The sequence below is a fragment of the Pseudomonas sp. 10B238 genome (assembly GCF_000970615.1).
GTDB lineage: Bacteria > Pseudomonadota > Gammaproteobacteria > Pseudomonadales > Pseudomonadaceae > Stutzerimonas.
The window spans coordinates 343,873-547,635 of the sequence record NZ_KQ033927.1 but is presented as its reverse complement, the minus strand read 5'-3'; the positions used below and the strand labels follow the sequence as shown (position 1 = coordinate 547,635).

Below are 203,763 nucleotides of genomic sequence, written 5' to 3'. Positions count from 1 at the left end.
AGGTTCGCTACGACTATGACTTTGCTGCTGCTGGCATCCCCGGGCTGAGCCTGATGACCCGCTACGTGTCCGGTGACAACGTCAACCTGGCCGGCGGCGGCGAAGGTGAAGAGTGGGAACGTGACACCGATATCGCCTATGTGGTCCAGAACGGACCGTTGAAGAACCTCGCCATGAAAGTGCGTAACGCCACGGTACGCAGCAATTTTGGCAGCGACATCAACGAAACTCGCGTGATCCTTAGCTACACCCTGGCGCTCTGGTAAGCGTCCTGAGCAGCACCGCAATACCTCCTCGTTGATCCTTTACCGGGCCCTTGCGGCCCGGCTTTTTTCAGCAGTCTCCATGCGTACGGCAATGCCGCACAAGCCGCATCGCTACCCGCTTTTTACTCAAGCGAGCGTTTGAAAACGATGCTTGCAACAGCTTGCAAACGGTTGTTATCGTTTACGTAAAGGTCATCCATAGACCTGCGCCATAACCAACAACAATAATCAAGGTTAGAGGGCATCCCATGGCACCTGAGTTCGTGCTGGAAACGCGCGGTCTGACCAAGGAATTCCGCGGCTTCACCGCAGTGGATTCCGTCGATTTGCGTGTGCAGAAGGGACACATCCACGCACTGATCGGCCCCAACGGTGCCGGCAAGACCACAGTGTTCAACCTCCTCACCAAGTTTCTGACGCCCACACGCGGCGAGATCCTCTATCGCGGCAAAGCGATCACGTCGATGAAGGCCAACCAGATTGCCCGCCTCGGGCTGGTTCGCTCGTTCCAGATCTCGGCGGTGTTCGGTCACATGAGCGTGTTGGAAAACGTCCGTGTCGCCCTGCAGCAAAAGCTCGGCACGTCCTATCACTTCTGGAAGTCCGAACGGTCACTGCGCGAGCTCGATGAGCGAGTCATGCAGTTGCTCGCCGAAGTGGACCTGGAGTCCTACGCCCAGACGCTCGCCATCGAGCTGCCCTATGGCCGGAAGCGCGCTCTGGAACTGGCGACCACGCTGGCGCTGGACCCGGTCGTGCTGCTGCTCGACGAACCCACGCAAGGCATGGGCGGTGAAGACGTCGACATGGTCGTAGCTCTGGTCCGCCGAGCTGCGGTGAACCGCACGGTGCTGATGGTCGAGCACAACCTGAGCGTCGTCAGCCGGCTCTGTGACCGCATCACTGTACTGGCACGGGGTTCGGTTCTGGCCGAAGGCGACTACGAAAGCGTTTCAGCAAATCCCGAGGTGCGCGAGGCCTACATGGGCAGCGAAGCCGACGCAGAGGAGGCTCACGCATGACGCCCAAAGCTGACCGCGACCAGCTGCGGGTCGACGACCTGCATGCGTTCTACGGTGAATCGCACATCCTGCATGGGGTCGACCTGGTGGTCGGGCGCGGCGAACTCGTCACCCTGCTGGGGCGCAACGGCTCAGGCCGTAGCACCACGCTGCGCGCCATCATGAACATGGTGGGACGGCGGACCGGCTCCATCATCGTCAATGGCAACGAAACCATCGGCATACCCGCCCACCAGATACCCAGGCTCGGCGTGGGCTATTGCCCCGAAGAGCGTGGGATCTTTTCCAGCCTCAATGTCGAAGAAAACCTGTTGCTACCGCCCACCGTGCGCAGTGGCGGCATGGGATTGGACGAGCTTTACGACATGTTCCCCAACCTCTACGAGCGCCGTTTCAGCCAAGGCACCCGGTTGTCCGGCGGCGAGCAGCAGATGCTGGCTATGGCGCGAATCCTGCGCACCGGTGCCAATCTGCTACTGCTTGATGAGATCACCGAAGGGCTGGCCCCAGTGATCGTGCAGAAGCTCGCGGAGGTCCTGATCAAGCTGAAGAAACGCGGCCTGACCATCGTGCTGGTTGAGCAGAACTTCCGCTTCGCCGCGCCACTGGCCGACCGTCATTACGTGATGGAGCACGGGCAAATCATCGAAGAGATCAGCGCCGCCGACCTGGATTCGAAAAAGGAGTTTTTGAATAGCTGTCTGGGGGTGTGACCGCCCTCGTCATGGAAGCCAGCCGGTCCGCAGTACATGCCGGTCATCAATAGCCACAACAAAAACAATCACAGTGGGTGAATATGAAAATGCTCAAGAAAACCGCAGCCGCCGTCCTCGTCTCCAGCATGATCGCCAGTGCTGCCCAGGCCGAAATCAGCAACGACGAAATCCGCATCGGCTATCTCGCTGACATGTCCGGCACCTACCGCGATCTGTCCGGTCCCGGTGGTCTCGAAGCGCTGAACATGGCCATCGAAGATTTCGGCGGCACGGTCGATGGCAAGAAAATCGTAACCTTCAACGCCGATGACCTGAACAAGCCGGATGTTGGCGCCAACACCGTGCGGCAGTGGATCGATGAACGTAACGTCGACATGGTCACTGGACTGGTGGCCAGCTCCGTGGTGCTGGCGGCAGCCAAGGTGGTGGAGCAGGGCGGCAAACTTGCACTGATTTCCGGCGCCGCCGCATCGAGCATTACCAATGAGTTCTGTTCGCCCAATCATATTCACTGGACGTACGACACCTTCGCCCTGGCCAACGGTACGGCCAACGCGGTCCTCAAGGATGGCGGCAAAAGCTGGTTCATCCTGACCGCCGACTACGCGTTCGGCCACGCAATGGAGGCCGATATCAAGAAGGTCGTCGAAGCCGAAGGCGGCAGCGTGGTCGGCACGGTCCGCCACCCGTTCCCGAGCAGCGACTTCTCGTCCTATATCCTTCAGGCGCAGGGTTCCGGTGCTGATGTTATCGCCCTGGCCAACGCCGGCGCAGACACCGTCAATTCATTGAAGACCGCGAGCGAATTCGGCGTGACGCAGTCCGGACAGCGTCTTGCTGGCATGGTCGTGTTCCTTAACGACATTCACGCCATGGGGCTGGACGTCACGCAAGGCCTGATGCTGACCACCGGCTGGTATTGGGACATGGACGAAGAAGCCCGCGCTTGGGCCAAGCGCTACGAAGAGCGTGTAGGCAGTATGCCGACCATGGTCCATGCCGGCATCTATTCAGCCGCCACTCACTATTTGAACGCGGTGAAGGAAACCGGTAGCGACGACACCGCAACCGTGCGCGCGCAAATGGCCAAGACTCCGGTCAACGATATGTTTGCCAAGAACGGCAAGATTCGCGAAGACGGCCGCATGGTGCATGACATGTACCTGGTGCAGGTCAAGACGCCCGCGGAGTCGAAAGGTGAATGGGACCTTTACAAGGTCATCAGAACCATCCCAGGCGATGAAGCCTTCCGCCCACTCTCAGAAAGTCAGTGCAAGCTGGTCACCCAGAACTGAGCGGCCTGCCCCAAGCCATTCCCCGGCCGCTTGGCCGGGGCGTCACGGACTTTTCTGGGTAGTGAATCATGACTCTCGTTTTCGGCGTTCCCCTGAGCGTACTGTTCGGGCAGCTGCTGCTCGGTCTGATCAACGGGTCGTTCTATGCGCTGTTGAGCCTTGGTCTGGCGATCATTTTCGGTTTGCTACGGATCATCAATTTTGCCCACGGTGCGCAATACATGCTCGGCGCTTTCGCGGCGTTCCTCGGGCTGAACTATCTGGGCATCAACTACTGGGCCGCATTGTTGCTCTCGCCTCTGCTGATCGGATTGCTGGGCATTGGAATCGAGCGCGGTCTGCTGCGTCGCATTGCCGGCGAGGATCACCTGTATGGTCTGCTGCTGACCTTCGGCCTGGCGCTGATCGTCGAAGGTAGCTTCGTCAAGCTGTTCGGCGTGTCCGGCTCGTCCTACCCGATGCCGGAATTGCTCAAAGGCGGGCACAACCTCGGGTTCATGTTCCTGCCAACCTATCGTGCCTGGGTCATCGTCGCTGCGCTGACGGTGTGCTTTGCGACTTGGTACATGATCGAGCGGACGCGGCTTGGCTCCTATCTGCGCGCCGGGACGGAGAACCCCAAGTTGATGCAGGCATTCGGCATCAACGTCCCGCTGCTGGTCACCCTCACGTATGGCTATGGCGTTGCGTTGGCCGCATTCGCCGGCGTGCTTGCCGCGCCCATCTACGCTGTCACGCCGGGAATGGGCTCCAATTTATTGATCGTGGTGTTCGCGGTCGTCGTGATTGGCGGGATGGGCTCGATCATGGGCGCGATCGTCACAGGGCTTGCGATGGGTCTGATCGAAGGGCTCACCAAGGTGTTCTATCCGGAGGCGGCCAACACGGTGATCTTCGTGATCATGGTGCTGGTCCTGCTGATGCGGCCGGCCGGTTTGTTTGGAAAGGAGGCATGAACATGTCGACTCAGGAAAGTGTTCAAGCCTCTGGCTTGCAGGCGACCTCCACCCAGGTCAGAGCCAATGCCGAGCGCGAACGTCGCCGTGCAGCTCGGCGGCGCATGTCCATTTTCTACGGCGTCTTGCTAGCCGTGGCGATGGTGGCACCGCTGATGGTCTATCCGGTGTTCCTCATGAAGCTGCTGTGCTTCGCACTGTTTGCCTGCGCCTTCAATTTGCTGCTTGGATACGCCGGGCTGCTGTCGTTCGGTCACGCAGCATTCTTCGCCTGTGGCGGCTACATCACCGGTTACATGCTCAGCACTTACAGTGGGTTGAGTACTGAACTGGGCATTCTGGTCGGTACGCTGGCCTCCACCGTGCTGGGGTTGGTCTTCGGTTTGCTGGCGATCCGCAGGCAGGGCATCTACTTCGCGATGATTACGCTGGCACTGGCACAGATGGCGTTTTTCGTCTTCGTTCAGGCGCCTTTCACAGGCGGCGAGAATGGTATGCAGGGCGTGCCGCGTGGCTATCTGCTGGGCCTGTTCGACATGCAGAACAACATGGCCTTGTATTACTTCGTGTTGTCGGTGTTCGTGATCGGGTTTGCCATCATCCAGCGCACCATTCATTCCCCCTACGGGCAAGTGCTCAAAGCGATTCGAGAAAACGAGCCGCGGGCAATTTCACTGGGCTACAACGTTGACGGTCACAAACTGCTGGCCTTTGTGATCTCCGCGGCGCTGACCGGGCTGGCTGGCTCAACCAAGACGGTGGTGTTCCAGCTCGCCTCGCTGACCGACGCACACTGGCACATGTCGGGTGAAGTGATTTTGATGACGCTACTGGGCGGTGTCGGCACCATTCTTGGGCCGATCGTGGGCGCAACCGTGGTGGTCACGCTGCAGAGCTCGCTGTCCAACGGGCCGTTGGGCGAGTGGGTGCACGTGATTCTCGGGGTGATCTTCGTGCTCTGCGTGCTGCTGTTCCGCTCGGGGATCGTGGGATGGGTGGAGCGGCTGATCAAGCGCAATTTCAAGTAGTACGCTGGCTATGACGTGGAGGGTGATGGTCTCCGGCCCCGCTTGAGCGGGGCCGGTTTCGGTCTCAGGCGTTCTGCCACGTGGCGCTGCGTTTTTCCAGGAAGGCATTGACCCCTTCTTTCTGGTCCTGCGTGTCGAACAACTCGGCGAACAGCTCGCGCTCAGCTGCCCAGCCGGCGGCTTGCGGTGCCTGCCGCGCATTCATCACCAAGCGCTTGCAGCGACTGACGGAGGAGGGGCTTTGCTGATCCACCAGGGCCGCCAGTTTGAGCGCCGCCTCGAGTGACTCGCCGCGACCGACCACCTCTTCAACCAGGCCGATCTTCTCGGCTTTCTGTGCGCTGATGCGCTCGCCACAGAGAATCATCCGCTTGGCCCAACCTTCGCCTACCAGCCATGGCAGATTCTGCGTACCGCCTGCGCAGGGCAACAGCCCAACCTTGGCTTCCGGAAGTGCCATTTGTGCCTGCTCTTCGGCGATGCGTATGTCGCAGGCCAACGCGCATTCGAGTCCGCCACCCATGGCGTAGCCATTGATGGCGGCAATCGACACACCGCGGAAATGACTCAAGGCTTCAAAGGCACGCCCGAACAACGCAGCGATTTCCTGCGCATTTTGCTTGTTGCCATCGGCAAACTGCTTCAGGTCGGCGCCGGCGGAAAAGAATTTTTCGCCTTCGCCGGTGATCACCAACGCATACACGTCAGGATTGTCGTTGAGCTGGCCGATGGTTTGTTCCAACGCAGCCAGCGACTCGCGATCCCATGTGTTGACTGGTGGATTGGCGATGGTCAGCAGTGCCGTGTGGTCGCGCATTTCGAGCTGGATCTTTTGGCTCATGTCGGTTCCTTGTGCTTGGAATGATGCGGATGTCGTGAGGCGAAACGGAGTTCGATAGACGAGCCTAGCAGCGTAAAAATAGTAAACCCATGGTGCGAAATGCAGAGGTATTCTGTGTTTTTGCACAGCGTGCCGCGGACAGCACGCGTCAATTTGATGGATCTGGAGTCTGCAGTGGACTGGGACAACCTGCGTTTTTTTCTCGAACTCTCGCGTGCGGGCAAGTTGACGGTCGCCGCGAGGCGATTGGCTGTAGACCACACCACCGTGGCCCGACGGGTGCAGGCGCTGGAAAAAAGCCTGGATCGACAGCTCTTCATCCGCGCCAAGGCGGGGTATCGGTTGTCCGAAGCGGGCCGCGAATTGCTGGCCCAAGCCGAGGCGATGGAAAGCGCCATCGCTTCCATCGAACAGCCGAGCCTGACCGCCGATAAGCTGTCCGGCCAGGTTCGCATTGGCGCCACCGAGGGGTACGGCACCGTGATGCTGGCGGGTCAGCTGGCCAACCTGACCCGTGATTACCCGCATCTCGGCGTGGATCTGCTGGCGGTGCCACGCTCGGTCAGGCTGGCGCGACATGAGGCGGACATCGTCATCACTCTGGAGCGTCCCGAGCGCGGCCCCTACGTGATCACCAAACTCACCGACTACGTGCTGCGGCTCTACGCGTCAGAAACCTACCTGGCGTCACACCCGCCTATCCGCAGCCGCGAAGACCTCAGCGGCCATGTGTTCGTCAGCTACATCGAGGACCTGCTGTACAGCAAGGAGCTGTTCTACCTCGACGAGATCGTTCGCCCCCGTCAGCACTCGCTGCGCAGCACTAGCATCCTCGCCCAGCAGGAAGCCGTCGCCGCTGGAGCAGGGCTGGCGATCCTGCCGGCGTTCCTGGCGGCCAGGGAGCCGTTGCTCAAGGAGGTTCTGGTCGGCGAGGTCGAATTTACTCGAACCTTCTGGATGTTGATGCCGGTGGAAAACAAGGACCTGGCGCGGATGCGTGTGTGTTGGGACTTCCTGCGGGACGTGGCTGCCAACAGTCATGACGTGATGATGGGGCGCGCATGAACCGCGACGGCAAAAACACCATTTCCATCCGGCTGGTGGAGGAGGCGCTGCAGGGTTTCACCTCGTCTTCGCAATCAGCCGAAGAGCTGCTGCGCCAGCTTGGGCTCGGCGATATTGACCTGGCCGACAACGATGCGCGTGTCGATGTGGCTGATTTCAGCAAACTCTGGCGGCGCCTGGCGCGGCAGTTCGACGATGAGTTTTTCGGTATGGATGCGCGGCGTATGCGCACCGGCAGTTTCGCCTTCGTCTGCCGCGCGGCCATGGCCCAGTCGACACTCGATACAGCGCTTCGTGTGGCGCTGGATTTCTTCAGGCTGACCTTCGAAGGCTTCCGCGGCGAGCTGTTTCGCAGCGAAAGCCTGGCGGAGATCACGCTGTCGGAGCCGGAAGATGCGCCGCCGCTCAGGGCCTTCAGCTACTTCACTTTCTGGATGCTGCTGCACGGTCTGGCCTGTTGGCTGGTAGGACGGCGTATCCCGCTGCTAGCCGTCGAGCTGCGTTGCGAAGAGCCGGCCTATACCGATGACTACCGGGTGATGTTCTCGCGCAACCTGCGTTTCGCACGGCCCAGCACGCGGGTCATCTTCGCTGCCGAGGTGCTCGGCCTGCCAGTGCGCCGCAGCGAGCAGGAGCTGCACGGGTTCCTGGCCCATGCGCCGTCCAACATCCTGGTCAAATACCGCGACACCACGAGCCTCGCCAGCCGCATCAAGGCGCAGCTGCGTGAACTGCCCGCCGAACAGTGGCCGACCAGTGAAGCGCTGGCGCGGACGTTGTGCGTATCAGCCTCAACTCTGCGCCGCCGATTGGCCGAGGCAGGGCAGACCTACCAGGCCATAAAGGACCAGGTGCGCCAGGAAATGGCCACCCTGTGGCTGGCGGACGCCTCGATCACCTACGCCGAAATTGCCGAGCGCCTGGGTTTCGCCGACGTCAGTTCGTTCTACAAGGCATTTCGCAAATGGTCCGGGACCAACCCGGGGCAGTACCGCAGCCTGATCTTGCGTGGCGATGAAGGGCCATAGCCCATTTGTAGATGCTAGCGGGGCCTAGTCCTTGCTGGTGATCCGGTCTATTGGTTGGGCCTTGGATCGCCATCAAGCTGGGCTCCTACAGGACTGGCAGGACGAGTACAAACGTCGGCCCGCTCGCCGTCGCGCTTTTCGTAGGAGCGAGCTCGCTCGCGATCAGGCGCTAGCTCAGTTGCGCGGGATGGCGAAGCACGGATCGCCAGTAAGCTGGCTCCTACAGGGCTGGCAGGGCGACTACAGACGTCAGCCACTCGCCGTCGCGCTTTTCGTAGGAGCGAGCTCGCTCGCGATCAGGCGTTAACTCAATTCACGCGGGACGGTGAAGCACGGATCGCCAGCAACCTGGCTCCTACAGGACTGGCAGGACGAGTACAGACGTCAGCCGCTCGCCGTCGCGCTTTTCGAAGGAGCGAGCTCGCTCGCGATCAGGCGCTAGCTCAGTTTGCGCGGGATGGCGAAGCACGGATCGCCAGCAAGCTGGCTCCTCCAGGGCTGGCAGGGCGACTACAGACGTCCGCCACTCGCCGTCGCGCTTTTTGTAGGAGCGAGCTCGCTCGCGATCAGGTGTTAACTCAGTTCACGAGGGGCGGTGAAAGCACGGATCGCCAGCAAGCTGGCTGCTACAAAGTCAATCATGGACCCGCACGGCCCATAGCGTGCACCCGTGCCAGCTGCCTTGGCCAAACCAGTCACCGCGATTGCCCGTAACGACCATTGTCCGTATCCCTCGGTCTGAAGAAGATGAACTCAGATGGACCCGGCAGCTCGCCTGCCGCGATACCTAACATCTTCTCGAGGTCGTGCTGTGGATATTCAAGGCAAAGTCTTCCTGATTACAGGCGGTGCGTCCGGCCTGGGCGCTGCGGCTGCCGAAGCGCTGGTCGCAGCCGGTGCCAAGGTGGTACTGGCGGACATCAATCAAGCATTGCTGAACGAACGCAGTGAAGCGCTGGGGGCGAACGCCATCGGCGTGGTGACCAACGTGTGTGATGAGACCGCCGCTCAGGCTGTCGTGAACGCAGCGGTCGAGCATTTCGGTGGTCTGCACGGGCTGGTCAACTGCGCCGGCGTTGCCAGTGGCGAAAAGATCCTGGGTCGCCAGGGACCGCACGGACTGGACAGCTTCAGCAAGGTCATCGGTCTCAACCTGATCGGCAGCTTCAACATGTTGCGTCTGGCGGCAGAAGCCATTGCCAGGGGTGAGCCGGACGAGCAGGGCAATCGCGGCGTGATCATCAACACAGCCTCCGTTGCGGCTTATGACGGCCAGATTGGCCAGGCCGCCTATGCGGCCTCCAAGGGCGGCGTGGTCGCGATGACGCTACCAGCGGCCCGCGAACTGGCGCGTCACGGTATTCGCGTGATGACCATTGCCCCGGGCGTGTTCGAAACGCCGATGATGGCCGGTATGCCGCAGGAAGTCCGCGACTCGTTGGCGGCTGGCGTGCCATTCCCACCGCGTCTTGGGCGCGCCAGTGAATACGCAGCGCTGGTACGCCATATCATCGAAAACGACATGCTCAACGGCGAAGTGATCCGCCTCGACGGCGCGCTGCGCATGGCCGCGAAATAATCGGAGACAGCAATGCACAACGATCCAATCGTGATTCTGGGCTCGGCCCGCACGCCCATGGGCGGTTTCCAGGGCGATCTCAAAAGCCTCAGCGCGCCGGAACTGGGCGCGGCAGCGATTCGCGCAGCGGTAGAGCGCAGCGGTGTCTCGGCTGAACAGGTTCAGGAAGTGCTGATGGGCTGCGTCCTGCCAGCCGGTCTCGGTCAGGCACCGGCGCGCCAGGCCGCGCTCGGCGCGGGGCTGGGCAAGGCAACCGCTTCCACCACCCTGAACAAGATGTGTGGCTCAGGCATGCAGGCGGCCATTCTGGCGCACGACGCGTTGCGCGCGGGCAGCGTCGATTTGATCGTCGCGGGCGGCATGGAGAGCATGTCCAACGCGCCTTATCTGCTAGAAAAGGCCCGTAGCGGCTACCGCATGGGGCACGGCAAGGTGCTCGACCACATGTTCCTCGATGGCCTTGAAGATGCCTATGACAAGGGCCGCCTGATGGGCACCTTTGCCGAGGACTGCGCGCAGAACCACGGCTTCACCCGCGAAGAACAGGACGCCTACGCCCTGACATCGCTGCAGCGTGCGCGCGACGCTATCAGCGCCGGCCGCTTCGCCAGCGAGATCGTCCCGCTGGACGTCACCCAAGGGCGCGAGCAACGGACCATTCGCGACGACGAACAGCCGCCCAAGGCGATGCCGGAAAAGATCCCGTCCCTCAAGCCGGCGTTCCGCGAAGGCGGCACCGTTACCGCCGCGAACTCCAGCTCCATCTCCGATGGCGCCGCTGCTCTGGTACTAACACGGCGTTCCCAGGCAGAGCAGCTCGGCCTGAAGCCGCAAGCGGTGGTTCATGGCCATGCGGTGTTCGCCGATGCGCCCAACCTGTTCCCGACCGCGCCCATCGGTGCCATCCACAAGTTGCTTGAGCGCACCGGCTGGAGCCTCGACGAGGTGGATCTGTTCGAGATCAACGAAGCCTTCGCCGTGGTCAGCATGGTCACCATGCGCGAGCTCGGGCTGGACCACGCCAAGGTCAACGTTAACGGCGGCGCCTGCGCCCTGGGCCACCCGATCGGTGCGTCAGGTGCTCGAATCCTGGTGACACTGATCGCGGCTCTGCGCGACCGCGGCCTGCGCAAGGGCATCGCGGCCATCTGCATCGGCGGTGGCGAAGCGACTGCCATGGCCATCGAACTGCTCGACTGAGGACTGCTCATGCTGCTCAATGATGACCACACCAGCATCCGTGACATGGCCCGGCAGTTCGCCCAGGAGCGGCTGAAACCCTTCGCTGCGGAATGGGACCGCGAGCATCGCTATCCGGCCGAAGCGATTGCCGAAATGGCCGAACTCGGCTTCTTCGGCATGCTGTGCCCGGAGCAATGGGGCGGCAGCGACACCGGCTACATTGCCTACGCATTGGCGCTGGAAGAGATTGCCGCCGGCGATGGCGCCTGCTCGACCATCATGAGCGTGCATAACTCGGTGGGCTGCGTGCCGATTTTGCGGTTCGGCACCGATGAGCAGAAGCAGCGCTACCTGACGCCGCTGGCCAGCGGCGAGCAGATCGGCGCCTTTGCCCTGACCGAACCGCATGCCGGTTCCGACGCCAGCAGCCTGCGTACCCGCGCCCGACGTGACGGCGATAGCTACGTGCTCAAAGGCGCTAAGCAGTTCATAACGTCCGGTCAGCATGCCGGCACGGTGATCGTGTTTGCCGTGACCGATCCGGACGCCGGCAAGCGCGGCATCAGCGCGTTTATCGTGCCGACCGACACACCGGGCTATCAGGTGGTACGGGTCGAGGACAAGCTCGGCCAGCACGCCTCGGATACCTGCCAACTGGCGTTCGAAGACATGCGTGTGCACGAGTCGCAACGATTGGGCGAGGAGGGCGAGGGGTATCGCATCGCCCTGGCGAACCTGGAAGGTGGCCGCATCGGCATCGCCGCTCAGGCGGTCGGCATGGCGCGCGCAGCCTTCGAGGCTGCACGCGATTACGCTCGCGAGCGTGAAGCGTTCGGTAAGGCCATTAGCGAACACCAGGCCGTCGCCTTTCGCCTCGCCGACATGGCCACTCAGATCGCCGTTGCCCGTCAGATGGTCCTTCACGCCGCCGCATTGCGCGAAGCTGGCCAGCCCGCTTTGGTTGAAGCCTCCATGGCCAAGCTGTTCGCCTCGGAAATGGCGGAGAAGGTCTGCTCGGCATCGATCCAGACACTGGGCGGCTACGGTTACCTCAAGGACTTCCCTGTCGAGCGCATCTACCGTGATGTGCGGGTGTGCCAGATCTATGAGGGCACCAGTGATATCCAACGCTTGGTGATCGCGCGCAATCTTGGGGAATGAGGCATGCGCTTCGCCCGTGGCTGGTCGTAGGGTGGATCGCGCTTCACCGATCCACCTGTGAGATCGCATCGCCGCTTTGGTGGATGGATAAAGCGCCATCCACCCTACGGGGTCGGAGAGTCAAACGAGCCCCATCGTTTGATGTCACTCACGGGACTGGCCGCCAGGAGCATCACGGCGAATTCAACATCACCTAAGGGGGATGCAGTATCCCCTTGCCCCTTGAGGCGAAGCCTTGCCGATTCGAAATAGGGGCCTTTGATTTCCCCCTGGCTAGCTACAACCACAGCGGCATCGTCGGTCACGGCCGCCGCGTATCCACTCCAACCACTGCTGGAAGATTCAGTGGTCTGGTGACTGCTCATCAACGGTAGCCCGACGGTAACGAATACGGTTGAGATAAGACCTTCGCCAAGATCGCGCGCCTATAGCAGGCACGGTGCGCCTATACAGGCTTCCGCTGATACCGTTGGGGTTACAAATAGGGCCGTGAGAAAGGCAGCGAGCAGGTAAGTAGGATGCTTGGCGATGACAGACATGATCGATCCTTGATTGTCTGGTGAGTGTTAAGCGTCGCGCATTGAATCCTATACCGGGGAAGAGATAGCGGGCCTGTTTCACAAGGATGATCGTTGAAAAGCGTTGCCAGGGCGCTTGGATGGAAAGCGCTCCACCGAACCGCCCGGTCGCTTTGTCTGCTGTGCGAATCCTTCATCTCGCGCCTGATCAGTCCCAGCCACCTGCATCTTCCGACACTCTGATCGACCCCGGCGTCCGTGAAAAGCGTGGCGCGGGGGCGGCGTGCAGGGCGCCGTCGATGTTGCGATAGACGCCACGTTGTTGCATGTGTGAGTGCTGCGCGGCTTCTTCCAGGGTGAGCACTGGGGCAACGCAGGCGTCGGTCTCTTCGAGTACGGCGCACCAGTCTGCCCGGCTGCGGCTGGCGAACAGCGCGGCGAGTTGTTCGCTTAGCTCCGGCCATTGCGCCGGGTCATTGCAGCCTTCGCGCAAGGATTCGGGCGCATCGATGTGCTGCATCAGTTCGGTCAGGAACTGAGGTTCCAGCGGCCCGATGGCGATGTCGCGGCCGTCGGCACAGGTGTAGCAGCGGTAATGCGGTGCGGCGCCCGACAGCAGATTGCGGTCGCGTTCAAGGGAGATGGCGCCGCTGGGCAGGAGCCCTGCGAAGAAGCTCATCATCGAGGACACGCCATCAACGATCGCGGCGTCGACCACCTGACCCTGGCCTGACCTTTCCCGTTCCCATAATGCGGCCATGATCCCGAACGCCAGATACAGCGAGCCGCCGCCGAAGTCGCCAACCAGGTTGAGTGGTGGAATCGCTGGGCCTTCGCGATTGCCGATCGCAGCCAGTGCGCCGGTGATCGCCAGATAGTTGATATCGTGGCCGGCACGCTTGGCTAGCGGTCCGGTCTGGCCCCAACCGGTCATGCGGCCATAAACCAAACGCGGGTTGCGCCCGCGAACCTGTTCCGGTCCGAGCCCCAAGCGTTCCATCACGCCGGGCCGAAAGCCTTCGATCAGCACATCTGCGCCTTCGGCCAGCGCCAGGCAGCGTTCGCGTCCGGCGTCGGTGCGGATGTCCAGCGTGAGGCGCTTGCGGCCGCGATCAACCACCGGATTGGGCCAGCCATTGCCGCCCTCGCGCTCGATGCACATCACCTCGGCGCCAAGGTCAGCCAGTAGCATCGCGCAGTGTGGACCGGGCCCGATGCTGGCGAACTCCAGCACGCGCAGGCCGAGCAGCGGGCCTTGGCGGGGTGTGGCGGTGGCGGTCGACATAAGGCGCGTTCCTGTTGGTGATGGGATCCATCGCGCCCGTACGTGCAGGTGGACTGAAACCCACCCTAGGGGTCGCCAGGTGGCTCGCCGGAGATGACTGGGTGAAACCGCAAAACGGCGCGGCCCGCTACGTTCGCTCGGCTGGGTGAAATCGGTGGGCTGAAGCCCACCCTACGGTAGCCACGGTCCCGTCCCCCAGGTTCTGCCGCGCTAAAGGCTCGCCGCGTCAGCTGCGTTTTCCTCCAGCTCTATCAAGTGGTCGCGGTAGCGGTCGCGCAGGGTTTTCTTGTCGATCTTGCCGGTCGCGGTCAGCGGGACGGTGTCGATGATGACGGCGTCGGGCATCCACCATTTGACGATTTGCGGCTCCAGGTAGGCGAGTACGGTGTCGATGCAGATGTCGGCCTCGTCGTGGGGTTCGATGATGAGGATCGGGCGTTCTTCCCATTTCTCGTGGGCCACACCGACCACCGCTGCGATGCGCACACCGGGGCAGGCCACAGCGATGTTCTCGATGTCGATAGAGCTGATCCACTCACCGCCGGACTTGATCACGTCCTTGCTACGGTCGGTGATGCGCATGTAGCCATTGGGGTCGAGGGTGGCGATGTCGCCGGTGTCGAACCAGCCATCGGCGTCCAGTGCGCTGGTTTCGCTGCGGAAATAGCGCTCGACCGTCCAAGGACCGCGCACTAGCAGGGCGCCAGACGTGACGCCGTCATGCGGCAATTCGTTGCCCGCCTCATCGACGATCTTCAGTTCGATGCCGAATTGCAGGCGCCCCTGGCGGGTCCAGATCGCTTCGTTGGTGGCTGCTTCGCCCATGGCCGCGAGCTTGGGCGTCGGGGTGGCGACCACGCCGAGGGGGCTGGTTTCAGTCATGCCCCATAGCTGGCGGACGCTGACGCCATAACGCGTCTCGAACTTCTCGGCCAGCGCACGGGGGACGGCCGAACCGGCGATCACCAGGCATTTGAGCTGGCCGGTGTCTTCGCCCGTGCGCTCTAGATGATTGAGGTACATGGTCCAGATGGTCGGCACGCCGCCGGAGAATGTCACGCCCTCGTTCTGAATCAGCTCCTGCAGGCTGGCTCCGTCCATCTTGTCGCACGGCAGCACGAACTTGCAGCCGTTGATGGCGGCCGTGAAGGGCACGCCCCAGGCGGTGGCGTGGTAGAGAGACGAGCAAGGCATGATGCAGTCGAATGCGGAGAAGCCGAAGGCGCCGGTGAGGCCAGCCGCCATGGCGTGCAGGACGACGGAGCGGTGGCTGTAGACCACGCCTTTCGGGTTGCCGGTGGTGCCGGAGGTGTAGCAGAGCATCGCGCCGGCGTTTTCGTCGAACTGCGGCCAGTCGGTGACCGGCTGTTCCTGCGCGATCAGCGTTTCGTAACTCAGCGCGCCGACCTCGCCTGGTTCGGTGCGCTGGGCATCGGACAACATGATGAAGGTGTGTGCTTTTTCCAGGTGCGGGCGCACACGCTCGACCAAGGCCAGGAAGCTGCGGTCGAACAGCAGCACGCCACTGCCGGCGTGGTTCAGAGTGTAGATGATCTGTTCGTCCGACAGCCGTGGATTGGCCGTGTGCAGCACCGCGCCAATGCCGGGCACGGCGAAGAACAGCTCGAAGTGGCGATGGGTATTCCAGGCCAGCGATGACACCAGGTCGCCGGGCTTCACCCCCAGCTTGCGTAACATGCTGGCGGCTTGGCCGGCGCGTTTGGCGAGCCCGGCGTAGTCGTAGCGCCAGATGGGTTCATCCACCAGCCGAGAGACGATCTCGCGGTCGCCGTGGGCGAGGGCTGCATGGGTCAGGATGCCGCTGATCATCAGCGGGGTCTGCTGCATCGTACCTTTGAGCATCGTCGTATCCTTTTTATTGTTGTCTGGATAGCGGTCGCGCTTACCGCCATCTCGCTCGGGATTACTGCCTCGGGGTGTTTCGTTCTTCAGCTTCTCTGATAGTCGGGCCTTTGATCGCCAGCAAGCTGGCTCCAACAAGAGCAGGTGATACCGAAGACAATCAGGCGGGTCATGAATTGCCGTCCGCGGAAACTTCCAGGGATCATCTGATCCCTGGCAAAACCTGATGCTGCCTTCACGCTTATAGGGGTTGATCACAACCCGTAGTTATTCAACTCCCTCGCAATCAACAGTCGCTGAATTTCGCTCGAGCCTTCATATATCTGGGTTATGCGCGCATCGCGGTAATAACGCTCGACGGGGTAGTCCTCCAGGTAGCCGTAGCCGCCGTGGATCTGCATGGCTTTGGAGCAGACGTATTCGGCGACTTCCGAGGCGAACAGCTTGGCCTGGGAGGCTTCGGACAGGCAGGGCAGGTTGGCGCTGCGCAGGCGTGCGGCATGCAGGATCAGCAGGCGCGCGGCATTCAACCGGGTGTGCATGTCCGCCAGCATGTTGGCCACGCTCTGGTGCTCGATGATCGGCTTGTCGAACTGGATGCGCTCACGGGCATAACCCAGCGCTGCTTCGAACGCCGCGCGGGCGATGCCCAGGGCCTGGGCACCAATGCCGATGCGGCCGCCTTCGAGGTTGGAAAGGGCGATTGCCAGACCCTTGCCTCGCGGGCCGAGCAAGTTGGCTTCTGGAATGCGGCAGTCGCGCAAGGTGACGCCGCAGGTGTCCGAGGCGCGGATGCCCATCTTCTTTTCCATGCGATCGACAACGAAGCCGGGGTTGTCGGTGGGGACCAGAAACGCGGACAGGCCTTTTTTACCGAGATCCGGATCGGTGACCGCGAAGACGATGGCGATCTTGGCGCGCTTGCCGTTGCTGACGAATTGTTTGGCGCCATTGATCACCCACTCGCCGTTTTCCAGCACGGCGCGGGTGCGCAGGTTGTGTGCCTCGGAGCCGGCCTGAGGTTCGGTGAGGGCAAAGCAACCGATGGCGCGACCTGCCGCCAGATCCGGTAGCCATTCGTCCTGCTGTTCGGGCGTGCCGTATTTGAGGATCGGACCGCAGCCGACCGAGCTGTGAATGCTCATCAACGCCCCAATGGCGCCGTCACCTGCCGAAATTTCCTCGACCGCCAGGGCGTAGGCGACATAGTCGATATAGGTGCCGCCCCATTGCTCGGGCACGATCATACCCAGCAGCCCCAGCTCGCCCAGCTGGGTCACGGTTTCGTCTCCGATCCAACCGGCCTGTTCCCACGCTTGCGCCTTCGGCGCGATCTCGGCGCGGGCGAAGTCGCGCGCCATGTCGCGGATCATCCGTTGCTCTTCGCTCAGTTCGATGTCTTGCATAAAATCAGTTCCTAGTCGGCGAAGAAGGCCGCCACGCGTGCTGGCGTCACTTCCTCCAGCGTAGGCGGGTTCCAGCGCGGGTTCTTATCCTTGTCGACGATCAGCGCCCGGACGCCTTCGATGATGTCGCCCTGATCGAACCACTGTCGGTCCAGATGCAGCTCCATGGCGAAGCAGTCGGCCAGCGACAGGGTGCGGCCGCGGCGGAGCATCTCTAGCGTGACGCTGACCGAAAGCGGCGAACGGCTGTCGATCACCTTCAAGGTCTCGGCCGCCCAGTCGCGGTACTCGGGGTGCTCTTCGGCGGCCAGCGACTGGCGAATCGCAGCGACGCTGTCATGGGCGAAATGCTTTTCGATAGCCGGGAATAACGCTTTGAACGGTGCATCCGGCAGTTCGGTGCAGCCCATCGAAACCAGAAGGTTGGTCAGCGCTTGCAGCGGCGGCATCGACCAGTCCTGCTGGTCGAGGCATCGTTCGAGTTCCGCGAATTGCTCGTGCGGCACGCTGTAATCGGCGAGACCGGCATACAGCGCATCAGCAGCATTCACATGGTTGCCGGTCAGGCCCATGTAAATGCCAAGGTTGTTCGGCAGGCGCGACAAGAAGTAGCTGCCGCCGACATCAGGGAAATAGCCGATACCGACTTCCGGCATGCCCATGCGCGTACGTTCGGAGATCACCCGCAGCGAGGCGCCTTGAACCAGCCCCATGCCGCCGCCTAGGACGAAGCCATTCATCAGCGCCATCAGGGGTTTGATATACGCATGAATGTACTGATCGAGCGCGTATTCCTCCTCGAAAAACTCGCGGTGCAGGCTGTCGCCGCTTTTGTAGCTGTCGTACAGCGAGCGGATGTCACCACCGGCGCAGAAGGCTTTCTCGCCTGCGCCGCGCAACACCACGGCCACCACGTCTTGGTCGTCAGCCCACTGCTGCAACTGGCAGTGCAGCATCCTCACCATCTCCAGGGTGACGGCATTCAGCCCGGCGGGGCGGTTCAGCGTGAGATAGCCGACGCGATTGCGTACCTCGATCAGTACCGGCGCTTCTGCCTGGGTCATGTCTAGTCCTCTTGGCGGTAAAGTTTGATGATCGCGGAGAAGTCCAGCCCACCGTGACCTTGCATGCTGAAGGCCTGGTACAGCTGCTGCGCGAGACCACCGAGGATAACCGGCTGGCGCACTTGTTTGGCCGCTTCGCTGGCCAGCCCGAGGTCCTTGAGCATCAGGTCGGTGCCAAACCCGCCGCTGTAGCCGCGCGAGGCCGGGCCGTTCTCCAGTACACCAGGGAAGGGGTTGTTGATCTCCGATGCCCAGCATCTGCCGCTGGATGAGTTGATGATTCCGGCCAGAACCTTGGCGTCCATCCCCAGCGCGACGCCAAGGGACATGGCTTCGGCCACGCCGATCATCGAGATGCCCAGCAACATGTTGTTGGCGACCTTGGCCACCTGCCCGTTGCCGGTGTCGCCACAGTGCACGATGTTCTTGCCCATTGCGGCGAGGATCGGCTGCGCTTTCTGGAAATCCGCCTCGCTGCCGCCGACCATAAACGTCAGGGTGCCGGCTGCGGCGCCGACCGTGCCGCCGGATACCGGGGCATCGAGCATGGGGTTGCCATTCCGCGCGGCTGCCGCTGCGACTTCCCGTGCGGACATCGGGTCGATGGTGGAGGAGTCGATCAGCACTACGCCGGACGGTACATGCGCGAGCAGCCCGTCCTCACCGAGGTAGACCTGCTTCACATGGGCAGCCGCAGGCAGCATGGTGATGATGGTTTCGACACCTGCCTGGGCGATTGCAGCCGGCGATGTGGCCTCTTTGGCACCCGCTTCGACCAGCCCGGAGACCGCCGTTGCGGAAAGATCGAAGACAGTGACCTCATGCCCGGCTTTGAGCAGGTTGCGGGCCATGGGCCCGCCCATGTTGCCGAGTCCGAGAAATCCGATATGCATGGCCGTTTCCTTCTTGTTATTGGCGGCTGATTCGACGCCCTGCGCGCAGGCAGGGCGTCGTAGCGGTTACTTGAGGTTGATGGTGGTGTTCACCGGGCCGCCGACTTCGTTCTCGTCGAACCAGCGCTGGGTGACGGTCTTGGTCTGAGTGTAGAACTGAACCACCTGCTTGCCGTACGGGCCGAGGTCGCCGAGCTTGGAGGCACGCGAACCGGTGAAAGAGAACATCGGCACCGGTACTGGGATCGGCACGTTGATGCCTACCTGGCCGACGTCGATCTCTTCCTGGAAATGCCGGGCTGCCGCGCCGGAGCGGGTGAAGAGGGCGGTGCCGTTGCCGTTGGGGTTGGCGTTGATCAGTTCGATGGCTTCATCGAGCGTGTCGGCCTGCATCACGCAGAGCACCGGCCCGAAGATCTCTTCGCGGTAGATGCTCATTTCAGGCTTCACGCCGGAGAAAATGGTTGGCCCGACGAAGTTGCCTTTCTCAAAGCCAGCCACCTGAGGGTTGCGGCCGTCCAATACCAGTTCGGCGCCTTCCGACACGCCGCGCTCGATCAGCGAACTGATGCGATCCAGCGCCGCACAGGACACCACCGGGCCAACATCGGTGCCGCTTTCAGCGCCTGCGTTGATCTTCAATGTCTTGGCTTTGGCGATCAGATCCGGCAGCCAGCTCTGCGCCTCACCCACGAGGATCAGCACTGACAGCGCCATGCAGCGCTGACCGGCCGCGCCGAACGCAGCGCCCGTGAGGTTGTTGAGGGTCTGCTCCTTGTGGGCATCCGGCAGGATGATGCCGTGGTTCTTCGCGCCCATCATGCACTGCACGCGCTTGCCGGCCTGACTGGCGCGGTTGTAGACGTGGGTGCCGACCTTGGTCGAGCCGACGAAGGAAACGGCCTTGATATCCGGGTGGTCGCAGATCAGGTTCACCGCATCGGCGCCGCCATGGATGACGTTGAGCACGCCCGGCGGTACGCCCGCTTCCATCGCTAGTTCGGCGAGACGCATGGTCACCATCGGGTCCTGCTCGGATGGCTTGAGGACGAAGGTATTACCGGTAGCAATCGCCATCGGGAACATCCACAGCGGGATCATCGCCGGGAAGTTGAACGGGGTAATCCCGGCACAGACGCCCAACGGCTGCAGCAAGGTGTAAGTGTCCACACCCGTTGCGACGTTGTTGGCCAGCTCGCCCAGCTGCAGATTGCCGATCCCGGCGGCGTGCTCGACGACTTCTAGCCCCCGGAACACATCGCCCTCGGCATCGGGCAGCGTCTTGCCCTGTTCCGCCGTGAGGATCGCGGCCAGCTCCTTCATGTTTTCACGGATCAGCTGCTGGTACTTGAGGAAGATTCGCGAGCGTACGCCGATGGGGGTCTTGCGCCAGGTCTTGAAGGCTTCCTTGGCACTGGCAACGGCGGCATTCATTTCCGCTTCGGTAGCGAAAGGCACGCGGGCCAGGACCTCCTGAGTCGCCGGGTTGATGATGTCGCGCCACTCGCTGGTGGACGACTCCATCAGCTCACCGCCGATCAGGAGTTTGACTGTGGGGATGGCACTTGACTGGGTCATGGCGTGTCCTAGCGATTGTTGTTATTCGGATAGGCAAGTCGATGGAGCTGTCCTGATCCTAGAGTGCATATTTGTCAACATCAATGCGGCTCGATGCATAGCTGGTCTGCATAAATGCACAGGCTATGCTTCCAGCGAATGTGGCGGGCTGCTGAAGCTCGCCGCCTCGCTTGGTTCAGTAAACTCTGCTAGCGGGACACCCATCGACCGGCCGTGAAAGGTGCTAATGCAGATTGCAAATATCTCCGGCGCGAACCCGGCAACCGATTCTCTTGCGGATTCGCTGCCGTTCGATGATCCCGTACTCGACGTCATGCCCATGGGCGTGTGCGTGCTCGACGCCAACGGCGCTGTGCAGCGCTACAACCGGATGGCCGATCAGCTGTGCGGCGGGGTGCTAGCCAGTCACGGACGCCTGCGGATGGTGCGAAACGATGGTGAGCTGATGCCGCTTGCCGATACCCCGCTGGCTTACGCGATTCGCACCGGTCGCTCCGCTCAGGACGTCGTGCTGCTGATCGAGCGGCCCGATGGCATTTCAGCCGCTGTGTTGGCCAATATCGAAGCGCTGCGCAACGGCACCGGACAGATCACCGGCGCAGTTGTGTGCTTTCAGGCTATTACGCCTGCGCGGCAGTCAAGCGCCGATCGGCGGCGTGATGTCGACTGGTTGAGCGCGATGGTGAACCACACGCCCGAATGCGTGAAGGTGGTTGATCGCGACGGGACGCTGGTACAAATGAACCCGGCTGGCCTGCAAATGCTGGCAGCGAACGCGCCGGAGGACGTGGAGGGTGCCTGCGTTTTTGAGCTGATCGCGCCTGAGCATCGAGCCTCATGGCAGGAGCAGCACCTCCGGGTTTGCGATGGCGAAAAACTCAGTTGGGAATTCGACATCATCAATTTCGCCGGGAACCGGCGGCACATGGAAACCCATGCAGTGCCCATGACGCTGCCAAATGACAGAAGCGGATCAAGGGGTGGTTTCGTACAACTGGCAATCACTCGCGACATTACCGAACGTAAGCAACTGGAGGCAGCGAATCGTGAGGCCGACCAGCGCTTGCGCGACCTTCTGGAGGCCTTGCCTTCGGCCGTTTACACCACCGATGCGAATGGCAAAGTCAGCTACTTCAACCAGGCTTGTGTCGAGCTGACCGGGCGTGTGCCCATCATTGGTAGCGATGAGTGGTGCGTATCCTGGCGGTTGTACTGGCCAGACGGCACACCGATGCGTCACGAGGACTGCCCGATGGCCGTGGCAGTGAGCGAAAACAGCGCTATCCAGGGTGCCGAGGCGTTGGCTGAGCGCCCGGACGGGACCCGTGTGCCGTTTCTCGCGTACCCCGCTCCGCTGCGTAACAGCGCCGGCGAGCTGATTGGCGCGGTCAATATGCTGGTCGACATCAGCGAGCGAAAGGTCGCCGACGATCATCGCCAATTGTTGCTCAATGAGCTTAACCATCGGGTCAAGAACACACTCGCGACGGTCCAGTCGATTGCTGCGCAGAGCTTTCGCCGCGATGCCAGCAACCAAGGCTACCAGTGGTTCGAAGGGCGCTTGATCGCGCTATCCAAGGCGCACGACGTGCTGTCGCGGGAGAACTGGCAAGCCGCTGACCTGCGTGATGTTATTGAGCAGGCCGTCGCGCCGTTCCGGGTCGATGGCCAGCAACGTTTCGTCAGCGAGGGGCCGGCGCAGCGGTTGCGGCCCAAGCAAGCGTTGGCGCTGGCTATGGCACTGCATGAACTGTGCACCAACGCGGCCAAATATGGAGCGTTGTCCAGCGACTCAGGCCAGGTGCGCATCGCCTGGGAGGTGTCACTGTCGGAGCAGGCACCCACTCTCCAGTTGCACTGGGAGGAGGTCGGTGGCCCGGTCGTTACCCCACCCGTACGCAAAGGGTTCGGGTCGAGGTTGCTTGAGCGCGGATTGGGTGGTGAGTTGGATGCCGAGGTATGTTTGGCCTATCTCGCCGGCGGCGTTGTTTGCGATATAGAGGTGCCGTTGCAATGAGTGGTCTGTGTTCGAAGGTACTGGTCATCGAGGATGAAGCGCTGATCGGCATGCTGCTGGAAGACATGCTGCAGGACATCGGCTGCGAACATGTGGAACTGGTGCCACGCTTTGCGGAGGGCATGCAGGCAGCCGAGAGCGGTGATTTCGATCTGGCAGTGCTGGACGTCAACCTAGACGGGGTCAATAGCTTTCCGATTGCGGATCGCCTGATCGACCGCCACATCCCGTTGGTGTTCGCGACCGGCTATGGCTCGGTCGGCATGGACCCGCGCTACGCGCACATTCCGACGCTGCAAAAGCCATTTTTCTTCAGTGACCTCGAGCGAGTCGTGCGCCAGGCCTTGGCAATTGACTGAGAGGGCAGGCCACGTTCTGAATGGCCTGCCACTGCACGTATGCTGCTGCGAGTGGGCGAAGCTGCAGCTGGCCGGTAGGGTGTTACGGCCCCTGTGTAACGAACGCCGAATTGCCTGTACCGTTCTGCATGATGGCCGCGTCGTACTGCTGCACGTTGTCCCATGCACCCGTTTGCACGAGCGACGCGTAATTCTCCGTGCCCACCTGCTCAATGGTGCCGCTGCTGTAGTAGCCCATCTGAACCACGTCTATCTCGTTGGCCGTTCCGTTCTGGTCAATGACAAGGCTGCTGCCGTCGAAATCCTGCTCGATATCGACCCGGTTGGAATTACCGGTGGAGCGCCCAACGACTGACGTCGAGCGTCCGCCTTGCTCTGCAGTCAGCACGTTGCCGATGCCGTCCTGGGTATAGGAGAACGATGAGAAGCCACCAGATTCCACCACATCTGCGACGTTGTCCGTGCCGATCTGAACCAACGCCACATCTCCTGAGGAATAACGGCCGCCTGAGCGCTGGTCGAGCGTCGCCTCGTTCCCGGTGCCGTTCTGGCTAATGGACGCATAGGCGCCATAAGGGAAACCGTCTTGAGTGAGTTTGATGACGTTGGCTGTGCCGGTCTGCTCGGTATCGGCAGAGGCACTGCCAGACTGTTCGATGTAGGCGGTATTGCCGTCACCGTTCTGGACGCCGGTGTAGCGTTTGCTCAGGCGCCCGACCTGGAAAACCTCGGTGGCATTGCGCTGTCCGCTCTGGCTGATCGTCGCGGCGTTCCCGGCGCCGTCCAGCTGTTCGATGTATGCAAGGTTGCTGATCCCTGCCTGCGAAATGGCGGCCGACTGGCCTACGCCCACCGAAGATTGAAGGATGGTCGCCAGGTTGTATTGACCGTCTTGACTGATCGCCACGCTGCCGTTGGAACCACTCTGATCGGTAACAGAGATATTGCCGCTGCCGACCTGATCGCTCTCGGTCGTCAATCCGACACCGCGTTGCTCGGTGAAGACAACGTTGGCCGTGCCGTTCTGACGCTGGGTGACGCTGCTGGAATCGCTTTGCTGAACCACATCGGCGACGTTATCAGTACCCGTCTGGTCCTGAACCGACTCGCTTGCGGCATAGGCGTGGTTAGCAATCAGCAGTGAAATGGCGGCTGCCAGGATTGTTCTTTTTGTTTGCATATCAGTATCCCTCCGCTGCAGGAGCCTGAGTTCTATTCGTCAGGTTTGCAGTTGTGTATCCACCGGAAAGACGACCTGGCATGGGCGGAGAATTAATACCTCCAGCACAACGCGGCATTAAACGAAGGCCTTGATGTAGGGGCCCGATTTGCCAGCATTCTGCTTTGTATTGTTTGGAAATAACGAGATGACGAGCGGGTGCGAAGGGGACTATGCCGGTTCTGGCGGGCGGCAGTCGGCGAGCAGCTGCTTGGTGAAGAACGTCTGTTGCGACTTGAGGTTGAACAGTTCAGGCGAGAACAGCCAGCTGTGGGTAATGCCCATAAGGCTTGCATAGACAAATAGCGCGCGGCTGTGTGGCTTGGCTGTGCCAGGGTCGATGCTTGGGCTTGCGGCTTCGATGAGCGTTTCCAGCAGCGTAACGATGTCGCGTGTCAGTTTGCGCTCACGCGCGAGGGTATCGGCCATCTGCTCGGTGAATTCGGTCTTGTTCAACAAGATCTCGAATGATTGCCGGTGCCAGCGATCCTCCAGCAACAGGCGAAACCATTCGCTGATGAAGTGCTCGAGAGCCTCGAGCGGCCGCTCGGCCATGCTCTGGCTCTGGGCAATCAGTTTTTCCAACGGCTGCTGGGAAAAGCCCAGAACCGCCTGGTACAACTCATCCTTGTTCTTGAAGTGCCAGTAGATCGGTCCGCGGCTGAAGCCTGCTTCATCGGCGATCATCGCCAGGGTCGTGTTGGAATAACCGTTTTTGCTGAACAGCTCCAGCGCGGCGGCGATGATCTTCAGCCGGGTTTGTTCGGCGTCTTCTTTGGTACGGCGCATGAGCTTGATCGTTGAGAGAGTGGGGAGAGCGAACGCGAGCTGCCAGCTTCAGGTAGAAGCTGGCAGCCGGCACTTTTACAACTTCCCGTCTGCCGCCATCTGCATGTAGGTGGTATCGAAGCGCAGTTTGACGTTGGCATCGGAGCCGAGCAACTTGTCGCCCGGCATGGCGATGCCGACGAAATCTACCGAGTCGGCGCCGTCGCCTAGCAAGCCGTGATCGAAGGAGAACTGGCGAACGCTGTCCATGGCTTGGTAGGCCTCGTCGCTTTCGATGAAGGCCAGCGAATCGGCCGGCTTCCAGAACATCTTCATGCCCTTGAGCTGGCTTTCGTAACCGGCTTGATCGGTGCCCGATGCTTGTCCCAGGGCTGCTCGTGCCTTGGCGCCTTCCTCGGTATCGCTTTCGAGGATGCCCATCACCTCATACCAGGCGCCTACTAGCGCTTTGCCGAAGTTCGGGTTGTCCGCCAGGGTTTCGCTGTTGACGATGGTCAGGTCCTTGATATGGCCCGGGATCTGGCTGGAATCGAAGGCCTTGTGCGCGCCGGGCATGGCAGCGACTTCATCGAGCAGCGGGTTCCAAGTGACGACGTTGCGCACGTCGTCGGTGCTGAACGCCGCGACCAGATCGGCATCCGAGGTATTCACAACCTGCACGTCGCGCTCGCTCATGCCGACGCTGTCCAGTGCCTGGGCCAGCAGGTAATGCGAGACCGACAGCTCGACCAGATGAATCGGCTGGCCTTCGAGCGATTTCAGATCGGCACTGTCCTTCATCACCAGGCCGTCGTTGCCGTTGGAGTAGTCACCGACGATCAGGGCCGTGGTGTCTACGCCGCCGGCAGCCGGGATCGAGAGCGCATCCATGCTGGTGGCGACAACGCCGTCGAACTGGCCCGCCGTGTACTGGTTGATTGATTCGACGTAGTCGTTGATCTGGGTGATGTTCACCTTGATCCCGTATTTGTCGGCCCATTTCTTCATGATTCCCGACTCGTCGGCGTACTGCCACGGCATCCAGCCGGCGTAGATCGTCCAGGCGATGTCGAAGGTTTTCTTTTCCTCGGCCTGCACGGCAAAAGGCGAAAGGGCTGCAAAGATCACGGCGCCGGCACAGAGTGCCCGCTTGAACGTATTGGCTTGCATGGTGAATCTCCTTTTCATCGAGTCAGAAGAATTTCAGGTAGCGCTGGATTTCCCAGTCGGAAACATGGGTGTGGTAGGCATTCCATTCGTCGCGCTTGTAGTCGACGAAGGCCTGGTACATGGCGTCGCCGAAGACCTGACGGGACAGCGGGTCGGCCTCGAAGGCGTCGATGGCTTCGGACAACGTACGCGGCAGGGTCTCGATGCCCATGTCCGCGACGTCCTTTTCGCTGTAGTCGTACATGTTCTCGCGGTGCGGTTGGCCCGGCTCAAGCTTTTCACGTACCCCTTCGAGACCAGCGGCAAGGATCATCGCGGCGCCGAGATAAGGGTTGCAGCCGATATCGGCGGCGCGACATTCCACTCGCGCGCCTTGGGACGGAATACGCAGCATGTTGGTGCGATTGTTGTTGCCGTAGCAGACGAACACTGGTGCCCAGGTCGAACCGGACATGGCGCCCTTGCGAATCAGCCGCTTGTAGCTGTTCACGGTGGGCGCGATCACTGCGCAAATGGCCTTGGCGTGTTTCAGGACACCAGCGATGAAGTGGTAGGCGAGCGGGGTGACACCACAGCCGTGCGGGTCCTCACCGTCCACCTCAAAGAGATTCTTGCCAGACGCCAGATCCGCCAGCGACATGTTGTAGTGCGCGCCGCTACCGGTGCGCTGCGCCGAGGGCTTGGGCATGAAGGTGGCGAACGCGCCATGCTTGCGGGCGATCTCATTGGCCATCATGCGGAAGAACACGAAGCGGTCCGCCATGGTGAGTGCGTCCGAGTACTTGAAGTCGGTTTCGAACTGGCCGTTGGCGTCCTCGTGGTCGAAGGAGTAGACGCCCCAGCCCATCTCGTTCATGGCCTCCACCAGTTCGTCGATCACCGGCAGGTTGTCCATCAGCAGTCGCGGGTCGTAGCAGGGTTTGGCTGCGGTATCGCGATCGCTGAGCGGGGCGAAGCCGCCGTCCGGAGTGTCCTTATAGAGGAAGAATTCGGTCTCGATGCCCAGATTGAAGCTGTAGCCCATCTCGGCTGCAGCCTCAGTCTGGCGCTTGAGAATACCGCGCGAGCAGGCGTCGAACGGCTTGCCGTCTAGGTACAGATCACTGGCGAACCAGGCCAGGCTGCGGTTCCAGCTGCACTGGGTGGCGCTGGCCGGGTCCGGCATGGCGGCGACTTCGTTGTCGCTGATCTGCTGCGGGACGCCGTCCAGCGCCGCCCCGGTATACAGCTCCGAGCCACGCAGCATCTGGCCGAGATGCGCCAGTGGCACAAATTTGCCTTTGATCACGCCGTGCATGTCCACGTAGCTGGCCATGGCGTACTTGACGCCTTTGTCCTGCAGGCTCTGTTTGAGTTCGTCGATCTGGGAAAGCGGAAAGGTCGTCATGGTGGGAAATCCCTTGCTGAATTCTGGCCAGCGTTACGCGCTGTGGCACGAATCCTTCATCCAATATACATGCCAGCGTGTATAGAAAAGCTGCTGCAAGACCTGCCGGGACACCCGCCAATGCTGCTCAGAGGAACTGCAAGTGCTTGAGATAAAAAGGGAAAAAAGATTCATCGAGCTGGGCGATCTAGCGCTTGAAAGGGGCCAGACTTTGCAGAAAGCGCGGCTCTGCTATCAGGTCGTCGGCTCGCCGAATGCACAGCGAGACAACATCGTGCTGATTCCCAGCTACTACGGTGGATCGCATTGGGGCAGTCTGCCCCTGCTTGGTGCAGGCAGCCCCCTGGCCAGTGGTGACTGCTGTGTGGTGTTGACCAATCTGTTCGGTGCCGGTTGGTCCAGCTCTCCGAGCAATGCCACCGCAGGGCAGGGCGGTGCGGATTTTCCGCACATCACGCTGGCGGATAACGTGCGGGCGCAACGCATGTTGCTCGACCAGCTGTTTGGCCCAACATGGCAATTGCACTTAGTCACTGGCTGGTCCATGGGCGGAATGCAGGCGCTTTACTGGGCATTGTTGTTCCCTGAAAAGGTGCAACGCATCCTGCCGTTTTGCTGTACGGCGCGCTGCTGGCCGCACAATTTCGTCTTCCTTGAAGGTGTGAAGGCAGCTCTGCAGGCCGATTCGGCCTGGCTGGGCGGGCGTTATATCAAAGCACCCGAACGCGGCCTGCGAGCCTTCGGCCGCGCCTATGCCGGTTGGGCTTACTCGCAGGCGTTCTTTCGCGCCGAGCAATGGCGTGAGCTGGGTTTCACCAGTCTCGATGCCTTGCTCGACTATTGGGAACAGGACCACCTGGAGCAGGACGCCAACGATCTGCTTTGCGTGCTCGATACCTGGCAGTCAGCCGATCCGTCCGCGCTGCCCGGGTTTGGCAGCCTGGACGAGGCGCTGTCCCACCTTTCTGCTCGGGCGATCATCATGCCCAGCAGCAGTGATCTCTATTTCACCGTTGAAGACGCGCGACACGAAGCCTCGTTGATGCCCAACGCCGAGCTGCGGGTGCTGCAGTCGGACTGGGGCCACTGCGCTGGCGGGCCAGGGCGCAGTCCGCAGGCTATGGCGCAGGTCTTCGCCGCCATGCATGACCTGCTGGCGTCCTGATGTGAGCCCTAGGACGGCTGGCACGGTTCTGGCTAATAGCTAAAAGCCAGCGCCGCCAGGTGCTGTGCTTTCCACCGCCTCTGCGGACACCTGCCATGGGATGCGTATGCCGAAAGACTCGATCGATATTCTCTGGGTCGTGCTGTGCGCCGGTCTGGTCTTCAACATGCAGATTGGGTTTTTGTGCCTGGAAGCCGGCCTGACGCGAAGCAAGAACGCCATCAACGTCGCGACCAAGAACATGGCTGACCTGTGCATCGCCTTGCTGCTCTATTGGTCATTCGGTTTCGCGCTTATGTTCGGCACCAGTCAGGACGGGGTGATGGGCACGGGTCTGTTCATGCTTGAACTTGCGGTCGACGACAGTTGGCCGCTGGCTTTTTTCCTGTTCCAGGCAATGTTCTGTACGACCGCCGCCACCATCGTTTCGGGCGCGGCCGCCGAACGTATGCGCTTCAACGCCTACCTGATCGTCGCCGCGCTGTCGGCTGGTCTGATCTACCCCTTGTTCGGCCATTGGGCATGGGGCGGCGCCTTGCGTGAAGGTCAGGGTTGGCTCGCGCAGCAAGGATTTGTCGACTTTGCGGGCTCGACCGTGGTGCACGGCGTAGGCGGGTGGATCGCGCTGGCAACGGTGATGGTCATCGGCCCGCGCGCGGGCCGCTTCGATAGCAAATGGCTGCGGCAGAACATGCCGGGCTCGAACCTGCCACTGGCGATGCTCGGCGGCTTGCTGCTGCTGTTCGGCTGGTTCGGCTTCAACGGCGGCAGCACCTTGAGTTTCGATGGCCGCGTGCCGGGAATCGTCGTCAATACCGTTGTTGCAGGCATGGCTGGCATGGCATTGGCGATGCTGCTATCGCAATGGCGGCACGGCTACGTCGAGCCCGTTGCGTTGCTCAACGGTATGCTGGCCGGGTTAGTGGCGATCACCGCGAGTGCTCATGCGGTCAGCATTGCCGACTCCCTGCTGATCGGGGCAGGCGGCGGCCTGGCGATGTGGCTGGCAGACCGGCTGTTGGTGCGCTGCGCCATCGATGATGCGGTCGGCGCGGTTCCGGTTCACTTGGCGGCTGGCTTGTGGGGCACTGTGGCGGTAGCGCTGTGTGCTGACCCGCTGCTGCTCGGCACCGGTCTGAGTCGTTTCGATCAACTGATGGTTCAGTTGCAGGGCGTGTTGGTATGCGCGGTCTGGGCCTTCGGCGTGACCTATCTGCTGTTGCGGCTGATCAATCGGTACTACCCGATGCGGGTAAATCCCGATGATGAGCGCGTGGGATTGAACGTCAGCGAACATGGCGCACGCACTGAACTGATCGAGCTGCTCGACGCCATGGCTGAACACCAGCGCCAGGGCCATTTCCAGCGCGAAGTGGAGGTCGAGCCGTTCACCGAAGTCGGGCAGATCGCCGAGCAATACAACAAGGTGATCCGTGCCCTGCAACACGCAGTGGCGAAGACGCAGAGCATCGTGCGGGACATCCGTGACGGCATTGTTACCTATGGGCCCGACGGCATCCTGACCAGCTGCAATCCCGGCGCCGAACGACTGTTTGGTTTGCCGGCCGAGCAGATCGTCGGGCAACCCTTTCAACGTTTCGTCGTGGGCAGCAGTGGTTCGCTGTTGCCGGAAGCCGGCGGCGAGTTAAAAACCGAACTGATGCTCCACGGCAAAGACGGCGAGTTGTTTGCCGCAGAGCTGACCGCCAGCCAGGGAAATCGCCCGCAGGACGCCTTCGTTTGCATGGTGCGAGACATCACCGAACGCCGACAGATCGAGGAGCAGCTGTTCGCGGAGAAGATGCTCGCCCAGGTCACGCTCGCTTCCATCGGCGATGGCGTGATCACCACCGACCGGGCTGGGCGCGTGCGCTATCTCAACCCCAGCGCCGAGCGGCTGATCGGCTGGAGCCAGGCCGCCGCGCAGGGGCTGGTGCTTGACGAGGTCTACCAGCTATTCGACGAGGCCACCGGTGCGCGGCTGCTCAATGCCGCCAGCCTCGGTCTTCGGCGCAGAAGTGACCGTCAGGATCGTACAGAGCGTGCGCCGGGCATCCTTCATCGACCTGATGGCACGCAATTGGCTGTACAGGATGCGGTTGCGCCCATCCGCGACGCCGAGGGTGCCGTCATCGGTACTGTGCTGACCTTTCGCGATGTCACGGTCACCCGCCAGCTGGCTCACAAGCTGACGTTCCAGGCCAATCACGACAACCTGACCGGGCTGGTCAATCGCTCCGCGTTCGAGCGCCAGATCGAGTCGCTGCTGCGCGAATATACCGGTGGCGAGCATGTTCTCTGCTACATGGACCTGGACCAGTTCAAGGTGGTGAACGACACCTGCGGCCATGCCGCCGGTGACGAATTGCTGCGCCAACTGGGTCAACTACTGAGAGGCCGTGTGCGGGGCAGTGATCTGCTGGCGCGCCTGGGCGGCGATGAGTTCGGCATCCTGTTCAATGAGTGTTCGTTGAAACAGGCGGTGCGGGTTGCCGAAGACATACGCCACGCGGTTGACGAGTTTCGCTTCAGTTGGGAGGGCAAGAGTTTCGCGGTTGGCGCCAGCATCGGTCTGGTGGCCATCGACGAGCACGCGAAAACGCTCGGCCCTTTGCTTGGTGCTGCCGATAGTGCCTGTTATGCGGCCAAGGACGGCGGTCGCAACCGCGTGCATGTGTATCAGGCGGACGACCAGCAACTGATGGAACGCCGCGGCGAGATGCAATGGACGCACCGGCTACGGCAAGCACTGGATGGCGACCTGCTGCGTTTGTTCGTGCAGCCTATCGTGCGTGCCGCAGGCGACGACGGTTCGCAGCGCTATGAAGTGCTGGTACGCATGCAGGGCGAGGATGGCAGCATCATTCCCCCCGGCGCCTTCATGCCCGCGGCTGAACGTTACGATCTGGCACCAGCGGTGGATCGCTGGGTGGTCGGCAATTTCCTGGCATGGGTTGGCGATCTACGTCGTCGTCCCGGTGCGTCGCTGGGGCATTATTCGATCAACCTGTCGGCAACCTCGCTGGGTGAGGAAAGCTTTCTCGAATTCGTCCTGTCGGCCATCGAGCGCCACCAAATCCCCGCCAATTGCCTGTGTTTTGAAATCACCGAAACTGCGGCGATCGCCAACCTCAGCCGTGCCATGACCTTCATGAACAGCCTCAAGGCTGTGGGTTGCAGCTTCGCACTGGACGACTTTGGCTCGGGCCTGTCGTCGTTCGGGTACCTCAAAACCCTGCCGGTGGATTATCTGAAGATCGACGGCAGTTTCGTTCGGGACATTGATCGCGACCCCATCGCGCGGGCAATGGTGGCGTCGATCAACAACATCGGCCATGAAATGGGGCTAAGTACCGTGGCGGAGTTCGTTGAGTCAGCGGCCATCCTCGAGTGCCTGCAGGACATCGGCGTCGACTACGTGCAGGGTTACCACCTGGGCCGGCCGGGACCGCTCGCCGAGCTATCCGGCGTGCGGATGATGCCGCGCTGAACGACGATGCGATCTGGACCGGTAGGGTGGGCCGGGCAGCGTTCCGCTTTAGCCCACCGCGGGCTGCTCAGCGGGTACTGAAGGGGACAGCTGCACAACCCGCTCGACAGTAGGGTGGGCTTCAGCCCACCGTGGATGCTAACCAGCGATCGCTGTCAGTTTCTGGAGCTGGTCGAGATCGGTCTCGACCTCAATCCCAAGATATCGAACGGTGCTCTCCAGCTTCGTATGGCCGAGCAGGAGTTGAACCGCCCGCAGGTTCTTCGTTCTGCGATAGATCAGTGATGCCTTCGTACGTCTCATTGTTTGAGTGCCATACATGGCAGGATCAAGGCCTATGGCTTTCACCCAGCCTTTTACTATACGAGCGTATTGACGAGTGGATCGATGGACCTGTTTCACCCAAACGCTTGGTTCATCGCATCGGGCGTTTGATATTTCAAAGATAGGTGCGGACGCTCGCGCGTTGTAGATCGCTACCGACTCGCTCACCATCTTCTTCGCCTGGGTTAAATCCTGTGGTCTCTGGAGCAAAAGCTCGGTCTTCAATATCCCATTGACCCGCTCTGCAATTGCGTTTTGATAACAGTCATAGCCGTCCGTCATCGAGCACCTGATACGGTGCGAAAGCGACGCCGTTATCGTAGAAGTACGCAATCATGGCGGCCCTCTACTTCCGCCGCAGTCATTGAAGGAAATTTTTAATCCCTTGGTTCAACTTTCAGAAAACGAACGGAACGAAGGCCGACCGTCGAATAGCCTGGGCCTTGGTATGTTCATTGCGCGTGAAATCACTGTGGCACACGGCGGAACCATAACGGCAGAGTCGAACCAAAATTACGGTACCGTACTTACCGTCAATCAAGAACCTGGGCGGTCCAAGAACCGAACGCTGGTAGCGGTACACCTAATTGCCGGCGGTGGTCAGACTGGCGATCCCGAGTGAACGCGCGGTTTGAAGTTTAGTTGGGCGAAAAGCGGGTTAAGGGATTAAGGAGTCGGTGTATCGTGAAACGGCATCAGGAATGACTAGCGAATTGCACGTGCTGATGGTTGACGACGAGTTCGATTTGCTCGAGATCGTCGCATCGCTGCTCGAAACTGAAGGCTTCCAAGTTTCAGTGTATGACGACCCTCGGTCAGCCGTGGCAGCCGTATGTGATGGGTTAACTCCTGATTTGGTAATGCTCGACTTTCGCATGCCGTGGTTGAACGGCTCGGAGACTCTCAAGCAGATGCGAGGATGCGGGCTGACGGCGCCTGCCGTGCTGGTATCGGCCATGGCGAGCCTGGCGGCTGAATCGGCCGCAGCTGGCTTCGACGATGCGCTGTCGAAGCCCTTTGAGATCGACGAGCTGGCCCGCCTGCTGCGACGCCTGCCGTCAGTAACGCGCGCACCGGGTCCAGGAATGGCCTGATGATCTTTCTGTCCAATATCAGGCATCCCGATGTAGACCAGGTCCGCGCCGCTTGGGAACGCTACGTGCGGCACGAAGAGCTGGCGCCCGACACGCTGCGGCCGTACGTGCTGAGAGCGTGGAACCGCGCACGCGCCAGCGGGTGCAATCCTCGCCTCGGCCGCGCCGACCTGCTGGGAGAAAGCGAAACACAGCAGCTGCTCGCACAGCGTCACGAGTTCATCACGGCAACAGCGCCCTTTCTCGGGGCCTTATCCAGAGCGGCAGGGGCCAATCGGCATGCGGCGATGCTGGCGGACACCGACGGCCGCCTGCTGCGTCTGGTCGGCGACCCTGAGACAATGGCCGATGAGAATTTCCCGCGACCGGGCTCCCTGCTTGATGAGGCTCATGCGGGCGCCAACGGCGTCGGCACCTCGATCGTGGAGAACGGTTATGTGGAACTGGTAGGCCCCGAACATTTCATCGAGGGCTTTCAGGCTTTCACGTGCCAGGGTGTACCGATCACCGGGCCGCAGGGTCCGGTGGGCGTGCTGAGCATGTCGGTACGGACCCTGGCCACGGCTGACCGTGTGCGTGACATCCTGTTCTGCGCCACGGAGGCGATGGAATGCGATTTGCTGGCCAAATGGCTATCTAGCACCAGCGGTGAGGAGATGGTGCACATCCTGGAACGTCTGCGGCAAGACATGCTGCAACGCCTTACCACCGCCCGCTTACGCATGGAGGTCGCTGCGCGCCGGATTGCCGCCGGTGCCGACGTAAGTACCATGGTGCAGACATCTTGGGCTATGAGCGGGCAGTTCGCTCGCCAGGCCCAAACCTGGCGCGTGCTGGCGCTTGAGCGCACCGGCCCCGCCCAGCTTGAGCCGCTGGAGCTTGCAGACATCGTGCAGGACCTGGTGGATTTGCTTGCCACCGAGGCGCGGGTGATAGGCCTGCAGTTCGAGTGGGCTGTTGCCGAACGCGTGAGGGTGCTGGACGATCGTCAGGTGCTGACTCGACGCCTGCTCGGGGGCTTTCTGTCGGCCCTGCAGCGGGCAGCGTCCGGGTCGACCCTGGTCATCGAAGTCCGGGCTGTTGCGGGGCTCGGGCGCACGGCGCTCAAGGAGCGCCTCACCGACGGCCGGGTGTGTCAAGGACCAATATTTGAATCCTTACGGGAGTTGTAAGTCGCCCCGAGTTCATCGCGCGCGGTGCGGGTGCAGAGGAGCTCTTCGCTGAGTTCGAAGCACCGATGAGAGATGGCAACGGACAAAACCTCATAACCATTTACTCGTCATCGCCAGTTGCTGAGCACTCCGAGACCATAAGGTTGATCCGCGAGTGAATCGTTCCAAGTTTCGTGGACGCCTCCAAACCTCAAAATCGAGCCTAGATGAACATCCGCTCTTGGCCGGTGGCAGCCATTCTCGGATGCCGCGTTAAGCATCAGGTCAAACGGGCCGCGCAGGTGGAGCTCGCGCGGCCAGTCGATGAATTACCCGGCAATGGCCGTGAGTTTGGCCAATTGATCGAGATCGGTCTGCATGCCTGACGTCTCCCTGATGCGCGTCAGGATCTCGCGTTTCAGGGCGGTGAATTCGGGCGACAGCTTCATGTCTTGGTTGCGCTGCGCTGGCAGCGGCACCTCATAGATGGAATCGATTCGCCCTGGCCGTGGCGCCATCAGCACCACGCGGCCGCCGAGGTAGATGGCTTCTTCGACGTCGTGGGTGACGAACAGAATCGTGGTTTTCTCGAGCTTGTGCACGTGGCGGATCAGGTCGTGCATCACCTCACGCGTCTGGGCGTCCAGCGCGCCGAAGGGTTCGTCCATCAACAATGTCGCTGGCTTGGGCATCAACGCTCGGGCGATGGCCACGCGCTGCTGCATACCGCCGGACAGCTGGCTTGGAAAGGCATCGGCAAAGTTAGTCAGGCCCATCAGGCTGAGCAGGGCGTCGGCTCGCCCGCTAGCGGTTTCAACGTCACCATCGCCACGCACTGTGTCCGAAATCACTTTGAGTTGGCGGCAGAACTTGATGTTTTTCATGACCGTAAGCCATGGGTAGAGGCTGTAGTGCTGAAAGACCATCGCGCGGTCGACGCCGGGGCCGTCCACGGGGTTGCCATCGAGCAGGATTTCGCCGCGACTCAGGGTTTCCAGGCCGGCAATGATGCGCAGCAGGGTGGATTTGCCACAGCCCGAGGCGCCGACGAAGGTGATGAATTCGTTGGGGCGCACATCCAGGCTGACCGATTGCAGCGCCTCGACCTCGCGCGTGTCGCTAATAAAGGTTTTGCCTACCTGCTGAATACGGATCTTGGCGTTGGTCATGCTTGTGTCCTCCACGGGAAGGCGCGGCGGGAAAGCCAGCGGAAGGCCTGGTCGGTAAGCAAGCCGATCAGACCGATCAGCAGGATGCCGGCGAAAATCTTGTCGGTGTGCATGTAGCGCTGAGCCTTGAGAATGGCGTAGCCGAGGCCCGAATTGGCGGCGACCAGCTCGGCAACCACCAGGTAGGTCCAGGCCCAGCCGCAGGTGATGCGCAGGGTGTCGAGGATTGCCGGTCGCGCAGACGGCAGGATCACCAGCTTGACGATTTCGCTGCGATTGGCGCCCATGGTCTGGGCGGCCTCGATCTGGGTCATCGGCACGCGGCGGACGTCTTCGGCGACCATCAACACCATCTGGAAGAAGGTGCCGATAAAAATGATCAGCACCTTCGAGCCTTCGTCGATGCCCACCCACAGCATCACCAGCGGTATGAAGGCCACCGCCGGCATGTAGCGGATGAAGTCGGTCAGAGGTTCGAGGAACGCCTGCACCGGGCGATAGGTGCCGATATACAGCCCCAGCGGCAACGCCAGTAAAGCCGAGGCGCCGAACCCGGCCATGACCCGCCAGACGCTGATGCCAATGTCGGTGAGCAGCCCTTCGCTCGACCACCAGCGGCCTAATCGCTCCAGCACGGCGCCCGGGCTGGGCATGAACATCGGATCGGCCAGCCCTAGCGCGGTATAGGCCCACCAGAGAATGAACGGTGAAATCAGGCCCGCTGCCGCCAGTGTCCAAACAGTGGTTTTCGGCAGATCGCCACGAATGCGCCACCAGCGGGCGCGGCGCGTTTTGGCAACGGGCGCGGGTTCTGCGCTGATCGGTTGCGCTGCGACCGCCGCGCACGGCTCCAGATTCGTGTTCGCGCTAAGGGACAAATGCGCCGTCATGCGACTACCTCCTGAACGAGAGCTGAAATCGGATTCGCCACGCTGACCCAGCCGAGCGTTGGTGGGAATTGGCCAATACGGGCCAGGTCCCCTTCGGGAATACCGGCGGGTTGGCTGAAATTCCAGTAGCTCGGCAGCAGGTTGTCGCCGACACGCCCCGGCAAGGTCGAGTGGCTGATCATCCAGGGTGTAGCGCCGTTGCGTTGGCGGCCGAAGGATATTTCACAGGCGAGCAGCTTGAGGCGTTTTGCCGGAGCGGCGCGGGCAAGTTGGTCGCGTAGTTGCCCACCCTCGGGGTTCAACGGCGCAGGCCTGTCGGCAACGAACATGAAGTAATCCCCGGCAACCAGCAGGCAGGCCTGGCGCTCCGGCTCATCGGCTGACCGCAGCCACAGTCCCCAGTTGGTGCCGCTGGATTCGGGTACACGCTGCCAGACTTCGTGATAGCGGCCGTCCAGGCCATCTTCGAGCAACCGATCGGGCCCCTCGAAGCGCATGCGGCCGATGTCGGGTGAGCCGCTGGGCGGCTGGTAGTCGATCAGCCGATGCCATTGGCAAATGTCGCCTTCCACCCTGGTCAAGCCGGCAAAGCCGGCCTGTTCGCACAGGGCCAGCTGTTGTGCATGCGTGCACGTGGCAAGCGAGGCAGCGGTGGTTGGGGGATGGGGGATGCGCACGTCGGCGTGCAAATGGGCCGTCTGCAGCCAGTACACATCGCTGGTTTCGTCGCGGCATCCGTCGGTGGTGGTCAACAGGCGACGGCGCCATACGCCCAGGTAGGTCTCGGGAACGCTGTTCATGCGTGGTACTCCGGGAATCGTTTGAGGGTTCGCCAGAAGGCCATGTCGTGGTTCGGCCACAACTCGGCTTCGGTTTCGGCGGCCAATCCCTTGAGCTTGCGGATGCTGTCCAGCGCCATGTCTTCGCGGTCCTGCCAGCAGAGACCGGGCGCTATTTCATCGGTGAGGTTTTCTTCCAGATCCGCCGCGTCTCCCGTCAGGATGACGGGCTTGCCATGCGGCAGTTCGATCAGCAGAGACATGTGCCCAGCGGTGTGGCCGGGCGTGTTGATTGCCTGCACGCCGGGCACCAGTTGGTATTCCTCGCGCTGGAGACTCCAGCGGTTCTGGTCAACGAAGGGGCCAGTGAAATCGTCGGCGAAGTAGGCATCGTCGGCCTCGGCGAGAGCCGCTGCCAGTTCGGCCTCGTGCACATGCACGTCGCAGCCGCACAGCTCGCAAAGCCCGCCGGCGTGGTCGAAATGCAAGTGACTGAGAAACACCAGGTCGATGTCGGCCGGCGTCAGGCCGTGCCGGGCCAGGTGGGCCGGCAGACGCTGGTCGTCATGCATGTCCGGTGGCCCCATCGGGAACTCCAGCGGATCGAACCAGCGCGTTTTGAGTGCCGGGTTGTTGATCTTGGCGTAGTCGCAGCCGACATCGAAGAGGATGCGGCCCTGCCGGGTCTCGATCAGGAACGCCAGGATTGGCGCCTCGATCAGGGTGCCGTGGCCACGATTGCGGGTGGAAATCGACTTGTCGTAGCGATGGGTGGCGGTCAGCAGCGGCCAGAGCTTGAGCACGTCGGTCATGCGGGCATCTCCAGCAAGGCGATCAGCGCATCGCTGGTGATGACTTCGCCGAACAGTCCGCCTTCGACGCCGATCATCGACAGTGCCGCGGCATGCAGCGCCGGGTAGGCAGAGCCGCAAGCGTCAGCGACCGTGAGGCAGGAGTAGCCGAGATCCACCGCCTGGCGCAGCGTTGAGGAAACGCAGACCTCGGTGGTTACACCAGTCAGGATCAACTGACCGATCCCGCGGTTTTGCAGCAGCAGTTGCAGATCGGTATGAGCGAAGGCGCTATAGCCGGGCTTGTCGATCACCGGCTCGCCCGGTTCGGGCATGAGCTCGTCGATCAGCGCGTTGCCAGGTTCGCCTCGCACCAGAAGACGGCCCAACGGACCGGGGCTGCCGATTGGCGCGCCGCTGGCCTCGGCACGCCGGCGCTTGGTATTGGGGAGGTCGCTGAGGTCGGCGCGATGGCCTTCGCGGGTGTGCACGACCAACAGCCCGCATCGTCGCGCCGCCACCAGCAGCTGGCGGATAGGCTCGATGGGCGCGCGCAGGCGCTCGATGTCCAGCCCAGCCTGATCGGCATAGCCGCCCGGCGCGCAGAAGTCGCGCTGCATGTCGATCACCAGCAGCGCGGTATGCGCCAGTGCGAGGTTCACTGCAGGTTCCCCAGGTCGAACTCATGGCAGACCGCCGCAGCGATACCGCTGACAATGTCGTCGGCCATGCGCAGTCCCTTGTCCGCTGTCGACCCCTTGGCCGAAGACAGCACGCCTGAAGGTGGCACCCATTCGGTGCGGGGCGGATACATGTCGTACGGTGGAAAATCTGCGCAGGCTTCCTCCGGGATACGCTCCAGCGCCACCAGGTTGGGGTAGTAATGCAGCATCAGTGAGGTTTCGATGACGGCCGCGTGCTCAAGGGCAAAGCCTGGAAAGCCGTCCGGAAACACGTCAGCCAGGGTCTGCTCACGGCAGAAGTCCCAATGTTCCAGGCGCATGACCTCGAGACCTGCATCCGGGCCCAGTTCGCGCAGCGCCAACTGGATGCCTTCGCCGACGAACCACTGGTTCTCGTAATGCCCGACCACCAACACCAGCCGCCTGACGCCGTGTCGGTGAAATTCACGCACCGCGTCGCGGACCAGTGCGCTCAGCGTGGCGCCATCCAGGCTGGTGGTGCCGCAAAAGTGCTGGCCGCCGCCACATTTGGGCTGTGATTTGTAGCCGTAGGACAGGGCGGGTGCGACCAGCCCGCCGACGCGTTGCGCCACATCGGCGCAGATGGCGCTGGCGAGCAGCGCGTCGGTGCCCAGCGGCAGATGCGGCCCGTGCTGTTCGGTGGCACCGCAGGGCAGGAAGAGCACAGCGCCATCACGCACGCGGCGTTCGTACTCGACCCAACTGAGTTGATCCATGTGCACGCTGTTCATAGCGAAGGGCTCCGAATTACGATCAGGGCCGGGCGTTCCGGCCAGCTGGCGATCAGTGCGGCAAAGGTCACAAGCGCCGCGCCTAGCCATTCATGTGTGGTGATGGCCTGGCTACCAAACCAGGCGGAGGAGAGCACCGCAGCCACCAGCTCGAAGACGACCAGCACTGCCGCACGGCCGGCTTCGATATGGCTGACGCCGTACTGCACCGCAGCCATGCTCAACAGCCAGCCGAGGGCCATCAACCCGATCTGCCAGCTCAGCGTGAGGCTCAGCGGTGGCGGGTAATCGCCCAGCAATGGGCAGAGCACGGCGGCAATCAGAGCGCTACCGACGAAAGGCGCCAAGGTCTTGCTGGCCAGCGGCACCTGGTCGGCGGCGCGGGTAGCGAGATTGTTCAGACTGAAACCGAGGCCGGCCGCCAATGCGAGCCAGTCGTTGCCACTCAGCGGGCGGATCAGCTCGCGGCTGACGCCAAGGGTCAGGGCGATGCCGAGCATGGCCACCAACAGCGCGCCGATTCGTAGCGCTGTCAGGCGTTCGCCCAACAACAGCCAGCCACCCAGCACGCCTCAGACCGGCGCCAGGTAGAACAACAGCATCACGCGAACCACGTCACCGGTAGCCAGCGCCGTGACCAGCGCGGCGGTCGCACCGCCACCGCAGATGGCGATGGCCAGCAGACCGTTGCGCTGCGCTGCCCAGGCATGACGCTCGCGCCAGAGCACCGGCAAGGCGATCAGGCTGAGCAGTCCGTAGACCAGCAACACCAGCGGCATGCCGACCAGGCCAACGCTGGCGAAGTGGTGCAAGGGCAGCCAGCCGAGGCCCCAAGCGACGGCACCCGTGACCAGCAAGACCTGTGGCAACAGGGTCATCATGCGCCCATCCAGGAACCGCCGTTGGGCCCAAGTATTTGCCCGGTGAAATAGCTGGCCTGTGGCGAGAGCAGGAAAACGATGGCTGCCGCCACTTCATCAGGCGTGCCGAGTCGGGCCATGGGAATGTCCAGTTCCTTGGCCATCCATTCGGCGCTCATGTTTTCTGCTGAGACCATCGCCGTGGCGATGGGGCCTGGCGCGACGGCATTTATCCGTATGCCGCTGGCGGCGAATTCACGCGCCAGCGAGCGGGTCAGGCCGATCACGCCGGCCTTGGCGGTGCAGTAGGCGGCGTAGTCGCTGCGGCCGAGAAAGCCGAGGTCTGAAGCTACATTGACGATGGCGCCGCAACCACGCGGCTGCATATGCCGCAGCGCCTGCTGTGTGCATCGATAGACACCGTGAAGATCGACATCCAGTACCCGTGCCCAGTCTTGCTCTGTGGTGTCGAGAAAGGGTTGTTCCAGAATGATGCCGGCGTTGTTCACCAGCAGGTCCAGCGGCCCTTGGGCGAGGATTTGCTCGAACATCCCGGCCACGGCCGCCGCTGACGCGACGTCCGCTTCTACGCAACGTGCTCGGCCGCCAAGCGCATCGACCGCCGCGCAGAGCTGCTCTGCCAATTCCAGTTGGCCTAGGTGGTTGATCCAGACGCTCGCGCCCACTTGCGCCAGGCCCAGCACGGTGGCCCGACCAATCCCGGTTGCCGCGCCGGTGACCAGCGCCACTTTGCCTTCCAGTGGCTGGCGATTCATCAATGCATCACCTCGCCATGGCTGACCGACAACGCCTGCCCGGTGAGCGCCGCCGCCAGCGGCGAGCCGAGAAACAAGAAGGTTCCGGACAGGTCCGCCGGGGTCAGCAGCTCCGGAATCGCCTGGGCCGCCAGCACCGCGACCAGCTCTTCGGCTTCGCTGCGCCCGTTTTCCGCCGCCATGATGCGCAACGAACGCATCGCTGCATCGGTGCCGATCCAGCCTGGGCAGACGGCATTGACGCGGATGCGCCGCGGTCCCAATTCCCAGGCCAGTGAGCGGGTCAGGCCTATCACCGCATGCTTGCTGGCCGCATAGGCTGAAAAGCCCGGTACGCCTTTCAGCCCCCAGATCGAGGCCTGGTTGATCACACTGGCACCGGCACGAAGACGAGGCAGCAGCGCACGGGTCAGTCGCTGCATGGACGACACATTGTTGTCGAGCAAATGCGTCCAGCAGGCGTCAGCCTTGGCGCCAGGGTCGGTAATCGGCGTCTGGTATTCGATACCGGCATTGTTGACCAGCACTTCGACCGAGCGGTTACGGCAGGCCAGATCGTCAGCGAAGTGCTGCACGGCGTGCCAGTCTCCGAGTTCCAAGGTGGTGGCGTGCAGCGGCCCATCCGGTTGCAGACTTTCGGCCAGTTCGGCCAGTGCATCGGGGTCGCGATCGACCAGCTCCAGCGTGGCGCCGGCCTCGGCGTAGGTCTTTGCCAGCTGCCGGCCTATACCGCCAGCAGCACCAGTGAGGACGACGCAACGTCCGCGATAATCGAGCGCTTTATGCATTTCACACCGCCGTGAGGAAAGACACGCCAACTGCACCGTAGAAGCCGTCGGCCTTCTGCGGCCCTTCACCGACCGAGCCATAGTCGTCATCCAGCACACGACGCAGGCGATAGCGGTGGAAGCTGCCGAGCAGATCGCGCATCGGAATGACCTGGTTGTAGGCGCTGCCGTACAGCTCGGCATGCAGCGCGGGCAGGCGATACCAGGGCGCGACCGGTTTCTCGTGATGGGCGTTGTGGTAGGGGAAGTTGAGCAGCAGCAGATTCAGCGATGGCCAGCGTGCGGACACCACATTGCTGAAGGTATTGACTTGCTCGTAGGCGCGGTCGCGTTGCTTGTTTTCCGGCACCTGGCCGTCCTCGAGCACAGCGAAGGCGTCGTAGGTGTGCTGGTAGGCGTCGGCGAAGCGAAGCACCGTGACCATCAGCATCCAGGCCACGGCATACAGCACCAGAGCTTTCAACGAGAACCAGCCAAGCAGCCCGAACAGCAGCGCGCGGATAAGCATGATCTGGGCGACCTTGTCGCGGCGCGCGCGGTGCTTTTCGTTGCGCGTGACGAAGGGCAGCACGATCACGTAGCCGTGCATGATCAATTCGACTGCCGGCACGTAGGCCCACTCCAGCGCTACAACCAGCTTCTGGAACCACAGGGGACGGGCCTTGAGAAAGGCCTTGCTGTCGAAGGTGATCACGTCGGCACGGTCGACGTGGTGACGCATGTGTTTCTTACGCAGGTCCTGAAAGTCGGCATAGCAGCTGCCGGCCAGCCAGCTGCACGCATTGCCCGCCCACTGATTGTGCTTGGGCACGCTGAAAATGGTGCCGTGAGCAAACTCATGAATCAGGTAGGCGGCAATGATCATTGCGTGACCAAGCAGTAGCGTACCCAACGCATTCAACCAGCCATTGGCCGGGAACAGCAGCGCCAGCCCGGCGATGTAGCCGAGCAGGGCATAGGTCATGGCCAGGGTGTTTGGCACTCGACCATCTGCATAACGGAAAAGCGGCTTGCGGGTTTTCATACGGGTCTCCTGCCGGGGCGAGCGCGGCTCGCCCCGGCGCGCATTACTTGGCGAGTGCTTCGGTGAACTGCGCGTCGTAGGTGTCGCTGAAATCCGGGGCGGAGGGAATCTGGCCGTTATCCACCAGCAGCTTGGCAATGATCGCGCCGCTGCCATGGAAGGAATGGGTGTCGTCGCTGGGCGCGAAGCTCTTGCTCATTTCCGCGAGCGGGATGTTGTAGGCACCGGACATCTGTTCGGTGGCTTCTTCGGCGCTGACGCCCAGCACCTCGCCAATGATGTCTGCCGACTCCTCGGGATGCGCCTGCATGTAGGCGAGCCCGTCGAGGTAGCCCTGGATCATCGCCTTGATGGCGGCAGGCTTCTTGGCGATCACCGCTTCGTCGAAGACCAGCACGTCGGTGATCAGGCCGGGCGCATCCTTGGAGGAATACACGACCTTGAACTTGTCGCCGCTGCCCATCGAGAGGATCTGCGACACGTTGGGCTCGTAGGTCACACCAACCGGCAGGTTGTCTGAGGCCATGGCACCGGGAATGCCTTCGGGCGTCATGTTGACCGGCTGGATATCCTTCTCGGTCATACCGTTCTGTTGCAGCGCGTAGGCGAGCAGAAAATCGGACGGCGAGAGCGGGTTGTAGCCAACTTTCTTGCCTTTGAAATCGGCCACAGAGTTGATCGACGCATCCGCGACGATGGCGTCACCACCGTTGGAGAAATCGATGGGCATCACCACGCGGTGCTTGAGGCCTTTGGCGACGGAGGCAACGACCTGGTCATAGGTCAGCATGCCGCCATCGAGTGCGCGGCTGAGCATGGCGGTGGGAATCAGGGCCGGGTCGTTGAAGAACTGCAACTCCACGTCCAGGCCGTGAGGTTTGAACAGGTCTTTCTTGTCGGCCACGTAGAACGGCCCATAACCGGCCCAGACGACGGTGCCGATCTTCAGTTTTTCCGCCGCCTGAACCACCAGCGGCGCGAATACGGTCGCGACGGCCAGGGTGGCGCCGAGCAGGGTCTTGTGCAGCGAAGGAAACAGCGGACCTGTCATGGTGAAACTCCTACACAGTGGAAGAACCGGCACGGGATGACATCGCGTCCTCCCGGGCTTTTATCCCGCCGTGTAGTCCCAATCCTTGGGACCGGAGAACTCTCGGACCAGCGCTCATCTGCATGAGCCGGAACCCTAGTTCGCCTGTTGTGTAGCTCCTGTGTGCCGAGCGATGTGAGCGCTGTCGCGACTCATCCCGTTCTGTTCTGAGTAGAGCAGGTTGCGTGCCAGTTCGCCTTTCAAACCAATACGGCTTTTGTATCAATCAGTTGAAGGCATTAACTAGAAATCTTCTAGGCCTGGGGCGGCCTGCAATCTGCGCTCAAATGGTGAGGTGTGCGCCGGGATGGTGCTGTCGGTTCCGGTTATCAGCGTTGTGATCAGTCTCACGGCGAGCAACGCGTGCAGCGTGGGTTCGGGGTAGCCCAACCGGCTATGATCCGTGCGCTTTGGAAACGGATGTCCCTAAATGAAAAGGTTTCCCCTGTTCGGGCTGTTGGTGCTTGCCTTCCTCTCGATCGGCGTTGGCGCGATCAAGATGATGACTTGGTCTAGATCCAGAGGCTTGTATCACCTGACAGCGGCGGACTGGCAAAGCGTGCTGGCGTGTGCTGACAGCGTTTCGTCCAGATGCACATATTCGGAGTCAGTCGAAGCACTGCTTCGAGTCGATATTTTTTCGATGGGGCAGGGCGCGGTGGCAGGGCTCGCCATCCTTACGGCAATCGTCGTCTGTCACCTTGCCAAGGCCTCGACACGATCCTACATCCTGCTGCTCGTTGTGCTTCTTGCGTTTGCCCTCGCGACTCAATTCGCGCACCTACAGTCCGCTGAGTTGGCAGATCACTTCGTCCGCTCTGGCTTGGCCTCTGTTAAGCAAGACTGTTCGAACGGCCGGGCTACGGAGACCTGCGGCGACTACATGGCGCGCATGCAGGGGATACGATACGGTGCCATGATCCTCTCGAAGGTGGGGTTCGCGCTGCTCGCGGCAGCGGCGGTTGCGCTAAGCGCGGTACTCGCGCTCGCTCTGGGCGCCGAAAACACGCGAATCTCCATGTGACTGAGGACGATGGCGGCGATGATGCTCAGGCCATGCCTGCGCATCATCGCGGGTGACAAGCTGAATTAGCCCGGCACCGGCACGTCTTCAGGCAGCAGCTGCTTGTCCTTTAGCGCCCGCCAGAATTCGGCCGGTATGTCGGCCTCGAACTGTTGCACGTACTGTGCAGGACGCTTCGGGTTGCTGGTGCCCGGAATGGCTGACAGGACGGCGGGATGCGCGAGGCAGAACTGCAGCGCTGCAGCCCGGATATCTACTTCGAACTCCTGACAAACCGCTTCGATCTGCCCGGTTTTCTGGCGGATATCATCAGGCGCGGCCGCATAGTCGTAGTGCTCGCCACCGGCCAGTACACCGGAGTTGAACGGCCCGCCTACAACGATCCCGACGCCACGCTCCACGCATTTAGGAAATAGCGTATCCAGCGCTTCGCGGTGGTCGAGTAGAGAATAGCGGCCGGCCAGCAGAAACACGTCCGGGTCGGATTGCTCAAGGGCCATGCGGCAGGGTTCGACCAGGTTCACGCCAAGCCCCCAACCGCGAATCAGGCCTTCCTCACGCATCTGCGTCAGCGCTTTCGCCGCGCCTTGCATGGCCTGTTGGAAGTACTCGGTCCACTGTGGGCCCCACTGGTCTTCGGACACGTCATGGATGAAAGCGACATCGATACGATTCACGCCCATACGCTCCAGGCTGTCTTCGATGGAGCGTCGTGCGCCGTCAGCGGAGTAGTCCACGACGCGCTTGTTCGGCAGCTCATCGACAAAGGGCGGGGCGTTTTCCGGCCTGCTGGTCGGCTGCAGCAAGCGGCCAACCTTGGTACTCAGGACGAATTCATCACGGGGCTTTTTGCTGAGTAAGCGCCCAAAGCGTTGCTCGGCCAGGCCGGCGCCATAGTGCGGTGACGTGTCGTAATAACGGATGCCGGCATCCCAGGCGGCCTTGAGGGTCGCGTCGGCGGTGGTTTCGTCGAGCGGGGCGAACATGTTGCCTAACGGCGCGCCGCCAAAACCGAGACGTGGAAGGGGGATGCGCATGAAACCTCCTCTGATGCAAATAGAGCCGAAGATTCGGCGTCGCTTTGCATCGGAGGACGTCTGAGAGGGGATGTTCCGGACGTTACGGCAGGACTTACCCGTACCGAAACACAGCGTTTGGCGACCCCGCTCAGCTACGGCTCTTCATATAGACTCGCCAGCCACCGTACTCGCTGATATCGACGGCACCCTGCAAACCGTAAGGTTCGCAGATGAAGCCGGTCTCCCAGCTGCCGTCGGCCAGTTGTACCTTGCCCAGCCCGAGGGGGGCAGGGATGCCAGTGAGGAATGAGCCCAGTTCACTGCTCGGAATTTCCCAGATTTCCACCTCAATGGCGACGCCTTCATCGGCAACACGCACCATGCCCGGGCGGAACGGTGGGCCGCCGGCCAACGCGTACAGTTTGTAGTGCGCTGCGCTGCGGGTTGCTTCGAGCAGTCGACCGCCGCGCTGTCTGAGCTGCCCGTTCAGGGGCAAGCCATCCAGATGCGCGCCACAGACCACGACACGGGCGCGGTCGCTGCGTGCCGCATTCTGTGGGGCAGGCGAGGTGATCGACTGCCCACCGATCAATGCGATGCCATGTTGCCGTTGCAGCATGTCGGCCAGGCTCAGTAGGTACTGATCGGTGAATACTCGCCCGAACAAGGTCACGCCCCAGGGCAGGCCGTTCTGCATCACGCCCGCTGGCACCGCCACGGCGGCGTAGTCCAGCATGTTCATGAAATTGGTGTAGTAGCCCAGGTCTGAATTGCGCTTGACCGGTTCGGCGTGCAGTTCGTCCAGCGTGACCGGGCGCGGGTAGGCCGGGGTCAGTACGCAATCCACCTTGGCCATGATCCGGTCGCAGACGGCCTTGAGCTGTTGCAGCCGGTACTCGGCCTGGAATAGCTGCACGGCAGTGGTGCCGGGTGCCTTTTCCAGCACCGCCTTGATCACCGGCAGCACGGCGTCGGGCTGTTGCTCGATCAACGCGCCGGCAACGCTGTAGCGTTCAGCGACCCAGGGGCCTTCATAGAGCAGCCGCGCGGCTTCTAGGAAAGGCGCGAAATCGATCTCCACCGGCTCGCCGCCGATGGCTTTCAGGTGCTCAATGGTAGCGGCGAACAGCGCTGGGCTTTCCGAGCAGCCGAGAAATTCCGGTTGTTTGGGCACACCGAAACGGAAGGATTTGACCTGGCCAAACGCCGAACTGTCGTTCCACAGCGGATTGGCGCGGCTGTATTCGTCGCGCGGGTCGAGTTCGGCGGTCAGGGCCAGCAGCTGGCTGGCTTCGGCCGCGGTGGCGGTGAAGAAGGTGACGCAATCCAGCGTACGGCACGCGGGGACTACGCCCGCAGTGGAGATCAAGCCCTTGCTCGCCTTGAGGCCGATCAGGTTGTTCAACGCGGCCGGCACCCGACCGGAACCGGCGGTGTCCGTGCCCAATGCGAAGCTCGCCAGGCCGAGTGCGACGGCTAGGGACGAACCGGCGCTGGAGCCCCCCGACGGATAGGCCGGGTGCACGCTGTTGCGGCACTCGCCGTAAGGCGAACGGGTGCCGTTGAGGCCGGTGGCGAACTGGTCGAGGTTGGTCTTGCCAAGCGGGATGGCACCGAGGGCGATCAGTTGTTCGACGATGGTCGCGCTGGTTTCCGGTGTATAGGCAAAGGCGGGGCAGGCTGCCGTGGTCGGGATGCCGGCCAGATCGATATTGTCCTTGATGGCGAAGGGGATGCCGTAGAGCGGCAGCTCGGCCGGGGATTTGCTGTCCAGCGCTGCGAGGTAGGGCTCGAGTTCATCCTTCGTTAGCAGATGAATGAAGAGGTTGAATTCGGCCTGGAGGTTGGTGGCTTGGTCGTGCACTGCAGCGATGAGTGCGCGCGGTGACAGCTTGGCGCTGGAGTAAGCCGCGCGCAGTGTGTCGAGGCGTAGGTCAAAGTCGATTGTCATGTCGTATTCCTCGTAGGGTGGAAAACGGCAACGCCTTTTCCACGCGTAATGTCTGAGATGGCCCGGTGGCCGGTGGGCTGGTTGGTGGATCGGTGAGGCGTGATCCACCCTACGGTCATCTGTTGGGCAGGGAGCCTTACGCGCCCTCGATCACCACCACCCGTTGGCCGGCACGCACGGGCGAGCCAGGCTGCACACGGATGTCCTTCACCACACCGGAAACAGGTGCGGTGAGCGGAATTTCCATCTTCATGCTCTCGAGGATCACCAGCACGTCGCCGGCTTCTACCCGAGCGCCCTCGGTCACGGATACCTGCCAGAGATTCCCGGCAATGTGGCTTTCGATGCCATGCTCGCCGGCGCCCAGCGGGGCGTCTTCACCGAGCTCAGCGGCGACTTCCTCGCTCTCGAAGTGCGCCTGGCCGGACGCGATCCAGCGTTGGCGTTCGGCGTCGAAAGCAGCGCGCTGCTGGCTGCGGAAGGCGTCGATACCCGCGGCTTCCTTAGCCAGAAATTCCTGATAGTCGGACAGGCGTAGCTCGGTCTCTTCGATCGTCAACGGGTAGCGGCCCAACGGGAAATCGCGGCGGATCTTCAAAAGCTCTTCGGCCGATACCGGGTAGAAGCGGATCTGGTCGAAGAAGCGCAGCAGCCAGGGCTGACCGCCGAACGCCTCGACCGCGCGGTAGCGGTTCCACATCTGCAACGTGCGACCGACGAACTGATAACCGCCCGGGCCCTCCATGCCGTAGACGCACATGTAGGCGCCACCGATGCCGACCGAGTTTTCCGCGGTCCAGGTGCGCGCCGGGTTGTATTTGGTGGTGACTAGGCGATGCCGCGGGTCCAGGGGGGTTGCTACTGGCGCGCCGAGGTAGACGTCGCCCAGGCCCATCACCAGATAGCTGGCTTCGAACACTGTGCGATGCACCTCGTCGAGGTTCGGCAGATCGTTGATGCGACGGATGAATTCCAAATTGCTCGGGCACCAGGGTGCGTCCTTGCGCACCGTGGTCATGTACTTGTCGATTGCCAGCTGACAGGCCGGGTCGTCCCAGGAAAGTGGCAGATGCACGATGCGCGACGGGACTCGGAGATCTTGCGCCGAGCACACCGCGTCCCAGAGGCCGGCGACGGTATCGAGCAGGCTCCGAAGCGGCAGGGTCTCCGGCTGGTAATGGACCTGCAGGGAGCGGATGCCAGGGGTGAGGTCGATCACGCCGTCGAGGTTCTTCGCCTCCAGCGCCTGCATCAATGCGTGGCCACGGAAGCGCAGGACAAGGTCCAGTTCGGGCGCGCCAATTTCCAGCAGCAAATGGGTGTCGCCGGAGAGTCGGGCGACCAGGCGGGTGTCGTCGTTACCCAGATCGAGAACGATGGGCGAGGTGAGGGCATGGGCTGTTGTAGGAGCCAGCTTGCTGGCGATCCTTTCGCATGGCTGATCGCGAGCAAGCTCACTCCTACAAAGGTTGGCGCACTCAAGATTTTGGGTCTTAGCCAACTCACGTGCCATGGCCACATCCACCGGTACGAAGCGCACCCGGTCACCGGCCTTGAGCTGGCCGATCTGCCAGAGGTCTGCCTCGATGATAGTCACTGGACAGACAAAGCCGCCGAGGCTCGGGCCGTCCGGGCCGAGGATGACCGGCATGTCGCCGGTGAAGTCCACGGCGCCGATGGCGTAAGGGTTGTCGTGGATGTTCGAGGGGTGAAGGCCGGCCTCGCCGCCGCTGTCACGCACCCACTCGGGCTTCGGTCCTATGAGACGAACGCCGGTGCGGCTGGAGTTGAAATGCACCTCCCAGTCGGTGGCGAAGAAGCGCTCGATATAGCCTTCCGTGAAGTATTCCGGCGCGCCGTGCGGGCCGTAGATCACACGGATCTCGCGTACCGATGGCAGCGGCGGGCAGAGTTCGACAGGCAGGCTGGCGCCGGCGCTGCGGTCAACGAGTTCAGGAATATGCAGTACATCACCGGCGCGTAATGCGCGTCCGGCATGGCCACCAAACTGGCCAAGGGTAAAGGTGCTCTTGCTGCCCAGATAATCGGGCACCTGCAGCCCGCCGCGTACGCATAGGTAGCTGCGCGCACCGGCGCCGGCGATGGTGCCGAGCGCAAGCGTGCTGCCAGCCTTGACCACAATCGTAGTGCACATCGGTTGCTCGACGTCGTCGAGCTTCACCGGAATGTCGGCGCCCGTTACCGCGACCACCGCATCGGTGTTGAAGCGCAGGATCGGCCCGCTCATGGTGATTTCCAGGCCCGCTGCATCGGTCGGATTACCCAGCAGCGCATTGCCCAGGCGCAGCGCACGGCTGTCCATCGGCCCGGACGGAGGCACGCCGACAGCCCAGTAACCGAGCCGGCCGGGAAAGTCCTCAACGGTGGTCTGGGTGCCAGCGGTGAGCACCTCGAAAGTGGTCGCCTGGTAAGTCAGGCCGTCCAGGCAACGGGTCCAGGGATTGCCTTCGGCAAACGGCGCATACACGAGAATCTGGCGCAGGTAGTCGCGGTTGGTCTCGACGCCATACAGCAGGCTGTCGGCTAAGGCCTGATCGAGCGCAGCCTTGGCTGCCTCACGAGTCGGCGCGTAGGTGATGAGCTTGGCTATCATCGGGTCGAAGTAGGGCGGAATTTCGCAACCTGCTTCGACCCAGGTATCGATGCGCAGTGCTTTGCCGTCGGCAGCTGGAAACTGGACCGCGGTCAGCAGGCCAGGGCTCGGCTGAAAATCGCGCCCCGGGTCCTCAGCATAGAGCCGCGCCTGGATGGCGTGGCCCTCGGGCTTCAAGCTCTTGGCCAGCTCGGTCAGCGGAGGCAGATCACCGGCCGCCAGTTCGATCATCCAGCGCACCAGATCGACGCCCCAAACCTGCTCGGTGACGCCATGCTCGACCTGCAGCCGGGTATTCACTTCGAGGAAGTAGAACTGCTCGGCCTCGCTGTCATAGACGAACTCGACCGTGCCGGCGCTGCGATAGCTAACCGCCTTGGCCAGCTTGATCGCCGCCTCGCACAGGGCATCGGCCATGCCGGCGGGTAGGTTCGGCGCCGGGGTTTCCTCCAACACTTTCTGGTTGCGCCGCTGTACAGAGCAGTCGCGCACGCCGAGGGCGATCACATCGCCTTCACCATCACCAAAGACCTGCACTTCCAGATGACGGGCGCGCTGGATGTATTTCTCGATGAATACGCCGGCGTCGCTGAAATTGTTTTGCCCCAACCGTTTGACTGCGTCGAAGGCATCCGCCAGTTCAGCCGCGTCACGGCAAACCCGCATGCCGATGCCGCCGCCGCCAGCAGTGCTCTTGAGCATGACCGGATAGCCGACCTGGTCGGCTGCGCTTAGCGCATCGGTGAGGCTGTCGAGTAGCTCGGTGCCTTCGAGCATCGGCACGCCGTGCTGCTTGGCCAGCGCGCGGGCGGTGTGCTTGAGGCCAAATACCCGGAGCTGCTCTGGCGTCGGCCCGACGAAGGCGATACCGGCCGCCTCGCAGGCTTCGGCGAACGCGGCGTTTTCGGAGAGGAAGCCATAGCCGGGGTGGATCGCTTTCGCACCGGTACGATGCGCAATGGCGAGGATCTTGTCGACCGCCAGGTAGGTATTCGAGGCAGCGCCTTCGCCGAGGCTATGGGCTTCACTGGCCTGTTGGATATGCAAGCTGGCGGCATCGGCCTCCGAGTAGACGGCAACGCCTTTCACGTCCAAGGCACGCAGCGTACGCAGGATGCGGCAGGCAATGGCGCCGCGGTTGGCGATCAGGAGTGTGTCGAACATCTTCAGTCCCTCTGGGGGAGGCGGGCCGTCCCGCTTATATTCATTCATCGCCCCCGGCCGTCCGGGGGTTCATCCATTGGTAGGGTGGGCTTCAGCCCACCATGTGGACGTACTGCTAACGGTGGGCTGAAGCCCACCCTACGACGCTCAAACAGGGCGCCGCGCGGCCCATCCCTCTGTGCTACTGGGCCGCGCGATGTTCATCCTTCCCCCGCGCATCCGGCTTGGGTTTGGTGGGCCGCTGCCCGGCACGTGCTTGCATCAACGGCAGCACGTAGCGGCGCAACCAGCGCATCAGTTCCATACCAGCACCTCGGCCGGCGTGGGGTTCCAGCCGTTGCACGGGTTGTTGAGTTGCGGGCAATTGGAGATCAGTACGATCACGTCCTGCTCGGCCTTCAGCTCGACATATTTGCCAGGGGCGGAGATGCCATCCGCGAAGGTCAGGCCGCCGTCGGGCGTGACCGGGACGTTCATGAAGAAGTTGATGTTGGCGCCGATGTCGCGTTTCTCCAGGCGACCGTCGTGCAGGCTGGCGCGCAAGAAGTTATCGCGGCAGCTGTGCATGTAGCGCTTGTCCAGGGCGTAACGCACCACGTTGCTTTCCTGTGCACAGGCCCCGCCGAGCGTGTCGTGACGGCCACAGGTGTCGGCGACGATGGTCAGCAGCGGGTTGCCAAGGTTCGAGTACAGCACCGTGCCCGTGGTGAGATAGACCTTGTTCTGCCGGCGCAGGGTGCGCTGCGGATCGAAACGCTCACGCGGATTCATGGCGCTGAAAAACAGGGTGTCGACAGCCTGATTGCCTTCCAGATCGAGCAGGCGCAGGGTCTGGCCGGCCTTCACTTGGAACAGATAGGGCTCGCCAGCCGGAATCACATGCCGGAAAGTGGCGGCCTCGGGGTGCAGGTTGCTTTCGTGGATGGTCATTTGGGCACCCCTCCTCAGATGTAGAGTCGTTCGGTGTTGTGAAAGCCGCGGGTATTTTCCGGGCGCGAGGTACGGCAGAGAACGCTGATGCCATCGCTGTCGACGCGGTGCCAGCTGAGCTGGACGGGTTTCGGTGCGTACTCGGGGGTCGGATCCATTGGGTGTGGCAATGCGGTCAGTACCACCAGCGTGTCCATTGGCGCGTACAGCTCCACTGCGTCGCCGGCCCTGCTGTTGCCGGCCTCGAAGGCGAAGCCGCCGTCGGCGTCCACGGTGACCTTGCTGAACAGATTGAGTGTCATCAGCAGGTCCTGCAGATTCAGGTTCCACTTGCCCATTTCCACCAGCAGGTTGTCCGTGCCGTTGCGGAAGAAGCCGTTGCGCAGTTCCTGATAGCGACCCTGGCCGTATTTCTCGGCGACTTCGTCAGCGTTCAGTACGCCACCGAAACTGTCATGCCAGCCGCAGGTATCGGCTGTGATGCAGGCCAGCACCCGACCCATGTCCGAATACAGGCAATGGCCAGTGGTGAGCTTGGCGGTGTGCTGGCACTTGAGGGTGTCCGGCAGGTTGAGACGCTCGCTTTTTTCATGCGCGTTGAACATCAGCAAACTGACGTTGGCGCCGCCTTCGAGGTCGGTCAGGCGCAACAGCTGACCACGCTTGAGCACGAAGGAGGTGTGGCCGCCGCCGGGTAGGGTTTCTTCATAAAGCATGGGGCGGATAGCGAGTGAAGCGCTCATGTCAGACTCCTTGATTGACGGTATGCAGGTGGCCTAGCTGCGGTGGCAGGTCGCCAGCGGCGGCGCGCGCGACCCGGCGATCGCTGTTCAGCGGGATGTCATAGGTGACGCGTGCGCCGTAGGCGCCAGGGGCGTGAGGGTCGAGGCGGGTCTTGTCGAACACCAGAATGCGCGTTCCGAGGGTGAAGCCTTCGGATAGGTCGTGGGTGACCATGAACACCGTCAGTTGGGTCTCCCGCCAGAGTTGCAGAAGCAGCTCATGCATGTCCTTGCGAATGCCGGGATCGAGTGCGCCGAAGGGCTCGTCGAGCAATAACACACGGGGCTTCATGACGAGTGCCTGGGCGATAGCCAGACGCTGCTGCATGCCGCCAGAGAGCTGTGCTGGGTACTTATCCAGCGAGTGACCAAGGCCCACTTTGCGCAGGATCACTTCGGCCTGCTCGCGTGCTTCGCGCTTGCTGCGGCCGAACAAGCGGCCCAGTAGCGGGGATCTGGGCAACTCCAGGCCGAGGGCGACGTTGTCCAGTACCGACAGGTGTGGAAAGACCGAATAACGCTGGAAGACCACGCCGCGGCTGGCGTCGGGCTCGCCGGCGATGGGTGCGCCATCGAGCAGGATGTCGCCGCGGCTAGGCTGTTCCTGGCCGAGCAAGAGGCGCAGAAAGGTGGATTTTCCGCAGCCGGACGCGCCGACCAGGGTGCAAAATTCACCTTCATTGACGCTCAGGTTCAGCCGTTCCAGCACCACCTGATCGCCATATTCCTGCCAGACGTTGTTGACCTGAATGAAAGGGTTGGTTGGCCGTTCGCCAGCCGGGCGGATGACATGACTCATGCCTTGGCTCCTTCGTACCAGGGGAAGGCCAGCTGGGTGAGCTTGCGTAGACCGAAATCCATGCTCCAGGCGAGCAGGGTGATCCAGGCCACGTACGGCAGGATCACGTCCATCGCCAGATAGCGGCGGACCAGAAAGATGCGGTAGCCCAGCCCGTCGGTGGAAGCGATGGCCTCGGCGGCGATGAGAAACAGCCAGGCTGAACCGAGCACCAGGCGCAGTGCGATCAACAGGCGCGGCAGTAATTGCGGTAGCACCACCCGCAGGATCAGCGTCCAGGTGTTGGCGCCCAGCGTCTGCGCTTTGATGAGCAATTCCGGCGGCAACTCCCGGGCGCGCTGTTCCAGATCGCGTGCCAGCACCGGGGTCACGCCAATGACGATCAACATCACCTTGGACAGCTCGCCGAGACCGAAGACGATGAACAGAATCGGCAGGATCGCCAGCGGCGGGACCATCGACAGCACCGTCAGCAAAGGCGACAGGGGCGCGCTGAATAGCGGCAGCGTCCCAGCAGCAACACCGAGGCACAGCCCGGCAACCGCGGCGATGCCGAGGCCGACGCCGAGGCGCTTGAGGCTGGACGCGGTGTCCTGCCAGAACAGGTAGTCGCCACTGCGTTTGTCCGGCGTGAAGGCAAGGCGCTCCACAGCGCTGGACATCTGCGTGAAGCTAGGCAGGAGCTTGTCGTTGGGGTTGGTCTCGAGCCGTTGTGCAGAACTGACCAGATAGGCGAACAGCAGAATTGCGAAGGGCAGCATCACCAGCAGCGTCCAGCCGGTGCGGCTCGGAACACGATTGATCAGGCGCATGGGGAGGTCCCCCTTTCGATCGGGGGGTGTTGCCGCGGGTCGGTCGTGTTGTCGAATCCGAGCAGGGGCATAAAAGGCCTCCAGTGAGTGGACATGGCAATAGGAGCTGCGTGTCGAACGCCGTCTCCCGGGCTTTTATCCCGCCGTGTAACCTCACTGGAGGTCGCCAACTCTCGGACCAGCCACTCGCAACCGCGAGCCGGAACCCTAGTCAGCTATTTCTGAATTTTCTCGTCCTTGAGCCGCAGCTTCCTGGCAATAGGGATTTTGCAAGAGCAGTGCCAACCACAGACCCTGCATGTTTCGGCGCTTGCAGCGGGGTTAAGCAGCGCTGGCGCGCTTTAATAGTGCAGGACGAGCGTTCCATGCCCCATTTCGGGACGCCAGCTGGTAGATCCAGATCTGCGTAGCCGAGGGGTGCATCAAAACCTGTCTGGCAGCGAAGCCGCTGAGACTTTTGCTGGCAAGGCGGAAACCGCGCATATGCGGCGCTGAGCGCTAATGAGAGGTCGCTAAGGGATCTTCTAGGGTGCTACCGCACATCAAGATCAACCGGCGCGAGGGCGTCAGACGATTGATCGCCCGTAGAATAGCCGGCAGCCATCTGGTGCTGTCGTGCCAGTCTGCTTGTCTTGATCAGGGTTTCTGTTGCGCAAGTGCAGGTGAGCTTGAAAGCCTACCGACTCAGGCGAATGTCACGAACGCGCGGTATGGAAGCTTTCGCCTTGCGGCTATAGGGCAGGTGGAATCAGGCGGGGACAAAACAGGAGAGGGGGAGGGTCCGAGCAGGCGCTGCGTCCGTGAGGACGTCAGCGGCCCGGTTTCCTGGGATGCAGTGACTTAGTTCACTGCGTCCTTCAGCGACTTGCCTGGCTTGAAGCCTGGCAGCTTTGCTGCGGAGATCTTGATCGTTGCGCCAGTCTGCGGATTGCGGCCATCACGGGCTGCACGCTCTTTGACGGCAAAGGTGCCGAAGCCGACCAGCGTCACGCTGTCGCCGTTCTGCAGGGTGTTGGTCACGCTTTCGGTGAAGGCATCCAACACGCGGGTGGCGGTGCTCTTCGGTACATCGGCGGAGGCGGCGATCGCTTCAATCAACTCGGCTTTATTCACGGGTGTGGCTCCAGATTGGAATGGGTGGTCAGTATAAGCAGCGTCTCGCTCTGCCGCCTGCGGCAAATTTCCTCTTTTGCAAAAATATCCGGTGCGGGGCGACAAATCGTTTGTTTGCCTAATCCAGACGCTTTTGTCTGGACAGCGGGATTTTGGCTCCGGTTCATTGCCCTCCCGACCATTGGTAGGGTTGCCGTCGGCAGGATGCATCAAAAGCGATCCATGCGCGGCTAACCAGGTCGCGCCAAGCGCAAAACGCCCATGAGCCGGCCGCTCGACGGGCTGATTGGCTCGCGTTCGACTTTAGTAGTGGATGTCGACATCGATCTCACTGGGCTTGTCGCCTGGTACTTCGAACCGGCTCTCCTCGAATGCTGGCGGACCCATGACCTTGGGGTTATTGGACAATCCATAACCTTCGGTAGGAAACATGCCAAATCGGAGGTCCAGCTCGCCGTTAGCGTTTTCGTCGTGGTAGGCCATCACTGCGTACTGACCGGCTGGTACGTCATCGAACACCATCGTGACCGTTCCGGTCTTGGCTGGCGATTCGCTCGAGGCAAATGCCTGGTCCGCTTTACGGAACGTCTTTGGGTCCGAAAACAGAGCCACGCGAACTGTGCCCCGGTCGTGTTCGATGTTGTTCAGTTTGACCGTCAGCGGCTGGCCGTCGGCGAAAGCCGCTTGACCTACCGCCATTGCTACCAAAGTTAGCGCTACGCGCAGTGTCATCGATTCGCTCCTGGTTGGCGTGCATCTCGTTTGGATTGGATGGCGTGGGCATTTCAAGCGTGCCCGGAACAGTATGGCGATAGTGCCGCGCTTCTAGCGGATCGACCAGCCTATACGGTTGATTGGTCAGCCTTACCTCAGCACACGCTGGGGCCAAAATCGATTTAGAAGGACGCCGTGGCCCCAGGAACGCCGCAATGCGATGCTAGGCGCCAAACGCCTTACTGACCGAGCCCGCATGAACAAGACCCATCTTCAGACGCTGATCATCGACAAGCTGCAGGCCGACCTGGCTGTTGCAAAGGATGCACTGAAGGCCTCTCACGAGGCGGCGACGCACGCCGAAAGCAAAGCGGAGAACAAGTACGACACCCGTGGCCTGGAAGCGGCTTACCTGGCTGATGGTCAACGGCGACGCGTTCATGAAATAGAAACAGCGCTCTCGAGCTATCGAAACCTGCCGGTGCGATCACATCGCAATGCAGCGATTACCCTGGGCGCTTTGGTTTCGTTGGAGTCCGCTGACAATTGCCGCTGGGTGTTCCTCGGGCCGGATGCCGCTGGGCTGAATGTGACGATTGAAGGTGAAGAAGTGCTGGTGATCTCTCCGCGCTCACCGCTGGGCAGAGCGCTGCTGGGCTGCGAGGAAGGTGATGAGGCCGAGATTCGTGTCGAAGGACAATCCATCCGCTACAGCGTAATCAGCGTCAGCTGATCTGCTTTCACCGCCCGAAACAGAAAGGGCATCTCAGCGAATTTATAATAACTAAAGTTATTGATATATCAATACGTTATGAATCGTAGCTGATGTTGATTGTACGGTTTGCGATGCTGCTTTACATCGGTGGATGTAAGGCGCAAGGTCACTTGATAAGTTATATCAATAAACGTCTCTATCCTTCTGATCTTAAAAGACAAAAGGTTAGATTTTGGCTCATTCTTCGCCGCTACCTTTAGCTCTCGCACCCAACCGCTCTACCGCACCGTTTCTACTTGGCTGCTGGCGTGTCAGCGTCGCTTGGTGCCGGCAAAATGCCACCCCTCACTCCGTCCAGAAACAATTTGACGCATCCAGTCGAGCTGACTATCGTGCCGCATGCAGATGATAAGCAATCTCATTAGTATTTGCGGAGGTGGTGGTGAACGCATTGACTCGCGTCGCCTACGACGGGCCTGAGGCAGGGTACAAATTCCCGCCGTCGTACCGATTCTATTCACCGGCTGGGGGTATTGAAGCCAGCGGTTGTTTCAAAGTGATAGACACGCCGGCGGAGGGTGCCGGGCCGGGCCTTGAAAGGGACGTCCAGCGCGGTTTCGCCGAAGCCCAGGCAGCCGGGCTGCGCAATCCAGTGCTGGTTGGCGTAATTCCTTTCGATAAGCAGCAACCTTCAAATCTATTCATTCCACGACACGTCAGTCATCTCCCTCCGACGGCACCGCCTACCTCAATTTGTGGATTTGCCTGTGGTAACGCACACCAGTGCATCGAGCAGCCCAACCAGGCTGGCTTCCAGCAGGCGGTGAACCGAGCGCTTGGCGCGCTGCGTAATGGACGTCTCGACAAAGCGGTGTTGTCTCGTTTGTTGCAGCTCGAATTCGATGAGCCGCCATGCGCCGCGACGATCTTCCAGGGACTGCGTCAGCAGAATCCCGAGGCCTACCACTTCTTCACCGACCTGCCTGACGGCGGCGTCCTGATCGGCGCCAGCCCCGAGCTTCTACTTCGCAAAACCGGCCAGCGTCTGGAAACCAACCCGCTGGCCGGCTCAGCCCGGCGTCATGCCGATCGAATCGAAGACGAGTACTCGGCGCAGTGCCTGCTCGATTCCGCCAAGGACCAGCACGAGCACCGCCTGGTGATCCGCGATATGGAACGCCAGCTTCGCCCCTTGTGCCGAGAGCTGCACATCCCAGGCGCACCGTCTCTGATGAGCACGGCAAAGCTGTGGCACCTGTCGACGCGGATCGAAGGCGAGCTCGCCGAGCCCGTATCGGCGCTCAAGCTGGCGTGCCAGCTGCACCCGACTCCCGCGCTCTGCGGTTTCCCTACCGCCGCGGCCAAGCAACTGATTGCAGAACTCGAACCCTTCGATCGAGGTGTCTTTGGCGGCATTGTCGGCTGGTGCGACGCGGCAGGTAATGGTGAATGGGCTGTGGTTATTCGCTGTGGAGTGATCGATGACCGCAGTGTTCGGTTGTTCGCCGGGGCTGGGCTGGTATCGGAATCGTGCCCGGAGTCGGAGTGGCGCGAGACCGGCACCAAGCTCGGCACCATGCTCGCGGCGTTCGGTCTCGATCGGGAGGCGGTATGAGCCTGGTTCCGTTTACGCACTGGCCCGATGAATTCGCCGAGCGCTATCGCCGGGCTGGCCACTGGCGTGGCGAACCGCTGAGCCAGATGCTCGCCGAGCAGGCCAGCATCCAGCCGGACGCCGTTGCGGTAGTCGATGGTAGCGGAGCATTGAGCTATGCCGACCTGGACCGGGCCTCGACCAACCTGGCGCAGCGGCTGGCGAACCGCGGCCTGGGGCAGGGCGACCGCGCGCTCGTGCAGCTGGGCAATCAGGCTGAGCTGTATGTTGTGTTCTTCGCTCTGATCAAGGCGGGAATCGCGCCGGTAAACGCACTGTTCAGTCACAACCGTCTGGAGCTGGTGGCCTATGCCGCGCAGGTCCGACCTCGACTGCTGATTGCCAGCCGGGCCCATTCGCTGTTCACAGGGGATGCGTTTGTCGAAGAACTGACCGAACTCATTCCCGAGCTGGATACCGTCTTGCTGCACGACGATCCCCACCCTGAGCTGCGTCTGCAGAGCTGGTGCGTGCAAGCGAAGGCACTGCGATCCTTCAGCCCGACGCCAGCCGGCGAAGTGGCCTTCTTTCAGCTCTCCGGTGGCAGTACCGGGACGCCAAAGCTGATCCCGCGCACCCATGACGACTATCTCTACAGCGTCCGTCGCAGCGTCGAGATCTGTCAGTTCGACCGCGAAACCCGTTACCTCTGCGCACTACCGGCAGCGCACAACTTTCCGTTGAGCTCCCCCGGCGCGTTGGGTGTGTTTCTCGCTGGCGGTCGTGTCGTACTGAGTCCAGACCCCGGTCCCGCCAGTTGCTTCCCTTTGGTTGCACAGCAGCAGGTCAACGTTACCGCGCTGGTGCCGTCTGCCCTGGCCATGTGGTTACAGGCCGCGCCCGGCCATCACCATGAACTCGCATCGCTGCAGTGGGTACAGGTGGGGGGCGCCAAGCTGCCGGAATCCCAGGCCAGGCGGGTGCCCCAGGTGTTGGGATGCCGGCTGCAACAGGTCTTTGGCATGGCTGAAGGGCTGGTCAACTACACCCGACTGGATGACAGCGACGAGCATGTCTACCTGACCCAGGGCCAGCCGATGAGCCCCGATGACGAGATCAAGGTCGTCGACCGCGAGGGGCATCCAGTGGCCGCTGGCGAAATCGGGGCACTGATGACGCGCGGGCCGTACACGATCCGCGGCTACTTCCAGAGCCCCGAGCACAACGCCGCCGCATTCGATGCCGAGGGTTTTTACCGCTCCGGTGACCTGGTCCGCCAGCGAGACGACGGCTACCTCGTCGTCGTCGGCCGGATCAAGGATCAGATCAATCGTGGCGGCGAAAAGATCGCCGCCGAAGAGGTGGAAAACCTGCTGATGGCGCATCCCGCCGTAGCGCAGGCGGCGCTGGTTTCAGTGCCCGATGAGGCCATGGGCGAGAAGAGCTGCGCCTACATCGTCAGCCCCGACCCCACGCTCAAGGGGATCGTGCTGCGCAGGTTTCTGCGCGGGCTCGGCTTGGCCGACTACAAGCTTCCTGACCGATTCGTACACATCGACGCGCTGCCAGTGACCGCTGTTGGCAAGGTGGACAAGAATCGCCTGCGCCGTCGCGTCGCTGAACAACTGACCGTTACCGAATAAGGATTCGTTTCATGGCAATTCCCACCCTGACGCCATACCGCCTGCCCAGCGAATGGACCGCGAACAAAGTGCAGTGGTCGCTCGAACCGGATCGCGCGGTCCTGCTGATTCACGACATGCAAGCGTACTTCTGTGATTTCTGGGGCCAGGACAGCGCCTTTATCGATGAACTGGTCTCGCGTCTGGCACAGGTTCGTCAGCGCTGCAAAGCACTGGGGATTCCTGTCATCTACACAGCCCAGCCTGGTGAGCAAGCTGATGCGGACAGGGCGCTGCTGACCGACATGTGGGGACCGGGCATCACGCAATATCCCGAGCGCCAAGTGATCGTCCCGGGCCTGGCGCCTGCTGACGACGACACGGTCCTGGTGAAGTGGCGCTACAGCGCGTTCCAGCGTTCACCGCTGGAACACATGATGAGCGAGCTCGGTCGCGACCAGCTGATCATCGGTGGCATATACGGTCATATCGGCTGCCTCATGACGGCGTGCGATGCGTTCATGCGGGACATCCAGCCCTTCGTGCTGGCCGACGGCATCGCAGACTTCGGCGCGACCGAGCACGAGATGGCGTTGAACTACGTGGCGACGCGGTGCGGCAAGGTCGTGACATGCCGCGAAGTGCTCGAACTGGGCGCTGCCAAGCGGTCATTGCCGAGTTGGGAAGAGCTTGAAACCCGGTTGCTGTCGATGCTCGACGAGATGGATGAACCCTTCGACCCCGACGAAAACCTGCTCGACTACGGCCTGGATTCGATTCAGATCATGACCCTGCTGAGCGAATGGCGGGAGCAGGGGCTGGAACTGAGTTTCACCGATCTGGCCAAGACCCCGACGTTGAATGGGTGGTGGGCTCTGCTCAACGCGCACGGAGGTGTCCGATGAGGTCGCTCGGGACTGCCCAGCAAGGGCTCTGGTCCGGCTACTTGCTCAACGAAGATCGCGCCATGTTCAATACCGCAGAATGCATCGCGTTCGCCGGCAAGATTCACGCGGCGACGATGATCGCCTCGGTGCAACAGGCGGCGCGGGAGTGCGAGGCCCTATCCGGAGTGTTCGTGGCCGATGAAGACGCGGTGTTCTTCAAACCCCGCGAACTGCCAGTGGTCGTTCAACAGGTGCAGGTTCCGGCTGGGGCGGATGCGGAAGGCTGGGTCCGTGACTGGGCCATGCGCGACATTCGTATCGCGATCGATCTCCAACGCGAGTTGCCGTGCCGTTTCGTGTTGCTGCAGGCCGAAGGGCGCGACTTTCTATACAGCTGTGTGCATCACATCGCCCTGGATGGCTACGGCACCAACCTGCTGTACCAGCGAATCGCCGAGCTCTACGGCGCTGCGATAAGTGGTGACTCGGTGCCAGCCAGTGAGTTTGGCCGATATGAAGATGTGCTCAAGGAAGACGCCGAGCGGGACGCTCAGGGCCGTACCGCCGCTGCACGCGGTTACTGGCTGGAAACATTGTCACGCATGCCGGAGCCAGCCAGCTTCAGTGAGCGCAGTGCGCCGATAGCGGCCACGTTCATCCGTCACGGCGCCCCGTTCACAGAGCCTCTGTGGCAGGCACTGAATAAGGTTGCCGAAGCTCATGGCATCGGCTGGCCGGACCTGCTGCTGGCTGGTGTCTCGGCTCACCTCCGGCAGGTAAGCGGTGTCCGCTCCCAGGTACTGGGTTTGATGGTGATGAATCGCATCGGCTCGGCCTCGTGCAATGTGCCGTGCATGCAGATGAACATCGCGCCGTTGTGCCTGGATCTGCCGGACGATGCCGATCTGATCGCCTGCGCCAAGGCCATCGGCAAGCTACGTCGTAGCAGCCGCAAGCATCAGCACTACCGCTACGAATCCCTGCGCCGAGACCTGGGTCGTGTTGGCGGAGAACAGCGTCTGTTCGGCCCGCTGATCAATATCATGCCGTTCGACCGTCCGCTGACTTACGGCAACTGCCCGGCGCGAACGCTGAACCTGAGCGCAGGTCCGGTGGAGGACCTGACGCTGGAAGTCCAGATTGGCGCCGACGGCATGCCGGTACTCGACTACGATGCCAACCCGGCCTGCTACAGCCTCGACCAGGTGCGCAGCCTCCAAGAAGAACTGTTCGATCTGCTCGAATGCTGGCTGGCCGAGCCGCAGCAGCCACGGGCCGTGCTGCTCGAAGAGCTGTTTGCAGTTCGCCGAGCCTGGCAAGTCCTCAAGACCCCTGGTCGCGCCTCCCACGTGCAACCGAGCAATGTGCTGGAGGCGATACGCCTACAGGCACAGAGCAGGCCTGAGCACATCGCGCTGGTTCAGCATGAGCAGGCGCTGAGTTACGGCGAACTGCAGGCTCGGGCCGAGATGGTCGCTGCCGCGCTTGTCGAACTGGGGATTCAGCCGGGCCAGCGCGTCGGCGTGATGCTGAGCCGTTCGCCACAAGCAATCCTTGCCCAGTTGGGGGTACTGCTCGCTGGTGCGGTCTACGTACCGCTGGACCCGGAGCAGCCCGCCGATAGGCAACGGCTGATCTGCGGGACGGCCGAGCTGGCGCTGGTCATTACGGAGGCGGCCTATCGGCATCGGTTGGCGGACATCCATTCTGGTGCGATCCAGTTGATTGGGTTGCTGACCTCGGCCAACCGAACCTACACCCCACGCGACAACGATGCGGCCTGCTACCTGATGTTCACCTCCGGTTCGACGGGTGCGCCGAAGGGCGTCGAAGTCAGCCATCGCGCACTGGCGCATTTCGCTGAGGCGGCTCGGCAGCGCTACGGCATTGGTTCAGCCGATCGCGTCCTGCAATTCGCACCGTTCAACTTCGATGCGAGCATCGAGGAGGTCTTCGTCAGTTTGTCGGCCGGGGCGGCATTGGTGCTGCGGACCGACCCGATGTTGCAGTCGATGTCCTCGTTTGTAGAGGGACTCGAGCGACTGGCGATCAGCGTGGTCGACCTGCCCACAGCGTTCTGGAACGAGTGGGTCGTGGCGTTGCGCAGCGGCCAGGTGCGGATCCCGGCATCGCTTAAGGCGGTGATCATCGGTGGCGAAGCGGTATATCCCGAGCAACTACAGGCCTGGCAACGCGTTGGGCGGCCCGACGTTCGTTTGATCAACACCTACGGCCCGACCGAGACAACGGTGGTCGCGAGCAGCTGCGATCTGCAGAACGTCGACCCCAACTGCGAACGGCTGCCTATCGGTCGACCACTGACAGGTGTCGAGGCGCTGGTTCTGGAGCGTGGCAATCGCCCTGGATCGGAAGGTGAGCTGGTGCTGTTTGGCCCACAGCTGGCCAACGGTTACCTCAACAGTGACTCGCCGGCCTTTGCCCATCTACGTATTGGCGAGGAGACGATGCGGGTCTACCGCACCGGTGACCGGGTGCGGCTGGTCGATGGTCAGCTGGTGTACCTCGGTCGGCTGGACAACGAGTTCAAGATCAGCGGCTATCGCATCCAGCCGGGGGAGGTAGAAGCACGATTGCTGGCACTGCCGGGTATCGACGAGGCCTGCGTGCTAGGCCTGGAACTTGATGCCGGAGTGCGCCGGCTGGTGGCGTTTTTCGCTGGCCCGCGGAACGACGTTCGAGCGATCAAGCGTGAGCTGAGCGCCGTGCTGCCAGCAGCAATGGTGCCTACCGATTACCGTCATTTCGCCGTCTTGCCCCGTACCAGTAGCAACAAGATGGACCGTAAACGCTTGCAGCAGGCCTATCTGCAAGGCTCGACCGAGCGCGTGCTGAACGACGAGACGCAGCGGCGCGTCAGCGCTATTTGGCAGCAGATCCTCGGTGTCAGCGGCATTCAGCCGGAAGACAACTTCTTCGAGCTCGGTGGGCAGTCGCTGCAAACCATCCAGATCGTCAATCGCCTGGGCGCCGAATTCGGCACCGCCGTGAAGGTTTCCGATGTCTTCGATCACCCACAACTGGCGGACTTCTGCAGTTTTTTGGACAGCCGACTGCAACAGCGCGAAGAACTCGTGGAAATGGTTTGGTGAAGGGGCGGGCAAATGAACGATCAGATGAGTTTCAGCGGGAAAAGTGTTTGGGTGACCGGCGCCGGGCAGGGGATCGGCCGCGCCGTGGCCGAAGGCTTCGCACGGCTGGGTGCGCAGGTCGTCGGTTTCGACCGCGCCTTTTCCGAAGGTGATTACGGCTTCACGACCTACCTGCTTGATGTCGGTGATGCGGACGCGGTGCGCCATGCGTGCAACGAGCTGCTGGGTGGACAACAGCGGGTTGATGTCTTCGCCAGTGTTGCCGGCATCTTGCGGCTCGGGGCTATTGAGGAGCTGAGTTCGGCTGACTGGGACGAGTCGATACGGGTCAACGTGTCCGGTGCCTTTTATCTGCTGCGCGAACTGATCCCGCGTTTCAAGGCGCAGGGCAGCGGAGCGGTAGTGGCGGTGAGCAGCAATGCGACCCACGTTCCACGCATGCAGATGGCCGCGTACAGCGCATCCAAAGCTGCGCTTACCAGCCTGATCCGAACAGCGGGCCTGGAGCTGGCTGAGCACGGCGTGCGCTGCAATCTGGTCTCGCCGGGCTCCACCGATACCGCCATGCAGCGTGGCATGTGGCACAGCGAGGACGCGCGAGAACGGACGATTGCTGGCTTTCCGGAGCAGTACAAGCTGGGCATTCCGCTGCGCAAGATCGCCACGCCAGAAGAGGTCGCCCGTACCGTGCTGTTCCTCGCATCGGACCTGGCGAGCCACATCACCCTGCAGGACATCGTCGTCGACGGCGGCGCCACCCTGGCGGCCTGAGACTCCGAGAGGTAGCAGATGCAAAAAAACATAATCGGCCTGCTGAAGCACTTGGCTCAGCAGGGCGTGCAGCTTGCGCTCAACGATCAGCAGCAGCTGGTTTCGCAGTCGAGCAAAGAGGCCGTGACCCCCGCGCTCGGGCAGCAGATACGTGACAATCGCGACGCCATCATCGAATGTCTGAGGGCTCAACGCGCGTTCGACGCACCTATCGCGCCACAACACCTCAGCGTCGGTCCGCTGTCGTCATCGCAGAGCGGGCTTTGGTTCATCGAGCAGTACGAACAGGATTCGCACCTCTACAACATGCCCGTCTTCTTCCGCCTGACTGGCGAGCTGGACGTGCCGGCGCTGGAGTTCGCCTTCGATGCGCTGGTCGCCCGTCACGCCAGTTTGCGCACGCGCTTCCAGCGTAGCGCCGAGGGCCGAGGAGAGCAGGAGATAGTGCCGCACACAGGGTTCCGTCTGGCGCGGGAAGATCTTAGCCATCTCGAACCGCAGGCACGTAAGGATCTGGTTGCGCAGCGAGTGCGGGAAGAGATTGAACGCCCATTCGATATCACCAGCGGGCAGCTGACGCGCGTCACCGTGCTAAAGCTGGGCGAGCGCGAGCACGTGCTAATGATCAACCAGCACCACATCATCTCCGATGGCTGGTCGGTGAAGAACATATTCGCCGACCTGAAGACTGCGTTTCTGGCTTACCAGAATCGTGAGGGCCTGATTTGGGACGAGCCCGCGCTGACCTACATCGACTACGCACGCTGGTTCAATTCGCGCTTATTCCGGGACTATCACGAGCAGTTCAAACCCTTCTGGGTCGAACGCCTGGCGGGTATCCCCGAGGTGCACAGCCTGCCGTTGGACAAGCCACGGCCTGCCCAACCGGCCAGCGGCGGCGAAGTGGTGTTCTCGACTATCGACAATGCGCTCTGGGATCGTTTCAAAGGGCTGTGTCAGCAACACAACACTTCGCCCTTCATCGGCCTACATGCGCTGTTCGCGCTGCTGCTGGCACGTCATTCCGGTGAGCGCGATATTGTCGTTGGCACCCCCTTGGCCTACCGCGAGCGGGCGGATGTCGAGCCTTTGGTAGGTTTCTTCGTCAATACGCTGGTGTTGCGTACGCAGCTTCCCGAACAGCAAAGCTTTGTCGAGTATTTGCGCCAGTGCCGTACTGACGATCTTCAGGCGTTCGATCATCAGCTCTATCGGTTCGAGGCCCTGAGCGAAGCGCTAGGCATGGACCGCCATACCGCGATCAACCCGATCTTTCAGATCATGCTGGTCTACCAGGCGCGGGTCGACTTCAACGACCTGATCCCCGGCTGTGACGCGGTGGAGGAGACCTCTCCGGTATTGCCTGCCAAGACCGACATTTCGGTCAAGGTCACCGAGCTGGTGGATTCGGTACGGGTCGATTGGCTTTACGCAACGGCGCTGTTCGAACGCAGCAGTATCGAAGGCTATGCGAGCCGACTGCTGAACATGCTGAAAGCCGTGGTCGATGCGCCAGAGCAGGACATCTGGCAGTTGCCCATGCACGATCCTTCGTTGCTGGACCAGACCGCTGAGCGCCTGTCGGCGTTGCCCGCGCTCTATCCCGACGGACTGACCGCGCTTTCGCTGTTCAGCGACATGGCTCAGCTACATCCGAATCGACCCGCGCTGCGGCAGGGGGAAGGCTACGTCAGCAATGCGGAGCTAGACGCCCGTGCCAGTCGGCTTGCCAATTGGTTGCAGGCCCAGGGCTGTGCGCCAGGCGACCTGATCGGTATTCTTGCGCGGCGAGAAAACGCGTTTGCGGTCGCGTTGCTCGCGTGCTGGAAAGTCGGCGCGGCCTATGTCCCGCTGGACCCGAACTATCCCCAGCAGCGCCTCAGCCACATCATGCGGGACGCCAATTTGCAGCTGGTCATCGGTCAGGGCGTGGCGCCATTCGGGCTGGAGCCAGGTGCGCGTTGGGTCGATCTAGATAGCCATGAAACCCAGGCGCAGCTAGATGCCCAGTCGCCATGCGCGCCGCCGCTCCTGCATGACCCGCAACGACTCGCCCAGGTGATCTACACCTCTGGATCGACCGGCGTGCCAAAGGGCGTGATGATCGAACAGGGATCACTGGTCAACCTTCTACTCGACCACGGTCGCCGGCTCGGTGTCGCGCCGGGTGACCGAATGCTGGACTGCATGTCCTTGTCGTTCGACGCCGGCAACATGTGTGCGCTGGTGCCGTTGGTTCACGGTGCATGTCTGCTCTGGGCCGATCCCGGTGAGGGTCTGCTGGATGAGATCGAGCGCACTGAAACCACACAGATGATTTTTGCCACGGCCTTGCTCGCGACGCTGCCGGAGCGGCCATTGCCGGCGATGAAAGCGGTGGGCTTCGGCGGCGAAGCCTGCCCACCTACGATCCCACAGCGTTGGGCATCCCAGTTCCGTCTGATTGATATGTATGGTCCGACCGAAGCCACCGTTACGGCGCTGACCAAGACGCTCGCGGCAGGCACTCGCCTGACCATCGGCCAAGCTATCGATGGCATGCAGGCGGTGATCCTGGATCGGCACGGCGCGGTGTGCCCGGTTGGTGTTCCGGGTGAGCTCTGTCTGGCGGGGCTAGGGTTGGCCCGCGGCTACCTCAACCAGCCGGAGCGTACAGCTGAGGCCTTTCGTGAGCATGATTTCGCCGGGGTGAAGGTACGGATGTATCACACCGGAGACCGCGCACGGCTGCTGGCCAACGGTGAATACGAGTACCTGGGCCGTCTGGATGCGCAAATCAAACTGCGCGGTTATCGCATCGAGCCGGGGGAGATCGAAGCTCAACTGCACGCCAGCTGCTCAAGCCTGCAGGAAATAAAGGTCTTGGTCGTCAGCCAGGGCACACGTCAGGCGCTGGTGGCCTACGCCACGGTAACCGCGGGCGAAGCGACACCCGAGCCAGACGCAGTATTGCAGGCCGCAGCCCATCGACTGCCTGAATACATGGTGCCTCAGCGTCTGATCATCCTCGACAAGATGCCGCTTACGGCCAACGGCAAACTGGATCAGCGACAGCTGCCCACGGTTGAGCTGGCCGAAGCTGAACAGCTAGTGCCGCCCGCTGGCGATCTGGAGCGACACGTGCTGGAGATCTGGCAGGGTGTGCTGGAGCAGCCGCTGGGCGTAGATAGCGATTTCTTCCGGTTGGGCGGTGATTCGATACTGAGCATCCAGCTGGCGACACGTCTGCGCGATGCCGGCTACCCCTGTAGCGTCAAAGAGGTGTTCGAGGCAAAGACCGTGCGCCGACTGTGCCGCGTGCTCGAAGGACCACGCGAGAACCAGGCGATCCGCGCCGAGCAAGGTCTGCTGACCGGCGATTTCCCTCTGCAGCCAATCCAGCAATGGTTCTTTGAGCAGCCCTTCGCTCAACCCCAGCATTGGAACCAGGGCGTTGTGCTTGGGCTGCCGGCCGAGGTGAGTCAGCTCCAGCTGATGGATTACATGCGCCAATTGTTGGCGCAGCACGATGCGCTGCGGCTGATCGTCATTCCGTCTGGCCAGTGTTATCGAAATTTCCTGCCCTTACCCGAGCCTGCCCAACTGGATGCCGCGGAGCTGGGCGAGTCGGGGTTACAGCATGCGCTAACCGAGCTGCAATCCCACCTCGATCCGGCCAGCGCTCGGACGCTCGCGTGGGCCGTCATCGAGAACTTGCCGAACGGCCAGCGAGGGCTGTTTATTGCGTTTCACCATCTGGTCATCGATGCGGTGTCGTGGCGCATTCTGGTGGAAGACCTGCAGCGACTGGCCCGCGGCGATGGGTTGCCCGACAAGACCAGCAGCTACCGGCAGTGGGGTGAGGGTCTCGCGGCCTATGCGCAGCGTGCTGAAGCGCAGCTGCCGTACTGGCGTGAGCAGGTCGGTGCGATGGGCCAGGCATTTACTAATCAAACCTTTCCCCAAGAATGGTCGTCCAGCGAGCACTCCGAACCGCAACTGTTACAGCTGGATGAAGTCACCACTCGGCAACTGATCCAGATGACGACCAGACGATTGCAGGTCGACGTCCGCGAGTTGCTGGTGGCTGCGCTGACCCGGTCGCTGATGGAGCTGGGGCTCGGCGAGCAGCAGTTGATCATGCTGGAAGGTCACGGCCGCGAACCGATTGATGCCGGGTTGGACGTCAGCCGCACGGTTGGCTGGTTCACCAGCATGTTCCCGGTCAGGGTGCATAACCAGGCGGACTGGCCGGCGCTGGTTCAGCACGCTGCCGAGCAGTTGCGCCAGGTGCCGGACAAGGGTGTTGGCTATCTGCCGCTGCGCAGCAATCCGGCGCATCGTGACAGTCTTCCGCTGCCCGCCGTCGCGCTGAATTACCTCGGCAATTACCAGAGCGGAGCAGGGGACTGGCAGCCATTGCCGTTGCCGCCGGGCAACCCGAGCGGTGCTAGCAACCTGTCTGCAGAACTGATCAGCCTGCATGGCGGCGTGTTTGACGGCCTGCTGACCTTGCGGCAGATCGGCAGCCTGCGCTCGGACCTCGGTGCGCGCTTTTTGCAGTCGTTACGAACTCACCTGCAAAACCTGGCTGCGCTGGAGGGAGAGCTGCAATGACGTCATTGAACCTACAGCTCGCCCACGTTTTCGCCCGTCACGCCGAGCGCCCAGCGCTAGGGTGCCTCGGCGCCAGCTTCAGTTACGCCGAATTGCAGGCACGCGTCGCGGCCATCGTGTTGCAACTGCGCGCAGACGGGTTGACTGCAGGTGATCGCGTCGGGCTGCATCTCTCCCGTGGGCCGGATCTGATCGCGGCGCTGCTCGCTTGCCTGCAGGAAGGGCTTTGTTTCGTACCACTCGAGCCGGAGTTTCCGCTTGACCGGCTGCAGGGCATCGCCGACGACGCATGCCTGCACCGCATCATTCAGGATGAGCAGCCGTCGCGGTCGCTGGCACCTTCGCTGCGCCTGAGACCCGGGCTGGCAGCGATGCCCGAGCCGCTGGTGCTCGATGACCAGCTGCCTGCGTACATGATGTTCACTTCCGGCTCTACAGGAAAACCCAAGGGCGTCGTGATTGGCCGGGCTGCCTTAAGCAACTTCCTCGACGCCGCGGCCCGGCGTGTCGGGATCGGGCCGGACACACGTTGGCTGTTCACCACCACGCCGGCCTTCGATATCTCTCTGCTGGAGATGCTCGGGCCACTGTGGGTAGGCGGCTATGTCGAAGTGGTCTGCGCACCAGCCCACAAGGACCCGGTGGCGCTGCTGCAGTTGCTCGACAGCCGGCCGGACCTGAACACCCTGCAGGCCACGCCTGCATTCTGGCGAATGCTGCTCAAAGCGGGATGGCAAGGGCGTGAAGGTCTGACCGCGCTCTGTGGTGGTGAAGCTCTGGACGCTACGCTGGCGGCACGGCTCAGCGAGTCGGTGGGGCAGCTGTGGAACTGCTATGGCCCCACCGAGGCGACCGTTTGGTCGATGATGGCGCCGGTCGAACAGCCATTGGCGGACCATGGTGTGCGGCTCAAGCAGTCGCTCGACGGCTACCGACACTGGGTTCTCGACGAGAACGGCAATGACATCGGGCCGGGCGGCGAGGGTGAACTGTGCATCGAAGGGGTATCGCTGGCACAGGGTTACTGGCAGCGCAGCGACCTGAATGAGCAGGCCTTCATCAGCTGGCAAGGGCGGCGTCTGTACCGTACCGGGGATCGGGTTCGCCGCATTGGCGACGAGGAATTGCAATACCTTGGACGTCGCGACGATCAAATCAAGTTGCGCGGTTTTCGAATCGAACTGGGCGAAATCGAAGCCAACCTGCGGCGCATCGAGGGGGTTCAGGATGCTGCGGTACGGTTGCTGGGTAAAGGCGACGAGGCCTGCCTGGTCGGCTATGTGGAGACACGAGGCGAAGGTGCGCCCGGTCGGGTTCAGATTCGACGAGCACTGCATCTGAGCCTGCCGCACTATATGGTTCCGAGTCGCATCGTGCTGCTGGACTCGCTGCCGAAAACTCCGAGTGGAAAGATCGACCGCAAGCGGCTGCCCGAGCCGGTCTGATCGAGTGCGCTAGCCCGTGGCCAGGGCGGCCACGGGGCAATCTGCGTTAGTTTTTCGCGACCGGATCAGCGTCTGTTTTGCCGACGATGGATTCCACATCTTCGATTACCTGCAGAGCAGCCATCGGCCCACCCAGCGAGGTCCATAGCGATCCATCGACGGCGGCGAAACGCTTGGCCTGAATAGACGAGAGCTGGCGGAACGCCGGTGTTTCTTCAGCCTGGCTAAGCGCCTCGACGGCTTCGCCGCTGGTGGCCAGAGTCCCGATCACCAGCCAGTCCGCATCCAGCAGTTCAAGGGATTCAAGGCTCAGTGCCATGGAATGAGTGTGGCCTGGGTCCTGCTGGTGAGCCGGGCGGACCAGGCCGACGTCTTCCACCACAGTGCTGGAGAACGCGTCCTTGAACATGTAGGACGGGCCCTTCGGGTTCCAGCGAACGATACTGAACGTCTCGCCTTGATGGTCCTTCAAACGCTCACGCGCCTCGGCTGCACGTGCTTCGTAGCGGTCCAGAAAAGCCTTGGCTTCAGCATCCTTGTTCAGCACATGAGCGGTTCGCTGCATGCTGGACTGCCAAGGTTCGGCCCATTTAAAGGTCGTGACCGTCGGCGCGATCTCGTTGAGTATCGCCAGCTGCTCCGGCTTGACCGGACCGGTGAGGATCAGATCCGGTTCCAGCTCAAGCAGCGTTTCCAGGTTGGGGTTGTCCAGATCGCCGACGACCTTGATGCCTGACGGCACCTTGCCTTCCAGGTAACGCGGCGGTGCCGCCTGGCCGCGACCGTTGACGGTGCCGATCGGCGTCACCCCCAGTGTCAGCGCCGTATCCAGATCGATTTCGTTGAGCGTGACAACACGCTCAGGCTCGGCCGGAACGGTGACGGTGTTGCCGAACGCATCTTCCACCTGACGGGTGGCGGCGTGCGCACTGAGGGTCATCAACCCCGCTATAAGTGCGATGGTGAGGTGCCAGGGGGTTCGTTTGATCATTGGGTCGTGTCCTTTTGAGCGGGTTCGGGCACCGCTGGGGTGCGGGTGGCTAATGGCGCAGAGGCGGGAAGCGCAGACTCGGCGAGCGAACGGCGACGCGGGACGATCACCGGAGCGCCGTCACCGGGTGCCGGCAGGATGTCCACCTCGGTCTGGTAAAGGCGGTCCACCAGCGCTTTGGTCATCACGTCGCGTGCACGCCCCATGGCCTGAATCTGCCCATCGGCGAGGGCAATCAGTTCATCGCAATAGCGCGCGGCGATGCCCAGGTCATGGATGACGATCAGCACCGTGCGGCCTTCGGCTGCGATCCGGTGAACCGCCTCCATGACTTCGGCCTGATGTCCGATATCCAGTGCGCTGGTGGGTTCGTCGAGCAGGATCAGATCGGTGTTCTGCGCCAGGATCATGCCGAGCCACGCGCGCTGCGCCTGCCCGCCAGAGAGCGAAGAGGCCTGGCGATGCCAGATAGCGTCGAGCTGCATGGCCGCGCGAGCGCGGGCGACCTGACGCGCATCCTCGTCGCTCCACTGGTTGAACCAGCCCTGATGCGGATGCCGACCGTATTGCACCAGCTGTTCGACGCGAATCCCCTCGGCTATTACGGGGCGCTGGGGAAGAAACGCCAACTGACGGGCCAGACTTTTCATCGAGTAACGAGACAGCGACTGCCCATGGACGTGGATTTCGCCACGTTGCAGGGGCAACTGACGCGCCAACAGCTTGAGCAAGGTCGATTTGCCGCTGCCGTTGGGCCCGACGATGCCAATCAGCCGGCCTTTGGGCAGCGAGAAGGTAAGGTCGTCCAGAACCACCTTGTCCTGATAGGCGAAATGAAGGTTTTCGACGCTCAGTACCGTCATCAGTCAGCCCCTCGTCTGTCCTTGAGCAGCAACGCAAGCAGCAGAATGCCGCCGAGTAGCCTTGTCATGATGCCGGTGGGAATCTCTTCCGGCTGCGCCAGCACCCGCACCAGCGTGTCGCTGCCCAGTAGCAGCACTGCTCCGCAAAGGGCCGATAGCCAAAGCGGGGCCAGGTTATCGCGCGCCAGCCAGGACGCCAGGATCGGTGCGGCCATGGCGATGAATACGACCGGCCCGCCAATCGCTGTGCCCAGCGAGGCCACCAGAATGGCCAGGCCCAGCACGCCGAGTTGCACCAGCGGCACGCGGATGCCCAGGTTCTGCGCAGTGGCATCGCCAAAGCGCAACAAGGCCAGGGGGCGGTTGACCAAGGCCATCAGCGGACATAGCGCCAGCAGGACCAGGGCGATCGGGTTGACGGTCTGGTAGCTGACCCCGGCGAAGTGACCCATCGTCCAGAGATAGAGACTGCCCAGGTGCACCAACGGCTGCGTCGACATGGCGAAGTCGCCGATCGCGCCGAGCAGCTCCGACAGCGCAATCCCGATTACGATGAACAGATAGCCTTGCTCTCCGGGGCGGCGGCAGAGGCTGAACAGCGCCACAGCAGCCAATACCGCGCCCAGGGGAGAGGCCCACCAGGGCCAGCTGCCAAGCGTCAGGTATAGGGAAAAACCGACAACCGCCAGCGAGGCGCCTTCATTCACACCGATCATGTCTGGCGTCGCCAGGCGGTTGCGCACCAGGGTCTGGATCAGGCAGCCGGCCATGCCCATGGCAAAGCCGGCAACGATGGCCGCAGCGACCCGCGGCATTCGGATTTTGAAGACCATGATCTCGTGCAGCTTGCTGCCATTGCCGAGCAGAGTGGCGAGCACGTCTCGCATGCCCATCTGGCCGGAGCCCAGGCTGATCGCCAGGGTGGCCAATACGGCAAGCAGCAGCGTGAGCAGGCCGCACATCAGCCAGTTGCGTCGATGCAGCAGCAGACTCAGGCTGCCCATGCGCAGCGTCCACACGCCGCTGGGAGTGGTGGATGCCATGCTTACCTCACCGCCAGCAGAGATCGGAAGCCACCGCGCAAGACGATCACAATCAGCGCCGGCGCGCCGAGTGCGGCCAGCAAGGTTCCGACCGGCAGCTCGAAGGGTTGCAACAGCCAGCGCGCCAGCACATCAGCCGCCAAGAGGAACACCATGCCGAACAGCGTCGAGAACAGCAGCTGTCGGAGCAGTGCCACCGGTTCGATCAATCGAGCGCAGTAGGCTGCTAGAAAGCCCACGAAACCGACGGGCCCGGCAAGAGATATCGCGCAGGCCGTCAGCAATGTCGAGGCGACCAGGACCCCCAGTCGCACCCAGGTGGTGTGGATGCCCAGCGCCCGCGCCTGGCTGTCACCCATTTGCATCAGCGTCAGTTGTCGGCAGAGCAGGCCGGCGAGTGCCAGGCCCAGCAGCGCAACAGGCGTGACGGTGCCCACCGCGTCGAGCCGGGTGGCGGAAAGGGAGCCCAGGTTCCAGAACCGAAATTGCTCCAAGGCCACACGTGTCGACAGCAACATGAAATTCGACAGACCGCCGAATATTGCAGCCAGCGCGACGCCGGCGAGAATGAGTTTCAGTGGGCTGGCCTGGCCCAGCATCAAGCCGATGCCGAGCACCACAAGGTTGCCCAGCAGGGCGCCGGCACCGGACCAGAGCAGATAGCCCCGTGTGGATTCGACGCCGTAGAAAATGAGACCGATGACCAGCCCCAGCACTGCGCCGGCATTAACGCCGAGCAAGCCGGGTTCGGCCAGCGGATTACGTGTTGCGCTTTGCAGCAGCGAGGCGGCGATGGCAAGACTTCCGCCAACAACGAGCGCTGCCAGCGTACGCGGCAAACGCAGTGTCTCTACCACCATGGCCAGTTTTTCATCCGCCACGGCGAGTTGGTTTCCGAGAAGATAGTGCAGCACTTCGACCGCGCCGTAGACGCCTGCGCCGGTGCTCATCGAGAGCGCCAGCAAGCCCAGCAGAAGCGCGCCGCCAGCGATGAGGACCGCTTGCTGGTAGCCGGGGAAGGTCGAATCAATTCGTGTCATTGGTTTCGAGCAAGCTCCTGAAACCCGGCAGCTAGGCTGCCGGGTAATGGCGGGTATCAGATGTCGTAGCTGAAGCCAACGAACACTGTACGGCCCATGAGGATGTTATCGACTGACTGGGCGACATCGTCGCGCTTCTCGTTGGTCAGGTTGTTCATACCCGCTTTCAGCGACAACTCGCGGGTGGCTTGATACTTCGCACCGAGATTCAGTTGATGGAACGCACCGCTCTCAACATTTGGCTGCGCTGCCGAGACGTAGAGGAGTTGGCTGCCGGTGTACTGGTAGTCCAGATTCAGCCCCAGATCGGGCATGGCCTGCCAGTCGAAACCGATATTGGCGACGTGCTGCGGGGTGTTGCGCAGTTGTTCATCGGTATCGCGGTCTTCGGCATCCGAATAGGTGTAGTTCGCGCGCACTCCCATGGTGTCGCTCAGGTTGTAACGACCTTGCAATTCGTAGCCTTGCACGCGCGCCTTGCTGACGTTGCTATAGGTCATCACGGCAGGTCGATATCCGACTCGCCATGTATCGGTGATGATCATGTCGTCGATATCGTTGTTGAACAACATGACGCCTGCTTCGAGACGCTCGTTCTGGTAGAGCGTACCGATCTCGTAGCTGGTCGCGGTTTCGGGCTTGAGGTTCGGGTTGCCGACCAGCGTACACATGCCGCGGCAGGCCAATACGCCATAGGTGTCGTCAGACTGATAGATGCTTGGTGCCTTGAACGAGCGCCCAACGCCACCTTTGATCACCCAGTTGTCGGTGAGGTTGTACACGCCGTAGGCCCGCGGACTGAATTCGCTGCCGAAGCTGTCGTGGTCATCCAGGCGTCCACCCAGGGTCACGTCCAGATCACCGATAGAAAACTCGTCTTGCAGGTAGACGGCCTTCTGGTCCACCTCGGTTTCGCTGCCGAGGTTCTGGTTGTGTGTCAGCTCGGTACGACGCAACTCACTGCCAAGGGTAAGGAGGTGGCTGCCGAGAAACGCGGTCACCTGGCCGTCGACGGTGTGGTTTTTTTGCTCGATGTCGCCCTTCATACCGCGCAGCGTCGTCATGATCTGCGAATCGTCCATCAACTCGACGTTTTCGTAGTAATAACGCACCCGCGTGTTGAAGTCGTCCCAGTTGCCGGTATGGCCGAGTCCAAAGCTCCAGCGCTCCATCTCCTGCACGTTCAGGACCACCGCACCGAAGTTGTTCCACTCGGCCTCGCGATCATCCTTGCGGTGGGTGATGTCAAGGTCGATGGTCTGACGTTCGTCCAGGAACCAGCTGAGGGAACCGTAGGCGCTGCTGGCCTGACGCTGCTCGGCGGCATCGGTATTCGGATTGACCGTTTGCTCGCTGAGCCAGGCGGCCTGGTCAGTGGTTTCCAGAATCAGATTGCCGAGCAGCTTGTTCTCGATCAGCGAACCACTGACGTAGCCGCTGGCCTTATGGCCGTCACCCGAATCACCCTCGGTGGGGTGCTCGTAGGTGTAGGCGATACCGGCTTTCGTCTCTTCGGTGGGCTGGCGCAGGATCACGTTGACCACACCGCCCAGTGCATCTGCACCGTACAGCGACGACATCGGGCCGCGTATCACTTCGATGCGCTCGATGGCCGCCATCGGGATCGAGGACAGATCGAAGTCGTTGGCATAGTTGGAGGACAGCGCATCGCGCGAGTTGATCCGGCGGCCGTTGACCAGCAACAGCGTGTAATCCGAGTCCATTCCGCGCAGCTTGATTTCCTGCCGGCCGTACGTGGACGACGGGTTGAGGTGCACACCGGGCAGGTACTTCACTGCATCGGCCAGGTTGTAAACCGGTCTCTGCTCAAGCTCCTCACGGGTCACCACCGACACGCTGGCCGGCGCGCTGAGCTCGCTGTGTGCCGTCTGGGTGGCGGTGATGACTTGTTGCTCCAGAGCAACAGGCTCGGCCGCGAGTGCGGCAAGCGGCATAAGGCTGGCCAGGATGGTCAGGGATAGGTGACGGGGACGGCTGATACCCCGGTTTAGTGCGATTGACATAGCATGCTCCGTTGCGGCTCGAGGGTCGAAAGGACTGATCACGTATCCGCGACGGGTTAGCCCGCCTGTTGTTTGGTTGAGGTGAGGCACATGTCGCGCTGTCTGATGCCATGAAGCAGATAAAGCACGCCGAGACCCGCCACGACGCCCGCTACGGCATAGAAGGCGGCTAGGTGTTCGAAGCCGATCACTTGGTGTTGAGGGCCTTCGCTCAGATAGCGCGCTGAAAACAAACTGCCGAGTCCGGCTGCGACATTCGAAACCGTTCCTTGAAACGCCATGAATGCTGCGCGTTGGTGAGCATGGGGAACGCCGGCGGCAATGGTCATGGTGCTGTTGGTACGCACGGCACTCAGCGCCATGAACAGCGTGAAGATGACGTAGAGGGAGATGCCCACCGGTGCGGCGAACCCAAGCAAGGTCACCAGCGAGAGGCAGCCGCTGCTGACAAGCACCACTGTTACCGCGCTGCCGCGATCGATCCAGGCGCCGCCGATCCGCATGGCCGCAAGGCTGGCAACGCCGCCAAGCAGATACAGCAGACCCAGATGCGGGCGCGGAAAGTCCAGGTTGAATTCAAAGTAAGTGGCGAAGTGGGGCACCAGTAGAAAGTGCCCAAACATCTGCAATGACGTGATGCCAAGTGCGACCAGGCAGAGGCGCGAACCCAACAGCGATCGGACCGAGGCTTTTGGCCGTTCCACGACTGCAGGCTTGGGCAGCAACAACTGGCACAGCAGCGCCAGCAGCAGCCCCGTCCCGCCCAACAGGAAAAAAGGTGTCGTCCAGTTCCAGCGAATCGAACATTCCAAGGCCAGCGGAATGATCAGAATCGCGGCGAGTGAAAAGCCCATCCCGACATAGGCAAGCTGACGCCCACGCTCCGCCGGCGGTATCAGGTCGAGCATGGTGGCCATCAGAATCGCGCCCATCGGACCCGCCACCAGGCCGGACAGCACGAAGATTGCAATCAGCTGGTTGGGGCCGGTCGCCCAGGCACAGCTCAGCAGCAGGGCAAATCGGAGGACGAGGAGGGTGATCAGCGCGCGCTTGCGGTCGAAACGATCCAGCCAGGGTGCACTGACGAACCCACTTAGCGCAGCAGCCAAGGTTGCGCCGCCGCTGATGTAGCCAACGTGGCTGGCCTCCATGCCGAGCTCGCGCACGAGGTCCGGCCCAAGCGGCATGACCATCATCAGGCTGCCAATGGACAGCATGTTGATCAACATCGCTAGGTGAACAGAGATCCTCGTCTGGTCGGCAACTTTCATTGGTGCGGCACGCTCGATTTGTCAGGCGGCTGCATCCTAAGTCAAGCTGAAAGCTATATCAAACACAAATCGTTCGCATTACCATAATCAGGTGGTCGCAGCTGATGTTCTGAAGTCGGCAGGACAGTGCACGTTGAAATCAGACGATCCAACAGCGTGCGAAAACCGGCGGGGTCGTTACAGTCGATAAACTGTGTTGGTCAGCCGATGGTCATCAGGCTCGCATTGCCGCCCGCCGCAGCGGTATTGATGCTCAACGCGCGCTCGATCAACAGCCGCTCCAAAGGAATGTCGGTATCGCCGCTGGCCATTCCCTGCACACCGACAATCGGACCGCTGCGTTGCGATAGCCGCTGGCTGACGTCGAGCAGCTGGTCGGGTTCGCCGTGGTAGAGCACGACATCGAAACGCGTAGCGTCGCTGGTCCAGTCCGAGGTCAAGGTGATCCTGGCTTGGACCGCCTGAGGGAGCGAGGCGTGAAGCGCTTGTGCCGGCGAGACATCCGGTAGCACGGCCTCGCTGCCAACGGCCAATACCGCCGCCAGTTGGATCATCAGGTCACCTTCATCGTCTGCCAGACACAGCACATGCTCGCGTGGCAGCAGGCTGTAGCTGTTGCGCTCACCGGTTGGGCCGTTGAGCAAGCGAGTGGTGCCGCTCTGGGATTGGTTGGCGTAGCGCTCACAGAGGGCGGCAATTGCTTCCCGGCCGGTTTGCCGAGCCCAGTCCTGGAACTGTCGGGCGGCGTCGGCCTGGGCGGGGGCGCGACGCACCTCGGGTAGCGTCTGCGTACCGCCGAAGTTAAGTGCGCGCAACAGCGCGTCGTGTGGCCGCTCCGATAGTAGGCGATACAGATACAGCGGGCCGCCAGCCTTGGGTCCGGTACCGGACAGGCCTTCACCGCCGAACGGCTGCACCCCTACTACTGCGCCAACAATGTTGCGATTGACGTAGAGGTTGCCGACCTTGGCACGGTCGATCACCTTGGCGATGGTTTCATCAATGCGGGTATGCACCCCCAAGGTTAATCCGTAGCCCGCCGCGTTGATCTGGTCCAGAAGTTGGTCCATATCTGTGCGGCGATAGCGCAACACGTGCAGCACCGGGCCGAAGACTTCCTGCTGCAGCTCGTCAAGACGTTCGAGTTCGATCAGCGTGGGCGTCACGAAGGTGCCATGGGCGCATTCCTTCTCGTCGACGCGGGCCAACTGATGCACGCGTCGGCCTTTGTCGCGCATGGCCTGCAAGTGGCGTTCGATGGTGTCGCGCGCTTCACTATCGATGACCGGGCCTACATCCACTGACAGGCGCTGCGGATTACCCATGCGTGCTTCGGCCATGGCGCCCTTGAGCATGCCGATGACTCGTTCCGCGACATCTTCCTGTATGCAAAACACCCGCAGGGCGGAGCAGCGTTGACCGGCACTGTCGAAGGCCGACGCCATCACATCCATGACGACTTGTTCAGCCAACGCCGAGGAGTCAACGATCATTGCGTTCTGACCGCCGGTTTCGGCGATCAACGGAATGCTACGTCCACGTTCGTCCAGGCGTCCGGCGATGCTGCGTTGCAAGATCGAGGCAACAGCTGTGGAACCGGTGAACATCACGCCGCGGATACGTTCGTCAGCGACGAGCTGGGCACCGACGGTTTCGCCGCGCCCTGGCAGCAGTTGCAAGGCGCCCTTGGGAATGCCAGCTTCATGCAAGATCTGCACGCCCAGCATGGCAATCAAGGGTGTTTGCTCCGCCGGCTTGGCCAGTACGGTATTGCCGGCGCCCAGCGCGGCGCAGATCTGTCCAGTGAAGATCGCAAGCGGGAAATTCCACGGGCTGATGCAGACCACCGGGCCAAGTGGTACATGGGTGTCGTTGTGGAAGTTGTCGCGCACTTCGGCGCCGTAGAAACGCAGAAAATCGACGGCTTCGCGCACTTCGGCAATGGCGTTGGCGTACGACTTACCCGCTTCGCGGATAAGTACGCCCAGCAGCTGTTGCATGCGCTGTTCCATCAGATCCGCGGCCTTTGCTAATGCAGCTGCGCGCCCTGCGGGCGGGGTGCTCCTCCAGGCGCTGGCGCTGTCGAGGGCGCAGCGCAGGGCATTGTCGACATCCGCTTCGCTGGATTCCTGCACGTGACCGACCGTATCCCGATGATCAGCTGGGTTGAGCAAGGGCGCGGCGGGATTCGTCGAAACGGCGTCACAGCCGAGTAGTGGAGCAGCAGTCAGGCGTTGGCGTGCCCCGGCAAGCAAGGCGGACGAAAGCGAGGCCAGCCGTTGCTCGTTGGACAGATCAAGCCCGCAGGCGTTGAGCCGACCGGGCCCATACAGGTGCTGGGGCAGCGGAATCCGGGGGTGCGGCAGGCCGAGTGTGCCTTCCGAGGCGAACATCTGTTCAACCGTCGTCACCGGGTCTGCGACAAGCTCTTCGAGCGAGATGCTCTTGTCTGCGATGCGGTTGACGAAGGAGGTATTGGCGCCGTTTTCCAGCAGCCGGCGGACCAGATAGGCCAACAGGGTTTCGTGGCTGCCAACGGGAGCATAGATGCGGCAGGGCCGGTTGAGACGTCCGTCCTCCTTGCCCACGACCTGCTCGTAAAGCGGCTCGCCCATGCCGTGCAGGCACTGGAATTCATATTGACCGGGGTAGTAGTTATGCCCGGCCAGGTGATAAACCGCGGCCAGGGTATGCGCATTGTGTGTGGCGAATTGCGGATAGATGGCTTCGGGCGCGGCAAGCAGCTTGCGCGCGCAAGCAATGAACGACACGTCGGTATAGGCCTTGCGCGTATAGACCGGATAGCCCTCAAGGCCATTGAGCTGCGCCAGCTTGATCTCGCTGTCCCAGTAAGCGCCCTTGACCAGGCGGATCATCAACCGATGGTGGCTGCGCTTGGCCAGATCGATCAGGAAATCCACGGTATAGGGGCAGCGCTTCTGGTAAGCCTGGATGACGAAACCGATGCCGTTCCAGTCGGCCAATGACGGCTCGAAGCAAAGCCGTTCGAGTAGTTCCAGGGACAACTCGAGGCGATCCGCTTCCTCGGCATCGATGTTGATGCCAATGTCATAGCGCCGCGCCAGTTCAGTCAGTGACACCAGCACAGGGTAGAGTTCATCCATCACCCGGTCGTACTGCGCACGGCTGTAGCGCGGGTGTAGAGCCGACAGTTTGATCGAGATGCCTGGGCCCTCGTAAATGCCACGACCGCGCGAAGCCATGCCGATGGAATGGATCGCCTGTTCGTACGAGGCCAGATAGCGCCGCGCATCTGCGGCGGTGAGCGCAGCTTCGCCAAGCATGTCGTAGGAATACCTGAAGCCTTTGGCTTCCATGGTTTGGGCATTGGTCAGCGCTTCGTTGATGGTTTCGCCGGTGACGAACTGCTCGCCCATCAACCGCATCGCCATGTCCACGCCCTTGCGGATGAGCGGCTCGCCACCTTTGCCGATCAGGCGGTTCAGTGATGATGAAAGGCTGGTTTCGTTATGCGTGGCCACCAGCCGGCCGGTGAGCATCAAGCCCCAGGTGGCGGCGTTCACGAACACCGACTGGCTGTTGCCCAGGTGCGGTTGCCAGTTGCCGGTACTGATCTTGTCGCGAATCAACGCATCCCGAGTGCCCCTGTCCGGCACTCTCAGCAAGGCCTCAGCCAGGCACATCAAGGCGACGCCTTCCTGGGATGACAATGAGAATTCCTGTAGCAACCCCTGCACCAGGCCTTGCCGCCCACCGGCGCTTTTCTGGTTGCGCAGCTTCTCGGCGATGCGTAGCGCAAGTCGGTGGGTCGCTTCGGCCTTTTCCGGCGACAGCCGCGCCTGCTCCAATAGCATCGGCAACGCCTCCGGCTCAGGGCGGCGATAGGCAGCGGTGATGGCTGCGCGGAGCACCGACTGCGGCAGAATGCTCTGTGCAAACTCGATAAACGGCTGGCTGTCAGGTGCGAAATTGACCGTTCTGTCCTCGCCGATGTGGGACACCGCCTCAGTCTCGGGGTGACTCGTGTCGCGTTCGACCTCCTCGAGGTAGCGGAGCAGTGCCTCTTCGATCACCCACTGTGGCGGGCGCTCGATCCGTCTGGCTGCGTCCTCGAGCCGATCGCGAGTTGCCTCGTCGAGCGTGATGCCGAGTGTGCTGGTGACCATGTGGCTGTCCTCCGTGGTGCGGTAGGCGGGATACCTCGGCGGCTGCGCAGCAAGCTGCGATCTGTCATCTCCACTAATAGACAAGCCCGTGTGGCTTATCCATCTGTATCTCCTCAGCGTAGACCCTCGCTGTGCATTGATCCGGCGCATCCGGCAGATGACGCCTCGCCAACGATTGCTGGCGCTGAACTCTCACGAAACAATGCGTCTGGCGACGCATTTCAATTGGGTCTACGAGATCTGAAAGCGCTCGATCGTGCCTCCACAGATGCCGGATCGGGCTCCGGGGCGCTGCTCGAAGCCAGCACACGCGTCGCTGGGTTCAGTGTTTTTCCGGCTCCGGCACGTCGGACTCGCTGACCCCTTCTTTGCGGATCTTTTCCTCCGCCTCATCTTCATCTTCTGCGTCGCCCTGCAGACTCTGTTGTTCGGGCGCCGGGTCATATTGCAATTCGACCAGTACAGGAAAATGGTCGGAACCGAACTCGGGCAGGCGTTGGATGCGTACCAGCTGGAAGTGATGGCTATGAAACAAGTGATCCAGCGGCCAGCGGAGAAACCAGTGCTGAGCGTGGAAGCTGTTGACCATACCGCGACCGACGCGTGGGTCCAGCAGGCCGCTGATCTTGCGAAACAGTCGTGTGTTGGGTGACCAGGCTACATCGTTGAGGTCGCCGGTGACGATGACCGGAATGTCTTCCAGATCGTCCCGAACGCTCTCGGCTACCACCAGCAGTTCGACGTCGCGCTCGGTTGATTCGTCGTTTTCCGTGGGGCTAGGCGGGGCGGGGTGCAGGAAGTGCATGCGGATCGCCAACTGATCATTCAGACGGACCTTGGCGTGCATCGACGGCACATCGTCTTCGACCAGGAAACGGGTTTCCGCATTTTCCAACGGCAAACGGGACCAGACATGCATGCCGTAAAGGTTGTCCAGCGGGCACCGGCAGGAGTAGGGGTATTCGTTGCTCAGTTCCTCGAGCTGATCCTCCCACCATTGATCGGTTTCCAGCGTCACCAAGATATCGGGCCGGTGCTCGCGGACCAGCGCTTTGAGCTTGTCGGTCTGGCGGTTCGGCGTCAGGACGTTGGCCGCCATAACGCGTATGCGGGGTTTTTCGCTGTCAGGAACGGCTGTTTTCACCTCGGGACGCCACAAGCGGGTGTACGGGATGATCCACCAGGCCTGGTAGGCAAGGCAGAGGATCGACAGAGCACTGATCAGAACTTGAAGCGGTTTGGCGTAAGACAGCAATAGCGCCTGGGCCAATAGCAATGCAAAGGCGAGTACGCACAGTTGCAAGCGTGGGAAATCGAGCCCGCGTACCCACCAGACGGGGTTCTTCCAGAGTGGTAGAAACGTCAGCACGACCAGCAGACCAGTCGCTGCCAACAGGATTTCTTCCGTCATGACCGATCCTCGGTGCTATTCGGCGCGACGTCATATCGGCCGTTCGGGTAGCTGTAAGCAGGCATAACGAATTCGTCCCGTCTACGCGTTGATTGGTTCCGCTTGTTTTGTGATGAACAGATGGGGAGAGGGTGTAGGCCTCCTGCGGGCCCGCTGAGTAAGGAGAGCCAACAAAAAAGGCCTGACACGCAAAACGTGTCAGGCCTTCGCTAGAGTAGCGGCCGCTTGAGGTTACAGCGGTTCGCCAATGGCTGCGCAGCTGTTCGGAGTCGCGGCATGCTTTCTCAGCACCGCTAGCTGCGGCTGCTCCGCGCCGCCCGCTACGTCGAGTGCAAGGATGTAGTTGCCCCACCATGGACCACCGGCCCAGTAGGTCAGCGGAACGCAGTTCTCGCGCAGATAGCCGAGCAGGTTATCCATCGCGAGGATCGCATCGGGCGCATAGTTTGGCACGCCCATCTCGCCGATGAACCCGCGCAGGTTGTTGGTCCTCAGCCAGTCCACGAAGGGTTTGGCGCGATTGATGCCGAGCTCCGGTGCGAAGGTTTCGGTCTTGTCCACATACATCCCCGACGTATCCCGGTCGAGGTACATGTGGGCTTCGAAGATCAGGTTATTGTTCGGGTCGCGCATCCAGGGATCGGCGATGAGCTGGGTGTTTGATTGCGGCCAGTGCCAGGCGCTGGAGAACCGGTCTCCGGCAACGTAGATCCAGTTAGTGCGGTCGACCTTGCGGATTTCCTTGGCGGCCGCCAGCGCAGCTTGCGGCCAGAGCCCTTTGGTGTTCGGCTCGTTCATCAGACCGTAGCCGCTGAGTGCCGGATGTTTGCCGACTTTCAGCGCGATACGCTTCCAGGTATTGGCGAACGACTGGATCGATACCGTTTCGGAGCCTATCGGCTGGCGGTAGTAACGATAGTAGTTATGCATGTCCAACACGACCTTCACGCCATGCTTGTGGGCAAAGTCGAGCGATTGGGTGAGCAGTGCCAGTTGCGCAGTGTCGAGCTCGGTGTCCAGCTTCGGCTGTATGCGCTCCCAGAGAAAAGGCAGACGCACCAGCTTCAAACCCTGCTCGGCGTATTTCTTGTAGTAGGACTCGGCTGGATAGATGTAATTGGTCCCGTGTTTACCCGGCAAGACCGAAGGACCGAAGGCGGCGCCAGACAGCGCAACACCGACAAGGCGTACCGGCTCGATTGCCGGCAGCGTGACCTCCGCAATCGGCGCCGAAGGCGCGGCGGGCAGGATGAGCGGAGCCGCTACCAGGCTGAGTTTGTTCGGATAACCAATGCGATTGCCATCGAGCACGGGACCATCCATGAACACCGTAAGGGCGCCGCTGGCGGGCTTTACCGAGGTAATGGTGCGCACCTGACCGTCGGCCGTGCGTACCGATGCGCCAACTACGAAGGCCGCCTTGTTCTGTGCGGTCGCAGCGACCGAAACGCCCGCCGACGCACGCCAGGAGCCGTTCAGCCAGTAGCTGTTGGTGAACTTGTTGATCAGCGCCGCATGGCTCGGCGAGACAACCGGCGCGGGGCTCGGCGAGGCTGGCACGGGTAGCGTGCTCGCCACGGTGCTCACGCGGAGCCTGTTGGGATAACCGACTAGATTGCCGTCGAGCACCGGACCATTCATGAATACCGTCAGGGCGCCGCTGGCCGGTTTGAGCGCGGTGACCGTACGAATCTGCCCATCTGCCGTACGTACCGAGGTGCCGACTCGAAACGCTGTCATGTTCTGTTGAGTCGCGGCGACCGAAACGCCTGCCGAGGCGCGCCAGGAGCCGTTCTGCCAGTAGCTGTTGGTGAACTTATTGACCAATGCCGAGTAAGACAGGCTCGACACGCTCGTGTCCACGCCACTAGCAGCGTAAGCGCCACCTACAGGGAAAAAGCCCAACAGCGTGGCCAGGGCCATTACAGGCATGAGGCCTTTACTGGGCCTCGGGGAAAAATGGTTAAACATCGGCTCACCGTGATCATGAACACCGAACTAGGTTTCGGTGTAGCGACAAGGGGAGGTTGATCAATAAGCGGCGCTGCAAAGGCAGGCGGTATCCCACAAACAGAACGAACCAATCAGTAAAACGACCAGGGCGGTGAAACCTCCCGTTTCGTTTGCGTACTTATAATTTATTTTGCAAATCGCTAAAACTTTTAGTGACCGTGTATTGGCGTCAATAAATAGACTATATCGGCGGTTAATAGCAGTTTGATATTAAGTCGCCACGCTGTCGTCCATGCGCGCCGGTCTGAAGCCCTTTGGTTGTAAGGGCTGCGCGGATGATGGCGTCATTTTTTTGAATTAACCGTTAACGCTGTCTCCCTTCTAGCTAAGGAAGTAATCCGATAAACGGTAAGTTATTTGTTGAACTATTCTGAAATTTCGGTTGCTGGTTGCGCGGGGTTTCAGGGCAACGGCAACTGCATGTAAGCGGCACTGGGTTCGAAGCGTTTCGCTGCAGGCGGCCGAGCTGGGAGGACGCTTTGGTTGTTGTAAAGCGCTCAAGCTTCGGGCAGGGTCAAAGTCAGGCCTCTATCTGCGGAGTCATTCCATGTCGGAGCTATACCCTCGCGTTGATCCCGATGGGCTGATCGAATACTCGGTCGTCTACACGGACCGATCGCTGAACCACATGTCCCGGTCGTTCCAGAGCGTGATGAACGACATCTCCAGCACGCTGAAATCTGTCTACAACGCCCACTCAGTCGCAGTGGTGCCGGGCAGCGGCACCTTTGGAATGGAAGCGGTGGCACGTCAGCTGGCCCACGACCGCAACTGCCTGGTGATTCGCAACGGCTGGTTCAGCTATCGATGGACGCAGATATTCGACATGGGCCGGATTCCAGCGCAGTCCACCGTGCTCAAAGCGCGACCACTGGATCAGACTGCGCAAGCTGCGTTCACACCGCCGCCTATAGATGAAGTGGTCGCCAGCATTTCCACCAACAAGCCGGACCTGGTATTTGCTCCCCATGTGGAAACCTCGTCCGGGATCATCCTGCCGGATGCTTACCTGCGCGCGATCGGCGACGCCGTGCATGCGGTGGGCGGGCTGTTCGTACTCGATTGCATTGCCTCCGGTGCGCTCTGGGTTGATATGCAGGCGAGCGGCGTGGATGTGCTGATCAGCGCGCCTCAAAAAGGCTGGAGCGCTTCACCCTGTTGCGCACTGGTGATGCTCAGCGAGGCTGCCCAGGCACGCGTCGAGGCGACTCAGAGCAGCAGCTTCGCCTGCGACCTGAAGAAATGGCTGCAGATCATGCAGGCCTACGAGCAGGGCGGTCACGCCTATCACGCCACCATGCCGAGCGACGCCTTGGCGCGCTTTCGCGATGTCATGCTGGAGACTCGAGACTACGGATTTGAAACCGTTCGTGCGCAGCAGCTGGAGCTTGGGCAGCGTGTCCGATCATTGCTGGCGCAGAAGGGCTTCAAGAGCGTGGCTGCCCCTGGGTTCGAAGCGCCTGGCGTGGTGGTCTGCTACACCGACGATGCTGGCATCAAGAACGGCAGCAAATTTGCCGCACAAGGTCTGCAGATTGCCGCCGGTGTCCCGCTGCAGTGTGATGAGCCTGCGGATTTCCAGACCTTCCGTATGGGGCTTTTTGGCCTCGAGAAGCTGAAAAACGTCGATCGAACTATCGATATCTTGCAGGGCGCCCTCGAGCAAATCGTCGCCGGCTAGGCTCCGGCGAGTGCAACGGTCAGGCGAAATCTAGACCGCTCGTCGAACAATCGGGGGCGTTGCGACTGATTCGCAAGTCGGTCGTTTCGGCGCGTCACGCGCGCGATGGCTTGCGATTACGGTCATTGGGAGGGTTAAGAGGTGCTAGAACCTGCGAGCTAGACACATTCCTGAAACAAAAATGTGTTTGCACGAACCGTTATGCTGGCTACGCTGAAATTGTACAAAGCTTATTACAACAAGAAAGAGGGGCTAACTATGACCAACAACCAGAATGCTCAGGTCGTTGCACTCGAGTTGTGGCGCTTTTGCGCTCACTGCGTTGCTGCCATCGTTGTTGTAGGAGCGGTACTGATTGGGTTCCTTGGATCATGGGAGCTGGGCCTCAAGGTCGGTGTCTTGCCGTTGCTGGCACTCGTTGCAGCAGACATCTTGGCCAGACGGCGGGAGCATGACATTCAACTAAGGAATTCCTGACCACCTGCCATCCTGCGCGAGCTGGTGGAGTTCGTGCAGGATATTCACTCATTCAAGATGAACATCCCGGGTACGTTTGCCACCCGTTATCGGTGCGTTAACTCGTAAAGGGTCGCCCAATCAGACACCTGGTCTGCCGGCATGGGTGGCGCTATACCGTATCCCTGGGCTAGATAGCAGCCCATCCCCAGTAGCATTTTCTCTTGCAGGTCCGTTTCTACGCCTTCCGCAATCACTTCGCGTTCGAACGTCCGCGACAGGTTGATGATTGCCTCGCATAAAGCGAGGTCGTCCTTGTCGTGAAGAATGTCACGCACGAACGACTTGTCGATCTTGATCGTTTGTGCCGGTAATCGCTTGAGATAGTTGAGTGATGAAAAGCCCGTGCCGAAGTCATCCAGCGAAAAGGTGACCCCCATCTGCTGGCAGTCGATCAGGCATTGGCTGACGTGCTCGAGATTATCGATGGCCGTGGACTCGAGAATCTCGAGACCAAGTAACCGCGGTTCGACATCCGAATGTTTGGCCAGCAGGCGCTGCAAGCGATCGACGAAATTGGGCAGCTGGAAATGCCGCGCCGCGATGTTCACGCTCGTCGGCCAATGATGTCCTTCGGCGGCCCAGATGCGTAGCTGGCGTAACGTCTGCTCCATCACCCAGTCACCGATATCTATGATGACATCGGTCCGCTCCACAGCCGGTAGGAACGCGTCAGGCGGCAATAGGCCCAGCTCCGGGTGCTGCCACCGCAGCAGTGCTTCGAAACCGATCACCGTGCCGTTGCGCAGGTTCACCTTGGGTTGGTAGTGCAGGCGGAGCTCATCATTTTTCAGCGCGTATTTCACTGACTCGATGTTCTTGAAGGCTGCCTGCGTATTTTGACTGATCGACACGTCAAAGAAGCGGAAGCGGTTACGACCGCTTTGCTTGGCCTCGTACATCGCTTGATCAGCATGGCGTAACAAAGTATCGGGGCCTTCGTTATCCTGTGGGTAGATGGTTACGCCGAGAGAGCCGGCAACCTTCATAACGTATCCGTCGATGTGGAAGGGCACGGCGATGACGTCCAGGACGCGCTGCAACGCGGCAGGAAGCAGCGTTTCATCGACTTGATCCAGCAGCAACACGAATTCGTCTCCGCCTAGACGCGCAAGAAGATCTTCCGTGCGCAATTCCCGCGTCAGCCGGTTTGCCACTTCGACGAGTAGCAAATCGCCCGTGGCGTGCCCGTAGCGGTCGTTCACTGCCTTGAAACCGTCGAGATCGAGAATGCATACCGCAAGCGACCGGCCATGACGCTGCGCTGCCGAGATGGCTTGATGCAGCCGGTCGTGCAGATAGACTCGGTTCGGGAGTGTAGTGAGCACGTCGTGGGACGCACGCCACTGCATGGCCTCGAGCAACTCCTGCTTTTCCGTCACATCGAACCGGATCGAAATGTACTTCTCGACGTGTTGCGCCAGGTCGTCCTTGATCGGGACGATGGTGCTGTTGACCCAGTAGAGCGAGCCGTCCTTGCGGCGGTTGCATATCTCGCCCTTCCAGATATGGCCACTTGAAATGGTGCGCCATAACGTCCGAAAAAATTCGGGAGGGTGCTGACCAGAATTGAGCAGGCGGTGGTTCGTGCCGATCAGTTCGTCCTTGGTGTAGCCAGATATTGCACAGAATTGATCGTTGATATGAGTAATGGTCCCGCGGAGATCCGTCTCTGAATAAATCGCCGCAGCGTCTACAGCGGTCCGATATTTATCTTCATTCATTGGCTAACCACGCTAACGACCACTGGCTTAGGGGTACCTGAATGATTACGGCCCCTTTGGATTAATACTGACTCGGCGCGGTAGGGAAAGTGCAGCAGGGGAGTAGGGTATTGGCTCTCTGCAGCGTAGCCGGCGTTACGGTCCTGAGAAGTCACACTGTTTCAGGAACGGGTTGTCTGCTTGGAACTCCGATAAATAAGCGCAGCAGCAGACCCAACGTCCTGCCTATTCAACCCGGTAGTACCTCTATGCCCCAAACCCGCCTGACCTCCACACGTGCCTGGCTCGATCGCCTTGATAAATCCCGTCACGCCATGCCGCTGCTGTTTGTAGCGTCCATGATGGAGACGCTGCTCATCCCGATTCCGATTGAGGTGATTCTCATCCCCTGGATGCTCTGTCACGCCGACCGTAAATGGCGGATCGCAACGGTAGCGCTGACTGGAAATCTCACTGCCGCCACGCTGGGTTACTACCTGGGTGTATTCGCGATGGATCAGTGGGGCGATACGCTGGTTGGACTGTTTGGCGGACAGGAAGCCTACGACGCGTTTGATCAGCAGTTCCGGGAGGATGGGTTCACCGCGATCCTGGCGATTGGCATCATCCCGATCCCCTTCCAGATCGCCATGCTCGTGGCGGGCGCCAGCGCCTATCCGATCTTTCTGTTTCTGGCGGCCGCCTGTATCGCCCGGGGTGCCCGCTACTACGGCCTTGCATTGTTGATCGCGGTGGCGGGCAAAGCGGCATTGGATATCTGGAATCGCCATGCCAAGCCGATAGGCATCGCCGGGCTCGTATTATTTGCGGTGTGGCTGTGGTTCAAGTTGGCGCCCTGAACCACTGCGCGAATCGAGATCACAGCCGCTGCATGACGCGGCAGGGAGACCGCTAGGCGGCGCGCCCCTCTAGGTACTCACGGTAATAGTCCAGCGTGGCGAGATTTTTGTCCTTGGCTTCGAACATCATGTCGAAACGGTCGAGGAATTCACGGGCGTAGAGATTGGTCCAGCGATTCCACATGCGCTTGCTGTGGCTGTAGAGGTCGCGCTTGCTCAGCGTTTCGAGCAGGGCTGTCATCTCCAGTTTCTCATCGGCGGAAAAGCCCATTTCCATCAGTCGCTCCGGCGGCTGCGAATAGTGCATGGTTGGCCTTACGCCGTGCCAGCTGTCGATAATGCGCGCCACGCGTGGGTCGTGTGGGTCGATGTACCAGTCTTCGTTGATCCAGCAGTGGTGGATATCCAGCACCACGGGCGCCAGGTCGGCGAGCTGCAGGCAATCATCGACGCCGTAGGTCTTCTCCTCGTTCTCGAAGGTGATGCAGTGGCGCGCTTCCTGCGATAACCGTGGCCATATCGAACGAATGCCTTCGACGCCCAGGCGACCTGCGATGTGCACGTTGCACTTGAAGTCCTGGAACTGCCGGCCGAAGCCCATCATCCGGATCATGTCGGCGTGATACTCAAATTCCGCCAGGCTGTTTTCCACCACCTGGGGCTTGTCCGAAGCCAACACACAATACTGGCCGGGGTGCAGCGACAGGCGAATGCCCAAGGCTCTGGCTCGCTCGCCGATCTGTGCGAAGCCCGTTTCGATCGCGTTACGCACGTCCGCCTGGCGATAAAAATCCGCCGCCTCCGGATGGCTGTAGAAGGGCAACAGATCGCTGCTCAGACGCAGCATGCGCAGCGGCTCCGGCAGTGTGCCGACGTAATCGATCAGCCGAACCTGCGCCGCCAGGTTGTGCTTGATAATGTCGTTCAGCTTTTCCCGCGCCACTTCCTGCGACACGCTGTTGAGCCAGCGCAGCGTCGTCGCGCGCGGATTGAAAGTGCGCTCGATTGCTTCCAGCTCCTTTAGCGATTCGCTGTGGCTGGGATGGCGGTACATGCAGGCGAAACCGATTCTGTACATAACGACCTATGTTTGGCAGCGCTTGGAACTACGCGCCGTAGATGATTGTTCTGTTTAGTACCTCGACGATGCGCCGCGTGCGATGCATCTGATGAACTGTCGACTACGGAAACGAGAACGGGGCCCGAAGGCCCCGTATGCGTGCCGCTATTCAAATCAACCGCAATGGTAGCTCGGCGCCAGTTTGTAGACCGAAGTGTCCAGCCCCTCGAATCGGGCCTTCAACTGCAGGGCCAGGTAAAGCGAATAATGCCGCGACTGGTGCAGGTTGCCGCCATGGAACCAAAGGTTCTGCTGCTGCGTGGGCTTCCACATGTTGCGCAGTTCGCCTTCGTATGGGCCCGGATCCTTGGTGGTGCCGGACCCCAGTCCCCAGCAACGGCCGACCTTGTCAGCGACATCCTGAGAGATCAGTTTGGCCGCCCAGCCGTTCATCGAACCGTAGCCCGTGGCATAGACGATAAGATCTGCGGGCAAGCGGCTGCCATCGCTGAGCAGCACGGCGTCCGCCTCGATCCGCTCGACGTTCAGCCCTGGTCCGCTCTTCAACTTGATGGTGCCGTTGGCGATCAGCTCAGAGGCGCCGACGTCGATGTAGTACCCCGAGCCGCGACGCACGTACTTGAGAAACAAGCCGGACTCATCGTCACCGAAGTCGAGCATGAAGCCGGCAGCGGCGAGGCGATCATAGAACACCTTGTCGCGCTCTTTGACCTGCTCGAAGGCCTGGCGATGGAATTCGGGCAGAACCTTGTAAGGGATGGATGCGAAGAGCATGTCGGCTTTATCGGTGGTCAGCCCGCTTTCCAGCGCATCCTCGGAGTAGAGCGGGCCGAAGACGATATCCATCAGCGAGTCGGAACGCACGATGTGAGTGCTGGAGCGCTGCACCATGGTTACCTCAGCGCCGTTTTCCACCAGATCGGCGCAGATGTCATGTGCCGAGTTGTTCGCGCCAATGACCACGGCGCGCTTGCCGCGCCAGGCATCGCCGCCCGGATGCTGGCTGGAGTGGTGCTGCTGACCTGCGAAACTTTGCGCACCGGCATATACCGGGACGTTGGGCACACCTGACATGCCGGTGGCCAGGATCAGCTGCGTGGGCTTGAGCGTTAGCGGCTTGCCGTCGCGCAGCACCTGAACGGTCCAGTGGCCTTCGTTTTCATCGAAGTTGGCGCTGACGCACTCGGTCTTGGCCCAGTAGTTGAGCTCCATGACCTTGGCATACATTTCCAGCCAGTCGCCGATCTGATCCTTCGGTGTAAACACCGGCCAATGTTCCGGAAACGGCAGATAAGGCATGTGGTCGTACCAGACCGGATCATGCAGGCACAGCGACTTGTAGCGACCGCGCCACTGGTCGCCGGGCCGCTCGGCTTTGTCGATGATCAGCGAGGGTACGCCCAGTCGCTTGAGTCGTGCGCCCAGCCCCAGCCCGCCCTGGCCGCCACCGATCACCAGGCTATAGGGCTGTTCGGTGATGCCGAGTGCGGCTTCTTCATCGCGGCGCTTTTCCAACCAGTTGCGCCGGTCGACACGGCCATGGCCGTGCTCGGCACCCATCGGCCTGCGGCGCCCGGTCGGCTCCTCGAAACCCTTGAGTTCACGCATGGTGGTAAGCAATGTCCAGCACAGGCCGTCCTTCAATCGCACGTAACCTTTGCCGCGCGCGACTTCAGTTTCCAGGCTGATCCAGCCTTCCAGTACACCGTCAGCAAATGTCGATTCACCTTCGAGTTTCCAGCTCTCCGGTTTGGTCTCCTCAAGACGGGCTTCAAGCATGTCGCGGATATCCGCCTTGCCCTCGAGCGTGACCAGATTCCAGCTGAACAGGACCAGGTCCCGCCAATGGCAGTCCTCGGCAAAGAGATCGAGTGCGCCGTCGATGTCACGTTGCGCGAGGCGCTGGCCGAGGCGTTCGACCCAAGCGGCGAGCTGGGCAGTGGGTGTCTCGGCAGGGGTCATGGAGTCGATACTGATGTTCATGGGTATGTCCTTGCGAAGGTTCTTGTTATCTATGCAGCGTGCAATCGTTCAGCGTTTCCACGAAGCCGGTTGGCATGCGTTGAAGCTGGAGGCTATGAGCGCAACCGCGCGGTGTCCGCTTGGGTCAGTCGATGGACCGTTCAGGGGCGGGAAGCGAAAGGGGCATGGGATTCTCCTGATCATTGTTGTTGTGGCCGGATACCACATCGATCAGAGCAAAGGCCGGGCCAGGGATCGGGAACGCGCGTTATAGACGGCTTTGTTGCACGGACTGGGTCGCTGACGGAGCGTGGCTGTATCAGATCTGACACAGTCCGCTGTGACAGTTTGTCTCCTGTTTGGGACGGCATGCGCTGCGCGACTGATTGGCCTATGCTGGCGCAAACCGCTCATGAATCAGCGCGGAGAAAAACAACAATGACGTCACCGCACATCGCTCGGCATGCCCATCAGGTTCTCAGTTTCGGTGAAGGACTGAGCGCGGCCCATGGGCCTGCTTCCGACCCCGCCATCGCTCGCTCCTGGCGGCGTTGCCTGGATCAGCACCGTCTCGACCCAATGAGCGCACGTGCAACCTGCGTAGTCGAGCAGACGCGCCTGCGCGAGCACCGCGAACGGTTGCAGCAGGTGGTCGGTGTGGCGCACTGGCAGATGAACAGCCTGCATCAGCAACTGGGCGGCGCTGGTCATGCGGTCCTGCTGACGGATGCGCGTGGCGTAGTGATCGACAGCGTTTCCAGCGAGGCGGAGCGCACGGAATTCCAGCGCGCCGGCCTGTGGCTCGGAGCTGTATGGGACGAGGCGGTCGAGGGCACCAACGGCGTCGGAATGTGCCTGCTCGAACGCCAGGCCTTGACCATCTGCCGTGACGAACACTTTCGTGGCCGTCATGCCACGCTGACCTGCTCGGCCAGCCCGGTGTTCGATCCGCAGGGCGAATTACTGGCGGTACTGAACGTGTCATCGGCACGCGAAGAGCTGTCGCACCAGCAGCGTTTTCACACCATGGCGCTGACCAATCTGTCGGCGAAGCTGATCGAAAGCTGCTTCTTTCTGCAGCATTGCGAGGGCGCCTATCTGCTGCGCTTTCACGCTCAGCCCGAATACATTGGTCTGCTCAGCGAAGGGCTGCTGGCGTTCGATGGCGGCGGCCGAATAAGCGCCGCCAACGATACGGCACTGGGGTTGCTTGGCGCTCGTCGTAACGCCTTGCTGGGGATGTCGCTGGAGCAGTTGTTGGACATTAGCCTGGACGAACTGCTGCAACGCGCCACACCGCAGCCAGGCACCTGCTGGCCGCTTCGCACACTGGACGGCCAGCTGCTGCACGGCCAGCTACGCGGTCCGAAAATGCGCGTGATTCCGGCTCGGGGCAAATGCGCGGAACCACAAACAGCGGGGTTGTGCCTCGAGGACCCATCGCTGCGAAGCCGCTTTCAACGGGCGCTCAAGGTCATGGAGCGGGACGTGCCGGTGCTTCTGCACGGCGAGACTGGAACGGGCAAGGAGGCGTTCGCCTCCGCTCTTCATCGCGCCAGTTCGCGGGCGCAAAAGCCGTTCGTTGCGCTTAACTGCGCCGCTATTCCCGAAACGCTGATCGAGAGCGAGCTGTTCGGCTATCGCGGCGGCAGTTTCACCGGGGCACGCAAGGAAGGCATGGCGGGCAAGCTACAGCAGGCCAACGGTGGCATTCTCTTCCTCGATGAGATAGGTGACATGCCGCTGGCCCTGCAAACCCGGTTGCTGCGTGTATTGGAGGAGCGCCAAGTCGTACCACTGGGCGCTGTCGTGCCGACGCCGCTGGACGTGCGACTGATCAGCGCCAGTCACCGCGACCTACAAGGATTGGTCGCCGAAGGGCGCTTTCGCGAAGACCTTTTCTATCGCCTCAACGGGCTAACGGTGGAGCTTTCACCGGTACGAGCGCGCAGCGATCGTGATGCGTTGCTTGATCACCTTACCGAGAAGGAGGCACCGGGGGAGGCCGTACAGCTGGACGCCAGGGCGCGTCAGCTGCTCCTTTCTTATGACTGGCCCGGCAACGTTCGGCAGATGCGCAACGTGCTCAGGACCTTGATTGCCTTGGCTGAAAACGGCTTTATCGACGGCGCTGACGTTGAGGCTGTGCTTCCTGCATACCCGCCGTTGACGATGCACGAGCCAGCCCAGGATCCGCTGGGTCAGGCCGAGCGCGACGCCTTGTTAGCGGTTCTCGACGCGCGGCAGTGGCATGTCAGTCGCGCTGCGCAGCAGCTGGGGATCAGCCGTAACACGCTGTACCGAAAACTGCGCAAGTACGGAATCACTCGAAGCTGAGCCGGCACTGCGGCAACACTTGGCGGGTTGTCCCCTGGAGCCCAGCCGCAAGGCAAAAACCCGTACCATATCGGCCACCTGTCTAGCCCCGGTTGGTTGTTCATGCTGTCTGCCGTCAAGCGCTACAAGCTGCTGGTGTCCAGTGCGCTCGCGCGTTGTTTTCCGCGTACCTCTGCGTACGTTCAGTCCGAAGATGATCTGATTCTGCGTCGCTGGCCGGACGCCGGGGTAAAGTCCGGCGGCAAGTCGGGGCATCCAGGCAAAAAGGTCAGGAAAGCCAAGTCAGCCGCTAAGCCAACGCGCCTTGCAGATACGGCTGCCAGTACCGCGCCCAAGGTCGCGTCCAAGCCCCGAACGAAGGCGCGCAAGCCGGCCGGTGACGGTATCTACGGCCCTGCGAAACTCTGCGTGAACGAGCAACAAATCCAGGCCATGCGCCTGCGAGTAGGGCGGGCGGTGGACGCTGGCGTAATCCGAGCGCCGTCCGACGAGCAATGGGCGATGATTCTTGAAGAGTCGCCAGCCACACGGATATTCGCTGGGGCGGGCTCGGGCAAATCCACGACGCTGGTGCTGCGCGTGGTGTTCATGCTCTGCCACCTGGACATCCCGCCCGAGCGGCTCACCGTAATTTCCTTCACCAACGCCTCGTGCGCCGAGCTGCGCGAGCAACTGATCCGAGTGCTGGGGTTCTGGAATTTCGACTTTGATCTGGCCCGCGCACGTCAGTGCGTTCGTACCTTCCACTCGGCCATGGCAGTGCTGGCCAAAGATCTGCTCGGCAAACCGCAGTGGTTCGAACAACTGGACGAGAAGGGGGCTTCGCCTACAGAGCTGGACAACCCGCTCACCGCGTCGCGCTTACGGGCCGGCCAGTTGCGGTTGCTGAAAGAGGCGTACCAGCGCTGTTACGCCGAAGACCAACGTTTCCGAGAGCTGGTGCATACCTTGCTAGGTCTCGCTCCGCCGCCGGAGTCTGGCACCCGGCGGGCGGTTCCGCGTGCGCCCCTGGACGGCTGCAAGCTGGCCGGTGAGTTCAGTACAGCGCCGTTGTTCGAGGCGTTTTATGCCCAAGCCGGCTTCATCGAAAGCATCGGCATTCGCATCGACCAGATTCAACTGACACGGCTGGCGTGCAAGGAACCCGAGCGTAACTTCATCGAAGCGCTTCAGCTGTTCTGGCGGCATTTCCAGAGCGCTCTGGAAGCCCAGGGCTTGATGACGTTCAACGGTGCGTTCCAAGCCCTCACTCAGCAGCTGAACGGCGGTGGCAAAGTTTCCGGCGATGCGCTGGCACCGTTCAGCCATCTGCTGATCGACGAGTTTCAGGATATATCGCCACAGATCGTGCAGTGGCTGCAGGCGTTGCACGGCACCCTTGCAAGACAGGGTGAAACGGTCAGCCTGATGGCTATCGGTGATGACTGGCAGTCGATCTATGGCTGGCGGGGCAGTTCGCCGGAGCTGTTCATGGACTTCGACAAGTACTTTCCGGCCAAGGGCGGGGCGAAGCAAAGTCGTACATTGGTGCTTGAAACCAACTATCGTTCCATCGAACCGGTAATCCGCGACGGCGAAGCCGTGCTGGCGGGCGTTGCGGTCAAACAGGCGAAAGCCAGCAAGGCGAGCCGCCCAACGCAGCCAGGCGATCACGGCGTGAAGCTGATTACCCGTTTCGATATCAAAACCCGTCTGCCCGATCTGATCCGCGATATCCAGACCCAGTGCGACCACGTTGCCGGGCTGCCGAACGCCGACCGCAATGCCGTACTGGTTCTCAGCCGTCGCAACGAACCCTTGCGTGCCATCGAGGCGCAGCTGGATCGCAAACTGCCGGTCAAGGCATACACCATCCACCGCGCCAAAGGCCTGCAGGCGGAAGTTGCGATCATCGTCGATGACTGCCTGCCGAGTGAGCGCCACCCGCTGCGCAGTGCGTTGTACGCCTACAGCGGCTTCTTTCGGAACAGCTATGACCAGGCAATGGCGGATGAAAACCTGCGGCTGGCGTACGTGGCGATCACTCGCGGTGTAAGCCGGGTGTTCTGGTACACGCAGAAAGCGCAGGGTGCGACGCGGCTGCTTGCTGACAAAGGTAAGGCCCGTTAAGCAGCAGCAATTTACAGCTAGGGTTGAGCGTTGACTGATCGATTAAGAACAGGAGCGAATCGCATGTTGAAACTCTGGGGCCGAGCGAACTCGACCAATGTGAAGAAGGCGCTCTGGTGCCTTGAAGAGCTGGATGTTCCCTACACACGAATCGATGCAGGCGGCGCCTTCGGAGTCGTAAGCGAGGCAGACTATATCGCCAAGAATCCTAACCAGCTGGTGCCATGCCTGGAAGACGGCGCGTTGGTGCTGTGGGAGTCCAATGCCATAGTCCGCTATCTAGCCGCTCGTTATGGGGAAGGAACACTCTGGAGCGCAGACCCTGCCGCGCGCGCGGAGGCGGACAAATGGATGGACTGGACCACCTCGTCGCTGGCCGCTCCCTTCCGCACGGTGTTCTGGAACATGGTGCGCACTGCGCCGGATCAACGCGATATGCCAGCAGTACAGGTGGCAATCGGCGAGTGCGGAAGGTTGTTGGCTATCGCTGACCATGCCCTCTCGAAACAACCCTATCTGGGTGGCGTCTCGTTCGGCATGGGCGACATCCCGCTGGGCTGCTTCGCCTACGCCTGGTTCGAGATGCCCATCGAGCGCCCGGACCTACCGCACCTGCGCAGCTGGTATGAGCGACTGCTAGAGCGTCCGGCCTATCAGGCGGCGGTGGTCACGCCACTTACCTGAAGCGTGTGGCTCTGCAGCCAGGCAGGTACGGCGCTCAGCGGTCACCAAAGGCCAGCTCGACCAGTGGTGGCAGCTGCTCACCAGCGAGCCCTGCCAACGCAAATTCCCGCTCGCTGTGATCGGTATTTGGCTGCGGGTTGACGTGGACCACTACGGCTCCGGCCCGCCAGGCCAGTCCCGGGACTTCAGCAGCGGGGTAGACCATCCCGGAAGTGCCGACCGAGATGAGCAGATCGCAGGTCTCTGCGGCAGCGAAGGCGGTATTCAGTGCTTCGGTCGGCAGGCTTTCGCCAAACCAGACGACGCCGGGGCGCAGCTTTGCGCTGCAGGCAATGCAGCGCGGCGGCTCCAGTCGGCGTCCACCTTCGGGCTCGTCCGGCATGCCCAACGGTGTGTTGGGGCGCTCGCCGCAGCTGAAACAACGTGGCTGATGCAGGCTGCCATGCAGGTGAATGACGTCGGTGCTGCCCGCGCGCTCGTGGAGGTCGTCGACGTTCTGGGTGACAAGCGTAAGGCGAGGGACGTGGCGGGCCAGTTCGGCAATGGCCATGTGCGCAGGGTTCGGCTGGGCCTGCAGCACCTTCATCCGACGCCACTCATACCAACCCCAGACCAGAGGCGGATCGGCCTGGAAGGCTTCGGGCGTTGCCAGCGATGCCGCGTCGAAACGCTCCCATAACCCGGTGAGCGAGTCGCGAAAGGTCGGAATACCGCTTTCTGCCGACACGCCTGCGCCTGTAAAAACCACAACGTGCCTGGCGCTGCGCAGCGCGTCGACCAGTGAGGCTGGGATCATGAGCTGACTCCTCTGTGCGGCGATTGAGCTGAAAGCGACCAATACCATTCAAGGCATCCAGGTGCCAAAAAAAAGACGGTCACTCCATAGCGACTGCCAGTGAGGCCATTCGTTACTCAAGCTCCAACGTTTCAGAGTATCGGCGTCGCTACGCTCGTGGGTAATCGCTATGGGCGCGGGCATAGGCAAGACGGCAGCATCGTTAGTAGATGCTGCGGACCGTCGCTTGTATCTCGCCGAACGCAGAGGAAGGGGCCAGGTAAGCGTCGCGGACCTGGACTCACGCACCGTTCTGGATTGACCGGCCCCTGAGGTTTGATAGCGGCTTCGTACGGCTGATGTTCCGGACTGTAGTCACTCCCAATGGGCTGATAGCAGGGAAGGCCGCGGGCTCCGGTGTACAACCGAGGCCCTGATGTCATTTATGAACGAACGGCGAAGCGTCCGCTGAGCGTGCCCAGTCGTGAGGCCAGCGCAGTCAAGCCAACGCTGTCCTGCTCCAGCTTGCTGGCATCTACAGCGTTCTGCTCGGCGATCTGCTGAACGCTCTGCAGGTGGCTGGCGATATCCGCGGAAACCGCAGTCTGCTCATGGGTTGCGGCAGCGATCAGCTCGTTCATATGGCTGATGGATTCGATCTCCTGCGCCATGGATTCCAGCAGCACCGTCGTGTGCTGGCTGTCTTCGACGCAACGGGCCACGCTCTGCCGGCTCACCTGCATCGAATCGGCGGCTTTGCGGCTGCTTTGCTGCAGGCGCGTGATGATCTCTTGAATCTCGCGAGTAGAAGTCGCCGTTTTCTGCGCGAGGTTACGCACCTCATCGGCAACCACCGCAAAGCCTCGGCCTTGTTCCCCGGCCCGAGCGGCCTCGATGGCGGCGTTCAAGGCCAGCAGGTTGGTCTGTTCGGCGATGCTACGGATCACTTCGAGCACGCGCCCGATCTGCTCGGACTGGGCGGCCAGGTCTTGCATGACCTCGTCGGTTCCGTCGATGCGCTGCGCCAGCTGGGCAATTTCCTGACGGCTGGTCGCGACCGATTGCCGGCCCTGTCCCGCCTTCGCGTTTGCGGCTTGTGCCGCTTGTGCCGCCCGATCGGCATGACCGGCGACTTCTTCGATGGCGGTCGACATCTGCTGCATTGCATCGACCATTTGTGCGGTTTCGCCCAGTTGTAGATCGGCACCGTCGCGCATTTGCCGGGTTGCGGCGCTCAGGCTGCCAGCCGTCCCGTCGAGGCCACGCGCATCGATTACCACTGCACTGACCAATTCGGACAGTTGATCAAGCAGGTGATTGAACCGCTCGCCTACAGGTCCGCTGGCTGCGGAGCGATGGTGGAGGTCGATCCGTTCAGGGTTGCGGGTGATCTCGGCCGCAGCGCTCAGCAGCGCTTCGCCTTCGCGCGCTTCGGCATTGCCGCGTATCGCGAGATAAATGAGGATGGCACTTTCAAGTACCACATAAAACGCATGCAGGAAGACTTCACCCCAGGTGCCATGGGGCATCAGGAACACCTCGGCACCTTGCAGCTGTAGTGCAAAGAACGCCAGGTGATGCACCGCGATGGTCGCCGCAGCCACGACGATGGGCAGCCAATCCCGGTAATACACCAGGAACGCGAGCAGGGCGAAGATGCCGAAGTGCATCTCCAGCATGCCGTGCTCCTGGTTGATGTGCAGCGCTGACATGACCATGAACGCAGCGCCGATGAGGCAGCGCATCAGCCGCTCGCCTGAAATCAGTGCGTTGAGCACTGTCATTGCGAGCGCGGTACCGCCACCCACGACGATGGCCTGTGCCCAACTGCCGCTCATTGCTGCCAAACCGAGCGCGTATACGAAGAGAAACCACAGCACGCCGAGCATGATTCGATCGGCCTTGCGGTAGTGGTCTTGCATGGTGAAGGTCGTGCTGTTCATCGAATGCCTCTCGTAAAGCGCTCGGGCGCGCATCGCTATATCGGCTGGCTTTTAACTGGAACTCAGACCGCTCATCGGCTCATGGTCGGTTCGTGGCATGGAAGACTCGGGGTGCTGTGTGGGTGGCGTTCAACCCCGGTTGCCGAGCGCATCGGCCACCCGCAGCGCACTGACCACGCCGTCTTCATGAAAGCCATCACCCCAGTAGGCGCCACAGAAGTAGCTGTGATTCGGGCCGCAGAGTTCATCGGCGCGCTTTTGTGCAGCGATTCCGTCCAGGCTGTATTGCGGATGAGCGTATGTGTAGCGCCCGAGAATCCGCGAAGGGTCGATGAAGCGGGTCTGATTAAGGCTGAGGCAAAACGTTTCCGGCGCTTCGATTCCCTGCAGCAGGTTCATGTTGTAGGTGACCGCTGCCAGCTGCTCGCCCGGACTGCCGAGGCGGTAGTTCCAGCTGGCCCATGCCAGCGGGCGCTTTGGCAACAGCCGGGTATCGGTGTGCAGCACTACGTCGTTATCGGCATAACGCAGTGCGCCCAGAATTTGCTGTTCGGCCGGGGTCGGTGCATTTAGCAGCCTCAACGCCTGGTCGCTGTGACAGGCAAAGATGACTTTGTCGAAACGCTCGGCACCCTGCGCACTGACGACCGTCACGCCCAGGCGATCGCGGTTCACTTCGAATACCGGGCAGTTGAGCCGGACGCGCTGGCTGAAGCTCTGGGTCAGCGGTTCGATATAGGCGCTTGATCCACCCTCGATCACATACCACCGGGGCCTTTGGCTGACCGGCAGCAGCCCGTGGTTCTTGAAGAAACGAACGAAGAACAGAAGCGGGAAACCGAGCATTTCATGCAGCGACATCGACCATATTGCGGCCCCCATGGGCACGATGTAGTGATCGATCAAACGTTGGCTATAGCCGCCCCAACGCAGGTATTCGCCGAGCGTGACGTGCGGGGCTATGCGCTGATTGGCGTAGTCGTCGAGGCTCTCCTTGTTGAAGCGCTGAATGTCGCGAACCATGTTCCAGAAGGAGGGCGACAAGAGGTTGCTTCGCTGGGCGAAAAGACTGTTCAGGTTATTGCCGTTGTATTCCAGGCCGGATAACGGATCGCTGACCGAGAAGCTCATTTCGGTCGGTTTGAAGGCCACGCCGAGACGCTCGATCAGTTCGATGAAGTTGGGATAGGCCCGTTCATTGAATACGATAAAGCCGGTATCGATTGCGTAATCCCGACCCAGCAGACTGACGTCCACCGTATGCGTATGTCCGCCAAGCCAGCCAGCTGCCTCGAACAGGGTGATGTCGTGCTCGCGATGCAGCAGGTGCGCGCTCGTCAGGCCGGAGATACCGCCTCCGATGATCGCCACTTTCATGACTGTTTTCCTTGATCAACGGCGCGCCATGCGCTGGCCCAGTGCGTACTGCAGGCGTGCCGGTGGTAGAGAGGTGGAACGCAGTGCGGCGGCAAACGCCGCCAGAAAGACGATGCCATGCGGTTGCCGATCAAGCTTGCCGGCGATATGGCGTGTTGCCCGTTCTGCTGGCCAGCGCTTGGGCATTGGGAAGCCCTGCTGACCGGCCAATGCCTGACCAGGCCCGCGGCTCGCGCTGGTCAGCCAGAGGCATTGCGACGGGCTCATGCGATTCTCCGGTGTAACCAGCGAATCATTGATCCGACAACGGGAACGTGTTGATAAATCAAGGCGCCTGCGTCGAAATAATCGCGATGACGCACCACTTTGCCAGCCGCATTCCAGCGCAGCATGGTGCAGCCTTCCAGGCTGATGAGCTGGCCTTGATTGAGGCGGGGATGGCGAAAGCTCATGATCCAGCGGAGATAACCTTCGCCTTCCCGCACCTCGTCGAAGGCGAAAAACTCGAAGTCTAGTGACGTGAGGTCGGCGTACAGCTCTGCAAAATAATCATGCAGCTGGGTTAGCCCGCAGATTTCATGCAACGGGTCTGTGAAATGGATGTGGTCGGCATAGAGCTCGGCAAGGCGGTCGAGATTGTGTACATCGAGCCGCGCGAAGTTGGCCGAAAACTGCTGCAGAAAGCCGCTCACAGCGCCTCTCCCAATTGCCTGAATGCTGAAAGCGCACGCTCACGGCTCTTCGGCAGATCGATGATAGGAGACGGGTACTCGACGCCTGCGAACAGCCCGTTCAGCTTCGCTGGGTTGTGGATTCCGCGTTTGTCCAATTCGGCCATCTCGGGCAGCCAACGCCGCAGGAACCGGCCGTCCGGGTCGAACTTGGCCGACTGACTGAGCGGGTTGAACAGGCGGAAATAGGGCACCGAATCGGTCCCCGTCGAGGCGCTCCATTGCCATCCGCCATTATTGGCTGCGAGGTCGCCGTCAATCAGGTGCTGCATGAACCAACGCTCGCCTTCGCGCCAGTCGATCAACAGGTTTTTGCTCAGAAACATGGCGACGATCATGCGCAGGCGATTGTGCATCCAGCCCGTTGCCAGCAATTGGCGCATGGCGGCATCGATGATCGGAAATCCGGTACGGCCCTGCTGCCAGGCCGCCAGCTCATCCGGTGCGTGACGCCAGGGCAGGGTATCGGTTTCTCGCCGGAACCCCCGGCCCATCGAGACGTGTGGATAGCCGACCAGTACATGTTTGTAGAACTCTCGCCAGAGCAGTTCATTGATCCAGGTGACCGCACCCGGATTGCCGCTGTCGTGTTCGCCCCGATTGGCTCTCAAAGCGGCATGCAGGCATTGCCGAGGGGAAATGACGCCTGCAGCCAGGTAGGCGGAAACTTGGCTGGTACCCGGCTCGGCGGGGAAGTCGCGACGTTGTTGATAGTCCGCCAGATCGTCTTCGGCGAACTTTGCAAGGCGAAGTTGGGCGAAGTCTTCGCCAGCCGGCCACAGCGAACGCAGATAGTCGCTGGGTTGGGCGAAACCATCGACTGCTTGCGGCACCGAGTCGCTGACAATCAGCAGCGATGCCTGGCGAGCCGGGACGGGGAGACACGCGGGAAGTGACTGTGTCAGCCGGGCATAACACACCTTTCGAAACTGGCTGAAGACTTTGAAGTAACCACCCGACAGCGTCGTGATGGTCCCTGGTGCAAACAACAGCTGATCAAGGTAGCGACGCATGTCGGTGGGCGTTTTTCGCAGCGCTTCGGCGACCGCCTCGTCACGGCGCTGCTCGTTCACACCGTACTCGTCGTTGACGTGCAGGGTACTGATTTCATGGGTGCGGCAAATATCAACAATCACCGCCGGCACTGCCTGCCAGTCTTCAACGGTGCGGATCAGCAGCGGGACGTTCAGTTCCGAGAGGCGTATCGACAGTTCGGCCAGATTGCGTAGCCAGAAATCGACCTTGCACGGCGCATCGTCATGGGCAAGCCACTGCCCAGGTGTAATCAGATAGAGCGCCACGGTCGGACCGGTGCTCATCGCGGCAGCCAAGGCGGTATTGTCACTGACGCGCAAATCGGTGCGTAGCCAGAGAAGCTGGTTCATTCCCGATACCCTTTGGGATTTTCAAGCAGCGGCCCATCCTGCAGGACTTCGAGGGCGGCGAGGGGGTCGATGGCGAGGGTCAGGCCAGGTACGTCGCGCAGTTCGGCCAGGTGGATGCTGGCTGCAGGCCCTGCCAACAGCAGTGGCATACCGTGCGGGTCGGCCAGGCGCGGCAATTGTCGCTTGAGGTAGCCACTGTCCAGCGACTGGCTGGCATAGAGCAGCAGGCCACGCGGTTTGATCCGTTCCAGGGCCAGCGGCAGTTCCGCCAGCGGCACCGACCACTCGATTACCTCGGCAGGGCAACCGGCGCTGGAGACCAGCCAGGCGCTGAGCCACAAGCCCGGCTCGAAGCGCTGCTCGCATAGGGTCATCAACAACAACGGAGCACCGTTGTGCTGGCGGTTGCTGTGATAGATGCGGGTGCCGAGCTTGGTTCGCAGCCATGAACAGAACAATCCACGCTCGAGCTCCGCGCCGAACGAGCTGGTCCAGCGTTGTTCGAGGCTTAGTAGCAGGGGCATTAGCAGGTGCTTGCACAGGGTAAGCGGTGGATATAGAGACAGCGCACGGTTGAAGCTGTCGTCTAGCTGTCGCTCGGAAAGGTCGGTGACGGCCCGATACATCTGGTCGTGCATTCCGGCCCACTGGTTGTGCTCGGTGGGATTGATGCTCTGGCGTGCATCCAGCAACTGCTTGACCTGACCGACTGCAACGCCGCGGTTGAGCCACTTGAGAATGCTCTGGATGCGCTTGACGTGACTGTCGTCATAAAGCCGATGGCCCTTGGGCGTGCGACGCGGCACGATCAGCCCGTAACGACGTTCCCAAGCCCGCAGGGTGACTGGATTGACTCCAGTAAGGCGTGCTACCTCCCTGATCGGAAACCAGCCGTCGTCACGGCTGAGATCGATCTCATCATCAATAGTCAGGGTCATGTTTAGATGCCGTTGCGTAGGCTGAGGTCTTCGGGATGCGGCTGCATATACACCTGGCTGGCCACGTAACGGTCCGGATGACGGCGGAAGTGGTGCTTGAGCAGCGTCATCGGTACGACAAGGGGCACGATGCCCTCGCGGTATTGGCTGATGAGACGTTGCAGCTCCTGCTTGTCGTCGCCACAAAGATCGTTCTTCAGATAGCCGCTCAAGTGCTGCAAGACATTGCTGTGCGTGCCGCGCGAAGCTGTGGTTTTGAGCGCTGCCATCAGCCGGCTGAAATAGACCGGTGCGAACTCATCCAGCGGCTTATTGCCGACCGTCGCGACCATCCGACCGAGGGCTTTGTATTGCAAGGGGTTGGTCGCCATCAACTGGTACTTGTGTCGCGAATGGAATTCGACCAACGCCTTGCGGGTCAGCCCGGCTTCGAGCAAACGCTGCCATTCGGCGTAGGCAAAGATTCGCGTAAGGAAATTTTCCCGCAGCACAGGGTCGTTTAGCCGGCCATCTTCCTCAATGGGCAGGTCCGGCCGCGCTTCCATTAGTGCATGAGCGAACAGGCCGGAGCCGCCACCATCGATGGGATGCCCATTGGCCTGGTAGACCTTGACCCGCTCCATTCCGCAGGAGGGGGATTTCTGCATCAGGATATAACCGCTGATATCACCCAGTTCGCGGGCGATCTGCTTGCCGTAGGCGGTCAGGGCTTCGCTGACATCCAGCTCCGGGTGCACGGTGCCGACTGCGCGAGGACTGTTTGGATCGCCGACCAGACGGATTGGCTCACGTGGCGTACCGAGACCTATGGCGACCTCCGGGCAGACCGGCACGAACTCGAAATGTTTGGCCAGCGTTTCGCTGCATAGCCGCGATTCCTTATGGCCGCCATTGAACCGCACCGGGCTGCCGAGCAGGCAGGCACTGATACCGACTTTGATTGCGGGACGAGAGGCATTGGGCATGGGGATGACCTCACTGTGTTCCTGTACAGATAAAGGTTTCTGTACAACATGTGGAGATCATAAGCGCTTAATTGTACAAGTCAATAGCCCGTGTACAAGATGTGTTGATGCGGCTATCGCCTAGCCAGCGCGATGGTTCGTTACAGCCAGCCAAACAGCCATTGCTGATTGTCGTGCAGCGCGTGCCAATCAATCCATTGGCTGCGTCGAGTGAGGACGGCCTGCAGCTCCACCTGCAGCAAAACGTCATTTTCATCCCTTAGGAGTTCCGTGACGAGAAAGTGCTTTTCCTTGTTCTGTGGTCGAGTAGCTGTCCATTTGGAAAGCAGCAGCTTGTCTGGATTGAATCGATTCATAGCGACTGGACACCGATGAGAGACTGGATGTGCATTGGCCACCTGTTTGCCAAGTTGTACATAGACTACGCTTGCACTACTAAGTTATACAGCAATCGATGGCTGTATAGGTGTAACATCAGAACGTAGCAGCTCGCGGAGTTATAGGCGCGGGCCCACAGCTGACTTGCGGAGGCCGCAATGAACATATTGCTCACCGGCGGGACCGGCCTGATCGGTCGTGCACTGTGTAAACACTGGTTGTCTCAGGGCCATCAGCTCTGGGTCTGGAGTCGGTCACCCGAGCAGGTGGCGGACCGTTGCGGCGAGTCGGTAACGGGCATCGGCGATCTGGGCGAGCTCGATCAGGTCCGGCTTGACGCGGTTATCAACCTTGCAGGTGCGCCGATTGCTGATCGTCCCTGGACCAAATCCCGCCGTCTGTTGCTTTGGAACAGCCGTATCAAGCTAACCGAGCAGTTGGTTGAATGGCTTGCAACCAGGCAACAAAAGCCTGCCCTGCTGATTTCAGGCTCGGCCGTCGGCTGGTATGGCGACGGTGGTGAGCGGGAACTGACCGAGGATGACAGTGCGGTCACCAACGATTTCGCTAGCCAGCTCTGCGCCGCCTGGGAGGAAAGTGCCACGCGAGCTGAGTCGTTGGGCATTCGTGTGGTGGTGGTCCGAACGGGGCTGGTGCTGGCAGCTCATGGCGGGTTCCTACAACGGCTCAGACCCTTGTTCGCGCTCGGGCTGGGAGGCAGGCAGGGTAGTGGTCGTCAGTGGATGCCGTGGATCCACATCAACGATCAGATCGGCTTGATAGATTTTCTGTTGCACCAGCCAGGTGCTGCTGGGCCCTACAATGCCTGCGCACCTCAGCCAGTGCGTAATGCCGACTTTGCCAAGGCGTACGCAGCGAGTTTGGGGCGACCAGCAGTTCTGCCGGTACCGGCGCTGGCCTTGAAGGTCGGTCTGGGTGAGCTGTCGGGTTTGATTCTAGGCGGTCAGAAAGCCCAGCCGTTGCGATTGCAGGCCGCGGGGTTCCAGTTTCGCTTCGTGACGTTGGATGCGGCATTGGCGGACCTGCGCAAGGCGTAGTCGCTATGTGAAAATAGCGCCGCGGCCAACGGGTTGCGGCGCGCTCCATTAAATCAGTAGTTGGAAAAGTGCATGTCAGAGCAGGCGTTGTTGTTGGTCAATCTGGGTTCTCCGGCGTCCACTGAAGTGGCTGATGTACGCCGCTATCTCAACCAGTTTCTGATGGATCCCTATGTCATCGACCTGCCTTGGCCAGTTCGCCGGTTGCTGGTCTCGCTGATCCTGATCAAGCGCCCGGAACAGTCCGCACATGCCTATGCGTCCATCTGGTGGCCAGAAGGATCACCACTGGTAGTGCTCAGTCAACGCCTTACCGACGCCGTCCGCCCGTACTGGAAAGAGGGCCCCGTGGAACTGGCGATGCGCTATGGCGAGCTGTCCATTGAGCGCTCGCTGCTGAAATTGGCCGGGCAGGGCATCCGGCAGGTAACCCTGGCGCCGTTGTATCCACAGTTTGCCGACAGCACCACGACCACCGTCATCGAAGAGGCGCGGCGGGTGATTCGTGAGCGAAACCTCGACATTCAGCTGTCGATACTGCAGCCGTTTTTCGACCAGCCGGAGTACCTTGATGCGCTGGTTGCGAGCGCTCAACCGCACCTGGAACAACCCTTCGACCACCTGCTGCTGAGCTTTCACGGCTTGCCTGAGCGGCATCTGCGCAAGACGGATCCAACCGGCGCGCATTGTCTGAAAACTGTTGATTGCTGCCAGCGTGCCGAAGGTGCCGTCCTCGCCAGTTGCTACCGCGCGCAGTGCATCCAGAGCGCCGCTGCGTTCGCCGAGCGCGCCGGCCTGCAGCCCGAACAGTGGTCGGTGTCGTTTCAGTCGCGACTGGGGCGTGCCAAGTGGATCGAACCCTATACCGAGGCGCACCTTGAAGAGCTGGCTGCCAGGGGGGTTAAGAAGTTGTTGGTGATGTGCCCAGCGTTCGTGGCCGACTGCATCGAAACGCTGGAGGAAATCGGTGATCGAGGCCGCGAACAGTTCGTGGCGGCCGGTGGCACGGATCTGCAGCTGGTCCCTTGCCTGAACACGCATGAACAGTGGGTGCAGGCTTTGATTACTCTGTGCCGCCGGGCGCCGCTGGCGTTGTAAGCGGCCCGTCTCGGCGTGAGGGTGCGGAAACGACCCTCACGTCACGGGTTCTAGCGCGAGCGCTTCGAATGCTTCCAGCGGAACGGGGCGGCTGAACAGATACCCCTGAAACATGTCGCAGCCATTGGCGATCAGCAATGTCCGCTGTTCCTCCGTCTCGACCCCTTCGGCAATCACCTCCAGCTTGAGCCCGGACGCGAGCGCACAGGTGGCCCGGATGATGGTCTGGCTGCTGGCATCTTCGACCAGCTGACGGACGAACGACTGGTCGATCTTCAGTTGATCGAGTGGTAGTCGCTGCAGATAGGCCATTGATGAGTAACCTGTGCCGAAGTCGTCAATCGAGAACCGAATGCCGTGCTGCTTCAGGGTTCTCATCCGAACCACCGCTTCTTCCATGTCATCGAGTAACAAGGACTCGGTGATTTCAAGCTTCAGCAGTCGCGGATTGGCGCCGGTACGCTGCAGCAAGGCTAGCACCCGATCGACGAAGTCGGCTTGGTAGAGCAGGCTCGCACTGAGGTTGACCGCGAGCGTCAGTGCCGCCCGGGATGGCTGTCTGGCCCACGTGGCGAGCTGCTCGCAAGCCTGGGTGAGGACTACGAAATCCAGTGCTTCGATCAGCCCCGCACGCTCAGCAGGCCCGATGAAGTGAACCGGGGTGAGCAAGCCGCGTTGCGGATGTTGCCAGCGCACCAGCACTTCAGCACCGACGAGTCCACGATGACGTTCGATCTGGGGCTGGAAATGAATTACGAACTCGCCGGCCGTCAAGCCACGCCGGATTTCGTCTTCCAGGCGCAGGCGCTCTTGCACGGCCTGCTGCATGCGCGGGTCGAAGAAGCGCAGGGCGTTTCTGCCGGCTTGTTTGGCTTCGTACATCGACATGTCGGCGCGCTTCATCAGCTCTTCCGCGTCACCGTCGTTGCTGTTGAGCAGTACCACGCCAATGCTGGCGCTGCTATGCACCAGTAGCGAGCCCAGTCGGTAAGGCTGACCAAGGGCCGAAAGGATCCTTTCGCCTATCTGCTCGGCCTGGGCTGCTGCGTATTCCGCCTTGGCATCCAGATCCTCGAGCATGACCACGAACTCATCACCTCCGAGGCGGGCAACGGTGTTGACGCCGCGGACCTCACCGCTCAGTCGTTCGGCCACCATGCAGAGCAGCTGGTCGCCGGCCTGGTGGCCATGAAGATCATTGATGTTCTTGAAGTTATCAAGATCGATGAACATCAACGCGCCGTACTGCTGGCTGCGTACAGTCGCGGCCAGGGCCTGCTTGAGACGATCAAGCAGCAACCGGCGGTTGGGCAGCCCGCTCAGGGGGTCATAGAACGCAAGATTATGGATCCGCTCTTCGGCTTGCTTGCGCTCGGTGATATCGGTAAACGCGGCCACGTAGTTGGAAACGGCGCCCTGGGCGTCGAGCACCGTGCTGATCGACAGCCATTCAGGGTACACCTCGCCGGTCTTACGTCGGTTCCAGATTTCACCCTGCCAGGCGCCGGTTTGCTGGATGCTGCGCCACATGGCCAGATAGAAATCGGGCGAGTGACGACCCGAGGCGAGTAGGCGCGTGTCTTGTCCGATGGCCTCGTCTGCACTGTAGCCGCTGATCTCGGTGAATGCCTGGTTGACCCGCAAGATGCGGTTCTTGGCATCGGTGATGATCATGCCCTGCTGTGACTCGAACGCGATCGAGGCGATGCGACGCTCCTGTTCGGCGCTGGCACGCTCGCTGATATCCCGGCTCAGGCAAACCACCGCTGGCTTGTACGGTTGCGCCAGTTGCAAGCGCTGGGCGCGCAATTCAAATACCTTCAGGCCGTCCACGGTCTGGGTGGAATATTCGAGCAGGCTGGGCGCGCCGTGGGACAGCGTTTCACGAATCAGTTCGCGGAAGCGTTCTGCCTGAAGGGGCGGGAGTACGTCCTCCACTGTCTTTCCGATCAGGCTTTGGTCGCCTTCCTGAAGCGGCGCGGAGCCGTCGGAGATCACTTCCAGGTAGCGGCCATCCTCATCAAGCACCAACAGCACGTCGGGAATCGCCTGGGTGATGGCCCTCAAACGCGCCTCACTGAGATGCATTGCACGTTCGATCTGGTCGCGTTTGAGCAGATCTGCCAATAGCAAACCCAACAGCATTACCGCCACTGGCAGCACCAGCAACATAGGCACCACAACCTGCTCAAGGGTAGGAGCTACCAGCTGTGCGGGTAACAGCAGCAGCGAGGCTACAACACCGCCATGTAACACCAGGCCAAAAAGTAGTAACTGGCAGGTGCCAATCCCGATCTGGCCCCGGCGGTGGAAATGGCGATAGCCAAGGCCCAAGACGATCGGCAGCAGTACGTTGATCAACCCGACCCAGACGCCCGGGCCGCCGACCCAAAGCCGATACGCGCCGGCAATCAGCCCAGCGATGCCCGCAGCGACCGGGCCTCCGAACAAGGCCGCCATGCTCAGCACGACAGTGCGTGCATCGAAGATGACCCCATCCTGCACGGAAATAGGCATCAGCATGCCGACGATGCAGGCACCGCCGAACCAGATGCCAGCAGTGCATTGCGCCCATCGCTGATGGCTTTGCCCCCAATGGCGCGCTGTAACGGAAAGCAGCCAGCAAAGCGCAAGGAGCACCGTTGCGTTTTCAACGAAAGCATAGGAAGTCAAGGAAGCGGATCCGGATTCAGCCGCCGTCCAGGTTGGCGGGAATGTAGTGGCAGATGGCAATTATTCGTGTTTTCCCGGCAGTCTGCATCAATAAATGCACTTGCCGGTCACAAACAAGGTGCCGCGACCTCAGGGTGTGGCTTATACCAAGCCTTATCGGCAGCCCTGAAGCAGGCTGAAGCGTCGTCGGGTGATAACTGACCTACGGTAAGCCGGTTAGCTCTGCAGGGCCGCCAGTTGCTCTCGGAGCTGCTGGACTTCGGCTTCAAGCTCGCGGACCCGCTGCTTGGCCTCGACTTCAGGGGTGACGTCTTTCTGGATGCCGATGTAATAGGTGAGCTGGTCACCTTCGTTGAATACGGGCGTGATGGACAGTTCATTCCAGAACGCACTGCCGTCCTTGCGGTAGTTACGGATGATCTGGCGGCAGGGCGTGTTGTTGCGAACCGCTTCGCGTATCGCCGCAAGACCTGGTTGGTCGCGGTCACCCGCCTGCAGGAAGCGGCAATCCTGGTAAAGGATGTCGTCGACCTCGTAGCCCGTCAGGCGCTGAAATGCGGGATTGGCGTAGATCAGGATATTGTCGTCACCTTCCTGCTCGGCTACCACGATACCGTCGTTGGAGGCTTCGATTACCAGTTGCAGCAGCTTGGCGTTGATCATCAGGGTGTCTCTTGTGCGTTTCACGGCATTCTAGAACAACTACCTGAAGGCTGGCACACGGCTTTTTGTAGCGAGGCGGTTCTGCTCTCTGGCCGCAACCATTGGCCGCCGAACAGCTGGCCGCGAAAGAGGTGTTCGCGAAACGGCGGAACTACTCGCTACGACGTGGCCGCCGTCGGCTGAAGTGCGGGGCGTCAATCTATGCCGAGTCCTCGGCGCGGGATAGGCAGCATGCCGGCGCCGAGCCAGAACGGTAGCAAGAATATTGATAACGAAAAGGCATTGGCGTGTATCGGATAGAGGGTCAGCTGCAGGTTGTCATTCAGTTGTCAAGCGGGCTCAGCGGCTCCCGGCAAGTGTGATCGAAACCGATTCGGCAAACCGCAGTGCGTGCGGCTTGTCGACCTCGACCTCGGCGTACTCGACGCTGGGCCGGCTCATGACCAAGTCCAGGATCTCCTGAGTCATGCGTTCCAGCAGGCTGAACCGGTTGCTCTCGACGTGGGCAATGACCGCTTTGGTCAGGGTCCGATAGTTCAGTGCGGTGTCTATGTCGTTGTCGCGTACCGCATCGACTGCCTTGTAGAGGACCGTCAGGTTGATCAGCACGTCCTGCTTGTTGAGGATTTCATCTTCGTTGATGCCGATGTAGGTGCGCAGACGCAAATCCTTGACCCGGATACGCGCTAAACCGGGTTCCAGCCGAGGCATCAGCGATTTCCTCCGATCAGCTGCAGGAACTCCATCCGGGTGGTACAGGATTCGCGGAACGCACCCAGCATCACCGAGGTGTTCATCAGCGAGTTCTGCTTCTCAACCCCGCGCATCATCATGCACATGTGCTTGGCTTCGATGACCACCGCAACGCCAGCCGCACGCGTCACTTCCTGAATCGCCTCGGCGATCTGGCGGGTGAGGTTTTCCTGAATTTGCAGGCGGCGTGCATACATGTCGACGATGCGTGCAATCTTGGACAGGCCGAGCACCTTGCCGGTCGGAATGTAAGCGACGTGTGCTTTGCCGATAAAGGGCAGCATATGGTGTTCACAGAGAGAATAGAGTTCGATGTCTCGGACGATGATCATCTCGTCGCTGTCCGAGGCGAACAGGGCTCCGTTGACCACTTCCTCCAGGCTCTTGCCATATCCATTACACAAGTACTGCATGGCCTTGGCGGCGCGTTTCGGGGTGTCGAGTAGGCCTTCGCGCTGTGGGTCTTCACCGACCCCCAGAAGTATTTGGTGAAAATGGCCGGGTAGTTCGTTCATGAGTGATCCTCTGGGAAGCCGTCCATAGGCAAACCATGCATGTTATTCGTGGCATAGGCGCCAGCTGAGCGCGGACCTGATCCTCGTCACTGGTTGATGCAAAGCTATACCAAATATTCATGATGTACAAGAATTAGCGGAAATCTGGCGCGGTGGAACTATCGCCAGGTTTCTCGTAAACCTTTGTTCACGGGGCGGCTGGCGATCCCGAGCAAATGTAGGACGAACGGTGCGGGCTCAAGCGAGCTTGCAGACTGTAGAGGTTTCGTTGCGCAACGGACTGGGAGTCAACGAGGACCGCAACGGTCCGTGCAGCGGCTGCTGCCGTCGGGATGGGGTAGCCAGCCGAGATAAGGCCGCGCCAGACTGAACAGCCAATAGGCAAGCAGCAGCAATGGCCGTAACGGCCGCCAGCCCAGCGGCGCGGCCCATTTCCCGAGGCCTGCCGCGCGCCAGCTCCAGTAGGTTGCGTCGAGGCCAGTCAGCCAGTGTCCGTCGGCGCTGCGCGCATGTAACTTGCTGCGGAGCTGGTCGAGGGTTCGGTCCTCGCTGACGAAACCAGGCGTGCTGATATCCACCAGCTGCAGGCACTCCTGCGTGGCATGACGCCGCAGCCAGATGACCTCGCGGGCGCAGAGCGGGCAGGCTCCGTCGACATAGAGCGTAAGCGGTAGTTTCGGAGACATTGCACAATCCTGTACTTGTATAACCTCTGTACAGCCTATGCCTGCAGACCCTGAGTTACAATGCGCCCATTCCCTTGCATGAGCTGTCCGCGTCATGACTGAATTTGCCCGTGCTTCTTCGCTGCTTTCGTCTTCATCGCTCAAGCAGGAAGAGTTGTTCCCGATCCGAGAGGTATCACGCCTTACCGGTGTCAATCCGGTCACACTGCGTGCCTGGGAGCGCCGCTATGGCTTGATCCAACCGACCCGCACCGAGAGCGGCCATCGTCTGTATTCGATGGCCGATGTCGAAGCGGTTCGCAGTATCGTGGCTTGGACGGAGCGCGGCGTGGCGGTGAGCAAAGTGGGCAGCATTCTGTCGCGCAGTGCCGCAACCCGAGCGGCGGTGCCGCCCGAGCAGCAGGAAGCCGTTGCTGGCGAATGGGGCGAATGGCAGGCTCAGGTGCAGCGGGCAATAAGCAGTTTCGACGAGAGCCGCCTCGATCAGGTCTATGGACAGATCTTCTCGACTTATCCATTACCGGTCGTGTTTCAGGATGTGCTGTTGCCGTTGTGGCAGCAGTTACTGGTGCGCCAGGACGAGTTCGGGCAGACCAGCGAGTGGCTCTTTTTTGACAATTTCTTGCGTGCCCGCGTGCTGCAGCGACTGCAACTTGCGCGAGCCCAGGCGGAAGATCGCGTGCTGCTGGCGGCTGTGCCAGGACAATGCCGCGAGCTGGAGCTATTGATCGCCGGCCTGCTGCTTTCCAGTGACGAGGTAGCCGCCAGTGTGTTGGCCATCGGCCAACCGCTGGATGAGCTGACCCTGATCTGCGAAAAGGTTCGCCCGCGCGCATTGGTGCTGTATTCCAATGTTCCGCCCAACGCAGCCTTGCTCAAGCAGTTTGCCAAGCTTGCACTCAGCCTCGACTGTCCTCTGGCCATGGCGGGTGAGGCCGCCGAGTTTTCCCAGGAAGGCCTGCGCGGGTCGCCCATTGCCTGCCTGGGTAATGCCGGCAAGCTGATGCAGCGCCGTCTGCTGCAGTTCCTCAATGGGCATCTGGACACCTGAAGACGGCCGGACTTGCCGGGCTGGCCCCAGGGTTTGATGCTTAAGCATCATTGTGCCAAGCGAACCTCGGCGCGATCCTCCCAGACTCACAGCCGGAACACGTCGCCCAATGCACTCGTCAGCCGATCCTGTCCAGCAACCGTCGCAAACTGTTCTTCCCAATGGGCTGCGCGTGCGCCTGATGCCGTTGCTTGGCAGCTCGCAGGCCGCAGCACTGGTGCGAGTCCACGCCGGTTCGCATGACGCGCCGAGCGCCTATCCAGGACTGGCGCATTTTCTTGAGCATCTGCTGTTTCTCGGCAGCCGGAATTACACTGCGGCAGAAGGTCTGATGCCCTTCGTTCAAGGATGCGGAGGGCAGCTGAACGCATCGACCCGTGAACGGCATACCGACTTTTTCTTTCAGCTGCCAGCCGACCAGCTCGAAGAGGGCTTGCGTCGTCTCGTAGATATGCTCGCCAATCCGCTGCTCGACCCAGGTGCGCAGCTGCGTGAACGCGAGGTGCTGCAGGCCGAATACCAAGCGCGTGCGCAGGACGCCGAAACGCTATGCGACGCGGCGCTCGGACACGCGATCGACCCAACCCATCCGTTCGCTGGCTTTCATGCAGGCAACCGCGACACGCTCCCGGTAGAGGACGCAGCCTTTCAGGAGGCTCTGCTTGGCTATCATCGGCGGTTTTACCACGCCGGCCAGATCGAGCTGCTACTTGCCGGGCCTCAGCACGAAGAGGTCTTGCAGTGTCTCGCCGAGCAAATGGACGCTGGGCTCGCCAGCCATCCCTTGGTGCGGCGCGAAGTCCCGCCTTTGCGCTGTAAGGCTAACGGCTGGTTTCGCTTGCAGCTCAGCAATGCTCAGCCACGCCTGTTGCTGGCGTTCGCGCTCGACGGATTGCCGGAGCACGCCGTACCGGCGCTGGATTATCTGTCCGCCTGGCTCGCGTCCGAAGCGCCAGGTGGGCTCACCCAACGCCTGCGTGATGCCGAATTGGTTCAATCGGTAAAGCTGCGCATCCCTTATTGGTATGCGGGGCAGGGCGTTGTGGTCGTGGAACTGTTGCCGACGGAGCGAGGAATGGCGGCACCGGCTGCGCTGGTCGAAGCCGTGCTCGACTGGTTGCGTTTCTTTTCCGACGATGCACATTGGCAGCCATGTCATGAGGAATATCAGCGCATCCGCCATCGAAGCCTGCAGAACGCCGAACCGCTGACACGGCTACGGTACTGGGTGGATCCGCTGGCTTGGAACCTCAACAGCGATGAAGCTGCGATCAAACAGGCGCTTTCATTGCTCTCGGCGCAGATGCTCGGTTGCGCGCCGCTGGTCCTTATCACCGACAGGACCAGCTGCGCAGCCATTGAAACCAGCGGCTTTCCGCTGCGCCTGCAGTCCGAACCGCCGCAGCGGACAGTGCCCGCTGACTGGGGCTGGCAACAGCCAGCTGCGAATCCCTGGTTAACACCCGGATTGCTGCGCTATGAAGCGGCTGATATCCCGCCTGCACTGCGTTGGCAGGGTCCGGAAGACATGAGCGGACAGGGCGCTTTGTTTTTACGCTGGCAGTTCATGCGAGGCGAGTCTTTCCCCGCCTTGTCGCACACCCTGACGCATGCGCTGCAGTCAGCTGCTTGGGCTGCCCAACAAGCTGGTGTAGCGCTGCGTTTCGAGGATCTCGGGGATGCCTGGTGCCTCAGGCTGGAAGGCTTTGCCGAGGCCATACCGGCAATTCTGAGCGACATAACGCCCGCGCTTAGCGCGCCGCCAGCTGCGGCGTTTACCGAGGGCCAAGCGCTGGCTGAACGCGACGCGGCACTCAGCAGCGATGTGATGCTGGTCCGGCAGCTGCTCAACCGCCTGCCTCGACTGCTGATGGACCCGACTGCGGTCCCAGGCCAGACCGCAGCTTTATCCTCATCCTCATCCTCATCCTCACTGGCTCGGCTGTGGCAAACGGCACAGTGGCAAGGCCTGGCCATCGGCTTCGCGTCGTCCATGAGCGGACCGCTGACCGATGCGATCCACACGCTGCCAGGAACACCCGCGCTATCTCCGGTCGCTCGCAGCGTGCCAGCAACGGTGAAACGCTGGCATGACGTCAGTAGCGCCGCCGCGATGCCCGAAACAGCATTTCTGCTGTTCTGCCCGTTGCCAGACCGTACCGCCAAATGCGAGGCCTCCTGGCGTGTGTTGGGGCGGCTGATCGAAGCTGACTTCTTCCGACGGTTACGGAGCGAGCTGCAACTGGGGTACGCCGTGTTCAGTCGCTTCTGTCAGTTCGGCGAGCACGCCGGGATGCTGTTCGCCGTGCAGTCACCGGCCGCCTCGGCCAACGAGATTCTCGATCACGTCGAGCAATTCCTCAGCGACAGCACAGTGAAACTGGCCGAACAAGATGACGATGTGATCGAGCGAGCCGCACGCCAAGCCAGCGACCGGCACGTAGCCAGCGCATCGGACTTCCGCGCCCAGTCCGAACAGGCATGGCAGAGTCTGCAAGCAGGACATGAGATTGATCGACCCATCGGGGTTGCCGCTGCGATGCGCACCCTTCAGCGACAGGATCTGACGGCGGCCCTGGAGGCACTGCGCTTGGCCCGCGCGGGCTGGGTGGCTGTCGCCAATGCGCCAGCACCTGATTCAGGCTGGGCCTGACGCCCAATCCCACCGCAACTTCACTCGGTAGTTTCGCTGTCTGACCAGCCTCCGGCGGCTTCGGAGCTGTTGTCTTGTGTCTGATGATCGACCTAAGCGTTACGGTGTACGACCTAAGCGCTAGTCCGAACGGAACGGCAGGGAGGGCCTTTCCGCTCGCATCAGTGGTCGTGGCGAAAGTATTAGCCAGTCGCCGCTATTGGAGCGTATGGCCCTTCGGTTGTGCTTTCGATAATCCGCCTCGACACGACTGCCTGTCGTCACATCAGCGGAGAGCGCCATGCACAACAAGAAGAAAGCGGTTACCACCTTACTGCCGTTGGCCTTAGCCAGCGCGATTGGCATGACCCTTAGCCAGTCGGCCGTTGCCGAAATCATGCTCTATGACAAGGATGACACCACCTTTACCGTCGACGGCTACTTCAACACCTTCTACGTCAGCAGCGATGTAGATCGTGCCGGGGAGCGGTTCGACCGGGACCAGTCCCGCGTGAAGATGGGTTTCCTGCCTAACTACATCGGTTTCAACTTCGGCAAGCAGCTCGAAGAACTCAAGGTCGGCGGTCGCTCCTCCTTCTGGGTCACCATCAACGACAGCGACACCAACGGCACCGAGACCGGTATCGACGTGCGCCAGTTCTACGGCACGGCGTCGAACGATCAGTGGGGCGAGGTGCTCTTCGGTAAGGATTTCGGCTTGTTCGGCCGGTCCAACATATTCCTTGACGAGATGCTGACCGGATACGGCCAGGTCAGCGACACCCTGGGTCTGGTTGATTTCGGCGGCGTGTCCTTCGGCAACATCGGCACGGGTTACCCGTACCCGTTCCCGACTTCCCAGGTGACCTATCGCTCGCCAGTGATGAGCGGCCTGCGTGTGGCAGTCGGCATCATGGACCCGGTCGATACCACGAACGATGCCAGCAGCGCGCTGGACGAGGCCTATCAGGACAGTCCACGTTTCGAAACCGAGATCACCTACCAGTTCGAAGTGGCAGGCGCTCAGATCTATTCGTGGGTCAACGGCATGCAGCAGACCTCGAAGAACACCGACAGCACCGTCGACGAGGTCGACTCCCAGGGCATCGGCTACGGCGTACAGGCCAAGATGGCTGGGTTCTCCGTCACTGCGTCAGGCTTCCAGGCCGAGGGTATCAACCCGTTCTATACCAACAACGCAGGCGAAGCCCAGCTGCGTGACGTCGACAGCGACGGCTACCTGCTGCAAGGCTCGTACTCGTTCGGCAAGAACCGCATCGCGCTGTCATCCGGCAAGACCAAGGATGACGGCAATGGACTAGGAACGGCGGCCGATTACGAAACCCGGGGCATCGCGTATTTCCGCACCATCAATGACAACCTGAAACTGGTGGCGGAAGTGAACCAGTTCGAGTTGACCGGTCGGGATACCAGCGCCATCGACGAGGACACGCGTACCTACGCCATTGGTGCCGCGTTGAGCTTCTAACCCAGCCTGCGACAACCAGACGGATGCCTTTCGAGGGCATCCGTTTTTTTTATTCAGTGCGCCACGAGCAGCTGCGGCAATAAGCCCGGTACTGTTTCGCCGCTTTGCTACCTTGGCAGGCCGCAGGTGGTACTGAAGTAGCATGTTCGTACCCCATGCCCTGACCAAGAATGGGGTCATACGATAACGGTGTATGGGGTGGCGTGCGTGGTCGAGCAAGAATCCTTAGCGGTGCGCACAGCGATGTCTGAATCGCGGGACGCCGAAACGGTGGCCCAGGACCTGGCTCGCCAGCTGATTCACCCGTATCTCGGCTTCGTCTTGTTTTTCTGCTCTGCCGAGTACGATTTGCCAGCACTGGGTAATGCGTTGCACCAGTACTTCGGTGGTGTACGCATGGTGGGCTGTACATCGGCTGGAGAGATCACCCCCCAGGGCTACGGCCGCAGCTGCGTAACGGCGGTCGGCTTCGATCACCGCAACTTTTCCATCGCCTGCGAGCTGATCGACGAGATGGACCGCTTCAGCCTCACCGATGCGCAGCAATTGGTCGAACGGCTGGGCAGCGATTGCCGCAGCAACTCGCTGGCGCCGATCAAGGACCACAGTTTTGCCTTGACCCTGCTTGATGGGCTGTCCAGTCGCGAGGAGATCGTGCTGTCGGCGCTCAGTGCCGCCTTTGGCAGCATTCCGCATTTCGGCGGCTCGGCCGGCGATGACAATCACCTGACCGACACTCATGTCTATTACGACGGCAAGTTTCACAGCGGGGCGGCGGCGGTCGTGCTGATCAACACCTGGATGGATTTCGAGGTGTTCACCACACATCACATGCTGCCGCGCACCGAGAAGCTGGTGGTGACGCGCGTGGACAGTCACGCTCGTCGCGTCTACGAACTGAACGCAGAACCCGCTGCCGAGGAATATGCACGGCTGGTCGGCGTCGAGGTCAGCGATCTCGATCACCAACTGTTCGCTGCGCATCCGCTGGCAGTGCGCATCAACGAGAACTACTACGTCCGCTCGATCCAGAAGGTCAACGATGACCTCAGCCTGACGTTTTATTGCGCCGTGGAGAACGGCATCGTGATGACCGCGATGCGTCCTGGCCCGCTGATGCCCAACCTCGAAGCCTTATTCGAACGTCTCGAACAGCGTCTCGGCCCGCCCTTGCTGACCATCGGCTGCGACTGCTTTCTGCGGCGGCTGGAGATCGACGGTAACGGCTCCAGCGACGACATCTCAGCCTTCCTACGACGCCAGCAGGTGATTGGCTTCAACACCTATGGAGAGCAGTTCAATGGCATGCATATCAACCAGACCTTCACTGGCGTCGCCATCGGACGGCCAGGTGGACGCGCTGGAGAAAAAGGTGCTCGTTGAGCGACTCGATCGGCAGGCCGAACTCGAGCGCGAAAACCACAAGCTGCGGCGGATCAATGCGGCACTGATCGAGCGTATCGAGTCCAGCAGTACCGGGCGCGACGCGTCATACGCCGCCTTCCAGCATTCAGTCGAACTGGCTGAACAAGTGCGCGAACGCACCGATGCGTTGAATCAGGCGATGGCCGAACTGAAGGCCAGCAACCGTTTGCTCAGCGATGCACGCCTGCGGGCGGAAACCGCTCATCAGCATTTGGTCGACGCAATCGAGAGCATTTCCGATGCCTTCGTGCTGTTCGACAAGGACCAGCGCATCGTTCTGTTCAACAAGCGCTTCAAGTCGCTCTGGAGCCGAACGCGCGCGCGCATCAACAGCGGTACGCGGCTGTCGGAGCTGAAGCGGTTGGCCGAAAGCAGCGGGCTGATCGCCGAGGAACACCGCGGTAAGGCCAACGAGCCCACCGTCTACCGGCTGCAGAACGGCCGCTGGGTGCAGGTCAGCGAGCGTCCCACGCGCGAAGGTGGCCTGGTGATGCTCTACACCGATATCACCGAGGTGAAGATCAGCGAGACGATGCGTCGCGAGCAGGCCCTGGCGCAGAAGTCCCGCTTGTTGCAGCGTGCCGTAGATAACCTCTCGCAGGGCGTGGCGATGGTCAGCGCCGATGGAGGTCTGGAGCTGTGGAACGGCCGCTTCCTGGAACTCTGCGGCTTGGCGCCCATCGAGGCGCACCGGCCATTCGATGAAGTGATGGCTGACAGTGAGCTGAAGCTGCTGACACCCAACACTCGGGACGCCGATGGTCAGCCTCTGACTGAGCTCGAACAGCACCTGTTCGATGGTCGCACGCTTGAGGTCCGCACCCATCCGCTACCCACCGGCGGCTTCGTCAACACCTTTACCGACATCACTGAGCGTTACCGCCACGCCGAGGCGCTGCGCGAGAGCGAGCGCTGGATCCGCCTGATTACTGACCACGTGCCGGCGCTGATCGCCTATGTCTCGGCTGACCTGACTTACGAATTCACCAACAAGGTCTACGAGGAGTGGTATCGCTGGCCCAGCGAAGGCATGCTCGGCCAATCGTTGCGTGACATCCACAGCGGTGAGCACTGGCAGCAGCTCGAACCCTATATCGACAGAGCCCTGTGCGGCGAAAGCGTCAGCTTCGAGATGGCCGAGCACAACCACTCGGGGCAGCAGCGTTACATGCTGCGCTCTTACGTACCGAACCGTCAGGCTAGCGGCGAGGTCGTCGGCATCTTCGTGCTGATTCAAGACATCACGGATCGCCGGCGCACCGCGGAGGCGCTGCACCAGGCCTACCAGAACCTCGAACAACGCGTCCGTGAGCGCACGGCTGAGCTCACCAGCCTGAACGACCAGCTGCTGTGTGAAATCGACGAACGCGCCCATGCCGAGGCGCGGCTGCGTGAAGCCAAGCGGGAGGCGGAGCTGGCCAACCTGTCGAAAACCAAGTTTCTTGCCGCAGTGAGTCACGACCTGCTGCAGCCGTTGAACGCTGCTCGGCTGTTCACCAGCGCATTGCTGGAGCAACCCACCGCACCCAGTGGCGGGCTGATCCGCAACATCAGCAACTCCCTGGAAGACGTCGAAAACCTGCTTGGCACGCTGGTCGATATATCAAAGCTAGATGCCGGCGTGATCAAGCCGGATATCGCCCCGTTTGCCGTCAGCCAGTTGCTGGAAAACCTGGCGGCGGAGTTTCACCAGATCGCAGGCAGCGAGCAGCTGCAGCTGGACTTCATACCCTGTTCAGCGCTGGTGCGCAGCGATATCCAGTTGTTGGCGCGGATCCTGCGCAACCTGCTGACCAATGCCATTCGCTACACCCCGCATGGCCGCGTGATGCTGGGTTGCCGCCGCCGCAGGCAGAGCCTGTCGATCGAGGTATGGGACACCGGCATCGGCATTCCTGAGGACAAGCTCGAAGAGATCTTTCACGAATTCAAACGCGGCGAGGGCGTGCGTCCTCAGCAGGATCGCGGGCTTGGTCTGGGTCTGGCGATTGTGGAGAAGATCGCGCGCATGCTCGGTCATCGGATTCAGGTGAAGTCGGTTCCGGGGAAGGGGTCCAAATTCGCTATCGAAGTGCCGCTGGCCAAGCGGGCGCCGAAGGCGAGCGTGGAGCCGTCTGTTACTGATCTGCTACTCGAACGGCTCAAAGGTGCGCGGGTCTGGGTGCTGGATAACGACACCGCGATCTGTGCCGGCATGCGCACCCTATTGGAGGGCTGGGGGTGTCATGTTGTGACGGCGTTGTCGGAGCAGGATTTGGCCGGGCAGGTCGATAACTTCCATGCCGATGCAGATCTAATCATCGCCGACTACCACCTCGACAACGGCTGCAACGGCGTCGATGTGGTCGAGACAGTCAACGCGCGGCGTGCCAGCCCACTACCGGCGCTGATGATTACGGCCAACTACAGCAACGAACTCAAACAGCAGGTGCGGGAGTTGGGCCACATGCTGATGCACAAGCCGGTGCGGCCGATGAAGCTGAAGACTGCCATGTGCCACATGATGGAGCACGGCCATTCTTAGAACAGCGCCAGGCTCGATCGACAAGTGCTCGGCGTCGCTGACGCCGTTAGCCAATCGCTAGGCGCGAGCCCCGTGATCGCCAGCAAGCTGGCTCCTACATAGGGTGGCGGAGGCCGTATCGTATTACGGGAGGTCCTGCGTTTACGACTTGGTGAACGTCACACACAAAGCAGACGGTAGGGCGCAGTCTCGTAGGAGCGAGCTTGCTCGCGATCCGCTGCTACGCGGGATCCCCTTGATCGCCAGCAAGCTGGCTCCTACGGGATGCGGCGTCAGGCAGTGATCCGGGTCCTACAAGGGATTAGGTTTATCGCAGAGGCGAGCGTAGCTGCGTGGGTGTTGGTTATCACCTGCGCAGATACGCGGTGAAGTCGATATCACCCGCCGAGAGGATGGCTTGTACGCGGTTGTGCACGTTGAGCTTGCGCAGGATGGCCGAGACATGAGCCTTGACCGTGGTTTCGGCGATATCGAGGTTGTAGGCAATCTGCTTGTTGGATTCGCCCTTGGTCATGCGTTCCAGCACCAGTAGCTGCTTGCGGGTCAGTGCCTGCAACAGCTCGGGCGCGATGCTCTGTTCGTTGTGCTGGGAGCGGCGGGTATTGGCTTTCTGGCTGCGGATGATGTCCGAAGGCAGGTAGACATTGCCGTTGAGGATTTGCTCGATGGCTTCGGTCATCTGCGCGCGTGGCGATGACTTGGTGATGAAGCCGCACGCGCCGTAGGTGATGGCCTGCAGCACCACTTGCTTGTCCTGCTCGGCAGACACGATCACCACTGGAATGGTCGGCGCCTCGTTGCGCATGTTGATCAGGCCGTTCAGGCCGTGCATGCCGGGCATATTCAGGTCGAGCAGCACCAGGTCGAGATCGTCATTTTCCAGCGTCATCGCCAGCGCACTGTCCAGATCGGCGGTTTCAAGGATCTCGCTGCCTGGAAAGCCGTCCTGGATGACGTTATGGATGGCTTCACGAAAAAGCGGGTGGTCATCAGCGATCAGTATCTTGTACATGGCCGGTCACCTCATTGTTGTGATTATGGTGGGGTAGATCGGAAGAGACCTTTGGTGTGCGCGGCTTCGGTCGACAATGGCAGCCATTGTGCGGCGCCTATTCGATCAGAAGCTGTTCACCCGTAAGCTTGCCCAGTCCGGGGAGAGAAAACCATCGGCGCAAACAGCCGTGGCGTCATCTGCACTGCAAGCCCCTGCGATCTGCAGCGAACCCGGTTGGCTTTGGCATGCCCAGCTTTTCAGTACTTCGGTCGGCCACATTACAGTGCAAAGTGCAGCGGTTTGAAATCCTACGATCGACAGGGAAATCAGTACTAAAGTAGCAGAGAACGGCTTAGGTAGCCCGGCGTAGCGCGGCGTGCTGCGGATTGAAACTGAGCACCGCAAGCAGACTGAAGAGCAGCGTCAGGCCAAGGCACACCGCCAGCGCCAGCGGATTGAGCCGTTCATACAGTGCAAAGCGAACCAACTCCACCGCGTAGGTAAAGGGGTTAAACGAGCAGATCCAGAACAACCATTCACTGGCTTCGCGCATTTTCCAGAGTGGATAGAGCGCCGACGACAGAAAAAACATCGGGAAGATGACGAAATTCATCACCCCGGCGAAGTTTTCCAGCTGCCGAATGCCGTTGGATAACAACAGCCCCAGCGCACTCAGCAGCAGCGCCACCAGCAAGAGGGCTGGTAGCGCTGTCAGCAGGCCGGCCGCAGGCGGTTGGACGCCGTAGAACCAGGCGATAAGTAGGAACGCATAGACCTGCAGCAGCGAGATCAGCGCAGTCGCCAATAGCTTGCTCGCCAGCAGAAAACTGCGCGGCAGCGGACTGGTCAGCAGCACGCGCATGCTGCCCATCTCGCGGTCGTACACCATAGAGAGGGAGCCCTGCATGCCGTTGAACAGCAGAATCATGCACGCCAGCCCCGGAACGATCCACGTCTCGTAGGTGATATAGGTCTCGTAGGGCTCGATAATCGCGATGCCCAGTGCGGCACGGAATCCGGCTGCGAACACCACCAGCCAGAGCAGGGGGCGCACCAGGGCGCTGAAGAACCGTGAGCGCTGCTGAACGAAGCGCAGCCACTCGCGAAACACGATTGCCCGCAGGCATTCCCAATAGGGGGTCATGGCCGGGATTCCTGATTTGAGGTGGGGCATACGCGTTGAGCGGGACACATCACGCCGGCACCGCGTTGCGAGTGAGACGGGCAAAGGTCTGCTGCAGGCTGCCATCGGCAGCAGCCAGCTCATCAGCGCGACCCTGCGCTACGAGGTTCCCGCGATTGAGGATGATCAGCTCGTCACTCGCCTGGACCTCGTCGAGCAGGTGGGTCGTCCAGAGCACGCTCATGCCTTGCTCGTTGCAAAGCGATCTCACATGATCGTTGAGGTTCTGGCGGCTGGCCGGATCGAGCCCCGCACTGGCTTCATCGAGCAGCAGCAGGCTCGGCTTGTGGAGGAGGGCACGGGCGATTTCCACCCTTCGGCGATGGCCGCCATTGAGTTCGCGCACCTTGCTTTTGCGGCGCTCGCTCAGTTGCTGGCGATCCAGCTCCACTTCGATCCGGTCATTGGCAACCTTGCGCGGCATGCCATGCAGGGCGGCGTGGTAGCGCAGGTTCTGCTCGACACTGAGATCCAGATCCAGCGTGCTTTGCTGGAAGACCACCCCAAGTCGCCGCAAGGCTTCGCGCGGCTGGCTGCGCAGACTGAAGCCGGCCACCTGAATGTCGCCCTGCTGCAAGTCGTACAGGCGCGTCAGCAACGCGATCAGCGTCGATTTCCCAGCTCCGTTGGGGCCGAGCAGAGCGGTAAAGCCTCCGGCCGCCGTGTTGAAATTCACATCGTGCAGCGCCTGACGTTCCCCGTAGGCGAAGCTGACGCGCTCAACCCGCAGCGCGGTCATGGCGCGACCACCACGCCCCAGGGGTAGCGTCCGACCTTGATCGATTTGATCACCTTGAGCGAGTCCACATCGATCACCGAAACATCACCGCTGACGCCATTGGTGGTCAGCAGCCGGCTCTCATCGAGGTTGAACGCCATGTGCCAGACCCGGCGGCCCACCAGCAGGTAGTCGAGCACCTCATAGGTCTTCGCATCGACCACGGCGATATGGTTGGCCGGGCCGAGCGCGACGAACGCGTATTTGCCGTCCGAGCTGAGCTTGATGCCGACCGGCTGGACCTTGTCCGGATGTACGCCTTTGATCTTGAAGTTCAGCGTATTGATGATTTCGCGCTTTTCGACGTCGACGACGCTTACCGTTCCGCCGATCTCCGACGAGGCCCAGAGCAGCGTGCTGTCCTTGTTGAACTCGACATGGCGCGGGCGCTGGTCGACCAGGGTGTTGTCCACCAGCTGGTTGGTACTGGTGTCGATCCAGTGCAGCATGTTAGTGGTTTCGCTGGTGTTCACCGCCCATTTGCCATCCGGGCTGACGCCCATGCCCTCTGGCTCGACGCCAACGTCGATCTGCGCCAGTACCTCCTCGTTGTCGACGTCGACCACCGTCACCAGCGCATCGTCCTCGTTGGAGATGTACAGCCATTTGTTGTTCGGGTGCAGGGCGAACTGCTCGGGATCCGCGCCGGACGGCAGCTGCTTGATGATCTTCCGGGTTGCCAGGTCCATGACCTGAACCGTGTCCGAGTCGCTGGCGCAGATGTAGAGCAGCTTGTTGTCGCGTGACAACGTCAGCCCGCGCGGACGCTGGCCAACCTCGAGCGTCTCGACCGTTTCCAGCGTATCCAGATCGATCACACTGACGGTGTCGTCTTTTTCGTTCGACACATAGGCAGTGGCCGCCAGAGCGGATGCACTGGTGCAAGCGAACGCGCAGGAAATGGCAGCAGCAAGGAGTGTTCGGGGCATGGATAGATTCTCTTGTTGTTGTGTGAACCGCTCAGCGGGCAATTTGATTCGGTGACTGATCCATACGCTGCAAGTATTCGTCCGCTTCGCTCTGACCGCCTTCGGATGCACGTTCCAGCCACATTCGCGCGGCCTTCGGGTCTTTTTTCACACCGCGCCCTTCGGCTAGCGCTGTACCCCAGTGGTAGCGGGCCAGGCTCACATAGCTGGCCTCATCGGGCTGATTGGCGCCGCGTTCCATGAGCGCAGCGGCTTTGTCCAGATCCACCGGCACGCCCGACCCAGACTCGTACATCTGCGCCAGCCAGATCATCGAATACACGTCGTTCCAGCGCGCGATGCAGTCCTCGAATATCTGCCTGGCAACGTCGAAATTTCCGGTCTTGGCAGTGACGTAGCCGTACATGCATTTGATCCGCTTCGGGCTGTCGATGTAGGCGTCATACCCCAGCTCGCTGGCGCTCGCGGTGTGCGCCAAACCGCTAAATAACAGACCGCAGATGTAGCGGGACATGACTCTCATCGGCTCGCCTCGCTCAACCGGCATTTACTCTCCGGACGATCGAAGCCCAGGGTGTCCAGTTCACTGGTGGGGTGCAGGAAGCCCTCCTGGGGCGAGTTGGATACCAGACCACGTGGATGCACGAGCGGGATCGGCTGGCGCAGCTGGCCGTTCCAGGGCCGGAACGTCAGCTTGCGGCCTTTGAAACCATCGACCGGCAGCGTCTCGCTCAGCGATATCTGGCGTATTGCGTCGGGGTCGGCGGTGCCGAGCTTGGTGATTGCCGTGGCGAGGCTGCGCACGCCGATCCAGACAGCGAAATCGCGGTCGTTCATCCAGCGATTGGCATGCGCTTCAAAGCGCTTCTGCAGCTGCGCAGCGCCATAGGTTTCGACCGTTTTATGCCAGCCTGTCGGAATCAGGCCCTGCGTGCCCACTACCGGCCGTGGCAGCCAGGTGTGGTAGGGCACGTACTCGCCGAAGTCGCCGCGCTCGTCAGCCACCACGACGACGTCGTACTCGCCAGTTTGAGTGAACAGGGGCATGTCTGCTTGAGCTGTGCGCCGCTGGTCGTTATCGAAGGTCCAGGGCTTCTCTTCAATGATCTTGTGGCCGAACCGCTTGGCGGCACGCTTGATCGCCTCGGCATAGGCCTGGTCCTCCTCGGTCGGCCCGCTGATTAACAGCCAGCGGTTCCAACGGCGCACGGCAAGGAACTGACCCAGCGCGTCGGCCAACATACTGCGGCTTGGAAGGGTATGCAGCACGTTACCCAGGCAGCGCGTCGTTCGCAGTTCGTCCGTTGGGCTGCCTGCGTTGATCAGCAGGCTGTCCGGCATGGCAGCGGCTAGCGCTTCCAGGCTTTTAGCGGGCGCATTCACGACGAACAAGCGTACCCCCTGCTCATGCAGCTGTCGGGCCTCGTTCTGGAGTTGCTCTGGTGTTTCGGCCGTGAGGCTATTCAAGGCATAGCTGTGCTTGAGGAAGCGTCCTGTGCTGTTGCTATCGGCAATGGCCAGTTCGGCACCGCTCAAGCCGGCATCAACCGGCTCGGGGATGACGTTGGATAGCAGAGGGCCTGGGTCCGGGCGGTAGCCGAGGTAACCGATGCGCACCGAGAGTTCTGGCTCCGCTGCGCCTGCGTCACTGACGAAAGCGGCGCAACAGGCGAGGGCGATCAAGCAACGGCTGCGGAAAGAAAGAGGGCGCATGGACGACTCCTATGACGTTGCGGTCAGCATAGGAACCCTGTCGGGGCGGGGGAATATGCAGAAAGTACCAGCTGCTGTGTACCAAGGTAGTAAACCGGCGCCCGGCGGCCGCCTCTAGCATAGAACCGTGCATAACAATAACGAGAAGACCCCATGCCTCCATTCAAAGCGCTCACCCTACAGCTCCTGTTGATCGCCAGCCTGATTGGCTTCGACCAGGTGCTTGCCGCCGGTGACCTTACCCGTCGCACGCAATCGCTGCCGGATCTCAGATTTGGTTCCGAAGAAAGTGATTACGCGGTCTCGCAGAAGGAGTACCAACTCGAGACCGGCGTTGCCTATCAACTCAAGGTCATCGCCGAAGGCCATAAAGAATGCGCTTTCCAGGCACCGGAGTTTTCGCAGGCGATCTTCCTGCGCAAGGTCGAAGCCGGAGGCGTGGAAATCAAGGCCGTGACTCTGGTCGAGCTTGAATTCGAAGAAGCCGGTGAGGCGGAAATCTTTTTCCTACCGATCAAGCCCGGCCGTTACCCCTTCTATTGCAAAGGGCTGCAGAACAAGGGCATGGAAGGAAGCTTCTTGGTCAAGTAGCGCATCAACCTGCAGCCCCTTAAAAGCGGACATTGAGCATGTCAGCACTCTGGCGTATCAGCCTGCTGGTCTCGCTGTTTTTTAGCCTGGTTGCGGCCGTCTGCTTGGCTGTACTGCTGCGTCAGGCCAGTCAAGACGTAAGCCGTGAACTGGCGGCGGCGGGTGCCGTGCTCAGCTATCTCACCGATGTGGCGGAGCGCGATCCCGCTGCACTCCAGCCTGAGCTGACGCGGCACTTGCGGCATGTTCAGGTTCGCTGGTTGGGCCCAGATGTCCCAAGCCGCGAGGTCCGCCCGCAGCGAAGCACCTGGCTCGAGACCCTGTTGTATCCCGCCGAGCTGCCCGCGCCGCTGACTGTGCAGATGCCAGAGGGTCGAACCTTGCAACTGAGCGTCGACCCCCGAGACGAGATCGAGGAAGTCGAGGAATCCCTGCTACAGCTGTTGGCATGGTTCGGCAGCGCGTTATTGCTGAGCCTACTGGCGATCCGGTGGGCTGTCAGGCCTGCGCTGGGCGTGCTGAACGAGTTGCTTGCCGCCTTTGGCCAGGTTTCCCAAGGCCGTCTCGATATGCGTCTGCCGAGCCACTCCCTGCTGGAGGCACAGCAGTTATCCGGGCATTTCAACCGCATGGTTAGCGCCTTGGAGTACACCCGGCGAGAAAACGATGACCTGACGCGCTCGTTACTGGAGCTGCAGGAGCGTGAGCGCACACAGCTCGCCCAGGCGCTGCATGATGATCTTGGGCAATACCTGGCCGGTATCCGCGCCCAGGCTTGCTTGCTACAGGCGATAAAAGACCAGCCGCAATTGGTCAGCACAACCGCACGCACTCTGGATGATCACTGCGAACAATTGCAGGACGGTTTTCGCAGGCTGACTCGCGAGCTCTATCCCGTGATGCTCGACCATTTGGAATTGCCTGAAGCAATACACCTGTTGGCCGAGCAGTGGCAGAGCGCGCAAGGAATCAAGTTGCGCGTGCAGATCGACCGGCGCGTTCCATCCCTTCCGCTGAACAAGAAAGAACAGCTGTACCGTTTGCTGCAGGAATCGCTCACAAATGTGGCCAGGCACGCCTGTGCCAGCTTCGTGTTCATTCGCCTGCGCATGAACGGCGGTCGGCTGCGGCTGCTCGTGCGTGACAACGGCCACGGCCACGGCGCACCCGGAAGGCTCGGCATTGGCCTGCGTTCGATGCATGAACGCGCACGGGCGCTGGATGGCCGGTTGGTCGCGCGCGGGCGAGTAGGTTACGGCTGGGTGGTTTATCTGGACATTCCGATCAGGGAGTCATGCCCCAATGAAGATCCTTCTCGTTGACGATCACGCCGTGGTCCGCCAGGGCTACGCTGCGCTGCTACGCGTCTTGCTACCCGACGTTCAGGTCATTGAGGCCTGCGATGGCGAGGAGGCCCTGGCCAGAACTCTGGAGGTGGCCCCAAGCCTGGTCATCATGGATGTCGGACTACCCGGCATCAGCGGCGTCGAGACCACACGGCGTCTATTGCAGCGGCTGCCACAACTGCGCGTGCTGTTCTTTAGCATGCACGACGAATTACCCCTGGTGCGCCAGGCACTGGATGCCGGAGCCTCCGGCTATATCACCAAGAGCTCGTCGCCGGAGGTGCTGTTGGACGCGGTACGCCGTACCTTGGCCGGTCACGCCTACATCGAACAGACGCTGGCCACCCAATTGGCACGTAACCCGGTGGCGGCTAATGCGCAGGATCCACGCTTGCAAGGAATGACACAGCGTGAATTCGAGATCTTCGTAATGCTCGCCAAGGGCACACCGGCGCGACTGATCGCCGAACGGCTTTGCATCAGCGGCAAGACAGTGTCCAACTACCTGACGCTCCTCAAGAGCAAGCTGCAGGTCAGCTCGCATGCGGAGCTGGTTCATCTGGCCATTGATACCGGTATTGTGCGGGTGGGTGATCGAGCAGCCAGTTAGCTCGTTCTGCAGCGTTTTGATGGGCCGACTTCGCTGGTAACGGTGCGGGCTGGCAGTGCGTTCTGTAAAAACCTCAATCCTCTCCGATTGTCAGAGCTCGGGCATCTCGGTGTCGTGTCTGGCCGACGATGCTGCTTTGGAAACGGTAGCAAGCGATCCCATTTCTCCACTCTCTAGATAGAGGCAAATGAGCATGATCAAAGTCAGCGTGATGTACCCCAATACCCCTGGCGCGAGGTTCGATCACGATTACTATCGCGACAAGCACCTACCGTTGCTCAAGGCCCGTATGGGCGATGCCTGCCTCTATTACACGATTGACAAGGCCATTTCCGGGCGCACCCCAGATGAACCGGCGCCCTACGTTGCGATGTGCCACATTTTCAGCGAATCGGTCGAAGCCTTTCTGGCGGGTATCGGTCCTCATGCAGAGGAGATTGTTGCGGACATCGCCAATTACACCGACCTGACGCCGGTCCGGCAGATCAGCGAGGTAGTGGTAGGGCACTGATGGTTGCTTGGACAGTGTCGGGCATCGCCATGACCCGGTTCCGTCCGCCGTCCTTGGCCAGGTAAAGCTGCCTGTCGGCGTGCTGCATGAGGCCGTCCAGCGTGTCGCCTATATAGGGCCATTGCTCCAGTGAGCGGGCATTTGTTGGTTCAGACACTGGAAAACGCTAACCAGCTCTGAACTAACAACGGCTGGCTACTTCATAAATTCTGAACACTCTGCGATGGAGCAATACGGCGGTCCTATGGTTTTTCTTGTCTTGGGAATTTTGCTTTTTCTGTTCACGGCGGCAGATATCACCAAAACCACGCTGTCGACGCGCGGTGGTGGGACTATCACCAATATCGTTTCCAAGAGCGTATGGCGTTGTTTCTTCGCCGCGGCCGGTCGGCGAGGGGAGGCGAAGCTGCTGGAGTATGCAGGCCAATGCGTGCTGCTGTTGGTGCTGCTGACCTGGATTGCCTGTCTATGGCTCAGTCTGTTTCTGATGCTTGCATCGGACCCGGCCTCGGTGATCAATGGCACGACCAAGGCAGCCGCGGACCTCTGGGAAACCTTCTACTACGCCGGCTTTACGCTTTCTACGCTGGGCGTAGGCGATTTCGCAGCCTCAAACGACGCGTGGCGGGTACTGACCAGTGCTGCAGCCTTCTGTGGGCTGACCTTCATCACGGCTGCGATCACCTACATCGTTCCGGTACTCTCGGCTGTTAGCCTGCAAAACCAGCTCAGTCTGCTCATCAGTAGCATGGGACGGACACCGCAGGAGATCCTGATCAACAGCTGGAACGGGTCTGATTTTTCGCGTTTTTATGACAATGCCAGCGACATACGGCAGATGCTGGTCGAGCACACTCTCAACCATCACGCCTATCCGGTGATTCGTTGCTTTCATAACAAACAAGCAGAAAAGAACGTCATACCCGCTGTGGCGAGCCTGAACGAGGTGCTGCAGTTACTTGAAGAGGTCGCTGAAGACGTACCGCAGGACACGCTGAAACACAAGATGCTCGTGTCGGCGCTGGACCAGCATCTTGAGATGCAGCGTTCCAACTACCTCGGCCAGGTGAATAGCCACGCCCAGCTTCCGATCATGGATCTCGCGTCGCTGAGCGATGCTGGAATTCCGCTTAAATCAAATGCGGCTCAAATGCTCAACGCACCGGAGCGGCGCCGGTTGTTGGCCGCATTACTGGAAGCGGATGGCTGGGAATGGCACCACGTTTACCCGCGCGACTGACGAGGCGGTGCGTCAATAGCAAAGCTTCGATGGCCTAAAGCTCAATGTTCCGGGGGCCCGGCGTCATGACTCCGGATAGGCTCGAACGGCTATTGCTGGAACCCTTTTTGATCACACTGAAGCTGCCATCGGTCTCCAGAACGACGGCTTCAACCTCATCGATAGCTGAGAATCCGCTAGAGCGTATCGCTGAGCGGACCTCATCTTCAGTGACCCGAGCCACGCGCATGGCACTGCCTAGCATCTGCCCTTGATATAGCAGCAGCGCTGGTTCGCCAGTGACCAGCTTGCGTACCCAACCGACTCTTACGCTGGACCAGGTGACGAGATACTGCAATCCGATCAGCAGCGCCAATGCCAGGGTTCCTTCGGCAAGCGATACATCGCGGTTCAGCAAAATGGTGGCGAACGTCGATCCCAGGGCTACCGTGACGATCAGGTCGAATGCGTTCATCTTGGAGAGCGTACGGCGGCCGGAAATACGCAACAGTACGATCAGGTTGATATAAGCCAGGATGCCAATGACCAGGGTGCGGACCAGTGTCGACCAGCCGCTGAAAAACATACCTTCCACATCTATCTCCTTTGGAGTCTGCCCTTGGTAGACGCCATCGAGGTAGATGGGTTGCACCTTCAGTAGGAGGAAGAAGGTATTCCTTCGTATCGACCAGCTGCGCTGTCAGCTGTCCAGCTGTTTGGCCGGGACGATCCGGTCATGCAGAACGCGTTCGGCGTTGTCGCCCAAGGCAAGGAATACTCTAAGTGCGGCGTAGGCATCGTTCGCCGCATACAGCCGCTGCGCATCGGTAAGAGAACGGTTGCTCCAGTTCGACGTGGATACGCTGCGCGATTTGCTCACTCGCGTACCCAATACCGCTGCAACCGCGCCGCGTAGTCCGACCTGTCCCTTTTTGCCCTGGTAGCGCAGGGTTGTGCCCAGGTCGATGAAGTGCACCATCTCGATACCCAGGCGGTTGCGCAATCGGCTGCGGTCGGTGCTTAGCCCGAATCCCACCTTCAACACCTGAGTTGACTGGAGCACTGCTCTGACGGCTTCGCTGCAGCCATCCGAGCCGACTTTGAACAGGTAGCCTTTCTCGGGGCTGGCAAACTGAATCAAATGCGGCCCCGTCGATACTTCACCCACCTTGAAGGTCGGTTTGGATTCGGTATCGAAGCCGACCTGCGGCCAACCGAGCAGCTCGTCCTTGGCTTGACTGAAGGCTTCGGGGGTTTCGGGGGTGATGATCTGACCGAGTTGGAGGCCATCGAAGCGGGGCAGGGCGTCCAGTTCGACGACCTGTGGGATATGGATAATGGGCATCGAGGGGTTCCGGCGAGCGCTGACTAGTGCAGCAAAGTGCAGTGGTGTCGTTGATGCAGGCGAGACTAGCGCACAACGCCACCAGAAGCATGTTTGATGCGGATGACGAGGCCGGCGTACCCCTTACTTTTCCCAGTCAATCGGGCAATCGATGCAGCTTTCCATATGGGTGCCTTGAAAGGTTGCATAGTGACGGCGTGCCCCGATCAGGGTGGCCTCTGCGAGGTTGGCATCGTTGAACTTGGCTTCTTGCAGGTTCGCGTCGGTCAGCGTTGCGCGTGCGAGATCTGCCTTGCTGAGCCAGGTCATCTCAAGGTTGGCAGCGGTTAGATTTGCGCCCTGCATTTTCGCCCCACTCAAACGCGCAAACTCAAGATTTGCTGCGGTCAGGTTGGCCCCGTTCAATCGTGCGGCCTGAGCGAACAGGCCCCATCCCTGAATTGCCACCAGGTGGGCATTGGTGAGATTCGCCACCCGCAGGTTGGCTTGTCGCAGGCTGGCGCGGGTGAGGGTGGCGCCGGTCAGGTCTGCCTTTTCCAGATTGGCCAGATCCAGATTCGCATGACGCAGGTTGGCACCGGACAGATTGGCACCGGTCAGGTCCATCTTGCGCATGTCCTGATTGCTCAGGTCGGCATTACGGAGGTCGGCGTTGGGGCATCTGCTTTCCGGCTGGATGACGCAGCCATTGATGATGGTCGGCTGATCGTCATCAGCCAGTAGCGACGCGCTGGCGAGCAGTGCAAGGGGCAGCAAAAGAAGGGTCGGGTTCATGGCAATTCCATATTCGAAATGAGGAAGGACAGCCGACGTGTGACGGATCGGTGAACCGGAGAGCGCCAACCCTTGCGGTTCAACCGAGCTGGCTACGCCAGCCGTCCAACGTGGGAGGCTGCGCCGCATCACGGCGCAGCCCAGACTTAGCGTTTGGCGGTCTGCTTGTCCCAACTCGGGATCCGGAACACCCAGAACGAACCGCCCTGCGCAACAGGCTTGGTCAGCGCTGCCATGTCGCCGCCCCACAGCGGCACGGCGCCACCGTAGCCGACGGTCACTCCGATGAATTGCTCACCGTCCTGCTCCCAGGTGATGGGCGGGGCGATGATTCCGCTGCCGGTCTGGAATTTCCACAGTTCTTCGCCGGTTTTAGCGTTGAAGGCTTTCAGGTAACCATCACCGGTCCCGGTGAATACCAGGTTGCCCTGGGTGGCAAGCACACCCGCCCAGAGTGGCAGCGGTTCCTTGTGCTCCCAGGCGACCTTGCCCGTGGTGGGATCCATGGCGCGAAGAATGCCGACGTGATCGTCGTACATGCGCTTGATGCGGAAACCCTGACCGAGATAGGCATTACCCTTCTTGTAGCTGACCTCTTCGGTCCAGTAGTCCTCTTTCCAATGGTTGGCGGGGACGTAGAACAGCCCGGTGTCCTGGCTGTAGGCCATGGGATTCCAGTTTTTACCGCCCAGAAAGGGCGGTGAAACCTCGACCGACTTGCCGTGCGCTTCGCCTGGCTCCGGCAGCGGTGGACGCTGACCTTCGTTCTCGACAGGTCGACCGGTCTTCAAGTCGATGTGGCTGGCCCAGGTGATGTTGTCGACGAAAGGGAAGGCGTTCTGCAACTTGCCATCCTCGCGATCGACCACGTAGAAGTAGCCATTGCGGTCAGCGTGGGCCGTCGCCTTGACGGTTTTTCCATCCTTATTTTTGTAGTCGAACAGCACCAGCTCGTTGTTGCCGGAGAAATCCCAGGCATCGTTGGGGGTGTGCTGATAGAACCACTTCACTTCGCCCGTGGTGGCGTCGACACCGAGCTGCCCGGAGGTGTAGAGACTGTCGTAGTCTTTCGGCTCGCCGCCATCAGCGGTGCGCGCCCAACCGTTCCAGGGCGCCGGGTTTCCCGCACCGACGATGATGGTGTTGGTCTCGGCATCGAAGCTCGCGCTCTGCCAAGGCGCGCCGCCACCCTGGCTCCAGGCCTCTTTCTTGCCAGTGGGCGAATTGGGGTCATCAGGCCAGGAGGGCGCATTGACGTCCCCGGTCGGTGTGCTGTCTTTGCCGTTGAGACGGCCCACATGGCCCTCGACGAAGGGACGCATCCAGACCTCCTCGCCGGTGTCTGGATCGCGGGCGAACAGCTTGCCGACGATTCCGAATTCGTCACCCGAGCTGCCATGAATCAACAGCACCTTGCCGCTTTTCTGGTCCTTGATCAGGGTTGGTGCGCCAGTCATGGTGTAGCCCGCGCCGTGGTCACCGAACTTCTTCTTCCAGACGACCTTGCCGGTGTCCTTGTTTAGCGCGACCACCTGGGCATCCAGCGTGCCGAAGTAGATCTTGTCACCATAAATCGCCGCACCTCGGTTGACGACGTCGCAGCACGGGCGGATATCCGCAGGCAACCGGTGCGCGTAGCTCCAAAGCCGTTTGCCTGTGCGCGAATCGAGCGCGAACACGCGCGAGTAAGAGCCCGTCACGTAGATCACACCGTCATGCACGATGGCCTGGGATTCCTGGCCCCGCTGCTTCTCGTCACCAAAGGAAAAGGACCAGGCCGGCGTCAGTTTGAAGACGTTTTCATCATTCACCTGATTCAGCGGGCTCCAGCGCTGGGCATTGGTGCCCAGGCCGTACTGCAACACGTTTTCGGTCGAAAGATGGTCGTTGGCGATGTCGTCCCAGGTGACGTTCTTGGCGTCTGCCAAGCCGCTGAGTGAGAGACCGCCAATCAGAACGGCGATGGCGAGAGGGCGTTTGCTGCCCAGGGGGCTTGTTGTTGTCATAGTTGGTTTCCCTTGGTCGATTCGGACGAGGCCAGTTGCTGTGCTCGCTACATGGGTTGTGCGAGAGGCTGGTCAGGCGATTCGATTATTGGGATGGGATCGCGACGGCAGATACGGAAAAGCTCCCGCTGATTCAGGGAAAACTTCCCAATCCGCCTGTGTTTTCGGTCTGCTACCTGGGTGCTGCGCCGATGCCGCATGAGGCCCTACTACCAAGGGAGGAGAATCCGACAACCAAAGCACGATTCTGCCACGTGGTCGCAATGCCCAAGATGACCACCATGCGCTCCAACTGGGGCTGCCTTGCTCAGGTATTCGAAAATAACGGTGGTAGTCATGAATAATAAAACTGAACTGCGCGCACTTTTTGCTGCTGGTCTGCTCGGCTTCGCCGGATTTGCCTTCGCCCACGGTGACGTCACGCCGCAGAAGGTGGAGACAAAAGGGTTGTCCCCGCTGGGTGAAGAGTGGGTCGATGAAAACCCGTACCGGGCGCCCAGTGAAGACCATGACAGGGCCGTTGAAATTGGCTCATCGGCCTACAACCAGAACTGCGCCCGCTGCCATGGCCTCGAGGCAATCTCTGGCGGCATCGCACCGGATCTGCGTGAACTGGAAGCCAGCTATGACGGCGACGAGTGGTACAAGGAGCGCGTAATCAACGGTGCTGTTCGCGATGGCGCCGTCTACATGCCCCGCATGGCCGATTACCTCAGCCAGGAAGCGCTGTGGGCCATCCGTACCTACATCGAAAGCGAAGCTGCCAAGCGGTGACTACGATGCGCCAGTTGCTTGCGGGGCTCTGCTTGTGGATGGCTTGCGCGCTGGTACAGGCGGAGGTGGTCAAGGTGCGCGCGTTCGATGACATCGTCGATTCGGGCGTGCTCAAGGTGGCGATGTACGAGAACTTTCCGCCCTACAGCTTCATGGCCGATGGCAAGCCGCGCGGGGTCGATTTTGAGCTCGCGCAAAAACTGGCGTCGGAACTCGGGCTGAAGGTCGAGGTGTTGTGGGTAAGGCCTGACGAGACACTGGATGACGACCTGCGCAACTTCATCTGGAAAGGCCACTACCTGCGACCGAACGTACTGGCCGACGTGATGATGCGTGTGCCCTACGACCGCGAGTTTTCCTACAAGCAGAACGAGCTGGGCGAGCTGATCAACGAGCTGGTGGTCATGTTCGGTCCATACCAGCGCGAGCGCTGGCAGTCCGCCTACGATGATCGACGCCTCGAAGAGCTTTCCAGCGTGGCCGTATTCCGCTACCACCCGGTCGGGGTGGAAGTGGAAAGTGTCCCCTCGTTCTATCTGTCATCGGTATTCAACGGCAGCATTGCCAAAATGCTGCATCACTACCCAACTGCGCAGGCGGCGTTTGCTGCGATGCAGGCGGGTGAGGTTGACGCGACCATGGCCATGCGCGGTGAGATCGACTGGATGCTGAGCCAGGCCAACGACAGTCATCTCAAGGCCGCGCAGAACGCCTATCCAAACATGGGCAAACAGGTCTGGGAGCTTGGCATGGCCGTGCATGAGTCCAACCGTCAGCTGGCTTACGCGCTGGAAGGCGAGCTGGAAGGCCTAATCAAGGCGGGCACTGTCAAAGCCATCTACGAAGGCTACGGCCTGCAGTATGAGCTGCCCGAGCTGTACCAGGTGCAGCTGGGCGAGAACTGACGCCCGACGGTCTAAATTGCCCTTTCGATTGGTATTGCCATCCTCATGATGGCGCTGTACAGGCTGCTTCAACCGGACGCCGCCAGGTGTTGGGTTGAAGCTGCGCTTAAGCACATTCGGCCAGGCCGATGCGCGTGCATGAGCACCAGCCGAGTCCTTAAAAAATACGCTTTCTTTACGCCGCTGCGCTGAAGGCGCAATCGAATCTTTACGCCCCTCGCTCTGAAACTCTCCGTACCGCACTGATGCGACCTACGGAGCTGATCCCCCATGACATTTCTCGACGGGCTATCGCTGGCCTTGGCCATCGCCCTGTTCATCTACCTCCTGGTTGCGCTGTTGCGCGCCGAACGCAGCTAGGAGATCCAATGAACACTCACGATTACTGGATGATCGCGGCCTTCTTCGCGCTGGTCCTCATACCTGCCCCCTGGTTGGGGCGCTACCTGTTTCGAGCCATGGAGGGTGAACGAACCTGGCTGACGCCTGTTCTCGGACCCATCGAGCGCATCTGCTACCGCACTGCAGGGATTGACGAGCACAGCGAGCAGGATTGGAAAACCTACAGCCTGGCGTTATTGGCGCTGACTGCGGTGAGCCTGTTAGCGCTGTTTGCGATTCTGATGATGCAAGCCAGTCTTCCGCTCAACCCGCACGCGGTACCGGGCATGACGTGGGATCTTGCCCTCAATACCGCTGTGAGCTTTGTCACCAACACCAACTGGCAGGCCTACAGTGGCGAAGCCCAGCTCAGCTATTTCAGCCAGATGCTCGGCCTTGGTGTGCAGAACTTCATCAGTCCGGCGGTGGGGCTGGCCGTGTTGGTGGTGCTTTGTCGCGCACTGTCACGGCGATCGGCGAATGCAATCGGAAATTTCTGGGTCGATCTGACTCGAGCAGTGCTTTATTGCCTGTTGCCGTTCTGCGTCGTGCTCGCCCTGGTCTTGGTCTGGCAGGGGGTTCCGCAGAGTTTTGCGAGTTATGTTCAGGCCTTCACGCTGCAAGGCGGCGAGCAGACCATTCCTCTAGGGCCAGCGGCCAGCCAGATCGCAATCAAGCAGCTGGGGACCAATGGCGGCGGTTTCTTCGGCGTCAACTCAGCGCATCCCTTCGAGAACCCGACCGCCTGGAGCAACCTGTTCGAGATGGTCTCGATCATCCTGATTCCCGCTGCGCTGGTCTTCATGTTCGGCCATTACGTGCGTGATCTACGGCAGAGTCGGGCCATTCTTGCCTGCATGCTGACCGTGTTCGTCCTGGGCCTTGGCGTCACGCTGGCCGCCGAGCATCAACCGAATCCAATGCTGTCCAGCCTGGCGGTTGAGCAGGTCGGGTCGATGGAGGGCAAGGAAAGCCGGCTCGGTATCGCGGCGTCGGCACTATGGGCGACAACAACCAGCGCGGCGTCCAATGGCTCGGTCAATGCGATGCATGACAGCTTCAGCGCGCTGGGCGGCATGGTGCCTCTGGTCAATATGATGCTGGGCGAAATCATCTTCGGCGGCGTCGGCGCCGGGCTGTACGGCATGCTGCTGTTCGTCCTGATCACGGTGTTCCTAGCTGGCCTGATGATTGGTCGTACGCCGGAATATCTCGGGAAAAAATTGGAGGCTCGCGAGGTTCGGCTGCTGGTCGCGACGCTGCTGGTGATGCCTGTGGGTGTTCTTGTGCTCACGGCTCTCGGCGTCAGTCTTTCAGGGGCTGCCGAGTCGATCACCAATCCGGGGCCGCACGGCCTCAGCCAAATCCTTTACGCCTACACCTCTGGCACCGGAAACAACGGATCGGCCTTCGCCGGGTTTGGCGCGGCCACGCCTTACCACAATCTCATGATCGCGTTCGCCATGCTGCTGGGCCGCTTTGGTTTCATCCTGCCGGTGCTTGCCATTGCAGGCGGCCTCGCGGCCAAGAACCGTGCGCCGGTCGACGCAAACAGCTTCCCCACCCACGGGCCCCTGTTCGTGATCCTGCTGACGCTGGTGATTCTGCTCGTCGGCGGGCTCACGTTTTTGCCTGCACTGGCACTCGGGCCGGTCGCCGAACATTTCTTGCTACAGGGCTTCTGAGGAGCGTCATGATGAACGTCCATCAAACGGCACTCGAGGGTGCCGAGCAAACCACCGCCACGTCCTTCGCTTCGCTGTGCAAGCCTGCGCTGCGCCAGGCCTTCATCAAGCTTGATCCACGGACGTTGGCACGTTCGCCGGTCATGCTGGTGGTAGAGCTCACCGCGGTGCTGACCAGCGTGCTGTGCCTGCTGCCCAACGAGGCGGTCAGTACGGGTGTCGCCGTGCAGATCGCACTCTGGTTGTGGTTCACGGTGCTCTTTGCCAACTTTGCCGAGGCGCTGGCTGAAGGCCGCGGCAAAGCCCGCGCGGATAGCCTGAAAGCGGGATCGCAGGGGCTGGAGGCGCATTTGCGCACGGAGACCGGCGCGTTCCGGAGCGTTGCCGCCGGCAGCTTGCGCCGCGGAGACGTGGTGAGAGTCGAGGCCGGTGAACTGATCCCCGGCGATTGCGAAGTCATCGAGGGCATCGCCGCCGTCAACGAGGCAGCGATTACCGGTGAATCGGCCCCGGTTATCCGGGAATCGGGCGGCGACCGCTCGGCGGTCACCGGCAATACGCGCGTGGTCTCCGACTGGTTGCTGGTGCGTATCAGCAGCGATCCAGGCGAGTCCACACTGGACCGTATGATTGCGTTGGTGGAAGGCGCCAAACGACAGAAGACACCCAACGAGGTCGCGCTCGACGTTTTGCTGATCGGGCTCACGCTGATCTTTCTTGTCGTGGTTGCCACGCTGCAACCCTTTGCACGGTTCGCAGGCGGGGATCTCCCGCTGGTGTACCTGGTGGCGCTGCTGGTCACGCTCATTCCTACCACCATTGGTGGTCTGCTTTCTGCAATCGGGATCGCCGGCATGGACCGGCTGGTGCGGCTCAACGTGATCGCCAAGTCTGGACGGACAGTGGAGGCCGCCGGCGATGTTCAGGTGTTGCTGCTAGACAAGACCGGCACCATTACCTTTGGCAATCGTCGTTGCACGGCCATGTTCAAGGCGCCAGGCGTTTCATCGACCGAGCTCTCATGGGCAGCGCTGCTCTCATCGCTGGCCGACGACACGGCAGAAGGCAAATCCATCGTTGAATATCTGCGCGGCCTTGACCCGGTAAAGGCGCCGGCTGGGCATGAAGTGGCCGGTATTCCGTTCACTGCCGAAACCCGTTTGTCGGGTGCGGATCATGAGGGTCACTGCTACCGCAAAGGCGCTGTCGATGCCGTGCTGGGTTATCTGGGGCTTGTGCGCGAGCAGATTCCAGCCGTGCTGGCGAGAGAGATTCAAACGATTGCACAGAGCGGGGGGACGCCCTTGCTGGTATGCGCGGATGACCGCCTGCTCGGCGCGATTCATCTCAAGGACGTGGTCAAGCCCGGCATCAAAGAGCGCTTTGCCCAGCTTCGCCAGCTGGGTATACGGACCGTCATGGTCACCGGAGACAACCCCCTGACGGCCGCTGCAATTGCCGCCGAAGCGGGCGTCGATGACGTGATTGCCGAAGCAACGCCGGAAAAGAAGCTGCAGCGGATTCGCCAGGAACAGGCCGATGGCAAGATGGTTGCGATGTGCGGTGATGGAGCCAACGACGCGCCTGCGCTGGCTCAGGCGGACGTGGGCATGGCCATGAACGATGGCACCCAGGCAGCGCGCGAGGCTGCGAATCTCGTCGACCTCGACTCGGACCCGACCAAACTGCTGGATGTGGTGCAGGTGGGCAAGCAACTGCTGGTAACCCGAGGCGCACTGACCACGTTCTCGATTGCCAATGACGTGGCGAAGTACTTCGCCATCCTGCCGGCTCTTTTCATTGGCCTATACCCGCAACTTGCCGCGCTGAATGTGATGCAGCTTCACAGCGCATCAAGCGCGATCCTGTCAGCCATTGTCTTCAACGCACTGATCATCATTGCCTTGATTCCGCTGGCGCTGCGGGGCGTCAACGTCAAGGCCGCCGACTCGGCCAGCCTGTTGCGGCGCAACTTGCTGGTCTATGGCCTGGGTGGGCTGGTCGCGCCCTTCGTTGGGATCAAGCTGATCGACATGCTGCTGACCGCGGTGGGTCTGGTCTGAACTCTGCCGCGCCTGACGGCGCGGCTTTTGGAGAAAAAACATGTTCAAACACATCCGTCCGGCGCTTGCAGCGCTGATCCTGATGACGCTGATAACCGGCGTGCTCTATCCACTGTCTGTTACGGCCGTGGCGCAGTTGGCGTTCGCCGAGCAGGCCAACGGAAGCTTGGTGCGCGACCGGGAGGGGCAGGTGAGAGGCAGTGCGTTGCTGGCCCAGCCTTTCGAAGGGCCAGAATGGTTTCACCCACGTCCGTCTGCCGCCAACCATGCAACCGTTGCCAGCGGCGCGAGTAATCTGGCTCCCAGCAACCCGCAGTTGGTCGATCAGGTCCGCGAGCGCGTCAGCGAGTGGAACGGCACGGCTCAACAGCCCGTGCCGATGGAGTTGGTGACGACGTCTGGCAGCGGCCTGGATCCGCACCTCACCTTGGCCGCCGCGAAGTTTCAGGCTGTCCGTGTCGCTGCCGCTCGAGGGGTCTCTGAGCAAGCACTGGATCGCCTGATTCAGGCGCAGCTGACGACGCCCCTTGTAGGCCCCGCCATCGTCAACGTACTGGCTCTGAACCTCGCCCTGGCGGACAATCCGCAGCCTGATTCCGGCGAGTGAAATGAATGAGCGACGCTCAACGTGCCGATGCCCTGCTTGATGACGTGCCCCGCGAAGGACGCGGGCGGCTCAAGGTATTCCTCGGCGCGGCACCTGGCGTAGGCAAGACCTACGCGATGCTTCAGGCCGCACAGCGCCAGCGACAGCTAGGGCGCGATGTGCGGGTAGGGGTGGTCGAGACCCACGGTCGGGCGGAAACCGAGGCGATGCGGGTCGGATTGGCGGAACAGCCGATGCGCCGCAGCGAGTATCGAGGCGTGACACTGTTCGAAATGGACCTCGACGGCCTGCTGCAAGCGCAGCCAAGTCTTGCGCTGGTCGATGAGCTGGCGCACAGCAACGCGCCCGGCAGCCGGCATGCCAAACGCTGGCAGGATGTCCTTGAGCTGCTCGAAGCGGGTATCGATGTCTACACCACCGTCAACGTTCAGCACCTCGAGAGTCTCAACGACCAGGTGCGCGGTATAACCGGTGTGCAGGTCAGGGAAACGGTCCCGGACTGGGTGCTTCATCAAGCCGACGACATTCTGCTGATCGATCTGCCTCCGCGTGAGCTGTTGGAGCGCCTTCGTGAGGGTAAGGTTTACGTGCCGGAGCAGGCACGTGCCGCGATCGATGCCTTCTTCACTCAAACCAACCTGACCGCGCTCCGCGAACTGGCGATGCAGACCGCCGCGGCGCGAGTGGATGCAGACCTGTATCGACGCCACCGGTTGCAGGGCCAAACCGCTCCGGCAGTCCGTGGCCGCTTACTGGTAGGGATCGATGGTGATGCCTATGCGGAAGGGCTGGTCAGGCATGCAGCCCGGGTCGCTGAACGCCGGCATCTCCCATGGTCAGTGGTGCATGTCGACACCGGCGTGAGTCGAGGCGAGATTCAGCTGGGTTATCTCCAATCCGCCCAGCAACTGGCCGAGCGTCTTGGTGGAGAGGTTGTGGAGCTGCGTGACGAGCGGGTCGCGCGAACGCTTATCGAACATGCCGGCGAGCGTCGCGCCACCCTCGTGTTGGTAGGCAGCGGCCGCGTGCGTCGAGGTTGGACGTTCTCAATGCGCCGATCGGTAGCTGAGCAACTGATCAAGGGTGGGCGCGGACTGGAGATCAGTGTGCTTGGCCAAGAGCCTGCACTGGCGGCAACTCCCGTGAGAACCACCGCCACTCTGGATTGGCGTCAGTATCTGCTTGCTGCGCTGGCGACCTTGACCGCCACAGGCGTGGCACTGATGTTGTCCCGCTATCTCGCGTTGCCTAACATTTCGCTGGTATTTCTCGCGGCCGTGCTGGTGGTTGCCGTGCGCAGCAGTCTGGGCCCGGCACTGGCATGTGCGGGGCTGTCGTTTCTTCTTTACGATTTCCTGTTCATTCCGCCGACGTTCACGTTCATCGTCGCTCGTCAGGAGGACGTCCTGACGCTCCTGTTTTTCCTGTTGATGGCGGTGCTCGCGGGCAATCTTGCCAGCCGCCAACGGCGACAGCTTCAGGCGTTGCGTCAGACTCAGGCGGAGACCACCGCTTTGCTCGATCTCTCGCGGCAGTTGAGTGCTGCCACCGATGTTCAGGCCGTAGGCGCGGCCGCTGTTCGCCAGTTGCAACTGGTGGCGAAGCTGGAAGCCGTCATCGCGACGCGCGGCAAGCGGGGGAAGTGGATGTTCATCGGGTCTGAGCCGCTGCTGGACGAGCAGGAGCGGGGGGCTGCTGAATGGGCGTTCAAGCATGGTCAGCCAGCGGGGAAGGGAACGGATACCTTGCCGAGTGGGCAATGGTGGTGGTTGCCCTTGAGTGGCGATGGCCAGCCGCTGGGCTTGCTTGGCATTCGCCAGCTGGGCGCAGACCAGGCAGGGCTACAGAAGCGTCGCCTGATCGCTGCGCTCGCTCAACCCTTGGCGCAAGCACTGGGTCGCGCCACGCTGGCCCAAGAGTTGGAAGCGGCCCGACTGCACGGCCAGACAGAGGAGCTGCGCAGCGCATTGCTTGCTTCCGTGTCCCACGATCTGCGTACACCGCTTACAGCCATGCGTGGCTCTATCGACAGCCTGGCGAGCCTGGGGCACAGCATGAGCGAGGCGGATCGGCAGGAACTCCTTGAGGCGACGCGTGACGAAGCCGAGCGCCTTGACCGCTACATTCAAAATTTATTGGACATGACGCGCCTCGGTCACGGCGGCCTGAAGCTGATCCGTGACTGGACGACACCTGCCGACATCGTCGCCAGTGCGCTGCAACGCCTGCACCGTGTGCTAGCAGAGCTGCGGCTTGAGGTGCTGGTACCTGATGATCTGCCGCTTTTGTACGTCCACCCTGCATTGGTCGAGCAGGCGCTGGTTAATGTGCTGGAGAACGCGGCCCGTTTTTCTCCACCTCAAGGCAGGCTGCAGATTGCTGTCTCGACAGGAGCCGGCAGCCTGCGTTTCATCGTCAGCGATGAGGGTCCAGGCGTGCCCGAGGCCGAACGTGAACGCATTTTCGACATGTTCTATACCGCAGCGCGCGGTGATCGGGGCGGGCCGGGCACCGGACTCGGCCTCGCCATCTGCCAGGGCATGATCGGCGCGCATGGGGGGCGGGTGTTCGTTGGAGACGGGCTCGGCGGACGAGGCGCGAGCGTCACCCTGGAGCTTCCGCTACAGCCCCAGCCTGAGATGGAAAAGGACCTCACGTGAGTCAGCAAGCCAGCATATTGATCATCGATGACGAGCCGCAGATCCGGAAATTCCTTCGCATCAGCCTCGGCTCGCAGGGCTATCGCGTGAGCGAGAGTGGAGACGGTCAGGACGGTCTGGCCTCGGCAGCCTTGAACAAACCTGACCTGGTCGTGCTCGATCTAGGCCTCCCAGACATGGACGGGCAGACCGTGCTGCGCGAATTGCGCGAGTGGAGTCAGGTGCCGGTGATCGTACTGTCGGTACGGTCGAGCGAGACCGAGAAGGTCATGGCGCTTGATGGCGGAGCGAATGACTACGTGACCAAACCATTCGGCATCCAGGAGTTCCTCGCTCGGGTCCGTGCACTGCTGCGTCAGAACCAAGGGGCATCGAGCGGGCCGGCGCAGGCGATGTCTGGTCCGCTATGCATCGACTTCGCGTACCGACGGGTTAGCGTGGACGGGCAGGAGATCAGCCTGACACGCAAGGAGTATGCGGTACTGGCTGAGCTTGCCCAGCACACAGGCCGGGTCGTCACGCAGCAGCAGCTGCTCAAGGACATATGGGGCCCCAGCCACAGCGGCGATACCCATTACCTGCGCGTGGTCGTCGGGCATCTGCGGCGCAAGCTCGGGGATGACCCGTCCGCGCCGCGGTTCATCATTACCGAGGCGGGAGTGGGCTACCGTTTGGTCGCCGACTAGGCGTTCCGGGGCGCATCTGAGGCTCGTTGGCCTGGGTGTCGGTTCGCAGCGCGATTCTTTACCGGTCAGGCTGGCTGCATCCGCGGATGCCGGAAAAACCAAAACGCCAATGGCGTGGCGAGTGCGATGACTACCCAGCCGAGCAAACTGATTGCGACGGGCAGGCCATAGTGATCGGCGACCCAGCCGACACCGAGCAACGGCACGATGCTGCCAACGTAGCCGCACACCAGGTAGGTTGAAATCAGGCCCGAACGCTCGGCGGGGCTCGCGATACGGTTGACCATGCTGATGCCGGCCAACAGACACATGCCATGTCCCGCCGCTGCAGCGCAGACGCCGATGATGAACACCAGTGAAGAGCCAGCGGTAAAGTTGAGTACGAGCATCGCGTTGCTCAACACAACCGACAGCAGGCCGAGCAGGCCGCACCACCGCAGACTCATCCGGGCACAGGCCAACTGCATCATGGCCGAAGCCAGCAGAATGACCCCGATCGACGTGCCGCTCACTACCGGTCCATGCCAGGGCAGCATTTTTTCCAGGAACAGCGGCGCCATCGACGCGTAGATGCCGAACACCCCAAACGCAAAAAACGGACAGGCACACGTCAGCATGAACGCCAGCGAATCAGGGCGGGTGGCCCAGGTAAGCCGCGGGATGAAGGTACGCAAACCGAGCGGTGCAGCTGCGCTGAGTTCGGGATGCGGTTTGAGCTGCACGCGCAGCAAGGCATATACCCCCAGCACGCCGAGGATCAGCGTGGGCACGTAAGTGGCCGTCAGCGGAAACGGCAGCCATTGGCCAATGACGCCTCCGGTCAGCGGGCCGAGGCCGAAGCCAAATGCGAGCAGAAAGCTGGTGATCATCGATATCCGCTGGGATGCTCCGTCCCGGGAAATCTGTACCAGGCCGACCGACGCGCTGGTCACGATCAGGCTGGAAGAGAGGCCCACTGCAAAGCGACCGATGTTGAGGCTAGGCAGGTTCCACGCCAGCATCGTCACCAGGGTCCCGGCCCAGCCAAGCAGCAAGCCGGTGAGCATCACTTTGCGAAAGCCCAGGGTGTCTGACAGGCGGCCCATGAACAACAGCCCGAACAGCGCGCCCGCCATGTAGACGACATAGATCATTGAGATGTCGCTGGTACGAAGCTGCCACGCTTGTTGATACAGCGGATACAACGGAGAAATGAGCGCCGTACCCATGACACCGACGCACATGGCGAAGCACACCCAGGGAAACGGGGACCACGTTTGTTTCATTGAAAGAACCCAGCTTGACGAAAGAATGGCGTCATCAGTATTGCCTAGCGTGGCGGGGTGACGCCCTGGTCATTAGGTGCCTACTGTATCGGCTCGGCGTGATCTCCGCGCAGTCATTCGTTCCGTGATTAGCAACCCATTGGGTCAGGCGCGCAGACCCGCAGCCCTCTTGCGACAGACGGTACGGTGCTATTGCTAGCGCAAGCTCAGCTCGTCACCGCGTTCCTCCTGCCACTCGTCAAGGTTCGGAGCCGCCGCTTCGCCGTCCATGCGATGGATGATGTTGAAGTAATCCTGCTTGAACCTGTCCTGCATGATTTCGCTACGCGACCGGACCCGTACCGCATAGATGCTCTGTACGTTCTGATGGTCGAAGCTGCGCCAGTACTGTTCGTCCTTGAGCAGGCTGTAGCGGTGATCTTCCAGCGCCTTGATGATCTTTTCGCTGTGCAGGCTGCCAGTGCGGTTAGCGGCTGCGGCCCATTGCTGAACGATGGCGTAGGCCGAGGCGGCAGTACTGTCCGGGTAGCGCTGATGCTGAGCGATATAGGCATCGACGAATGCTTGGCCCTGTTCACTTTTAACCAGCGCAGGAACGCGCCAGGTCCAGGCTGCCGTGCCAATGACATGCTCCATCACCTGCGGCCCGGCCTGCTCGACGATGCTACCGGTCAGGTTGGGCACGATAATCTGCATCCGCTGGTCGAGCTTGAGGTCATGCGCCAGACGCATGGTCTGCACCAGATCCTGGCCGAGCAAGACGATGACCAATACATCCGCGTCGCTGGAGGCGGCTTTTTTCAGCGCGGCGAGGTACTCCTCATGGCGCGCACCCCTGGCGCTGATCCGCGAGAATCCGTGGCGTGCTCGGTCACGGCTGCGGGTGGCTTCGCGCAGTGCCTGCTCCATGCTGTGGCCCCAGTTGTCGTCGAGGCTGACGTAGTGGTAGCGGCGGTTCGGCAGGTGCCAGCTGAGGTACTCGCCAAGCACGCGCGCACTCATCCAGGCACTGTTGGTTTCACGAAACAGGTAACGCTGGCCGTCGTGTCCGGTGATTGCGTTGGCGTAACCCAGCGTGGGGAAGAACAGCAGGCCCAGCTCGCGGGCGCGCTGGCCGGCGGCTATGGCCTCCTCGCTGGTAGCGCCGCCGAATGCCATCGTGGCGCCCTCGGCCGCGAATTTTTCGATGTTGGCTCGCGCCTTCTCTTCGCGGGCGGCCGTGTTGCGGCTGATCAGCTCGAGCGGCCGGCCCAGTACGCCGCCCTGTCGATTGAGGGTCTCGATAGCGAGCAAGGCGCCGCGGCGAAGCTCCAGACCTTCGCTTTTGTAGTTACCGGTGCTTGGGTAATTCAAGCCCAGCCGAATCGGCTGGGCGGCGTTGGCAGTGGCGGCCAATACCAACAGGAAGCTGCAGATCATCAGGCGGCGCATGGCTCGTGTCCTTGTGAGCGGAGGGGCGTCCGTTGTAAGACTCGAGCGTTGCGCTAGGAATTGTCTTTTCGGGCACACCGGCTTCAACTTCGGTGCCGGTGCGGTAGCCCGGTTTGGCCATCATGGCGCAAGGATGACGGGCCCTTCGTGGAGTATTGCTACCAAGGGAGGAGGAAAATCGGTACTGCGTGTAATTGTTACAGGAGCGGCTAGATCCAAGAATCGCTACTAGACCGGGAAAACTTCCCGGCGACGATAACAATGAACCCGTAGAGGTAGCCGCAATGAAGCACACCGGTCTTCGCAAGCCCTTCGCCCTGACAGCGCTTTGCGCCGCCATGGCATTGTCCAGCGTGTCGGCATGGGCAGTCACCGATCAGGAAATCCTCGATGACGCCAAGTCCACCGATCAGATCGTTACTAACGGCCTGGGGCTGCAAGGCCAGCGCTACAGCACACTCGATGCACTGAACACTGAGAACGTCAGCCAGCTGCGCCCGGTTTGGGGTTTTTCCCTGGGGGGTGAAAAACAACGTGGCCAGGAAGCGCAGCCGCTGATTAAAGATGGTGTGATGTACGTCACCGGCTCCTACTCACGCGTATTTGCGATCGACGCCCGTACCGGCAAGGAACTGTGGCAGTACGACGCCCGCCTGCCGGATGGCATCATGCCTTGCTGTGACGTGATCAACCGTGGCGTGGCGCTGTATGACGACCTGGTGATCTTCGGCACGCTGGATGCCAAGCTGGTCGCGCTGAACAAGGACACCGGCAAGGTCGTCTGGAAAAAGACCGTGGCTGACTACAAGGCTGGCTACTCGATTTCTGCCGCGCCGATGGTGGTAAAAGGCAAGCTGATCACTGGCCTGGCCGGCGGTGAGTTCGGCGTAGTTGGCATGATCCAGGCGTTCGACCCTAAGAATGGCGAGTTGCTGTGGTCCCGTCCGACCGTCGAAGGTCACATGGGCTACGTGATGAAGGATGGCAAAAAGGTCGAAAACGGCATCTCTGGCGGCGAAGCCGGTAAAACCTGGCCGGGCGATCTTTGGAAGACCGGCGGTGCAGCGCCTTGGCTGGGTGGCTACTACGACGCAGACACCGATTCGCTGCTGTTCGGTACCGGCAACCCCTCACCGTGGAACTCGCACCTACGCCCAGGCGACAACCTGTATTCGTCTTCGCGTTTGGCATTGGACCCGGACGACGGCTCGATCAAGTGGCACTTCCAGTCGACGCCGCATGACGGCTGGGACTATGACGGTGTCAACGAGCTGATCTCCTTCGATTACCAGGACGGTGGTAAGACCATCAAGGCCGCTGGTACCGCGGACCGTAACGGCTTCTTCTACGTGCTCGATCGGACCAACGGCAAATTCATTCGCGGCTTCCCGTTCGTGGACAAGATCACCTGGGCCAAGGGTTTGGATAAGGATGGACGTCCGATCTATGACGACGCCAACCGTCCTGGCGCACCAGGCGATGCGGACAAGGGCAAGTCCGTGACTGTTGCGCCGTCTTTCCTCGGCGGTAAGAACTGGATGCCAATGGCGTACAGCCAGGACACCGGACTGTTCTACGTGCCGTCTAACGAATGGGCCATGGACATCTGGAACGAAGGCGTCGCCTACAAGAAAGGCGCGGCTTACCTGGGCGCTGGCTTCACTATCCACCCGCTGAACGAGGAATACATTGGCGTGCTTCGCGCCATTGACCCGAAAACCGGCAAGGAAGTCTGGCGTTACAAGAACTACGCGCCACTGTGGGGCGGCGTTCTGGCAACCAAGGGCAACCTGGTGTTCACCGGTAACCCGGAAGGCTTCCTGATGGCGTTCAACGCCAAGACGGGTGAGAAGGTCTACGAGTTCAACACCGGCTCCGGCGTGATCGGTTCTCCGGTTACCTGGGAAATGGATGGCGAACAGTACGTATCGGTCCTTTCTGGCTGGGGCGGTGCAGTTCCACTGTGGGGTGGCGAGGTTGCCAAGCGCATCAAAGACTTCAACCAGGGCGGCATGGTCTGGACCTTCAAACTGCCGAAGGAGCAGGTAGTCGCCAAGCGCTGATTAAGCACCAAGAAAACGAGGCCGGCTTATGCCGGCCTTTTTTATGGGAAATTTACGGGTATTGGGCGGCAGCGTTGATCCTCGAACAGCCAAGTTTCGCGGATGGCCAAGCTCCTGTGCGGCTTTGCTTAGCTCGGACTCATCCGCATAGCCGCCGAGCAAGCCAAGGCCCCTGACGCATCAGGGCTCCATGCACCTGGATAAGCTGAGCCCCTGCGTCGAGGCGCGCCTGGAGGTGGCCTGCGGTCTGTACTCCTCCGACCGAGATCAACGCCAGATCGGTGCCGCACAGGCGGTGCAGCTGTTCGATCTGCATGCAGGCTTGCATCTGTTGTCGGTCATCCTGCCAGGCGCGGTAACGCTGCCGTGTCGCTGGCGGCCCTGGGTCATGCGCAGCGATCAAGCCGTCGAAACCCAACTCCAGCAGCACTTCGGTTAGGTACTCAGGCACCTGTTCCGGCAGGCAACGCAACTTTGCGAGCAGGGGCACACTGCGATTTCCCGCTGTGTTCAGGGCGTGTTGCTGATGTCGCAACAACGAGAGCAGTCGGTGCAACCGATCAGGGTCTTCGACCAGCCGGACGCTGGCAGGGCCGATCAGATTGAGCACCAGATAGTCCGCCAGCGGCCAGGCAGTCTGTAGCAGGGCGCAGGTCTCAGTCCAAGATTGGCTGGCGTCCAGAGTCAGGCTCAGGCCTAGACGTGCTTGACCATCCTTTACAGGCGACAGCCTGGCGAAACCATCTGCCGTCAGGCTGCCAACTTCATTGAAACCAAAGCCCAGCAGCGCCGCGCGGCGACCGAGCCTGCTGTAACGGTCGAATCCTGCAGCGATACCTAACGGCGAGGGGAACGGCAGGCCCATTACCGTGACCGGTTGATTGGCTTGATAAGTCGAGAAGTGACACGCCAAGCAGCAAAGGTCCATCGCGAGCCTTTGCGCCAGACGGCTGCTGATTGCCCGGACACTGTTCGGCTTAGCCATGACGGCTCTCGAAATCACGCATGAAGGCGACCAGTCGATCCACGCCCGCCAGAGGCATGGCGTTGTAAAGACTGGCGCGGACGCCGCCGACATGGCTGTGTCCCTGCAGATGAAACAGGCCGTTGCGCTCTGCATCGGCAAGAAAGGGCTGGAGCAATCGCGCATCTGCCAGTTCAAAGCAGACATTGATGCTTGAGCGATCCGCAGCCTGTTGGCGGCAGCGGTAGAAGCTTCCAGCCTCAATGCAGCGGTATAACCGCTGACTCTTTTCGCGCGCATGTGCTTCCATTGCGGCGAGTCCGCCCTGAGCCTCGATCCAGCGCAGCATCAACGCAGCGACATACAGCGCGAAGGTCGGTGGCGTGTTGAAGCGGCTCTGTTGCTCGGCCTGTACCTTGAAGCTGAATACCGCTGGGAGGCCACGCTGCGGTGATCGCAAGAGATCCTCGCGCACGATCAGTAGACAGAGCCCGGCGATGCCGAAGTTCTTCTGAGCGCTGGCGTAGATCAGGCCGAAGCGCTCTACCGGAATGGGGCGGGTAAGAAAGTCCGACGTCATGTCAGCCACCAGCGGCACCGGCACATCGGGAAAATCGCGTAGCTGAAGACCGTTTCCGGTTTCGTTGCTAGTGATGTGGCAATAACCTGCGTGGGGATCGAGCTGCCAGCATTCCCGCTTCGGCAGGGCGCTGAAGCCATCTGCCGCACCGCTGGCGACGACATTGACCGGTGAATGTCGACGCGCCTCGACAATCGCTTTGCACGCCCAGTGGCCACTTTCGAGATAGTCGGCGCTCTGCCCGGGCTGCAACAGGTTGAGCGGCACCAGGCCGAACTGCGCCGAGGCGCCACCTTGAGCAAAGAGCACCCGATAGTTGTTAGGAACCGCCAGCAGCTTGCGTAAGTTCTGTTCGGTTTCGACCATCAGCTGCTTGAACGCGGGGCTGGTGAACGGTTGTTCAAGTAAGGAGAAGCCGCTGCGGTTCCAGTCCGGCAATTCGTTCTGAATCTGCGTTAGCACTGCACTCGGCAGCATTGCCGGGCCGGCGGCAAAACTGTAGCGCTCAGTCGGGTCAGAAGAGATGCAGGCCATGACCACCACTCGCCATGAGGAACAGCAGGGGAAAGGACAGGATGGTGTTGCTGCGCGACGAGAGGAAGGTTATTCGCGAGCAGCGCACGCGCTCTTCCAGAGTCGCCGGAACAAAGCCGAGCAGCTTCTTCTGATGCGGCCAGAGCACCAGCCAGAGGTTGAGCAGCATCAGCGTGCCAATCCAGGCGCCGAGGCCGATCACCGCCAGCGGACCCTGCAGCAGCAGCGCATCGACCAGCCAGCCGCGTTGCCAGAGCATGAACATGCCGGATATCCAGACCACCACAGAGGCATAGCGGAAGATGCCGTGCTCACGTTTCATCCGCGCTTCCAGATCGCGGTTCAACGTGGCGGTGTCGATGCCGTTCTGCAGCGGCACGAAGCGTGGGTTCTGGATGAAGTTGGTATAGTTGTGGCCGACCCAGACCAGCGCGAACAGCAGGTGCGCGTAGCGGGCCAGCAGATCGAGGATCGGCATCTGCATGCTCAGTTCACCAGCCAGAAACGCAGCAGCAAGTAGCAACCGAGCGTGAGTGCGAGGCCGGCGCTGACAGTGCCGCTGAACGAATCATGGGGCAGTTTCAAGTTCCACCCCCTGACTGGCCTGTCGGGCGATCAGCGTGCCTTGCGGGCGAGTGGCATCCTGCGCCAGTTCAACCGCCTGGCGAATCAGCTGATGATGTGGGGATTTACTGCAGGCCGGGTCGGTGTTGGCACCGTCGCCGGTCAGCAGCAGCGCCTGGCAGCGGCAGCCGCCGAAATCCTTTTCCTTATCGTCACAGCTGCGGCAGGGTTCTGGCATCCAGGTGTCGCCACGGTAGAGGTTGAACACCGGCGAGTCGTGCCAGATCTGCTCCAGTCGTTGCTGCCGCACGTTGGGGAAGGTGAGGTCTTTGAAGGCGCTGGCCTGGGAGCAGGGCAGCACGTTGCCGTTCGGCGCGATGGTGACGTGAATGGCGCCCCAGCCGTTCATGCACGCCTTGGGACGACCTTCGTAATAGTCAGGAATGACGAAGAAGATGGTCAGGCGATCACCGAAACGCTCGCGTGCCTTGTGCACCTCGTCTTCAGCTTTCTGCAGTTCGGCATGGGTCGGCATCAGTGCATCGCGGTTGAGCAGCGCCCAGTTGTAATACTGCACGTTCGCCAGTTCGAGGTACTCCACTCCCAGATCAACGGCGAACTCGATGATGTCCGGCACCTGAGCGATGTTTTGCCGGGTGATCGGTACGTTGAGCACCATGGGGAAGTCCATTGCCTTGATCAGCCGCGCCATGCGCAGTTTGCGCTCCCAGGCGTCGACACCGGCCAGTTCACGCGCCACGTCACGGTCGGTGGACTGAAAACCGAGCTGGATGTGCCGCAGCCCGCCATCCTTCAGGGCGCGTAGGCGCGCCTCGGTCAGGCCGATGCCGGAAGTGATCAGGTTGGTGTAGTAGCCCATGCGGTCAGCCTCGGCGACCAGCGTTTCGAGGTCCTTGCGCAGCGTGGCCTCGCCGCCGGAGAAGCCGATCTGCATCGCACCCATGGCGCGGGCCTGGGCCATTACATCGATCCACTCGGTGGTGCTCAGCTCGTCTTGGCGGTAATCGGCGAAGTTGCGTGGATTGCTGCAGAAAACGCATTGCAGCGGGCACTGATAGGTCAGCTCCAGCAGCAGCCAGACGGGGTTGCCGTTGCCATCAAGCCTTAGCGCGGATCCAGCCTTTGCCATGAGATACCTCCAGGAAATTCAGGACACCGTTACGGATCGCGTCGATATCGGATGCGTTGTAGCTTTGGGCCAATTGCTCGATTAGCTCAACGACACGGGTCTTGCCGTCGCAGCGCTTCAATATCTCTCCACCGGTGGCGTTCAGCTTGACGATGCCCTCGGGATAGAGCAGTACGTGCGCTTGCTGCGATTCTTCCCAGCGAAACAGAAAGGGCGGGCGGATCTCATAGCAGCTCAGCGGCGAAATACTTGTTGCGGTCATGTCCATTTCCTCGCTCGACCGGCGTGAAGGCGGTTGCGATCACGCCGGTGGGGGCTCAGCGCACGTAAACGTACGCGGTGACTTCAAAGCCCAGACGCAAGTCGCAGAAGTCCGGATCGATCCACTGCATGGCATATCTCCTTAAGCAAACGTTTTGGGAAAACCAATGTTGCGGCTCGAAGCTAAGGCGCTTTTGACGCTCGACTAATGAGACTTTCGGGCCGTTTTTCTGGGCATTTGGTCGCGTTTTTGTGGCATGAAAAAAACATTCGCTGGGCAGCGGACTGCCCTTGCGCATGGTCAATTGCATGTGAGCTGGGGCGGCCTAATCTGACGGTTTTTTTCAGGCGCATGGCGCGCCTTTTGGGGCGCTCAGATGCCTGTGGCGGCTGCGCACCGGTTTTGGCATCTACTACCAAATGAGGAGCGCATCTGTCCCTTGGGGGCATTCCGGGCAAGCGGTTTGGCTGCCTAAGATCGTTCCATGTCCTGTCCATGTCCGGTCAGGCTCCGACAAGCAGAAAAATTAGAGAGGCCGCTCATGATCTACGCCCAACCCGGTACGGAAGGCTCCGTCATTTCCTTCAAGCCACGCTATGGCAACTACATCGGCGGTGAGTTTGTCCCGCCGGTCAAGGGTGAGTATTTCGTCAACACCTCGCCGGTCAATGGTGAAGTCATCGCCGAATTCCCGCGCTCCGGGGTCGAGGATGTCGAGCATGCTCTGGATGCCGCCCATGCCGCCGCCGATGCCTGGGGCAAAACCTCGGTACAGAACCGCGCCCTGGTGCTGCTGAAAATCGCCGACCGTATCGAAGCCAACCTCGAACTGCTGGCCGTGGCCGAAACCTGGGACAACGGCAAGGCTGTGCGCGAAACCCTGAACGCCGACGTGCCCCTGGCCGCCGACCACTTCCGTTACTACGCCGGTTGCATCCGCGCCCAGGAAGGCAGCGCCGCCGAGATCGACGAACACACCGCCGCCTATCACTTCCATGAGCCCCTGGGTGTGGTCGGGCAGATCATTCCGTGGAACTTCCCGCTGCTGATGGCCGCCTGGAAACTCGCCCCGGCCCTGGCCGCCGGCAACTGCATCGTGCTCAAGCCGGCCGAGCAGACCCCGCTGTCGATCACCGTGCTGATGGAGGTGATCGGCGACCTGCTGCCGCCAGGCGTGCTCAACGTAGTGCAGGGCTACGGCCGCGAAGCCGGTGAGGCCCTGGCCACCAGCAAGCGTATCGCCAAGATCGCCTTTACCGGTTCCACCCCGGTCGGTTCGCACATCCTCAAGTGCGCCGCCGAGAACATCATCCCGTCGACCGTGGAGCTGGGCGGCAAGTCGCCGAACATCTTCTTTGAAGACATCATGAACGCCGAGCCGCAGTTCATCGAAAAAGCCGCCGAAGGCCTGGTACTGGCGTTCTTCAACCAGGGCGAAGTGTGCACCTGCCCATCCCGCGCCCTGGTGCAGGAGTCGATCTACGACGCCTTCATGGTCGAGGTGATGAAGAAGATCAAGGTGATCAAACGCGGCAACCCGCTGGACACCGAGACCATGGTCGGTGCCCAGGCCTCCGAGCAGCAGTACGACAAGATCCTCAGCTACCTGCAGATCGCCCAGGACGAAGGCGCCGAGCTGCTCACTGGCGGCGCGGCCGAGCGTCTGGAAGGTGATCTGGCCAGCGGTTACTACATCCAGCCGACCCTGCTCAAGGGCAACAACAAGATGCGCGTGTTCCAGGAAGAGATCTTCGGCCCGGTGGTCGGTATCACCACCTTCAAGGATGAAGCCGAAGCCCTGGCGATTGCCAACGACACCGAGTTCGGCCTGGGTGCCGGCCTGTGGACCCGCGACATCAACCGCGCCTACCGCATGGGCCGGGCGATCAAGGCTGGTCGCGTATGGACCAACTGCTACCACCTGTACCCGGCGCATGCTGCATTCGGTGGCTACAAGAAGTCCGGTGTCGGTCGCGAAACGCACAAGATGATGCTCGATCACTACCAGCAGACCAAGAACCTGCTGATCAGCTACGACATCAACCCGCTGGGCTTCTTCTAAGCCCGGTACTGACTCGTAGGACCCGGCGCGTTCGCTCCAGCGCGCCGGCTGACTTGCTCGCACGCTATCAGTGCGGGGATCACTGACCGACCGGGTTCGGGCGGTGGTCCATCAACGCAACGCGGCCCCAAAGGCCGCGTTTTTTTATGCGTGGCTAAAGCCCAGCGATCGCACGCAGCGAACTCCAACGCCCGTTGCACCTCAGATTCAGCACGACCCATGTTTCATGAGGACTTGCTGATGCCCCAATTGCTCGAACCCGTCCAGCTGAATCAGCTGCGCCTACGCAACCGCGCCGTGCTGGCTCCGATGACTCGCGTCAGCGCCGAGCCGGAAGGGCAACCCAACGAACTGATGCGCGACTATTACCAGGCATTCGCAGAGGGCGGCTTCGGCATGTTGATTACCGAAGGCACCTATACGGACACCGCCTACAGCCAGGGATATTTGAACCAGCCGGGCCTGGCCACCGAGGTTCAGCGTGACAGCTGGGTGCCGATCGTCAGCGCGGTACACCAGGCGGGAGCGGCGATCATCGCTCAGCTGATGCATGGCGGCGCGCAGGCTCAAGGCAATATCCACCACGCCCGCCACGTCGCGCCGTCGGCCGTTCAGCCGGGCGGGCGACAGTTAAGCTTCTACGGCGGCGAAGGTCCGTATGCGACACCCGCAGAGATGACCGAAGCGGAAATCCATGAAGCGATTGCCGGCTTCGTCCAGGCTGCGAAACATGCGCGTGACGCCGGTTTCGATGGGGTGGAGTTGCATGGCGCCAATGGCTACCTGCTGCACGAATTCATGACCGCCGAGTTCAATCAGCGCACCGACCGCTGGGGCGGTGACTACAAGGCCAGACTGGCCCTGCCGCTGGAAGTCATCCGTGCGGTACGCGAGGCGGTCGGGGCGGGGTTCGTCGTCGGTATGCGGCTGTCGCAAAGCATGGTCACGGACAGCCAGCTTAAATGGGACGGTGGGGTTGAAGCGGCGCGCTATCGTTTCGCCACGCTAGCCTCCGCGGGGCTCGACTACATCCACGTGACCGAAGGCGACATAAGTGCACCGGCGTTCGAGGAAGGCGAAAGCCTGGCGGCAATCGCCAAAGGTGCCGTCGAGATTCCGATCATCGGCAATGGCGCCATCGGCACGGGCGAACAGGCGCAGCAATTGCTCGACGCCGGCGTGCTGGATTTCCTGGCGATCGGCAAGGCGGCGCTGGCGAACCATGATTGGCCGTTGCGGGTACAGGAAAAGGCACCCCTGAGCGCATTCGACTACGAGATGTTCTCGCCAATGGCGACCATCACCAACGAACTGGCCTGGCGGGGCACCCATGGTCGTTCCGCCGTGCGCCGCTGAATGCACGTGTCATCTCGCGTTGCTTGAAAACCGGCGACAGCCAAGGCACTACCAATGCAGAGCGCTGTCTCCTTCCAAAGTACCATTCCGCTTTTGACGGGGTAGGGTGCTTAATGAGTTGTCGGAATACTTCCGTCATCACAAAAGAGAGGAATCAGCCATGTGGACTAAACCTGCTTTTACCGACCTGCGCATTGGTTTCGAAGTCACCATGTACTTCGCCAATCGCTGATTGATCGGCCCCGGCCCTGGTCGGGGCTCCGTTTTTTTGGGAGCTGCCCATGTTCATCCAGATTTTAGGTTCGGCTGCTGGCGGCGGCTTTCCTCAGTGGAACTGTAATTGCGTCAACTGTGCCGGGCTGCGCAACGGTAGCTTGCGTGCCAAAGCCCGCACTCAATCGTCGATTGCAATCAGTGATGACGGCGAGAACTGGATTCTCTGCAACGCCTCGCCGGACATTCGCGCTCAGCTTGAGTCCTTCCCTAAGCTACAACCAGCTCGCGGCCCCCGAGACACCGCCATTGGCGCGATCATCCTGCTCGACAGTCAGATCGATCACACCACCGGCCTGCTGACGCTGCGTGAGGGCTGCCCACACGAAGTCTGGTGCACCGAGATGGTTCATCAGGATCTGAGCACCGGCTTTCCGCTGTTCAAGATGCTTGAACATTGGAACGGCGGTCTGCGCTGGAATCCGATCGCGTTGGAAGGCAGTTTCACCATCGCGACCTGCCCAAACCTCAACATCACCCCGATCCCGCTGCGCAGTTCAGCGCCGCCGTATTCGCCGCACCGCAACGACCCGCATCCCGGCGACAACATCGGCCTGTTGATCGAAGACCGTAAAACCGGCGGCACGCTGTTTTATGCGCCGGGTCTGGGCCAGGTCAGCCCTGAACTGCTGGAACTGATGCGCGGTGCCGATTGCCTTCTCGTCGACGGCACCCTGTGGCGCGATGACGAAATGCGCGTGCGCGAAGTCGGCACCAAACTGGGCAGCGAAATGGGCCACCTTCATCAGAGCGGCCCAGGCGGCATGATCGAGGTGCTCGACGGCATGCCGGCTGCGCGCAAGATTCTCATCCATATCAACAACACCAATCCGATCCTCGACGAGGACTCAGCCGAACGGGCGGTGCTCGACGAGCACGGGATTGAAGTCTCGTTCGATGGCATGAGTATCGAGCTGTAGGGTAGAACGACCCGCAGCTCACCAAATCAGTGGCTGAAGGCGCTCAACTGTGCCTGGAGGAACAGCCCGCACAACCCGTAAGGAAGTTCTTATGACCCTGCCAGCCATGACTCCGTCCGAGTTCGAAGCAGCGCTACGCGCCAAGGGCGACTACTACCACATCCATCATCCCTTCCATCGCGCCATGTACGAAGGCCGCTCGACCCGCGAGCAGATTCAGGGCTGGGTCGCGAACCGCTTCTACTATCAGGTCTGCATTCCGGTGAAGGATGCAGCGATCATGGCTAACTGCCCGGATCGCGATACCCGCCGCGAATGGGTCCAGCGGATCATTGACCACGATGGCAGCCCAGGCGAGGAGGGGGGTATCGAAGCCTGGCTGCGCCTGGCTGAATCCGTGGGCCTGGACCGTGAGCAGGTGTTGTCCCAGGAGTTGGTGCTGCCGGGCGTGCGCTTCGCCGTAGACGCCTATGTCAATTTCGCCCGCCGCGCCGTCTGGCAGGAGGCGGCCAGCAGCTCGCTCACCGAGCTGTTCGCCCCGACCATCCATCAGTCGCGTTTGGACGCCTGGCCCCAGCACTACAGCTGGATAGATGCACCCGGTTACGACTACTTCCGCAAACGCCTGAAGGAAGCACGCCGCGACGTCGAGCATGGCCTGCGGATCACGCTGGAACACTACAAGACGCGCGATGCTCAGGAGCGCATGCTGAACATTCTTCAATTCAAACTCGATGTCTTGTGGAGCATGCTAGATGCCATGAGCATGGCCTATGAGCTGGATCGTCCGCCATACCACACGGTGACGAGCGAGCGTGTCTGGCACAAGGGCATCACGTTCTGACTGCTTGACTGAGCGACCTGTGATCGATTGGCCGCAGCCCTCGCATATAAGCTGTAGGGTGGGCTTCAGCCCACCAGCCCTTACCGATGATGTTTTCACTGGCGAGACAGAGGACCATGAGCGATATCCAACTGACCCAGATCCCGGTTTTTCGCCGCGGTTTCCGCTTCCAATGGGAACCGGCGCAGAACTGCCATGTGCTGCTGTATCCCGAGGGCATGATCAAGCTGAACGAGAGCGCATCAGCGGTCCTGGGCGAAGTGGATGGCACCCGGAGTGTCGGCGCAATTGTCGCCATCCTGCAGAGCCGCTTCCCCGATGCCGAGGGCATCGAGGAAGACATCGTTGCATTTCTGGAGGTCGCCGTTGAACGGTTCTGGATCGAGCTTCGCTAAACCAGGTTTCGAGCCCGGCCCGCCGCTGTGGCTGCTGGCGGAGCTGACCTATCGCTGCCCACTGCAATGCCCGTATTGCTCCAATCCGCTGGATTTCGCTCGCAGCCACGATGAGCTGAGCACTGCCGAGTGGATCGAGGTGTTCCGCCAGGCGCGCGAGATGGGCGCAGCGCAACTGGGGTTCTCCGGTGGCGAACCCTTGGTCCGTCAGGATCTTGCCGAGCTGATCAAGGCGGCACGGGACCTGGGCTATTACACCAACCTGATCACCTCAGGCATCGGCCTCACCGAGGAGAAGATCGCCTCGTTCGCCGACGCTGGGCTCGACCACATACAGATCAGTTTTCAGGCCGCTGACGAGGAAGTGAACAACTTGCTCGCCGGGTCGAAAAAGGCGTTCGCCCAGAAGCTTGCCATGGCGCGGGCGGTCAAGGCGCACGGCTATCCGATGGTGCTTAACTTTGTCACCCATCGGCACAACATCGACAACATCGACCGCATCATCCAGCTCTGCCTGGAACTCGAAGCTGACTTCGTCGAGCTCGCGACCTGTCAGTTCTATGGCTGGGCCGAGCTCAACCGCGCCGGGCTGTTACCTAGCAAGGAACAACTGGTACGTGCCGAGCGGATCACCAATGAATGGCGTGACAAGCTCGCTGCCGAGAATCACCCCTGCAAGCTGATCTTCGTCACGCCCGATTATTACGAAGAGCGTCCCAAGGGCTGCATGAACGGCTGGGGCAATCTGTTTCTCGACATCACCCCGGACGGCACGGCGCTGCCTTGCCACAGCGCACGCCAACTGCCCATCACCTTTCCCAACGTGCTTGAGCAAAGCATCGAGCAGATATGGAAGCACTCGATGGGCTTCAACAAGTTTCGCGGCTTCGACTGGATGCCCGAGCCGTGCCAATCCTGCGATGAAAAGGAAAAAGACTTCGGCGGCTGCCGCTGCCAGGCCTTCATGCTCACCGGCGACGCCGCCAATGCGGATCCGGTATGCAGCAAATCCGCGCACCATGACAAGATTCTCGCTGCACGCATCGAGGCCGAGCAGGCCCCGCGCGGGCTGGATGAGCTGACTTTCCGTAACGAGAAGGCGTCCAAGCTGATTCTCAAGGTATAGGTCCGTTTGGGGCATGCCTGACCGACCGGAACCGATCGATATGACCAAAACCGAAACGTCGTATGGCTTCTGGAGCAGCGACTGGACCGCCGAAAAAGCCGCCTCGGCCAGCCGCGACTTCGCAGAGCTGCGTGCCGGACATGGCGGCTTGTTCTGGATTCAGTACGATCCCGCCGATGCGCGTTGCACCCTCTGGCACTGGCGCGACGGCACGGCGCAGTGCCTGACACCGGCTGAGTTTTCCCTGCGCAGTCGGGTATACGAATACGGTGGTGGTGCACTTTGCCTGACCGATGAAGGCGTTGCTTTCGTCAATGAAAGCGACCAGCAAATCTATCTGCAACCGCTTGCCGGTACGAGGGCTGGCCAGCCGGTGGCGCTCACCTCGCGCCCTCGCTGCCGTTATGGCGACCTGCAATACGATCACCGCCGAGGTGCAATCGTCGCGGTGGAGGAAACCCACCATGACAAGAGCGTCGTGCATCGACTGGTGAGCGTTTCGCTTGTGGGCGAGCACAAACTGCTTGCCGAAGGCGCTGACTTCTATGCTGCGCCAACACTGGATGCCGCTGGCGAGCGTTTGGCCTGGATTCAGTGGCATCGCCCCGAGCAGCCCTGGACGGCCACCAGCCTCTGGATGGCCAACTACCTGCCTGACGGGCGGCTCGATCAGCCGGTGTGTCTAGCAGGCGCCGAGGGTACGGAATCGCTGCAACAGCCTCGCTTCGCCGGGGACGGCACGCTGTTTTGCCTGACCGACCGCGCCGGTTGGTGGCAACCCTGGCAGAGCCAGGGCGATTCAATGGTGCCGGTGGATCGCTTTGTCCGCCATCGCTTCGACCACGCTCCCGCGCCTTGGCAATTAGCGACCGTAAGCTACCTGCCACTCACCGAGGGTGCTTGGTTGTCGACCCGACTGGTGGACGGGTACGGCTTGCTGTTCGAGCATGACACGGAGGGCAACGAGCGACAGCTCGCGTCCGAGTACAGCCGTTGTCGCCAGTTGGCCGTGGATGACCACCATTACTATTGCCTTGCCGGAGCGCCGGACCGGGTGCCCGCCGTACTGGCAATCAACCGTCTCAACGGCGAGACCACGATACTGGCCGGCGGCGAGCAACCATTGCCGGCTGAGCAGCTGTCTCGTGCACAACCGTTCAGTTTTTCCACCGGGCAGGAGGAAGTCGCGCACGCTTTCTTCTATCCGCCGTGTAATGCGGACCACCGCGGCTTGCCCGGGGAGAAGCCACCGCTGGTTGTGTTCATGCATGGCGGGCCGACCTCGGCCAGCTATCCGGTCTTCGATCCGCGCATTCAGTACTGGACCCAACGCGGTTTCGCCGTCGCCGACATCAATTACCGTGGCAGCAGCGGGTTTGGGCGTGCCTACCGGCAGCGCTTGCGCGGCAACTGGGGTGTGGTGGAAGTCGAGGATGCCTGCGCGGCGGTGCAGTCGTTGGCCGTGCGCGGTCAGATCGATCCGGCGCAGACCTTCATTCGTGGCTCCAGCGCCGGCGGCTATAGCGCACTCTGCGCATTGGTCGCCGATGCCGGATTTACAGGCGGCGCCAGCCTGTACGGGGTCAGCGACCCACTGGCGTTGCGTCGGGTCACCCACAAATTCGAGGCGGACTACCTGGATTGGCTGATCGGAGATCCGGTGCGCGACGCCCAGCGGTACCGGGAACGCACGCCGCTAAACAACGCGGCACAGATTCGGGTTCCGATGATCTTCCTGCAAGGCGGTCAGGACGTTGTGGTGCTTCCCGAGCAGACCGAGTCAATGGTTGCAGCGCTGCGCGAGCAGGGCCTGCGGGTGGAATATTGCCTCTATCCAGACGAGCGCCACGGCTTTCGCCAGGCAAGCAATCTGTCCGATGCGCTGCAGCGCGAATGTCACTTCTATCAGGGCCTGCTTGCCTGATCGAAAGACCGTGCCCGCTGCATGGTCGAGACATGCGCCTTTTTGTTGATTGCTTTGGTGCGGGAAAGCAGTAGGCTTGCCGAAAGTAACAAATAATAACCAGAGGCCGCCGTATGAGCCCTAATCTGAGCCTGCACCGTAAGTTTGTCTCGCCCGAGATCGTGTTTGGTGCAGGCTGTCGGCATAGCGCCGGCAACTATGCGAAGAATTTTGGCGCGCGCAAGGTGCTGCTGGTGTCCGATCCGGGGGTTGTCGCTGCCGGATGGGTCGGCGATGTCCAGGCGAGCCTGGCACGACAGGGCATCGAGTTTCACTTGTTCACTCAGGTCTCGGCCAATCCTCGCTCCGAGGAAGTGATGCTCGGCGCCGAGGTGTATGGCAGCGAAGGTTGTAACGTCATCGTAGCGGTCGGTGGCGGGAGCCCGATGGATTGCGCCAAGGGCATCGGCATCGCGGTGGCCCACGGTCGCAATATCGTTGAGTTCGAGGGTGTCGATACGTTACGGGTGCCCAGCCCGCCGCTGATCCTGATCCCAACGACTGCCGGCACATCGGCCGATGTGTCGCAGTTCGTGATCATTTCCAACCAGTCCGAACGGATGAAGTTCTCCATCGTCAGCAAGGGCGCCGTACCGGACGTCTCGCTGATCGATCCGGAAACCACCCTCAGCATGGATCCGTTCCTGTCTGCCTGTACGGGTATTGACGCGCTGGTGCATGCCATCGAGGCCTTTGTTTCGACGGGCCATGGCCCGCTGACCGATCCTCACGCCTTGGAAGCGATGCGGCTGATCAACGGCCATCTGGTGGAAATGATCGCCAATCCGGCCGATATTCAACTGCGCGAAAAGATCATGCTCGGCAGCATGCAGGCCGGCCTGGCCTTCTCCAATGCGATTCTCGGCGCAGTGCATGCGATGTCTCACAGCCTTGGCGGATATCTGGATTTGCCGCATGGCCTGTGCAATGCGGTATTGGTCGAACATGTAGTGGCGTTCAACTACGATTCGGCGCCGGATCGCTTCAAGGTGGTGGCGGAAACCCTGGGCATAGACAGCCGCGGGCTGAGCCATCGGCAGATTCGTGAACGACTCATGCAACATCTGATCAGCCTCAAGCAGGCCATTGGCTTCAACGAAACGCTCGGCTTACACGGGGTGAATCTCTCCGACATCCCGTTCCTCTCGCAGCACGCAATGCAAGACCCTTGCATCCTGACCAACCCCCGTTCGTCGACCCAGCGCGATGTTGAAGTGGTCTATGCCGAAGCACTCTGAACAGGACGATGCCCTTGCCGGGCTGCTCGGGTTAGGCACTCATTCGGCCCGCAAAAGCCACTACCCCGAACTGGTCGCTCGCCTTGAAGAGCTGGAGGCCGAGCGCAACCGATACAAATGGCTGTTCGAACACGCCGTGCACGGCATTTTCCAGGCCAGCCTGCAGGAAGGTATTCGCGCAGCCAATCCGGCGCTGGCAAGGATGCTTGGTTACGAAAGCCCAGACGAAACGTTGTGGCGCCTGACCGACCTGTCACATCACCTGTTCATTGGTGGCGAAGACGAGCTTCGGCAGATTCGCCGTACCCTGACTACCCAGCAAGGCTTGTTCGGATATGAGACCCGTCTGCGGCGCAAGGACGGCAGCCCCATCGACGTCATGATGAACCTGCTGCTGAAGCCGGAAGAAGATGGCCTGGTTGAAGGCTTCGTTGCCGACATCACCGAGCGCAAGCTGGCGCAGATGCGCTTGCTACAGCTCAACGAACAGTTGGAACACCGGGTCGCCGAGCGCACCTGCGAGCTGCGCAAGGCCCGGGACGCGGCCGAGCAAGCCAACCACAGCAAGGACAAATATCTAGCCGCTGCCAGCCATGACCTGTTGCAGCCGCTCAATGCGGCGCGCCTTTTGATCTCGACATTGCGTGAGCGCGGCTTACCGGATGCCGAAGCGAACCTGGTGGAGCGAGCGCATCAGGCGCTCGAGGGCGCCGAAGACTTGCTGACTGATTTGCTGGACATCTCCAAACTGGATCAACAGGCGATCAAGCCCGACATCGAGGTTTATCGCCTCGACGAAGTGTTGTTGCCCCTCGTGTCCGAATTCCAGTCAGTAGCCGAAGCCGCAGGCCTTGGCTTCGATCATTACATCCCAGCGTATGCGCTAAGCAGCGATTTCCGGCTGCTGACACGCATTTTGCGCAACTTTCTCAGCAATGCCTGCCGCTACACCGATCAAGGCCGAGTGCTGCTAGGCGCTCGCAAACGCGGCGAACACCTGCGTATCGAGGTATGGGACACGGGGCGAGGCATCGAGTCGGATCAGATGCAGTCGATCTTCCTCGAGTTCAATCAGCTGGGTGTGCAGCGCGCCACCGAACGCGCCGGGGTCGGGCTCGGCCTGGCCATCGTCGATCGTATTGCCTCAATGCTGGCTTATCCGATTCAGGTGCGTTCTCAGTTGGGGCGAGGCTCTGTGTTCAGCATTGATGTACCGCTGGCCGATCTGCCGGAGCAGACGCCTGCCGAAGCGCCAATGCTGATGCCGGTACTTGGCAATCCGTTACCGGGCCGTCGCTTGCTGGTCCTGGATAACGAGCTGAGCATCCTGCACAGCATGGCCGCGTTGCTGGGGCAGTGGGGTTGCGAAGTATTGACTGCCACTGACCTAGAAGCGGCGTTGGCGGTGCTCGGCGGATCGCCGCCGGAGGTGATCCTCGCCGACTACCACCTCGATCAGGGTGTAACGGGATGGGACGTGGTCACTGCGCTGAGGCAACACTTTGCGCAGGCAATCCCAGCGGTCATGGTGACGGCCGATCGCAGTGACCAATGTCGCCGCCAGCTGCAAGGGTTTGGTGTCCCGGTGCTGAACAAACCCGTCAAGGCCGGGAAGCTGCGCTCAGTTCTGAGTCACTTGCTCAGCGACGGCCCCGCACGCACCGAAACCAGCTGAAGGAAGCGGAACAGGCTGCGCTCAACTGTCTTGCGGGGCTGCCTGATGACGACGGGGCAGGCCCATCGATATCAATGCGGCCAGCAGCACGAAGGCGCTCGATACCCATAAGCAGGCCTCAAGCCCATACGCTTGGTAGACCCAACCGGACAGCAGGGTGCCGACCAGCCGGCCCAGCGCGTTGGACATGTAATAGAAGCCGACGTCCAACGACACGCCGTCGGCCTTGGCATAGGACACGATGAGATAGCTGTGCAGCGACGAGTTTATGGCGAAGATCGTGCCAAACAGCAGTAAGCCCCCAAGCAGTACCGTCTGGGGCGACCACTCCGTACCCAGCCCTAGCGCTATTGCTGCCGGCAGGCCCGCCAACAGCAACGCCCAAACGAACGCCGAGCGGCCGTCCGGCACCTCACCACGGTTCTTGCCCGTGATAGCCGGAGCCAGCGACTGGACGATGCCGTATCCGATCACCCATAGCGCGAGAAAGCCGCCTACCTGCCAGAAATCCCAGCCAAATACGGCAGACAGATAGACCGGCAGCGCCACCACGAACCAGACATCACGCGCGCCGAACAGGAACAGCCTGGCTGCTGACAGAACGTTTATGGCTCGGCTCTTGGAAAGCAATTCGCGAAACTTCGGTTTCGCCTTGGCCTTGCCTAAGTCTTTTTTCAGCAGCACAAGACTGGAAACCCAGATCAGCGACAGCGCAGCGGCCATGACCAGCAAAGCCCCGCGGAAGCCGATAGCCGCAAGCAGGGCGCCGCCGAGGAAAAAGCCAACACCTTTGAGTGCGTTCTTCGATCCGGTCAGGACGGCCACCCACCGGTACAGTGTGCCTTGCTGGCCCTCAGGCACCAGGAGTTTGATTGAGCTCTTGGCGCTCATCTTGTTCAGGTCCTTGGCGATGCCTGACAACGCTTGCGCACCCATCACCCACGGAATCGTCAGCCATGTGGCGGGCACGGTGAGCATCAGCAACGCCACGACTTGCATGGCCAAGCCGATGTTCATGGTGCGATTGAGCCCAAGCCTTGCCCCCAGGTAGCCGCCGACCAGATTGGTAATGACACCGAACACTTCGTAGAAGAGAAACAGGGCCGCGATTTGCAACGGTGTGTAGCCGAGCGCGTGAAAATGCAACACGACCAGCATGCGCAGCGCGCCGTCGGTCAGGGTGAAAGCCCAATAATTACCGGTCACCAGCAGATACTGGCGAACCTCCGGTGCGAGGCGGGAGAGGGCGTGCATGATGGAGTCCCGTTGCGTTGTGGAATGAGCGCAAGGCCGCTGGAACCCCAGCGCCCTGCGTTCGGGTCAATCGGCCAGGCCCACCTTGCGTGCCAGTTCCACGGTGCGGTTGGCGTAACCCCACTCGTTGTCGTACCAGGCGTAGAGCTTCACCTGCGTGCCGTTGACGACCATGGTCGACAGGGCATCGATGATCGAGGAGCGTGGATCGGTGCGGTAATCGATTGAAACCAATGGGCGCTCTTCGTAACCGAGAATGCCCTTGAGCGGACCGTCGCTGGCCGCGGCGCTCAGAAGCTGATTAACCTCATCGACAGAGGTGGCTCGCTCGACTTCGAAAACGCAGTCGGTCAGTGAGGCGTTAGCCAGCGGGACCCGCACCGCATGGCCGTTGAGCTTGCCGCGCAGCTCGGGGAATATCTCCGCAATCGCCGTCGCCGAACCGGTAGTAGTCGGGATCAGGCTCATGCCCGAGGCTCGGGCGCGGCGCAGATCCTTGTGTGGCTGATCGAGGATGCTCTGGGTGTTGGTCAGGTCGTGGATGGTTGTGATCGAACCATGGCGGATGCCGAGGTGTTCATGGATGACCTTGACCACCGGTGCAAGGCAATTGGTGGTGCAGGAGGCCGCGGTAACGATCCGGTGCTGTGCCGGATCGTACAGCGCGTCATTAACCCCCATGACGATATTGAGCGCTCCGGCTTCCTTGACCGGCGCGCTGACCACAACACGCTTGACCCCCTGGTCCAGATAGCCCTGAAGCACGGCCACAGTCTTCATCTTGCCACTGGCTTCGATTACCAGATCGCAGCCGGACCAGTCGGTATCTGCAATGGCCTTGTTTGCAGTGACTCGGACGCGCTTGCCATCGACGACAACGCAGTCGCCGTCACTGCTCGCTTCGTGCTGCCAGCGGCCGTGCACCGAGTCGAAGTTCAGCAGGTGGGCGTGGGTGGCTGCGTCGCCGGCGGGATCGTTGATCTGGACGAACTCCAGCTCTGGCCAATCCCAGGCTGCGCGCAGTGCCAGACGTCCAATCCGGCCGAAGCCGTTGATACCAACTTTGATTGTCATGGTTGATTCCCCTAAGTCAGGCGCCGCGAGGCGCGAACATGATGATGGCCATGCCTAGCAAGGCGATGGCCGAACCCAGCAGATCCCAGCCGGTAGGCCTGATGCCGTCGACGATCCACAGCCAGACGATTGCAGCGCCGATGTAAACGCCGCCATAGGCGGCATACACACGTCCTGCGGCTGTCGGGTGCAGCGATAACAGCCAGGCAAACAGCACCAGTGATGCCGCAGCAGGTACCAGCAGCCAGGCGCTTTTGCCTTGACGAAGCCACAGGTAGGGCAGATAGCAGCCGACGATCTCGGCGAGTGCCGTGATGGCGAACAAGCCAAAGGTCTTCAGCATCAGATCAGTCGCCACATTGTGCGAGCCAGCCAAACATGGACCTCGTTTAGCCTGGTGCCACGAGCCCTGAGGCATGGTGCGAAATTCAAGCGAGCTGTGCGCTCCTGAATACCGAGAACCTCATTGGCATGCGGCATGGTTGACCTTCCTGGCTTCAAATCGAGCGTTGGTTGACACGCGCTGACAGAGCTTCGGCCGATTCCTTGCGCTCCGAGTAGCGATCGACAAGGTAGCCGCCGCGGCCACGCACCAACAGCGTGAACTTGATCAGTTCCTCCATCACGTCTACGACCCGGTCGTAATACGCCGACGGTTTCATTCGACCGGCGTCGTCGAACTCCAGAAACGCCTTGGGTACCGATGACTGGTTGGGGATCGTGACCATGCGCATCCAGCGGCCCAATACGCGCATCTGATTCACCGCGTTGAAGGATTGCGAGCCACCACAGACCTGCATCAGCGCGAGCGTCTTGCCCTGTGTCGGGCGGACCGCCCCCATGCTAAGCGGCACCCAATCTATCTGCGCCTTGAACACCGCGCTCATCGCCCCGTGACGTTCCGGCGAGCACCACACCTGACCTTCGGACCAAATAACCAGATCGCGAAGCTCCTGGACCTTCGGGTGAGACTCCGGGGCGTCGTCAGGCAGTGGCAGGCCGGAGGGGTCGAAGATCCGCGTCTCGCAACCCATTGCCTCCAACAGGCGCGCGGCTTCTTGGCTCATCAAGCGGCTGAATGAGCGTTCACGGTTCGAGCCATACAGCAACAGAATGCGTGGCTTGTGTTCCAGATCGTTCGGCAGGCCGAGCTTTTCCAGGCTGGGCAGGTCGAGGCGCTCGGAATCGATATTGGGCAAATCGTCGTTCATGTGTGTTCTCGCATCAGGGTGCCGATACGCGCCAAGTCATCTTTGAGGGCGCTTGCATCAAACCGGTCGAGGGGAGGAGGGCGAGCGACGCCGCGATCCGTGCTTCGATGATCGACAGCGTGTCGTACAGTGCGCGCGTTACCGCTGACTCAGCCACAGGCTGTCGCTCGGCCAGGCCGATCGCGCATGCGTTCAAGGCGCTCAGCGTCGGGGCTCAACCATCGTTTATTGGCATTAAGAATGACTTGCAGCACATCGTGTACCCAATCGGGCAGGTGCGGGTGCAAGCGGTAGTACACCCACTGGCCTTGGCGCCGATCCTCAAGGATGGCGCAGCTTCTCAGTTGGGATAGGTGCCTCGAAACCTTCGGCTGGCTTTCCTCGAGCGCAGTAGTCAGCTCACAAACACACAATTCACCCTCGCTTGCGATGAGCAAGGTCATGCGCGCTCGGGTTTCGTCGGAGAGGCATTTGAAAACCGTGTCTGGCGTTAGATGTTCGATCATGAATTTCACGGTTTGAGCAAGGTGATTGACATGGAGCATTCCCCAGCCAGGAAAAGGCGAATATATTGTTCCGCGTATATGCTGTAAAGCGAATATGCTCAGATAAATCTGCTGAGCAGAGCGTCATGCTGGCTGAGCTCCTGCAAAGAAATGCCGTGTCCGCGAAGTGAGATATATTGAGGTGAACGTACTGACTGACGACCGCGCTGAACCGGCTGATCCTGACGTAATCCTGGTCGGAGGCGGGCAGTCAGCTTTGGCGACTGCGTATTTCCTGCGTCGCACGAACCGATCATTCTTGATCCTGGACGACCAGGAGCGGGCTGGCGGGGCCTGGCTGCATGGCTGGTCGTCGCTAAGACTGTTCTCGCCTGCGGCCTGGAGCTCGATTGCGGGCTGGCAGATGCCGAGCCCGCAGACGGATACACCGACCCGCGACGACGTGATCGACTATTTGTCGCGCTATGAACAGCGGTACCAATTTCCTATCGTGCGCCCGGTCCATGTCAGATCGGTTACCAGGATCGGTGATCAGCTCGAGGTGCGCGCTGCGGATCGAACGTGGCGTTGCCGAGCGCTGGTCAGTGCGACCGGCACCTGGCGCCAGCCTGTTGTGCCGGAATACGCGGGCCGAGAGCTGTATCAGGGGCTGCAGATACACTCTGCCCATTATGTGAATGCAGAGCCGTTTGTGGGCAAGCGGGTAATGGTGGTCGGAGGCGGCAATTCCGGCGCGCAGATTCTCGCCGAACTATCGCTCGTAGCCGAGACGATATGGATTACCCAGCAGGAGCCCGCATTCCTGCCTGATGACGTTGATGGACGCGTTCTGTTCGAGCGTGCCACCGAACGCTGGAGAGCGCAGCAAGAAGGTCGCAGCGTTGAGGATCCAACCGGCGGGTTTGGTGAGATTGTCATGGTCGAGCCCGTCAAAGACGCCCGCGCACGGGGCGTATTAGCGGCGCAGCGACCGTTTGCTCGCTTTACGGCAAGCGGGGTCGAATGGGATGACGGGCATTACGAGCAGATCGATGCGGTAGTTTGGTGCACCGGTTTCAAACCCGCGTTAGCCCACCTCGACGGCCTGGGCGTCATCGAACCGGATGGCAGAGTTGAGGTAGACGGAACCCGATCGGTGAAGCAGCCCAACCTGTGGCTAATGGGGTATGGCGACTGGACAGGGCCCGCGTCAGCCACATTGATAGGGGTGACGCGCTATGCGCGAGCCACCGTCGAGCAGATTGACCAGATGCTGGCGGAGCCGTCATCCACGCCAGTGCTTTAGAACCCTCCGAAAGTTGAGGTGCGAGGAGCTTGATGTCTACTCAATGCGAAACCATAGGAAAAAAGGCTGCAGGTGCGCCGATCGGTTTCTTCGAGCGATACCTAACCCTTTGGGTCTTTCTCTGCATCATCGCTGGGACGCTCATTGGTCTATTTGCCCCGGAGGCTTCACAGACGGTTGGCGCGATGGAGCTGGCCAAAGTGAACATCCCGGTTGGGGTGCTGATCTGGGTGATGATTATCCCGATGTTGATGAAGATCGACTTCGGTGCACTCCATGAAGTCTTTGAGCACCGCGCGGGAATGGGTGTGACCTTGCTCGTGAATTGGGCGATCAAGCCGTTCACCATGGCGTTTCTTGCCTGGCTGTTTCTCCGGCATGTCTTCGCCGACTGGCTACCGGCAGACCAGATCGATAGCTACGTTGCCGGGCTAATTCTGCTCGGTGCGGCGCCCTGCACGGCCATGGTGTTTGTCTGGAGCAACCTGTGTAACGGCAACGCCAACTTCACGCTTACGCAAGTGGCAGTCAACGACCTGATAATGGTGTTCGCCTTTGCGCCCATCGTGGCGTTGCTGCTGGGCGTCTCCTCGATTCCTGTGCCCTGGGACACGCTGATCCTTTCTGTCGTGATGTACATCGTCATTCCGCTGACGATCGCTCAGCTCATCCGCAGCCGCCTTCGCAGAGGGGGTGAAGACAGGTTTCACGAAGCCTTGGCACGCATTCAGCCGTTCTCGATCATGGCCCTGCTGGCGACGCTGGTGCTGCTGTTCTCTTTCCAGGGCGAAGCAATTGTCGAACAACCACTGGTGATCGCCATGCTGGCGGTGCCGATCCTGCTGCAAACGCTCGTAATTGCCGCATTGGGTTACTGGCTCAACCGACAGCTGAAAGTGCGCCATGACATCGCGGGGCCGTCCGCCATGATCGGCGCGTCGAATTTTTTCGAGCTCGCTGTGGCGGTCGCTATCGTTCTATACGGTTTCAACTCGGGAGCTGCCTTGGCGACGGTCGTCGGTGTGCTCATCGAGGTGCCGGTGATGCTTTGGCTGGTTCGTACCGTCAACAAAAGCCGAAGCTGGTATGAACAGGCGCTGCCGCAAGGCTGATGGGAGAAGCAAGTGGATGCTTTTAAGTGGCTCAATGACCAGCTGTTACGCATGGACTGGCTTTCCTATCTGGTGCGTTTACTGGTCGAGGAAGTGTTCGGACTAGACTTGGCTAGCCGCCTAGGTGGCAGCCTGCACTTCTTCATATATGACGTAATCAAGATTTTCATTCTGCTGTCAGCTTTGATCTTCCTGATTTCGTGGATACAAAGTTACTTTCCACCGGAACGCACCCGGCGGATTCTCGGCGGCATGCATGGTTATAAGGCAAACCTCACAGGGGCATTGCTTGGGACGGTCACGCCTTTTTGCTCCTGCTCGTCGATCCCGTTGTTCATCGGCTTTACCAGTTCCGGGCTGCCGCTGGCCGTGACCTTCTCCTTTCTCATTTCCTCGCCGCTGGTGGACCTGGCCTCGATGATCCTGTTGGCAAGCGTGTTCAATTGGTCCATCGCGCTGGCTTACGTAGTGGTCGGCATCATCCTGGCGGTAGTTGGCGGGACGCTGATTGGTAAGGCGCAAATGGAACAGTACGTCGAAGCCTTCGTAACCCAGCACAAGGTGCTCGAGCTTCCGGCAGAGCAACTGACACTGCGCGATCGACTCGCCTATGCACGCGATCAGGTCAGCGAAATCGCCCAAAGAGTCTGGCTTTACGTACTGTCTGGGGTCGGCGTTGGCGCGGCGATACACAACTGGATTCCAGAAGACGTGATCACTGCCGCCATAGGGCAGGACCACTGGTGGTCGGTGCCGCTGGCCGCGCTCGTCGGTGTGCCGATGTATGCCGACATTTTTGGCACCCTGCCTATTGCAGAGGCGCTGGTCGGAAAAGGTGTCGGTATTGGCACTGTGCTCGCGTTCATGATGGCGGTTACTGCGCTCTCCCTACCGTCCCTCATCATGCTAAAAAAGGTCGTGAAGGCGCCGCTGCTGGCACTTTTTTTCGGCATTGTGATAGTCGGAATCATGCTAATCGGCTATCTCTTCAACAGCTTCAGTTACCTGCTCCTCTGACCCATCCAGGAATCATTCCATGATCATCAAGATCCTTGGTACCGGCTGTAAGAAGTGCGTTGCACTCACCGAAAATACTCAACAAGCCGTCTGCAACCTCGGTATCGAGGCACAGATCGACAAGGTCACCGATGTCGCGGAGATAGCCGCTCACGGGGTTATGTCGACTCCAGCTCTGGCCGTTGACGATAAAGTGGTGTCGATGGGGAAGGTGCTGACACCAGGGGAAATCGAGCGACTGCTGAAGGCTCGCTGAGCTGAGGAGTTGCTCATGGTTGATTCGCGCGTTCTCCCGGCTTACCTCGCGGGTCGTGCGGGCCGGTCTGAGTCCTGCCGCGCCACAGCTAGCTGCCCTGAACGCTGAGCAGCAGGACCGAATAGCCGACCGAGCCGAGTAGAAAGGCACTGAAGCGGCTGTCGCGCTCTTCGGGTAGTTCCTCTTTCAGAACGTTCAGTATGATCGATCCACCTACGAATGCCGTCAGTGCCGAAACGGCGAGCTCCGAAATCTCGGTAGCAAGGCCTAGCGTCCAGCCGGCAAGCGGCATCGCAGCGAGGAGCCAGCGACCGCGACGCCTGAATAAACCCTTGTGATCACTCTGAAGGGCGAAGTCATTGACCAGGAAATGCAGACTCATCGCGACGCAATAGAGCATCAGTGTCGTCAGGCTACTGTTCTCACCTTGAATCAACAGGTAACCGATCAGCCCGTTGTATACCGCAAACGCGCCAATGTGTAGCCAGAACACACCGGCATGGGGCTCCTGATCCGCTGGGAGACGACGGCGATGCACTTTGATCAGACGCTCGACGCCATAGAAGGTGGCCAACCCAAGCAACGCCAACAGCCAGACATGATGCTCAAGATAGCTGAGCAACCACCAGTCGCTTCCGTCCAACACTTCCTGGCCACGAGCCAGCTCTGGCAGCAGATGAACAAACACGTAAGCCACCGAAACTCCGCCAGCCATGGAGAGCCATCGGCTGCGAGGAAGACGGTTGAGCTGACGCAGACGTCCAGCAAACACATGAACTGACGCCAAAACGAAGGCTGCGACTAAGCTGCTAATCAAGAGCGATATCGCCTATTGATAGGGTTGCGATCAATAAGACAGACTTCGCTCCACCGACACACGTTCACCTTAATGTCTCGTCGTTAGGTAGGATCGGTGATGGCTCTGTGCCACTTTGCGATGTATGGTCTGGGTAAGGCAGCAAATTTTTTGTTAAAGTTCGCTGCTTACGAAGCGAGCAGTCAGCCAGCTTCAGATTTGTACAGAACGAGGTGTCTGCTTGATTAGGGTGCTTGTGGTCGATGACCACGATCTGGTACGCACAGGCATTTCCCGCATGCTTGCCGATATCGACGGCCTGCAAGTGGTAGGTCAGGCGGAATCCGGTGAGGTGGCGATCAAGAAGTCCCGCGACCTCAAGCCAGACGTTGTGTTGATGGACGTCAAGATGCCAGGCATCGGCGGCCTCGAGGCGACGCGTAAGCTGCTGCGTAGCAACCCGGACCTCAAGGTCATTGCGGTCACGATCTGCGAAGAAGATCCTTTTCCTACCCGACTGCTCCAGGCCGGTGCCGCCGGCTACCTGACCAAAGGTGCCGCACTGGATGAAATGATTCAGGCAATCCGGATGGTTTTTGCCGGCCAGCGGTACATTAGCCCCCAGATCGCCCAGCAACTCGCACTGAAGTCCTTTCAGCCCAAGGTTAACGGTTCTCCTTTCGACCTGCTGTCCGAACGGGAGATCCAGATCGCGCTGATGATCGCGAACTGTCAGAAGGTCCAGGCTATTTCCGACAAACTCTGTTTGTCGCCCAAGACCGTCAATACCTATCGCTATCGCATCTACGAAAAGCTCTCGATCACCAGTGACGTCGAGCTGGCGTTGTTGGCTGTCCGACACGGCATGGTCGACACCATCAACTGATGAGTGGCTTTGATTCCTCAGCGTTCCTTGCTTCTTGCAGTGGACGTCCCGGTGTCTACCGGATGTTCGACGCCGAAGCCAAGCTGCTCTATGTCGGGAAAGCGAAGAATCTTAAGAAGCGCCTGGCCAGTTATTTCCGTAAAGTCGGGCAAGCGCCGAAAACGGCCGCGCTCGTGGCCAGGATCGCCCAGGTCGAAACAACGATCACGGCCAACGAAACAGAAGCGCTGCTGCTCGAGCAAACGCTCATCAAGCAATGGCGGCCGCCATACAACATCCTGCTACGCGACGATAAGTCGTATCCCTATGTGTTTCTTTCAAGTGGCGATTTTCCTCGGCTCAGCATCCACCGTGGCGCCAAGAAAGAGATCGGCCGTTATTTCGGCCCGTATCCAAGTGCCGGCGCGATTCGTGAAAGCCTGAGCTTGTTGCAGAAAGCTTTTTTCGTACGCCAGTGTGAAGACAGCTATTACCGAAATCGCACCCGTCCATGCCTGCAGTATCAGATCAAGCGTTGCAAGGCTCCATGCGTAAACCTCGTTGACGCGGAAGAATATGCCGAAGACGTTCGTCATTCGGTCATGTTTCTGGAAGGGCGCAGCAATGCCCTGGCGGAGGAGCTTTCCAAGAACATGGAAAAGGCCGCTATGGAACTTAATTTCGAGCGTGCCGCGGAGATACGGGACCAGATTGGCATCCTGCGACGCGTCCAGGACCAGCAGAGCATGGAGGGTGGCAGCGGCAACGTTGACATCGTCTCCGCCGTAGTGAGCCCGGGTGGCGCCTGCGTTCATCTAATCAGCGTGCGCAGCGGTCGAGTACTGGGCAGCAAGAATTTCTTTCCTCAGGTTGCCATCGAAGAAAGCGTCAGCGACGTGCTCCAAGCGTTCCTGGAACAGTATTACCTCAGCTCCATGGAGCGCGATCTGCCCTCCGAGCTGATCGTCAATGCGGTACATGAAGACTTCCAAACCCTGATTAGCGCGGTTTCCGAGCTGCGTGACGTCGAGTTGATCATTACCTATCGAGTTCGCGGTACTCGGGCGCGTTGGCAACAGCTGGCGCTAACCAACGCCGAACAAGCGCTCGGCGCGAGATTGGCGAGCCGTCAGCACCTGGCTGCACGGTTCCAGGCACTCGCTGAGGCGTTGGATATGGATGAGCAGCCGAGCCGGCTGGAATGTTTCGACATCAGCCACTCCAGTGGCGAAGCGACCGTCGCATCCTGTGTGGTTTTCGGCCCGGAAGGGCCACTGAAGTCCGACTACCGGCGCTACAACATCGAAGGCGTCACTGCTGGTGACGATTATGCGGCGATGCACCAGGCGCTCTCGCGCCGCTTTAAGAAAGCCGCCGAGGGGGAGGGCAAGCTGCCCGACATCCTGCTGGTGGACGGCGGTAAGGGCCAGATGAACATGGCTCGCGAAGTGCTACAGGAGCTGGCAGTGCCTGACTTGATTTTGTTGGGCGTGGCGAAGGGCGTTACCCGCAAGCCGGGTCTCGAGACGCTGTACCTGAACGATGCAGCACATGAATTTACATTGCCGGGCGATTCACCTGCGCTCCATCTGATCCAACAGGTGCGCGACGAAGCCCACCGTTTCGCAATCACCGGTCACAGAGCGCGGAGAGGAAAAGCGCGTACAACCTCGACTTTGGAAGGTGTGCCTGGCATCGGACCGAAACGCCGTCGAGAACTGCTCAAGCACTTCGGTGGTCTTCAAGAACTCAGCCGTGCGAGCCTTGACGAAATCGCCAAGGCTCCAAGTATCAGTAAAAAGCTTGCCGAGTCGATTTATGCCGCTCTGCACAGTGAGTAGAATCCCCTCCTAAATCCGCGGACCAGTGGTATCGATGAACATCCCAAACATTCTCACCGTGCTACGCGTACTGCTGATACCGATCATCATCCTGTTGTTCTATTTGCCTTTTAAGTGGAGTTATCTGGCCGCAAGCGCCGTTTTCGCCATCGCCGCCGTCACTGACTGGCTGGACGGATACCTCGCTCGTAAACTTCAACAGAGCACACCCTTCGGCGCTTTTCTTGATCCGGTCGCGGACAAGCTGATGGTTGCCGTGGCCCTGGTTCTGCTGGTCGAGGAACATTCGAACCTTTGGCTGACCCTGCCGGCCGCGATCATCATCGGCCGGGAGATCGTGATTTCAGCGCTGCGCGAATGGATGGCAGAACTGGGCGCTCGAGCGCAGGTGGCGGTGTCCAATCTGGGCAAGTGGAAGACAGCAGCACAAATGGTGGCGCTCATCATCCTGCTCGCCAATCCTCCGCTGACGACCGTCTGGGTTGGATTGGGGTATGCGTTGCTCATAGTCGCCGCAGGACTGACACTGTGGTCGATGGTGAATTACCTGATGGCCGCCTGGCCCCATCTCAGCCCTACGGAAAAGAAATAAAAACTTTTTTAATCAAGGGCTTGACGGGGCGTCCTGAAACTATAAAATGGCGCCCGTCACCAAGACGATGCGGGAATAGCTCAGTTGGTAGAGCACGACCTTGCCAAGGTCGGGGTCGCGAGTTCGAGTCTCGTTTCCCGCTCCAGTTTGTTGACGATGACGCCGCTGCATGCGGCGTTATCGTTTTGAGGCCGGTTGGCAGAGTGGTTATGCAGCGGATTGCAAATCCGTGTACGCCGGTTCGATTCCGACATCGGCCTCCAGTAATAAAGAAACCGCAGGCGAAAGCTTGCGGTTTTTTTATGCGTTCAATATGAGTTCAATTTGTAGCTCGCCAAACTTTCGCGTTATCTGACTAGCGTCATTGGCGAAACGCATCCGCTCTAACTCGGAACTGTAGCGCCTCGGGCGGTGACTGAAACATAGAGAGTCTGTTTAGGGGACGTCTATGTCAGATGTAATGAGCTACCTCGCAATTGCGCTTGCCGGCATCGTTATCGTGCTGGATCTGTTAGCAATCATCAGTGTATTCAAAAGTGATCGAAGCGTAGGGGCGAAAGCACTATGGGCGCTGGGCATCGCTATCTTTCCAATACTCGGACTGGTGTTCTGGCTGATCGTCGGTGTTCGCCGTCGGCATTGAATCGACGACGTTGAGCTATTGGTCCATGCCCGCTAAGCCCTATATAGACGCGCCGTTGTGCCGTTCGGGTTGCGCCTTGACCAGAGCCTCGTTATAGTCCTGCGCCGCGATTGTGATCGCGCATCACCGTCCCGCCCGGATGGCGAAACTGGTAGACGCAAGGGACTTAAAATCCCTCATCCGAAAGGGTATGCGGGTTCGATTCCCGCTCCGGGCACCATCGGGACACACTGATACCTTGGTATCTAAACCGGCCATCGCAGCCGGTTTTTTCGTTTTGAGCCTCAATCCCCGACGCCATTGGCGCATTGCATGTGACCAGTGGCAATGCATCTTCGTGAACGCGAGACCGTCTCACTCCTCTTATCTGTAAGCATTCGCTGCGCGAAGGAGATCAAGAGATGGGCAACAAACCAGATGATCTATCGACCCAGAATAACGATGCATCAAGGTCTGAACGTGTTCCGATAGATGACGTGATCGTCCCTGGCTCGCCACCGCCACTAGGATCCGAGCGGACGGATGTCAACCCTGGCGGCGAAGCCGGAGTGGACGAGCTACCGCAAAATGACGGCACTACACCACGAAACAATCCCAAGGAAGGGCAGGTGATGGGCGGTGTGCCTGACATCGATCCAGATAGTGCAGAACTGGATGACGCGCCGAACCCACGTTAGTAATCGCGCAATAAAAAGCCCCGCACGAGGCGGGGCTGTAGGCGTCTAGCCAGTCGTTCCGTTGTCCTTTGATTCGCATGCCTGCGAATGGTCCTTTTCGGGCCTCCCTGTCCCGCTGCGCCTCCTGCGCTACTGGTGAACAGAGTAGGGGAGGCACGAGCAAAGCGAAATCATCTAACTTCACCGCTGTGGGTCAGCCAAAGCTTACGCGCAGTAGGCGATCAACGCATCGGTGTAGCAAATCGAGCGAGACATTCAGCTAATGTTCAAAAACACTTATCGCATCAGCCTTACCGTAGGAGCCGTACTGACACTGGTTGGCTGCAGTGGTTTTGAGACCGTATCGCCAGCGCAGCCGTCCGATGAGTACGTTTTCGCCTGCGACAAGGCCGGCCAAGCAGGTTGCAGGACTCGCGCGGATGAAATCTGCCCAGGAGGCTACGACACGCTCAGCAGTGAGGAAGATTTTGAACGAAAGGAAATGCGAGTCAGATGCCTAGGCGGCGTCAACCCGCCGTAGCGAAGACGGCCAGCACATGGGCTGGCCATTCACTAGCGACGATTACTGAGCAGAGTCGAGCAACGCCTGTGCTTGTTCAAGAACCTGGAGTGACTGGGTGTGATCTCCCGCTTTATGCAGCTGCTCTCCTTCCGCTCGTAATTCCTTTACCTTCTCCAGCGTTGCCGGATCGCTTGGCGGATTGCTTTCTAATTGCTTGTCGATCTTGGCCATGTCCATTGGGCAGTGCATTGCCCAGACTGGCGCAGATAGAGCGGCTGCTGCGATGAATAAGAGTAAGCGGCGCATTATCTTATCTCCGGTTGAGTGGCATTCGTGAGTATAGGAGCGGTGTGGAAACCGTGCGGCTTTTCGATATAAGGTTGTGGAGCGCTCAGTTGGTGAGTGTTGCGATAGTTATCGTACAACTGCTGGGCTATGATAGGCCCCAGTCCGCTTCATAGAGATCGATGTGTCCATGGAAAACGAGATCGCTCAGCCACGTGTTCGCCGTAAACACCGCAGCCTCGCACAGGAACTTGTGACCGAGCTGTCGCAGCAGATCCGCGACGGCGTCATCAAGCGCGGCGACAAGTTGCCTACTGAGTCAGCGATCATGCAGGCCCAGGGAGTGAGCAGGACGGTTGTGCGTGAGGCAATCTCGCGTCTTCAGGCGTCTGGCTTGGTTGAGACTCGCCATGGCATTGGCACTTTCGTGCTCGATACTCCGAGCACCACCGGCCTACGCATCGACCCGGCCACTATCGGGACGCTACGTGACGTATTGTCGATTCTTGAGCTGCGGATCAGCCTTGAAGTCGAGTCCGCCGGCTTGGCAGCGCAGCGACGGACTCCTGAGCAATTGGCGGCAATGCGCGACTTTTTGGATTCACTACAGCGAAGTGCAGCGCTTTCCAGTGAAGCGGCCGTGTCGGACTTCCAGTTCCATTTGCAGATCGCCGAAGCAACCGGCAACCGCTACTTCACGGACATCATGAATCACCTGGGCACGGCGATCATTCCTCGCAGCCGGCTCAACTCCGCGCGCTTGGCTCATGATGACCAACCGCACTATCAGCAGCGCTTGGGTCGCGAACATGAGCAGATCTACGACGCTATCGCTCGTCAGGACGCAGAGTCAGCTCGAGCTGCAATGCGTCTGCATCTGACCAATAGCCGCGAGCGACTGCGTCAGGCTCATGAAGAGGCGGAGACCGACAAGGTCAGCTGACACCGACTCTCAGAGTCGAACCGCCGCCGACCTCGTGCTTCGCTGTCGGTCTCTGCCGATGAGCTTTGTGGATTGAATGTCACCCGTTGGCGCAAGCGCGCCAACTCACCTCGGGTTGGCTTGCTTAGTTCTTGCGGTACGCCAGCAGGACGATTCCTCCGACCACAATCAGACCACCCAGTATCTGCATGGGGGCCAGCAACTGGCCAAGCACCAACCAGCCAAGCAGCATGCCAGCGACCGGCTCCATATTCATGACGGGTGCGTTGCGAGCGATGTTAAGCCGCGGCATGCAGATGAAGAGCGTGGAAAACGCCGCGCCATAGAGAAGTACCAGGCAACCCAATGCGATCCAACCAGCCGTTGCGCTGGGCAGGCCTAGGCCACCTGGTATAACGCCGCTTGCGCCGAGCAGGGCGGAGGCGCCAAACACCACAACTAAGGTCAGCATGCTTCGCACCGAGCCGGCCATGCCCGATAGCTTATGCTCGGTGACCCACAGCGCCAGCGCGAATACCCCGGCTGCGGTAAGGCTGAACAGGATGCCAGCAATCCATTTAGCGTCAGGCGCCTCACTGGTCATTAGACGTGTGGGGACGTCCAGAACCAGTACCAGGCCGACCAGGATCAGTCCCATGATCGCCAGCGCGTGGCGTGTCGGTCTCGGCCCGCCCAGCGCCCATGTGAGCAGTGCAAGCAGGATGGGCGAGAGATTGACGACCAGCAGAGCCAGCGCAACCGGAATGCGCGCGACCGCTGAGTAGATGCAGAAGCTCTGAACCGTAATCAGAAGCCCAAGAAGGGTTTGCCAACGCCACGTGGTGCGACTCAAGCGCAGGGACTCGCGCCTCCAGAATACAAGCGCAGCCAAAGCCAGCAGTGTGACGCCGGCGCGGCAGAGCATGGCCAGCAACAGACCGGTATCGTGATCGAACGCGATGCGCGCGGCGATATGGTTGGCTGCGAACGAGCAAGCCAAGGTGGCCAGAATCAGTACGGCAATATGACGTGGAAACGGTGTAGCAGCTTGCATCGGGTCAATCCTGTGTTAAGCAGCATCACGGTGTTCGGGCGCCGTTTGCAACGGCGGTGGCAGTTGTTTCATTGCTTGATCGTTCGGGCCTGCAAAGCAAAAACGCCGCCCGGGTGGGCGGCGTCGGAGTTTGCGTTATTGGACTATCAGAGCACCACGCTGGGCAACCAGAGTGAGATCGCGGGGATATAGGTAACCGCGAGCAGCACCATGAACAGCGCCACATAGAAGGGCAGCAGTGCCTTGACGGTGTTCTCGATAGTGACCTTGCCGATCGCCGCGCCGACGAAGAGTACCGCACCTACCGGTGGCGTGATCAGTCCGATGCCGAGGTTCACCAGCATGATCATGCCAAAGTGCACTGGATCGACACCAATACCGGTGATGACAGGCATCAGAATCGGCGTGAGGATCAGGATCAGCGGCGCCATGTCCATCAGCGTGCCAAGGACCAGCAGCATCATGTTGATGCACATCAGGATCACATAGCGGTTGTCCGACAGGGTCAGGAACATCGTGGTGATCTTCGACGGGATCTGCATCAAGGTCATGATGTAGCCGAAGCTTGCCGCGAACGCGATCAGGATCATCACCACCGAGAGGGTACGAACGGTGCGGTGCAGCAGCTTCGGCAGCTCGCGCCATTTGTAGTCACGGTAGATGAACATGGTGACGAAGAAGGCCCATACCACCGCGATGGACGCTGATTCGGTCGCCGTGAATACACCCGAAAGAATGCCGCCCAAGATGATGACCATGGTCATCAGGCCCCACAGCGCTTCGACACAGATCTTCAACGCCTGCTTGAGCGGAACGACCTCGCCCTTAGGGTAGTTGCGTATCCGGGCAAAGATCAGACACATGGTCATCATCACGGCGCTGAGCAACAAACCAGGCCCGATACCGGCGATGAATAGGGACGAGATCGAAACGGTGCCGCCAGCGGCCAGCGAATACAGCACCGAGTTATGGCTGGGTGGAGTCAGCAGCGCCTGGACAGAACCACTGACAGTAACGGCCGTGGAAAACTCGCGAGGGTAGCCCTTTTTCTCCATTTCCGGGATCAACACCGAACCTACCGAAGCAGTGTCCGCCAGTGATGAGCCGGAAATCGCGCCGAAAAAGGTCGACGCCATGATGTTCACCAAGGACAGGCCGCCGCGCACGAAGCCAACCAGTACCGCAGCGAAAGCCACCAGGCGCCGGGACATTCCGCCCTCGGCCATGATCGCACCGGCCAGAACAAAGAACGGAATTGCGAGCAGGGAGAACTTGTTGACGCCGCCGGCGACCTGGATCATCACCGCATCGAACGGAATATCAATCCACCAGGCGCCGATCAGCGCTGACATGCCCAGCGCGTATGCCACTGGCATCCGCAGCAGAAAGAGTACGGCAAAGCTGCCGAGTAGAATCAGCGCGTCCATTTACACGGCCTCCTTGCTGTCTTCGACCAGCTCGTAATTGACCGCACGTCGGTGGCTCTGGTCGCCGAAGATAATGCGTTCGATGACAAACAACAGCGTGATAGCGCCGCCGATTGGGATGGGCGAGTAAGTAATGCCAACACGAAGGGTCGGCAGCGTGCTCATGAACTGATTCCAGGTCGCGATGCACAGCTTGATGCCCCAGATGGTCATGAACAGGCAGATGATGCCCATCAGGATCTGTACCAGCAGTTCGATATGCCGATGCAGATGTTCAGGCAGGCGGTCGGTGAACATGGTCACCGCCATATGCGCGCCGGCGCGGTAGCTCGCCGCAGCGCCGAGAAAGGTAAATATCACCATAAGCAGAATGGCCACGGGTTCAGGCCAGCCGCCACCAGAGCCCAGCACGTAGCGCGCGAAGATCCCCCAGGGGATGATCATGGACATGACCACGATGGCCAGTCCCGCGACCCAAACACAGGTCTTGTAGATCGCGTCGTTGACGCGCAGCAGCGTGTTTTTCATCAGACTTCACCACAGGCGCGGCGGCGAGCGAAGCTCGTCGCCGCGAGGTTTTTCAGAGGGAACGGATTACTGAACGGCTTCGATACGCTTGATCAGCTCGGCGTAAGGTGCGCCGTACTTTTCGCGAACCGGGGCGGTCGCATCGTAGAAGGGCTTCTTGTCGACTTCGATGAAGGTGACGCCTTCTTCCTTGAGCTTGGCTTCGCTGCTAGCGGTCTTCTCGTCCCACAGCTTGCGCTCTTCCATCTGCGCTTCCTTGGCGTATTTCATGACGATCTCCTGCTGCTCCGGGGTGAGCTTGTTCCAGGTCGTCTTCGACATCACGATCGGCTCAGGAAGGATCAGGTGACCGGTTAGCGAGTAGTTTTTCGCGGCGCGGAAGTGATTGTGCTCAAGCATGGTCGGCGGGTTGTTCTCAGCACCATCGACCACACCGGTCTGCAGGGCGCTGAAGATTTCGCCGGTGTTCATCGCAACGCCCTGGGCACCCATGGCGTTCAACGTATCGATGAACAATGGGTTGCCCATAACACGGATTTTCATGCCCTTGAGGTCTTCAAGGTTACGCACGGGCTCTTTGGTGTAGAGGTTGCGTACGCCACCGTCCATCCATGCCAGGCCGACCATGTTGAAATCGGAGTTGGTGATCTTGTCGAGGATTTCCTGGCCAATCTCACCATCGATAACTTTGCGCATGTGTTCGTGATCGCGGAACACAAACGGCATGTTGAAGGCGTTGACGTCCGGAACGACCGGGCCGAGTGTGCCCAGGCTGACACGGGTCATCTGCACCGCGCCGAGTTGAACCTGTTCGACGACTTCTTTCTCCGAACCCAGCACGCCGCCTGAGAACATGCGGAACTTGAGTTCACCGTCGGTGGCTTCTTCGATTTTCTTGCCCATGTTTTCCTGAGCGACCACGGTCGGATAACCGGCAGGGTGGATCTCAGCGATTTTCAGCGTCATCTCCGCGTAGGCGGTGCTCGACAGGCAGAAGGCCAGCGGAAGTGCAGCGATGAGCAACTTGCGTTTGAAGTCCATGTGAATCTCCGTCTTGTTTTTGTTGGTATGCAGCGTTGCGAGCGTCAAGACCGGGACACTGCGTGCCCGTCCTTATGGGTGAAGCGTTAGCGGAAGCGGGGTTCCTCCAGTCCGGCGACGCCGGGTTGCAGGGCGAATACGCCACCTGCCAAGGGCTGATCGGAGAGATCACCGCCCGGGCGGATGGATGTGACAAACAGGGTGTCGAGGCCGGAGCCACCGAAGGCGCACATGGCTGGCTTCTTCACTGGCACTTCCAGCGAGCGATCGAGGCGTCCATCCGGGGTGAAACGGTGGATAAGGCCGGCATCGTTACCGCAAATCCAGTAGCAGCCATCAACATCAACCGCCGCGCCGTCGGGTCGACCGGCGTGCAGGTTCATGTCGACGAACAGCCGGCGGTTGCTCGGCGTGCCACTGTCGATGTCGTAATCGAACGCCCAGATGGCCTGCACGCTGGGGTGCGAGTCGGAGAGGTACATGGTGCGCCCGTCGGGGCTGAATCCCAGCCCGTTGGGTACGATGAAATCCTGCAGCTGAGCCTCGAGTGATTCGCGGGCAGCCGAACCATCGATCTGGTAGAGCGCGCCGGCCCGAGTGCCAGCGGCCATATCCATAACCATGGTGCCAGCCCAGAAGCGGCCCTGGCGGTCGCAGCGCCCGTCATTGAATCTCATATTGCTCGCGCCATGCTGCACGCCAGCAAGGCGGGTGCTGCTGAGTGTGCCGTCGTTCTGCGGGGCGACTTCGAAAATGCCGTCTTCCATACCGGCAACCCAACGATTCGCATCTCCTTCGCGGCGAGCGATACAGGCGATCATCTGATCACCGGTCCAGCGCGTCACGGAAGCATCTGAGGTCTTCCAGCGAAGCAGCTGCCTGTTGGGTATGTCGACCCAATAGAGCGCCTGCTCGGAGGCCTCCCAGACCGGGCTCTCGCCCGTTGCGTTCTGTGCGTCGACTATCAGTTCTGCTGAGTTTGCCATGGCGATTCTCTTGTTATTTTCGCGGCGTGGCGGGAATCAGTCGTCGAACGGGCCTGCTTCGCAGAAGGCGCCACCCTGGTAAATCAGGGCTGGATCATTGGGCGCATAGGGCGGTTGCTGTTCGATTTTTTCGCGGAACACTTCGGAGGTGTCCTGCGGCTCGAAACCCAGATGCGTGGCCATGTGGTTGTCCCACCACAGGTCACGGTTCGCCGAGGCGCCGTAGACAACGGTGTGCTTTACGTTCGGGGTGAACAGCGAGCGCTCGATCAGGTTGGTCAGATCGCGATAGCTGAGGTAGGTGGCCATCATCCGGCGGTTGAGTGGCTCGGGGAACGAGGAGCCGATGCGGATGCTGACGGTCTCGATGCCGTAGCGATCGAAGTAGAAGCTCGCCATGTCCTCGCCATAGGATTTGGACAACCCGTAATAACTGTCCGGACGACGGGGAGCGTTGGCATCGATGGTTTCAGTCTGCTTGTGAAACCCGATCACATGGTTGGAGCTGGCAAAGATCACACGCTTGATGCCGTGCTTGCGTGCCGCTTCGTAGATATGGAATACGCCCTTGATGTTGGCTTCGAGAATTTCCTCGAAAGGACGTTCTACCGAAACGCCACCGAAGTGGGCGATTGCATCAACGCCTTCGCAGAGGGCGTGCACAGCGGCTTTATCTGCAAGATTGCACTGCACCACTTCTTCGTGATCGCCGGTGGGAGCATCCATGGGGGCGATATCGGAGAGGCGGATGATCTTGGCGTAGGGGCGAAGCGTTTCACGTAATACCTTGCCCAATCCTCCTGCGGCGCCTGTCAGCAGGAGGCGATTCAAGGGTGTGGGAGCGGTCGTCGTGCTTGTCATTGAGGTCTGCCCATCGCTTGTTGTTTTTGGTGTCATCGGTTGTCAGATGACTTGATTCGATTATTTCTGCGGTTATGGGCTTTTGTCAACCTGACAAGTCGATTGTTTCAAGCCTGCGCAAGTTGTCTTACTCCGCGGTATCGAGTCTGAAAATAGCCCCCAAAGCCACTGGTTTCGCCGCTTAAAGCACTTATCTTGCGCCATGAAAGGGTCACGCTAGCGAGACCGTGGGTTTATTCGCATACCACTAAAGTCGAGTGTGGTGCCGTTCTGTAATGGGGCCGAGCCTGACAGCCGCGGGGATTGAGGTTGTATGATGACATTGCGACGCTAGCCGGACCGTTCTCTTGAGTGGAACGCAGTGCAAAGGGGCACGTTTGGCAAGCATTCCGAACCTGAACGAGGACAACCGATGGCTATTCAACCGAACACGGTGCTGGCAGATGATGGCATCTGCTGGGTCAAGCTGCGGACAGTAACCTTGCCGCTGCGCAAGGCCGTCAGCGATGCAAAGGTTTTGACCGGGCGGCAGAAGCCCCTTGAGTCAGTCAGCCTGCTGTTTGCGGAAATTGAAACCAGCCAGGGGCATAGCGGGCTCGGCTTTAGTTATAGCCTGCGTACGGGAGGCCCAGCGCAATATGCCCATGCTCAGGAAATCGCGCCGCTTCTGCTCGGGGAAGACCCCAACGACATTTCCCGACTCTGGAGCAAAATGATCTGGGCCAGCGCATCGGTCGGTCGTGGCGGCGTTGCGGCGCAGGCAATTGCCGCAATCGACACAGCGCTGTGGGATTTGAAGGCACGGCGTGCAGCGCTACCGCTGTCCAAATTGCTTGGCGCGCACCGCAGTGCCGTGCCTTGCTACAACACCTCGGGTGGGTATCTGCAAGCATCCATCGATGAAGTGCTCGACAAGGCTACCCAGTCGCGGGAGCGCGGCATTGGCGGCATCAAGATGAAGGTCGGCCAGCCGAACCGACGTATGGATCTGCAGCGCGTCGAGGCCTTACGCAAGCATCTAGGCGAAGACGTACCGCTGATGGTTGACGTCAACCAGCAATGGGACCGCATCACCGCACTGCGAATGGGGCGCGAGCTCGAGCAGTACCAGCTCGAATGGATCGAAGAGCCGCTAGACGCGCACGACGTCGCCGGTCACGCCGCATTGGCGGCACAGCTGGATACGCCGATCGGTACAGGCGAAATGCTCACCAGCGCTACCGAAGCGCTGGGTTATGTCGATACCGGCGCGGTGGACGTGATCATGCATGACGCCCCACGCCTGGGCGGTATCACGCCGTTTCTCAAGGTGGCGCATGCGGCCGAGCAGCGCGGCATGGTTATGGCCCCACACTTCGTCATGGAAATTCACCTGCATCTGGCGGCTGCCTATGAGCACCAAACCTGGGTGGAGCACTTTGAATGGCTGGAGCCGGCATTCAATGAGCGTCTGGAGATCCGCGACGGGAAAATGATCGTCCCGAACCGACCCGGTTTGGGGTTGAGCCTGAGTGACCAGATAGGGGGGTGGACGCTGGCTGAAGTGGAGATCGGTAAGCGCGCCTGAACGAAACACCGCGCCCTCAGGCGCGGTCTCGAAACCGCTTGAGTACCGCTTAGCCCAGCGCCGCGGGCTAAGCAGCGCTGACTCAGGTTTCCTGCAGCTTGGCCGCAGTATTTTTTCGGCTACGCAGCGCGCTGAACAGGTGCCAGGCCACCGATGCCAGCGCCAGGAACAGGAATGTCGCGGAAATGGGATTGCTGAGAAAGCCCATGAAGTTGCCGTCGGACAACATCAAGCCACGCCGCAGATTCGTTTCAGCCATTGGCCCCAAGATGAAGCCAATAATGAACGGCGCGGCCGGCATCCCGCCCTTGACGAAGCCGTAACCAATCAGGCCGAACAGCAGAATGGTCCAAACGTCGAACACCCGACTGCTCAGACCGAACGCACCCACAACGCAAAGCACAAGGATGATCGGCAGGAGGATGTGCTTGGGCACCGCCAGCAGCTTGATGAAGATGCGCAGACCGTAGAACTCCAGAACCAGCATCATCACCGAGGCGAGAATCAGCGCGGCGAAGATGGTGTACACCAACGCACCCTGGCTGATGAACAGCAGCGGGCCCGGTTGGATGCCATGGATCATGAAGCCGCCGAGGAGAATCGCGGTCACGGTGTCGCCCGGAATGCCGAGCGTCATCAGCGGAATCATGGCGCTACCGATGCCCGCGTTGTTGGCGGTTTCACTGGCGACGACCCCTTCCACAGCCCCCTTGCCGAACAGTTCGGGATGCTTGGAACGCTTTTTCGCGATGATGTAGGACACGATGTTCGAGGTACCCGCACCGATGCCCGGCAAGATGCCAATCCCGATACCGATCAGCCCGGAGCGAAACGCGTTGGGAATCTGCCCGAAGAACTCCTTCAGGGAGAACCCAAAGCCTTTCACGCCTTTCATGCTCACTGAGGCGATCTTGCTTTTGTGTGCCGCTCTGCCGGTCTCGGCGATCTTGATCACTTCCGCCACGGCAAACATACCGATCATCACCGTCAGCATGGCGAAACCGCCGTTGAGGTTCGGTGAATCGAATGTGAAGCGGCGGATGGCGTCGACCGGGGCGATACCCACCGTGGAAAACGCAAAACCAAGCGTGCCAGCGTAGATGCCTTTAAGCAGCGAGCCGGTGGACAGCGTGGCGATCAGCGTCAGTGAAAAGATTGCGATGGAAAAGTATTCATGGGGCCCGAAGCGCAAGGCAATTTTTGCCAGCGAGGGCGCAATGGACATCAGCGCAACTATGCTGAAAATGGTGCCGAGAAAGGAAAACACGACACCGACGCCCAGCGCCTTCAGCCCTTCGCCTTTTTCCATCATCGGGCCGCCGTCGAACGTCGTGGCGATGGAGGCGGGCGTGCCGGGAATCTTCAACAGGATGGCGGAGATCAGGCCGCCGGAGGTCGCGCCGATGAACAGTGCCACCAACAGTGACAGGCCCGCGGCAGGGCCCATGGTGTAAGTCAGCGGCAAACACAGCGCGATCGCCATGGTAGCCGAGAGCCCAGGAACCGCACCGAAGACGATGCCCACGGCAACGCCAAGGGTGATCAGGATAAAGATATAGGGCGAGAAAACCGCGCCAAAGCCGGCCTGCAGTAATTCGAACATGGCCGCCTCCTAGATTTTCAGAAAGCCGGTCGGGAGCATCAGATCGAAGCCCTGCCGGAAGGTGAAGAAGATCAAAGCGGAGGTCACCACCGCGATGACGATGTACGTGATGTGGTTGACCTTCTGCTCGCGCGGTGTGATGACGATGAACTGCGCGTATAGATAGAGCACGGTCATGATTGGGAAGCCGACCTTTTGCAGCAGGGCAACATAGACCGCGATCAATCCGAGCGTTTTGAATACCGTTGGATAGTCCGGCGGCGTTGCAGCCGATGAGTCAGCATCCGCATCGGGATCAGCGGGAGGCTGGGTTGCCTTGGTCGCGGTCAACAACTGCAGCGCGCCCAGCAGGCATAGCCCAACGGATAACACGTAGGGAACGGTGGAGGCGTCGATAAAACCTTTGCGCGGAAGATTGATCGTCAGGAACAGGTAGAACAGGCCGGCACCCAGCATCAGGGCTCCGACCAGTAACTCCTTTCTCTTGTAGGTATCCATGGGACTGCTCTCGATTCAGAGGGAAGGCTGCCGGGCGCAGCAACTACGCCCGGCATCGTGCCGCGGGCGTTACTTGCTCTGACGCAGTTCGTCCTTGTACTTCATGAAGTCTTCGCGGGTGTTCGTCAGGCGGTCGATCGACTGGTTGGTATCGAAATAGCTGACCGGCTGCTTGAAGGTCTTGCGCAGCTCTTCCTCGTACGCAGGCATCTCGGTGATCTGTTTCACGATGCCTGACATCTTCTCGATGATTGCCGGATCAGTACCGTCCGGGAACGCCACGATGTAGGGCTTCTCCATGACGAAGTCGACGCCTTGCTCCTTGAACGTCGGCACGTCACCGAGCAGTGGGTTGCGCTCCTCGTTGGGCTGGCCCAGGGCAACCATCTCGCCACTGGTCACATAATCCTGCACCGAGCCGTAGCTGATCGCAGCGAGGTCGATACGATCACCCAGCAGGGCGACGACTTTCTCGGAGACTGTGCCAGCGTCGACCATTTTCAGCTTGGTGTCGGTCAGGCCTTCGAACATCAGACCCTGCAGGTGGGAGTAGCTGCCCATCTCGGTGCCGTAGGTAACGCTGCTCGGCTCGGCTTTGGATTTGGAGATCAGGTCTTCCAGCGTCTTCAGGCCTGAGCTTTTCGAGGCAACGAATACGGTGCCTTTGTCCACACCCGCGATACAGCAGATATCGAAGGCGTCCAGGCTGTCCTCGGTCAGGCCGGCGACCTCATTGACGATCATCTGTCCGGTATGGGTGAAAAGGATGGTGTTGCCATCCGGATCGGCCTGCTTGACCTGTTCGGCTGCGAGCGTTCCGCCACCGCCAGCGACGTTGGTGATGACCATCGCCTTGCCGGTGAGTTTGGTGAAGTACTTGGCCATGGTGCGGGCGTTGAAGTCGGTGTCGCCGCCAGCGTTGGCGATGACGACGACCTGTACCGGGCGAGTGGGCCATTCGGTTTCAGCAGCAAAGGCACTGCTGACGGCAGTGGCGAGAAGGGCGGAAACGAGGGAGGCGCTGATAGCTTTTTTCATTGTATGTCTCTCCGGTGGTTGGGGTTGCGGCGCTTCTTTGATCTTCTTGTTAGCGGCCCAGGCTTGGTTGCTTGGGGTCGTACTTCCAGCCAGGTACCAGGTACTGCATGGCCATGGCATCGTCTCGGGCGCCGGTGGCGACCTTGTTGTACAGCTCATGGGCGGCCATGATCCGGTCCATATCCGGTTCGATGCCAAGGCCTGGCTTGTCCGGCACCTGAACCGCGCCGCCAACAATCTGCAGCGGTTCACGGGTCAGACGCTCCTGGCCTTCCTGCCAGATCCAGTGGGTGTCGATGGCCGTGATGTTGCCCGGTGCTGCGGCCGCAGCATGGGTGAACATCGCCAGCGAGACGTCGAAGTGATTGTTCGAATGCGAACCCCAGGTCAGACCGAACTGCTCGCACATTTGCGCCAGTCGTACTGAGCCCTGCATGGTCCAGAAGTGTGGATCGGCCAATGGGATGTCGACCGCTTCGAGGCGCAGCGAATGGCCCATCTGACGCCAGTCGGTGGCGACCATGTTGGTGGCGGTGGGAATGCCAGTAGCGCGCTTGAACTCGGCCATGATCTCGCGACCGGAGTAGCCGTTCTCTGGGCCGCACGGGTCTTCTGCGTAGGACAGGATATGGCCTTGGCCTTTGCACAGTTCAACGGCTTCGGCCAGTGACCAGGCCCCATTGGGATCAAGCGTGACGCGGGCGTCAGGGAAGCGCGACTTGATGCCGGCAATCGCCTGCATCTCTTCGCTACCACGCATTACACCGCCCTTGAGTTTGAAATCCTTGAAACCGTAGCGCGCCGTAGCGGCCTCAGCCAGCCGGACGATGGAGGCCGGAGTCACCGCTTCCTGATGACGAATGTGGTACCAGTCATCCGCCGAACCGGTACCGGCCAGGTAGGGCAGGTCGGTACGGTTGCGATCTCCTATATAGAAGAGGTAAGCCAGCATTGGCACGCTGGCGCGCTGCTGGCCGCTGCCGAGCAGCTCGGCGACCGGCACATCGAGATGTTGACCGAGCAGGTCGAGAAGGGCGGCTTCCACCGCTGTGATGACATTGTCCAGGCGCAGATTGATCTCATGCGGCTGCTTGAGGACTGCCGCTTCCGCTTCGGAGGTGACCTCGTGTTGCGTAGCCTGCGGGCCCGTCGCTGACCCGCCAGCAATGCCGCGACGCAATGCGTTGAGTATCCCGTTGTAGCGGCCGATCGGCTGGCCAAGCACCAGACCTTTGGTTCGCTCCAAGGCTTGCCTGATGCCTTCGCCACCCGGCACTTCGCCAATACCGCTGCGGCCGGCGCTGTCCTTGAGGATCACCAGATTGCGAGTGAAGTAGGGCGCGTGGGCACCACACAGGTTCAGCAGCATGCTGTCGTAACCCGCAACCGGGATGACTTGCATCTCCTTCACTACTGGCGTCGTCGCCGTTCGAGTGTCTTGCATCTGTCGTCTTGCTCCTGATTGTTTTTATGAGCGAATGTAGGTGGCAGCGCCTATCGGCGGGATGGGTTCTCTAAAGGTCGATGGCCTGCTCAGGCTCGCGGGTCATGATCAACAGACCCGCAACGAAGGGCGGGTTTGACTGCGCGTGCCGCGGCCTGCAGCGGCTGCGGTCGGAGACAATGGCCCCGTGACGCTGACCGGCCGCCGTGGCGACTACGTTCGATGGATTAACCAGGGTGCGACAGAGCGGGGAGTTTGCAAGGCGGCATACCGCTGATTGATTCATGGCTTTAAGGCTCTGGTTGTTGTAAATGTCATACGTTGTCGTATGACTTGTTGAGATTTTTATCAGCGCGTTTCATCGTTGTCAAATCGGTGAAACAAACTAATCGGCCCGTATGACCGGTCGGTCATTTATTTGTTTCAATAGGGTCGAGCCAGATTCACGTCGTGGCATTTCATCGGCTAGCGTTGTCAGCGCAAGCAAGAAGCCTGAGCCGCATGAGGACCGAGACGGCGAGGCAATAATCTTCGATAAAGAGGTAGCGCAGCCATAAGTTGTACGATAACGTATCTCCAAGGCCGAGGCCCTACTTCATCTACTCTTAGATTCACAGGATGCTCGAACAATGAACCCACAAGAACTGAAGGCCATCCTCTCTTCTGGTTTGCTGTCCTTTCCGGTCACTGACTTTGACCAGCAGGGCGACTTCAGCCGTGCCGGCTACATCAAGCGACTCGAGTGGCTGGCACCTTATGGCGCAACAGCGCTGTTTGCCGCGGGCGGTACGGGCGAGTTCTTCTCGCTGACCCCGCAGGAATACCCGGACATCATCAAGACTGCCGTCGATACCTGTGCCGGTCAGGTGCCCATCCTCGCGGGTGTAGGCGGTCCGACCCGTCAGGCGATCGCCTACGCTCAAGAGGCTGAACGCCTTGGTGCGAAAGGGCTTTTGTTGCTTCCGCATTACCTGACCGAAGCGAGCCAGGAAGGCGTCGCTCGGCATGTAGAGGAGGTGTGCAAGTCGGTCAACATTGGCGTCGTGGTCTATAACCGCAACGTCTGCCGCCTGACCGCGCCGCTGCTCGAGCAACTGACCGAGCGCTGCCCGAACCTGATCGGCTACAAGGACGGTCTGGGCGACATCGAACTGATGGTCTCCATTCGTCGTCGCCTCGGCGAGCGCCTGACCTACCTCGGCGGTCTGCCGACTGCAGAAGTCTACGCGGCTGCCTACAAAGCGCTGGGCGTACCCGTGTACTCATCGGCCGTCTTCAACTTCGTGCCGAAGTTGGCCATGGACTTCTACGGTGCCATTTCTCGCGACGACCACGAAACCGTCGGCAAACTGATCGATGATTTCTTCCTGCCTTATCTCGATATCCGCAACCGTCGCAAAGGCTACGCGGTCAGCATCGTCAAGGCTGGCGCGAAAATCGCCGGTTACGACGCCGGCCCTGTTCGTGCACCACTGACGGACCTGCTGCCGGACGAGTACGAAGCGCTTGCCGCGCTGATCGAGAAGCAGGGCGCGCAGTAACGTACGTCAGACCTATCACTCGCCCCAACCGCCGTTAACGATGCCTTCATTCATACCAGGCAGTGCGGCGGACCTCACGAAGGAGAGCGCTACGTGGCAGACGCAAAGCGATATGACAACTACATCGATGGCCAATGGGTAGCTGGCAAGAATTACCAGGCCAACATCAACCCGTCCGATCTGTCGGACGTTATCGGCGAATATGCCCAAGCGGACGCTTCGCAAGTCGAAGCCGCCATCGCTGCAGCGCGCAAAGCATTCCCGGCGTGGTCAACGTCCGGCATCCAGGCACGTGCCGATGCACTGGAAAAGGTCGGTTTGGAAATCCTCGCTCGCCGAGAAGAGCTGGGCAACCTGCTGGCCCGTGAAGAAGGCAAGACCCTGCCGGAAGCCATCGGTGAAGTGTCCCGTGCCGGGAACATCTTCAAGTACTTCGCCGGCGAGTGCCTGCGTCAGGCTGGCGAGACCCTGCAGTCGGTCCGTCCGGGTGTCAGCGTTGAAGTCACCCGCGAGCCCCTGGGCGTGATCGGCCTGATCACCCCGTGGAACTTCCCGATTGCCATTCCTGCTTGGAAAATTGCGCCCGCGCTCGCCTATGGCAACTGCGTGGTGATCAAACCAGCCGATCTGGTTCCAGGTTGCGCCTGGGCCATCGCTGACATCATCTCGCGCGCAGGCTTCCCGGCCGGCGTGTTCAACCTGGTGATGGGCAAGGGCCGCGAAGTCGGCGAAGCCATCGTCAACGACAAGCGCGTCGATGGCGTCAGCTTTACCGGCTCGGTCGGCGTTGGCCGTGGCATCGCGGCGACCTGCGTCGGGCGTCAGGCCAAGGTTCAGCTGGAAATGGGCGGCAAGAATCCGCAGATCATTCTGGACGATGCCGACCTCAACACTGCCGTAGAACTGGCGACGCAAAGCGCGTTTTACTCCACCGGCCAGCGTTGCACCGCCTCCAGCCGCATCATTGTGACCGAAGGCATTTACGACCGTTTCGTCGAGGCCATGATCGAGCGCATCAAGAAGATCAAGGTCGGTTCGGCATTGGAGCAGGGCGTGGACGTCGGCCCGGTCGTATCCCAGGCGCAGCTCGATCAGGACCTGAAGTACATCGAGATCGGCAAGCAAGAAGGCGCACGCCTGGCCTGCGGCGGCGAGCGCGTCAGCTGCGGCACTGAAGGTTACTACCTGGCGCCGACTTTGTTCGTCGACAGCACCGCCGACATGCGCATCAGCCGGGAAGAGATTTTCGGCCCGGTCGCCAACGTGGTGAAGGTCAAGGACTACGACGAAGCGCTGGCCATGGCCAACGACACCGAGTTCGGTCTTTCGGCGGGCATCTGCACCACTTCGTTGAAGTACGCCAATCACTTCAAGCGTCATTCCCAGGCCGGGATGGTGATGGTCAACCTTCCCACCGCTGGCGTGGATTACCACGTGCCGTTCGGCGGTCGCAAAGGCTCGTCCTACGGCCCGCGCGAGCAGGGTCGCTACGCCCAGGAGTTCTACACCACGGTGAAAACCACCTACATCGGCTGATCTGCCGAGTCGTCCTGTGACGCGTAATTCGCCCGAGTCGCTCAGCGGCTCGGCGATTCGCGTCGGCGGCAAACAGATCGATACACCGCAACGCGGACCATAAGAACAAAAGAGAGACGCATATGAACGATTCTACGAATCAAGGTGCTCCGGTCATCACCGAACTTCGAGTGGTTCCGGTCGCAGGGCAAGACAGCATGCTGCTCAACCTGAGTGGCGCTCATGGTCCGTACTTCACCCGCAACATCCTCATTCTCAAGGACAGCGCCGGCAATACAGGTGTCGGCGAGGTCCCCGGTGGCGAGGCGATCCGCAAGACGCTGGACGACGCTCGCGCCATTCTGATCGGGCAATCGGTCGGCAATTTCAATGGTCTGCTGAACCAGGCGCGCAAGGCATTCGCCGACCGCGATGTCGCGGGCCGCGGCTTGCAGACGTTCGACCTGCGCATCGCCATTCACGCCATCACGGCGATCGAGTCGGCGCTGCTCGATCTGCTCGGCCAGCACCTCAACGTGCCGGTTGCCGCACTGCTTGGTGACGGACAGCAGCGCGAAGAAGTCGAAATGCTCGGTTATCTGTTCTTCATCGCAGATCGCAACAAGACCGACCTTGGCTACCGCGACGAGTCGAATGCCAGCGATAACTGGTTCCGCATCCGCAACGAAGAGGCCATGACGCCCGAGACGGTGGTGCGTCAGGCCGAAGCGGCATACGAGCGCTACGGCTTCAAGGATTTCAAACTCAAGGGCGGCGTGCTGCCAGGCCACGAAGAGGTCAAGGCGATTCGTGCCCTGGCCGAGCGCTTCCCCGATGCCCGCATCACACTGGACCCCAACGGCGCCTGGTCACTGGCCGAGGCCATCAATCTGTGCAAGGACCTGCACGGCGTGCTGGCCTATGCCGAAGACCCTTGCGGTGCCGAGAATGGCTACTCGGGGCGCGAAGTGATGGCCGAGTTCCGCCGCGCGACCGGTCTGCCGACCGCGACCAACATGATTGCCACCGATTGGCGGCAAATGGGGCACACCGTTCAGCTGCAATCAGTCGATATCCCGCTGGCAGATCCGCACTTCTGGACCATGAGCGGCTCGGTGCGGGTTGCGCAGATGTGCAACGACTGGGGGCTGACCTGGGGATCGCACTCCAACAACCACTTCGACATTTCGCTGGCGATGTTCACCCACGTGGCCGCGGCCGCGCCGGGCAAGATCACCGCGATCGACACCCATTGGATCTGGCAGGACGGCCAATACCTGACCCGCGATCCGCTGCAGATCGTCGGCGGCAAGGTCGCTGTGCCGGCCAAGTCGGGCCTGGGCGTGGAGCTGGATGAAGATGCGCTGCAGAAGGCTCATGAGCTGTACCTGGCCAAAGGCCTGGGCGCTCGCGACGATGCCATCGCCATGCAGTACCTGATTCCGGATTGGACGTTCAACAACAAGAAGCCGTGCATGGTGCGTTGAGACCAGCGCGAGAAACCGCGTTAGGGCGGAGTGGGCGGCCAAGGGGAAATACCGCGGCCGCGGAGGCGAGTAGGGTGGGCTTCAGCCCATCGCTTGCAGCCCAAACATTCACCTTGGTGGGCTGAAGCCCACCCTACCGCGCTGCGAACGAACCAGACCAGAACAACAACCGGCCTGACCGGAGACCGATATGAACGACACCGTGGAACTGATTCAGCATCAAGATTCACCGCGTTACATCCGCCTCAACGATGCGGACAACGTGGCTGTGGTGGTTAACGATGGCGGTGTGCCGACCGGTGCCCGGTTCGAGGACGGGCTGGTCACGGTCGAATCAGTGCCGCAAAGCCACAAGGTTGCGCTGGTGGATATTGCGATCGACCAGCCTGTGCGCCGCTACGGACAGATCATTGGTTATGCGCTAGAGCCCATTGCGCGAGGGTCCTGGGTCAAGGAAACGCAGCTGCGCATGCCCTCAGCTCCACCCCTCGACAGCCTGCCAATGGCCGATGCTGTCCCGGAGCGCCTCGAGCCGCTTGAAGGCTTTACCTTCGAAGGCTACCGCAACGCAGACGGCACGGTTGGTACGCGCAACGTGCTCGGTATCACCACCACCGTTCAATGCGTGACGGGCGTGCTCGATCACGCTGTTGCGCGCATTCGTAAGGAGCTTCTGCCGAAGTACCCGAACGTCGATGACGTGGTCGCGCTGACCCACAGCTACGGTTGCGGCGTGGCGATCAATGCCAAGGACGCCTACATCCCGATCCGTACCGTCCGCAACCTGGCGCGCAACCCCAACCTCGGCGGCGAAGCGCTGGTCATCAGCCTTGGCTGCGAAAAGCTGCAGGCAGAGCAGGTGATGCACGAAGGCGACGCATCGGTCGATCTCAGCGAACCCTGGCTGTACCGTTTGCAGGACTCCAATACCGGTTTCGGCGAGATGATCGAACAGATCATGGCGCTGGCCGAGTCGCGTCTGCAAAAGCTTAACCGCCGACAGCGCGAAACCGTTCCGGCGTCAGAGCTTGTGCTGGGCATGCAATGCGGCGGCAGCGATGCCTTCTCGGGAATCACCGCCAATCCAGCCTTGGGCTACGCCTCGGACCTGCTGATCCGCGCAGGCGCGACAGTGATGTTCTCTGAGGTCACCGAAGTGCGCGATGCGATCTATATGCTCACGTCGCGCGCTGAAACGCCGGAGGTTGCCGAAGCCTTGGTCCGCGAGATGGACTGGTACGACCAGTATCTGGAGCGCGGCGCAGCCGATCGCAGCGCCAACACCACGCCTGGTAACAAGAAAGGCGGGTTGTCCAACATTGTCGAGAAGTCCCTTGGCTCCATAGTCAAATCCGGCAGCAGTGCGATCAACGGCGTACTCGGCCCAGGCGAGCGGTTCAGCAGCAAAGGCCTGATCTACTGCGCGACCCCAGCCAGCGACTTTGTCTGCGGCACGTTGCAGTTGGCGGCCGGCATGAACCTGCATGTGTTCACCACCGGGCGCGGCACACCATACGGTCTGGCCATGGCACCGGTCGTGAAAGTCTCTACCCGCACCGAGCTGGCCGAGCGCTGGCCTGACCTGATCGACGTGGATGCCGGACGCATCGCCACTGGCCGTTCCAGTATCGAGGAGCTGGGTTGGGAGCTGTTCCACTACTACCTGGACGTCGCCAGTGGGCGCAAGAAGACCTGGGCCGAGCAGCACCAGATCCACAACGACATCACCTTGTTCAACCCTGCACCGATCACCTGAACCCAGCTATGTCAGCGCATCGAAGCGGTGCGCTGTTCCATGATCAGTCGCAGGAGAACGAGATGAGTGCGCTGCCGGATGACTTCATTCGCGAGATCGAAGCGGTCGTCGGTGCCGTCGGCATGGTCTGTGATGCCGAACGCATGCAGAGCTACCTGAGCGATTGGCGGAATGCCTACCGCGGTGAAGCCGCACTGGTGGTGCGTCCGGCCAGCACCGAAGAGGTAGCCGCCGTAGTGCGGCTGTGCAATCAATACGAAATTGCACTGGTACCGCAAGGGGGCAATACCGGGCTGTGTGGCGGTTCGATTCCGGACGCCAGTGGTACTCAAGTGGTGCTGTCCCTGACGCGCATGACCGGCATCCGCGAAGTCGATACCGAAAACGAGACCATTACTGTCGAGGCCGGCGCCATCCTGCAAACCGTACAAGAGGCCGCTGCCGAAGTGGGGCGGCTGTTCCCTTTGTCCCTCGGCGCGGAAGGCAGTTGCACCGTGGGCGGTAATCTCGCAACCAACGCCGGCGGCACTGCCGTGCTGCGTTACGGCAACATGCGCGATCTCACGTTGGGCCTGGAAGTAGTGCTGCCGGACGGGCAGATCTGGAATGGCCTGCGCGGACTGCGCAAGGACAATACAGGGTACGACCTCAAACACCTGTTCATCGGCTCGGAAGGCACACTCGGCATCATCACCGCAGCCGTGCTGAAGCTATATCCTGCGGTGCGCAGCGTGACGACGGCCTGGGTTGCATTACCCAGCGCGCATGCAGCGGTGCAGCTGATCGGCATCATCCGTGGTCTATGTGGCGATCGGCTGACCGGGTTCGAGCTGATGTCGCGACTAAGCGTTGATTTCGTGCTGCGTCACGTCGGCGCTTGCTCCGATCCCTTCACCGAAACTCATCCTTGGTATGTGCTGATCGAGCTGAGCGACACCCAACCTGATGCGCCGCTCAACGAGCTGCTTGAACAGGGGCTCGGCGGAGCCCTGGAGCGTGGACTGGTGACCGATGCCGTACTGGCCAGCAGCGAGGCTCAAGTCGCGGCGTTGTGGGCGATGCGTGAGGGAATTTCCGAGGCGCAGAACCATGAAGGTCCAAGTCTCAAACATGACATCAGCGTGCCGGTGAGCTGCATTCCGGCGTTCATTCAGACGACCGATCAGCGCTTGCTCGACCAGTTTGCGGGCGTGCGCATCGTCGC

175 protein-coding genes, 3 tRNA genes, 2 pseudogenes and 2 riboswitches (1 of these 182 only partly in view) are annotated in these 203,763 nt (G+C 60.8%); of the genes and pseudogenes, 83 read left to right on the top strand and 97 right to left on the bottom strand.

Features of this window, described 5'->3' with window-relative positions; genetic code table 11:
- The 6 genes from RT21_RS02315 to RT21_RS02290 form a co-directional block, all read left to right on the top strand.
- On the top strand, positions 1 to 266 hold a 266-nt coding region (locus RT21_RS02315; RefSeq protein ID WP_046161418.1), incomplete at its 5' end, for an OprD family outer membrane porin.
- A 248-nt stretch (positions 267 to 514) separates the two neighbouring features.
- Positions 515 to 1,288, top strand: coding sequence for an ABC transporter ATP-binding protein (locus RT21_RS02310; protein ID WP_045426899.1), 774 nt, complete (start codon positions 515 to 517; stop codon positions 1,286 to 1,288).
- Positions 1,285 to 2,001 carry an ABC transporter ATP-binding protein gene (locus RT21_RS02305; protein ID WP_045426904.1) on the top strand — a complete coding sequence of 239 codons (717 nt, stop codon included), beginning with the start codon at positions 1,285 to 1,287 and terminating at the stop codon, positions 1,999 to 2,001. Before RT21_RS02310 ends, RT21_RS02305 begins: the two co-directional genes overlap by 4 nt.
- Before the next feature lie 83 nt (positions 2,002 to 2,084).
- Positions 2,085 to 3,299 (top strand): ABC transporter substrate-binding protein, encoded by a 1,215-nt coding sequence (locus RT21_RS02300; protein ID WP_045426906.1) that lies wholly within the window; start codon positions 2,085 to 2,087, stop codon positions 3,297 to 3,299.
- A gap of 68 nt (positions 3,300 to 3,367) precedes the next feature.
- Entirely contained in the window at positions 3,368 to 4,255 is an 888-nt protein-coding gene (locus tag RT21_RS02295) for a branched-chain amino acid ABC transporter permease (protein ID WP_045426908.1), read from the top strand.
- Between the two features lie 2 nt (positions 4,256 to 4,257).
- Complete coding sequence (locus RT21_RS02290) at positions 4,258 to 5,283, top strand: branched-chain amino acid ABC transporter permease (RefSeq protein ID WP_046161417.1); 1,026 nt, start codon at positions 4,258 to 4,260, stop codon at positions 5,281 to 5,283.
- Between the two features lie 64 nt (positions 5,284 to 5,347).
- Here RT21_RS02290 and RT21_RS02285 read toward each other — a convergent pair whose 3' ends face one another.
- Positions 5,348 to 6,124, bottom strand: coding sequence for an enoyl-CoA hydratase (locus RT21_RS02285; RefSeq protein ID WP_046161416.1), 777 nt, complete (start codon positions 6,122 to 6,124; stop codon positions 5,348 to 5,350).
- 174 nt (positions 6,125 to 6,298) lie between these two features.
- Between RT21_RS02285 and RT21_RS02280 the strand changes: the two genes are divergently transcribed.
- The 5 genes from RT21_RS02280 to RT21_RS02260 all read left to right on the top strand — a co-directional run bounded on the left by RT21_RS02280 (position 6,299) and on the right by RT21_RS02260 (position 12,139).
- Positions 6,299 to 7,189: a LysR family transcriptional regulator gene (locus RT21_RS02280; protein WP_046161465.1), complete on the top strand. Its 891-nt coding sequence runs from the start codon at positions 6,299 to 6,301 to the stop codon at positions 7,187 to 7,189.
- On the top strand, positions 7,186 to 8,217 hold the full coding sequence (locus tag RT21_RS02275) for an AraC family transcriptional regulator (RefSeq protein ID WP_046161415.1): 1,032 nt from the start codon (positions 7,186 to 7,188) through the stop codon (positions 8,215 to 8,217). Before RT21_RS02280 ends, RT21_RS02275 begins: the two co-directional genes overlap by 4 nt.
- Before the next feature lie 811 nt (positions 8,218 to 9,028).
- Positions 9,029 to 9,796 carry an SDR family NAD(P)-dependent oxidoreductase gene (locus RT21_RS02270; RefSeq protein WP_046161414.1) on the top strand — a complete coding sequence of 256 codons (768 nt, stop codon included), beginning with the start codon at positions 9,029 to 9,031 and terminating at the stop codon, positions 9,794 to 9,796.
- A gap of 12 nt (positions 9,797 to 9,808) precedes the next feature.
- Positions 9,809 to 10,996 (top strand): acetyl-CoA C-acyltransferase, encoded by a 1,188-nt coding sequence (locus tag RT21_RS02265; protein ID WP_046161413.1) that lies wholly within the window; start codon positions 9,809 to 9,811, stop codon positions 10,994 to 10,996.
- A gap of 9 nt (positions 10,997 to 11,005) precedes the next feature.
- Entirely contained in the window at positions 11,006 to 12,139 is a 1,134-nt protein-coding gene (locus RT21_RS02260; protein ID WP_046161412.1) for an acyl-CoA dehydrogenase, read from the top strand.
- A 104-nt stretch (positions 12,140 to 12,243) separates the two neighbouring features.
- Here the strand turns inward: RT21_RS02260 and RT21_RS24325 are convergent, their stop codons facing one another.
- From RT21_RS24325 to RT21_RS02230, 7 genes are all read right to left on the bottom strand, one after another.
- Positions 12,244 to 12,504 (bottom strand): DUF2388 domain-containing protein, encoded by a 261-nt coding sequence (locus RT21_RS24325; protein ID WP_156155709.1) that lies wholly within the window; start codon positions 12,502 to 12,504, stop codon positions 12,244 to 12,246.
- A 361-nt stretch (positions 12,505 to 12,865) separates the two neighbouring features.
- Entirely contained in the window at positions 12,866 to 13,942 is a 1,077-nt protein-coding gene (locus RT21_RS02255; protein ID WP_046161411.1) for a CaiB/BaiF CoA transferase family protein, read from the bottom strand.
- A gap of 210 nt (positions 13,943 to 14,152) precedes the next feature.
- Positions 14,153 to 15,805 carry a long-chain fatty acid--CoA ligase gene (locus tag RT21_RS02250; protein ID WP_371263592.1) on the bottom strand — a complete coding sequence of 551 codons (1,653 nt, stop codon included), beginning with the start codon at positions 15,803 to 15,805 and terminating at the stop codon, positions 14,153 to 14,155.
- Positions 15,806 to 16,059: 254 nt separating this feature from the next.
- Entirely contained in the window at positions 16,060 to 17,211 is a 1,152-nt protein-coding gene (locus RT21_RS02245; RefSeq protein WP_046161410.1) for an acyl-CoA dehydrogenase family protein, read from the bottom strand.
- Positions 17,212 to 17,222: 11 nt separating this feature from the next.
- The gene (locus RT21_RS02240) at positions 17,223 to 18,275 is read right to left on the bottom strand and encodes an enoyl-CoA hydratase/isomerase family protein (RefSeq protein ID WP_046161409.1); all 1,053 of its coding nucleotides are present in this window, start codon (positions 18,273 to 18,275) and stop codon (positions 17,223 to 17,225) included.
- 2 nt (positions 18,276 to 18,277) lie between these two features.
- Positions 18,278 to 19,168, bottom strand: a complete 891-nt coding sequence (mmsB, locus tag RT21_RS02235; protein WP_046161408.1) for a 3-hydroxyisobutyrate dehydrogenase — start codon at positions 19,166 to 19,168, stop codon at positions 18,278 to 18,280.
- A gap of 66 nt (positions 19,169 to 19,234) precedes the next feature.
- The gene (locus RT21_RS02230) at positions 19,235 to 20,746 is read right to left on the bottom strand and encodes a CoA-acylating methylmalonate-semialdehyde dehydrogenase (RefSeq protein WP_046161407.1); all 1,512 of its coding nucleotides are present in this window, start codon (positions 20,744 to 20,746) and stop codon (positions 19,235 to 19,237) included.
- Positions 20,747 to 20,972: 226 nt separating this feature from the next.
- Here RT21_RS02230 and RT21_RS02225 point away from each other — a divergent pair, with 226 nt between their 5' ends.
- A complete protein-coding gene (locus tag RT21_RS02225; protein WP_052724715.1) occupies positions 20,973 to 22,763 on the top strand; it encodes a PAS domain-containing protein in 1,791 nt (596 codons plus the stop codon).
- Positions 22,760 to 23,122, top strand: a complete 363-nt coding sequence (locus tag RT21_RS02220) for a response regulator (RefSeq protein ID WP_046161406.1) — start codon at positions 22,760 to 22,762, stop codon at positions 23,120 to 23,122. The genes RT21_RS02225 and RT21_RS02220 overlap by 4 nt, the downstream gene beginning before the upstream one ends.
- Positions 23,123 to 23,204: 82 nt before the next feature.
- On the opposite strand, the gene RT21_RS02215 is transcribed toward RT21_RS02220, so the two are convergent.
- From RT21_RS02215 to glnT, 4 genes are all read right to left on the bottom strand, one after another.
- Positions 23,205 to 24,302: a hypothetical protein gene (locus tag RT21_RS02215; protein WP_052724714.1), complete on the bottom strand. Its 1,098-nt coding sequence runs from the start codon at positions 24,300 to 24,302 to the stop codon at positions 23,205 to 23,207.
- 210 nt (positions 24,303 to 24,512) lie between these two features.
- Positions 24,513 to 25,130 carry a TetR family transcriptional regulator gene (locus tag RT21_RS02210; protein WP_046161405.1) on the bottom strand — a complete coding sequence of 206 codons (618 nt, stop codon included), beginning with the start codon at positions 25,128 to 25,130 and terminating at the stop codon, positions 24,513 to 24,515.
- A 75-nt stretch (positions 25,131 to 25,205) separates the two neighbouring features.
- The gene (locus RT21_RS02205; RefSeq protein ID WP_046161404.1) at positions 25,206 to 26,279 is read right to left on the bottom strand and encodes a putative urea ABC transporter substrate-binding protein; all 1,074 of its coding nucleotides are present in this window, start codon (positions 26,277 to 26,279) and stop codon (positions 25,206 to 25,208) included.
- A 22-nt stretch (positions 26,280 to 26,301) separates the two neighbouring features.
- Complete coding sequence (glnT, locus tag RT21_RS02200; protein WP_045426979.1) at positions 26,302 to 27,666, bottom strand: type III glutamate--ammonia ligase; 1,365 nt, start codon at positions 27,664 to 27,666, stop codon at positions 26,302 to 26,304.
- A 142-nt stretch (positions 27,667 to 27,808) separates the two neighbouring features.
- Here glnT and RT21_RS02195 point away from each other — a divergent pair, with 142 nt between their 5' ends.
- Positions 27,809 to 28,831 (top strand): alpha/beta fold hydrolase, encoded by a 1,023-nt coding sequence (locus RT21_RS02195; RefSeq protein WP_046161403.1) that lies wholly within the window; start codon positions 27,809 to 27,811, stop codon positions 28,829 to 28,831.
- A gap of 106 nt (positions 28,832 to 28,937) precedes the next feature.
- Positions 28,938 to 32,321, top strand: a complete 3,384-nt coding sequence (gene amt / locus RT21_RS02190) for an ammonium transporter (RefSeq protein ID WP_046161402.1) — start codon at positions 28,938 to 28,940, stop codon at positions 32,319 to 32,321.
- Positions 32,322 to 32,459: 138 nt separating this feature from the next.
- Here amt and RT21_RS23515 read toward each other — a convergent pair.
- Both RT21_RS23515 and RT21_RS23510 read right to left on the bottom strand, forming a co-directional pair.
- Positions 32,460 to 32,711 (bottom strand): annotated as a pseudogene (locus tag RT21_RS23515) (tyrosine-type recombinase/integrase); the annotation flags it as partial.
- Positions 32,712 to 32,719: 8 nt separating this feature from the next.
- A pseudogene (locus tag RT21_RS23510) lies at positions 32,720 to 32,945 on the bottom strand (integrase core domain-containing protein); the annotation flags it as partial.
- On the opposite strand from RT21_RS23510, the gene RT21_RS24320 reads away from it, so the two are divergent.
- From RT21_RS24320 to RT21_RS02175, 3 genes are all read left to right on the top strand, one after another.
- A complete protein-coding gene (locus RT21_RS24320; RefSeq protein WP_082082092.1) occupies positions 32,926 to 33,267 on the top strand; it encodes an ATP-binding protein in 342 nt (113 codons plus the stop codon). The pseudogene RT21_RS23510 and the gene RT21_RS24320 overlap by 20 nt on opposite strands.
- 79 nt (positions 33,268 to 33,346) lie before the next feature.
- Positions 33,347 to 33,739: a response regulator transcription factor gene (locus RT21_RS02180; protein WP_052724713.1), complete on the top strand. Its 393-nt coding sequence runs from the start codon at positions 33,347 to 33,349 to the stop codon at positions 33,737 to 33,739.
- Complete coding sequence (locus RT21_RS02175) at positions 33,739 to 34,911, top strand: sigma-54-dependent transcriptional regulator family protein (protein WP_052724712.1); 1,173 nt, start codon at positions 33,739 to 33,741, stop codon at positions 34,909 to 34,911. Before RT21_RS02180 ends, RT21_RS02175 begins: the two co-directional genes overlap by 1 nt.
- Positions 34,912 to 35,219: 308 nt before the next feature.
- On the opposite strand, the gene RT21_RS02170 is transcribed toward RT21_RS02175, so the two are convergent.
- Genes RT21_RS02170 through RT21_RS02120 form a run of 12 tightly spaced genes read right to left on the bottom strand, consistent with a single transcriptional unit; the run spans position 35,220 to position 44,453 of the window.
- A complete protein-coding gene (locus RT21_RS02170; RefSeq protein WP_046161401.1) occupies positions 35,220 to 36,059 on the bottom strand; it encodes an ABC transporter ATP-binding protein in 840 nt (279 codons plus the stop codon).
- Positions 36,056 to 36,949 carry an ABC transporter permease gene (locus RT21_RS02165; RefSeq protein WP_046161400.1) on the bottom strand — a complete coding sequence of 298 codons (894 nt, stop codon included), beginning with the start codon at positions 36,947 to 36,949 and terminating at the stop codon, positions 36,056 to 36,058. Before RT21_RS02165 ends, RT21_RS02170 begins: the two co-directional genes overlap by 4 nt.
- Entirely contained in the window at positions 36,946 to 37,749 is an 804-nt protein-coding gene (locus RT21_RS02160; RefSeq protein WP_046161399.1) for a hypothetical protein, read from the bottom strand. Before RT21_RS02160 ends, RT21_RS02165 begins: the two co-directional genes overlap by 4 nt.
- Positions 37,746 to 38,540: an N-acyl homoserine lactonase family protein gene (locus RT21_RS02155; protein WP_046161398.1), complete on the bottom strand. Its 795-nt coding sequence runs from the start codon at positions 38,538 to 38,540 to the stop codon at positions 37,746 to 37,748. The genes RT21_RS02160 and RT21_RS02155 overlap by 4 nt, the downstream gene beginning before the upstream one ends.
- Positions 38,537 to 39,181 carry a cysteine hydrolase family protein gene (locus RT21_RS02150; protein ID WP_082082091.1) on the bottom strand — a complete coding sequence of 215 codons (645 nt, stop codon included), beginning with the start codon at positions 39,179 to 39,181 and terminating at the stop codon, positions 38,537 to 38,539. Before RT21_RS02150 ends, RT21_RS02155 begins: the two co-directional genes overlap by 4 nt.
- Positions 39,178 to 39,954, bottom strand: coding sequence for a creatininase (locus RT21_RS02145; protein ID WP_046161397.1), 777 nt, complete (start codon positions 39,952 to 39,954; stop codon positions 39,178 to 39,180). Before RT21_RS02145 ends, RT21_RS02150 begins: the two co-directional genes overlap by 4 nt.
- Complete coding sequence (locus tag RT21_RS24025; RefSeq protein ID WP_234463645.1) at positions 39,951 to 40,523, bottom strand: DMT family transporter; 573 nt, start codon at positions 40,521 to 40,523, stop codon at positions 39,951 to 39,953. The genes RT21_RS02145 and RT21_RS24025 overlap by 4 nt, the downstream gene beginning before the upstream one ends.
- 3 nt (positions 40,524 to 40,526) lie before the next feature.
- Positions 40,527 to 40,835, bottom strand: a complete 309-nt coding sequence (locus RT21_RS24020) for a hypothetical protein (RefSeq protein ID WP_234463644.1) — start codon at positions 40,833 to 40,835, stop codon at positions 40,527 to 40,529.
- Positions 40,832 to 41,590, bottom strand: coding sequence for an SDR family NAD(P)-dependent oxidoreductase (locus tag RT21_RS02135; RefSeq protein ID WP_046161396.1), 759 nt, complete (start codon positions 41,588 to 41,590; stop codon positions 40,832 to 40,834). Before RT21_RS02135 ends, RT21_RS24020 begins: the two co-directional genes overlap by 4 nt.
- Positions 41,590 to 42,378, bottom strand: a complete 789-nt coding sequence (locus RT21_RS02130) for an SDR family NAD(P)-dependent oxidoreductase (RefSeq protein ID WP_046161395.1) — start codon at positions 42,376 to 42,378, stop codon at positions 41,590 to 41,592. The genes RT21_RS02135 and RT21_RS02130 overlap by 1 nt, the downstream gene beginning before the upstream one ends.
- Before the next feature lies 1 nt (position 42,379).
- A complete protein-coding gene (locus tag RT21_RS02125; protein WP_046161394.1) occupies positions 42,380 to 43,402 on the bottom strand; it encodes a fatty acid desaturase family protein in 1,023 nt (340 codons plus the stop codon).
- 43 nt (positions 43,403 to 43,445) lie between these two features.
- Positions 43,446 to 44,453, bottom strand: coding sequence for an ABC transporter substrate-binding protein (locus RT21_RS02120; RefSeq protein WP_046161393.1), 1,008 nt, complete (start codon positions 44,451 to 44,453; stop codon positions 43,446 to 43,448).
- 47 nt (positions 44,454 to 44,500) lie between these two features.
- A riboswitch (guanidine-I (ykkC/yxkD leader) is annotated at positions 44,501 to 44,603 on the bottom strand.
- A gap of 319 nt (positions 44,604 to 44,922) precedes the next feature.
- Here RT21_RS02120 and RT21_RS02115 point away from each other — a divergent pair.
- Entirely contained in the window at positions 44,923 to 45,516 is a 594-nt protein-coding gene (locus tag RT21_RS02115) for a hypothetical protein (protein WP_046161392.1), read from the top strand.
- Positions 45,517 to 45,581: 65 nt separating this feature from the next.
- On the opposite strand, the gene RT21_RS02110 is transcribed toward RT21_RS02115, so the two are convergent.
- From RT21_RS02110 to RT21_RS02070, 10 genes are all read right to left on the bottom strand, one after another.
- Entirely contained in the window at positions 45,582 to 46,553 is a 972-nt protein-coding gene (locus RT21_RS02110) for an aldo/keto reductase (RefSeq protein WP_046161391.1), read from the bottom strand.
- Positions 46,554 to 46,683: 130 nt separating this feature from the next.
- Positions 46,684 to 48,486: an allophanate hydrolase gene (gene atzF / locus RT21_RS02105; protein ID WP_046161390.1), complete on the bottom strand. Its 1,803-nt coding sequence runs from the start codon at positions 48,484 to 48,486 to the stop codon at positions 46,684 to 46,686.
- 136 nt (positions 48,487 to 48,622) lie between these two features.
- On the bottom strand, positions 48,623 to 52,264 hold the full coding sequence (uca, locus tag RT21_RS02100) for an urea carboxylase (RefSeq protein WP_046161389.1): 3,642 nt from the start codon (positions 52,262 to 52,264) through the stop codon (positions 48,623 to 48,625).
- 181 nt (positions 52,265 to 52,445) lie between these two features.
- Complete coding sequence (locus RT21_RS24015; RefSeq protein WP_256044790.1) at positions 52,446 to 52,568, bottom strand: hypothetical protein; 123 nt, start codon at positions 52,566 to 52,568, stop codon at positions 52,446 to 52,448.
- A complete protein-coding gene (locus RT21_RS02095; RefSeq protein ID WP_046161388.1) occupies positions 52,559 to 53,194 on the bottom strand; it encodes an urea amidolyase associated protein UAAP2 in 636 nt (211 codons plus the stop codon). Before RT21_RS02095 ends, RT21_RS24015 begins: the two co-directional genes overlap by 10 nt.
- Positions 53,195 to 53,208: 14 nt before the next feature.
- Positions 53,209 to 53,937: an urea amidolyase associated protein UAAP1 gene (locus RT21_RS02090; RefSeq protein ID WP_046161387.1), complete on the bottom strand. Its 729-nt coding sequence runs from the start codon at positions 53,935 to 53,937 to the stop codon at positions 53,209 to 53,211.
- A gap of 1 nt (position 53,938) precedes the next feature.
- Positions 53,939 to 54,775 (bottom strand): ABC transporter ATP-binding protein, encoded by an 837-nt coding sequence (locus tag RT21_RS02085; protein ID WP_046161386.1) that lies wholly within the window; start codon positions 54,773 to 54,775, stop codon positions 53,939 to 53,941.
- Complete coding sequence (locus RT21_RS02080) at positions 54,772 to 55,587, bottom strand: ABC transporter permease (RefSeq protein ID WP_045427029.1); 816 nt, start codon at positions 55,585 to 55,587, stop codon at positions 54,772 to 54,774. Before RT21_RS02080 ends, RT21_RS02085 begins: the two co-directional genes overlap by 4 nt.
- Before the next feature lie 122 nt (positions 55,588 to 55,709).
- Positions 55,710 to 55,809, bottom strand: a riboswitch (guanidine-I (ykkC/yxkD leader).
- Between the two features lie 618 nt (positions 55,810 to 56,427).
- Positions 56,428 to 56,700, bottom strand: a complete 273-nt coding sequence (locus RT21_RS02075) for an HU family DNA-binding protein (protein ID WP_019339665.1) — start codon at positions 56,698 to 56,700, stop codon at positions 56,428 to 56,430.
- Between the two features lie 303 nt (positions 56,701 to 57,003).
- Positions 57,004 to 57,432 (bottom strand): DUF2141 domain-containing protein, encoded by a 429-nt coding sequence (locus tag RT21_RS02070; protein ID WP_046161385.1) that lies wholly within the window; start codon positions 57,430 to 57,432, stop codon positions 57,004 to 57,006.
- 238 nt (positions 57,433 to 57,670) lie between these two features.
- Between RT21_RS02070 and RT21_RS02065 the strand changes: the two genes are divergently transcribed.
- The 8 genes from RT21_RS02065 (at position 57,671) to RT21_RS02030 (ending at position 72,154) form a co-directional block, all read left to right on the top strand.
- Complete coding sequence (locus tag RT21_RS02065) at positions 57,671 to 58,147, top strand: GreA/GreB family elongation factor (protein ID WP_045427034.1); 477 nt, start codon at positions 57,671 to 57,673, stop codon at positions 58,145 to 58,147.
- Between the two features lie 424 nt (positions 58,148 to 58,571).
- Positions 58,572 to 59,744, top strand: a complete 1,173-nt coding sequence (locus tag RT21_RS02060) for an isochorismate synthase (protein ID WP_177327040.1) — start codon at positions 58,572 to 58,574, stop codon at positions 59,742 to 59,744.
- On the top strand, positions 59,741 to 61,366 hold the full coding sequence (locus RT21_RS02055) for a (2,3-dihydroxybenzoyl)adenylate synthase (protein WP_046161384.1): 1,626 nt from the start codon (positions 59,741 to 59,743) through the stop codon (positions 61,364 to 61,366). The genes RT21_RS02060 and RT21_RS02055 overlap by 4 nt, the downstream gene beginning before the upstream one ends.
- Positions 61,367 to 61,377: 11 nt before the next feature.
- Positions 61,378 to 62,250, top strand: coding sequence for an isochorismatase family protein (locus tag RT21_RS02050; RefSeq protein ID WP_046161383.1), 873 nt, complete (start codon positions 61,378 to 61,380; stop codon positions 62,248 to 62,250).
- Positions 62,247 to 65,342 carry a non-ribosomal peptide synthetase gene (locus RT21_RS02045; RefSeq protein WP_046161382.1) on the top strand — a complete coding sequence of 1,032 codons (3,096 nt, stop codon included), beginning with the start codon at positions 62,247 to 62,249 and terminating at the stop codon, positions 65,340 to 65,342. The genes RT21_RS02050 and RT21_RS02045 overlap by 4 nt, the downstream gene beginning before the upstream one ends.
- A 12-nt stretch (positions 65,343 to 65,354) precedes the next feature.
- Positions 65,355 to 66,113, top strand: a complete 759-nt coding sequence (gene dhbA, locus RT21_RS02040) for a 2,3-dihydro-2,3-dihydroxybenzoate dehydrogenase (protein WP_046161381.1) — start codon at positions 65,355 to 65,357, stop codon at positions 66,111 to 66,113.
- Positions 66,114 to 66,131: 18 nt separating this feature from the next.
- On the top strand, positions 66,132 to 70,709 hold the full coding sequence (locus tag RT21_RS02035) for a non-ribosomal peptide synthetase (RefSeq protein WP_046161380.1): 4,578 nt from the start codon (positions 66,132 to 66,134) through the stop codon (positions 70,707 to 70,709).
- The gene (locus RT21_RS02030; protein ID WP_046161379.1) at positions 70,706 to 72,154 is read left to right on the top strand and encodes an amino acid adenylation domain-containing protein; all 1,449 of its coding nucleotides are present in this window, start codon (positions 70,706 to 70,708) and stop codon (positions 72,152 to 72,154) included. The genes RT21_RS02035 and RT21_RS02030 overlap by 4 nt, the downstream gene beginning before the upstream one ends.
- 46 nt (positions 72,155 to 72,200) lie before the next feature.
- Here the strand turns inward: RT21_RS02030 and RT21_RS02025 are convergent, their stop codons facing one another.
- The 9 genes from RT21_RS02025 to RT21_RS01985 all read right to left on the bottom strand — a co-directional run bounded on the left by RT21_RS02025 (position 72,201) and on the right by RT21_RS01985 (position 86,877).
- Complete coding sequence (locus RT21_RS02025) at positions 72,201 to 73,145, bottom strand: ABC transporter substrate-binding protein (protein WP_052724711.1); 945 nt, start codon at positions 73,143 to 73,145, stop codon at positions 72,201 to 72,203.
- Complete coding sequence (locus RT21_RS02020) at positions 73,142 to 74,008, bottom strand: ABC transporter ATP-binding protein (RefSeq protein ID WP_046161378.1); 867 nt, start codon at positions 74,006 to 74,008, stop codon at positions 73,142 to 73,144. Before RT21_RS02020 ends, RT21_RS02025 begins: the two co-directional genes overlap by 4 nt.
- Entirely contained in the window at positions 74,008 to 75,051 is a 1,044-nt protein-coding gene (locus tag RT21_RS02015; RefSeq protein WP_046161377.1) for a FecCD family ABC transporter permease, read from the bottom strand. The genes RT21_RS02020 and RT21_RS02015 overlap by 1 nt, the downstream gene beginning before the upstream one ends.
- A 2-nt stretch (positions 75,052 to 75,053) precedes the next feature.
- On the bottom strand, positions 75,054 to 76,091 hold the full coding sequence (locus RT21_RS02010) for a FecCD family ABC transporter permease (RefSeq protein WP_101153212.1): 1,038 nt from the start codon (positions 76,089 to 76,091) through the stop codon (positions 75,054 to 75,056).
- Positions 76,092 to 76,147: 56 nt separating this feature from the next.
- A complete protein-coding gene (locus RT21_RS02005) occupies positions 76,148 to 78,115 on the bottom strand; it encodes a TonB-dependent receptor domain-containing protein (protein WP_234463643.1) in 1,968 nt (655 codons plus the stop codon).
- Between the two features lie 56 nt (positions 78,116 to 78,171).
- On the bottom strand, positions 78,172 to 79,386 hold the full coding sequence (locus tag RT21_RS02000) for an MFS transporter (protein WP_046161376.1): 1,215 nt from the start codon (positions 79,384 to 79,386) through the stop codon (positions 78,172 to 78,174).
- A gap of 200 nt (positions 79,387 to 79,586) precedes the next feature.
- A complete protein-coding gene (gene putA / locus RT21_RS01995; RefSeq protein ID WP_046161375.1) occupies positions 79,587 to 83,534 on the bottom strand; it encodes a trifunctional transcriptional regulator/proline dehydrogenase/L-glutamate gamma-semialdehyde dehydrogenase in 3,948 nt (1,315 codons plus the stop codon).
- Positions 83,535 to 83,856: 322 nt separating this feature from the next.
- Positions 83,857 to 84,945: an endonuclease/exonuclease/phosphatase family protein gene (locus RT21_RS01990; RefSeq protein WP_046161374.1), complete on the bottom strand. Its 1,089-nt coding sequence runs from the start codon at positions 84,943 to 84,945 to the stop codon at positions 83,857 to 83,859.
- A gap of 231 nt (positions 84,946 to 85,176) precedes the next feature.
- Positions 85,177 to 86,877 (bottom strand): glycoside hydrolase family 5 protein, encoded by a 1,701-nt coding sequence (locus RT21_RS01985; RefSeq protein WP_046161373.1) that lies wholly within the window; start codon positions 86,875 to 86,877, stop codon positions 85,177 to 85,179.
- Between the two features lie 628 nt (positions 86,878 to 87,505).
- Between RT21_RS01985 and RT21_RS01980 the strand changes: the two genes are divergently transcribed.
- Complete coding sequence (locus tag RT21_RS01980; protein WP_046161372.1) at positions 87,506 to 88,639, top strand: aminotransferase class V-fold PLP-dependent enzyme; 1,134 nt, start codon at positions 87,506 to 87,508, stop codon at positions 88,637 to 88,639.
- A 201-nt stretch (positions 88,640 to 88,840) separates the two neighbouring features.
- Positions 88,841 to 89,116: a hypothetical protein gene (locus RT21_RS01975; RefSeq protein WP_231107984.1), complete on the top strand. Its 276-nt coding sequence runs from the start codon at positions 88,841 to 88,843 to the stop codon at positions 89,114 to 89,116.
- Positions 89,117 to 89,202: 86 nt separating this feature from the next.
- On the opposite strand, the gene RT21_RS01970 is transcribed toward RT21_RS01975, so the two are convergent.
- Positions 89,203 to 90,879, bottom strand: coding sequence for a putative bifunctional diguanylate cyclase/phosphodiesterase (locus tag RT21_RS01970; protein WP_046161371.1), 1,677 nt, complete (start codon positions 90,877 to 90,879; stop codon positions 89,203 to 89,205).
- A gap of 248 nt (positions 90,880 to 91,127) precedes the next feature.
- On the opposite strand from RT21_RS01970, the gene RT21_RS01965 reads away from it, so the two are divergent.
- Complete coding sequence (locus RT21_RS01965; RefSeq protein WP_046161370.1) at positions 91,128 to 91,718, top strand: YqaA family protein; 591 nt, start codon at positions 91,128 to 91,130, stop codon at positions 91,716 to 91,718.
- A gap of 52 nt (positions 91,719 to 91,770) precedes the next feature.
- On the opposite strand, the gene uvsE is transcribed toward RT21_RS01965, so the two are convergent.
- Both uvsE and RT21_RS01955 read right to left on the bottom strand, forming a co-directional pair.
- Positions 91,771 to 92,796 carry a UV DNA damage repair endonuclease UvsE gene (gene uvsE, locus RT21_RS01960; protein ID WP_046161369.1) on the bottom strand — a complete coding sequence of 342 codons (1,026 nt, stop codon included), beginning with the start codon at positions 92,794 to 92,796 and terminating at the stop codon, positions 91,771 to 91,773.
- A gap of 156 nt (positions 92,797 to 92,952) precedes the next feature.
- The gene (locus RT21_RS01955) at positions 92,953 to 94,782 is read right to left on the bottom strand and encodes an NAD(P)/FAD-dependent oxidoreductase (protein ID WP_082082088.1); all 1,830 of its coding nucleotides are present in this window, start codon (positions 94,780 to 94,782) and stop codon (positions 92,953 to 92,955) included.
- A 417-nt stretch (positions 94,783 to 95,199) separates the two neighbouring features.
- On the opposite strand from RT21_RS01955, the gene RT21_RS01945 reads away from it, so the two are divergent.
- The 3 genes from RT21_RS01945 (at position 95,200) to RT21_RS01935 (ending at position 99,891) form a co-directional block, all read left to right on the top strand.
- Entirely contained in the window at positions 95,200 to 97,098 is a 1,899-nt protein-coding gene (locus RT21_RS01945) for a sigma-54-dependent Fis family transcriptional regulator (protein ID WP_046161367.1), read from the top strand.
- Positions 97,099 to 97,200: 102 nt separating this feature from the next.
- Positions 97,201 to 99,207 carry a DEAD/DEAH box helicase gene (locus tag RT21_RS01940; protein WP_046161366.1) on the top strand — a complete coding sequence of 669 codons (2,007 nt, stop codon included), beginning with the start codon at positions 97,201 to 97,203 and terminating at the stop codon, positions 99,205 to 99,207.
- A 63-nt stretch (positions 99,208 to 99,270) separates the two neighbouring features.
- Positions 99,271 to 99,891: a glutathione S-transferase family protein gene (locus RT21_RS01935; protein WP_046161365.1), complete on the top strand. Its 621-nt coding sequence runs from the start codon at positions 99,271 to 99,273 to the stop codon at positions 99,889 to 99,891.
- 34 nt (positions 99,892 to 99,925) lie between these two features.
- Here the strand turns inward: RT21_RS01935 and RT21_RS01930 are convergent, their stop codons facing one another.
- The 9 genes from RT21_RS01930 to RT21_RS01890 all read right to left on the bottom strand — a co-directional run bounded on the left by RT21_RS01930 (position 99,926) and on the right by RT21_RS01890 (position 108,361).
- Positions 99,926 to 100,687 (bottom strand): SIR2 family NAD-dependent protein deacylase, encoded by a 762-nt coding sequence (locus RT21_RS01930; protein ID WP_046161364.1) that lies wholly within the window; start codon positions 100,685 to 100,687, stop codon positions 99,926 to 99,928.
- A 422-nt stretch (positions 100,688 to 101,109) separates the two neighbouring features.
- Positions 101,110 to 102,609, bottom strand: coding sequence for a methyl-accepting chemotaxis protein (locus RT21_RS01925; RefSeq protein WP_046161363.1), 1,500 nt, complete (start codon positions 102,607 to 102,609; stop codon positions 101,110 to 101,112).
- A gap of 129 nt (positions 102,610 to 102,738) precedes the next feature.
- Positions 102,739 to 103,986 (bottom strand): NAD(P)/FAD-dependent oxidoreductase, encoded by a 1,248-nt coding sequence (locus RT21_RS01920; RefSeq protein WP_046161362.1) that lies wholly within the window; start codon positions 103,984 to 103,986, stop codon positions 102,739 to 102,741.
- Positions 103,987 to 104,001: 15 nt separating this feature from the next.
- Complete coding sequence (locus RT21_RS01915; RefSeq protein WP_046161361.1) at positions 104,002 to 104,253, bottom strand: hypothetical protein; 252 nt, start codon at positions 104,251 to 104,253, stop codon at positions 104,002 to 104,004.
- Positions 104,250 to 104,678, bottom strand: a complete 429-nt coding sequence (locus RT21_RS01910; RefSeq protein ID WP_046161360.1) for a nuclear transport factor 2 family protein — start codon at positions 104,676 to 104,678, stop codon at positions 104,250 to 104,252. Before RT21_RS01910 ends, RT21_RS01915 begins: the two co-directional genes overlap by 4 nt.
- Positions 104,675 to 106,102, bottom strand: a complete 1,428-nt coding sequence (gene phrB / locus RT21_RS01905; protein ID WP_046161359.1) for a deoxyribodipyrimidine photo-lyase — start codon at positions 106,100 to 106,102, stop codon at positions 104,675 to 104,677. The genes RT21_RS01910 and phrB overlap by 4 nt, the downstream gene beginning before the upstream one ends.
- Positions 106,099 to 107,040 carry a MerR family transcriptional regulator gene (locus tag RT21_RS01900; protein ID WP_177327039.1) on the bottom strand — a complete coding sequence of 314 codons (942 nt, stop codon included), beginning with the start codon at positions 107,038 to 107,040 and terminating at the stop codon, positions 106,099 to 106,101. Before RT21_RS01900 ends, phrB begins: the two co-directional genes overlap by 4 nt.
- A 2-nt stretch (positions 107,041 to 107,042) precedes the next feature.
- Positions 107,043 to 108,005, bottom strand: a complete 963-nt coding sequence (locus RT21_RS01895) for a YbgA family protein (protein WP_046161358.1) — start codon at positions 108,003 to 108,005, stop codon at positions 107,043 to 107,045.
- A gap of 140 nt (positions 108,006 to 108,145) precedes the next feature.
- On the bottom strand, positions 108,146 to 108,361 hold the full coding sequence (locus RT21_RS01890) for a TIGR02450 family Trp-rich protein (RefSeq protein WP_046161357.1): 216 nt from the start codon (positions 108,359 to 108,361) through the stop codon (positions 108,146 to 108,148).
- 180 nt (positions 108,362 to 108,541) lie between these two features.
- Between RT21_RS01890 and RT21_RS01885 the strand changes: the two genes are divergently transcribed.
- Both RT21_RS01885 and hemH read left to right on the top strand, forming a co-directional pair.
- Positions 108,542 to 109,441, top strand: coding sequence for a TIGR01777 family oxidoreductase (locus RT21_RS01885; protein WP_046161356.1), 900 nt, complete (start codon positions 108,542 to 108,544; stop codon positions 109,439 to 109,441).
- Between the two features lie 72 nt (positions 109,442 to 109,513).
- Positions 109,514 to 110,539: a ferrochelatase gene (gene hemH, locus RT21_RS01880; protein ID WP_046161355.1), complete on the top strand. Its 1,026-nt coding sequence runs from the start codon at positions 109,514 to 109,516 to the stop codon at positions 110,537 to 110,539.
- Positions 110,540 to 110,575: 36 nt separating this feature from the next.
- On the opposite strand, the gene RT21_RS01875 is transcribed toward hemH, so the two are convergent.
- The 5 genes from RT21_RS01875 to RT21_RS01855 all read right to left on the bottom strand — a co-directional run bounded on the left by RT21_RS01875 (position 110,576) and on the right by RT21_RS01855 (position 115,829).
- Positions 110,576 to 113,212, bottom strand: a complete 2,637-nt coding sequence (locus RT21_RS01875; protein WP_046161354.1) for an EAL domain-containing protein — start codon at positions 113,210 to 113,212, stop codon at positions 110,576 to 110,578.
- A gap of 216 nt (positions 113,213 to 113,428) precedes the next feature.
- Entirely contained in the window at positions 113,429 to 113,875 is a 447-nt protein-coding gene (locus RT21_RS01870) for a PAS sensor domain-containing protein (RefSeq protein ID WP_046161353.1), read from the bottom strand.
- A 339-nt stretch (positions 113,876 to 114,214) separates the two neighbouring features.
- A complete protein-coding gene (gene folX, locus RT21_RS01865) occupies positions 114,215 to 114,586 on the bottom strand; it encodes a dihydroneopterin triphosphate 2'-epimerase (protein WP_046161352.1) in 372 nt (123 codons plus the stop codon).
- Positions 114,586 to 115,143, bottom strand: a complete 558-nt coding sequence (folE, locus tag RT21_RS01860; protein ID WP_045427123.1) for a GTP cyclohydrolase I FolE — start codon at positions 115,141 to 115,143, stop codon at positions 114,586 to 114,588. Before folE ends, folX begins: the two co-directional genes overlap by 1 nt.
- Positions 115,144 to 115,430: 287 nt before the next feature.
- A complete protein-coding gene (locus RT21_RS01855) occupies positions 115,431 to 115,829 on the bottom strand; it encodes a thiol-disulfide oxidoreductase DCC family protein (protein WP_046161351.1) in 399 nt (132 codons plus the stop codon).
- Between the two features lie 94 nt (positions 115,830 to 115,923).
- On the opposite strand from RT21_RS01855, the gene RT21_RS01850 reads away from it, so the two are divergent.
- From RT21_RS01850 to nahK, 5 genes are all read left to right on the top strand, one after another.
- The gene (locus RT21_RS01850) at positions 115,924 to 116,880 is read left to right on the top strand and encodes a MerR family transcriptional regulator (RefSeq protein ID WP_046161350.1); all 957 of its coding nucleotides are present in this window, start codon (positions 115,924 to 115,926) and stop codon (positions 116,878 to 116,880) included.
- A gap of 109 nt (positions 116,881 to 116,989) precedes the next feature.
- The gene (gene pqqF, locus RT21_RS01845; protein ID WP_046161349.1) at positions 116,990 to 119,533 is read left to right on the top strand and encodes a pyrroloquinoline quinone biosynthesis protein PqqF; all 2,544 of its coding nucleotides are present in this window, start codon (positions 116,990 to 116,992) and stop codon (positions 119,531 to 119,533) included.
- Positions 119,534 to 119,813: 280 nt separating this feature from the next.
- A complete protein-coding gene (locus RT21_RS01840; RefSeq protein ID WP_045427131.1) occupies positions 119,814 to 121,001 on the top strand; it encodes a porin in 1,188 nt (395 codons plus the stop codon).
- A 243-nt stretch (positions 121,002 to 121,244) separates the two neighbouring features.
- On the top strand, positions 121,245 to 122,384 hold the full coding sequence (nosP, locus tag RT21_RS01835; protein WP_234463642.1) for a nitric oxide-sensing protein NosP: 1,140 nt from the start codon (positions 121,245 to 121,247) through the stop codon (positions 122,382 to 122,384).
- Entirely contained in the window at positions 122,302 to 124,950 is a 2,649-nt protein-coding gene (gene nahK, locus RT21_RS01830; protein WP_101153214.1) for a hybrid sensor histidine kinase/response regulator NahK/ErcS', read from the top strand. Before nosP ends, nahK begins: the two co-directional genes overlap by 83 nt.
- Positions 124,951 to 125,296: 346 nt before the next feature.
- Here the strand turns inward: nahK and RT21_RS01825 are convergent, their stop codons facing one another.
- The 6 genes from RT21_RS01825 to RT21_RS01800 all read right to left on the bottom strand — a co-directional run bounded on the left by RT21_RS01825 (position 125,297) and on the right by RT21_RS01800 (position 130,547).
- On the bottom strand, positions 125,297 to 125,962 hold the full coding sequence (locus RT21_RS01825; RefSeq protein WP_046161347.1) for a response regulator transcription factor: 666 nt from the start codon (positions 125,960 to 125,962) through the stop codon (positions 125,297 to 125,299).
- Positions 125,963 to 126,296: 334 nt separating this feature from the next.
- Positions 126,297 to 127,088 carry an ABC transporter permease gene (locus RT21_RS01820; protein WP_045427139.1) on the bottom strand — a complete coding sequence of 264 codons (792 nt, stop codon included), beginning with the start codon at positions 127,086 to 127,088 and terminating at the stop codon, positions 126,297 to 126,299.
- Positions 127,089 to 127,137: 49 nt separating this feature from the next.
- Entirely contained in the window at positions 127,138 to 127,866 is a 729-nt protein-coding gene (locus RT21_RS01815; protein WP_046161346.1) for an ABC transporter ATP-binding protein, read from the bottom strand.
- The gene (locus RT21_RS01810; RefSeq protein ID WP_046161345.1) at positions 127,863 to 128,834 is read right to left on the bottom strand and encodes a YVTN family beta-propeller repeat protein; all 972 of its coding nucleotides are present in this window, start codon (positions 128,832 to 128,834) and stop codon (positions 127,863 to 127,865) included. Before RT21_RS01810 ends, RT21_RS01815 begins: the two co-directional genes overlap by 4 nt.
- Before the next feature lie 31 nt (positions 128,835 to 128,865).
- Entirely contained in the window at positions 128,866 to 129,348 is a 483-nt protein-coding gene (locus tag RT21_RS01805; RefSeq protein ID WP_046161344.1) for a tetratricopeptide repeat protein, read from the bottom strand.
- Between the two features lie 5 nt (positions 129,349 to 129,353).
- Positions 129,354 to 130,547 (bottom strand): ABC transporter substrate-binding protein, encoded by a 1,194-nt coding sequence (locus tag RT21_RS01800; RefSeq protein WP_046161343.1) that lies wholly within the window; start codon positions 130,545 to 130,547, stop codon positions 129,354 to 129,356.
- A gap of 153 nt (positions 130,548 to 130,700) precedes the next feature.
- On the opposite strand from RT21_RS01800, the gene RT21_RS01795 reads away from it, so the two are divergent.
- From RT21_RS01795 to RT21_RS01775, 5 genes are all read left to right on the top strand, one after another.
- Positions 130,701 to 131,138, top strand: coding sequence for a cupredoxin domain-containing protein (locus tag RT21_RS01795; RefSeq protein ID WP_046161342.1), 438 nt, complete (start codon positions 130,701 to 130,703; stop codon positions 131,136 to 131,138).
- Positions 131,139 to 131,176: 38 nt separating this feature from the next.
- Positions 131,177 to 132,460 carry a sensor histidine kinase gene (locus tag RT21_RS01790; RefSeq protein WP_046161341.1) on the top strand — a complete coding sequence of 428 codons (1,284 nt, stop codon included), beginning with the start codon at positions 131,177 to 131,179 and terminating at the stop codon, positions 132,458 to 132,460.
- Positions 132,441 to 133,094 carry a response regulator gene (locus RT21_RS01785; protein ID WP_046161340.1) on the top strand — a complete coding sequence of 218 codons (654 nt, stop codon included), beginning with the start codon at positions 132,441 to 132,443 and terminating at the stop codon, positions 133,092 to 133,094. Before RT21_RS01790 ends, RT21_RS01785 begins: the two co-directional genes overlap by 20 nt.
- Positions 133,095 to 133,287: 193 nt before the next feature.
- Complete coding sequence (locus RT21_RS01780) at positions 133,288 to 133,605, top strand: EthD family reductase (protein ID WP_046161450.1); 318 nt, start codon at positions 133,288 to 133,290, stop codon at positions 133,603 to 133,605.
- A gap of 223 nt (positions 133,606 to 133,828) precedes the next feature.
- Positions 133,829 to 134,845 carry a potassium channel family protein gene (locus RT21_RS01775; protein WP_234463641.1) on the top strand — a complete coding sequence of 339 codons (1,017 nt, stop codon included), beginning with the start codon at positions 133,829 to 133,831 and terminating at the stop codon, positions 134,843 to 134,845.
- Between the two features lie 34 nt (positions 134,846 to 134,879).
- Here RT21_RS01775 and RT21_RS01770 read toward each other — a convergent pair whose 3' ends face one another.
- The 4 genes from RT21_RS01770 to exaA form a co-directional block, all read right to left on the bottom strand.
- Positions 134,880 to 135,419: a DUF421 domain-containing protein gene (locus tag RT21_RS01770; protein WP_046161338.1), complete on the bottom strand. Its 540-nt coding sequence runs from the start codon at positions 135,417 to 135,419 to the stop codon at positions 134,880 to 134,882.
- A gap of 105 nt (positions 135,420 to 135,524) precedes the next feature.
- Complete coding sequence (locus RT21_RS01765) at positions 135,525 to 136,169, bottom strand: 3'-5' exonuclease (protein ID WP_046161337.1); 645 nt, start codon at positions 136,167 to 136,169, stop codon at positions 135,525 to 135,527.
- Between the two features lie 123 nt (positions 136,170 to 136,292).
- Positions 136,293 to 136,943: a pentapeptide repeat-containing protein gene (locus tag RT21_RS01760; RefSeq protein ID WP_046161336.1), complete on the bottom strand. Its 651-nt coding sequence runs from the start codon at positions 136,941 to 136,943 to the stop codon at positions 136,293 to 136,295.
- Positions 136,944 to 137,089: 146 nt separating this feature from the next.
- Positions 137,090 to 138,949: a quinoprotein ethanol dehydrogenase gene (exaA, locus tag RT21_RS01755; protein WP_046161335.1), complete on the bottom strand. Its 1,860-nt coding sequence runs from the start codon at positions 138,947 to 138,949 to the stop codon at positions 137,090 to 137,092.
- Between the two features lie 336 nt (positions 138,950 to 139,285).
- Between exaA and pedF the strand changes: the two genes are divergently transcribed.
- The 8 genes from pedF to RT21_RS01720 all read left to right on the top strand — a co-directional run bounded on the left by pedF (position 139,286) and on the right by RT21_RS01720 (position 148,710).
- Positions 139,286 to 139,723 (top strand): cytochrome c-550 PedF, encoded by a 438-nt coding sequence (gene pedF / locus RT21_RS01750; RefSeq protein WP_045427171.1) that lies wholly within the window; start codon positions 139,286 to 139,288, stop codon positions 139,721 to 139,723.
- A 5-nt stretch (positions 139,724 to 139,728) separates the two neighbouring features.
- The gene (locus RT21_RS01745; protein ID WP_046161334.1) at positions 139,729 to 140,628 is read left to right on the top strand and encodes a substrate-binding periplasmic protein; all 900 of its coding nucleotides are present in this window, start codon (positions 139,729 to 139,731) and stop codon (positions 140,626 to 140,628) included.
- A 270-nt stretch (positions 140,629 to 140,898) separates the two neighbouring features.
- Positions 140,899 to 140,988 carry a K(+)-transporting ATPase subunit F gene (gene kdpF, locus RT21_RS23140; RefSeq protein WP_063880480.1) on the top strand — a complete coding sequence of 30 codons (90 nt, stop codon included), beginning with the start codon at positions 140,899 to 140,901 and terminating at the stop codon, positions 140,986 to 140,988.
- Between the two features lie 8 nt (positions 140,989 to 140,996).
- Positions 140,997 to 142,694: a potassium-transporting ATPase subunit KdpA gene (gene kdpA, locus RT21_RS01740; RefSeq protein WP_046161333.1), complete on the top strand. Its 1,698-nt coding sequence runs from the start codon at positions 140,997 to 140,999 to the stop codon at positions 142,692 to 142,694.
- Positions 142,695 to 142,705: 11 nt separating this feature from the next.
- Positions 142,706 to 144,757: a potassium-transporting ATPase subunit KdpB gene (gene kdpB / locus RT21_RS01735; RefSeq protein WP_046161332.1), complete on the top strand. Its 2,052-nt coding sequence runs from the start codon at positions 142,706 to 142,708 to the stop codon at positions 144,755 to 144,757.
- A 40-nt stretch (positions 144,758 to 144,797) separates the two neighbouring features.
- On the top strand, positions 144,798 to 145,364 hold the full coding sequence (kdpC, locus tag RT21_RS01730) for a potassium-transporting ATPase subunit KdpC (RefSeq protein WP_046161331.1): 567 nt from the start codon (positions 144,798 to 144,800) through the stop codon (positions 145,362 to 145,364).
- A 5-nt stretch (positions 145,365 to 145,369) separates the two neighbouring features.
- Positions 145,370 to 148,024 carry a sensor histidine kinase gene (locus RT21_RS01725; RefSeq protein ID WP_046161330.1) on the top strand — a complete coding sequence of 885 codons (2,655 nt, stop codon included), beginning with the start codon at positions 145,370 to 145,372 and terminating at the stop codon, positions 148,022 to 148,024.
- Complete coding sequence (locus tag RT21_RS01720) at positions 148,021 to 148,710, top strand: response regulator (RefSeq protein ID WP_046161329.1); 690 nt, start codon at positions 148,021 to 148,023, stop codon at positions 148,708 to 148,710. The genes RT21_RS01725 and RT21_RS01720 overlap by 4 nt, the downstream gene beginning before the upstream one ends.
- 65 nt (positions 148,711 to 148,775) lie before the next feature.
- Here the strand turns inward: RT21_RS01720 and RT21_RS01715 are convergent, their stop codons facing one another.
- Together RT21_RS01715 and RT21_RS01710 are read right to left on the bottom strand one after the other, a co-directional pair.
- Positions 148,776 to 149,975: an MFS transporter gene (locus RT21_RS01715; RefSeq protein ID WP_052724710.1), complete on the bottom strand. Its 1,200-nt coding sequence runs from the start codon at positions 149,973 to 149,975 to the stop codon at positions 148,776 to 148,778.
- A 195-nt stretch (positions 149,976 to 150,170) separates the two neighbouring features.
- Positions 150,171 to 151,406, bottom strand: a complete 1,236-nt coding sequence (locus tag RT21_RS01710; RefSeq protein WP_046161327.1) for an ABC transporter substrate-binding protein — start codon at positions 151,404 to 151,406, stop codon at positions 150,171 to 150,173.
- Between the two features lie 284 nt (positions 151,407 to 151,690).
- Between RT21_RS01710 and RT21_RS01705 the strand changes: the two genes are divergently transcribed.
- Positions 151,691 to 153,469 carry a PQQ-dependent methanol/ethanol family dehydrogenase gene (locus RT21_RS01705; RefSeq protein WP_046161326.1) on the top strand — a complete coding sequence of 593 codons (1,779 nt, stop codon included), beginning with the start codon at positions 151,691 to 151,693 and terminating at the stop codon, positions 153,467 to 153,469.
- Between the two features lie 139 nt (positions 153,470 to 153,608).
- Here RT21_RS01705 and RT21_RS01700 read toward each other — a convergent pair whose 3' ends face one another.
- From RT21_RS01700 to pqqA (RT21_RS23900), 6 genes are all read right to left on the bottom strand, one after another.
- A complete protein-coding gene (locus RT21_RS01700; protein ID WP_046161325.1) occupies positions 153,609 to 154,454 on the bottom strand; it encodes a dihydroorotate dehydrogenase in 846 nt (281 codons plus the stop codon).
- Positions 154,447 to 155,547, bottom strand: coding sequence for a 3-phosphoserine/phosphohydroxythreonine transaminase (serC, locus tag RT21_RS01695; protein WP_046161324.1), 1,101 nt, complete (start codon positions 155,545 to 155,547; stop codon positions 154,447 to 154,449). The genes RT21_RS01700 and serC overlap by 8 nt, the downstream gene beginning before the upstream one ends.
- Complete coding sequence (locus RT21_RS01690) at positions 155,528 to 156,031, bottom strand: urate hydroxylase PuuD (RefSeq protein WP_046161323.1); 504 nt, start codon at positions 156,029 to 156,031, stop codon at positions 155,528 to 155,530. The genes serC and RT21_RS01690 overlap by 20 nt, the downstream gene beginning before the upstream one ends.
- An 84-nt stretch (positions 156,032 to 156,115) precedes the next feature.
- Positions 156,116 to 157,261 carry a pyrroloquinoline quinone biosynthesis protein PqqE gene (gene pqqE / locus RT21_RS01685; RefSeq protein ID WP_046161322.1) on the bottom strand — a complete coding sequence of 382 codons (1,146 nt, stop codon included), beginning with the start codon at positions 157,259 to 157,261 and terminating at the stop codon, positions 156,116 to 156,118.
- A complete protein-coding gene (gene pqqD, locus RT21_RS01680; protein WP_046161321.1) occupies positions 157,230 to 157,523 on the bottom strand; it encodes a pyrroloquinoline quinone biosynthesis peptide chaperone PqqD in 294 nt (97 codons plus the stop codon). The genes pqqE (RT21_RS01685) and pqqD (RT21_RS01680) overlap by 32 nt, the downstream gene beginning before the upstream one ends.
- 55 nt (positions 157,524 to 157,578) lie before the next feature.
- Positions 157,579 to 157,833 (bottom strand): pyrroloquinoline quinone precursor peptide PqqA, encoded by a 255-nt coding sequence (gene pqqA / locus RT21_RS23900; RefSeq protein WP_196766699.1) that lies wholly within the window; start codon positions 157,831 to 157,833, stop codon positions 157,579 to 157,581.
- A 231-nt stretch (positions 157,834 to 158,064) separates the two neighbouring features.
- On the opposite strand from pqqA (RT21_RS23900), the gene RT21_RS01675 reads away from it, so the two are divergent.
- The 10 genes from RT21_RS01675 (at position 158,065) to RT21_RS01635 (ending at position 169,375) form a co-directional block, all read left to right on the top strand.
- Entirely contained in the window at positions 158,065 to 159,585 is a 1,521-nt protein-coding gene (locus RT21_RS01675; RefSeq protein WP_045427207.1) for an acetaldehyde dehydrogenase ExaC, read from the top strand.
- A 240-nt stretch (positions 159,586 to 159,825) separates the two neighbouring features.
- Complete coding sequence (locus RT21_RS01670; RefSeq protein WP_046161320.1) at positions 159,826 to 160,941, top strand: oxidoreductase; 1,116 nt, start codon at positions 159,826 to 159,828, stop codon at positions 160,939 to 160,941.
- A 160-nt stretch (positions 160,942 to 161,101) separates the two neighbouring features.
- Entirely contained in the window at positions 161,102 to 161,173 is a 72-nt protein-coding gene (pqqA, locus tag RT21_RS23130; RefSeq protein WP_003253598.1) for a pyrroloquinoline quinone precursor peptide PqqA, read from the top strand.
- A gap of 49 nt (positions 161,174 to 161,222) precedes the next feature.
- A complete protein-coding gene (gene pqqB / locus RT21_RS01665) occupies positions 161,223 to 162,134 on the top strand; it encodes a pyrroloquinoline quinone biosynthesis protein PqqB (protein WP_046161319.1) in 912 nt (303 codons plus the stop codon).
- Between the two features lie 91 nt (positions 162,135 to 162,225).
- A complete protein-coding gene (gene pqqC, locus RT21_RS01660; protein WP_046161318.1) occupies positions 162,226 to 162,978 on the top strand; it encodes a pyrroloquinoline-quinone synthase PqqC in 753 nt (250 codons plus the stop codon).
- A 116-nt stretch (positions 162,979 to 163,094) separates the two neighbouring features.
- Complete coding sequence (gene pqqD, locus RT21_RS01655) at positions 163,095 to 163,373, top strand: pyrroloquinoline quinone biosynthesis peptide chaperone PqqD (RefSeq protein WP_046161317.1); 279 nt, start codon at positions 163,095 to 163,097, stop codon at positions 163,371 to 163,373.
- Entirely contained in the window at positions 163,345 to 164,499 is a 1,155-nt protein-coding gene (gene pqqE, locus RT21_RS01650; protein WP_046161316.1) for a pyrroloquinoline quinone biosynthesis protein PqqE, read from the top strand. The genes pqqD (RT21_RS01655) and pqqE (RT21_RS01650) overlap by 29 nt, the downstream gene beginning before the upstream one ends.
- A gap of 40 nt (positions 164,500 to 164,539) precedes the next feature.
- Positions 164,540 to 166,423 carry an alpha/beta hydrolase family protein gene (locus RT21_RS01645; protein ID WP_046161315.1) on the top strand — a complete coding sequence of 628 codons (1,884 nt, stop codon included), beginning with the start codon at positions 164,540 to 164,542 and terminating at the stop codon, positions 166,421 to 166,423.
- Positions 166,424 to 166,536: 113 nt separating this feature from the next.
- Positions 166,537 to 167,700, top strand: coding sequence for an alcohol dehydrogenase-like regulatory protein ErcA (gene ercA, locus RT21_RS01640; protein ID WP_045427226.1), 1,164 nt, complete (start codon positions 166,537 to 166,539; stop codon positions 167,698 to 167,700).
- The gene (locus RT21_RS01635) at positions 167,684 to 169,375 is read left to right on the top strand and encodes a PAS domain-containing hybrid sensor histidine kinase/response regulator (RefSeq protein WP_046161314.1); all 1,692 of its coding nucleotides are present in this window, start codon (positions 167,684 to 167,686) and stop codon (positions 169,373 to 169,375) included. The genes ercA and RT21_RS01635 overlap by 17 nt, the downstream gene beginning before the upstream one ends.
- A 21-nt stretch (positions 169,376 to 169,396) precedes the next feature.
- On the opposite strand, the gene arsJ is transcribed toward RT21_RS01635, so the two are convergent.
- The 5 genes from arsJ to RT21_RS23125 form a co-directional block, all read right to left on the bottom strand.
- Positions 169,397 to 170,629 carry an organoarsenical effux MFS transporter ArsJ gene (gene arsJ / locus RT21_RS01630; RefSeq protein ID WP_046161313.1) on the bottom strand — a complete coding sequence of 411 codons (1,233 nt, stop codon included), beginning with the start codon at positions 170,627 to 170,629 and terminating at the stop codon, positions 169,397 to 169,399.
- 66 nt (positions 170,630 to 170,695) lie between these two features.
- Positions 170,696 to 171,703, bottom strand: a complete 1,008-nt coding sequence (locus tag RT21_RS01625) for an ArsJ-associated glyceraldehyde-3-phosphate dehydrogenase (RefSeq protein ID WP_046161312.1) — start codon at positions 171,701 to 171,703, stop codon at positions 170,696 to 170,698.
- Between the two features lie 16 nt (positions 171,704 to 171,719).
- Positions 171,720 to 172,046 (bottom strand): YnfA family protein, encoded by a 327-nt coding sequence (locus tag RT21_RS01620; protein ID WP_045431817.1) that lies wholly within the window; start codon positions 172,044 to 172,046, stop codon positions 171,720 to 171,722.
- 154 nt (positions 172,047 to 172,200) lie between these two features.
- Positions 172,201 to 172,914: an arsenical resistance protein ArsH gene (arsH, locus tag RT21_RS01615; protein WP_046161311.1), complete on the bottom strand. Its 714-nt coding sequence runs from the start codon at positions 172,912 to 172,914 to the stop codon at positions 172,201 to 172,203.
- A 149-nt stretch (positions 172,915 to 173,063) separates the two neighbouring features.
- Positions 173,064 to 173,420 (bottom strand): metalloregulator ArsR/SmtB family transcription factor, encoded by a 357-nt coding sequence (locus RT21_RS23125; protein WP_081262973.1) that lies wholly within the window; start codon positions 173,418 to 173,420, stop codon positions 173,064 to 173,066.
- Positions 173,421 to 173,610: 190 nt separating this feature from the next.
- Here RT21_RS23125 and RT21_RS01605 point away from each other — a divergent pair, with 190 nt between their 5' ends.
- Genes RT21_RS01605 through RT21_RS01590 form a run of 4 tightly spaced genes read left to right on the top strand, consistent with a single transcriptional unit; the run spans position 173,611 to position 177,090 of the window.
- On the top strand, positions 173,611 to 174,705 hold the full coding sequence (locus RT21_RS01605; protein ID WP_046161449.1) for an ArsO family NAD(P)H-dependent flavin-containing monooxygenase: 1,095 nt from the start codon (positions 173,611 to 173,613) through the stop codon (positions 174,703 to 174,705).
- 32 nt (positions 174,706 to 174,737) lie between these two features.
- A complete protein-coding gene (gene arsB / locus RT21_RS01600; RefSeq protein WP_046161309.1) occupies positions 174,738 to 175,817 on the top strand; it encodes an ACR3 family arsenite efflux transporter in 1,080 nt (359 codons plus the stop codon).
- Positions 175,818 to 175,829: 12 nt separating this feature from the next.
- On the top strand, positions 175,830 to 176,834 hold the full coding sequence (locus RT21_RS01595) for a permease (protein WP_082082087.1): 1,005 nt from the start codon (positions 175,830 to 175,832) through the stop codon (positions 176,832 to 176,834).
- A 19-nt stretch (positions 176,835 to 176,853) separates the two neighbouring features.
- Positions 176,854 to 177,090 carry a thioredoxin family protein gene (locus tag RT21_RS01590; RefSeq protein WP_046161308.1) on the top strand — a complete coding sequence of 79 codons (237 nt, stop codon included), beginning with the start codon at positions 176,854 to 176,856 and terminating at the stop codon, positions 177,088 to 177,090.
- Positions 177,091 to 177,178: 88 nt separating this feature from the next.
- Here RT21_RS01590 and RT21_RS01585 read toward each other — a convergent pair whose 3' ends face one another.
- Positions 177,179 to 177,904 carry a membrane protein gene (locus RT21_RS01585; RefSeq protein ID WP_046161447.1) on the bottom strand — a complete coding sequence of 242 codons (726 nt, stop codon included), beginning with the start codon at positions 177,902 to 177,904 and terminating at the stop codon, positions 177,179 to 177,181.
- Positions 177,905 to 178,127: 223 nt separating this feature from the next.
- Between RT21_RS01585 and uvrY the strand changes: the two genes are divergently transcribed.
- From uvrY to RT21_RS01545, 8 genes are all read left to right on the top strand, one after another.
- A complete protein-coding gene (uvrY, locus tag RT21_RS01580) occupies positions 178,128 to 178,772 on the top strand; it encodes a response regulator transcription factor GacA (RefSeq protein WP_046161307.1) in 645 nt (214 codons plus the stop codon).
- Positions 178,772 to 180,592 (top strand): excinuclease ABC subunit UvrC, encoded by a 1,821-nt coding sequence (gene uvrC, locus RT21_RS01575; protein WP_371263591.1) that lies wholly within the window; start codon positions 178,772 to 178,774, stop codon positions 180,590 to 180,592. Before uvrY ends, uvrC begins: the two co-directional genes overlap by 1 nt.
- Positions 180,593 to 180,626: 34 nt before the next feature.
- On the top strand, positions 180,627 to 181,184 hold the full coding sequence (gene pgsA, locus RT21_RS01570) for a CDP-diacylglycerol--glycerol-3-phosphate 3-phosphatidyltransferase (protein WP_045427251.1): 558 nt from the start codon (positions 180,627 to 180,629) through the stop codon (positions 181,182 to 181,184).
- Between the two features lie 69 nt (positions 181,185 to 181,253).
- A tRNA-Gly gene (locus tag RT21_RS01565) sits at positions 181,254 to 181,329 on the top strand.
- A gap of 44 nt (positions 181,330 to 181,373) precedes the next feature.
- Positions 181,374 to 181,447, top strand: a tRNA-Cys gene (locus RT21_RS01560).
- A 185-nt stretch (positions 181,448 to 181,632) separates the two neighbouring features.
- Entirely contained in the window at positions 181,633 to 181,827 is a 195-nt protein-coding gene (locus RT21_RS01555) for a PLDc N-terminal domain-containing protein (protein WP_046161305.1), read from the top strand.
- 133 nt (positions 181,828 to 181,960) lie between these two features.
- Positions 181,961 to 182,047, top strand: a tRNA-Leu gene (locus RT21_RS01550).
- A gap of 181 nt (positions 182,048 to 182,228) precedes the next feature.
- On the top strand, positions 182,229 to 182,504 hold the full coding sequence (locus RT21_RS01545) for a hypothetical protein (protein WP_234463638.1): 276 nt from the start codon (positions 182,229 to 182,231) through the stop codon (positions 182,502 to 182,504).
- A 562-nt stretch (positions 182,505 to 183,066) separates the two neighbouring features.
- On the opposite strand, the gene RT21_RS01535 is transcribed toward RT21_RS01545, so the two are convergent.
- Entirely contained in the window at positions 183,067 to 183,312 is a 246-nt protein-coding gene (locus RT21_RS01535; protein WP_045427260.1) for a hypothetical protein, read from the bottom strand.
- Positions 183,313 to 183,481: 169 nt separating this feature from the next.
- Here RT21_RS01535 and RT21_RS01530 point away from each other — a divergent pair, with 169 nt between their 5' ends.
- Positions 183,482 to 184,234, top strand: coding sequence for a FadR/GntR family transcriptional regulator (locus RT21_RS01530; RefSeq protein WP_045427263.1), 753 nt, complete (start codon positions 183,482 to 183,484; stop codon positions 184,232 to 184,234).
- 124 nt (positions 184,235 to 184,358) lie between these two features.
- Here the strand turns inward: RT21_RS01530 and RT21_RS01525 are convergent, their stop codons facing one another.
- The 6 genes from RT21_RS01525 to RT21_RS01500 all read right to left on the bottom strand — a co-directional run bounded on the left by RT21_RS01525 (position 184,359) and on the right by RT21_RS01500 (position 190,110).
- Positions 184,359 to 185,267, bottom strand: a complete 909-nt coding sequence (locus tag RT21_RS01525) for an EamA family transporter (protein WP_046161303.1) — start codon at positions 185,265 to 185,267, stop codon at positions 184,359 to 184,361.
- Positions 185,268 to 185,413: 146 nt separating this feature from the next.
- Positions 185,414 to 186,694: a TRAP transporter large permease gene (locus RT21_RS01520; RefSeq protein ID WP_046161302.1), complete on the bottom strand. Its 1,281-nt coding sequence runs from the start codon at positions 186,692 to 186,694 to the stop codon at positions 185,414 to 185,416.
- Positions 186,695 to 187,222 carry a TRAP transporter small permease gene (locus RT21_RS01515; RefSeq protein ID WP_045427272.1) on the bottom strand — a complete coding sequence of 176 codons (528 nt, stop codon included), beginning with the start codon at positions 187,220 to 187,222 and terminating at the stop codon, positions 186,695 to 186,697.
- Positions 187,223 to 187,288: 66 nt separating this feature from the next.
- Positions 187,289 to 188,263: a TRAP transporter substrate-binding protein gene (locus RT21_RS01510; protein ID WP_045427275.1), complete on the bottom strand. Its 975-nt coding sequence runs from the start codon at positions 188,261 to 188,263 to the stop codon at positions 187,289 to 187,291.
- 86 nt (positions 188,264 to 188,349) lie between these two features.
- The gene (locus RT21_RS01505; protein WP_046161301.1) at positions 188,350 to 189,249 is read right to left on the bottom strand and encodes an SMP-30/gluconolactonase/LRE family protein; all 900 of its coding nucleotides are present in this window, start codon (positions 189,247 to 189,249) and stop codon (positions 188,350 to 188,352) included.
- A gap of 36 nt (positions 189,250 to 189,285) precedes the next feature.
- On the bottom strand, positions 189,286 to 190,110 hold the full coding sequence (locus RT21_RS01500; protein ID WP_045427281.1) for an NAD-dependent epimerase/dehydratase family protein: 825 nt from the start codon (positions 190,108 to 190,110) through the stop codon (positions 189,286 to 189,288).
- A gap of 412 nt (positions 190,111 to 190,522) precedes the next feature.
- On the opposite strand from RT21_RS01500, the gene RT21_RS01495 reads away from it, so the two are divergent.
- Entirely contained in the window at positions 190,523 to 191,677 is a 1,155-nt protein-coding gene (locus RT21_RS01495) for an L-talarate/galactarate dehydratase (protein WP_046161300.1), read from the top strand.
- Positions 191,678 to 191,759: 82 nt separating this feature from the next.
- On the opposite strand, the gene RT21_RS01490 is transcribed toward RT21_RS01495, so the two are convergent.
- The 4 genes from RT21_RS01490 to RT21_RS01475 form a co-directional block, all read right to left on the bottom strand.
- Positions 191,760 to 193,280, bottom strand: coding sequence for a tripartite tricarboxylate transporter permease (locus RT21_RS01490; RefSeq protein ID WP_046161299.1), 1,521 nt, complete (start codon positions 193,278 to 193,280; stop codon positions 191,760 to 191,762).
- Between the two features lie 9 nt (positions 193,281 to 193,289).
- Positions 193,290 to 193,778, bottom strand: coding sequence for a tripartite tricarboxylate transporter TctB family protein (locus RT21_RS01485; protein WP_046161298.1), 489 nt, complete (start codon positions 193,776 to 193,778; stop codon positions 193,290 to 193,292).
- Positions 193,779 to 193,847: 69 nt separating this feature from the next.
- A complete protein-coding gene (locus RT21_RS01480) occupies positions 193,848 to 194,816 on the bottom strand; it encodes a Bug family tripartite tricarboxylate transporter substrate binding protein (protein WP_046161297.1) in 969 nt (322 codons plus the stop codon).
- A gap of 49 nt (positions 194,817 to 194,865) precedes the next feature.
- Positions 194,866 to 196,260 carry an enolase C-terminal domain-like protein gene (locus tag RT21_RS01475; RefSeq protein WP_046161296.1) on the bottom strand — a complete coding sequence of 465 codons (1,395 nt, stop codon included), beginning with the start codon at positions 196,258 to 196,260 and terminating at the stop codon, positions 194,866 to 194,868.
- Between the two features lie 629 nt (positions 196,261 to 196,889).
- Here RT21_RS01475 and kdgD point away from each other — a divergent pair.
- The 5 genes from kdgD to RT21_RS01450 all read left to right on the top strand — a co-directional run.
- Positions 196,890 to 197,801, top strand: coding sequence for a 5-dehydro-4-deoxyglucarate dehydratase (gene kdgD / locus RT21_RS01470; protein WP_045427304.1), 912 nt, complete (start codon positions 196,890 to 196,892; stop codon positions 197,799 to 197,801).
- A gap of 93 nt (positions 197,802 to 197,894) precedes the next feature.
- Complete coding sequence (locus RT21_RS01465) at positions 197,895 to 199,337, top strand: aldehyde dehydrogenase family protein (RefSeq protein ID WP_045427307.1); 1,443 nt, start codon at positions 197,895 to 197,897, stop codon at positions 199,335 to 199,337.
- 122 nt (positions 199,338 to 199,459) lie between these two features.
- The gene (gene gudD, locus RT21_RS01460) at positions 199,460 to 200,803 is read left to right on the top strand and encodes a glucarate dehydratase (RefSeq protein WP_046161295.1); all 1,344 of its coding nucleotides are present in this window, start codon (positions 199,460 to 199,462) and stop codon (positions 200,801 to 200,803) included.
- 202 nt (positions 200,804 to 201,005) lie between these two features.
- A complete protein-coding gene (gene garD / locus RT21_RS01455; RefSeq protein WP_046161445.1) occupies positions 201,006 to 202,559 on the top strand; it encodes a galactarate dehydratase in 1,554 nt (517 codons plus the stop codon).
- Between the two features lie 62 nt (positions 202,560 to 202,621).
- A protein-coding gene (locus RT21_RS01450) for an FAD-binding oxidoreductase (protein WP_046161444.1) crosses the window boundary here: on the top strand, positions 202,622 to 203,763 show its 5' portion. 277 nt of this gene lie beyond the right edge of the window; only the first 1,142 of its 1,419 coding nucleotides appear in the window; it begins with the start codon at positions 202,622 to 202,624; its stop codon lies off the right edge, out of view.

Excerpts from the sequence above, each read along its gene's own strand:
- RT21_RS02310 (WP_045426899.1), top strand. The coding sequence starts at position 515 with ATGGCACCTGAGTTCGTGCTGGAAACGCGCGGTCTGACCAAGGAATTC.
- RT21_RS02305 (WP_045426904.1), top strand. The coding sequence starts at position 1,285 with ATGACGCCCAAAGCTGACCGCGACCAGCTGCGGGTCGACGACCTGCAT.
- RT21_RS02300 (WP_045426906.1), top strand. The coding sequence starts at position 2,085 with ATGAAAATGCTCAAGAAAACCGCAGCCGCCGTCCTCGTCTCCAGCATG.
- RT21_RS02295 (WP_045426908.1), top strand. The coding sequence starts at position 3,368 with ATGACTCTCGTTTTCGGCGTTCCCCTGAGCGTACTGTTCGGGCAGCTG.
- RT21_RS02290 (WP_046161417.1), top strand. The coding sequence starts at position 4,258 with ATGTCGACTCAGGAAAGTGTTCAAGCCTCTGGCTTGCAGGCGACCTCC.
- RT21_RS02285 (WP_046161416.1), bottom strand. The coding sequence starts at position 6,124 with ATGAGCCAAAAGATCCAGCTCGAAATGCGCGACCACACGGCACTGCTG.
- RT21_RS02275 (WP_046161415.1), top strand. The coding sequence starts at position 7,186 with ATGAACCGCGACGGCAAAAACACCATTTCCATCCGGCTGGTGGAGGAG.
- RT21_RS02265 (WP_046161413.1), top strand. The coding sequence starts at position 9,809 with ATGCACAACGATCCAATCGTGATTCTGGGCTCGGCCCGCACGCCCATG.
- RT21_RS02260 (WP_046161412.1), top strand. The coding sequence starts at position 11,006 with ATGCTGCTCAATGATGACCACACCAGCATCCGTGACATGGCCCGGCAG.
- RT21_RS24325 (WP_156155709.1), bottom strand. The coding sequence starts at position 12,504 with ATGAGCAGTCACCAGACCACTGAATCTTCCAGCAGTGGTTGGAGTGGA.
- RT21_RS02255 (WP_046161411.1), bottom strand. The coding sequence starts at position 13,942 with ATGTCGACCGCCACCGCCACACCCCGCCAAGGCCCGCTGCTCGGCCTG.
- RT21_RS02250 (WP_371263592.1), bottom strand. The coding sequence starts at position 15,805 with ATGCTCAAAGGTACGATGCAGCAGACCCCGCTGATGATCAGCGGCATC.
- RT21_RS02245 (WP_046161410.1), bottom strand. The coding sequence starts at position 17,211 with ATGCAAGACATCGAACTGAGCGAAGAGCAACGGATGATCCGCGACATG.
- RT21_RS02240 (WP_046161409.1), bottom strand. The coding sequence starts at position 18,275 with ATGACCCAGGCAGAAGCGCCGGTACTGATCGAGGTACGCAATCGCGTC.
- mmsB (WP_046161408.1), bottom strand. The coding sequence starts at position 19,168 with ATGCATATCGGATTTCTCGGACTCGGCAACATGGGCGGGCCCATGGCC.
- RT21_RS02230 (WP_046161407.1), bottom strand. The coding sequence starts at position 20,746 with ATGACCCAGTCAAGTGCCATCCCCACAGTCAAACTCCTGATCGGCGGT.
- RT21_RS02225 (WP_052724715.1), top strand. The coding sequence starts at position 20,973 with ATGCAGATTGCAAATATCTCCGGCGCGAACCCGGCAACCGATTCTCTT.
- RT21_RS02220 (WP_046161406.1), top strand. The coding sequence starts at position 22,760 with ATGAGTGGTCTGTGTTCGAAGGTACTGGTCATCGAGGATGAAGCGCTG.
- RT21_RS02215 (WP_052724714.1), bottom strand. The coding sequence starts at position 24,302 with ATGCAAACAAAAAGAACAATCCTGGCAGCCGCCATTTCACTGCTGATT.
- RT21_RS02210 (WP_046161405.1), bottom strand. The coding sequence starts at position 25,130 with ATGCGCCGTACCAAAGAAGACGCCGAACAAACCCGGCTGAAGATCATC.
- RT21_RS02205 (WP_046161404.1), bottom strand. The coding sequence starts at position 26,279 with ATGCAAGCCAATACGTTCAAGCGGGCACTCTGTGCCGGCGCCGTGATC.
- glnT (WP_045426979.1), bottom strand. The coding sequence starts at position 27,666 with ATGACGACCTTTCCGCTTTCCCAGATCGACGAACTCAAACAGAGCCTG.
- amt (WP_046161402.1), top strand. The coding sequence starts at position 28,938 with ATGCCGAAAGACTCGATCGATATTCTCTGGGTCGTGCTGTGCGCCGGT.
- RT21_RS02180 (WP_052724713.1), top strand. The coding sequence starts at position 33,347 with ATGACTAGCGAATTGCACGTGCTGATGGTTGACGACGAGTTCGATTTG.
- RT21_RS02175 (WP_052724712.1), top strand. The coding sequence starts at position 33,739 with ATGATCTTTCTGTCCAATATCAGGCATCCCGATGTAGACCAGGTCCGC.
- RT21_RS02170 (WP_046161401.1), bottom strand. The coding sequence starts at position 36,059 with ATGACCAACGCCAAGATCCGTATTCAGCAGGTAGGCAAAACCTTTATT.
- RT21_RS02165 (WP_046161400.1), bottom strand. The coding sequence starts at position 36,949 with ATGACGGCGCATTTGTCCCTTAGCGCGAACACGAATCTGGAGCCGTGC.
- RT21_RS02160 (WP_046161399.1), bottom strand. The coding sequence starts at position 37,749 with ATGAACAGCGTTCCCGAGACCTACCTGGGCGTATGGCGCCGTCGCCTG.
- RT21_RS02155 (WP_046161398.1), bottom strand. The coding sequence starts at position 38,540 with ATGACCGACGTGCTCAAGCTCTGGCCGCTGCTGACCGCCACCCATCGC.
- RT21_RS02145 (WP_046161397.1), bottom strand. The coding sequence starts at position 39,954 with ATGAACAGCGTGCACATGGATCAACTCAGTTGGGTCGAGTACGAACGC.
- RT21_RS24020 (WP_234463644.1), bottom strand. The coding sequence starts at position 40,835 with ATGATGACCCTGTTGCCACAGGTCTTGCTGGTCACGGGTGCCGTCGCT.
- RT21_RS02135 (WP_046161396.1), bottom strand. The coding sequence starts at position 41,590 with ATGAATCGCCAGCCACTGGAAGGCAAAGTGGCGCTGGTCACCGGCGCG.
- RT21_RS02130 (WP_046161395.1), bottom strand. The coding sequence starts at position 42,378 with ATGCATAAAGCGCTCGATTATCGCGGACGTTGCGTCGTCCTCACTGGT.
- RT21_RS02125 (WP_046161394.1), bottom strand. The coding sequence starts at position 43,402 with ATGAAAACCCGCAAGCCGCTTTTCCGTTATGCAGATGGTCGAGTGCCA.
- RT21_RS02120 (WP_046161393.1), bottom strand. The coding sequence starts at position 44,453 with ATGACAGGTCCGCTGTTTCCTTCGCTGCACAAGACCCTGCTCGGCGCC.
- RT21_RS02115 (WP_046161392.1), top strand. The coding sequence starts at position 44,923 with ATGAAAAGGTTTCCCCTGTTCGGGCTGTTGGTGCTTGCCTTCCTCTCG.
- RT21_RS02110 (WP_046161391.1), bottom strand. The coding sequence starts at position 46,553 with ATGCGCATCCCCCTTCCACGTCTCGGTTTTGGCGGCGCGCCGTTAGGC.
- atzF (WP_046161390.1), bottom strand. The coding sequence starts at position 48,486 with ATGACAATCGACTTTGACCTACGCCTCGACACACTGCGCGCGGCTTAC.
- uca (WP_046161389.1), bottom strand. The coding sequence starts at position 52,264 with ATGTTCGACACACTCCTGATCGCCAACCGCGGCGCCATTGCCTGCCGC.
- RT21_RS24015 (WP_256044790.1), bottom strand. The coding sequence starts at position 52,568 with ATGGAACTGATGCGCTGGTTGCGCCGCTACGTGCTGCCGTTGATGCAA.
- RT21_RS02095 (WP_046161388.1), bottom strand. The coding sequence starts at position 53,194 with ATGACCATCCACGAAAGCAACCTGCACCCCGAGGCCGCCACTTTCCGG.
- RT21_RS02090 (WP_046161387.1), bottom strand. The coding sequence starts at position 53,937 with ATGAGCGCTTCACTCGCTATCCGCCCCATGCTTTATGAAGAAACCCTA.
- RT21_RS02085 (WP_046161386.1), bottom strand. The coding sequence starts at position 54,775 with ATGAGTCATGTCATCCGCCCGGCTGGCGAACGGCCAACCAACCCTTTC.
- RT21_RS02080 (WP_045427029.1), bottom strand. The coding sequence starts at position 55,587 with ATGCGCCTGATCAATCGTGTTCCGAGCCGCACCGGCTGGACGCTGCTG.
- RT21_RS02070 (WP_046161385.1), bottom strand. The coding sequence starts at position 57,432 with ATGACACTGCGCGTAGCGCTAACTTTGGTAGCAATGGCGGTAGGTCAA.
- RT21_RS02065 (WP_045427034.1), top strand. The coding sequence starts at position 57,671 with ATGAACAAGACCCATCTTCAGACGCTGATCATCGACAAGCTGCAGGCC.
- RT21_RS02055 (WP_046161384.1), top strand. The coding sequence starts at position 59,741 with ATGAGCCTGGTTCCGTTTACGCACTGGCCCGATGAATTCGCCGAGCGC.
- RT21_RS02050 (WP_046161383.1), top strand. The coding sequence starts at position 61,378 with ATGGCAATTCCCACCCTGACGCCATACCGCCTGCCCAGCGAATGGACC.
- RT21_RS02045 (WP_046161382.1), top strand. The coding sequence starts at position 62,247 with ATGAGGTCGCTCGGGACTGCCCAGCAAGGGCTCTGGTCCGGCTACTTG.
- dhbA (WP_046161381.1), top strand. The coding sequence starts at position 65,355 with ATGAACGATCAGATGAGTTTCAGCGGGAAAAGTGTTTGGGTGACCGGC.
- RT21_RS02035 (WP_046161380.1), top strand. The coding sequence starts at position 66,132 with ATGCAAAAAAACATAATCGGCCTGCTGAAGCACTTGGCTCAGCAGGGC.
- RT21_RS02030 (WP_046161379.1), top strand. The coding sequence starts at position 70,706 with ATGACGTCATTGAACCTACAGCTCGCCCACGTTTTCGCCCGTCACGCC.
- RT21_RS02025 (WP_052724711.1), bottom strand. The coding sequence starts at position 73,145 with ATGATCAAACGAACCCCCTGGCACCTCACCATCGCACTTATAGCGGGG.
- RT21_RS02020 (WP_046161378.1), bottom strand. The coding sequence starts at position 74,008 with ATGACGGTACTGAGCGTCGAAAACCTTCATTTCGCCTATCAGGACAAG.
- RT21_RS02015 (WP_046161377.1), bottom strand. The coding sequence starts at position 75,051 with ATGGCATCCACCACTCCCAGCGGCGTGTGGACGCTGCGCATGGGCAGC.
- RT21_RS02010 (WP_101153212.1), bottom strand. The coding sequence starts at position 76,091 with ATGACACGAATTGATTCGACCTTCCCCGGCTACCAGCAAGCGGTCCTC.
- RT21_RS02005 (WP_234463643.1), bottom strand. The coding sequence starts at position 78,115 with ATGTCAATCGCACTAAACCGGGGTATCAGCCGTCCCCGTCACCTATCC.
- RT21_RS02000 (WP_046161376.1), bottom strand. The coding sequence starts at position 79,386 with ATGAAAGTTGCCGACCAGACGAGGATCTCTGTTCACCTAGCGATGTTG.
- putA (WP_046161375.1), bottom strand. The coding sequence starts at position 83,534 with ATGGTCACCAGCACACTCGGCATCACGCTCGACGAGGCAACTCGCGAT.
- RT21_RS01990 (WP_046161374.1), bottom strand. The coding sequence starts at position 84,945 with ATGACGGAAGAAATCCTGTTGGCAGCGACTGGTCTGCTGGTCGTGCTG.
- RT21_RS01985 (WP_046161373.1), bottom strand. The coding sequence starts at position 86,877 with ATGCCTGTAATGGCCCTGGCCACGCTGTTGGGCTTTTTCCCTGTAGGT.
- RT21_RS01980 (WP_046161372.1), top strand. The coding sequence starts at position 87,506 with ATGTCGGAGCTATACCCTCGCGTTGATCCCGATGGGCTGATCGAATAC.
- RT21_RS01975 (WP_231107984.1), top strand. The coding sequence starts at position 88,841 with ATGCTGGCTACGCTGAAATTGTACAAAGCTTATTACAACAAGAAAGAG.
- RT21_RS01970 (WP_046161371.1), bottom strand. The coding sequence starts at position 90,879 with ATGAATGAAGATAAATATCGGACCGCTGTAGACGCTGCGGCGATTTAT.
- RT21_RS01965 (WP_046161370.1), top strand. The coding sequence starts at position 91,128 with ATGCCCCAAACCCGCCTGACCTCCACACGTGCCTGGCTCGATCGCCTT.
- uvsE (WP_046161369.1), bottom strand. The coding sequence starts at position 92,796 with ATGTACAGAATCGGTTTCGCCTGCATGTACCGCCATCCCAGCCACAGC.
- RT21_RS01955 (WP_082082088.1), bottom strand. The coding sequence starts at position 94,782 with ATGAACATCAGTATCGACTCCATGACCCCTGCCGAGACACCCACTGCC.
- RT21_RS01945 (WP_046161367.1), top strand. The coding sequence starts at position 95,200 with ATGACGTCACCGCACATCGCTCGGCATGCCCATCAGGTTCTCAGTTTC.
- RT21_RS01940 (WP_046161366.1), top strand. The coding sequence starts at position 97,201 with ATGCTGTCTGCCGTCAAGCGCTACAAGCTGCTGGTGTCCAGTGCGCTC.
- RT21_RS01935 (WP_046161365.1), top strand. The coding sequence starts at position 99,271 with ATGTTGAAACTCTGGGGCCGAGCGAACTCGACCAATGTGAAGAAGGCG.
- RT21_RS01930 (WP_046161364.1), bottom strand. The coding sequence starts at position 100,687 with ATGATCCCAGCCTCACTGGTCGACGCGCTGCGCAGCGCCAGGCACGTT.
- RT21_RS01925 (WP_046161363.1), bottom strand. The coding sequence starts at position 102,609 with ATGAACAGCACGACCTTCACCATGCAAGACCACTACCGCAAGGCCGAT.
- RT21_RS01920 (WP_046161362.1), bottom strand. The coding sequence starts at position 103,986 with ATGAAAGTGGCGATCATCGGAGGCGGTATCTCCGGCCTGACGAGCGCG.
- RT21_RS01915 (WP_046161361.1), bottom strand. The coding sequence starts at position 104,253 with ATGAGCCCGTCGCAATGCCTCTGGCTGACCAGCGCGAGCCGCGGGCCT.
- phrB (WP_046161359.1), bottom strand. The coding sequence starts at position 106,102 with ATGAACCAGCTTCTCTGGCTACGCACCGATTTGCGCGTCAGTGACAAT.
- RT21_RS01900 (WP_177327039.1), bottom strand. The coding sequence starts at position 107,040 with ATGACCCTGACTATTGATGATGAGATCGATCTCAGCCGTGACGACGGC.
- RT21_RS01895 (WP_046161358.1), bottom strand. The coding sequence starts at position 108,005 with ATGCCCAATGCCTCTCGTCCCGCAATCAAAGTCGGTATCAGTGCCTGC.
- RT21_RS01890 (WP_046161357.1), bottom strand. The coding sequence starts at position 108,361 with ATGAATCGATTCAATCCAGACAAGCTGCTGCTTTCCAAATGGACAGCT.
- RT21_RS01885 (WP_046161356.1), top strand. The coding sequence starts at position 108,542 with ATGAACATATTGCTCACCGGCGGGACCGGCCTGATCGGTCGTGCACTG.
- hemH (WP_046161355.1), top strand. The coding sequence starts at position 109,514 with ATGTCAGAGCAGGCGTTGTTGTTGGTCAATCTGGGTTCTCCGGCGTCC.
- RT21_RS01870 (WP_046161353.1), bottom strand. The coding sequence starts at position 113,875 with ATGATCAACGCCAAGCTGCTGCAACTGGTAATCGAAGCCTCCAACGAC.
- folX (WP_046161352.1), bottom strand. The coding sequence starts at position 114,586 with ATGCCTCGGCTGGAACCCGGTTTAGCGCGTATCCGGGTCAAGGATTTG.
- folE (WP_045427123.1), bottom strand. The coding sequence starts at position 115,143 with ATGAACGAACTACCCGGCCATTTTCACCAAATACTTCTGGGGGTCGGT.
- RT21_RS01855 (WP_046161351.1), bottom strand. The coding sequence starts at position 115,829 with ATGTCTCCGAAACTACCGCTTACGCTCTATGTCGACGGAGCCTGCCCG.
- RT21_RS01850 (WP_046161350.1), top strand. The coding sequence starts at position 115,924 with ATGACTGAATTTGCCCGTGCTTCTTCGCTGCTTTCGTCTTCATCGCTC.
- pqqF (WP_046161349.1), top strand. The coding sequence starts at position 116,990 with ATGCACTCGTCAGCCGATCCTGTCCAGCAACCGTCGCAAACTGTTCTT.
- RT21_RS01840 (WP_045427131.1), top strand. The coding sequence starts at position 119,814 with ATGCACAACAAGAAGAAAGCGGTTACCACCTTACTGCCGTTGGCCTTA.
- nosP (WP_234463642.1), top strand. The coding sequence starts at position 121,245 with ATGTCTGAATCGCGGGACGCCGAAACGGTGGCCCAGGACCTGGCTCGC.
- nahK (WP_101153214.1), top strand. The coding sequence starts at position 122,302 with ATGGCATGCATATCAACCAGACCTTCACTGGCGTCGCCATCGGACGGC.
- RT21_RS01825 (WP_046161347.1), bottom strand. The coding sequence starts at position 125,962 with ATGTACAAGATACTGATCGCTGATGACCACCCGCTTTTTCGTGAAGCC.
- RT21_RS01820 (WP_045427139.1), bottom strand. The coding sequence starts at position 127,088 with ATGACCCCCTATTGGGAATGCCTGCGGGCAATCGTGTTTCGCGAGTGG.
- RT21_RS01815 (WP_046161346.1), bottom strand. The coding sequence starts at position 127,866 with ATGACCGCGCTGCGGGTTGAGCGCGTCAGCTTCGCCTACGGGGAACGT.
- RT21_RS01810 (WP_046161345.1), bottom strand. The coding sequence starts at position 128,834 with ATGCCCCGAACACTCCTTGCTGCTGCCATTTCCTGCGCGTTCGCTTGC.
- RT21_RS01805 (WP_046161344.1), bottom strand. The coding sequence starts at position 129,348 with ATGTCCCGCTACATCTGCGGTCTGTTATTTAGCGGTTTGGCGCACACC.
- RT21_RS01800 (WP_046161343.1), bottom strand. The coding sequence starts at position 130,547 with ATGCGCCCTCTTTCTTTCCGCAGCCGTTGCTTGATCGCCCTCGCCTGT.
- RT21_RS01795 (WP_046161342.1), top strand. The coding sequence starts at position 130,701 with ATGCCTCCATTCAAAGCGCTCACCCTACAGCTCCTGTTGATCGCCAGC.
- RT21_RS01790 (WP_046161341.1), top strand. The coding sequence starts at position 131,177 with ATGTCAGCACTCTGGCGTATCAGCCTGCTGGTCTCGCTGTTTTTTAGC.
- RT21_RS01785 (WP_046161340.1), top strand. The coding sequence starts at position 132,441 with ATGAAGATCCTTCTCGTTGACGATCACGCCGTGGTCCGCCAGGGCTAC.
- RT21_RS01780 (WP_046161450.1), top strand. The coding sequence starts at position 133,288 with ATGATCAAAGTCAGCGTGATGTACCCCAATACCCCTGGCGCGAGGTTC.
- RT21_RS01775 (WP_234463641.1), top strand. The coding sequence starts at position 133,829 with ATGGAGCAATACGGCGGTCCTATGGTTTTTCTTGTCTTGGGAATTTTG.
- RT21_RS01765 (WP_046161337.1), bottom strand. The coding sequence starts at position 136,169 with ATGCCCATTATCCATATCCCACAGGTCGTCGAACTGGACGCCCTGCCC.
- RT21_RS01760 (WP_046161336.1), bottom strand. The coding sequence starts at position 136,943 with ATGAACCCGACCCTTCTTTTGCTGCCCCTTGCACTGCTCGCCAGCGCG.
- exaA (WP_046161335.1), bottom strand. The coding sequence starts at position 138,949 with ATGACAACAACAAGCCCCCTGGGCAGCAAACGCCCTCTCGCCATCGCC.
- pedF (WP_045427171.1), top strand. The coding sequence starts at position 139,286 with ATGAATAATAAAACTGAACTGCGCGCACTTTTTGCTGCTGGTCTGCTC.
- RT21_RS01745 (WP_046161334.1), top strand. The coding sequence starts at position 139,729 with ATGCGCCAGTTGCTTGCGGGGCTCTGCTTGTGGATGGCTTGCGCGCTG.
- kdpF (WP_063880480.1), top strand. The coding sequence starts at position 140,899 with ATGACATTTCTCGACGGGCTATCGCTGGCCTTGGCCATCGCCCTGTTC.
- kdpA (WP_046161333.1), top strand. The coding sequence starts at position 140,997 with ATGAACACTCACGATTACTGGATGATCGCGGCCTTCTTCGCGCTGGTC.
- kdpB (WP_046161332.1), top strand. The coding sequence starts at position 142,706 with ATGAACGTCCATCAAACGGCACTCGAGGGTGCCGAGCAAACCACCGCC.
- kdpC (WP_046161331.1), top strand. The coding sequence starts at position 144,798 with ATGTTCAAACACATCCGTCCGGCGCTTGCAGCGCTGATCCTGATGACG.
- RT21_RS01725 (WP_046161330.1), top strand. The coding sequence starts at position 145,370 with ATGAGCGACGCTCAACGTGCCGATGCCCTGCTTGATGACGTGCCCCGC.
- RT21_RS01715 (WP_052724710.1), bottom strand. The coding sequence starts at position 149,975 with ATGAAACAAACGTGGTCCCCGTTTCCCTGGGTGTGCTTCGCCATGTGC.
- RT21_RS01710 (WP_046161327.1), bottom strand. The coding sequence starts at position 151,406 with ATGCGCCGCCTGATGATCTGCAGCTTCCTGTTGGTATTGGCCGCCACT.
- RT21_RS01705 (WP_046161326.1), top strand. The coding sequence starts at position 151,691 with ATGAAGCACACCGGTCTTCGCAAGCCCTTCGCCCTGACAGCGCTTTGC.
- RT21_RS01700 (WP_046161325.1), bottom strand. The coding sequence starts at position 154,454 with ATGGCTAAGCCGAACAGTGTCCGGGCAATCAGCAGCCGTCTGGCGCAA.
- serC (WP_046161324.1), bottom strand. The coding sequence starts at position 155,547 with ATGGCCTGCATCTCTTCTGACCCGACTGAGCGCTACAGTTTTGCCGCC.
- RT21_RS01690 (WP_046161323.1), bottom strand. The coding sequence starts at position 156,031 with ATGCAGATGCCGATCCTCGATCTGCTGGCCCGCTACGCGCACCTGCTG.
- pqqE (WP_046161322.1), bottom strand. The coding sequence starts at position 157,261 with ATGGCAAAGGCTGGATCCGCGCTAAGGCTTGATGGCAACGGCAACCCC.
- pqqD (WP_046161321.1), bottom strand. The coding sequence starts at position 157,523 with ATGACCGCAACAAGTATTTCGCCGCTGAGCTGCTATGAGATCCGCCCG.
- pqqA (WP_196766699.1), bottom strand. The coding sequence starts at position 157,833 with ATGCAATTGACCATGCGCAAGGGCAGTCCGCTGCCCAGCGAATGTTTT.
- RT21_RS01675 (WP_045427207.1), top strand. The coding sequence starts at position 158,065 with ATGATCTACGCCCAACCCGGTACGGAAGGCTCCGTCATTTCCTTCAAG.
- RT21_RS01670 (WP_046161320.1), top strand. The coding sequence starts at position 159,826 with ATGCCCCAATTGCTCGAACCCGTCCAGCTGAATCAGCTGCGCCTACGC.
- pqqB (WP_046161319.1), top strand. The coding sequence starts at position 161,223 with ATGTTCATCCAGATTTTAGGTTCGGCTGCTGGCGGCGGCTTTCCTCAG.
- pqqC (WP_046161318.1), top strand. The coding sequence starts at position 162,226 with ATGACCCTGCCAGCCATGACTCCGTCCGAGTTCGAAGCAGCGCTACGC.
- pqqD (WP_046161317.1), top strand. The coding sequence starts at position 163,095 with ATGAGCGATATCCAACTGACCCAGATCCCGGTTTTTCGCCGCGGTTTC.
- RT21_RS01645 (WP_046161315.1), top strand. The coding sequence starts at position 164,540 with ATGACCAAAACCGAAACGTCGTATGGCTTCTGGAGCAGCGACTGGACC.
- ercA (WP_045427226.1), top strand. The coding sequence starts at position 166,537 with ATGAGCCCTAATCTGAGCCTGCACCGTAAGTTTGTCTCGCCCGAGATC.
- RT21_RS01635 (WP_046161314.1), top strand. The coding sequence starts at position 167,684 with ATGCCGAAGCACTCTGAACAGGACGATGCCCTTGCCGGGCTGCTCGGG.
- arsJ (WP_046161313.1), bottom strand. The coding sequence starts at position 170,629 with ATGCACGCCCTCTCCCGCCTCGCACCGGAGGTTCGCCAGTATCTGCTG.
- RT21_RS01625 (WP_046161312.1), bottom strand. The coding sequence starts at position 171,703 with ATGACAATCAAAGTTGGTATCAACGGCTTCGGCCGGATTGGACGTCTG.
- RT21_RS01620 (WP_045431817.1), bottom strand. The coding sequence starts at position 172,046 with ATGCTGAAGACCTTTGGCTTGTTCGCCATCACGGCACTCGCCGAGATC.
- arsH (WP_046161311.1), bottom strand. The coding sequence starts at position 172,914 with ATGAACGACGATTTGCCCAATATCGATTCCGAGCGCCTCGACCTGCCC.
- RT21_RS23125 (WP_081262973.1), bottom strand. The coding sequence starts at position 173,420 with ATGATCGAACATCTAACGCCAGACACGGTTTTCAAATGCCTCTCCGAC.
- arsB (WP_046161309.1), top strand. The coding sequence starts at position 174,738 with ATGTCTACTCAATGCGAAACCATAGGAAAAAAGGCTGCAGGTGCGCCG.
- RT21_RS01590 (WP_046161308.1), top strand. The coding sequence starts at position 176,854 with ATGATCATCAAGATCCTTGGTACCGGCTGTAAGAAGTGCGTTGCACTC.
- uvrC (WP_371263591.1), top strand. The coding sequence starts at position 178,772 with ATGAGTGGCTTTGATTCCTCAGCGTTCCTTGCTTCTTGCAGTGGACGT.
- pgsA (WP_045427251.1), top strand. The coding sequence starts at position 180,627 with ATGAACATCCCAAACATTCTCACCGTGCTACGCGTACTGCTGATACCG.
- RT21_RS01555 (WP_046161305.1), top strand. The coding sequence starts at position 181,633 with ATGTCAGATGTAATGAGCTACCTCGCAATTGCGCTTGCCGGCATCGTT.
- RT21_RS01545 (WP_234463638.1), top strand. The coding sequence starts at position 182,229 with ATGGGCAACAAACCAGATGATCTATCGACCCAGAATAACGATGCATCA.
- RT21_RS01535 (WP_045427260.1), bottom strand. The coding sequence starts at position 183,312 with ATGCGCCGCTTACTCTTATTCATCGCAGCAGCCGCTCTATCTGCGCCA.
- RT21_RS01530 (WP_045427263.1), top strand. The coding sequence starts at position 183,482 with ATGGAAAACGAGATCGCTCAGCCACGTGTTCGCCGTAAACACCGCAGC.
- RT21_RS01525 (WP_046161303.1), bottom strand. The coding sequence starts at position 185,267 with ATGCAAGCTGCTACACCGTTTCCACGTCATATTGCCGTACTGATTCTG.
- RT21_RS01520 (WP_046161302.1), bottom strand. The coding sequence starts at position 186,694 with ATGGACGCGCTGATTCTACTCGGCAGCTTTGCCGTACTCTTTCTGCTG.
- RT21_RS01515 (WP_045427272.1), bottom strand. The coding sequence starts at position 187,222 with ATGAAAAACACGCTGCTGCGCGTCAACGACGCGATCTACAAGACCTGT.
- RT21_RS01510 (WP_045427275.1), bottom strand. The coding sequence starts at position 188,263 with ATGGACTTCAAACGCAAGTTGCTCATCGCTGCACTTCCGCTGGCCTTC.
- RT21_RS01505 (WP_046161301.1), bottom strand. The coding sequence starts at position 189,249 with ATGGCAAACTCAGCAGAACTGATAGTCGACGCACAGAACGCAACGGGC.
- RT21_RS01500 (WP_045427281.1), bottom strand. The coding sequence starts at position 190,110 with ATGACAAGCACGACGACCGCTCCCACACCCTTGAATCGCCTCCTGCTG.
- RT21_RS01495 (WP_046161300.1), top strand. The coding sequence starts at position 190,523 with ATGGCTATTCAACCGAACACGGTGCTGGCAGATGATGGCATCTGCTGG.
- RT21_RS01490 (WP_046161299.1), bottom strand. The coding sequence starts at position 193,280 with ATGTTCGAATTACTGCAGGCCGGCTTTGGCGCGGTTTTCTCGCCCTAT.
- RT21_RS01485 (WP_046161298.1), bottom strand. The coding sequence starts at position 193,778 with ATGGATACCTACAAGAGAAAGGAGTTACTGGTCGGAGCCCTGATGCTG.
- RT21_RS01480 (WP_046161297.1), bottom strand. The coding sequence starts at position 194,816 with ATGAAAAAAGCTATCAGCGCCTCCCTCGTTTCCGCCCTTCTCGCCACT.
- RT21_RS01475 (WP_046161296.1), bottom strand. The coding sequence starts at position 196,260 with ATGCAAGACACTCGAACGGCGACGACGCCAGTAGTGAAGGAGATGCAA.
- kdgD (WP_045427304.1), top strand. The coding sequence starts at position 196,890 with ATGAACCCACAAGAACTGAAGGCCATCCTCTCTTCTGGTTTGCTGTCC.
- gudD (WP_046161295.1), top strand. The coding sequence starts at position 199,460 with ATGAACGATTCTACGAATCAAGGTGCTCCGGTCATCACCGAACTTCGA.